Source organism: Streptomyces sp. NBC_00209 (assembly GCF_045206345.1).
Taxonomy (GTDB): Bacteria; Actinomycetota; Actinomycetes; order Streptomycetales; family Streptomycetaceae; genus Streptomyces.
In genome coordinates, this window is sequence record NZ_CP108121.1 from 4,096,125 (window position 1) to 4,322,780 (window position 226,656).

215 protein-coding genes, 3 tRNA genes and 3 pseudogenes (2 of these 221 running past the window's edge) are annotated in these 226,656 nt (G+C 71.1%); 116 read left to right on the forward strand and 105 right to left on the reverse strand.

The features are described from left to right. Together OG867_RS18620 and OG867_RS18625 are read left to right on the forward strand one after the other, a co-directional pair. Positions 1-1,622 carry the 3' portion of a bifunctional FO biosynthesis protein CofGH gene (locus tag OG867_RS18620; RefSeq protein WP_406286763.1) on the forward strand. It extends 958 nt beyond the left edge of the window, so the window shows 1,622 of its 2,580 coding nt (coding positions 959-2,580); its start codon lies off the left edge, out of view; the stop codon is at positions 1,620-1,622. Positions 1,623-1,627: 5 nt separating this feature from the next. After that, a complete protein-coding gene (locus OG867_RS18625) occupies positions 1,628-2,902 on the forward strand; it encodes a S8 family serine peptidase (protein WP_406286766.1) in 1,275 nt (424 codons plus the stop codon). Here OG867_RS18625 and OG867_RS18630 read toward each other — a convergent pair. Then, positions 2,899-3,819, reverse strand: coding sequence for an aminoglycoside phosphotransferase family protein (locus tag OG867_RS18630; RefSeq protein ID WP_406286768.1), 921 nt, complete (start codon positions 3,817-3,819; stop codon positions 2,899-2,901). The genes OG867_RS18625 and OG867_RS18630 overlap by 4 nt on opposite strands. A 448-nt stretch (positions 3,820-4,267) precedes the next feature. Between OG867_RS18630 and OG867_RS18635 the strand changes: the two are divergent. Continuing rightward, a pseudogene (locus OG867_RS18635) lies at positions 4,268-4,447 on the forward strand (ADP-ribosylglycohydrolase family protein); the annotation flags it as partial. Here the strand turns inward: OG867_RS18635 and OG867_RS18640 are convergent. The 4 genes from OG867_RS18640 to OG867_RS18655 form a co-directional block, all read right to left on the reverse strand. After that, the gene (locus tag OG867_RS18640; protein WP_328900728.1) at positions 4,435-6,012 is read right to left on the reverse strand and encodes a sodium:solute symporter family protein; all 1,578 of its coding nucleotides are present in this window, start codon (positions 6,010-6,012) and stop codon (positions 4,435-4,437) included. The pseudogene OG867_RS18635 and the gene OG867_RS18640 sit on opposite strands and share 13 nt — an antisense overlap. Before the next feature lie 429 nt (positions 6,013-6,441). Next, positions 6,442-6,642 carry a DUF397 domain-containing protein gene (locus OG867_RS18645; RefSeq protein WP_328900727.1) on the reverse strand — a complete coding sequence of 67 codons (201 nt, stop codon included), beginning with the start codon at positions 6,640-6,642 and terminating at the stop codon, positions 6,442-6,444. A 208-nt stretch (positions 6,643-6,850) separates the two neighbouring features. Next, positions 6,851-7,708: a helix-turn-helix domain-containing protein gene (locus tag OG867_RS18650; protein ID WP_406286771.1), complete on the reverse strand. Its 858-nt coding sequence runs from the start codon at positions 7,706-7,708 to the stop codon at positions 6,851-6,853. 241 nt (positions 7,709-7,949) lie between these two features. Next, a complete protein-coding gene (locus OG867_RS18655) occupies positions 7,950-8,672 on the reverse strand; it encodes a GPP34 family phosphoprotein (RefSeq protein WP_328900725.1) in 723 nt (240 codons plus the stop codon). A 179-nt stretch (positions 8,673-8,851) separates the two neighbouring features. Here OG867_RS18655 and OG867_RS18660 point away from each other — a divergent pair, with 179 nt between their 5' ends. Beyond that, positions 8,852-11,191 carry a serine hydrolase gene (locus OG867_RS18660; RefSeq protein ID WP_406286773.1) on the forward strand — a complete coding sequence of 780 codons (2,340 nt, stop codon included), beginning with the start codon at positions 8,852-8,854 and terminating at the stop codon, positions 11,189-11,191. 190 nt (positions 11,192-11,381) lie between these two features. Beyond that, entirely contained in the window at positions 11,382-13,208 is a 1,827-nt protein-coding gene (locus OG867_RS18665) for an MFS transporter (RefSeq protein WP_406286775.1), read from the forward strand. Between the two features lie 15 nt (positions 13,209-13,223). On the opposite strand, the gene OG867_RS18670 is transcribed toward OG867_RS18665, so the two are convergent. After that, positions 13,224-14,096: a GNAT family N-acetyltransferase gene (locus OG867_RS18670; RefSeq protein WP_406286777.1), complete on the reverse strand. Its 873-nt coding sequence runs from the start codon at positions 14,094-14,096 to the stop codon at positions 13,224-13,226. A gap of 51 nt (positions 14,097-14,147) precedes the next feature. Further along, entirely contained in the window at positions 14,148-16,241 is a 2,094-nt protein-coding gene (locus OG867_RS18675) for a restriction endonuclease (protein ID WP_328900719.1), read from the reverse strand. A gap of 177 nt (positions 16,242-16,418) precedes the next feature. On the opposite strand from OG867_RS18675, the gene OG867_RS18680 reads away from it, so the two are divergent. Together OG867_RS18680 and dnaE are read left to right on the forward strand one after the other, a co-directional pair. Next, positions 16,419-16,919: a hypothetical protein gene (locus OG867_RS18680; protein ID WP_406286780.1), complete on the forward strand. Its 501-nt coding sequence runs from the start codon at positions 16,419-16,421 to the stop codon at positions 16,917-16,919. 216 nt (positions 16,920-17,135) lie between these two features. Next, on the forward strand, positions 17,136-20,723 hold the full coding sequence (gene dnaE / locus OG867_RS18685; RefSeq protein WP_328900717.1) for a DNA polymerase III subunit alpha: 3,588 nt from the start codon (positions 17,136-17,138) through the stop codon (positions 20,721-20,723). Positions 20,724-20,914: 191 nt separating this feature from the next. Here the strand turns inward: dnaE and OG867_RS18690 are convergent, their stop codons facing one another. The 3 genes from OG867_RS18690 to OG867_RS18700 are packed head-to-tail and all read right to left on the reverse strand — an operon-like array spanning position 20,915 to position 23,855. Continuing rightward, a complete protein-coding gene (locus OG867_RS18690; RefSeq protein ID WP_406286783.1) occupies positions 20,915-21,766 on the reverse strand; it encodes an aldo/keto reductase in 852 nt (283 codons plus the stop codon). 33 nt (positions 21,767-21,799) lie between these two features. Then, positions 21,800-22,828, reverse strand: a complete 1,029-nt coding sequence (locus OG867_RS18695) for a zinc-binding dehydrogenase (RefSeq protein WP_328900715.1) — start codon at positions 22,826-22,828, stop codon at positions 21,800-21,802. A 49-nt stretch (positions 22,829-22,877) separates the two neighbouring features. Next, positions 22,878-23,855 carry an aldo/keto reductase gene (locus OG867_RS18700; protein WP_328900714.1) on the reverse strand — a complete coding sequence of 326 codons (978 nt, stop codon included), beginning with the start codon at positions 23,853-23,855 and terminating at the stop codon, positions 22,878-22,880. Between the two features lie 218 nt (positions 23,856-24,073). Here OG867_RS18700 and OG867_RS18705 point away from each other — a divergent pair, with 218 nt between their 5' ends. Both OG867_RS18705 and OG867_RS18710 read left to right on the forward strand, forming a co-directional pair. Continuing rightward, positions 24,074-24,970 (forward strand): helix-turn-helix transcriptional regulator, encoded by an 897-nt coding sequence (locus tag OG867_RS18705; RefSeq protein ID WP_328900713.1) that lies wholly within the window; start codon positions 24,074-24,076, stop codon positions 24,968-24,970. Between the two features lie 98 nt (positions 24,971-25,068). Then, positions 25,069-25,191 (forward strand): hypothetical protein, encoded by a 123-nt coding sequence (locus OG867_RS18710; RefSeq protein ID WP_328900712.1) that lies wholly within the window; start codon positions 25,069-25,071, stop codon positions 25,189-25,191. Between the two features lie 67 nt (positions 25,192-25,258). Here OG867_RS18710 and OG867_RS18715 read toward each other — a convergent pair whose 3' ends face one another. Together OG867_RS18715 and OG867_RS18720 are read right to left on the reverse strand one after the other, a co-directional pair. Further along, entirely contained in the window at positions 25,259-25,882 is a 624-nt protein-coding gene (locus tag OG867_RS18715) for a hypothetical protein (RefSeq protein ID WP_406286786.1), read from the reverse strand. Between the two features lie 403 nt (positions 25,883-26,285). Next, positions 26,286-27,689: an NAD(P)-binding domain-containing protein gene (locus tag OG867_RS18720; protein ID WP_328900710.1), complete on the reverse strand. Its 1,404-nt coding sequence runs from the start codon at positions 27,687-27,689 to the stop codon at positions 26,286-26,288. Positions 27,690-28,199: 510 nt separating this feature from the next. Here OG867_RS18720 and OG867_RS18725 point away from each other — a divergent pair. Then, positions 28,200-28,571: a metalloregulator ArsR/SmtB family transcription factor gene (locus OG867_RS18725; protein ID WP_328900709.1), complete on the forward strand. Its 372-nt coding sequence runs from the start codon at positions 28,200-28,202 to the stop codon at positions 28,569-28,571. A 26-nt stretch (positions 28,572-28,597) separates the two neighbouring features. Beyond that, a complete protein-coding gene (locus tag OG867_RS18730) occupies positions 28,598-29,101 on the forward strand; it encodes an N-acetyltransferase family protein (protein WP_328900708.1) in 504 nt (167 codons plus the stop codon). Positions 29,102-29,105: 4 nt separating this feature from the next. On the opposite strand, the gene OG867_RS18735 is transcribed toward OG867_RS18730, so the two are convergent. The 3 genes from OG867_RS18735 to OG867_RS18745 are packed head-to-tail and all read right to left on the reverse strand — an operon-like array spanning position 29,106 to position 31,584. Then, complete coding sequence (locus OG867_RS18735; protein WP_328900707.1) at positions 29,106-30,164, reverse strand: ArsO family NAD(P)H-dependent flavin-containing monooxygenase; 1,059 nt, start codon at positions 30,162-30,164, stop codon at positions 29,106-29,108. Beyond that, positions 30,161-31,279 carry an ACR3 family arsenite efflux transporter gene (gene arsB, locus OG867_RS18740; RefSeq protein ID WP_328900706.1) on the reverse strand — a complete coding sequence of 373 codons (1,119 nt, stop codon included), beginning with the start codon at positions 31,277-31,279 and terminating at the stop codon, positions 30,161-30,163. Before arsB ends, OG867_RS18735 begins: the two co-directional genes overlap by 4 nt. Then, positions 31,276-31,584 (reverse strand): metalloregulator ArsR/SmtB family transcription factor, encoded by a 309-nt coding sequence (locus OG867_RS18745; protein ID WP_328900705.1) that lies wholly within the window; start codon positions 31,582-31,584, stop codon positions 31,276-31,278. The genes arsB and OG867_RS18745 overlap by 4 nt, the downstream gene beginning before the upstream one ends. Positions 31,585-31,675: 91 nt before the next feature. On the opposite strand from OG867_RS18745, the gene OG867_RS18750 reads away from it, so the two are divergent. Further along, positions 31,676-32,110, forward strand: a complete 435-nt coding sequence (locus OG867_RS18750) for an arsenate reductase ArsC (RefSeq protein ID WP_328900704.1) — start codon at positions 31,676-31,678, stop codon at positions 32,108-32,110. A 148-nt stretch (positions 32,111-32,258) separates the two neighbouring features. On the opposite strand, the gene OG867_RS18755 is transcribed toward OG867_RS18750, so the two are convergent. After that, a tRNA-Arg gene (locus OG867_RS18755) sits at positions 32,259-32,331 on the reverse strand. A 66-nt stretch (positions 32,332-32,397) separates the two neighbouring features. On the opposite strand from OG867_RS18755, the gene OG867_RS18760 reads away from it, so the two are divergent. Continuing rightward, a complete protein-coding gene (locus OG867_RS18760) occupies positions 32,398-32,607 on the forward strand; it encodes a hypothetical protein (protein ID WP_406286790.1) in 210 nt (69 codons plus the stop codon). Here the strand turns inward: OG867_RS18760 and OG867_RS18765 are convergent. After that, on the reverse strand, positions 32,604-33,884 hold the full coding sequence (locus OG867_RS18765) for a M6 family metalloprotease domain-containing protein (protein WP_406286792.1): 1,281 nt from the start codon (positions 33,882-33,884) through the stop codon (positions 32,604-32,606). The two genes, OG867_RS18760 and OG867_RS18765, sit on opposite strands and share 4 nt — an antisense overlap. A gap of 290 nt (positions 33,885-34,174) precedes the next feature. On the opposite strand from OG867_RS18765, the gene OG867_RS18770 reads away from it, so the two are divergent. Together OG867_RS18770 and OG867_RS18775 are read left to right on the forward strand one after the other, a co-directional pair. Further along, positions 34,175-34,822: a TetR/AcrR family transcriptional regulator gene (locus tag OG867_RS18770; protein WP_365682188.1), complete on the forward strand. Its 648-nt coding sequence runs from the start codon at positions 34,175-34,177 to the stop codon at positions 34,820-34,822. A gap of 154 nt (positions 34,823-34,976) precedes the next feature. Beyond that, complete coding sequence (locus tag OG867_RS18775) at positions 34,977-36,509, forward strand: MFS transporter (RefSeq protein ID WP_328900677.1); 1,533 nt, start codon at positions 34,977-34,979, stop codon at positions 36,507-36,509. A gap of 81 nt (positions 36,510-36,590) precedes the next feature. On the opposite strand, the gene OG867_RS18780 is transcribed toward OG867_RS18775, so the two are convergent. Then, positions 36,591-37,103: a MarR family transcriptional regulator gene (locus tag OG867_RS18780; protein WP_328900676.1), complete on the reverse strand. Its 513-nt coding sequence runs from the start codon at positions 37,101-37,103 to the stop codon at positions 36,591-36,593. Between the two features lie 135 nt (positions 37,104-37,238). On the opposite strand from OG867_RS18780, the gene OG867_RS18785 reads away from it, so the two are divergent. Beyond that, entirely contained in the window at positions 37,239-38,024 is a 786-nt protein-coding gene (locus tag OG867_RS18785) for a DODA-type extradiol aromatic ring-opening family dioxygenase (RefSeq protein WP_406286795.1), read from the forward strand. A gap of 44 nt (positions 38,025-38,068) precedes the next feature. On the opposite strand, the gene OG867_RS18790 is transcribed toward OG867_RS18785, so the two are convergent. After that, positions 38,069-39,118, reverse strand: a complete 1,050-nt coding sequence (locus OG867_RS18790) for a questin oxidase family protein (protein ID WP_328900674.1) — start codon at positions 39,116-39,118, stop codon at positions 38,069-38,071. A 377-nt stretch (positions 39,119-39,495) separates the two neighbouring features. On the opposite strand from OG867_RS18790, the gene OG867_RS18795 reads away from it, so the two are divergent. Beyond that, positions 39,496-40,494, forward strand: a complete 999-nt coding sequence (locus tag OG867_RS18795) for an RNA polymerase sigma factor RpoD/SigA (RefSeq protein ID WP_406286797.1) — start codon at positions 39,496-39,498, stop codon at positions 40,492-40,494. A 94-nt stretch (positions 40,495-40,588) separates the two neighbouring features. On the opposite strand, the gene OG867_RS18800 is transcribed toward OG867_RS18795, so the two are convergent. Beyond that, positions 40,589-41,572: a helix-turn-helix transcriptional regulator gene (locus tag OG867_RS18800; protein ID WP_406286799.1), complete on the reverse strand. Its 984-nt coding sequence runs from the start codon at positions 41,570-41,572 to the stop codon at positions 40,589-40,591. Positions 41,573-41,634: 62 nt separating this feature from the next. Here OG867_RS18800 and OG867_RS18805 point away from each other — a divergent pair, with 62 nt between their 5' ends. Next, positions 41,635-43,155 carry an MFS transporter gene (locus OG867_RS18805; protein WP_328900671.1) on the forward strand — a complete coding sequence of 507 codons (1,521 nt, stop codon included), beginning with the start codon at positions 41,635-41,637 and terminating at the stop codon, positions 43,153-43,155. 86 nt (positions 43,156-43,241) lie between these two features. Here OG867_RS18805 and OG867_RS18810 read toward each other — a convergent pair whose 3' ends face one another. After that, on the reverse strand, positions 43,242-43,997 hold the full coding sequence (locus OG867_RS18810; protein WP_328900670.1) for a DUF6227 family protein: 756 nt from the start codon (positions 43,995-43,997) through the stop codon (positions 43,242-43,244). Positions 43,998-44,185: 188 nt separating this feature from the next. Further along, positions 44,186-45,250, reverse strand: a complete 1,065-nt coding sequence (locus OG867_RS18815; protein ID WP_406286802.1) for a P1 family peptidase — start codon at positions 45,248-45,250, stop codon at positions 44,186-44,188. Positions 45,251-45,368: 118 nt separating this feature from the next. On the opposite strand from OG867_RS18815, the gene OG867_RS18820 reads away from it, so the two are divergent. From OG867_RS18820 to OG867_RS18845, 6 genes are read left to right on the forward strand one after another with little or no spacing between them, the layout of a single operon-like run. After that, the gene (locus OG867_RS18820) at positions 45,369-46,520 is read left to right on the forward strand and encodes an MFS transporter (RefSeq protein WP_406286804.1); all 1,152 of its coding nucleotides are present in this window, start codon (positions 45,369-45,371) and stop codon (positions 46,518-46,520) included. Then, on the forward strand, positions 46,517-48,841 hold the full coding sequence (locus OG867_RS18825; RefSeq protein ID WP_406286806.1) for a molybdopterin oxidoreductase family protein: 2,325 nt from the start codon (positions 46,517-46,519) through the stop codon (positions 48,839-48,841). Before OG867_RS18820 ends, OG867_RS18825 begins: the two co-directional genes overlap by 4 nt. 7 nt (positions 48,842-48,848) lie before the next feature. Continuing rightward, complete coding sequence (locus tag OG867_RS18830) at positions 48,849-49,451, forward strand: 4Fe-4S dicluster domain-containing protein (protein WP_018104243.1); 603 nt, start codon at positions 48,849-48,851, stop codon at positions 49,449-49,451. Then, complete coding sequence (locus tag OG867_RS18835; RefSeq protein ID WP_406286808.1) at positions 49,448-50,257, forward strand: ubiquinol-cytochrome c reductase iron-sulfur subunit; 810 nt, start codon at positions 49,448-49,450, stop codon at positions 50,255-50,257. The genes OG867_RS18830 and OG867_RS18835 overlap by 4 nt, the downstream gene beginning before the upstream one ends. Then, positions 50,254-50,712 (forward strand): hypothetical protein, encoded by a 459-nt coding sequence (locus OG867_RS18840; protein WP_328900665.1) that lies wholly within the window; start codon positions 50,254-50,256, stop codon positions 50,710-50,712. The genes OG867_RS18835 and OG867_RS18840 overlap by 4 nt, the downstream gene beginning before the upstream one ends. A gap of 37 nt (positions 50,713-50,749) precedes the next feature. After that, positions 50,750-50,953: a hypothetical protein gene (locus OG867_RS18845; protein WP_406286810.1), complete on the forward strand. Its 204-nt coding sequence runs from the start codon at positions 50,750-50,752 to the stop codon at positions 50,951-50,953. Positions 50,954-51,008: 55 nt separating this feature from the next. On the opposite strand, the gene OG867_RS18850 is transcribed toward OG867_RS18845, so the two are convergent. The 5 genes from OG867_RS18850 to OG867_RS18870 all read right to left on the reverse strand — a co-directional run bounded on the left by OG867_RS18850 (position 51,009) and on the right by OG867_RS18870 (position 56,321). After that, entirely contained in the window at positions 51,009-51,464 is a 456-nt protein-coding gene (locus OG867_RS18850; RefSeq protein WP_406291045.1) for a hypothetical protein, read from the reverse strand. 350 nt (positions 51,465-51,814) lie between these two features. Further along, the gene (locus OG867_RS18855; protein ID WP_328900664.1) at positions 51,815-52,648 is read right to left on the reverse strand and encodes an S-methyl-5'-thioadenosine phosphorylase; all 834 of its coding nucleotides are present in this window, start codon (positions 52,646-52,648) and stop codon (positions 51,815-51,817) included. 109 nt (positions 52,649-52,757) lie between these two features. After that, a complete protein-coding gene (locus tag OG867_RS18860; RefSeq protein WP_328900663.1) occupies positions 52,758-53,108 on the reverse strand; it encodes an FmdB family zinc ribbon protein in 351 nt (116 codons plus the stop codon). A 67-nt stretch (positions 53,109-53,175) separates the two neighbouring features. Then, positions 53,176-54,459: an MFS transporter gene (locus OG867_RS18865; RefSeq protein ID WP_328900662.1), complete on the reverse strand. Its 1,284-nt coding sequence runs from the start codon at positions 54,457-54,459 to the stop codon at positions 53,176-53,178. 314 nt (positions 54,460-54,773) lie between these two features. Beyond that, complete coding sequence (locus tag OG867_RS18870; protein ID WP_406286813.1) at positions 54,774-56,321, reverse strand: potassium/proton antiporter; 1,548 nt, start codon at positions 56,319-56,321, stop codon at positions 54,774-54,776. 278 nt (positions 56,322-56,599) lie between these two features. Between OG867_RS18870 and OG867_RS18875 the strand changes: the two genes are divergently transcribed. Then, a complete protein-coding gene (locus tag OG867_RS18875) occupies positions 56,600-59,353 on the forward strand; it encodes a penicillin acylase family protein (protein ID WP_406286815.1) in 2,754 nt (917 codons plus the stop codon). Positions 59,354-59,377: 24 nt separating this feature from the next. Here the strand turns inward: OG867_RS18875 and OG867_RS18880 are convergent, their stop codons facing one another. Further along, positions 59,378-59,962 carry a 5-formyltetrahydrofolate cyclo-ligase gene (locus OG867_RS18880; protein WP_328904363.1) on the reverse strand — a complete coding sequence of 195 codons (585 nt, stop codon included), beginning with the start codon at positions 59,960-59,962 and terminating at the stop codon, positions 59,378-59,380. Positions 59,963-60,068: 106 nt separating this feature from the next. Here OG867_RS18880 and galU point away from each other — a divergent pair, with 106 nt between their 5' ends. The 7 genes from galU to OG867_RS18915 all read left to right on the forward strand — a co-directional run bounded on the left by galU (position 60,069) and on the right by OG867_RS18915 (position 65,495). Further along, positions 60,069-60,971, forward strand: a complete 903-nt coding sequence (gene galU / locus OG867_RS18885) for a UTP--glucose-1-phosphate uridylyltransferase GalU (RefSeq protein ID WP_406286817.1) — start codon at positions 60,069-60,071, stop codon at positions 60,969-60,971. Between the two features lie 4 nt (positions 60,972-60,975). Then, entirely contained in the window at positions 60,976-62,286 is a 1,311-nt protein-coding gene (gene glp, locus OG867_RS18890) for a gephyrin-like molybdotransferase Glp (RefSeq protein WP_328900659.1), read from the forward strand. 121 nt (positions 62,287-62,407) lie between these two features. Next, positions 62,408-62,908 carry a cyclic pyranopterin monophosphate synthase MoaC gene (gene moaC / locus OG867_RS18895; RefSeq protein WP_406286819.1) on the forward strand — a complete coding sequence of 167 codons (501 nt, stop codon included), beginning with the start codon at positions 62,408-62,410 and terminating at the stop codon, positions 62,906-62,908. Further along, on the forward strand, positions 62,905-63,420 hold the full coding sequence (locus OG867_RS18900) for a MogA/MoaB family molybdenum cofactor biosynthesis protein (RefSeq protein ID WP_328900657.1): 516 nt from the start codon (positions 62,905-62,907) through the stop codon (positions 63,418-63,420). Before moaC ends, OG867_RS18900 begins: the two co-directional genes overlap by 4 nt. Before the next feature lie 17 nt (positions 63,421-63,437). After that, positions 63,438-64,061, forward strand: a complete 624-nt coding sequence (locus OG867_RS18905; protein WP_406286822.1) for a GNAT family N-acetyltransferase — start codon at positions 63,438-63,440, stop codon at positions 64,059-64,061. A 135-nt stretch (positions 64,062-64,196) separates the two neighbouring features. Then, entirely contained in the window at positions 64,197-65,324 is a 1,128-nt protein-coding gene (gene glpR / locus OG867_RS18910) for a gephyrin-like molybdotransferase receptor GlpR (RefSeq protein ID WP_328900655.1), read from the forward strand. A 97-nt stretch (positions 65,325-65,421) separates the two neighbouring features. Continuing rightward, positions 65,422-65,495: transfer RNA gene (locus tag OG867_RS18915), tRNA-Ala, on the forward strand. A gap of 236 nt (positions 65,496-65,731) precedes the next feature. On the opposite strand, the gene OG867_RS18920 is transcribed toward OG867_RS18915, so the two are convergent. Both OG867_RS18920 and OG867_RS18925 read right to left on the reverse strand, forming a co-directional pair. After that, positions 65,732-67,357, reverse strand: a complete 1,626-nt coding sequence (locus tag OG867_RS18920) for a hypothetical protein (RefSeq protein ID WP_406286824.1) — start codon at positions 67,355-67,357, stop codon at positions 65,732-65,734. Between the two features lie 191 nt (positions 67,358-67,548). Continuing rightward, entirely contained in the window at positions 67,549-68,532 is a 984-nt protein-coding gene (locus OG867_RS18925) for a hypothetical protein (protein ID WP_406286826.1), read from the reverse strand. Positions 68,533-68,562: 30 nt separating this feature from the next. Between OG867_RS18925 and OG867_RS18930 the strand changes: the two genes are divergently transcribed. Beyond that, on the forward strand, positions 68,563-68,910 hold the full coding sequence (locus OG867_RS18930) for an XRE family transcriptional regulator (RefSeq protein ID WP_406286829.1): 348 nt from the start codon (positions 68,563-68,565) through the stop codon (positions 68,908-68,910). A gap of 164 nt (positions 68,911-69,074) precedes the next feature. Here the strand turns inward: OG867_RS18930 and OG867_RS18935 are convergent, their stop codons facing one another. The 14 genes and pseudogenes from OG867_RS18935 to OG867_RS19000 form a co-directional block, all read right to left on the reverse strand. Next, positions 69,075-69,707 carry a hypothetical protein gene (locus OG867_RS18935; protein ID WP_406286831.1) on the reverse strand — a complete coding sequence of 211 codons (633 nt, stop codon included), beginning with the start codon at positions 69,705-69,707 and terminating at the stop codon, positions 69,075-69,077. A 142-nt stretch (positions 69,708-69,849) separates the two neighbouring features. Beyond that, positions 69,850-71,085 carry a hypothetical protein gene (locus OG867_RS18940; RefSeq protein WP_406286833.1) on the reverse strand — a complete coding sequence of 412 codons (1,236 nt, stop codon included), beginning with the start codon at positions 71,083-71,085 and terminating at the stop codon, positions 69,850-69,852. After that, positions 71,085-71,825, reverse strand: a complete 741-nt coding sequence (locus OG867_RS18945; RefSeq protein WP_406286835.1) for a DUF1963 domain-containing protein — start codon at positions 71,823-71,825, stop codon at positions 71,085-71,087. Before OG867_RS18945 ends, OG867_RS18940 begins: the two co-directional genes overlap by 1 nt. Then, positions 71,758-71,964 (reverse strand): annotated as a pseudogene (locus OG867_RS18950) (DUF1963 domain-containing protein); the annotation flags it as partial. The gene OG867_RS18945 and the pseudogene OG867_RS18950, both read right to left, overlap by 68 nt. Positions 71,965-72,018: 54 nt before the next feature. Then, positions 72,019-72,507, reverse strand: a complete 489-nt coding sequence (locus tag OG867_RS18955) for a DUF4265 domain-containing protein (protein ID WP_406286838.1) — start codon at positions 72,505-72,507, stop codon at positions 72,019-72,021. A 31-nt stretch (positions 72,508-72,538) separates the two neighbouring features. Next, on the reverse strand, positions 72,539-73,252 hold the full coding sequence (locus tag OG867_RS18960; RefSeq protein WP_406286840.1) for a hypothetical protein: 714 nt from the start codon (positions 73,250-73,252) through the stop codon (positions 72,539-72,541). Between the two features lie 86 nt (positions 73,253-73,338). Further along, positions 73,339-73,737: a DUF5958 family protein gene (locus OG867_RS18965; protein ID WP_406286842.1), complete on the reverse strand. Its 399-nt coding sequence runs from the start codon at positions 73,735-73,737 to the stop codon at positions 73,339-73,341. Beyond that, positions 73,734-74,390 carry a Fic family protein gene (locus OG867_RS18970; protein WP_406286844.1) on the reverse strand — a complete coding sequence of 219 codons (657 nt, stop codon included), beginning with the start codon at positions 74,388-74,390 and terminating at the stop codon, positions 73,734-73,736. The genes OG867_RS18965 and OG867_RS18970 overlap by 4 nt, the downstream gene beginning before the upstream one ends. Continuing rightward, positions 74,387-75,058, reverse strand: a complete 672-nt coding sequence (locus tag OG867_RS18975; RefSeq protein WP_283298699.1) for a hypothetical protein — start codon at positions 75,056-75,058, stop codon at positions 74,387-74,389. Before OG867_RS18975 ends, OG867_RS18970 begins: the two co-directional genes overlap by 4 nt. Positions 75,059-75,179: 121 nt before the next feature. Next, the gene (locus OG867_RS18980) at positions 75,180-76,097 is read right to left on the reverse strand and encodes a hypothetical protein (protein WP_406286847.1); all 918 of its coding nucleotides are present in this window, start codon (positions 76,095-76,097) and stop codon (positions 75,180-75,182) included. Continuing rightward, positions 76,094-77,608: a S1 RNA-binding domain-containing protein gene (locus OG867_RS18985; RefSeq protein WP_406286849.1), complete on the reverse strand. Its 1,515-nt coding sequence runs from the start codon at positions 77,606-77,608 to the stop codon at positions 76,094-76,096. Before OG867_RS18985 ends, OG867_RS18980 begins: the two co-directional genes overlap by 4 nt. Before the next feature lie 76 nt (positions 77,609-77,684). Next, entirely contained in the window at positions 77,685-78,044 is a 360-nt protein-coding gene (locus OG867_RS18990) for a hypothetical protein (RefSeq protein ID WP_283298696.1), read from the reverse strand. Between the two features lie 72 nt (positions 78,045-78,116). Then, positions 78,117-78,992, reverse strand: coding sequence for a hypothetical protein (locus OG867_RS18995; RefSeq protein WP_406286851.1), 876 nt, complete (start codon positions 78,990-78,992; stop codon positions 78,117-78,119). Between the two features lie 321 nt (positions 78,993-79,313). Continuing rightward, positions 79,314-79,910, reverse strand: coding sequence for a TetR/AcrR family transcriptional regulator (locus OG867_RS19000; RefSeq protein WP_406286853.1), 597 nt, complete (start codon positions 79,908-79,910; stop codon positions 79,314-79,316). Between the two features lie 156 nt (positions 79,911-80,066). Here OG867_RS19000 and OG867_RS19005 point away from each other — a divergent pair, with 156 nt between their 5' ends. After that, entirely contained in the window at positions 80,067-80,651 is a 585-nt protein-coding gene (locus tag OG867_RS19005; protein WP_406286856.1) for a hypothetical protein, read from the forward strand. Here the strand turns inward: OG867_RS19005 and OG867_RS19010 are convergent. Next, positions 80,555-81,727: a PP2C family protein-serine/threonine phosphatase gene (locus OG867_RS19010; RefSeq protein WP_406286857.1), complete on the reverse strand. Its 1,173-nt coding sequence runs from the start codon at positions 81,725-81,727 to the stop codon at positions 80,555-80,557. The genes OG867_RS19005 and OG867_RS19010 overlap by 97 nt on opposite strands. A gap of 362 nt (positions 81,728-82,089) precedes the next feature. On the opposite strand from OG867_RS19010, the gene OG867_RS19015 reads away from it, so the two are divergent. Continuing rightward, positions 82,090-82,590, forward strand: a complete 501-nt coding sequence (locus OG867_RS19015; RefSeq protein ID WP_328900640.1) for a hypothetical protein — start codon at positions 82,090-82,092, stop codon at positions 82,588-82,590. A 93-nt stretch (positions 82,591-82,683) separates the two neighbouring features. Here OG867_RS19015 and OG867_RS19020 read toward each other — a convergent pair whose 3' ends face one another. Further along, on the reverse strand, positions 82,684-83,643 hold the full coding sequence (locus tag OG867_RS19020; protein WP_406286860.1) for a hypothetical protein: 960 nt from the start codon (positions 83,641-83,643) through the stop codon (positions 82,684-82,686). Then, complete coding sequence (locus OG867_RS19025; protein ID WP_328900638.1) at positions 83,643-84,149, reverse strand: hypothetical protein; 507 nt, start codon at positions 84,147-84,149, stop codon at positions 83,643-83,645. The genes OG867_RS19020 and OG867_RS19025 overlap by 1 nt, the downstream gene beginning before the upstream one ends. 475 nt (positions 84,150-84,624) lie before the next feature. Here OG867_RS19025 and OG867_RS19030 point away from each other — a divergent pair, with 475 nt between their 5' ends. Continuing rightward, on the forward strand, positions 84,625-85,206 hold the full coding sequence (locus tag OG867_RS19030; protein ID WP_406286862.1) for a hypothetical protein: 582 nt from the start codon (positions 84,625-84,627) through the stop codon (positions 85,204-85,206). A gap of 36 nt (positions 85,207-85,242) precedes the next feature. Beyond that, positions 85,243-89,199, forward strand: a complete 3,957-nt coding sequence (locus tag OG867_RS19035; RefSeq protein WP_406286864.1) for an SGNH/GDSL hydrolase family protein — start codon at positions 85,243-85,245, stop codon at positions 89,197-89,199. Positions 89,200-89,274: 75 nt separating this feature from the next. On the opposite strand, the gene OG867_RS19040 is transcribed toward OG867_RS19035, so the two are convergent. Together OG867_RS19040 and OG867_RS19045 are read right to left on the reverse strand one after the other, a co-directional pair. Continuing rightward, positions 89,275-89,922, reverse strand: coding sequence for a response regulator (locus OG867_RS19040; protein WP_406286866.1), 648 nt, complete (start codon positions 89,920-89,922; stop codon positions 89,275-89,277). Beyond that, on the reverse strand, positions 89,907-91,154 hold the full coding sequence (locus OG867_RS19045; protein ID WP_406286869.1) for a histidine kinase: 1,248 nt from the start codon (positions 91,152-91,154) through the stop codon (positions 89,907-89,909). The genes OG867_RS19040 and OG867_RS19045 overlap by 16 nt, the downstream gene beginning before the upstream one ends. Before the next feature lie 154 nt (positions 91,155-91,308). On the opposite strand from OG867_RS19045, the gene OG867_RS19050 reads away from it, so the two are divergent. Continuing rightward, positions 91,309-91,725: a hypothetical protein gene (locus tag OG867_RS19050; RefSeq protein WP_406286871.1), complete on the forward strand. Its 417-nt coding sequence runs from the start codon at positions 91,309-91,311 to the stop codon at positions 91,723-91,725. 15 nt (positions 91,726-91,740) lie between these two features. Here OG867_RS19050 and OG867_RS19055 read toward each other — a convergent pair whose 3' ends face one another. After that, entirely contained in the window at positions 91,741-92,235 is a 495-nt protein-coding gene (locus OG867_RS19055; protein ID WP_406286874.1) for a GNAT family N-acetyltransferase, read from the reverse strand. A 118-nt stretch (positions 92,236-92,353) separates the two neighbouring features. Here OG867_RS19055 and OG867_RS19060 point away from each other — a divergent pair, with 118 nt between their 5' ends. Beyond that, positions 92,354-93,169 carry an exodeoxyribonuclease III gene (locus tag OG867_RS19060; RefSeq protein WP_406286876.1) on the forward strand — a complete coding sequence of 272 codons (816 nt, stop codon included), beginning with the start codon at positions 92,354-92,356 and terminating at the stop codon, positions 93,167-93,169. A 28-nt stretch (positions 93,170-93,197) separates the two neighbouring features. On the opposite strand, the gene OG867_RS19065 is transcribed toward OG867_RS19060, so the two are convergent. The 3 genes from OG867_RS19065 to OG867_RS19075 all read right to left on the reverse strand — a co-directional run bounded on the left by OG867_RS19065 (position 93,198) and on the right by OG867_RS19075 (position 96,940). After that, complete coding sequence (locus OG867_RS19065; RefSeq protein ID WP_406286878.1) at positions 93,198-93,767, reverse strand: SMI1/KNR4 family protein; 570 nt, start codon at positions 93,765-93,767, stop codon at positions 93,198-93,200. A 51-nt stretch (positions 93,768-93,818) separates the two neighbouring features. Beyond that, entirely contained in the window at positions 93,819-96,236 is a 2,418-nt protein-coding gene (locus OG867_RS19070) for an MFS transporter (protein ID WP_406286880.1), read from the reverse strand. 62 nt (positions 96,237-96,298) lie between these two features. Beyond that, on the reverse strand, positions 96,299-96,940 hold the full coding sequence (locus tag OG867_RS19075) for a MerR family transcriptional regulator (RefSeq protein WP_406291047.1): 642 nt from the start codon (positions 96,938-96,940) through the stop codon (positions 96,299-96,301). Positions 96,941-97,134: 194 nt separating this feature from the next. On the opposite strand from OG867_RS19075, the gene OG867_RS19080 reads away from it, so the two are divergent. The 4 genes from OG867_RS19080 to OG867_RS19095 all read left to right on the forward strand — a co-directional run bounded on the left by OG867_RS19080 (position 97,135) and on the right by OG867_RS19095 (position 100,792). After that, positions 97,135-98,661 carry a flavin-containing monooxygenase gene (locus OG867_RS19080; protein WP_406286883.1) on the forward strand — a complete coding sequence of 509 codons (1,527 nt, stop codon included), beginning with the start codon at positions 97,135-97,137 and terminating at the stop codon, positions 98,659-98,661. Further along, positions 98,658-99,617, forward strand: coding sequence for an alpha/beta fold hydrolase (locus OG867_RS19085; protein WP_406286886.1), 960 nt, complete (start codon positions 98,658-98,660; stop codon positions 99,615-99,617). The genes OG867_RS19080 and OG867_RS19085 overlap by 4 nt, the downstream gene beginning before the upstream one ends. Continuing rightward, positions 99,614-100,507, forward strand: coding sequence for an SDR family oxidoreductase (locus OG867_RS19090; RefSeq protein WP_406286888.1), 894 nt, complete (start codon positions 99,614-99,616; stop codon positions 100,505-100,507). The genes OG867_RS19085 and OG867_RS19090 overlap by 4 nt, the downstream gene beginning before the upstream one ends. A gap of 87 nt (positions 100,508-100,594) precedes the next feature. Next, the gene (locus tag OG867_RS19095) at positions 100,595-100,792 is read left to right on the forward strand and encodes a hypothetical protein (protein WP_328900620.1); all 198 of its coding nucleotides are present in this window, start codon (positions 100,595-100,597) and stop codon (positions 100,790-100,792) included. 75 nt (positions 100,793-100,867) lie between these two features. Here the strand turns inward: OG867_RS19095 and OG867_RS19100 are convergent, their stop codons facing one another. Then, a complete protein-coding gene (locus OG867_RS19100; RefSeq protein WP_406286892.1) occupies positions 100,868-101,332 on the reverse strand; it encodes an Lrp/AsnC family transcriptional regulator in 465 nt (154 codons plus the stop codon). A 94-nt stretch (positions 101,333-101,426) separates the two neighbouring features. Between OG867_RS19100 and OG867_RS19105 the strand changes: the two genes are divergently transcribed. Continuing rightward, positions 101,427-102,278: a TIGR03619 family F420-dependent LLM class oxidoreductase gene (locus OG867_RS19105; RefSeq protein ID WP_406291050.1), complete on the forward strand. Its 852-nt coding sequence runs from the start codon at positions 101,427-101,429 to the stop codon at positions 102,276-102,278. Further along, entirely contained in the window at positions 102,275-102,715 is a 441-nt protein-coding gene (locus OG867_RS19110; protein ID WP_406286894.1) for a nucleoside deaminase, read from the forward strand. The genes OG867_RS19105 and OG867_RS19110 overlap by 4 nt, the downstream gene beginning before the upstream one ends. On the opposite strand, the gene OG867_RS19115 is transcribed toward OG867_RS19110, so the two are convergent. Together OG867_RS19115 and OG867_RS19120 are read right to left on the reverse strand one after the other, a co-directional pair. Continuing rightward, positions 102,702-102,974 carry a DUF397 domain-containing protein gene (locus tag OG867_RS19115; RefSeq protein WP_406286897.1) on the reverse strand — a complete coding sequence of 91 codons (273 nt, stop codon included), beginning with the start codon at positions 102,972-102,974 and terminating at the stop codon, positions 102,702-102,704. The genes OG867_RS19110 and OG867_RS19115 overlap by 14 nt on opposite strands. Beyond that, complete coding sequence (locus OG867_RS19120; protein ID WP_406291052.1) at positions 102,931-103,770, reverse strand: helix-turn-helix domain-containing protein; 840 nt, start codon at positions 103,768-103,770, stop codon at positions 102,931-102,933. The genes OG867_RS19115 and OG867_RS19120 overlap by 44 nt, the downstream gene beginning before the upstream one ends. A gap of 147 nt (positions 103,771-103,917) precedes the next feature. On the opposite strand from OG867_RS19120, the gene OG867_RS19125 reads away from it, so the two are divergent. The 5 genes from OG867_RS19125 (at position 103,918) to OG867_RS19145 (ending at position 106,647) form a co-directional block, all read left to right on the forward strand. Further along, positions 103,918-104,124: a hypothetical protein gene (locus tag OG867_RS19125; RefSeq protein WP_328900615.1), complete on the forward strand. Its 207-nt coding sequence runs from the start codon at positions 103,918-103,920 to the stop codon at positions 104,122-104,124. After that, positions 104,121-104,555, forward strand: coding sequence for an ATP-binding protein (locus OG867_RS19130; RefSeq protein ID WP_406286899.1), 435 nt, complete (start codon positions 104,121-104,123; stop codon positions 104,553-104,555). Before OG867_RS19125 ends, OG867_RS19130 begins: the two co-directional genes overlap by 4 nt. A gap of 239 nt (positions 104,556-104,794) precedes the next feature. After that, positions 104,795-105,682 carry a protein kinase domain-containing protein gene (locus tag OG867_RS19135; protein WP_406286901.1) on the forward strand — a complete coding sequence of 296 codons (888 nt, stop codon included), beginning with the start codon at positions 104,795-104,797 and terminating at the stop codon, positions 105,680-105,682. Continuing rightward, a complete protein-coding gene (locus OG867_RS19140; RefSeq protein ID WP_406286904.1) occupies positions 105,676-106,137 on the forward strand; it encodes a GNAT family N-acetyltransferase in 462 nt (153 codons plus the stop codon). The genes OG867_RS19135 and OG867_RS19140 overlap by 7 nt, the downstream gene beginning before the upstream one ends. A 30-nt stretch (positions 106,138-106,167) precedes the next feature. Further along, entirely contained in the window at positions 106,168-106,647 is a 480-nt protein-coding gene (locus tag OG867_RS19145) for an NUDIX hydrolase (RefSeq protein WP_406286906.1), read from the forward strand. Between the two features lie 25 nt (positions 106,648-106,672). Here OG867_RS19145 and OG867_RS19150 read toward each other — a convergent pair whose 3' ends face one another. Further along, positions 106,673-107,278, reverse strand: a complete 606-nt coding sequence (locus OG867_RS19150) for a dihydrofolate reductase family protein (protein ID WP_406286909.1) — start codon at positions 107,276-107,278, stop codon at positions 106,673-106,675. 35 nt (positions 107,279-107,313) lie between these two features. Next, positions 107,314-107,886 (reverse strand): dihydrofolate reductase family protein, encoded by a 573-nt coding sequence (locus OG867_RS19155; RefSeq protein WP_406286911.1) that lies wholly within the window; start codon positions 107,884-107,886, stop codon positions 107,314-107,316. A 113-nt stretch (positions 107,887-107,999) separates the two neighbouring features. On the opposite strand from OG867_RS19155, the gene OG867_RS19160 reads away from it, so the two are divergent. The 4 genes from OG867_RS19160 to OG867_RS19175 all read left to right on the forward strand — a co-directional run bounded on the left by OG867_RS19160 (position 108,000) and on the right by OG867_RS19175 (position 109,686). Next, complete coding sequence (locus OG867_RS19160; RefSeq protein WP_406286914.1) at positions 108,000-108,584, forward strand: DinB family protein; 585 nt, start codon at positions 108,000-108,002, stop codon at positions 108,582-108,584. Positions 108,585-108,716: 132 nt separating this feature from the next. Next, positions 108,717-109,100, forward strand: coding sequence for a type II toxin-antitoxin system RelE/ParE family toxin (locus OG867_RS19165; RefSeq protein ID WP_406286916.1), 384 nt, complete (start codon positions 108,717-108,719; stop codon positions 109,098-109,100). Then, complete coding sequence (locus OG867_RS19170) at positions 109,097-109,435, forward strand: helix-turn-helix domain-containing protein (protein WP_406286919.1); 339 nt, start codon at positions 109,097-109,099, stop codon at positions 109,433-109,435. Before OG867_RS19165 ends, OG867_RS19170 begins: the two co-directional genes overlap by 4 nt. A gap of 14 nt (positions 109,436-109,449) precedes the next feature. Further along, a complete protein-coding gene (locus OG867_RS19175; protein ID WP_406286921.1) occupies positions 109,450-109,686 on the forward strand; it encodes a helix-turn-helix domain-containing protein in 237 nt (78 codons plus the stop codon). Between the two features lie 15 nt (positions 109,687-109,701). On the opposite strand, the gene OG867_RS19180 is transcribed toward OG867_RS19175, so the two are convergent. The 3 genes from OG867_RS19180 to OG867_RS19190 form a co-directional block, all read right to left on the reverse strand. Further along, positions 109,702-110,625: an RNA polymerase sigma-70 factor gene (locus tag OG867_RS19180; protein ID WP_406286924.1), complete on the reverse strand. Its 924-nt coding sequence runs from the start codon at positions 110,623-110,625 to the stop codon at positions 109,702-109,704. Between the two features lie 28 nt (positions 110,626-110,653). Continuing rightward, positions 110,654-111,127: a carboxymuconolactone decarboxylase family protein gene (locus tag OG867_RS19185; protein ID WP_406286926.1), complete on the reverse strand. Its 474-nt coding sequence runs from the start codon at positions 111,125-111,127 to the stop codon at positions 110,654-110,656. 80 nt (positions 111,128-111,207) lie between these two features. After that, positions 111,208-112,095: a MerR family transcriptional regulator gene (locus OG867_RS19190; protein WP_406286928.1), complete on the reverse strand. Its 888-nt coding sequence runs from the start codon at positions 112,093-112,095 to the stop codon at positions 111,208-111,210. A 176-nt stretch (positions 112,096-112,271) separates the two neighbouring features. On the opposite strand from OG867_RS19190, the gene OG867_RS19195 reads away from it, so the two are divergent. Both OG867_RS19195 and OG867_RS19200 read left to right on the forward strand, forming a co-directional pair. Beyond that, positions 112,272-112,703: a hypothetical protein gene (locus tag OG867_RS19195; protein WP_406286930.1), complete on the forward strand. Its 432-nt coding sequence runs from the start codon at positions 112,272-112,274 to the stop codon at positions 112,701-112,703. A gap of 52 nt (positions 112,704-112,755) precedes the next feature. Continuing rightward, positions 112,756-114,462 carry a sel1 repeat family protein gene (locus tag OG867_RS19200; protein WP_406286933.1) on the forward strand — a complete coding sequence of 569 codons (1,707 nt, stop codon included), beginning with the start codon at positions 112,756-112,758 and terminating at the stop codon, positions 114,460-114,462. Between the two features lie 9 nt (positions 114,463-114,471). Here the strand turns inward: OG867_RS19200 and OG867_RS19205 are convergent, their stop codons facing one another. Continuing rightward, positions 114,472-117,756, reverse strand: a complete 3,285-nt coding sequence (locus tag OG867_RS19205) for a S41 family peptidase (RefSeq protein WP_406286935.1) — start codon at positions 117,754-117,756, stop codon at positions 114,472-114,474. Positions 117,757-117,934: 178 nt separating this feature from the next. Here OG867_RS19205 and OG867_RS19210 point away from each other — a divergent pair, with 178 nt between their 5' ends. Then, a complete protein-coding gene (locus OG867_RS19210; RefSeq protein ID WP_406286937.1) occupies positions 117,935-118,507 on the forward strand; it encodes a TetR/AcrR family transcriptional regulator in 573 nt (190 codons plus the stop codon). 125 nt (positions 118,508-118,632) lie between these two features. Beyond that, complete coding sequence (locus tag OG867_RS19215) at positions 118,633-120,861, forward strand: MMPL family transporter (RefSeq protein WP_406286940.1); 2,229 nt, start codon at positions 118,633-118,635, stop codon at positions 120,859-120,861. Between the two features lie 137 nt (positions 120,862-120,998). Here the strand turns inward: OG867_RS19215 and OG867_RS19220 are convergent, their stop codons facing one another. Continuing rightward, positions 120,999-121,355, reverse strand: coding sequence for an SsgA family sporulation/cell division regulator (locus OG867_RS19220; RefSeq protein WP_328900601.1), 357 nt, complete (start codon positions 121,353-121,355; stop codon positions 120,999-121,001). Positions 121,356-121,555: 200 nt separating this feature from the next. On the opposite strand from OG867_RS19220, the gene OG867_RS19225 reads away from it, so the two are divergent. From OG867_RS19225 to OG867_RS19255, 7 genes are all read left to right on the forward strand, one after another. Further along, complete coding sequence (locus tag OG867_RS19225; protein ID WP_406286942.1) at positions 121,556-122,614, forward strand: energy-coupling factor ABC transporter permease; 1,059 nt, start codon at positions 121,556-121,558, stop codon at positions 122,612-122,614. A 1-nt stretch (position 122,615) separates the two neighbouring features. Continuing rightward, positions 122,616-123,377 (forward strand): cobalt ECF transporter T component CbiQ, encoded by a 762-nt coding sequence (gene cbiQ, locus OG867_RS19230; RefSeq protein ID WP_328900599.1) that lies wholly within the window; start codon positions 122,616-122,618, stop codon positions 123,375-123,377. Beyond that, a complete protein-coding gene (locus OG867_RS19235) occupies positions 123,374-124,147 on the forward strand; it encodes an ABC transporter ATP-binding protein (RefSeq protein ID WP_328900598.1) in 774 nt (257 codons plus the stop codon). Before cbiQ ends, OG867_RS19235 begins: the two co-directional genes overlap by 4 nt. A gap of 66 nt (positions 124,148-124,213) precedes the next feature. Then, entirely contained in the window at positions 124,214-125,374 is a 1,161-nt protein-coding gene (locus OG867_RS19240; RefSeq protein WP_406291054.1) for a serine hydrolase domain-containing protein, read from the forward strand. Further along, the gene (locus tag OG867_RS19245) at positions 125,371-126,147 is read left to right on the forward strand and encodes an SDR family NAD(P)-dependent oxidoreductase (protein ID WP_406286946.1); all 777 of its coding nucleotides are present in this window, start codon (positions 125,371-125,373) and stop codon (positions 126,145-126,147) included. The genes OG867_RS19240 and OG867_RS19245 overlap by 4 nt, the downstream gene beginning before the upstream one ends. 84 nt (positions 126,148-126,231) lie before the next feature. After that, positions 126,232-126,795: an RNA polymerase sigma factor gene (locus tag OG867_RS19250; protein WP_406286949.1), complete on the forward strand. Its 564-nt coding sequence runs from the start codon at positions 126,232-126,234 to the stop codon at positions 126,793-126,795. Next, positions 126,792-127,751, forward strand: a complete 960-nt coding sequence (locus OG867_RS19255; RefSeq protein ID WP_406286951.1) for a CU044_5270 family protein — start codon at positions 126,792-126,794, stop codon at positions 127,749-127,751. Before OG867_RS19250 ends, OG867_RS19255 begins: the two co-directional genes overlap by 4 nt. 54 nt (positions 127,752-127,805) lie before the next feature. Here OG867_RS19255 and OG867_RS19260 read toward each other — a convergent pair whose 3' ends face one another. Beyond that, complete coding sequence (locus tag OG867_RS19260) at positions 127,806-128,549, reverse strand: SDR family oxidoreductase (RefSeq protein WP_328900594.1); 744 nt, start codon at positions 128,547-128,549, stop codon at positions 127,806-127,808. 103 nt (positions 128,550-128,652) lie between these two features. Between OG867_RS19260 and OG867_RS19265 the strand changes: the two genes are divergently transcribed. Together OG867_RS19265 and OG867_RS19270 are read left to right on the forward strand one after the other, a co-directional pair. Next, on the forward strand, positions 128,653-129,501 hold the full coding sequence (locus OG867_RS19265) for a LysR family transcriptional regulator (protein ID WP_406286954.1): 849 nt from the start codon (positions 128,653-128,655) through the stop codon (positions 129,499-129,501). 84 nt (positions 129,502-129,585) lie between these two features. Continuing rightward, positions 129,586-129,996: a VOC family protein gene (locus tag OG867_RS19270; RefSeq protein ID WP_406286956.1), complete on the forward strand. Its 411-nt coding sequence runs from the start codon at positions 129,586-129,588 to the stop codon at positions 129,994-129,996. Between the two features lie 118 nt (positions 129,997-130,114). Here the strand turns inward: OG867_RS19270 and OG867_RS19275 are convergent, their stop codons facing one another. The 3 genes from OG867_RS19275 to OG867_RS19285 all read right to left on the reverse strand — a co-directional run bounded on the left by OG867_RS19275 (position 130,115) and on the right by OG867_RS19285 (position 133,575). Next, a complete protein-coding gene (locus tag OG867_RS19275; protein WP_406291056.1) occupies positions 130,115-130,546 on the reverse strand; it encodes a DoxX family protein in 432 nt (143 codons plus the stop codon). A gap of 19 nt (positions 130,547-130,565) precedes the next feature. Next, positions 130,566-132,323 carry a discoidin domain-containing protein gene (locus tag OG867_RS19280; RefSeq protein ID WP_406286959.1) on the reverse strand — a complete coding sequence of 586 codons (1,758 nt, stop codon included), beginning with the start codon at positions 132,321-132,323 and terminating at the stop codon, positions 130,566-130,568. A gap of 148 nt (positions 132,324-132,471) precedes the next feature. Beyond that, entirely contained in the window at positions 132,472-133,575 is a 1,104-nt protein-coding gene (locus OG867_RS19285; RefSeq protein ID WP_406286961.1) for a DUF1996 domain-containing protein, read from the reverse strand. A gap of 519 nt (positions 133,576-134,094) precedes the next feature. Between OG867_RS19285 and OG867_RS19290 the strand changes: the two genes are divergently transcribed. The 3 genes from OG867_RS19290 (at position 134,095) to OG867_RS19300 (ending at position 136,207) form a co-directional block, all read left to right on the forward strand. Further along, on the forward strand, positions 134,095-134,550 hold the full coding sequence (locus tag OG867_RS19290; RefSeq protein ID WP_406286964.1) for a hypothetical protein: 456 nt from the start codon (positions 134,095-134,097) through the stop codon (positions 134,548-134,550). A 178-nt stretch (positions 134,551-134,728) separates the two neighbouring features. Beyond that, on the forward strand, positions 134,729-135,187 hold the full coding sequence (locus tag OG867_RS19295) for a hypothetical protein (protein WP_406286966.1): 459 nt from the start codon (positions 134,729-134,731) through the stop codon (positions 135,185-135,187). 75 nt (positions 135,188-135,262) lie between these two features. After that, positions 135,263-136,207, forward strand: a complete 945-nt coding sequence (locus OG867_RS19300; RefSeq protein ID WP_406286969.1) for a hypothetical protein — start codon at positions 135,263-135,265, stop codon at positions 136,205-136,207. Between the two features lie 14 nt (positions 136,208-136,221). On the opposite strand, the gene OG867_RS19305 is transcribed toward OG867_RS19300, so the two are convergent. Beyond that, complete coding sequence (locus OG867_RS19305; protein ID WP_406286971.1) at positions 136,222-137,100, reverse strand: LysR family transcriptional regulator; 879 nt, start codon at positions 137,098-137,100, stop codon at positions 136,222-136,224. 91 nt (positions 137,101-137,191) lie between these two features. On the opposite strand from OG867_RS19305, the gene OG867_RS19310 reads away from it, so the two are divergent. Together OG867_RS19310 and OG867_RS19315 are read left to right on the forward strand one after the other, a co-directional pair. Then, the gene (locus OG867_RS19310) at positions 137,192-138,097 is read left to right on the forward strand and encodes an EamA family transporter (protein WP_328900585.1); all 906 of its coding nucleotides are present in this window, start codon (positions 137,192-137,194) and stop codon (positions 138,095-138,097) included. After that, positions 138,094-138,726, forward strand: coding sequence for an NAD(P)-dependent oxidoreductase (locus OG867_RS19315; RefSeq protein WP_406286974.1), 633 nt, complete (start codon positions 138,094-138,096; stop codon positions 138,724-138,726). Before OG867_RS19310 ends, OG867_RS19315 begins: the two co-directional genes overlap by 4 nt. Before the next feature lie 152 nt (positions 138,727-138,878). On the opposite strand, the gene OG867_RS19320 is transcribed toward OG867_RS19315, so the two are convergent. From OG867_RS19320 to OG867_RS19330, 3 genes are all read right to left on the reverse strand, one after another. Continuing rightward, a complete protein-coding gene (locus OG867_RS19320) occupies positions 138,879-139,022 on the reverse strand; it encodes a hypothetical protein (RefSeq protein WP_406286977.1) in 144 nt (47 codons plus the stop codon). Between the two features lie 163 nt (positions 139,023-139,185). Continuing rightward, a complete protein-coding gene (locus OG867_RS19325; RefSeq protein ID WP_406286980.1) occupies positions 139,186-139,350 on the reverse strand; it encodes a hypothetical protein in 165 nt (54 codons plus the stop codon). Between the two features lie 107 nt (positions 139,351-139,457). Beyond that, complete coding sequence (locus OG867_RS19330) at positions 139,458-139,892, reverse strand: nuclear transport factor 2 family protein (protein WP_406286982.1); 435 nt, start codon at positions 139,890-139,892, stop codon at positions 139,458-139,460. Between the two features lie 82 nt (positions 139,893-139,974). Between OG867_RS19330 and OG867_RS19335 the strand changes: the two genes are divergently transcribed. Beyond that, positions 139,975-140,355, forward strand: coding sequence for a winged helix-turn-helix transcriptional regulator (locus OG867_RS19335; protein WP_406286985.1), 381 nt, complete (start codon positions 139,975-139,977; stop codon positions 140,353-140,355). 15 nt (positions 140,356-140,370) lie between these two features. Here OG867_RS19335 and OG867_RS19340 read toward each other — a convergent pair whose 3' ends face one another. Further along, positions 140,371-142,029, reverse strand: a complete 1,659-nt coding sequence (locus OG867_RS19340) for a penicillin-binding transpeptidase domain-containing protein (protein WP_406291058.1) — start codon at positions 142,027-142,029, stop codon at positions 140,371-140,373. Between the two features lie 165 nt (positions 142,030-142,194). Next, positions 142,195-143,973, reverse strand: a complete 1,779-nt coding sequence (locus tag OG867_RS19345; RefSeq protein WP_328900581.1) for a phospholipid carrier-dependent glycosyltransferase — start codon at positions 143,971-143,973, stop codon at positions 142,195-142,197. Positions 143,974-144,025: 52 nt separating this feature from the next. Here OG867_RS19345 and rsmI point away from each other — a divergent pair, with 52 nt between their 5' ends. The 5 genes from rsmI to OG867_RS19370 all read left to right on the forward strand — a co-directional run bounded on the left by rsmI (position 144,026) and on the right by OG867_RS19370 (position 148,213). Beyond that, positions 144,026-144,922 carry a 16S rRNA (cytidine(1402)-2'-O)-methyltransferase gene (rsmI, locus tag OG867_RS19350; protein ID WP_328900580.1) on the forward strand — a complete coding sequence of 299 codons (897 nt, stop codon included), beginning with the start codon at positions 144,026-144,028 and terminating at the stop codon, positions 144,920-144,922. Positions 144,923-145,082: 160 nt separating this feature from the next. Then, the gene (locus tag OG867_RS19355) at positions 145,083-145,472 is read left to right on the forward strand and encodes a hypothetical protein (RefSeq protein ID WP_328900579.1); all 390 of its coding nucleotides are present in this window, start codon (positions 145,083-145,085) and stop codon (positions 145,470-145,472) included. 42 nt (positions 145,473-145,514) lie between these two features. After that, positions 145,515-146,381: a TatD family hydrolase gene (locus OG867_RS19360; RefSeq protein ID WP_328900578.1), complete on the forward strand. Its 867-nt coding sequence runs from the start codon at positions 145,515-145,517 to the stop codon at positions 146,379-146,381. Between the two features lie 36 nt (positions 146,382-146,417). After that, positions 146,418-147,323 (forward strand): 16S rRNA (adenine(1518)-N(6)/adenine(1519)-N(6))-dimethyltransferase RsmA, encoded by a 906-nt coding sequence (rsmA, locus tag OG867_RS19365; RefSeq protein WP_328900577.1) that lies wholly within the window; start codon positions 146,418-146,420, stop codon positions 147,321-147,323. After that, on the forward strand, positions 147,320-148,213 hold the full coding sequence (locus OG867_RS19370) for a 4-(cytidine 5'-diphospho)-2-C-methyl-D-erythritol kinase (RefSeq protein WP_406286990.1): 894 nt from the start codon (positions 147,320-147,322) through the stop codon (positions 148,211-148,213). The genes rsmA and OG867_RS19370 overlap by 4 nt, the downstream gene beginning before the upstream one ends. Before the next feature lie 31 nt (positions 148,214-148,244). Here OG867_RS19370 and OG867_RS19375 read toward each other — a convergent pair whose 3' ends face one another. Then, complete coding sequence (locus OG867_RS19375; protein ID WP_406286993.1) at positions 148,245-148,877, reverse strand: lipoprotein; 633 nt, start codon at positions 148,875-148,877, stop codon at positions 148,245-148,247. 120 nt (positions 148,878-148,997) lie between these two features. Between OG867_RS19375 and OG867_RS19380 the strand changes: the two genes are divergently transcribed. The 5 genes from OG867_RS19380 to OG867_RS19400 all read left to right on the forward strand — a co-directional run bounded on the left by OG867_RS19380 (position 148,998) and on the right by OG867_RS19400 (position 157,377). Further along, positions 148,998-150,812: an ABC-F family ATP-binding cassette domain-containing protein gene (locus OG867_RS19380; RefSeq protein ID WP_406286995.1), complete on the forward strand. Its 1,815-nt coding sequence runs from the start codon at positions 148,998-149,000 to the stop codon at positions 150,810-150,812. A 90-nt stretch (positions 150,813-150,902) separates the two neighbouring features. Beyond that, positions 150,903-152,582, forward strand: coding sequence for a PQQ-binding-like beta-propeller repeat protein (locus tag OG867_RS19385; protein WP_406286997.1), 1,680 nt, complete (start codon positions 150,903-150,905; stop codon positions 152,580-152,582). A gap of 241 nt (positions 152,583-152,823) precedes the next feature. Then, the gene (locus OG867_RS19390) at positions 152,824-154,683 is read left to right on the forward strand and encodes a PQQ-binding-like beta-propeller repeat protein (protein ID WP_406287000.1); all 1,860 of its coding nucleotides are present in this window, start codon (positions 152,824-152,826) and stop codon (positions 154,681-154,683) included. A gap of 58 nt (positions 154,684-154,741) precedes the next feature. Continuing rightward, entirely contained in the window at positions 154,742-156,562 is a 1,821-nt protein-coding gene (locus OG867_RS19395; RefSeq protein WP_406287002.1) for a PQQ-binding-like beta-propeller repeat protein, read from the forward strand. A gap of 122 nt (positions 156,563-156,684) precedes the next feature. Further along, a complete protein-coding gene (locus OG867_RS19400) occupies positions 156,685-157,377 on the forward strand; it encodes a LuxR C-terminal-related transcriptional regulator (RefSeq protein WP_328900570.1) in 693 nt (230 codons plus the stop codon). A 29-nt stretch (positions 157,378-157,406) separates the two neighbouring features. Here OG867_RS19400 and OG867_RS19405 read toward each other — a convergent pair whose 3' ends face one another. From OG867_RS19405 to OG867_RS19430, 6 genes are all read right to left on the reverse strand, one after another. Further along, a complete protein-coding gene (locus OG867_RS19405) occupies positions 157,407-158,684 on the reverse strand; it encodes a benzoate/H(+) symporter BenE family transporter (protein ID WP_406287004.1) in 1,278 nt (425 codons plus the stop codon). Then, complete coding sequence (locus tag OG867_RS19410) at positions 158,681-159,883, reverse strand: trans-sulfuration enzyme family protein (protein WP_406287007.1); 1,203 nt, start codon at positions 159,881-159,883, stop codon at positions 158,681-158,683. The genes OG867_RS19405 and OG867_RS19410 overlap by 4 nt, the downstream gene beginning before the upstream one ends. Then, entirely contained in the window at positions 159,880-161,043 is a 1,164-nt protein-coding gene (locus tag OG867_RS19415; RefSeq protein WP_406287010.1) for a hypothetical protein, read from the reverse strand. The genes OG867_RS19410 and OG867_RS19415 overlap by 4 nt, the downstream gene beginning before the upstream one ends. A 2-nt stretch (positions 161,044-161,045) precedes the next feature. Next, a complete protein-coding gene (locus OG867_RS19420) occupies positions 161,046-161,507 on the reverse strand; it encodes a pyridoxal-phosphate dependent enzyme (RefSeq protein ID WP_406287012.1) in 462 nt (153 codons plus the stop codon). 230 nt (positions 161,508-161,737) lie between these two features. Continuing rightward, the gene (locus OG867_RS19425) at positions 161,738-162,028 is read right to left on the reverse strand and encodes a hypothetical protein (protein WP_328900564.1); all 291 of its coding nucleotides are present in this window, start codon (positions 162,026-162,028) and stop codon (positions 161,738-161,740) included. 14 nt (positions 162,029-162,042) lie between these two features. Beyond that, complete coding sequence (locus OG867_RS19430; RefSeq protein WP_328900563.1) at positions 162,043-163,713, reverse strand: sodium:solute symporter family protein; 1,671 nt, start codon at positions 163,711-163,713, stop codon at positions 162,043-162,045. Positions 163,714-163,950: 237 nt separating this feature from the next. On the opposite strand from OG867_RS19430, the gene galT reads away from it, so the two are divergent. Genes galT through galK form a run of 3 tightly spaced genes read left to right on the forward strand, consistent with a single transcriptional unit; the run spans position 163,951 to position 167,137 of the window. Continuing rightward, positions 163,951-164,994, forward strand: a complete 1,044-nt coding sequence (gene galT, locus OG867_RS19435) for a galactose-1-phosphate uridylyltransferase (RefSeq protein WP_406287015.1) — start codon at positions 163,951-163,953, stop codon at positions 164,992-164,994. Continuing rightward, a complete protein-coding gene (gene galE / locus OG867_RS19440; RefSeq protein ID WP_328900561.1) occupies positions 164,991-165,971 on the forward strand; it encodes a UDP-glucose 4-epimerase GalE in 981 nt (326 codons plus the stop codon). Before galT ends, galE begins: the two co-directional genes overlap by 4 nt. Beyond that, positions 165,968-167,137: a galactokinase gene (galK, locus tag OG867_RS19445; RefSeq protein ID WP_406287018.1), complete on the forward strand. Its 1,170-nt coding sequence runs from the start codon at positions 165,968-165,970 to the stop codon at positions 167,135-167,137. The genes galE and galK overlap by 4 nt, the downstream gene beginning before the upstream one ends. Positions 167,138-167,143: 6 nt before the next feature. Here galK and OG867_RS19450 read toward each other — a convergent pair whose 3' ends face one another. Then, the gene (locus tag OG867_RS19450; RefSeq protein ID WP_406287020.1) at positions 167,144-167,587 is read right to left on the reverse strand and encodes a GNAT family N-acetyltransferase; all 444 of its coding nucleotides are present in this window, start codon (positions 167,585-167,587) and stop codon (positions 167,144-167,146) included. Between the two features lie 288 nt (positions 167,588-167,875). Between OG867_RS19450 and OG867_RS19455 the strand changes: the two genes are divergently transcribed. After that, positions 167,876-168,661, forward strand: coding sequence for a LuxR C-terminal-related transcriptional regulator (locus tag OG867_RS19455; protein WP_406287022.1), 786 nt, complete (start codon positions 167,876-167,878; stop codon positions 168,659-168,661). On the opposite strand, the gene OG867_RS19460 is transcribed toward OG867_RS19455, so the two are convergent. Next, entirely contained in the window at positions 168,620-169,117 is a 498-nt protein-coding gene (locus OG867_RS19460; RefSeq protein WP_328900557.1) for a MarR family transcriptional regulator, read from the reverse strand. The genes OG867_RS19455 and OG867_RS19460 overlap by 42 nt on opposite strands. Positions 169,118-169,205: 88 nt before the next feature. Here OG867_RS19460 and OG867_RS19465 point away from each other — a divergent pair, with 88 nt between their 5' ends. Together OG867_RS19465 and OG867_RS19470 are read left to right on the forward strand one after the other, a co-directional pair. Then, the gene (locus tag OG867_RS19465; protein WP_406287025.1) at positions 169,206-170,006 is read left to right on the forward strand and encodes a trans-aconitate 2-methyltransferase; all 801 of its coding nucleotides are present in this window, start codon (positions 169,206-169,208) and stop codon (positions 170,004-170,006) included. Beyond that, positions 170,003-170,368, forward strand: a complete 366-nt coding sequence (locus OG867_RS19470) for a VOC family protein (protein ID WP_328900555.1) — start codon at positions 170,003-170,005, stop codon at positions 170,366-170,368. The genes OG867_RS19465 and OG867_RS19470 overlap by 4 nt, the downstream gene beginning before the upstream one ends. A 64-nt stretch (positions 170,369-170,432) precedes the next feature. On the opposite strand, the gene OG867_RS19475 is transcribed toward OG867_RS19470, so the two are convergent. The 4 genes from OG867_RS19475 to OG867_RS19490 all read right to left on the reverse strand — a co-directional run bounded on the left by OG867_RS19475 (position 170,433) and on the right by OG867_RS19490 (position 175,949). After that, entirely contained in the window at positions 170,433-172,196 is a 1,764-nt protein-coding gene (locus OG867_RS19475) for an FG-GAP repeat domain-containing protein (protein WP_406291060.1), read from the reverse strand. Between the two features lie 164 nt (positions 172,197-172,360). Continuing rightward, complete coding sequence (locus tag OG867_RS19480; RefSeq protein WP_406287027.1) at positions 172,361-174,103, reverse strand: FG-GAP repeat domain-containing protein; 1,743 nt, start codon at positions 174,101-174,103, stop codon at positions 172,361-172,363. A 179-nt stretch (positions 174,104-174,282) separates the two neighbouring features. Next, the gene (locus OG867_RS19485; RefSeq protein WP_328900553.1) at positions 174,283-174,969 is read right to left on the reverse strand and encodes a TetR/AcrR family transcriptional regulator; all 687 of its coding nucleotides are present in this window, start codon (positions 174,967-174,969) and stop codon (positions 174,283-174,285) included. Further along, positions 174,966-175,949, reverse strand: coding sequence for a fatty acid desaturase (locus tag OG867_RS19490; protein WP_328900552.1), 984 nt, complete (start codon positions 175,947-175,949; stop codon positions 174,966-174,968). The genes OG867_RS19485 and OG867_RS19490 overlap by 4 nt, the downstream gene beginning before the upstream one ends. Positions 175,950-176,283: 334 nt before the next feature. On the opposite strand from OG867_RS19490, the gene ppc reads away from it, so the two are divergent. Beyond that, positions 176,284-179,013 carry a phosphoenolpyruvate carboxylase gene (gene ppc, locus OG867_RS19495; RefSeq protein ID WP_328900551.1) on the forward strand — a complete coding sequence of 910 codons (2,730 nt, stop codon included), beginning with the start codon at positions 176,284-176,286 and terminating at the stop codon, positions 179,011-179,013. A 141-nt stretch (positions 179,014-179,154) separates the two neighbouring features. On the opposite strand, the gene pth is transcribed toward ppc, so the two are convergent. The 6 genes and pseudogenes from pth to OG867_RS19525 all read right to left on the reverse strand — a co-directional run bounded on the left by pth (position 179,155) and on the right by OG867_RS19525 (position 184,251). Next, positions 179,155-179,748: an aminoacyl-tRNA hydrolase gene (pth, locus tag OG867_RS19500; protein WP_328900550.1), complete on the reverse strand. Its 594-nt coding sequence runs from the start codon at positions 179,746-179,748 to the stop codon at positions 179,155-179,157. A gap of 112 nt (positions 179,749-179,860) precedes the next feature. After that, on the reverse strand, positions 179,861-180,442 hold the full coding sequence (locus tag OG867_RS19505; RefSeq protein ID WP_328900549.1) for a 50S ribosomal protein L25/general stress protein Ctc: 582 nt from the start codon (positions 180,440-180,442) through the stop codon (positions 179,861-179,863). A 202-nt stretch (positions 180,443-180,644) separates the two neighbouring features. Then, positions 180,645-181,619, reverse strand: coding sequence for a ribose-phosphate diphosphokinase (locus OG867_RS19510; RefSeq protein WP_018524797.1), 975 nt, complete (start codon positions 181,617-181,619; stop codon positions 180,645-180,647). Between the two features lie 120 nt (positions 181,620-181,739). After that, a complete protein-coding gene (glmU, locus tag OG867_RS19515; RefSeq protein ID WP_406287031.1) occupies positions 181,740-183,188 on the reverse strand; it encodes a bifunctional UDP-N-acetylglucosamine diphosphorylase/glucosamine-1-phosphate N-acetyltransferase GlmU in 1,449 nt (482 codons plus the stop codon). Between the two features lie 109 nt (positions 183,189-183,297). Beyond that, a tRNA-Gln gene (locus tag OG867_RS19520) sits at positions 183,298-183,370 on the reverse strand. A 29-nt stretch (positions 183,371-183,399) separates the two neighbouring features. Further along, positions 183,400-184,251 (reverse strand): annotated as a pseudogene (locus OG867_RS19525) (hypothetical protein). 155 nt (positions 184,252-184,406) lie between these two features. On the opposite strand from OG867_RS19525, the gene OG867_RS19530 reads away from it, so the two are divergent. After that, complete coding sequence (locus OG867_RS19530; protein WP_406287033.1) at positions 184,407-185,750, forward strand: sensor histidine kinase; 1,344 nt, start codon at positions 184,407-184,409, stop codon at positions 185,748-185,750. Positions 185,751-185,813: 63 nt separating this feature from the next. On the opposite strand, the gene OG867_RS19535 is transcribed toward OG867_RS19530, so the two are convergent. Together OG867_RS19535 and OG867_RS19540 are read right to left on the reverse strand one after the other, a co-directional pair. Then, entirely contained in the window at positions 185,814-186,338 is a 525-nt protein-coding gene (locus OG867_RS19535) for an SUKH-3 domain-containing protein (RefSeq protein ID WP_328900545.1), read from the reverse strand. Between the two features lie 8 nt (positions 186,339-186,346). Next, positions 186,347-186,880, reverse strand: coding sequence for a YwqJ-related putative deaminase (locus tag OG867_RS19540; protein WP_073968573.1), 534 nt, complete (start codon positions 186,878-186,880; stop codon positions 186,347-186,349). A gap of 304 nt (positions 186,881-187,184) precedes the next feature. Between OG867_RS19540 and OG867_RS19545 the strand changes: the two genes are divergently transcribed. The 3 genes from OG867_RS19545 (at position 187,185) to OG867_RS19555 (ending at position 191,844) form a co-directional block, all read left to right on the forward strand. After that, entirely contained in the window at positions 187,185-188,162 is a 978-nt protein-coding gene (locus tag OG867_RS19545; RefSeq protein ID WP_328900544.1) for an SMI1/KNR4 family protein, read from the forward strand. A gap of 5 nt (positions 188,163-188,167) precedes the next feature. Further along, entirely contained in the window at positions 188,168-190,633 is a 2,466-nt protein-coding gene (locus OG867_RS19550; RefSeq protein ID WP_328900543.1) for an SUKH-4 family immunity protein, read from the forward strand. Between the two features lie 197 nt (positions 190,634-190,830). Continuing rightward, positions 190,831-191,844 carry a cellulose-binding protein gene (locus tag OG867_RS19555; RefSeq protein WP_406287036.1) on the forward strand — a complete coding sequence of 338 codons (1,014 nt, stop codon included), beginning with the start codon at positions 190,831-190,833 and terminating at the stop codon, positions 191,842-191,844. Between the two features lie 7 nt (positions 191,845-191,851). On the opposite strand, the gene OG867_RS19560 is transcribed toward OG867_RS19555, so the two are convergent. Then, a complete protein-coding gene (locus OG867_RS19560) occupies positions 191,852-192,307 on the reverse strand; it encodes a MarR family transcriptional regulator (protein ID WP_328904355.1) in 456 nt (151 codons plus the stop codon). Positions 192,308-192,457: 150 nt separating this feature from the next. Here OG867_RS19560 and OG867_RS19565 point away from each other — a divergent pair, with 150 nt between their 5' ends. Together OG867_RS19565 and OG867_RS19570 are read left to right on the forward strand one after the other, a co-directional pair. Then, positions 192,458-193,921 (forward strand): MFS transporter, encoded by a 1,464-nt coding sequence (locus OG867_RS19565; protein ID WP_406287038.1) that lies wholly within the window; start codon positions 192,458-192,460, stop codon positions 193,919-193,921. A gap of 92 nt (positions 193,922-194,013) precedes the next feature. Continuing rightward, entirely contained in the window at positions 194,014-194,967 is a 954-nt protein-coding gene (locus OG867_RS19570; RefSeq protein ID WP_331720360.1) for an IS481 family transposase, read from the forward strand. A 30-nt stretch (positions 194,968-194,997) separates the two neighbouring features. Here the strand turns inward: OG867_RS19570 and OG867_RS19575 are convergent, their stop codons facing one another. After that, on the reverse strand, positions 194,998-195,906 hold the full coding sequence (locus OG867_RS19575) for a LysR family transcriptional regulator (protein ID WP_406287041.1): 909 nt from the start codon (positions 195,904-195,906) through the stop codon (positions 194,998-195,000). A 70-nt stretch (positions 195,907-195,976) separates the two neighbouring features. Here OG867_RS19575 and OG867_RS19580 point away from each other — a divergent pair, with 70 nt between their 5' ends. Together OG867_RS19580 and OG867_RS19585 are read left to right on the forward strand one after the other, a co-directional pair. After that, positions 195,977-196,909, forward strand: coding sequence for an NAD-dependent epimerase/dehydratase family protein (locus OG867_RS19580; protein WP_406287043.1), 933 nt, complete (start codon positions 195,977-195,979; stop codon positions 196,907-196,909). Positions 196,910-196,919: 10 nt separating this feature from the next. Further along, the gene (locus OG867_RS19585) at positions 196,920-197,813 is read left to right on the forward strand and encodes an aldo/keto reductase (protein ID WP_406287046.1); all 894 of its coding nucleotides are present in this window, start codon (positions 196,920-196,922) and stop codon (positions 197,811-197,813) included. Here the strand turns inward: OG867_RS19585 and OG867_RS19590 are convergent. The 3 genes from OG867_RS19590 to OG867_RS19600 are packed head-to-tail and all read right to left on the reverse strand — an operon-like array spanning position 197,803 to position 199,816. Continuing rightward, entirely contained in the window at positions 197,803-198,687 is an 885-nt protein-coding gene (locus OG867_RS19590) for a haloalkane dehalogenase (RefSeq protein WP_406287048.1), read from the reverse strand. The genes OG867_RS19585 and OG867_RS19590 overlap by 11 nt on opposite strands. A gap of 35 nt (positions 198,688-198,722) precedes the next feature. Next, complete coding sequence (locus OG867_RS19595; RefSeq protein ID WP_406287051.1) at positions 198,723-199,127, reverse strand: pyridoxamine 5'-phosphate oxidase family protein; 405 nt, start codon at positions 199,125-199,127, stop codon at positions 198,723-198,725. After that, the gene (locus OG867_RS19600) at positions 199,124-199,816 is read right to left on the reverse strand and encodes an NAD(P)H-binding protein (RefSeq protein WP_328900535.1); all 693 of its coding nucleotides are present in this window, start codon (positions 199,814-199,816) and stop codon (positions 199,124-199,126) included. Before OG867_RS19600 ends, OG867_RS19595 begins: the two co-directional genes overlap by 4 nt. A gap of 76 nt (positions 199,817-199,892) precedes the next feature. Here OG867_RS19600 and OG867_RS19605 point away from each other — a divergent pair, with 76 nt between their 5' ends. The 4 genes from OG867_RS19605 to mfd all read left to right on the forward strand — a co-directional run bounded on the left by OG867_RS19605 (position 199,893) and on the right by mfd (position 207,971). Beyond that, entirely contained in the window at positions 199,893-200,483 is a 591-nt protein-coding gene (locus OG867_RS19605) for a TetR family transcriptional regulator (RefSeq protein ID WP_406287053.1), read from the forward strand. A gap of 344 nt (positions 200,484-200,827) precedes the next feature. Beyond that, on the forward strand, positions 200,828-201,616 hold the full coding sequence (locus tag OG867_RS19610; RefSeq protein WP_406287055.1) for an ABC transporter ATP-binding protein: 789 nt from the start codon (positions 200,828-200,830) through the stop codon (positions 201,614-201,616). Continuing rightward, entirely contained in the window at positions 201,613-204,195 is a 2,583-nt protein-coding gene (locus OG867_RS19615; RefSeq protein WP_406287058.1) for an ABC transporter permease, read from the forward strand. The genes OG867_RS19610 and OG867_RS19615 overlap by 4 nt, the downstream gene beginning before the upstream one ends. A 245-nt stretch (positions 204,196-204,440) precedes the next feature. Continuing rightward, entirely contained in the window at positions 204,441-207,971 is a 3,531-nt protein-coding gene (mfd, locus tag OG867_RS19620; RefSeq protein ID WP_406287061.1) for a transcription-repair coupling factor, read from the forward strand. 82 nt (positions 207,972-208,053) lie between these two features. On the opposite strand, the gene OG867_RS19625 is transcribed toward mfd, so the two are convergent. Then, positions 208,054-209,241, reverse strand: a complete 1,188-nt coding sequence (locus OG867_RS19625) for a GDSL-type esterase/lipase family protein (protein WP_406287063.1) — start codon at positions 209,239-209,241, stop codon at positions 208,054-208,056. Positions 209,242-209,421: 180 nt separating this feature from the next. On the opposite strand from OG867_RS19625, the gene OG867_RS19630 reads away from it, so the two are divergent. Then, positions 209,422-210,027 (forward strand): ArsR/SmtB family transcription factor, encoded by a 606-nt coding sequence (locus OG867_RS19630; RefSeq protein ID WP_402337438.1) that lies wholly within the window; start codon positions 209,422-209,424, stop codon positions 210,025-210,027. Next, positions 210,024-211,355 (forward strand): MFS transporter, encoded by a 1,332-nt coding sequence (locus OG867_RS19635; protein WP_406287066.1) that lies wholly within the window; start codon positions 210,024-210,026, stop codon positions 211,353-211,355. The genes OG867_RS19630 and OG867_RS19635 overlap by 4 nt, the downstream gene beginning before the upstream one ends. Here OG867_RS19635 and OG867_RS19640 read toward each other — a convergent pair whose 3' ends face one another. Both OG867_RS19640 and OG867_RS19645 read right to left on the reverse strand, forming a co-directional pair. Then, complete coding sequence (locus tag OG867_RS19640; RefSeq protein ID WP_406287068.1) at positions 211,356-212,393, reverse strand: methyltransferase domain-containing protein; 1,038 nt, start codon at positions 212,391-212,393, stop codon at positions 211,356-211,358. Positions 212,394-212,518: 125 nt separating this feature from the next. Beyond that, positions 212,519-212,968, reverse strand: coding sequence for an ATP-binding protein (locus tag OG867_RS19645; RefSeq protein WP_406287071.1), 450 nt, complete (start codon positions 212,966-212,968; stop codon positions 212,519-212,521). 161 nt (positions 212,969-213,129) lie between these two features. Between OG867_RS19645 and OG867_RS19650 the strand changes: the two genes are divergently transcribed. Then, positions 213,130-213,672, forward strand: coding sequence for a GntR family transcriptional regulator (locus tag OG867_RS19650; protein ID WP_406287073.1), 543 nt, complete (start codon positions 213,130-213,132; stop codon positions 213,670-213,672). Further along, positions 213,669-214,448 (forward strand): GntR family transcriptional regulator, encoded by a 780-nt coding sequence (locus OG867_RS19655; RefSeq protein WP_406287076.1) that lies wholly within the window; start codon positions 213,669-213,671, stop codon positions 214,446-214,448. Before OG867_RS19650 ends, OG867_RS19655 begins: the two co-directional genes overlap by 4 nt. A 4-nt stretch (positions 214,449-214,452) precedes the next feature. Here OG867_RS19655 and OG867_RS19660 read toward each other — a convergent pair whose 3' ends face one another. Beyond that, entirely contained in the window at positions 214,453-215,025 is a 573-nt protein-coding gene (locus OG867_RS19660) for a TetR/AcrR family transcriptional regulator (protein ID WP_406287078.1), read from the reverse strand. Positions 215,026-215,132: 107 nt separating this feature from the next. On the opposite strand from OG867_RS19660, the gene OG867_RS19665 reads away from it, so the two are divergent. Both OG867_RS19665 and OG867_RS19670 read left to right on the forward strand, forming a co-directional pair. Further along, positions 215,133-215,999 carry an SCO6745 family protein gene (locus OG867_RS19665; protein WP_406287080.1) on the forward strand — a complete coding sequence of 289 codons (867 nt, stop codon included), beginning with the start codon at positions 215,133-215,135 and terminating at the stop codon, positions 215,997-215,999. A 156-nt stretch (positions 216,000-216,155) separates the two neighbouring features. After that, positions 216,156-216,941, forward strand: a complete 786-nt coding sequence (locus tag OG867_RS19670) for an HNH endonuclease family protein (protein WP_406287083.1) — start codon at positions 216,156-216,158, stop codon at positions 216,939-216,941. 123 nt (positions 216,942-217,064) lie between these two features. On the opposite strand, the gene OG867_RS19675 is transcribed toward OG867_RS19670, so the two are convergent. Next, positions 217,065-217,826 carry a hypothetical protein gene (locus OG867_RS19675; protein ID WP_406287085.1) on the reverse strand — a complete coding sequence of 254 codons (762 nt, stop codon included), beginning with the start codon at positions 217,824-217,826 and terminating at the stop codon, positions 217,065-217,067. Positions 217,827-217,994: 168 nt separating this feature from the next. Here OG867_RS19675 and OG867_RS19680 point away from each other — a divergent pair, with 168 nt between their 5' ends. The 8 genes from OG867_RS19680 to OG867_RS19715 all read left to right on the forward strand — a co-directional run bounded on the left by OG867_RS19680 (position 217,995) and on the right by OG867_RS19715 (position 226,145). Next, positions 217,995-220,106, forward strand: a complete 2,112-nt coding sequence (locus OG867_RS19680) for an N-6 DNA methylase (protein ID WP_406287087.1) — start codon at positions 217,995-217,997, stop codon at positions 220,104-220,106. Positions 220,107-220,228: 122 nt separating this feature from the next. Continuing rightward, positions 220,229-220,828, forward strand: coding sequence for a hypothetical protein (locus OG867_RS19685; RefSeq protein ID WP_406287090.1), 600 nt, complete (start codon positions 220,229-220,231; stop codon positions 220,826-220,828). Further along, a complete protein-coding gene (locus tag OG867_RS19690; RefSeq protein WP_328900520.1) occupies positions 220,825-222,357 on the forward strand; it encodes a serine/threonine-protein kinase in 1,533 nt (510 codons plus the stop codon). The genes OG867_RS19685 and OG867_RS19690 overlap by 4 nt, the downstream gene beginning before the upstream one ends. A gap of 87 nt (positions 222,358-222,444) precedes the next feature. Then, positions 222,445-223,413: a glycosyltransferase family 2 protein gene (locus OG867_RS19695; protein WP_406287092.1), complete on the forward strand. Its 969-nt coding sequence runs from the start codon at positions 222,445-222,447 to the stop codon at positions 223,411-223,413. Continuing rightward, positions 223,410-223,814, forward strand: a complete 405-nt coding sequence (locus OG867_RS19700) for a GtrA family protein (protein WP_328900518.1) — start codon at positions 223,410-223,412, stop codon at positions 223,812-223,814. Before OG867_RS19695 ends, OG867_RS19700 begins: the two co-directional genes overlap by 4 nt. Positions 223,815-223,915: 101 nt before the next feature. Next, the gene (locus tag OG867_RS19705; protein WP_406287095.1) at positions 223,916-224,362 is read left to right on the forward strand and encodes a hypothetical protein; all 447 of its coding nucleotides are present in this window, start codon (positions 223,916-223,918) and stop codon (positions 224,360-224,362) included. A 132-nt stretch (positions 224,363-224,494) separates the two neighbouring features. Next, positions 224,495-225,148: a SurA N-terminal domain-containing protein gene (locus tag OG867_RS19710; protein WP_328900516.1), complete on the forward strand. Its 654-nt coding sequence runs from the start codon at positions 224,495-224,497 to the stop codon at positions 225,146-225,148. Between the two features lie 34 nt (positions 225,149-225,182). Next, positions 225,183-226,145 (forward strand): nucleoside triphosphate pyrophosphohydrolase, encoded by a 963-nt coding sequence (locus OG867_RS19715; protein ID WP_406287098.1) that lies wholly within the window; start codon positions 225,183-225,185, stop codon positions 226,143-226,145. Positions 226,146-226,181: 36 nt separating this feature from the next. Here the strand turns inward: OG867_RS19715 and OG867_RS19720 are convergent, their stop codons facing one another. After that, positions 226,182-226,656 carry the 3' end of a cytochrome P450 gene (locus OG867_RS19720; RefSeq protein ID WP_406287100.1) on the reverse strand. Its footprint extends 776 nt past the window's final position, so only the last 475 of its 1,251 coding nucleotides appear in the window; the start codon falls outside the window, past its right edge; the stop codon is at positions 226,182-226,184.

Consider the following 226,656-nt stretch of genomic DNA (forward strand, 5'->3'; position numbering starts at 1 on the left):
TCGACGCGGAGTACGCGCTGCTCATCGGCGCGGGCATCGACGACTGGGGCGGGGTGTCGCCGCTGACCCCCGACCATGTGAACCCCGAGCGCCCGTGGCCCCACATCGACGAACTCGCCGCCCGAACGGCCGAGTCCGGCTTCACGCTCCGCGAACGCCTCACGATCTACCCGGAGTTCATCCAGCGCGGCGAACCCTGGCTGGACCCGCGCCTCCTCCCGCACGTACGCGCGCTCGCCGACCCGGAGACCGGGCTCGCCCGCGAGGGCGCGATCCCCGAAGGGCTGCCCTGGCAGGAGCCGGACGAGGGGTTCAACGCCTCCGGCCGCACCGACCTGCACCGCACCATCGACACGGAGGGCCGCACCGGCGACCGCCGCGACGACTTCGACGTCGTGTACGGGGACTGGGAGGCGCTGCGCGAGGCGGCGGCCCCCGGGATGGTGCCCTCACGGATCGACGGGGACGTGCGCGCGGCGCTGAGCCAGGCCGCCGACGACCCGACCCGGCTCACGGACGACCAGGCGCTCACCCTGCTGCACGCGGACGGCCCGGCCCTGGACGAGCTGTGCCGGATCGCGGACGCGCTGCGGCGGGACGTGGTCGGCGACGACGTCACGTACATCGTCACGCGCAACATCAACTTCACCAACGTCTGCTACACCGGCTGCCGCTTCTGCGCCTTCGCCCAGCGCCGCACCGACGCCGACGCGTACACCCTCTCGCTCGACCAGGTCGCGGACCGGGCCGCGCAGGCGTGGGACGTGGGCGCGGTCGAGGTCTGCATGCAGGGCGGCATCCACCCGGACCTGCCCGGGACGGCGTACTTCGACATCGCGCGGGCCGTGAAGGAGCGGGTGCCCGGCATCCACGTCCACGCGTTCTCGCCGATGGAGGTCGTCAACGGGGCCACCCGCACCGGGATGTCCCTCCGCGACTGGCTGACCGCCGCGAAGGAGGCCGGGCTCGGCTCGATCCCGGGCACGGCCGCCGAGATCCTGGACGACGAGGTCCGCTGGGTCCTCACCAAGGGCAAACTGCCCACGGCGACCTGGCTGGAGGTCGTCAAAACCGCCCACCAGGTGGGCCTGCGCTCCTCCTCGACCATGATGTACGGCCATGTCGACCAGCCCCGCCACTGGCTGGGCCACCTGCGCACCCTGGCCGCGCTCCAGCAGGAGACCGGCGGCTTCACGGAGTTCGTGACCCTGCCCTTCATCCACACCAACGCGCCGGTCTACCTCGCCGGGATCGCCCGCCCCGGCCCGACCGACCGCGACAACAGGGCCGTCACCGCGATGGCCCGCCTCCTCCTTCACCCCCACATCACCAACATCCAGACCAGCTGGGTCAAGCTCGGCACGGAGGGCGCCGCCGAGATGCTGCGCTCCGGCGCGAACGACCTGGGCGGCACGCTGATGGAGGAGACCATCTCCCGTATGGCCGGGTCGAGTTACGGCTCCTACCGCTCGGTCCGCGACCTGGAGGCCATCGCGGAACTGGCGGGCCGCCCGGCGAAGCCGCGTACGACGCTGTACGGAGAGGTCCCGGCGGAACGCGTGGCGGCGGCGGGTGCGTCGGACGGGCACCTGCCGGAGCTGCTGCCGGTGCTGGGGGAGTGAGGGGGATGGGCACAGTGGGACGGCGCGGACGGGCGTCGGCGGTCGTGTCGGCGCTGGGGGCTCTGCTCCTCCTGGGCGGCGCCGTCGCCCCGGCCGCGACGGCGGACACCATGCGCGAGCGGCAGTGGTACCTGGACCGGATGCAGGCCCCGGCGATGTGGAAGGTCAGCACCGGCGAGGGGATCACCGTCGCCGTGCTCGACACCGGGGTGATCCCCACCGTGCCGGAACTGACGGGAAGGGTGCTCAAGGGCAAGAACTTCATGGAGCCCGAGCGCGGCGCGGACCAGGACACGAACGGGCACGGCACCGCGATGGCGATGCTGATCGCGGGCAACGGGGCGAACGACCAGGGCGTCAAGGGCCTCGCGCCCGACGCGCGCATCCTTCCGCTGACCGTCTGGGGCACGACCAAGGAGGCGGGCTTCAGGCGCGTCGACGCACTGGTCGACGCCATTCGGTACGCCGCCGACAGCGAAGCCAGGATCATCGACATAGGGGTGTCCTTCCACACCTCCGTCGATGACGACGAGCGGGACTCGATCAAGGAAGCCGTGGACTACGCCATCGGGCGCGGAAAGCTGCTCCTGACGGACACCGGCGACACGGGTGAGGACGGAAACGACGTCACCTACCCCTCCGCGATATCCGGCGTCGTGGGCGTGGGCGCCGTCGACACGACCAGCACGGTGACGAAGTTCTCCGCATACGGGCCCCAAGTGGCTCTCGCCGCGCCGGGCGTGGACATCCCGATCCGCTGCTTGGAGGGCAAGCCGGGCTACTGCCGCAGCCGGGGCACCGGCCAGGCCACCGCCCTCGCCTCCGCGTCCGCCGCCCTCATCTGGTCCCGGCACCCCGACTGGACCGGCAACCAGGTGCTGCGGATCCTGATGAACACGGCGGGGCGGCCCACCGAGGACACCGTCCCCAGCCGCTACCTCGGCTACGGCACCATCCGCCCCCGCCTCGCCCTCCTCGAAGACCCCGGCGACCCGGGCCCGGCCGACGTGAACCCCCTCGTGGCGGCCCACGAGGCCACCACGCCGTCCGCGTCCCCGTCGGCGCCCACCCCGTCCGCGAGCCCGTCGAGACGGTCGTTTCCGGATGCCACCCCGGTGGCGGTGGAGGGGGCCGACCGGGGCCACGGAAGCACCGTCTGGATCGTCACCGGCGCGGTCGCGGCCGCGGTACTGGCCCTCGGCGCCGTCCTCCTCGTCCGCCGGAGGAAACGCCCGGCCCGGATCACCGAGTACGGCGTCGACTACACGCGAGAGCGTTAGCCGGACGCCTCGTGCTCCCCCACCACCGCCTCGATCACCCGCAGTTCGTTCGCCGCCCGGGCCGGGTCCCTCCCCGCGTCCCCCGTCAGATTCAGCAGCGCCTTCCACAGCGCCCAGCCCCGGGCCCTCGCCCAGGTTCCGGGGTCCTGGGCGACGGCGGCCCGGAACGCCTCGCGGCTGTCGCCGTCGAACAGGCCCCAGGCGATCACCAGGTCGCAGGCCGGGTCGCCCACGCCCGAGGTGCCGAAGTCGATCACGGCGGCCAGTTCGCCGCCCTGGACCAGGAGGTTGCCGGAGGCGATGTCGCCGTGGAACCACACCGGGTCCCCGTGCCACTCGGCGGCGAGGGCCGCCTCCCAGGCCGCCCGCGCCCGGTCCGTGTCCACGCGGTCCGCCAGGAGGGCCAGGCAGCGGCGGGTCTCCTCGTCGTAGTACGCGGGTGAGGCGCCCCGGTGCCAGCTGTGCGCGCCCGCCGCCGGGCCGCCCGCCGGGTCGCAGCGCCGGAGCGCGCGGAGGAACCCGGCGACCGAGACCGCGAAGCCGGACAGGTCCGCGATGCGGCCGTGCGCCGCCGTCTCGCCGGGCAGCCAGCGCCGCACCGACCAGGGGAAGGGGTAGCCCTCGCCGGGCGCGCCCAGGGCGAGGACCGGGGGGACCGGGACCGGCAGCGAGGGGGCCAGGCGGGGCAGCCAGACGTGCTCCTTCTCCACGGCGGGGACGTAGCCCGCGGCGGTGGGCAGCCGGACCGTCATGGCGTCGCCGAGGCGGTACGTGCGGTTGTCCCAGCCGTCGACTTCTACGGGGACCACGGGCAGACCGCTCCAGTGCGGGAACTGTGCGGTGATCAGCCGCTCCACGAGCGCGGCGTCGATGCCCGCGCGGCCGTCGGGATGGGTGTGGGGGAGGGGTGAGGGCATCGGGCGATCATCGTCCCCGGGCTCGCGCGCCGCAACGGAATTCGACGCGCCTCGGAGCCGTACAAAAACGTTCCGACTCCGTGGCCCTCGCACCTGTTCGATTACAGTGCTGCGCAGTTACCCAGCTCACCCTGTTCACCGTCGACGGGCTGATCCGCGCCCAGGTCCGCCGCGACACCGGCGCCTGGCACCCGCCCATGCCCGTGGTCCGCGCCTGGGAGGCCGGATTCCTCGCGAGCCGGCCAATTGGGTGTGGTCAGAGGCGGCGGGGAGGCCCCGAACCATCGCTCTGGTGGAGCGGGGGCCCTGCACACTGGCACCGCACCCGGCGTCCCAGGTCGCGCTCAACACGTTAGCCCGAACAGCCCCGGGCGCCGCAAGCAGGCGGGCTTGCCGTCACACGATCGAGCTACGTGTCTGTTGAGGGACCGCCGCACTCACTGCCAAGGCGCTGCTGGGCGCGATGCACGGGGAGACCGCGCTGCCCCCGGCCTGGCTCGCCGAGCTGGAGGGGCGGGCCACCCTCCTCGAACTCGCCGACGACTTCGCCATGGAGATGACCCAGGGGCCCGCCCTGCACAGCCCTGCGACCGCCGCCCCGGGCCGGCCGGCCCGCTACCCGCGCTGACCGTCTCCCTTCGTGCCCTCGGTGGCGATGGCGTCCTCGCCGGGACCGGCCTGGGCGGGCACCCCGGGGCCGTCGCCGTCCGTGTTGATCAGCTCGATCAGCGCGTCGCGTTCCGGGGTGTCCTCCGGGCGTACGAAGCCGATCACCACGTACAGCACCAGCGAGACCGCCAGCGGCAGCGCCACCTGGTACTGGAGCGCCACCCCCTCCTTCACCGAGCCGTCCAGGTCGTAGTTGGTGAAGAAGAACGCCAGCAGCCCCGCCGCCCAGCTGGTGAGCGCCGCCGTCGGACCCGACTTACGGAAGCCGCGTAGCAGCCCCAGCATGAACGGGATCGCGATCGGGCCCATCAGCCCCGCGACCCACTTGATGACGACGGAGATGATGTCCTTGAACGTCGGCGAGTTGATCTGCGTCGCCAGCGCCATCGACAGGCCGAGGAAGCCCAGCGTGGACAGGCGCGCGGCCAGCAGCCCGGCCCGGCTGCTCCACTCGCGGGCGGCCTTGGAGAAGACCGGGGCGATGTCCCGGGTGAAGACGGCGGAGATCGCGTTGGCGTCGGAGGAGCACATGGCCATCGTGTGCGAGAAGAACCCGACGACGACCAGGCCCAGCAGCCCGTGCGGCAGCAGCTGTTCGGTCATCAGCGCGTAGCTGTCGGAGGCGTCCGGCTTCTCGGCGTGGACCAGCAGCGGGGCGCACCACATCGGGAAGAACAGGACCGTCGGCCACACCAGCCACAGGATGGCGGAGAGCCGCGCCGAACGGGTCGCGGAGGCGGCGGAGTCCGTGGCCATGTAGCGCTGGGCCTGGTTCCACATGCCGCCGTTGTACTCGAAGGTCTTGATGAACAGGAACGCCAGCAGGAACGTCACGGTGTACGGGCCGGCCGTCGGCTCCGCGTGGCCCTCGGGCAGCTTGTCCCAGACCGTCCACAGGGTGCTGAAGCCGTCCAGCTCGCGCATGACGGTGATGAGCATGGCGAGCCCGGCGAGCAACTGGATGACGAACTGCCCCAGTTCGGTGAGCGCGTCGGCCCAGAGGCCGCCGACCGTGCAGTAGACGGCCGTGATGATCCCGGTGATGAAGATGCCCTGGGTGAGGGTGATCCCGGTGAACACGGACAACAGGGTCGCGATGGCGGCCCACTTGGCGCCGACGTCCACGATCTTCAGCAGCAGCCCCGACCAGGCCAGCGCCTGCTGGGTCGGCACGTTGTAGCGGTTCTTGAGGTATTCCAGCGGCGAGGCCACGTGCAGCCGCGAGCGCATCCGGTTGAGCCGGGGCGCGAACAGCTTCGCGCCGATGCCGACACCGATGGCGATCGGCAGCGACCAGGTCACGAAGGAGGTGACGCCGTACTGGTACGCGATGCCGGCGTAGCCCGTGAACATCACGGCGCTGTACCCCGACATGTGGTGCGAGATGCCGGACAGCCACCAGGGCATCCGGCCGCCCGCCGTGAAGAAGTCGCTGACGTTGTCGACACGCTTGTGGGACCAGAGCCCGATCGCGATCATCACGCCGAAGTAGGCGATGAGCACGACCCAGTCGAGACTGTTCATCTGTCCCCTCCCGGGGTCCGCCTTGTGAACGGGGGCGCACTTCGCCAGTACGGCCGCTCAGCGGCGCCCCGTGCGGGAGCGGGGACTTCGGGGATTGAACCGCCTGTGCGCTACCCGGGTCAAGGACTCTTCCGGTCATAGATGTGAACGGAGATCAGCAAGAGGAACGATTTTGCTCGTTCTTGACCCACGAAAGCGTTGTCGCGAACGTGACGGCGGCCACACGATGAGCGGGCGCTTCGCCAGGTTGTGAGCGCAGGAAGCACGAAGAAGACCGCACGGGATGCGGGTCCCGTGCGGTCGAGAAGGAGGGGAACTGCCAGAGAATCCGGCCCGGAAACGGCGAAAGCCCTCTCGGCCAGGACGGCGGGCCGGTCGAGAGGGCCTGGTGCGGGCCGCGGCGCGAGCGCGCGGCCGGGTCGCGCGGTCTCAGAACCCGGCGGTGCGCGAGACGTCCAGGACGAACGCCGACCAGGTCTTCGCGGAGAAGTCGAGGACCCCGCTGCTCACGCTCTTCGAGTCGCGGACCAGCAGCGCGTGACGCTCCGCCGCCTTGACCTCCACGCAGTTCCCATTCGCGGAATAGGAGGACTTGGTCCACTCAGTCAGTGCGTTCTGCCGAATCGCCATAATGACTCCGATGGTTGTGCCGGTCGTTGGGCGGTGCGCCCAGCCGCTGCGCCCAGCGACTTGTGAGGACGCTACGCCGCAACATCATCGGCCGTGAGCGGCGTTCACTCGTTCGGATGACTTACGCCTTGGCGGTCTTCCGGCACAACCTGGCGGAGGTGTACCTTCCGCGCCGCCCCGGGAATTCCCGTGGCGGGCGCGGAAATCGTCACGCTCCGCAGTTCTCCGCCGCCTGGAGAATGTACGCGCGGGACTGCTCCGCGCTGAGCGCCTTCGCGCGCAGATGTTCGTACATCACGGCATAACTCTGAACGTCGGGCGCCTTTTCCAGATACAGGTCGCTGGTGATGCCTTCGAGATAGACGACGCTCGCGTCCATGTCCTCCTGGAATTCCAGGATCGTGTAGCTCCCGTACATCCCCGGGTGCGCCCCGACGGTGTACGGCAGGACCTGGAGCGTCACGTGGGGCAGCTGGCTCAGCTCCGCCAGATGCCTCAACTGGTCCGCCATGATCTGCGGGTCGCCCACGACGCGGCGCAGCACGGCCTCGTCGATCACGGCCCAGAACCGCAGTGGTTCGACCGGATCGGTCAGCCGGTCCTGGCGCTTGATGCGGATCTGGATGCGCTTGTCGATCTCGGTGGGCGTGGCCTCCGGCCACATGCCCTCGATCGCCGCCTGCGCGTACTCCCGCGTCTGCAACAGGCCCGGGACGATCAGCGACTCGTACACCCGCAGGGAAGCGGCGTCGGTCTCCAGACCGATGTACACGCTGTACGGGATGTCCCCGAACGCGTGCCACCAGCCCTGCTGGCGCGAGTCCTTGGCCATCTGCATCAGCGATTCGACCACACGGCGGTCCTCGACCTCGTACACCCCGCAGAGATCGCGGACGTCGCGCTGGCTGATGGAACGGCGGCCGTTCTCCAGGCGGCTGATCTTCGACTGCGAGACCAGCAGCCGCTCCGCCACCTCCTCGGCGGTCATTCCCTTGACCTCGCGCAGTCGGCGCAATTCCTGACCCAACCGGCGTCGCCTGACGGTGGGATTGACGTTGGACGGCACGGAAACGGCACCTCCGGCTATGTAGCTGTGCGTATCTACTGCTGAGCAGATTGCCACCCCCGGACCCGGCCGCGCTGGGAAACGGCCACACACAGCGGCGCGGGGCAGTCGGTGGTATCGACTGCCCCGCGCCTTGGTGCGGCTCCCGGACCGGGTCTGGATGACAACGGTGCGGCTGTGTTCGGTTGTTGACACGGTGGTACAGGTGGTGATGGTGGTGCTGCGTGGTGCGGACGCGGTCCTAGTGGGCCGCGGTGTGCGCCATGCTGCCGCGCCGTGCGGGCGACGGCACTTGCGGTTGCAACGGGACGCCGGCCGCCTGAGCGCGGCGCGGCTGTGCGACCGCCCCGTTCTGGACGTCCATCACGGCATGCGCCACGAGGCCGCCCATCGGGTCGTGCCTGATCAGGTCCCGGAGCCGGGAGCGCGATGAACGCCCCTCGTTCCCGGGGTACAGGTGCTTGCCGAGTCCGACCGCGTGGGCCAGTGCGGCGAGCGCCGCGGTCCGCGGGTCCGGCGGTACGCCGGTGCGGATCGCACTGTCCAGCCTGGACCTGATGTCCCGGCTGATCGCCGTGTCCGTCGCCTGGTAGCGAGTCGTCGGCAGCACTCCGCACATCTGGCCTTCGACGGCATGCACCATGCCGCACCGCTCCAGATGAGCGAGGTAAATCTGGCGGAGCCCCAGCCGGGGTCCGCCGATCCAGTGGACCGCCCGTACCGGACTGCCGCGCCTGCGCAGCAGTTCCAGTGCGGAGTCCAGGGTCGGATCTCCTGTCGGCCGTGGCATCACCACGGCGATACGATCCCCGTCTGGGGCTATCCGTCCTGCCAGGGCCAGCTCTACTAGCTGGGCTCCGGCGAGGCCGAGGTCGAGCGACTGCGGCTGCGCTGTGGTACCCGTGGTCGGGTCCAGAGCGAGCAGCAGAAGCTCCTCCGGAATTGTTCTGCGGCTCCTGCCCATCCAAGCCTCCCCGCGTGGATGAGTGACAGGGTGACCCCTCTCACATCTTCCTGTCGAGGGTGCCTGGTGGCTTTGTACGGGAACCAGTAGGTATGTCGTTCTCGTCTAGCAGCCCGGCCAAGGGTTCACACGGGACACTGGTAGATGGTTCGGACAGCGCGGGTGGTTCCCCGCGCCGCATGGAGGAGGCATCGGTGGCGGGCGAGTCCCCCGACAAGTCGGAGCAGCAGCAGTCGTCGGGAACGACTCGCGACGAGCGCGATCCGCGCCTCGGCGTCTTCCGTGACCCGGGACCGGATGCCGGCTCGGCCGGTACGGATGCCGGCTCGGCCGGTACGGGCGAGGACCCGGCGCCCAGCGATGCCGCCGGGGAGCCCGGCGAGGCCCCGGAGGCCGCCGAGAGCGCCGCGAGCCCGGCGGAGGACCCGGACGGGGACGCGGATACGGCCACCGAGGGCGCTGAGAGCGCTCTGAGGGCCGCTGAGGAGCCGGAGACGGCGCCGGATGCCCCGGAGGAGGCTTCGGACGCTCCCGAGACCGCTGAGGACGCGGAGGGCGGCGAGCCGGAGCCCGAGGAGGGTGACGCGCGCCTGCGGGCGGCCGTGGCCGCCTGGGTCTCGACCGCCGATGACGGCGACGAGGACACCGGCGAGGCCGACGCCCCGGAGGAGCCCCGCGTAACCGATTCCCCCGACGAGGACCCGGCCCCCGAGCCGGACGAGAAGCCGGAAGCCCCCGAGAAGCCGGAAGCTGAGCCCGAGGCTGCCGCGAAGCCGGAGGCCGAGCCCGCCGCGAAGCCCGAGCCCGCCGCCGAGCCGAAGGCGCCCGTCGCCGACGCGAAGGAACCGGCCGAGGACGAGTCGGCCACCGGCAGGAACGAATCGGCCACCACCGAGCCCGACGAGGCGGAAGCGCCGGCCGGCGACGACGCCCCGGACGAGGAGACCCCCGCCGCCGAGGCGGACGCGCCCGTCGATCAGCCCACCGCCGTCTTCAAGGCCCCCCGGCTGCCCAAGGTCGACCAGCCGACCACCGCGCTGAAGATCACCAGGTCACCGTCGGGGCAGCCGCTCACCGCCGAGGCCGAGTCGCTCGCCGAGCGCACCAGCCGGTTCGTACCGCTGCGCTCCGACGACGTGCGGCAGGCGCCCGCGCCGCGCAAGCCCGAGAGCCCCGTCGCCGGGCCGCCCGCGGCCCTCAGCGGTGCCGAGCGGACCCGGCAGCAGCCGATGCCGCCGAGGCCGCCGCTCGACCTGCTCGCCGAGCTGACGAACACCCCGCCGCCGCCGGAGACCCCGGTCCGCACCGCGGTGCGCAGGGTCAAGATCTGGACACCGCTGGTCATCCTGCTGCTCATCGCGTTTGCGATCGCGCAGATGGTGCGCCCGCTTCCGGACCCCTCGCTGGCGATGACGGCGAAGTCGACGTACGGCTTCGAGGGCGGCGCCCCGAAGCTGCCGTGGCCCGACCAGGGCCAGGGCTACATGGCGGCCACCGGCCTCGGCAAGGTCGACTCGTTCGGCGACCAGAAGCCCGTGCCGATCGCGAGCGTCGCCAAGGCGATGACCGCGTACCTCGTCCTCAAGAGCCACCCGCTCAAGCGCGGCGAGAACGGCCCGGACATCAAGATCGACGCCAAGGCGGAGGCGGACGGCAAGCTCTACACCGAGGGCGAGTCCACGCTGAACACGGTCAAGGAGGGCGAAGTCCTCACCGAGCGTGACGCGCTCGCCGCGATCATGATCCCCTCGGCCAACAACATCGCCCGCCTGCTGGCCCGCTGGGAGGCGGGCTCGGAGAAGGCGTTCGTCGCGAAGATGAACGCCACCGCCGACGAGCTGGGCATGAAGAACACCACGTACACCGACCCCTCCGGGCTGACCGCCTCCACGGTCTCCACCGCCGAGGACCTGGTGAAGCTCGGCGAGAAGCTGGTCGAGTTCCCGGCGCTGATGGACATCACCAGGCTGCCGGAGTGGAAGGACCCCTCGGGTCACACGTGGCGGAACTACAACACCCTCGTGCCGTACGACGGCGCCCTGGGCATCAAGACCGGCTCCACCTCCAAGGCCGGCGGCAACCTGCTCTTCGCGGCGCACAAGATGATCGACGGCACCGACCAGCTGATCGTCGGCGCGATCCTGGGGCAGTACGACGACCACTCGATCATCGACGAGGTGAACCGGGTCAGCAAGCAGGTGATGGTGGCCACACTGGACCTGCTGAAGGGCGCCACGATTGTCAGGAAGGGCGACGTCGTCGGTGAGGTGGACGACGGCATGGGCCACACCACCCCCGTCGTAGCGACGAAGGACGTCAAGGCGGTCGGCTGGTCCGGCCTCACGGTCAAGCTGGAACTCACCGACGACGGCAAGGCGATCCCGCACGAGGCGGTCGCCGGTACGCATGTCGGCACGCTCACCGTGGGCGAGGGCCGCAGCCAGGTGAAGGTCGCGGTCGCCCTCCGGAGCGACCTCGCGAAGCCGTCGTTCGGCGACAAGCTGACCCGTATCGGCTGAGGACACACGGAGGGGAGCGCCCACGCGGCGCCCCCTCCGCCCCCACCGCTTTCCCGTACGCCGGAAAGGCCCCGCGTGTTAGCGTCCCGGGGGCAACGCGCGGGCCCCGGAGCGCGTCTTTCGGCCCATGAGACCCGAGCAGGAGAGCCGGCCGACACCACGCGTCCGGGAAGGGACGGGGAGAGACGCAGTGACCACTGCCGAGCCGACACGGGCGGACGTCGACACCACCGGCACGGACCCCGCGCAGGCGAAGCGCCGGAGCGACGGCGAGGAGGCCCCTCGGACGCCCGGCCCGTTCGACGGTCTGAAGCAGCGCTGCCTGCGCCACCCGGTCCTGCTGACGACCGCGGTCGCCGCGGTCGCCCACATCCTGTGGTTCCTCTTCTTCGCCAACAGCGGCGGCGACATCGCGGCCCAGGACGCCTGGGCCGAGTTCGTCGGCCGGCACCCGGGCACGGCGTACAACCTCGCCTGGTACGGGGGCATGCACCCCGTCTCGTACAGCGTCGTCTCGCCGTATCTGATGTCCCTGCTCGGCGTGCGGACGACGATGATGATCGTCGGCACGGTCTCGGCCGGGCTCACCTCGCTGATCCTGTACCGGGTCAAGGCGGTCCGTAACCCCCTGGCCTGCTCGATGGCGGGCGTCTTCGCGTACCTGTGCAACGCGCTGTCGGGCCGGGTGACGTTCGGGCTCGGCATGATGTTCGCCGTCGGCGCGGCGGCGGCCGTGTTCTGCTGGCCGTACCGGTGGCGCTACAAGCGGTGGGCGAAGGCGGCCGTCGCCGCCCCGCTCGCCGGACTCGCGACGGCCGGGAGCCCCGTGGCGGGCCTCTTCCTCGGCGTCGTCGCGGCCGCGCTGTTCCTGAACAAGCGGCGCCCCGGCGCGTACGCACTGGGCCTGGCGCCCGTCGTGGTGGTCGCGCTGTCCGCCGTGCTGTTCCCGTTCTCCGGCACCCAGCCGATGTCCGTCGCGACGCTGTCCGGGCCGTTCATCTTCGCGTGGCTCGTCTTCTTCCTCGTACCGCCCGACTGGAAGACGGTCCGCGTGGCGTCGGCCGTGTACGGGACCGGGACGCTGGCGACGTACGCCGTGGACTCGCAGATCGGCTCCAACATCTCGCGGATGGCGATGCTGTACGCGGGCATCGCCCTGCTGGCCGCCCTGCCGTACACCGCGCCCCGCTCGCGGCGGTGGTACGCGCTGGTCATCGCGTTCGTCTCGCTGAACGTCTGGATCGGCTTCAAGGGCGTGGACGACATCGTCAGGACCGCCCCCACCGCCTCCTGGACCCGCTCGCTGGCCCCCCTCGTCAACCAGCTCCAGAAGGTCGGCGCCGAACGCGGCCGGGTCGAGGTCGTCCCGCCGAGCAGCCACCGCGAGGCGTCCGCGCTCCCGCGCTCCGTCAACCTGGCCCGGGGCTGGAACCGCCAGGCCGACATGAAGCGGAACCCGCTCTTCTACGACGACACCCTGGACGCCATCAACTACCGCCAGTGGCTCGACCGCTGGGCGGTGCACTACGTGGTGCTGCCGCAGGGCGAACCCGACTACAGCGGCGCCCGCAAGGAGGCCGAACTCGTCGGCAAGGGCCTCTCCTACCTGAAGCTGATCTGGTCCAACAAGGACTGGCGGCTCTTCGAGGTGGACAGCCCCGTCCCGCTGGCCGACCCGCCCGCCACGGTGGAGCGCGCGGGCGAGGGCGAGCTGACGATCCACGTCAAGAAGGCGGGCCGGGTCCTGATCCGGGTCCCCTACTCGCGCTGGCTCGCCGTCCTGGACGAGGACGGCAACGGCGTGGAACGCCCCCAGGAGACCGAGGCGTCCAAGCAGCGGGCGGACGAGAGCACCCCGAAGACCTTCGTCAACGAGCACGGCTGCCTGATCAAGATGGACGAGGACGAGGACGGCGACGAGTGGACGGAACTCCTCGCCCCGCGCCCCGGCACGTACCGCCTCGGCGCCCCGTACCAGCTCCCGCCGGGCACGCCGTGCCCGGACGAGCTGCGGTGACGGACGCCGGCTGATTCAAGCCGGCCCCGCCCCCGCGAGCTCGTACACCGCGAAGTCCGTCACGGGCCGGTAGCCGACGCGCTGGTACACGCCGTTGCTGGTGGGGTTGGCGAGGTCCGCGAAGAGCAGCACCTCCGCCGCGCCCTCGGCGAGCGCGGCCCGGGAGGCGTGGGCGGTCGCGGCGGCCCCGAAACCCCGGCCCCGCAGCTCGGCCGGGGTGTAGACGGGGCCGACCCGGATCTGCCCGGCGACCTGGGGCGTGAGCGCCGCCATGGAGACGGCGACGCCGTCCGGGGTCTCCCAGAGGGTGACCCGGCGGTCGGCGATCCGCGCGTCGGCCCAGGCCCCGGCGTCCCGGTGGCCGGCGCCTCCGACGGCCCGCACGAACTCCTCGTACCACCGCGCGACCAGCTCCCGGTCCCGCGCCTCCGCGATCCGGCCGCGCCCCTCCGGCGCCGGCTCGGGCCACCGGAGCTCCCCGAGCCGGTAGAGCCGCAGCCGCTCGTGCAGCCGGGGCTCTTCCCCCGTACGCGCCCGCCATGCCCCGGCGAACGCGGCGGCGGTCGCCTCGTCCGCGTTGACCCCGGGGACGGGGTCGCCCGCGGCGCGCAGATGCTCGGTCAGCGAACCGGCCTCCTCGGGCGTGAGGGGCGTGACGATCAGCCGGTAGGGCGGGGTCCGGAAGTACGCGGCGCGCACCTCGCCGTCCCGCTCCAGCACTCCGAAGACGGGTGCCTCGTCCCCGTACACCTGCGGTCCCCGCGCGCGCAGCCCCTCGCACACGGTCAGGGTCACGGTGTGCAGAGCGGGCCGCGACCGCAGGAAGTGCCCGGCGCGGGCGAGGAAGGAACGAACGTCGGGCACGCGAAGCCAGGGTGAGGTATCCATGGCGCATCCTCCCGCGACGGAGCGGGGCAGCGCCTACGGTTTTCCGGCTGCCTACTCGACGTCGATCCCGTACTCCGTCACCAACTCCTCAAGACCGCCCCGGTACCCCTTGCCGCCGGTGACGAACTCCCAGTCCCCGTTGGCCCGTCGGCGGAACGAGCCCAGGACGAGCGCGGTCTCGCCCGGCCGGCCGTCCGAGACGTCCAGCTGGTCGAGCGGGGTCCGCTCGGCGTCGAGCAGCCGGATTCCGGCGTCCGTGAAGCCGGACAGGTCGGCGTCGGGGTTGGCGACGGGGTCGATCGAGGCGATGACCACCAGCCGGTCCGCACGCGCCGGGAGCGCGTCGAACCCGACCCGGATCGCGGCCTTGTCGGGCGCCACGGGGATCAGCGCGCGGACCGAACCGTCCGGGGTGCGCGGGTTGTTGAAGAACACGAAGTGGTCGTCGTCCAGCACGCGGTCGCCCTGGCAGACGAGCGCGCAGACGTCCAGGGCGACGGAGCCGGACCAGTACATGCCGAGCACGTTGTGGTCGTCGTTCCGGGTCTCGTCGTCGCGGCTCTCCGGTGCGGTCCGCTGGGCCGGGACCGATCGCTCCCCGCCGCCGCCCAGCCGCCCGCGCAGCCCGTGCCGGTGCAGCAGGTCGACCAGTTCGGAGCCCGGGACCAGCTCCAGCGGCTTGCCGTTGGCGAAGGTGTGCGAGCCGGGGCCGAACGTGGAGGTGGTGACCAGGACACCCTTGTTGGCGCCGGCGTCCTGGACCGTCCCGTACAGATCGCGGACCGCCGTCGGCGGCACGGTGTTGCGGTAGCGCTTGACCTGGACGACGATCTTGCCGCCGCGTATCGGGGCCGGGTCCAGCGCGTCGACGTCGACGCCGCCGTCGTTGGAACGCTGTGTGGTGACGGCCTGCATGCCCATGGCCCGGAAGAGCTCGGCGACCAGCGCCTCGAAGGCGAGCGGGTCCATCTCGTACAGGTCCGGCTCCTCGTCGCCGCCGTGCGTCACGACCCCGTTGCCGACATCCTCGGGGACCCGCCCGGGCCGCACCGCCGCGTACTGGTCGGGGCGCGTGGACAGCTGCCCGCGCAACCCGTCCACCAGGCAGTTCACCGCGTTCACCTGCTCCAGGTGCAGCCCGGCGAAGTCCGCCCGCGTCGCCATGACCGTGCCGAGGAACATGGGCATCCGCCGCCCGGTCGCCGGGTCGTGGTCGTCCACGAAGCCGTTCAGCGCGACCGACTCCAGGGCCCCGAACTCGTCGGCGGCGAAGAGGTCGCGCAGGACGAGCAGCAGGCACTGGGCGAGCACGTCCCGGTACAGGGCCCGGCGCTGCGTCACCGGCCGGGGCGACTCCTTCTCCTGGTCCGCGTTGATCATGTACCGGACGGACTTCGCCTCGGGGACGACGTCGTACCGGGGCAGCTCCCAGTTGAGCACCAGCTGCCGCGCGCCCGAGTCGTACGCCGCCGCCACCTGCCGGGGCAGCTCGTCGGGCCAGCCGGTGGAGGCGTAGAGCGCAGCGGAGAAGTACTCCACGGCCGCCTCGGCGTCCCCGGCGCGCAGTCCGGCGGTCATCTCCGCGATCCCGGCGTTGTGGAGCCGGATCTCCGCCAGCCGCGCGTCCGCCCACTGCCGGTACTGCCGCTGGTAGCCCGCGAACTGCGCCTGCCGCTGCGCCTCGGCCGCCTGCGCCGCCCGCCGGTCCTGCTCGAACCGGGCCCGCGCCTCGGCCTGCGCCTGGGCCCGCCGCCCGGCGGTCCACCCGCCGCCCTGTGCCTCGTACCGTGCGGGGTCGGGCATGGGTACGGGGTGCGCCAGCGGCCCCGGCGCGAACGGCTCGACCTCCTCCGCCCGCGTCAGCGCCGAGGCCCGGAACGCCGGCGCCCGGCACCCGGCCGCCAGCAGCCCCTGCAACGCCTCGACCCGGGCATCCAGCTCCCGGGTACGCCGCCGCGCCTCGGCCTCACGCTGCTCCCGGTAGGCGGCCTTCTGCTCGCGCTGACTCCGGGCGACCTCGCGCTGATACGCGAGGTGCGCCCGCTCCTGATCCCGCTGATACCGGGCTTGCGCCTCCTGCTGGCGCTGCTGCTGCCGCTGCGCCTCGGCCCATACGGCGACCAACCCATTGGAGCGACGACTCATCCCGCCCAGGCCCTCCCCACCAGGACGGCACACGTACGTACGCACGGCGAGCCCCGGCCCCTTAACCAGCAGTGAGGGAACAACTTTAGTCCGCAACGAACCCGAGGCCCATGAAGTTGGCAGGGTTTGGGGGGAAGTTGGGGAAGTCGAAGGTGCGAGGATGACCCCATCCCTCGCGTGGACCTCTTGGAGGCTCTGATGCCGCTCGCTCCGTTGCCGTACATCGACGAGCACGAGACGGTCATCGAAGCGGCGGCCGAGACCGTCTGGCACGCCCTGAGCGAGACCCTGGACCACTCCTTCGCGGGCCGGGGCGCGACCGCCTACGCCCACCTGGTCGGCGCCTCCGACCGTACGGCCTCGGGCCCCCGCCCCCTGACGGAGGGCTCGACACTCCCCGGCTTCCGGGTAACGGCCGCCACCCGCCCCCACGAACTGACCCTGTCGGGCCGCCACCGCTTCTCGGCGTACACCCTGACCTTCCGCCTGGACGAGCTGACCCCCACCCGCTCCCGCCTACGCGCGGAAAGCCGAGCCACGTTCCCCGGCGTGCCCGGCACCACGTACCGCCACCTGGTCATCACCACAGGCGGCCACGCCCTGGGCATGCGCCGCCTCCTCGGAGCGGTCCGCCGCCGCTCGGAGCAGCCCCGGAACGCGAACAGCCCCAGACCGTGACCGGTCCGGAGCCGTCGGGAACTACGTGACCGTCGACACGCAGGAGCAACGCCGCGCACTACCCACGGGATCGAGGCGGCGACTTTCGGTCATACGACGAGGTCATCGTTTCCGCTTGCTTCGATCCGCGTCGGAGCGAGGATGCGAGCACCTGACGGGCGCCGCTCCGGAGATAAACTGGGGTCTTCCCAGTCCCCCCTTGGAGGTGCGCACCCGGTGCCTGATTCCTTCGTTCACCTGCACAATCACACCGAATACTCGATGCTCGACGGGGCCCAGCGGCTCAAGCCGATGTTCGAGGAGGTCGCCCGGCAGGAGATGCCGGCGATCGCGATGTCCGATCACGGAAACATGTTCGGTGCGTATGAGTTCCAGCAGGTGGCCAAGGGCTTTGATGGCGTGAAGCCCATCATCGGCATCGAGGCGTACGTCGCCCCTTCCTCGCGCCGTAACCGTAAGCAGGAGTTCTGGGGCCCCGGCGGTGTCAGGGCCATGTCTGACGATGGCGAGGGTTCGAAGGACGTCTCAGGCGGTGGCCGGTTCACCCATATGACCATGTGGGCACGGAACGTCCAAGGGCTGCGGAACCTCTTCTTCCTGTCGACTGAGGCCAGCTACACGGGGCAGTTCCCCGCGGGCAAGCCTCGGATGGACATGGAGCTGATCTCCGAGCATGCCGAGGGGATCATCGGTACGACCGGTTGCCCGTCCGGGGCGATCCAGACCCGCCTGCGGCTGAACCAGTACGACGAAGCACGGGAGGTGGCGGCCTCCTACCAGGACATCCTGGGCAAGGAGAACTACTTCCTGGAGCTGATGGACCACGGCCTGGACCTGGAGCGCAACGTCCGGGCGGATCTTCTCCGGCTGGCCAAGGACCTGGACATCCCGCTGCTGGCCACCAACGACGCCCACTACGTCCTGGAGGAGCACGCCGACGCCCACGACAACCTCCTGTGCATCGGCGTAGGCAAGAACAAGGACGACCCGGGGCGGTTCCGGTTCAACGGAAGCGGCTACTACCTGAAGACGGCCGCTCAGATGCGGCAGCTCTTCTCGGAGATCCCCGAGGCGTGCGACAACACGCTGCTGATCGCGGAGCGCATCGAGTCGTACGAAGAGGTCTTCGCGCCAGAAGACGAGATGCCGCAGTACCCGGAGGTCCCGGAGGGCGAGACCCAGGAGACCTACCTGCGCCGTGAGTGCATCAAGGGTCTGGAAATGCGCTACGGCTCTCCTGTTCCCGATCACGTCATGGATCGGTTCGAGACCGAGATGAAGGTCATCGGTCCGATGGGCTTCAGCAGCTACTTCCTCGTCGTCGCGGATATCTGCCAGTACGCCCGCGACAACAAGATTCCCGTCGGTCCCGGACGTGGTTCGGCGACCGGTTCGATCGTCGCCTACGCCACGCGCATCACCGAACTGTGCCCTCTGGAACACGGCCTGCTGTTCGAGCGGTTCCTGAACCCCGAGCGCATCAACCCGCCGGATGTCGACCTCGACTTCGACGACCGCCATCGCGACCGCATGGTGCGGTACGTCGTCGATAAGTACGGCGATGAGTTCACGGCCATGGTGAACACCTTCGGAAAACTCAAGGCCAAGAACGCGATCAAGGACACGTCCCGCCTTCTTGGATACCCGTTCAGTCACGGCGAGCGCATCACGAAGGCCCTGCCGCCGGACGTGATGGGAAAATCAATTCCCATCAACGGGATCTTCGATTCTTCGCACCCCCGCTACGGGGAAGCCGGAGAAATCCGAGCCCTTTACGAGAACGAGCTGGATGTCAAGAAGGTCGTAGACGGTGCCAAGGGCGTCGAGGGCCTGATTCGCAATACGGGCGTCCATGCGGCTGCTGTTATTCTTTCCAAGACGCGGCTCACCGACCGCATCCCCCTGCACATGCGCGCCAAAGACGGCGTGAAGATCACTGGTTTCGACTACCCCAGTTGTGAGGACATGGGGCTGGTCAAGATGGACTTTCTTGGCCTGCGAAACCTCGGCGTGATCGACCATGCAATCCAGAATATCCGCGAAAACCGCGGGCTCAGCATCACCACGGACACTGTCCCGCAGAACGGTGATCAGCCGATCCCGCTGGACGACGCCACCACGTACAAGCTTTTGGCCCGAGGCGACACCTTCGGTGTTTTCCAGCTCGACGGTGGCGGCATGCGAACTCTCCTGAAGCTGATGGAACCGACTCGGTTCGAAGACATCGCGGCAGCTCTCGCTCTGTACCGGCCAGGCCCGATGGCAGCCAACGCGCACACCAACTACGCGCATCGCAAGACTGGCCGTCAGGAGATTGCACCGATCCATCCCGAGCTGAAGGATGCGCTGGAGCCCATCCTCGGCAACACGTTCCACCTGCTCGTCTACCAGGAGCAGATCATGGCCATCGCCCGGCAACTTGCCGGGTACACGCTCGGCGGTGCGGACCTGCTGCGCCGGGCCATGGGTAAGAAGAAGCCCGAGGTACTCGCCGCGGAGTGGGAAAAGTTCCACGGCGGAATGAGGGACAACGGGTACTCCGAAGAGTCGATCAAGGCTCTGTGGGACGTCATGCTTCCCTTCTCGGGCTACGCGTTCAACAAGAGTCACACCGCCGGCTATGGGCTGGTGTCGTTCTGGACCGCCTATCTCAAGGCGAATTTTCCTGCGGAGTACATGGCTGCCCTCCTCACATCTGTGGGTGACGACAAGGACAAGGCGGGCATCTACCTGGCGGACGCACGCAAGATGGGTGTCCAGGTCCTGCCCCCGGATGTGAACGAGTCCATCGGAAACTTCACCGCCATTGGCGACAGTGTTCGATTCGGTCTGCGCTCCATCCGCAATGTTGGCGAGAACGTAATCGAGTCACTGGTCGCTACCCGAAAGTCGCAGGGTAAATTCACTTCCTTCGCGGACTTCCTCGACAAGGCTGACATCGGCGCCCTCAACAAGCGGGCCGTGGAATCGCTGATCAAGGGAGGTTCTTTCGACTCGCTCGGCCATTCTCGCAAGGGGCTGTCCGCGGTCCATGAGGACGCCATCGACTCCATCATCCCGGTGAAGAAGCAAGCAGCGATCGGCCAGGATGATCTTTTCGGCGACTTGGGCGGAAGCGATGACGCCCCGGCGTTCGGTCTTGACTTCAAGATCGACGACTCGGAGTGGCCGCGCAAGCAACTGCTCGCCACCGAGCGGGAAATGCTCGGCATGTACGTGTCGGCCCACCCCTTGGATGGCACTGAGCACATCTTGTCCCGCCACCGGGACACCACCATCAGCGAACTCCTCGGATCGGGCCGAACCGAGGGCATGGTGAAGCTCGCCGGGCTCATCACGAGCGTAGACCGCCGCATGACGAAGCAAGGAAACGCCTGGGCGATCGTCAACCTGGCGGACCGTGACGGAGAGATGGAGGTCCTCTACTTCCCGGCTTCGTACACGCTGGTGCAGCACGCCTTGATTCCAGACAGTGTGGTGTCCGTTGCGGGGCGGCTCAACGACCGTGATGGCGCGATCAGCGTCGCCGGCCAGGAGTTGGAGGTGCTGGATGTGTCATCCGCAGAGAGCGGTGGGAAGCCTCCGGTTCGGCTTCAGTTGCGTTCCCACCGGGTCAACGAACCCACCGTTCACGAACTGAAGCGCATCCTTTCCGCTCACAAGGGCGACAGCCCGGTCCGGCTCCAGGTGCTCGGCCCCGGCAAGACGGTCGTATACGCCCTCGGCTTCGAGGTGGATCCCACACAGGTGGCGTCCGACATCAAGGGCACGCTCGGTGCGGACGTCTGGGTCGGTGTCGTGTGACCGGTCGGGAGGAGATTCACGTCCAGGAGGAACAATTCCGGCGCGGCGAGCTGTGACGGCAACCTGCGGACCGCCACGCGACCTTCCGTTCAGGTGTCGGCATGGCGTAGGCGGTGACCGGGTGGACGGTCTTGCCGCGGAAGCATTCCCTGGAGGGCGCCCGCGGCCAGCGAGAGCGGTGGGTGAGGCGTTCAGCTGTCCAGACGGCGCCCCGCGAGCCACTTGACCATCTCGGGGTCGTGGTGGTCGAAGAACAGCGAGCTGCCGGTGTCGAGCGTGGCGATGGCTGCCATCTGCTCGTCGGTGAGGTCGAAGTCGAAGACGTCGAAGTTCTCGGCCATGCGCTCGGCGCGCACGGACTTGGGGATGGCGACGACGCCGCGCCGGGTGAGCCAGCGGAGCACGACCTGGGCGACGGACTTGTCGTATTCCTTGCCGATCCCGGCGAGGAGCGGGTTGGTGAACAGGTCGTTCCTGCCTTCGGCGAAGCCGCCCCAGGACTGGATCTGCACGTGGTGCTCGCGCATGAGGTCCTGGTAGTCGGCGCGCTGGAAGAACGGGTGGGTCTCGATCTGGTTGACCTGCGGGGTGATCTCGTTGTTGATGATCAGGTCGATCAGCCGGTCGGGGTAGAAGTTGGCGACGCCGATCGCCTTCGTGAGGCCCTCGCGGTTGAGGGCTTCCATGGCGCGCCACTGGCCGTAGACGTCGCCGAAGGGCTGGTGCATCAGGTACATGTCGAGGTGGTCCAGGCCGAGCCTGCTCAGGGACGTCTCGAAGGCGCGGCGGGTGTTGTCCTGGGCGGGGGCGTCCTGGACCCACAGCTTGGTGGTGACGAACAGGTCCTCGCGCGGGATGCCGCTGGAGGCGATGGCGCGGCCGACGGCTTCTTCGTTGCCGTAGGCGGCGGCGGTGTCCAGCAGGCGGTAGCCGGCGGCCAGGGCCTCGGAGACCGCGCGCTCGGTGTCCTCGGCGGGGATCTGGTAGACGCCGAAGCCCAGGAGCGGCATCTCGACGCCGTTGTTGAGGGTGACGGTCTGCATGAGAGAGATGTCCTTCACGGTGGGGGCGGGTGGTCAGGGGCGGAGGAGCGCCTTGAGGACCTGGCGGTCGGCCATGGCCCGGTAGGCGTCCGGTGCCCGGTCGAGGGGGAAGGTCCGGTCGAAGACGCGGCCGGGGGTGATGGTGCCGTCCAGGACGTCGGGCAGCAGCGCGGGTATGTAGGCGCGGGCGGGGCTGGCGCCGCCGGTCAGGGTGATGTTGTGCATGAACTCGGCCGGGCCGATGGGTTCCTGTTCGTACTGGGGGACGCCCAGGCGGCTGATGGTGCCGCCGTCCAGGACCGCCCCGAGCGCGGTGTCGAGGGCCTGGCGGGTGCCGACGGCCTCGATGACCTTGTCCACGCCGCCGGTCAGCTCGCGGATGCGGGCGATGGCCTCCTCGCCGCGCTCGGCGACCACGTCGGTGGCACCGAACTCACGGCCCAGGCCGGTGCGGGTCTCGTGGCGGCCGGCGAGCACGATCCGCTCGGCGCCCAGCCGCTTCGCGGCGATCACGGCGCACAGGCCGACCGCGCCGTCCCCGACGACCAGCACCGCATCACCGCGGCCGACACCGGCGGTGACCGCGCCGTGGTGGCCGGTGGTCATCACGTCGGAGAGCGCGAGCAGCGAGGGCAGCAGCGCGGAGTCGGCGGCCACCGGCAGCCGCACCAGGGTGCCCTCGGCGTAGGGGACGCGTACGGCTTCGCCCTGGCCTCCGTCGACGCCGTCGAAGCCGTACCGGCCGCCGTTGCGGCAGGAGATGTGCAGGCCCTTGGCGCAGTAGTCGCAGGTGTTGTCGCTGTAGGTGAACGGGGCGACGACCAGGTCACCGGTCTTCAGGCCGGTCACGTCCGGACCGGTGTCCTCGACGAGGCCGAGGAACTCGTGGCCCATGGGGCGGCCGGTGCCGGTGGCGGGCATGGAGGCGTAGGGCCACAGGTCGCTGCCGCACACACAGGACGCGAGGACGCGCACGACGGCGTCGGTGGGCCGGACGATCTCGGGGTCGGGCCGGTCCTCGACGCGGATGTCGCCGGCTCCGTACATCAGTGCTGCACGCATCAGGGGTTACTGCTCCAAACGGGGGTCGTACGGGGTGGTGCGGAGGTGTTCAGCGTTCGAGCATCCGGGCCTGGGCCTCGGTGTGGGTGTCGCCGGCGGCGGGCGGCAGGCTGGAGAGCCGCTCCAGCTGCTCGGCGGTCAGCGTGACCGCGTCGGCAGCCGCGTTCTCCTCGACCCGGGCCACGCGCTTGGTGCCGGGGATGGGGGCGATGTCGTCGCCCTGGGCGAGCAGCCAGGCCAGCGCCACCTGACCGGGCGTGGCACCGACCTCGTCGGCCAGGGCCTTGACCTCGTCGGCCAGCGCCAGGTTGCGCCGGAAGTTCTCGCCCGTGAAGCGCGGGTTGTCGCGGCGGAAGTCGTTCTCGTCGAACTGGTCGGTGGAGCGCACCGTGCCCGTGAGCATCCCGCGGCCCAGCGGGGAGAACGGGACCAGGCCGATGTTCAGCTCCCGCAGGACGGGCAGCACGCGCTCCTCGATTCCCCGGGTGAACAGGGAGTACTCGGACTGGACCGCGGTGACGGGCTGGACGGCGTGGGCGCGGCGGATGGTGTCCGGGCCGGCCTCGGAGAGGCCGAAGGCGCGGACCTTGCCCTCGGCGATCAGCTCGCCCACGGCGCCGGCGGTCTCCTCGATCGGCGTGTTCGGATCGACGCGGTGCTGGTAGTACAGGTCGATGTGGTCGGTGCCCAGCCGCTTCAGGGAGCCCTCGACCGCGATGCGGATGTTGGCCGGGCCGGAGTCCAGGTTCCACGCGCCCTCCCCGGCGTGCGAGACCAGTCCGAACTTGGTGGCCAGCACCACCTGATCCCTCCGGCCCTTCAGCGCTCGCCCGAGCAGCTCCTCGTTGGTGTAGGGGCCGTAGATCTCGGCGGTGTCGATCAGCGTGACGCCCAGCTCAAGGGCCCGGTGCACGGTCCGGATCGACTCAGCGTCATCGGTGCCCGAGCCGGTGTAGCCGTGGGACATGCCCATCGCGCCCAGCCCGATCCGGGAAACCTCCAGGTCACGCAGCTTGGTGTACCGCATCTCGTCCTCTTCCGATCATGGGTCTCGCCGGGTTTCTCACTCTGGCCCGGCCCGGCAGGCTGTGCCCGTCGAAGCCCGGGCGGGAGCGAACAGGCCGGCGTCTTCCTCATTCACCTTCGCCCGGATTGCTCGGGTGTGGCAGGGCGGGCTCTTCGGGGGTAATGACAGGGCCCCCCTCCCGCCTGCGGGGTGGGTGCCGGGCGGGTGAGACTGGAGTCATGGCATTCCGGAGCGCGAACAGCGAGGGCGCCGAGCTGGGCCGCTTCCTGCGCGCCCGCCGCACCCAGACCAGCCCCGAACACGTCGGCCTCACCGTCGGCGCCGGCGTCCGCCGCACCCCCGGCCTGCGCCGCGAGGAGCTGGCCACCCTCGCCGGCATCAGCATCGACTACTACGTACGCCTGGAACGCGGCAAGGAGACCCGCCCCAGCCCCGCCGTCCTCGACTCCCTCGCCCGCGCCCTGCACATGGACGACCAGGAACACCAGCACCTGCGCGAGCTCGCCGCCCGCGCAGCCCGCTACGTCTCCGAGCCGCCCCCGGCCCCCAGCCGCACCGTGCGCCCCCACCTGAAACTGCTGCTGGAGTCACTGCGCCCGAACCCGGCCTATGTGATCAGCCGCAGCATGGACGTGCTGGCCTGGAACCCCGGCGGCCTCGCCCTGTACGCGGGACTGGAGGACTGGCCGGCCAAGCACCGCAACCTGGCCCGCTACCTCTTCCTCCACCCGGCCTCACGGAACCTGTTCCCGGACTGGGACCGCCAGATCACCGCCTGCGTCGCCCGCCTGCGCGCCGCCGCCGGCACTGCCCCCGACGCCCCGGACCTGACCAACCTCGTCGGCGAACTCCTCCTCAAGAGCCCCGACTTCGCCCGGCTGTGGGAACGCTACGAGGTCACTGGCCGCAAGCCCGCACAGAAGACCTTCCACCACCCCCGCGTCGGCACCCTCACGCTCACCTCCCAGTCCATGCAGCTGGAAGGCACCCCCGGCCGGCGCATCGGCGTCTACACCGCCGAACCCGGCACCCCCGACCACGACGCCATGCTCCTGCTCGACATGACCGCACCCGCAGCCGCGCCCCACCGGGAAATCCCGCGCATATCCCCGTGACCGCTGTTCGCGCAGACGGGCCGTCGGGGGCTCCAGGCGTCACTTCATCGAGCTGATGAAAGCGCCGGGAGGTGTTCAGCTCCGGACCGACCTCGTCCTTGAAGACGCACAAGCGTCGCGCCAAGCAGCTGGTCAAGGCGAAGGCCAAGCTTGAGAATGCGGAGCGCAGGGCACGCGAGGCGGCCGAGGCGGTGGCCACCCTGGAGGAGGGTGCGGCGTGATGTGTGTGCTGGATCCGTGCCGAGGGGCAGCAGCCGACGGAGGCGAACCACGGCCCTGAGAGCGCGGTCAGAACGGGAGATCTACGGCGTCACCTGTCGCGAGGTTCGATGCGGCTGACGAGGACGTGTCGCTCGTTGCGTCGCACACCTCGAACGCCTCCCGCCGGACTTCCAGGCCCGCAGTGTTCTCGCCCCATGCGGTGAGCGCTTCGGTGGCTCGTTCCCGGTACTGCCACAGGGCGCTGACGGCCAGCGTCTCTAGTAGGGCTGGGGCCATGGCTTTGCGGTGGTGGCGCAGCTGGGGGTCGTCCAGCAGCGGGATGGAGGCGGCGAGTGCTGCCTCACGGACGTGCAGGTCGTGGTCGTCGAAGCAGGCGGAAGCGGCCGAGAAGAGCAGAGGACGGATCTCGCGGGTCCGGACGAACGGAGGGTAGTCCTCGGGCGGGAAGCCGAAGCGGCGCATCGTCGCCTCGGCCTGGTCGTCGGCGGCGTTGGCCACCGAGTCCAGCCAGCCGAGGAGGTCGGCGCGCATCGGTCCGGGGAAGTCTCGGGGCCCTTTCTCGACAGGCAGGGCGGTGCGCGGGTCGAGGAGAACCGCGGCCACGTAGAGCGCGGCCGGGGCCGTTGCGACGTAGAGGGTGTTCTGGTGGTGCACCACGTGGTGCAGGTGGTCCAGGGCCCGGGATCTCACACGCTGGTCGACGTCCAACAGCGCAGCCGCATGTGTGCCATATGTGTGCTGCGAGTACGAAGGCCCTCCCGCCCGACGGGCGGAAGGGCCTATGACCTGGTGTTTCTCTGTGCCCCCGGCAGGATTCGAACCTGCGACACCCGCTTGAGGAGTTTTCCCGGGGCGGGGCTGCGACCTGCGTAAATGCCGTCTGTGGAGCGTCTGACCTGCGGAAACGCTTCTCCGTAGTTCTCACGTGTTCGCGGCGATTCTCGCCCTCATGTGGGCTGAATCCGTTCCGCGTCGGCATGCGACTGGCGGGGCTTCGACGGCGTGAGCGACTGGGCCGGTGGTCGTGACGGCGCGTGGGCCGCGCCGGTCCAGGATCCGGTCGCGGCCCCGCAGACAGGGGTGTCGAGGTCGGTCACGAGCCGCAGCAACCGCCTGCCGGAGCCTCCTCGACAGTGGCACCGACGGCCACTGCGGCAGGGGCGCCGAGCTGGATGAGCTGGGGCGCCGGGGCGCAGCATCCGCCACCCTGGTCGGCCTCGGGGGCGTCGAAGAGGCCGGCGCCGCCGCACACCCCGGTTTCGGGCAGGGTCAGTTCGACGCGGTCGGCCGCGTCGAGGTCGCCGGCGATCGCGGCGGCCACGGAGCGGACCTGCTCGTAGCCGGTCATGGCGAGGAACGTCGGGGCGCGGCCGTAGGACTTCATCCCGACCAGGTACACGCCCTCTTCCGGGTGGGAGAGTTCGCGGTGGCCGTGCGGGTAGACGGTGCCGCACGAGTGCTGGTTGGGGTCGATCAGAGGAGCCAGCTCGACCGGAGCCTGGAGGCGTTCGTCCAGGCGCAGGCGTAGCTCGTCCAGGAAGGACAGGTCGGGGCGGAAGCCGGTCAGCACGATGACCTCGTCGACGGGGTCCAGACGGCGTCCGTCCTCGCCGACCAGGACCAGCCGTCCGTCGTCCGCGCGCTCGATCGCCTCGGTCCGGAAGCCAGTGACCGCGTCCGCGTGGCCCTCGTCGACCGCGGCCTTCGCCGCCAGGCCCAGGGCGCCGCGCGCCGGGAGCTGATCGGCCTCGCCGCCGCCGAACGTGGAGCCGGAGATGCCCCGGCGCAGGATCCACACCCCCTTCGTGCCCGCGCGCTTCTCGGACTTGGCGAGGTCGGCGAGGTAGGCGAGAGCGGTGAAGGCGGAGGCGCCGGAGCCGATCACGGCAGTGCGCCTGCCCGCGTAACGGGCCCGGATCGCAGGGTCTTTCAGGTCCGGGACGCGGTAGGTGATCCGGTCTGCGGCGGCCTTTTCGCCGAGCGCGGGCAGTCCGCTGCTGCCTGCCGGAGACGGAGTGGCCCAGGTGCCGGAGGCGTCGATGACCGCGCGCGCGGAGAGGCGCTCCTCACGGCCGTCGGCGTGGGTGATGTGCACGACGAAAGGCTGCTGCTCGCGGTCGGCGTCCACGATCCGGTCCCGGCCGGTGCGCGAGACGCCCGTGACGGTCGCGCCGGTGCGCACGCGGTCGCCGAGGACGTCGGCGAGCGGCTGCAGGTACAGCTCGGCCCAGTCGCCGCCGGAGGGGTAGGTGGCCGGGTCCGGCCTCGTCCATCCGGTGGGGGCCAGGAGCTTCTCGGCGGCGGGGTCCACGACCTCGCCCCAGGTGGAGAACAGGCGTACGTGCGACCACTCGCGCACCGCGGCGCCGGCAGCGGGTCCGGCCTCCAGGACCAAGGGCTCGATGCCCTGGTCGACCAGGTGGGCGGCGGCAGCCAGACCGGCGGGGCCGGCCCCGATCACGACGACGGGCAGCTCGGTGGTGGCGGGCGCGTTCACGGCGACTCCTTGCGTGTTTCGACATCTGTCGATGGCTTGCGCGGTCCAGCATGACACCTGTATCGATGAGCGTCAACATAGACATTTATCGAAATCGTGGACGAGTCTCGTCGCCGCCAGATGCTGCTGTGGCACGGATTGCGGCCGGTGGTGCTGGAGGCGTCCGACCGGCCGGCGGTTGCTGTACGCCGCCGACTATCGCTGTGCCGCCCTCTTCGTCGGCCGCCGTGTGGTGGTGGTCGGGGCGGGGAATCCTGCAGTGCAGATGGCCATCGAGCTTGCCTGGGCCGCCCAGGTCGCGCTCGGCACCGGCCCTCCGGGTGAAGTTCGCGGCCCGGTGCATCCTCGGCCGTGACCTGCGCCTCTGGGTGGCCTGCGTCGGTCTGGGGCTGTGCCCCTCGCCGGCTCCTTGCGCACCCGCCGGCCCAGTCGGTCCTCGACGATGGCCGCTACCTTGCGCGCCGGGTGGTGTCCCTCCCGCACTGCTTCGACATGTGTCAACATAGACGCATGTCGAATGCGAAGGTGCTGCCGCTGCTCGAACCCGACGGTCAGGGCGTGGTGCCGTGCTGCCCGCCACTGGCCGAGCGTCCGATGACCGCCGAGGAGGCCGAGACCGCCGCGCGTATGTTCAAGGCGCTCGGTGACCCGGTCCGCCTCCGCCTCTTCTCGGCCGTGGCCTCTCACGAGGGCGGTGAAGCGTGCGTCTGCGACATCTCCGATGTCGGTGTCTCCCAGCCCACGGTCTCCCACCACCTGAAGAAGCTCAAGGAAGCCGGACTGCTCACCTCCGAGCGGCGCGGCACCTGGGTCTACTACCGGGTCGAGCCGTCCGTGCTGGCGGCCATGGGCCAGCTGCTGACCCTGCCGACCGCAGCCTGACCGGGACGAGGGGGAGCGTCGTGGGGATGGGATCTGCGAATGCGGCGATCGTGCCGCTGGCACCGGAGCACGCGGAGCAGGTGCTGGCCATCTACCAGGCGGGGGTCGACGAGGGGAACGCCACCTTCGAGACCGTCGCGCCGGTCTGGGAGGCGTTCGACGCGACGAAGTTGCCCGAGCACCGCTTCGCCGCCGTAGACGCCGATGGGGCGGTGCTGGGCTGGGTGGCCGCGAGCCGGGTCTCCGACCGGTGCGCGTACGCGGGCGTGGTGGAGCACTCCGTCTACGTCCACCCGGCCGCCCGTGGCCGTGGGGTCGCCCCCGCCCTGCTGAAGGCGCTGATCGAGTCCACGGAACAGGCCGGGATCTGGACGATCCAGTCGGGGATCTTCCCCGAGAACACCGCCAGCCTCGCCGTGCACCAACGGGTCGGATTCCGCGTCATCGGCACGCGGGAGCGGATCGGGCGCCACCACGGCGTCTGGCGCGACGTCGTCCTCGTGGAGCGCCGCAGCCCCGCCATCACCTGACCGGTCAAGGCAGCTGAGCGATCGCGTGGGCGGCGTCGCGCGCGGTGCGGCCTACGCCGATGAGGGTGGCGGAGGCCGGGCCGGTCCAGTCGCCGTAGCCGAGCAGGTGCAGCTGCGGCTCGCCGAGGGCGCGCGTGCCGTCGGTGGGGATGTGGCCGCGCGGACCTCGAAGGTTCAGCGGGGCGAGGTGGGCCAGGGCCGGGCGGAAGCCGGTGCACCAGATCACCGCTTCCGCGTCGCTCCGGCTGCCGTCGGCCCATCGGGCACCGGTTGGCGTGAGCTGGGCGAACATCGGCTTCGCGGCGAGGAGTCCGGCGTCGCGGGCGGCGCGGACGGGCGGCACGGCCACGATGTCGCCGAGTGAGGCCACCCCACCGGTGTCGCTGCGGCCGGTGCCCAGGGCGCGGCGGCGGGCGGTGGCGACTTCGAACAGGGCCCGGCCGTCGATGTCGTCCGGCAGGAACCGTGGCGGGCGCTGGGTCACCCACGTCACCTCGACATCGCCGTCCAGGGCGAGATCGGCGGCGATCTGGGCCCCGGAGTTCCCGCCGCCCACCACGACGACACGCTGCCCGGCGAAGTGGCTCGGGCTGCGGTAGTTCACCGTGTGCAGCTGCCGCCCGGTGAAGACCGATCGGCCAGGGACGGCTGGCAGAAATGGCCGCGACCAGGTGCCGGTGGCACTGATGACTGCCTTCGCCCGCCAGATCCCGGCGTCCGCCTCGACCCGGAGCCGGTCCGCGTCGCGGCGTACGGCGTCCACGCGGGTGCCGTGCTGGACGGGCAGGTCGTAGCGGTGCTCGTAGTCGGCGAGGTAGTCCACCACGTGCGCGGCGCCCGGGTAGGTCTCGCCCGCCTGGGCGGGCATGAGGCGGCCGGGCAGGGAGGAGTGCTCGGCCGGGGAGAACAGGTGCAGGGAGTCCCACATGTGCTGCCACGACCCGCCCGGCGCCGCACCGGCGTCCAGCATCACGAAGTCGAGACCTTGGCGGCGCAGGTGGTAGCCGGCGGCGAGCCCTGCCTGGCCACCGCCGACCACCACCACATCGGTGCGCTCCGTCATGGGGATGTCGTCACCGCGTCCGGGGCGAACTTCCTTCGCCAGGCGAGCGCGACGTAGACCAGGCCGATCAGCACCGGGACTTCGATGAGCGGGCCGACGACGCCGGACAGGGCCTGGCCGGAGGTGACACCGAAGGTGGCGATGGCGACCGCGATGGCCAGCTCGAAGTTGTTGCCCGCCGCGGTGAAGGCGAGGGTCGCGGTGCGGTCGTAGGCCAGGCCCAGGCCCTTGCCGAGCAGGAACGTGCCGAAGAACATGACGGCGAAGTAGACCAGCAGGGGCAGTGCGATCCGGGCGACGTCCAGCGGCTGCGACGTGATGGTCTTCCCCTGGAGGGCGAAGAGGATGACGATCGTGAACAGCAGCCCGTACAGCGCCCACGGACCGATCTTCGGCAGGAACCGCTGCTCGTAGTCGGCGCGCCCCAGCTTCCTCTCGCCCAGGCGGCGGGTGAGGAAGCCCGCAGCGAGCGGGATGCCGAGGAAGATGACCACATTCAGCGCGATCTTCCACATCGAGATGTCGAGGTGCTCGCCGTCGCCGAGCCCGAGCCAGCCGGGCAGCAGGTCGAGATAGAACCAGCCGAGCAGGCCGAACGCGAGGACCTGGAAAACGGAGTTGAGGGCGACCAGAACGGCAGCGGCTTCGCGGTCGCCGCAGGCGAGGTCGTTCCAGATGATCACCATGGCGATGCAGCGGGCCAGGCCGACGATGATCAGGCCGGTGCGGTACTCGGGCAGGTCCGGCAAGAAGATCCAGGCCAGCGCGAACATCACCGCGGGTCCGAGGATCCAGTTGATGACCAGCGAGGAGACCATCAGCTTGCGGTCGCCGGTGACGGCGTCGAGCCGGTCATAGCGGACCTTTGCCAGCACGGGATACATCATGATCAGCAGGCCGAGCGCGATCGGCAGGGAAATCCCGCCGACCTCCACCTTCGCGAGCGTGTCATTCAGCCCTGGGATGAGTCGGCCGAGTCCGAGGCCGACGGCCATGGCGGCGAGGATCCACACCGCGAGGTAGCGGTCGAGGGTGGAGAGCCTCTTGACGATCGAGTCGTCCCCGGTCGCCTCGGCGCTCTGGGCGCGGGCGGTGGTGGGCTCGGTGGAGGTCACGGGCACGCCCTCTTGTTCTCGGCGGCGGTGCGGGCGGATTCGGCGAGCTCGGCGAACTGCCCGGACAGCCCGGCCAGGACCTCGGGCTTGAGCTTGTAGTAGGTGAAGCGGCCACACGGCTCGGTCTCCACCAGCCCGGCCTCGCGCAGCACCTTCATGTGGTTGGACAGGTTGGTCTGCTTGGCCCCGGTCTCCTCCACCAGGTGCGTGGTGCACAGCGTCTCGCGCGCCAGCAGGGTCACGATCCGCAGCCGGAGCGGATCGCCCAGCGCCCGGATCACATCAGGATCGACTGAAGTCAGCATGCACTGATACTCTCACATCGCCGTTCGCTGACACCAGCGGATGCTGACGTCATGCGTGGCGTGCAGCTGCCGCGAGACGAGAGAGCCTCCCATGCCTGAGAGCACCGGCACGAAGCCGTCCGTCCTGTTCGTCTGCGTCCACAACGCCGGCCGCTCCCAGATGGCCGCCGCCTGGCTGACCCACCTGGCCGGGGACCGCGTCGAGGTCCGCTCCGCCGGCTCCGAACCGGGCGACCAGGTCAACCCTGCCGCCGTCACAGCAATGGCCGAGGCCGGCATCGACATCTCCACCGAGGTCCCGAAGATCCTCACCGTGGACGCGGTGAAGGCGTCCGACGTGTGCATCACCATGGGCTGCGGCGACACTTGCCCAGTCTTCCCCGGCAAGCGCTACCTGGACTGGAAGCTCGACGACCCGGCCGGCCAAGGCGTCGAAGAGGTCCGCCCGATCCGCGACGAGATCAGGACCCTGGTGGAAAGCCTGATCGCCGAGATCGCCCCGGCCGAGCCGGAGGCGACGGTGTGAGCCGACTGCGCGATGTCATCCTCGTTAGCTCCGCCAGGCCGCTGTCGGCACCGGGGATCGTGAGGTCTCGGCCCACCCTTCGTGCACCACGAGTACGAAGGCCCTCCCGCCCGATGGGCGAAAGGGCCTCTGACCTGGTGTTTCTCTGTGCCCCCGGCAGGATTCGAACCTGCGACACCCGCTTTAGGAGAGCGGTGCTCTATCCCCTGAGCTACGAAGGCATGGCTGTGGCCGCCAGTGTAGCGGGTGGTGTGCTCGGTGTACGGGGGCCGGGGGGCTTGGGGATCTTGGAAGGTCGGGAGGGCATCGAGGCGCCGCCCAGTGCCTACTGGGTCGTGACGCTCACCCGGGCCCGGCTCGAACCGTCCGACGGCGAACCGCCGGTCTCCACGGTCACCGCGGTCGAGGTGCCCGTGCCTCAGCTGCCCCGGGCGAGCGTGGAACGGTTCGCCGAGATCGTGAGGGAGCGGCGTCCGGAGACCCGGGACACCCCCTAGGACCGTGTCACCTGCACCCGGTAGTCCCCCTTCTCGTCCTTCTCCAGCACCGAGATCCGTATCCCGTTGGCCCGGTCCGTGAAGGTGTCGCCCGGTTGGTACGGGGCGTCCGAGAGTTCGGCGTGGACGTTGGGGAGTCGGGTGCAGCCGGGGCTGTTCTTGGTGCTGTCGGACACCGAGACCGGGCCCTGGCCCGTGTCCACGTCGGAGCTGACCTTGTAGATGAGGACGCCGGGGCGGCAGACCGCCTGGTCGTTGCCCGCCTGGGTGCGGACCTCCACCGCGTAGCCGGACTCCGCGGTCAGGGGGACGAACGCCAGCTTCAGGCCGCCGCGCGTGGCCAGGGGTTCCAGGACGTGGTCCGTGGTGCCGGGGCGGGCAGCGCAGCTCACCTGGTCGTTGTCCAGCCAGCCCAGCTTCCACTTGTGCCAGCCGAGCAGGTCGTTGTTGGCGCCCCAGTCCTCGGACATGATGTCCCAGTGCCCGACCGAGCCGCCGCCCTCCATCGTGTAGAGGTCGGGCAGGCCGAAGACGTGGCCGTTCTCGTGGGGCAGGACCCGGTAGCCGGTCTGGGTGTACGAGCCGGAGCCGTCGTCCTGGCGGCTGTAGACGAACGAGGTGTTGGACAGCGGCACCCCGTCCGCGACCGGGGCGTCGTCGTTGCCCGAGAAGGTCACCGAGAGCACGGTGTCCAGGGCGGAGGGCCCGGCGTTCGGGGTGACCAGGATGTTGACCAGGTCGTACTCGTCGAAGTCCACCCTCGGGTCCGCGGCCGCCACGATGTCCTGCACCAGGTGGCGGTAGCCCGGCTCGTACGGGGAGCCCCGCTCGATTCCGTACTCCTCGAAGGGCAGCGGCATCCGCAGCCACGAGCGGATCGGCGCCTCCGGTATGTAGCTGAGGCGGCCGTACGAGCTCGTCCGGAACCAGTCCGTGGTCTGCGGGAAGAATTCCGCCAGCCGGTCCATGGCCGGCTCGGTGCCCTCCGCGTCCGGGAAGTCGATCATCAGGTTCAGCGCGTGGACGCGGCCGGTGGAGCGCGCGTAGCCGGGCTGCGTCGGCATGCCCTCCGACATCTGTACGCCCATGGCCGACGGGATCCGGCAGGGGCCGAGCCCTGTGGCCGCCGGGGCCGTCGCGGCGGGGCCGGCCGACGCGGGGCTCTGCAGGGGCAGGGTGCTGCTCGCGGTCGCCAGGGCGGCGATGACCAGGGCTGTCGCAGCACCGAGGGCGACCGGGCGGCGGTGCTTGCGTATCCGGTGGCGGGGCTGCTGCATCGAGGCGCCTTCCGGTCCGCGGCAGCCGGCCGACCCCGGCTGCGCTCTGCCGTCAGCCTCTTCCGGGTGATCGTCGGCCGCTCGCTGGGTGCGCCGTTCGGTTGGTTTTCCGGCGACGGCGGTGTGCGTGACGCGGGTCACAAAGTCCGGGGAAATAACCGGGGAGGGTTTCCCCGTTTGCACTCGTGTCCCCCGCGAAACGGGGAAGCGGTCCCCGGTTCTTTCCCCGGCCGGATCCGCGCAGGGAAGAGCCGGAAGACGAAGAGACCCGGAAGACAAGGAGCACCGCCGTGGCCACCACCGCACCCGCGCAGCCCCGTACGCCCAGGCCGAGGGCCGACGCGCTGCGCAACCGGGAGCGGATCGTGACGGCCGCGCGCGAGATGTTCGTGGAGTTCGGGCCCGACGTGCCCCTGGACGAGGTCGCCCGCCGCGCCGGCGTCGGCAACGCGACGCTCTACCGGAACTTCCCCGACCGGGCCGCCCTCATCCACGAGGTCGTGCTCGCGGTCACCTCCCGTACCACCGACCGCGCCGAGGAGGCCGCCGCCGAAGAAGCGGACCCCTTCGCCGCGCTCACCCGCTTCGTCCACGCGGCCGCCGACGAACGCATCGGGGCCCTGTGCCCCATGCTCTCCGGCGGCTTCGACAAGGACCACCCCGAACTGCTCGCCGAGCGCCGGCGCCTCGAAGAGGCCGTCGAAGGGCTCGTCGCGCGCGCCATGTCCGCGGGTCGCCTGCGCACCGACATCGCCGTCGGTGACGTCCTGGTCGCCCTCTCCCAGCTCACCCGGCCGCTGCCGGGCATCGCCTGCCCGAACATCGACCGGTTCACCCACCGCCACATCCAGTTGTTCCTGGACGGACTTGAGGCCCCGGCCCGGTCCGTACTCCCCGGAACGGCGGCGACCTTGGAGGACCTGCGGCGCCGCACGTGACGTGATGCGCGCCCGCCTGACCTCTGTGAACTGAGCCCGACCTCCTCCCGTCCGTATACGTGCCCTCAGCCGTGCCCGCGAGCAGCGGAACGCACGGTTCGCGATCTCTCGCGCCCTCGCGCGCTCCTAGGTGGCCACTCCCATGTCACATTCCATGTCAAAAACACCTGATCTCCGACTCCCCGACCCCAGTCGCTGGAAGGCCCTGGCCTTCATCGCGCTCGCGCAGCTGATGGTGGTGCTCGACGCCACGATCGTGAACATCGCGCTGCCGCACGCGCAGACCGCACTCGGCATCACCGACGCCAACAAGCAGTGGGTCATCACCGCCTACGCCCTCGCCTTCGGCGGGCTGCTGCTCTTCGGCGGACGCATCGCCGACCTCTGGGGCCGCAAGCGCACCTTCGTGGTCGGCCTGATCGGCTTCGCGCTGGCCTCCGCGCTCGGTGGCGCGGCGCAGAACCAGGGCATGCTGTTCGGCTCCCGCGCCCTCCAGGGCGTCTTCGGCGCGCTGCTCGCACCGGCCGCGCTCTCGCTGCTCGCGGTGATGTTCACCGACGCCAAGGAGCGTGCCAAGGCGTTCGGCATCTACGGGGCGATCGCCGGTGGCGGTGGCGCCGTCGGCCTGATCCTCGGCGGATTGCTGACCCAGACGCTGAACTGGCGCTGGACCTTCTTCGTCAACATCCCCTTCGCGATCGTCGCCGCCGCCGGTGCGTACTTCGTCATCCGCGAGCCCGCCGGCAGCCGCAACCGTTCGCCGCTCGACATCCCGGGCGTGGTCCTGTCCGCGCTGGGTCTGGTCTCGCTGGTGTACGGGTTCACCCGCGCCGAGTCCGCGGGCTGGTCGGACGCGCTGACCGTCGGTTCGTTCGTCGCCGCCGGTGTCCTGCTGCTGTCCTTCGTCGTCACCGAGGCCAAGGTCAAGTCGCCGCTGCTCCCGCTGCGCGTCGTGATGGACCGCAACCGCGGTGGTGTCTACCTCTCGCTGGGCCTGGCCGTCATCGCGATGTTCGGCCTGTTCCTCTTCCTCACGTACTACCTCCAGGTCGTCCAGGGCTACTCGCCGATCAAGACCGGCTTCGCCTTCATGCCGATGATCGCGGGCATGATCACCGGCTCCACGCAGATCGGCGCCCGGCTGATGACCCGGGTGCCGGCCCGCAAGCTGATGGGCCCCGGCTTCCTGACCGCCGCGGTCGGCATGCTGCTGCTCACCCAGCTGGACATCGACTCCTCGTACGCGGCCGTCATCCTGCCCGGCCAGCTGCTGCTGGGTCTGGGCATGGGTACGGCGTTCATGCCGGCCATGTCGCTGGCCACACACGGGGTCGAGCCGCGTGACGCGGGTGTCGCCTCGGCGATGGTCAACACCTCGCAGCAGGTCGGCGGTGCGATCGGTACGGCCCTGCTGAACACGATCGCCGCCTCGGCCGCCACGGCGTACGCCACCTCGCACGCCGCCCTCGGCGCCAAGAACCCGGAGCTGCTGAAGCTCCAGTCGATGGTGCACGGCTTCACCGGTGCCATCTGGTGGGCCGTCGGCATCCTGGTGGTGGCCGCCGCCATCGCGCTGACCTTCGTCAACGCGGGCCGACCGACCTCGGCGGGGACCACCGGAGGTTCCGCTTCCGGTGACGCGGAGGGTGTCGAGGACGAGATCAGGGTCCCGGTCGTCGCCCACTGACCCCGGCCGCCCGCGCGGATACGTCTCTGCCCCGGTTCCCTCGTACGGAGGAACCGGGGCAGAGGTGCGTCAACGCGGGGTTCAGCGCAGCCAGGGGAGGTCGGCGTCCGCGCCCTCCGGCTGCAGTCCGGCCGCCAGGACCTGCATGATCTCGCCGAGCGAGCGCACCTGCTCGGGCGTGAGGCGGTCGAACATCGCCTGGCGGACGGCCTTCACATGGCCGGGGGCCGAGCGGCGCAGCATCGCGTGGCCCTCGTCGGTGAGGACGGCGTTCTGGCCGCGCTTGTCGGAGGGGCAGTCCTCGCGGCGCACCCAGCCGTTCTTCTCCAGCCGGGCGACCGCGTGGGAGAGGCGGGAGCGGGTGATCTTGGCGTTCCTGGCCAGTTCGGTCATCCGCATGCGGTGCCGGGGCGCCTGGGAGAGCTGGACGAGCAGGCCGTAGTAGATGTGCGGCATGCCGGCATCGGCCTGCAACTGGCGGTCGAGGTGATCCTCCAGAAGCGTGGTGGCGTGCAGATAGGCGCGCCAGACGCATTGCTCTTCGTCGGTGAGCCAGAGCGGCGCACCGGTTGATGCCGTGGTCATGTACTCCACTGTACGACCTTTTCTTGAAAGTTGAACTAGATAAGGCTAAGGTCTCTGAAGGTAGGAGCTTGAAGATTAAAGAATCCTTCCTTCCGAAGCCCTCTACAGAAGAACTACCTTGAGTAGCCGCAGTTGGGGAGTGCCATGACCATCACCTCGGAGCGCATGCCCGCCCTCTACCTCTCCCACGGCGCCCCGCCGCTCGCCGACGACCCCGTCTGGCCCGGCGAGCTGGCCGCCTGGTCGGCGGAGCTCCCGCGCCCCACTGCCGTCCTCATGGTGTCCGCGCACTGGGAGGAGGCCCCGCTCGCGCTCGGCGCCACCGAGACGCTTCCGCTGGTGTACGACTTCTGGGGCTTCCCCGAGCACTACTACCAGGTCAGGTACGCCGCCCCCGGCGCCCCGCGGCTCGCCGAGAGCGTCCGCAAACTGCTGCGCGGCGCCGGGACGCCCGTCCAGGACACCCCGGACCGCGGCCTCGACCACGGCGCGTACGTCCCACTGGTCGAGATGTTCCCGGAAGCCGACATCCCGGTACTCCAGATCTCCCTGCCGACGCTCGACCCGCAGAAGCTCATGGACATCGGGCGCAAGCTGGCGCCGCTGCGCGACGAGGGCGTCCTGATCATCGGCAGCGGCTTCTTCACGCACAACCTCGCCGCCCTGCGCCATACCGGCGGCGGCGGCGTCCCCGGCTGGTCGGCGGAGTTCGACGACTGGGGAAACCGCGCACTCCAGGCGCAGGACATCGACGCGCTCCTGGACTTCGCGCACAAGTCCCCGGCGGGCCGCCTGGCGCACCCGCGCACCGAGCACTTCGCCCCGCTCTTCGTCACCCTCGGCGCCGCCGAGCAGGAGCTCGGCCAGGGGCGCAGCGTGATCGACGGCTTCTGGATGGGGCTCGCGAAGCGCTCGGTGCAGTACGGCTGAGCTTTTTACGGGTGCGGCGTCGCTGAGCTTTTACGGGTGCGACGTCACAGCACCGGCGGGTTCAGCTCCACCGAGCGCAGCGCCGCCGCGAGGGCCGGCGCGTCGCCCACGTCCAGTGCGGTGTCCGTGAACTTGATGGTGTGGTCGTCGCCGTGCGCCGCCGCGCGCTCGAACACCTCACCGGCCGTGAGCGACGCCCCGTACCCGGCCGGGAGGACGGCGGCCTCGGCGGGCGAGTACGCGGCGGTCACCGCCGCGCTCGCCGCCCACGCGGCCCCCACGCTCGGCGCCCACAGCTCGCGCGGCAGCGCCGGCAGTGTCCGCAGGACGGCGTTGGGCGCGGTCGCCGCGTGCACCAGCATCACCGGCGAACCGTGCCCGTACTCCGCGTAGCGGTGGACGGCGGCCCCCACCAGCTCCTCAAGCCCGGCGCGCGCCTCGTCCGCACCGGTCACGGCCGCGCCCCGCCACTGCGGGAACGCCGTGATCTGGGCCAGCCGGGCCCGGATGCCGCCGCTCTGGTCGGGCACCCGGTCCACGGCGGCCAGCGCGTCGCCGGCGGTCAGGACCGGGGCGAGCGGGGTCAGCGGGGGCAGCGGCTGGTGGCGGGCCGCCCAGTAGCCGAGCGCGTGGGCCAGCTCCGTGACGCGGGGACCGGTCTCCTCCGTGGTCAGCAGGGTGCGCACGCTGTGGCCGAGCCGGATCACCGGATGCGTGGAGCCGCCCGCGATGCCCGGGAGCAGCCGGGGCCACCACTCGGCGAGCACGTCGCGCCAGGGGCGGTCGGCGGTCTCCCGCTCGAAGTACACCGCCCAGTCGGCGATGCGGCGGGGGTCGCCCAGGGCCTCCTGCCAGTTCGCCGGAGTGACCTCGGCGAAACGGTCCGGCATGTCCTCCAGCTTCGCCCGGTAGTGGTCGAGCCAGCGGTGCACGCCGGCCGCCTGGCCGTTGCGGACCAGGGCCTCCACGGCCATGGGCGCGTGATTGGACAGCCAGCCGTCCCGCTCGGGGCCGGAGGAGTGCAGCCGCTCCAGGGCCTCGTCGAGGGTGCCGGTGGTGTCGGGGGTGGCGGTGTGGTGCGTCGTCTCGTTCATGACAGCGACGCTATGCACCCGGTGCGCGCCCGGTAACGGACCGCGGTCCCAAGGTCCCGGGCATGGGACCTAGGACTCCGGACCGGGGCCCGCGGACCGGGGACCGGGGCGGAGGTCCGGGCAACCGGCGACCCGTAGCCGGCGTCTTCCGGGGTACGGGAGGTGGGGAGGGACCCCGAAACGACCCCGGTACCCGGCCTGACCTGCACGGACGTGCCCGGCAGCGGCATGCGACCGCTCCGGTGGCGGGACAGGGTACTGCATGATCTCGAAATTTAATGCCAGGCATGGGAATTCTGTCCGGATTCCAGTCGTTGTTTCCATCGGATGCAGGGCACCCGAGAGGGTGTCGCGACCTACTCAGCAAGGGAGCACGCATGGCAACCCGTGCCGTCGCCCGCCGTTCGTCCGCCACCGGCGGGACCAACCGGGCGAGCAGTGTTCGCGCCGTGGGCGGAGAGATCGCCGATCGCGACCTGGTCGGCATGTACCTGGACGAGATAGCGCGTACGCCGCTGCTCGACGCCGCCAAGGAAGTCGACCTCTCGCAGTCCGTCGAAGCCGGTGTCTACGCACACCAGATCCTCGACGGCCAGGTGGAGAGCGACGCCGGCGGTGCCTCGCGCGAGGAGCTGGAGGCGCTGGTCGCCGAGGGCGAGCGCGCCAAGGACGTGTTCATCCGTTCCAACCTCCGTCTCGTCGTCGCCGTCGCCCGCCGTTACCCGCGGGCCGGGCTCCCCCTGCTAGACCTGATCCAGGAGGGCAACGCGGGTCTGGTGCGCGCGGTCGAGAAGTTCGACTACGCCAAGGGCTTCAAGTTCTCCACGTACGCCACCTGGTGGATCCGCCAGGCCATCACCCGCTCCATAGCGGACCAGTCGCGCACGATCCGGCTCCCCGTCCACCTGGTGGAGGAGCTGGGCCGCATCCGCCGGGTGCAGCGCGAGTTCAACCGGGAGAACGGCCGCGACCCGGAGCACGCCGAGATCGCCGCCGAGCTGGGCTCCACGACGGGGCGCGTCGGTGACGTCCTGGACTGGGCCCGTGACCCGGTCAGCCTGAACATGTCCGTGGACGACGAGGGCGACACGCAGTTCGGTGACCTCCTTGAGGACACCTCCGCCATCTCGCCCGAGCAGTCCGTGCTCACGCTGCTGCGCAGCGAGGAGCTGGAGGAGCTGATCGGCAAGCTCGACAACCGCACCGCGTCGATCATCCGCATGCGGTACGGAATCGAGGACGGCCGCGAGCGCACGCTCACCGAGGTCGGCAAGCAGCACGGCCTCACCCGCGAGCGCATCCGCCAGATCGAGAAGCACGCGCTCCTCGAATTGAAGCGAATGGCTCACGACACGGGCTTTGACGCTGCGGCCTGAGCCCGAGTCCAGTAACCTCCGAATGAGGCCGCTTCACCGGGCCCCCTGAGCTGAGTCCCGGCGCCCACCCCCCCTGGCGCCGGGGCTCATTCTTTTACGCGCGGCCTCGTACGTCACCGCCGGACCCCGCGCGGCTGAGCCGGCCGCCCAGCTCCGACACGTACGCCACCAGCTGCGGCGGCCGGTGCACGGTGAACTCGCAGTCCACCATCGCCAGCCGCACCGCCAGCCACTCCAGCTGGTCCCGCAGCACCGCCCGCAGCCGGCAGCCGCCCTCGCCCTCCGGTTCCAGCGGCCCGACGCGGCCGTGCAACCGCGACGCCACGAACTCCGGCGGCGCCGCGAAGCTCACCTCCACCTCGGTCTCGGGCTGCCGGCGCGCCATCGAACTGGACAGGAACTCCGCCGCGTCCCCCTCCGGCAGCTCCCTCGGCGTGAACCGGGCCCCGGTCGCGAACGGGTCGCTGACCCGGTCCACCCGGAAGGTGCGCCACGCCTCGCGCCCCAGGTCGTACGCCACCAGATACCAGCGCCACCCGGTGCTCACCAGCCGGTACGGCTCGACCTGGCGCCGGGTCTCCGCGCCGTCGCCCGCCCGGTACGCGAAGCGCAGCCGCTCCCGGCCGGTGACCGCCGACGCCATCACGGTCAGGGTCTGCGGGTCGATGGTCGACCCGTCGCCCCTGGCGAGGGGGACCGTCGCGTTCTGGAGGGTGGAGACCCGGTGGCGCAGCCGGGACGGCAGCACCTGCTCCAGCTTGGCCAGCGCCCGTACGGACGCCTCGTCCACGCCCTCGATGGCATGGCCGGCGCCGGCCCGCAGGCCCACCGCGATGGCGACCGCCTCCTCGTCGTCCAGGAGCAGCGGCGGCATGGCGGCGCCCGCCACGAGCCGGTAGCCGCCGACCGAACCGCGCGAAGCCTCGACCGGATAGCCGAGGTCGCGCAGGCGGTCGATGTCGCGGCGGATCGTGCGCGGACTGACGGCGAGCCGGTCGGCGAGCTCGCTGCCCGGCCACTCGCGCGGTGTCTGAAGCAGTGACAGCAGATTCAGCAGTCGTGCCGGGGTATCGGTCATGTCACCCAGCATGCGTGCTCATTGGGTCATGATCTGTCCTATTCGCTGTTTAGATTCTTTCCATGACTTCCTCAGCACCACTGCCGTCTCCCGCGGCTGCTTCGGACCGCCGCCGGTGGTTCGCCCTGGCCATCGTGATGACCGCGGCCTTCATGGACCTGGTCGACGTCACGATCGTCAACATCGCCATCCCCAGCATCGAGCGGGACACCGGAGCCTCGTTCAGCTCCATCCAGTGGATCGTCGCCGGATACGCCCTGGCCTTCGCCGCCGGGCTCATCACCGGCGGGCGGCTCGGTGACATCTACGGCCGCAAGCGGCTCTTCCTCGTCGGCATAGGAGGCTTCACCCTCGCCTCCGCGCTCTGCGGATTCGCCGCCAACCCGGACATGCTGGTCGCCTCCCGCTTCCTCCAGGGCGCCACGGCGGCCCTGATGGTGCCGCAGGTGCTGTCGATCGTGCACGCCACCTTCCCCGCCCACGAGCGCGGCAAGGTCTTCGGCCTGTTCGGCGCGATCGTCGGCCTCGGCGCGGTCTCCGGGCCGCTGCTGGGCGCGCTGCTGACCGAGTGGAACATCGCCGGTCTCGAATGGCGGCCGATCTTCCTGATCAACCTGCCCGTCGGCATCCTCGGCCTGGTCCTGGGCAGCAAGTTCATCACCGAGTCCAAGTCGCCCAGGGCGCTCCGCCTCGACCTGGTCGGCGTCGTGCTCGTCACGCTCGGCATGCTGATGCTGATCTACCCGCTGACCCGGGGCCGCGAGCTGGGCTGGCCGCTGTGGGGCTATCTGTCGATGGCCGGGAGCGTCCTCGTCTTCCTCTTCCTCGTGCTGTTCGAGCGCGCCAAGGCAGGCCGGGACGGGTCGCCGCTGATCGAGCTGTCGCTGTTCCGGGTGCGGAGCTTCGCCGCCGGGATCGCCGTGCAGCTGACCTTCGGCATCGGGCTGGGCATCTTCTTCCTGGTCTGGACGCTGTACATGCAGATGGGCCTCGGCTGGAGCGCCCTGCGGGCCGGCACGACCGGAGTGCCGTTCTCCATCTCCGTCTCGGTGGCCGCCGGTCTCTCCGTGCAGAAGCTGGTACCCCGCTTCGGCCGCAAGGTCCTCCAGACGGGTGCCCTGCTCATGGCGGCCGGGCTGCTGCTCTACATCTGGGAGTCGCACCACTACGGCATGGGCATCACGTCCTGGCAGATGGCGCTGCCCTTGGTCGTCATGGGCGTCGGCATGGGCCTGATCGTGGCGCCGCTGGCCGACGCGGTGCTGTCCGAGGTGCCCAAGGAGCACTCCGGGTCCGCCTCCGGCCTGTTCAACACCGTGCAGCAGATGGGCAACGCGCTGGGCCTCGGGCTGGTCTCGGTCGTCTTCTACGGGGCGATCGGCGACCGGCTCACCCCGCAGCAGGTGGGCCCGGCGTTCGCGGACGCCTTCGAGCAGTCGCTGTGGTGGGTGGTCGGTGTGCTGCTGCTGATCTTCGTGGTGATGTTCGCCCTGCCGGCCAGGCCGAAGCAGCACGTCGAGGGCGCGGCGGACGACGAGCCGGCCGCGACGGAGCCCGCCAAGGAGCCGGTGCTCACGCACTGAGCCGACGGCGTACGAAGCGGAGTCACCGGTGCCCGCGTCCCTCCGGGGGCGCGGGCACCGCGGCTTTCCACGCGGCGGGCGGCCCGTCAGCAGATGCGCGTACGGGCTTCCATCGCGCAGCGCGCCGTCGCCTCGTCGCCGTACACCTCGCACATGTGGCGGCCGTCCGGGGTCGCCGTGTGCTCGACCTCCCACAGGCTCGTCTCGCTGCCGTCGAGGAGCAGGAACGCGTGCTCGTACAGCGTGAAGCCGGCGTCCCGGCCCTCCACGCGGCACTGGCGGCCGAAGACCTGCGTGATGTGGTGCGCGAAGGCGGCCCGCAGCAGATGGGCGGTCTCCTCGCCGGGCACGTCGCCGTTCTCCGCGCGGCGCAGCACGCGACGGGCGTGGTCCGCGGAGTTGTCCGGCGCGTACATCCGGGGGAGCGGGGCCGGGGGCGCGGCCAGCAGCGCCGACATGAGCTCCAGGTCGGCCCGGGTCCCCTCGTCGTCGCAGAAGTCGGGGACGTCCCACAGGCCGCCGGTCAGCCGGGCGGCGGCGATGTGCGCGTCGGCCTCGTCGTCGTACAGCTCGTGCTGCCGGGTGTCGGGATGGCCGTCCCCGCGCGGACCGCTGTGCACCAGCTCCCACAGGGTCAGCGCGGAGCCGTCGCTCAGCAGATACGTATGGCGGTAGGTCTCGCGGTGCAGGGTGGCGCTGTGATGCGAGGAGTGCAGGGAGCTGCTGTGGGCCAGCGCGGAACCCAGCCGCTCCACCGTGCTGTCGGGGAGGTCGAACGAATTGAGAGCCCGACGCAGGATTCGCTCGAGGTGCTGCTCGGTCGTCTCGTACGGATCGCTCAAGGTGCTGTCTCCAGGCCGTCGCCGCGTGTGACTTGGTGCGTGCATAACGTAGCCCCTGGGGCTGACATCGGGACCGGGGTTCAGAAAAACGCACGGGGCGCACGGAAGGTTCCGCGCACGCGGCCCGGACTTCCTCGCGCGGGCGGGCTCTTCCCGCGCGGGTGGTATTCCCTACGCGGAGCCCTCCCCTACGCGTGCGGTGGCCCGGCTTCCGTGCCCGGCCCGTAGAGGTCGCTGTACGAGGGGAAGGTGCCCCCGCCGTCGCGGCCCGGGACGCCCTTCGCCGCCCGGACCGCCTTCACGATGGCCCGGGCCACCGCCTCCGCACCCGCCGCGAGCAGCGGGTTGAGCGCGACCGGGTCCGCCGCGTCCAGGTCCCGCCGGCCGGTGGCGAGCGCGAACACGGTGTCCCCGTCGGTCATCAGGTGCACGGGCCGGATGGCACGCGCCAGCCCGTCGTGCGCCGTCCCTGCCAGCTTCTGCGCCTGGGCGCGGGTCAGGGCGGCGTCGGTGGCGACGACGGCGAGCGTGGTGTTGAGCGGGGGGCGCGCATCCGTGCCGCGCGCCTGCGCCAGGCGCCGTCGCGCCGCCTCGTGGACCTCGGCCGGCGGGGCGACGGCCGGCTCCTCACCGCCGTACTCCCCGAACAGCACCCCCGTACGGGGATCGAGCACCGAGCCCGCGGCGTTGACCACGACGAGCGCGCCGACGGTGAGCCCGGACGGCAGCAGGACGCTCGCGGTCCCCACCCCGCCCTTGAGCTGCCCGGCCACCGCCCCCGTGCCCGCGCCGACGCACCCCTCGGCGACCGCCGCGCCCTCCGCCGCCCGGGCGGCGTCCTCCACGGCCGCCCGGCCCGTCGCCGCGTCCGGCCTGGCCCGCCAGTCGCCGCCCCGCCCGAGGTCGAACACGCAGGCCGCCGGGACCACGGGGACCACCTGGGCCGGATCGGCGCCCACCCGCACCCCGCGCCCCCGCTCCTCCAGCCAGGCCATCACCCCGGACGCGGCGTCGAGCCCGTACGCGCTGCCGCCGGTGAGCACGACCGCGTCGATGCGCTGGACCAGGTTGCGCGGATCCAGCGCGTCCGTCTCCCGCGTCCCCGGCCCGCCGCCTCGCACATCGACGGCGGCGACGACCCCGCTCTCGGGAGCGAGTACGACGGTGGTGCCGGTGAGAGCGCCCTCGCCGTGGACCTGCGCATGGCCGACCCGCAGCCCGTGTACGTCGGTGAGGGCATCCTGACGGGTCATGGCGGGCTCCTTCGGGCGGGGGTGGGCGGACAACGTATCGCCGCAAGCCCCGCGACTCGCTCACCCCTTGGCCCCGCAAAACAGGACCAATCATCCCATGCCGCCCTACCGTGGCACCGTGACCGAGCCACCTGAAGCCGCAGGCGCAGCCGCGCAGCCCGCCCCCGGGGGTCGTACCGGAACCGTCGAGGGGGTCGGCGGTGCGCCGGTGCCGGGCGGGTCCGGGCGGGCCGGAGGGCTCGTTCCCCGGTCCGTCACCGCGCGGGCGACCGCGGCGGGTGTCATCGTCTCCCTTCTGCTCGTCGTGGCCATCGTGCTCGGCAGCCGGTTCCTGGAGCACTTCGACTCCGCGCTGCTGCCGTACGCCGTGGCCACGGTGTTCCTTGCCTTCGGCGTCGCGTACCGGTACACCGTGTGGGTCTCCGCCCCCGGCGCCAAGCGGCTCTTCAAAAAGGGCTGGGGGAGCCTCTTCTCCCTCGACAACTTCCGCCGCGCGCCCACCGCGCTGCCGAAGATGATCGCCACCTACCTCGGCTTCCAGAAGTTCCTCGGCGCCCGCTCGCACGCCCGCTGGGCCGCCCACCAGCTGATCTTCTGGGGCTGCATCCTCGCCGCGCTGATCACCTTCCCGCTGACCTGGGGCTGGTTCACCTTCACCTCGGGCACCAGCTCCGGACCCGGCTACGAGATGCGTATCTGGGGCTTCAAGATCCTCGGGTTCGACTCCCTGGACTTCCTCGGCTGGCTGATGTTCCACGGCCTGGACATCGCCGCCGTCCTCGTCATCCCCGGCGCCTCCTACTTCCTGTGGCGGCGGATGAAGGACCGGGCGGCCATCACCGGCCAGCGATTCGCCTACGACCTGGTGCCGCTGATCGCGCTGATCGTCATCTCGGTGACCGGGCTGCTGCTCACCTTCTCCTCGATCTTCCTGCACGGCGGCGGCTACGAGTTCCTGGCGATCCTCCACATGGTCGCGGTGGTCTTCACCCTCATCTACATCCCGTTCGGGAAGTTCTTCCACATCGTCCAGCGCCCCGCCGCCGTCGGCATGCAGCTGTTCAAGTACACCGGCCGGCAGGACGAAGAGGTCTTCGCCTGCCGCCGCTGCGAGGAACCCATCGACACCACCCCGTACGTCGACAACCTCCGCGGCACCATGCGCGACCTCAGCCTCGGTTTTGACGAGTGGGCCGAATACTGCCCGCGCTGCAAGCGGGTGCTGCGAGGCAGCGCCTATCTCTCCCAGGTGAAGAAGGGCTTCAAGTGACCGCGGACTCGCGAACGCCCGAACCGCATGCGGTCGTTCCCATCGATCCCTCCCTCGCGCCGCCGGGCACCCGCGCCTTCCGCGACGCGGGCGGCATCCCCGCCGACCGGTGGCACGCCGACCAGAACGGCGAGACCCTCGTCCCCACCCACTGCTGCTTCTGCGGCGTCCAGTGCGGCATGTATCTGCGCGTCGACCGCGGTGGCAAGGTCTTCGGCGTCGAACCCCGCAACCACGACATCAACCGCATGCGCCTGTGCCCCAAGGGCATCAACGCGTACCAGCAGATCAACCACCCGGACCGGCTCACCGCCCCCCTGATGCGCCGCTCCCGCGACGAGGACTTCCGTGAGGTCTCCTGGGACGAGGCGCTCGACTTCACCGTCGCCGAGATCCGCCGCATCCAGCAGACGTACGGGCACGACGCCTTCGGGCTGCTCGGCGGAGCGAGCCTGTTCTCCGAGAAGACCTACCTGGTCGGCAAGTTCGCCCGGGTCGCCCTCAAGACCCGGCACGTCGACTACAACGGCCGGCTCTGCATGGTCAGCGCGGCCGGCGCCAACAAGCTCGCCTTCAACATCGACCGGGCCGGCAACCCCTTCTCCGACATCCTCCTCACCGACTGCCTGCTCATCGCCGGCTCCAACGTCGGCGAGTGCTTCCCCGTCATGACCCAGTACGTGTGGGGAGCCCGGGACCGCGGCGCCAGCCTCATCGTGATCGACCCCCGCGAGACGGCCATCGCCCGGACCGCCGACATCCACGTCGCCCTCAAGCCCGGCACCGACTCGGCGTTCTTCAACTCCGTACTGAACGTCGTCATCGAGGAGGGCCTCACCGACGAGGCGTACCTTGCCGCCCACGCCACCGGCTGGGAGGAGGTCAAGGCCAAGGTCGCCGAGTACCCGCCGTCCCGCGCCGCCGAGATCTGCGGCATCCCCGCCGAACAGATCGTCCAGGTCGCCCGCACCTTCGCCCGCGCCCCCAAGGCCATGGCCTGGCACGCCCGGGGCATCGAACACCACTCGCAGGGCGTCGAGAACTGCCTCACCGTGATCAACCTCTGCACCGCCACCGGACACATCGGCAGGCCCGGCGCCGGCTACGGCACCATCACCGGCCAGGGCAACGGACAGGGCGGCCGCGAACACGGCCAGAAGTCCGACCTCCTTCCCGGCGGACGCTCCATCAACAACGCGGAGCACCGCCGGCAGATCTGCGAGGTCTGGGGCATCGAGGAGTCCGAACTCCCGCCCGCCGGAACCTCGATGATGGAAATGGTCTGGCAGATGCAACGCCGCGAGATCCGCGGCCTGATCGGCATCTGCAACAACCCCTTCGTCTCCCTGCCCAACTACAAGGTGGTCAAGGAGGGGTACGACGCCACAGAGTTCCACGCCCAATTCGACTTCTTCCTTTCCGAGACCGCCGCCAACGCGCACGTCGTCTTCCCCGTCACCACCTGGGCCGAGGACGACGGCGTCATGGCCAACGCCGAAGCCCGGGTGGTCAAGCACAACAAGGCCCAGGACCCGCCCCTGGGAGTCCGGACGGACACCTGGGTCATGTGTGAACTCGCCCGCCGACTCGGCGCCGGCGACAAGTTCGCCTTCGACAACTCGCGCCAGGTCTTCGACGAGCTGCGGATCGCCTCCGCCGGCACCGTCAACGACTACTACGGCATCACCTACGAACGGCTGGAGGAGACCGGCGGCATCGCCTGGCCCTGCCCGTCCACCGACCACCCCGGAACGCCCCGGCTCTTCGAGGACGGCAGGACCTACCACCCCGACGGCAAGATCCACCTCCAAGTGGTCGAATGGCACCCGCCGATGGACCCGTACGACGACGAGCACCCCATGACGCTCACCACCGGCCGCACCGTCGCCCACTTCCTCTCCGGCAACCAGACCCGCAGGCTCGGCGGCCTGGTCGAGCAGACCCCCCGCCCCTGGGCCGAGGTCCACCCCTCCCACGGCTTCCGCAACGGTGAGCCGGTCCGCGTCGTCACCCGGCGCGGCAGCGAGGTCTTCCCCGCCCTGGTCACCGAGGCGATCCGCCCCGACACCGTCTTCATTCCCTACCACTGGCCGGTCCCCACGGCCGCCAACGCGCTCACCATCGACGCCCTCGACCCCCGCTCCAAGATCCCCGAGTACAAGGTGTGCGCCTGCCGCATCGAGCACGCCGAGCGGATTGACGAGGTCCCCGCGCCCCCGGTCGCCCCCGGCCACGTCGCCTACCCGGAGGCCCAGGTCTCCCGCACCGACCCGCTGCCGCCCACGTCCCCGCAGGGCCGCGGCACCTCGGAGAGGAGCTGATGCCCGCATGATGGGCCGAACAATCTTCATCGACCCGGGCCGCTGCATCGGCTGCCAGGCGTGTGTCTCCGCCTGTCGCGAATGCGACTCGCACCGCGGCAAGTCCATGATCCACCTCGACTACACCGACGAGGGCCAGTCCGTCGCCTCCCTCCCCACCGTCTGCATGCACTGCGAGGACCCCGTCGCCCCGTGCGCCGAGGTGTGCCCCGCCGACGCGATCCTGGTGACCGCCGACGGCGTCGTGCAGCAGGCCGACACCACCCGCTGCATCGGCTGCGCCAACTGCGTCAACGCCTGCCCCTTCGGCGTACCGAAGATCGACCTCCAGGCGAAGCTGCAGATGAAGTGCAACCTCTGCTACGACCGCACCGCCTACGGCCTCGCTCCCATGTGCGCCACCGTCTGTCCGACCGGAGCGCTCTTCTACGGCACCGCCGAGGAGCTCCAGGCCGAACGCCCCGGTGTCCAGGTCGCCGACTCCTTCGTCTTCGGCGAGAGCGAGGTCCGGACCGGCGTCGCGATGGTCGTGCCCGCCGACCGGGTCCAGTGGCCGGTCCCCGGCGGCCTGCCCGTCGTGGAGATCAACGGGAAGGACGTCCGACGGTGACCGAGACCGACTACCCGCCCCCCGGCGACCCGAGGCAGCCCCCGCCCCGTGACCCCGGCAGCACGCCGCCCGGCGCCCCCGGACAGCCGGCCTCCGGCGACCCGCGCGAGGCCCTGCACGACCGGATCGCCGCCGACGCCCTCACCACCCGGCGCGACTACCTGCGCATCGTCGCCACCGTGTCCGGCGGGCTCGCCATCGGCGGTCTCGGCGTCGCCGGCGGCATCCTGCCCCGCCACGGCGACCCCGACGACGGCAAGGCCCCCGCCCCGAAGAAGATCGCCGCCGAGCTCCTCCCCGGCGAGTCCATCGCCTTCGACTACCCCGACGAGGAGGACCGCGCGGTCGCCGTCCGGCTCAACGACGGCACGCTCGTCGGTTACTCCGCCATCTGCACCCACCTCGCCTGCGGGGTGCTCTGGCGCAAGGACCGGGGCACCGAGGGCGAGCTGTACTGCCCCTGCCACGAAGGCGTCTTCGACGCCCGCAGCGGCGAGGTCACCGCCGGACCGCCGCCCCGGGGGCTCCCCAAGGTCGTGCTCACCGAGGAGACCGACGGCAGCGTCTGGGCCGTCGGCACCACCCGCTCCGGCGAGAGCATCGAGCACGGGCTGTGCCGCCAGTTCGGCGAGGACCGCCCCGACCTGGCCTCCCGCCTCGGGTGCCCCGGTGTCCGCGACGGCGCCGAGGCACCCGCCGCCCCCGGCGGAACCGCCCGCACGGTCGCCCCCGGACCCGTCGCCCCCGGCCCGTCCCGTACGCGTACCGGAGCCGGCGCGTCCGACGCCCCCGGGAGCCCGTCATGACCGACGACGACCGCCGGCCCCCGGGCGCCCCGGGCCCGCAGCCCGCCCCGGGCCCTCACCCCGCCCCGGACCCGCAGACCCCCGGCCCCCCGCAGCACCCCGGCCCGCACTATCCCGAGTACCACCCCGGCAGCGCACGGGCCGAGCTCAACCGGCCCGTCCACGAGCGCTACCCGCAGATCCGGCCCACCAGCGGCTACGGCGACCCCCGCGTCCGCCACACCGGGCCCGGTCCCGGTGCCGGCACCGACCAGGAGCCCGAGCGGTCCTCCAAGCTCACCGCCCGCCTGGTGCTGTCCATGTCCGTCGTCATCGGGCAGCTGTGGGGTCTGACGGTCATCGTGGACGAGTGGATGGAGGGCAACTCCGGCACCGCGTGGTGGGGCGCCGGCTTCCTCTGCCTGTCGTTCCTCGTCGTCCTCGGGCTCTGGCTGCTCGACCCCAAGGACCGCTGACCGGCAGGCAGGGGCGGGGCGGCCGTACCCTGGAGGCATGAGTACCGCCCCCGCCCCCGGACCGCGTGACGCGGAGCCCACCACGCCGGACCGGCCCAGGCCCGCGCTGATCTTCGACGATCCGCTGGACCAGCGGTCCGCGGACGATACGGACCAGGGGTGGGGCGAGCGGGCCCCGTCCGGCGGCAGCGCCGCGGACCTGGCACGCTTCCTCGACGAGAAGCCCCCGCACCACATCTGACGCCGGGCCCCGTCCGGGGCGGTGACCCACCTCCGTACGGCCCGGGCCGCACGCCTCAGCACAGGACCACCGCGAAACCGCCGGAGATCCCCGTCCCCGCCAGGTCGGCCGCCGTCGCCCTGGGCACCGCCAGCACGATCAGCGCCCCCTCGCCCGACGGGCCCCCGCCGTCCGCCGACGGCACCCGCTCCACGCGCGCGCCCCGCGCCACCACCCGGGCCTCCGCCGCCCCGGGACCCCCTGACGCGACCACGTCCACCCGGTCGCCCGGGCGCAGCAGCCGTACGGTCTCCGCGTCCGCGATCCGTACCGGCGCCGACACCAGGCGTACCGGAGGCGAAGCCCGCTCCCGGGACACCGCCCGCGCCGTATCACCGGCCGTCCCGCCCGCACCTCCCCCGGCCAGCCCGGAGACGGCCAGCGCGGCCGCCGTCAGTGCCAGGCCCGCCGCCATCGACCGGCGCTGCCGCCACATCGCACGGCGCAGCCGCTGACCGGTACTCACCCGCACCCGCAGCGGTGGGAACGCGGGCACCCCGGACGGCGGGGGAGCGGGCAACGGTCCCGGTGGCCCGACCGCGTAGGCAGCGGGGGAAGGGGGCTGGGGGAAGGTGGGGGAACCGGATGAGCGCATCGCGAACACCGCCTGCGTCGGGGGCCGATGGGGCAGGCCCGGCTACCGGAACCCCGAGGTCCCGGTAGCCGGACAACCCCCACGATCCACCCGCTCCCGGATTTCCGCCGGAGCCTGTGGACCGCCCACCCCATGTGGAAAACCCCGTCACCCGCAGGAGGGAAGACCGGCAGCTGGGAACAGGAGAACGCCCGCGGGCGCCGGCCCCGCCGCAGCCAAAAGCCCTCCTACGGCAGCACGATCCCCGTCTCGATCCCGTCCAGCGCGTGCCCGCACGGGCAGCCCCGGCCCTCCGTCGTCGGCAGGGCCGCCACCGCGTCGAAGAGGACCGAGCGCAGTCGGTCCACATTGGCGGCGAAGACCTTCAGCACCTCCTCGTGGGAGACGCCCTCGCCGGCCTCCGCGCCCGCGTCCAGGTCCGTGACCAGGGTCATCGTGGTGTAGCAGAGGCCCAGTTCGCGGGCGAGCACGGCCTCCGGGTGCCCGGTCATGCCGACGACGGACCAGCCCATCGCCGCGTGCCAGCGCGATTCGGCGCGGGTCGAGAAGCGCGGGCCCTCGACCACCACCAGCGTGCCGCCGTCCACCGCCTCCCAGTCCCGGCCCCGCGCGGCGGCCAGCGCCACCTTGCGGCCCTCGGGGCAGTACGGGTCGGCGAAGCCCAGGTGCACCACGTTCGGCAGGACCCCGTCGGCCCGGGTCTCACCGTCGTAATAGGTCTGCACACGGGTCTTCGTCCGGTCCACCAGCTGGTCCGGCACGATCAGGGTGCCCGGCCCGTACTCCGGGCGCAGGCCGCCCACCGCGCACGGGCCCAGCACCTGGCGCACGCCGACCGAGCGCAGCGCCCACAGGTTGGCGCGGTAGTTGATGCGGTGCGGGGGCACGTGGTGGCCCCGGCCGTGCCGGGGGAGGAAGGCGACCTTGCGGCCGCCGGTCTCGCCGATGAAGACGGAGTCGCTGGGGTCTCCGTAAGGGGTTTCCACGCGGACCTCGGTGACGTCCTCCAGGAAGGAGTACAGCCCCGAGCCGCCGATCACGCCGATCTCTGCGTTCGCCATGCGGTCACCCTAGGCCGTGGCCGCACAGCCCCGTCCGCCGGGCGCGGACGCGCGAAGACCCCGCCGAGCAGCTCGGCGGGGTCTTCGCGAAAGCTGTGGAGCCGGTCGCTCAGGCGGCCGACGAACCGCTCGTCGAGGAAGAGGAAGACGACGAGGAGCCGGACGACGCGGACGCGGGGGCGGCCGACGACTTCGTCTCCGACGACGTCGAGGAGCTGGTCGAGGACGACCCGGAACCGGAGGTCTTCGCGGCGGAGGAAGCCGGTGCGCTGCTCGAAGAGGAGCCGCGGCTGTCGTTCCGGTAGAAGCCGGAACCCTTGAAGACGATGCCGACCGCCGAGAACACCTTCTTCAGGCGTCCGTCGCAGTTCGGGCACACCGTGAGGGCGTCATCGGTGAACTTCTGCACCGCTTCGAGGCCCTCGCCACACTCGGTGCACTGGTACTGGTAGGTCGGCACTTTGTTCCTCCTGGCACTCTGACTCGATGAGTGCTAACGACGCTCCATACTGACGTATTCCGCTGGATCAGTCCACCGTGACCGGCCCGCGGTGACCGATACCACGCGCCACGGTCCGCCCCACACCGGCCGGCAGGAGCCTCGAACGCAGCGTCAGCAGGGTCGCCAGGGCCAGCACCGTACCCACCAGCGGGACCAGGAAACCGGCGCTCGCGCCGTGACCGTCCGCGAGCCGGCCGGTCACCGTCACCGCGGCCGCCTGGCCCAGCGCCACCGCGCCCGTCAGCCAGGTGAACGCCTCGGTCCGCGCGGAGCCCGGCACCAGCGCCTCGACCAGCGTGTAGCCGCTGATCAGGGCCGGCGCGATGCAGAGCCCGACCAGCAGGCCGAGCCCGGCGAGCAGCGGCGCGGAGTGCACGGCCCACAGGCCCGACGCGGTCAGCGCCAGCGCCGTGTAGCCGACGAGCAGGCGGCGGCGGGGGCCGGACTTCCAGGCGATGGCTCCGCAGGCGATCCCGGCCAGCATGTTGCCGGCGGCGAAGATCCCGTACAGCACACCGTTGGCGCCCGGGTTGCCGATCTCCTCGGCGAACGCGGTCAGCGAGACCTGCATGCCGCCGAAGACCGAGCCGATGCCCAGGAAGGCGACCGCCAGCACGCGCACGCCCGGGATGGACAGGGCGGAGGCGTGCCGCTCGGCGCCGGGCAGGGCGCGGTCGCGGACCGGCGGCTGCGTGGAGTGCCGGGCGGCGAAGAGCAGGCCGCCGGTCAGGGTGAGCACGGCCTCCGCGATCAGGCCGGCCGCCGGGTGCACGCCCGTGCAGAGCGCGGTGGCGATGACCGGGCCGATGACGAACGTGAACTCGTCCGTCACCGACTCGAACGCGGCGGCCGTCGCCAGCAGCGGGGACGCCTCGCGGCCCGGTGCCGCGCCGAGCATCGCCGCCCAGCGGGCCCGCACCATGGGGCCGATCTGCGGGACGGACGCGCCGGTCGGTACGGCCGCGGCGAACAGGGCCCACAGGGGCGCGTCCGCCAGGGCGAGCGTCACCAGGAGCGAGACGGAGGCGGCGTGGACCAGGACGCCGGGCAGCAGCACGGCCCGCTGGCCGAGCCGGTCGGCGAGCTTGCCGGTCTGCGGCGCGAACAGGGCCATGGAGACCCCGGTGAAGGCCGCGACGGCGCCGGCACTCCCGTACGAGCCGGTGGTGTGCTGGACCAGCAGCACGATGCCGATGGTCAGCATCGCGAAGGGTTGCCGTGCGGCGAAGCCGGGAAGGACGAAGGTCCACGCCCCGGGGGTGCGCAGCAGCTGCCCGTATCCGGGGCGTTCGGAGACCGTGGACGCCACGGTCCTTGCCTTTCTGCCGCCTGGTGGCCGGGCCCCTGGGACGGCCGGCACAGGAGTGCGGGCCCGGGCGGGGCTGCCGAGAGCTGTCCTCTTCGCGCGGAACTGCGGTAGATGCCGGGCGCTCGCGGCGGTGTGCGGGGCACAGCCGGTACGGAGGACGCCACGACCGCCATACGGTCGCGCCAGCTCTGCGTCAGGCAGAGTTGGTCGATCAATCGGTGGTTCTGGGTTTCCTTCATGCTACAGGCAGGGAGGGCGGGGGCCCTGTGATTGTGTGCGCCCCGCCCCTTTCCACCTGCGAACGCGGCGTGTACTCAGTGATGTGTCTTCGCGTTGCGCTTCTTGCCCTCGTCGGTTCTGCCGCCGAGCTTCTTCACCGCTTTGAGCGCCCCCGCCACCTGCGGCACCGGGGACTCCATTCCGGCCGGCTGTCCGCCGGGTGTCCCGAGCCAGCCGGCCAGCTTGCCGCCCTCGGCGACCGCGCGCAGCCGTGCCTCGGCCGCGTCGCGCACCGGGTCGGTGGCCACGACGAGCAGTTCGTCGCCGCGCCTGAGCACCGTCGACGGGGCGGGTACGAAGCTCTTGTCGTCGCGCACGACGAGGGTGACCGCGGCGCCCGCGGGCATGCGGAGCTCCCCGACCTCGACGCCGTGCATCTTGGACTCCGAGGGGATGGCCACCGACAGCAGGTGCCCGCGCAGCCGTTCCAGGGGCGCCGATTCGATGCCCAGGTCGGACGCGTCGGACGGGTCGTCCTTGATGTTGAGGGCCTTGGCGAGCCAGGGGAGGGTCGGGCCCTGGATGAGGGTGTAGACGATCACCAGGACGAAGACGATGTTGAAGACCCGGGTGGAGCCGTCGATCCCGGACACCATGGGAATGGTCGCCAGAATGATGGGTACGGCGCCGCGCAGCCCGGCCCACGACATGAGGGCCTTCTCCTGCCAGGGCAATCGGAACGGCAGCAGCGAGATGAAGACTTCCAGCGGCCGGGCCACCACGGTCAGTACCAGACCCACGACGACGGCGGGCCAGAAGTCGTCCAGCAGGTCGTGCGGGGTGACCAGCAGGCCGAGCAGGACGAACATGCCGATCTGGGCGAGCCAGCCGAGCCCGTCCGCGAAGCCCCGGGTCGCCGGCCAGTGCGGCAGTTTGGCGTTGCCGAGGATCATCGAGGCCAGGTAGACGGCCAGGAAGCCGCTGCCGTGGAGCATGGCGCCGGCCGCGTACGCGGAGACCGCGATGGCCATGACGGCGATCGGGTAGAGGCCGGAGGCGGGGAGGGCCACATGGCGCAGCCCGTACGAGCCGAGCCAGCCCACGGCGATGCCGACGGCGGCGCCGATGGCCAGCTCCAGGGCTATCTCACCGATCAGCACGTACCAGCTCTCGACCTCGCCGATGGTCGAGAAGGCGACCACCAGGATCACCACGGGGGCGTCGTTGAAGCCGGATTCGGCCTCCAGGACACCGGTGACGCGGGCGGGCAGCGGGACCTTGCGCAGTACGGAGAAGACCGCGGCGGCGTCCGTCGAGGAGACGACCGCGCCGATGATGAGCGCCTGCCGCCACTCCAGGCCCACCAGGTAGTGGGCCCCGGCCGCGGTCACGCCCACGCTGATGCCGACGCCGACGAGCGACAGCATCACGGCTGCCGGAAGCGCCGGTCTGATCTCTTTCCACTTCGTGCCGAGTCCGCCCTCGGCGAGGATCACGACGAGCGCCGCGTAGCCGATGACCTGCGTCAGTTCCGCGTTGTCGAACTTGACGTCGAAGAAGCCGTCCTGGCCCAGGGCGATACCGATGCCGAGGTACAGGAGCAGGCTGGGGAGCCCGCTGCGGGACGAGATGCGGACCGCCACGACGGCGACGAGCAGGACGAGCGAGCAGACGAGCAGGAGTTCGTTGAGCGTGTGGACAGTCAGTGGCCGGTCCTTCCCCGCGTACGCCTGCCGGATCGTCTTCCGGCGGCCGGTACTTCGTTACCTTACCTAATCTTTAACGCTTTCTTGATGCGTTCGAGCATTCGTACGATCGCTACGCAATTCGAGCCATCCTGATACCGCGTCCGAGTGGGTGACGCGCTGCGCCTATGGTTGCTCCTGCACTCCCAGGACCGCCCTGCCCTCGAAGGACAGCGATGCCCGCCACAACAACCGCCTCTTCCGGATCCACCGGTACCGCCGGTGGCGGGCCGCGCAAGAAGAAGAAGGGGCGCCGCGCCCGACTGCTCTTGATCGTCCTGGTGCTGGCGCTCGTCGCGGGCATCGGTTACGGAACGTACTGGTCCGTGTCCACCGTGCGCGCCTCCTACCCGCAGACCAACGGGACCATCCACATGGACGGCCTCTCCGGCAACGTGGACGTCAAGCGCGACGGCTACGGCATCCCGCAGATCTACGCGGACTCGGACGCCGATCTGTTCCGCGCCCAGGGCTTCGTACAGGCGCAGGACCGCTTCTGGGAGATGGACGTACGCCGCCACCTGACGGCCGGCCGGCTCTCCGAGATGTTCGGCTCCGGACAGGTCGAGACGGACTCCTTCCTGCGGACGCTGGGCTGGCGCAAGGTCGCGCAGGAGGAGTACGACACCGTCCTGTCCGACGAGACCAAGAAGAACCTCCAGGCGTACGCGGACGGCGTGAACGCCTACCTCAAGGGGCGCGACGGCAAGGACATCTCCGTCGAGTACGCCGCCCTCGGTCTCACCAACGACTACAAGCCGTCGGAGTGGACCCCGGTCGACTCGGTCGCCTGGCTGAAGGCCATGGCCTGGGACCTGCGCGGCAACATGCAGGACGAGATCGACCGCTCGCTGATGACGAGCCGGCTCGACTCCGGCGAGATCAAGCAGCTCTACCCCGACTACCCGTACGACAAGCACGAGCCGATCGTCACCGAGGGCGCCATCTCCTCGGCCACCGGCACGTTCGATCCGAGGGCGACCGACACCGGCGCCGGCGGCGCGAACACCGTGGCGGACGCGACCCAGGGCCTGAACACGCAGCTCGGCGCGCTCTCCGACACCCTGGACGAGATCCCCGCGCTGCTCGGCCCGAACGGCACCGGCATCGGCTCGAACTCCTGGGTGGTCTCCGGGCAGTACACGACGACCAACAAGCCGCTGCTCGCCAACGACCCGCACCTTGCGCCGATGCTGCCGTCCCTCTGGTACCAGATGGGCCTTCACTGCCGGCAGGTCTCCGAAACCTGCAAGTACGACACCGCCGGCTACACCTTCTCCGGTATGCCCGGTGTGATCATCGGCCACAACCAGGACGTCGCCTGGGGCTTCACCAACCTCGGCGCCGACGTCACCGACCTCTTCCTGGAGAAGGTCAGCGACGACGGCTACCTGTACGACGGCAGGACCAAGCCCTTCACCACCCGCGAGGAGACCATCAAGGTCGCGGGCGGCAAGGACCGGCACATCACGGTCCGCGAGACCAACAACGGCCCACTGGTCTCCGACCGCAGCAGCGAGCTGGAGAAGGTCGGCCAGAAGGCCCCCGTCACCAACTCGGCACCGGACCGCGCCGACGGCTACGCCGTCGCCCTGAAGTGGACCGCGCTGGAGCCCGGCCACTCCATGGACGCCGTGTTCGAACTGAACCGCGCCAAGGACTTCAGCAGCTTCCGCAAGGCGTCCGAGCACTTCGAGGTTCCCTCGCAGAACCTCATCTACGCCGACACCAAGGGCAACATCGGCTACCAGGCCCCCGGCAGGATCCCCCAGCGCAAGAAGGGCGACGGCACGACGCCCAGCCCCGGCTGGTCCTCGGCGTACGGCTGGAAGAAGGACCCGATCCCGTTCGCCGAACTGCCGTACGAGTACAACCCGAAGCGCGGCTACATCGTCACCGCCAACCAGGCCGTGATCGACGAGGACACGTACCCGTACCTGCTCACCAAGGACTGGGGCTACGGCAGCCGCAGCCAGCGGATCAACGACCTCATCCAGTCGAAGATCAAGGGCGGCGGCAAGATCTCGACCGAAGACATGCAGAAGATGCAGATGGACAACACCAGCGAGATCGCCGCGCTGCTGGTGCCCGAGCTGCTGAAGATCAACATCGCCGACAAGGACGTCCGCCAGGCGCAGAAGCTGCTGGAGGGCTGGGACTACACCCAGGAGGCCGACTCGGCCGCCGCCGCGTACTTCAACGGCGTCTGGCGCAACATCCTCAAGCTCGCCTTCGGCGACAAGCTGCCCAAGGAGATGCGCGTCGAGGGCGAGTGCCTGAACGTGCCGCCGGCGAAGAACTCGGGCCCGGCCGACGAGCAGGACCGGCTGGTACGCGAGTGCGGTCAGCGCTCCCCGGACTCCGCGCAGCCGGACGGCGGTGACCGCTGGTACCAGGTCGTCGCCAACCTCATGGACAAGCCGGACAGCACGTGGTGGAAGTCGCCCAGGAGCCGCAAGGACGACGCGACCGAGACCCGCGACCAGTTGTTCGCCCGCGCCATGGAGGACGCGCGCTGGGAGCTGACGGCCAAGCTGGGCAAGGACATCACCACCTGGAACTGGGGCCGGCTCCACCAGCTGACCCTGAAGAACCAGACCCTGGGTACCGAGGGCCCCGGACTCCTCCAGCGGGTCCTGAACCGGGGCCCCTGGAACCTCGGCGGCGGCGAGGCCGCGGTGGACGCCACCGGCTGGAACGCGGCCGGCGGCTACGAGGTGGTCTGGGTGCCGTCGATGCGGATGGTCGTCAACGTGGCCGACTGGGACAAGTCCCGCTGGATCAACCTCACCGGCGCCTCCGGGCACGCGTTCAGCGCGCACTACACCGACCAGACCGACAAGTGGGTCAACGGTGAACTGCTGCCCTGGGCCTACGGCACGAACGCCGTGGCCGGGACGACGACGGACACGCTGACCCTGAAACCGTAAGTGTCCCTCAGGGCCCCCGGTGCCTCAGCTCACGCTGAAGCGCCGGGGGCCTTCTGGTGTGACCACCGCGTTCACGGGGAAGTCGTGCGGCTCCGCCGGGACCCGCGCGGTCACCTCGTTCGCGTACAGCAGGACGATGAGAGCGGGCCTGGCACCGGCGGCCGTCAGGCGCGCCAGCACCCGGTCGTAGCTGCCGCCGCCGCGCCCCAGGCGCATGCCGCGCGCGTCCACCGCGAGACCCGGCAGCAGCACCGCGTCCGCCTCCAGCACGGCGTCGGGGCCCAGCCGCTCGCCGGTGGGCTCCAGCAGCCCGCGCCCCGCCTTCGCGAGCCCTTCCGCGCCCTCGTACGCTGCCCAGTCCAGGTCGTTGTCGGCGAGGAGGACCGGCAGCAGCACGCGTACGCCCCGCGCGCGCAGCGCGTCCAGCAGTGCGCGGGTGCCCGGTTCGCGCCCCACCGAGACGTACGCGGCGACGGTACGGGCCCCGGCCAGCTCCGGCAGTCCGAGCGCGTGGCGGGCGAGAACCGAGGCGGCCCGTTCCGCGTCCTGATCCGTCAGGAGGCGGCGTGCGGCCAGCAGTTCACGCCGCAGTACGGCCTTTGCGGACATATCGGTGCTCAAGGGACGTCCACCGGCCTCTCGGACAGGTCTATATGAGGACAAAGTTAACCGGAGCCTCATCTTCCGCCCATGTGGCCCCGTTAGGGTTCAGCGCATGACCCAGTCGAACCCCAGGATCAGCAAGGCCGTCATCCCGGCGGCGGGCCTCGGGACCCGCTTCCTTCCGGCCACCAAGGCCACTCCCAAGGAGATGCTGCCTGTTGTCGACAAGCCTGCCATCCAGTACGTCGTCGAGGAAGCGGTGGCCGCCGGACTGCACGACGTACTGATGGTCACCGGCCGCAACAAGCGTCCCCTGGAGGACCACTTCGACCGTAACTACGAGCTGGAGGGCGCCCTGACCCGCAAGGGCGACGCCGAGCGGCTGCGCAAGGTCCGCGAGTCCACCGACCTCGCCACCATGCACTACGTCCGCCAGGGCGACCCCAAGGGCCTGGGCCACGCCGTCCTGTGCGCCGCCCCGCACGTCGGCGACGAGCCGTTCGCGGTGCTCCTGGGCGACGACCTCATCGACCCCCGTGACCCGCTGCTGACCCGGATGACCGAGATCCAGGAGCGCGAGGGCGGCAGCGTCGTCGCGCTCATGGAGGTCCCGCCCGCGATGATCCACCAGTACGGCTGCGCGGCCGTGGAGGCCACCGCCGAGGCGGACGTCGTACGCGTCACCGGTCTGGTCGAGAAGCCGGAACCCGTCGACGCGCCCAGCAACCTCGCGATCATCGGCCGCTACGTCCTGGACCCCGCGGTGTTCGGGATACTGCGCCGGACCGAGCCGGGCCGGGGCAACGAGATCCAGCTGACCGACGCCCTGCAACTGCTCGCCGAGGACGAGAAGGCCGGCGGCCCCGTGCACGGCGTCGTCTTCAAGGGCCGCCGCTACGACACCGGCGACCGCAGCGACTATCTGCGTGCCATTGTCAGACTCGCGTGCGAACGTGATGATCTGGGGCCGGAGTTCCGCAGTTGGCTCCGCCGGTACGTCACCGAGGAGATGTAGCACGTTGAGCAGCACGATCTGGTCGGTGGACGAGCACCTGGAAGACATCCTCGCCGCGGTGAAGCCGCTCGAACCCATCGAGCTGCAACTGCCCGAGGCCCAGGGCTGCGTCCTGGTCGAGGACGTCGTGGTGGAGGTCGCCCTGCCGCCCTTCGACAACAGCTCGATGGACGGTTACGCGGTCCGCGTCGCCGATGTCGAGGGCGCCACCGAGGAGTTCCCCGCCGTCCTCACCGTCATCGGTGACGTCGCGGCCGGCGACGACGGCCTCGGCCCCGGCCGGCGCGTCGGCGCGGGTGAGGCCGCCCGCATCATGACCGGCGCCCCGCTCCCGGAGGGCGCCGAGGCCGTCGTCCCCGTCGAGTGGACCGACGGCGGTACGGGCGAGGGCCCCGCCACCACGATGCGCGCCCACAGCGACGCCCCGGAGGGCGCCGGCGGAGAGGTCCGCGTCCACCGCCCCGCCGAGGCCCGCGCCCACGTCCGGGCGCGGGGCAGCGACGTGCGCCCCGGAGACCTCGCGCTCAAGGCGGGCACGGTGATCGGGCCGCCCCAGATCGGCCTGCTCGCCGCGATCGGCCGCGCCACCGTCAAGGTGCGGCCGCGCCCCCGCGTCGTCGTCCTGTCCACCGGCAGCGAACTCGTGCAGCCCGGCGGCGAGCTGACCGGCGGCCGGATCTACGACTCCAACAGCTTCGCCCTCACCGCCGCCGCCCGGGACGCCGGGGCCATCGCCTACCGCGTCGGTGCCGTCGCCGACGACGCCGAGACCCTGCGCGCCACCATCGAGGACCAGCTCATCCGCGCCGACCTCGTCGTCACCACGGGCGGCGTCAGCGTCGGCGCGTACGACGTGGTGAAGGAGGCCCTGTCCTTCGTCGGTGACGAGGACGAGCCGGGCGGCGGCGTGGACTTCCGGAAGCTCGCCATGCAGCCGGGCAAACCGCAGGGCTTCGGCTCCATCGGCCCCGACCACACCCCGCTGCTCGCCCTCCCCGGGAACCCGGTCTCCAGCTACGTCTCCTTCGAGCTGTTCGTCCGCCCCGCGATCCGCACCCTGATGGGCCTGCCCGCGGTCGACCGCCCGACGGCGAGGGCCGTGCTCGTCGCGGACAAGGCCCTGTCCTCACCCGCCGGGAAGCGCCAGTTCCTGCGCGGTACGTACGACGCCGAGGCCGGCACCGTCACGCCCGTCGGCGGCTCCGGCTCGCATCTGATCGCCGCGCTCGCCCAGGCGGACGCCCTGATCGTGCTCCGCGAGGACGTCACCTCCGCCGAACCCGGCTCCGACACCGAGGTGGTCCTGCTCCGCTGACCGCGCCCCGGTGGCGGTACGGTATCTGGCGCCGTGCCGTCCGGGGGACACCCCCCGGCCCCCGGACCCGCGCCCCGGTGCGGCCCGGGGAATCCGGCGCCCTACCGCTAGGCGGAGTGAGTTGAGTACGCAGAACAGGCTGACGCACATCGACGAGGCGGGGGCCGCCCGCATGGTCGACGTCTCCGAGAAGGACGTCACCGCGCGCGTCGCCCGGGCCAGCGGCCGGGTCCTCGTGTCGCCGCGTGTGGTCGAACTCCTCCGGGGCGAGGGGGTCCCCAAGGGCGACGCCCTCGCCACCGCGCGGATCGCCGGGATCATGGGCGCCAAGCGCACCCCGGACCTGATCCCCCTCTGCCACCCGCTGGCCGTCTCCGGGGTCGGCGTCGAGCTGAGCGTGGCCGACGACGCCGTGGAGATCACCGCCACGGTGAAGACCACCGACCGCACGGGCGTCGAGATGGAGGCCCTGACCGCGGTGTCGGTGGCCGCCCTCACCGTCGTGGACATGGTCAAGGCGGTCGACAAGGCCGCGGTCATCACGGACATCCGGGTCGAGGCGAAGTCGGGCGGCAAGTCCGGCGACTACGTACGCGCCCAGGCCCCCGGGACCGACGCGTGAGCGCCGCCGGCGCCCCGGCCCCGTACCGCGCCCTCGTCGTGACCGCGTCGAACCGTGCGTCCGCCGGGGTCTACGCGGACAAGGGCGGGCCGCTGATCGCCGAGGCGCTGACGGGGCTCGGCTTCACCGTCGACGGCCCGCAGGTCGTGCCCGACGGCGACCCGGTCGAGCAGGCACTGCGGACCGCGGTGGCCTCCGCGTACGACGTGGTCGTCACCACCGGCGGTACGGGCATCTCACCCACCGACCGCACCCCCGAGGCCACCCGCCGCGTCCTGGACCACGAGGTGCCCGGCATCCCCGAGGCGATCCGGGCCGAGGGCCGCGACAAGGTCCCCACCGCGGCGCTCTCGCGTGGCCTGGCGGGCGTGGCCGGCCGCACCCTGATCGTCAACCTCCCCGGCTCGACCGGCGGGGTGCGCGACGGCCTCGCCGTCCTCGAACGGCTCCTGGTGCACGCCGTGGACCAGCTGCGCGGCGGAGACCACCCCCGACCCGGGAGCCCGAGCTGAACGTCGCGACCTGGCCGGTGATCCTGGCGGACGGCGATGTCGCCCTCCGGCCCATCAAGCTGCGCGACCAGCGCGACTGGCGCGAGGTCAACCGGCGCAACCGGGACTGGCTGCGCCCCTGGGAGGCGACGGTCCCGCCGCCCGCCCCCGGCGGACCGGTCGCCCAGCGGCCCACGTACCGCCAGATGATCCGCCATCTGCGCTCCGAGGCGAACGCGGGCCGGATGCTGCCGTTCGCCATCGAGTACCGGGGCCGGCTGGTCGGACAGCTGACCGTCGCCGGGATCACCTGGGGCTCGATGTGCTCGGGGCACGTCGGCTACTGGGTGGACCGCGAGGTGGCCGGGCGCGGGGTGATGCCGACCGCCGTCGCGCTCGCCGTCGACCACTGCTTCCAGGCGGTGGGGCTCCACCGCATCGAGGTGTGCATTCGGCCGGAGAACGGGCCGAGCCGGCGGGTCGTGGAGAAACTCGGATTCCGCGAGGAAGGGCTGCGCCCGCGTTATCTGCACATCGACGGGGCGTGGCGCGACCACCTGATCTACGCGCTCACGGCGGAGGAAGCGCCGGACGGGCTGCTGCGGAGATGGCACCGCTCGCGGCCGGTTCCCCGTACGGATCAGCCGGAGCCTCCCACGTAATAAAAAGTTTGTTCGAATTACTCTCGATCGGCTGATCCGCACTCTCATAAAAAAGTCCGCGATATCGGCCGGATCGTGCGACACACCGCGCCAATTGGCGGATCCCTCCGCGCAAACCCCTCTACGGTGTGAGATGTGAGCAGCAGCGGCCTCATCTACGCAGTCATCGTCGGGGCCTGGGCCGCCTACTTGGTGCCGATGTGGCTCCGCAGGCAGGACGAGCTGAACGAAGAGCGTCCGACGGAGCGCTTCAGCACCGCCATCCGGCTGCTGTCCGGCCGGGCGGCGATGGAGCGCCGGTATGCCAAGGGGCTGCAGGAGCGCACCGAGGAAGAGGCGGCACCCGACGCCGACCCGGACGCGGGCACGGACCGAATGGACTCCGTGGACGTCCGGGGCTTCGCCGCGCCCCCGGCGCACACCGAGGCCCGGATGCACGAGCCGGCCATTGCGCCGGAGCGCGCCCCCCGCAAGCGGCGCGGCGCCGAGCCCGCCGCCCCCGTCCCCGCCCGGCGCGCGCGCCCCGGCGGCATCGACGCGGAACGTGCCCGGCGCGCACAGCGCCTCCAGGTCCTCGCGCGTCGCCGGCGCACCACCGTGATCCTCTTCCTCGCCTTCACGCTCGGCGCGATCGTCGCGGCCGTCGGCGGGCTCCGCTTCCTGTGGGCGCCCGCGGTCCCGGCCGTGCTCCTCAGCGCGTACATCGGGCACCTGAGGGCGCACGAGCGGCGGCGGTTCGCCTTCACCATGGACCAGCGGCGCGCCGAGGTGGCGGCCCAGCGGCTCCGCGAGAACCGCCCCCGCCGCCACCAGCCCGCCACCACGGCGTCGGCCGAGGCCGACGAGGACTCCGAGCCGCGCCACCCGGCCGCCCCCGAGCCGACGCCCACGGTCTCCCCGCAGGAGGCCGGGCGCCGCGCCCTGGTCGAGCAGACGGACCACGCGGAGTGGGTGGACCAGCAGCGCGAGCGCGGCCGGGTCCAGGGCGACAGCTGGGAGCCGGTCCCGGTGCCCCTGCCCACCTACGTCACCGCTCCGGTCGCCCCGCGCGCCACGGGCGGGGTCGAGGTCGGCAACCCGGAAACCTGGAGCGCGGCCCGCTCCAGCACCGCCGAGCCCGCGCAGCCGGACCCCGCGGTCCCTCCGGTGGACCCGGCGCCGCGCCAGCGCTCCCCGCAGTCCCGCCGCTCCCGCGACCGGGGCCGTACCCCGCTCTTCGACCAGTACGAGGACGGCGACCGCCCCCGCGCGGCCAACGAGTGACGCCGCGTCGGACGGCCGTGAGCCACGCCACGGCTGACCAGCGCGGAACGGATTTCCGAGCACCCCTCGGAGGGTGCTAGAGTTTCACACGTCGCAAGGGCCTGTGGCGCAGTCTGGTAGCGCACCTCGTTCGCATCGAGGGGGTCTGGGGTTCAAATCCCCACAGGTCCACTGCACGACTGTTCTTGAGTAGCTCTCAAGGACGTTGACGAGATCCCGTCCGATCGAAAGATCGGGCGGGATCTTCGTCGTTTCGGGGGTCGTTCGATGCCTGTTCGGGGTGGTGAATGGCGGCGTATCGGGTCTGGTGGGTTGCTCGGCAGGTGCCTGGCCCCCGCCGAGGCATGCGAACCAGCCCCGGTCGCCCGGGGCTGGTGATCGTGATGTGCGGCTGTGACGCTGCTCGATCAGAGGTTGGCTGGCGGATGCCGCCCCATGCCGAGTGGTTCGGGGGTGTACGCCCGGTCGTGATCTGGGGCAGCCGGAATGGACTCGAAGTCAGCGTCGGCGAGCCGACTGCCGCTGCGCTCGTAGAGCCAGGTTTCCAGGATGTCCAGGTTTCCGATGGTCACCATGATCGCGATGAGGATCGTCTGGGCCACCTGGCCGGGTGCTCGGCGGTGCGTGGGGTTGCCGATGTCCATGTAGGCGCCCTTGAGGCGACCGTTGAGGCCCTCGTTGTGGGAGCGGACCGGCTTGTAGATCCGCTCCCAGGCGGGGCTGAGGTAGTGGCTGTCCTGCCGGAATTTGGCGATCTTCAGGTCTCCGGCCGCGTCTGCGGGGACGCTGATCGCGGATGCTCCGCAGACGGCCGGCAGCGCTTCCTTGCCGGGAGGGTCCGTCCACTCGCTGTCGGGGAGCTGCACGGTGGGGCGAGCCGAGGCGTGGCTGGCGCGGGAGCGGCGATCCGCCAGCTGGATCACGGTCTGAGGCGGGCCAGAGGCGGTCGGTCGTGCAGGGCGGAGGCGTTCTCGGCGTGGACAGTTCACCGAAGGCGATGGTCCGGCCGCCGGGCACTGCAGGCGCACGGTTCCTCGGGCGTCGGCGTTCTGCTTGAGCTTGAGGAAGTAGGGCAGCCGCTCGGCAACCACCGGCTTCAGTTCATCGAGGCGTCGGCGGAAGGTCTTGTCGTCCATGCCGTGAGTGGCCTGAGCCAGGGCGTTGGGGATGTGCGGGCAAGCGAAGGAGCCGTCGATCAGTACGGCTCCCTGCCAGCTGCCCTGGATGCCACGGTCGGCCGCCTTGTAGTCCAGGGCCAGGCGGTAGCCGAGTCGGCGTACCGGAATCTGAAAGTTCTCCGGCGAGCAGCCGGTGTAGGCGCGATCTGCGGCACAGGTACCTGTCGGCAATCGAAGCTCTGCGAGGTGCTTCAGCACGGTGACCGCGTTCTCGCCCGTACGGACGGTCGGAGTGTCCAGGCTGAGGCCGAGGCAGAGCTGCGGGTAGGAGGGCGCCCGGCGGCCCTTCGCGGCCCCCTCGCCGGAGCGGGAATGGGCGGCGACGAGCAGGTTCGCGCTGTAGCCAAAGATGCCCTTGTCGGAGCCGCCGCTGAAGTGCCAGCCAGCGGTGATCTCGACGGATGCCGTGCCCGAGCGGTCGCTGTCAGGGTTGGCCAGAACCGGGATCGAGGTGGCGTCCACTCCCAGGTCACCGGCCCAGTGCCGCAGGTATCCGCGTTGCTGTGCCAGCCGGACCGGGGCCAGTACGAGATCGTTCGCCATCCGTTGGAGCCGGTTCGCGGCGGCGCGGCCGGCAGCCTCATCCCAGACAGCGGAGTGGATGTCGGCCTCCGCTTGGGTGAGGCGCCGACGCCGGTCGCAGCGTGCCGGATCGAGCACGGTGGTGATCCGGTCCAGCCCTCGGTAGAGACGACGACTGGCAGCTATGCACGCGCGTGCCGTGGACGGCGGCATCTCGGGGATGCCGAGCCAGGCGCGGGCTGCGGGCTGGAGACGGAAATGCAGGATCCGCCAAGCGTCGGAGACCGTGGCTCGGCCCGTGTAGTACACGGCGAGCATCAGGCCGGCCAGCACGGTCCTCGGCCGCACGCCTGGTGGCCCAGGACGGCCTCGCAGCATGTCCTCCAGCTGCTGGGGCAGGCCGGAGCGGTCGAGGACGGTCAGCAGCTGGCCGACCTTGGAGTCGGGGATCTCAGTGAGCCGCCCAGGCCGCAGCCGTGGCCGCGCGTGACGGGCGGCCAGCTGGTCGGCTTCAGGCCGCGCCCTCACGAGCGGCGGCCACGCAGCAAGCGGATCACCTCCGCCCTGGGTAGTGGGGGTACCCAGTGGTGGTAGCCCGCCAGGCCGGCAGGGGAGGCCATGCCTGCGGCGGAAGCGACCGCCTCCGGACTGATGCCCTCGGAAAGCCGGCCGACGATCCACGTCGACCGCAATCGCCGAGCGGAGAGCGGCGGCAGGCCCGCGTGGGGCCGATGACGGGCAGGCCAGGAAGAGACGAGGTTCTTGGCTGCCGCGACCTTCCGTCCCGGCCGGAAGAGGAATCCGGTTCCGGAGGTCTCTGCCAGCTCGGCCAGCGTGCCCTCCCAATCGGAGTGGCACGCCACGAGCCGGCCGAGCAGCTCCTCCTCCAGCACCGCAACCCCACCGGAGGTCACGCGAACGTGACTGCCTCGCATGGGCGGGACCTCGCCCGGCATCAGGCCACACCCGGCTCCGAGTGTCATGAGGGCGAGGCCGTCGAGTCGAGCCTGGTGCGGCAGATGATTCGCCCAATCCCGCAGGCGAGCCAACTCTCCGGCACCATAAGGCGGCTGAGGCGTGCGAGGCGAGGAAAGCCGAGCAGAAGGGGCCTCTCCGCGCTGGACCCACACCAGAGCTTCCCGTGCCCGCCGCAGCCAGGTCCGGTAGGTCAGCACTGTCGAGTCCTTCGCCGCAACGCAGCCCGACAGGATGAAGGCGTCGATCGTCTCGGTCCGCAGCCAGGTTCCCGGGTCACGCGGCAACCCGCGTCGGTCCGCCCAAACCGCGATCCGGCCGATCACGTGCAGCAGGTGCTCCGCCGCGTAGCAGGTGGCCGGAGCTGTCGCCGTCACGGTGGCTCTCACCAGCTCGGCGACCGGCGCCCACCGCCGATACGGCAGCCGGGGCCGGTAGTCGCGGATCTTGCTGGAGACCTCCGGACTCAGTGTCACAGACCAACAGAACCGGCTGGACAAGCAGCCAGTGAAGACGTCGAAGGCGATCTTCACGGAAAGGAGTGCATCGACATGGTCGGAGGTTTGGCCCGCAAGACCGCGCCGCGAGACCTTGCCCGCGATCCGGAATCCTGGCCCGACTCCGCCGTCGACGACGTCGCCGCCAGAGTCGTCCAGGCCATCGCCCGCGCGCTCGCGCTCGCCCTGGAGCGCGAGAAGAGAAGTCTGCGGCAGGTCTCTACCGGATCCGGGGTCAACCGGCAGGCCATTGCCGACCTGCTCGCCGGCCGGTGCTGGCCGGACGTCGTCACCGTTGCCCGCCTGGAAGATTTCCTCGCCGTCTCGCTGTACCCGCGGGACGGAATGCGCAGTACGCATCAAAATCGGCCTTCCCGTCCCCAGGGAAACCCGTCCCAGGGAACGACGAAATAGGCCACGCGCCCCCCGAGGCAAGGCGGATTGCTCTAGCCTCGGGGATGCGTGAGCCACTACGAGGGTCCACGTCAATGGCTCCGAAGAGGGTCCAAGCTCAACGGAGCCCGTCCCCTTCTCCCCGCAATGGGAGGAGGGGACGTCTCATGTTTGGGGCGGCGGCGTCAGGCGTCCCCTCCCTGCGATTCCGTGACCCGGCGGGCGGCGAAGGTGCCGATCGGGTGCTCCACGGCACGGCCGTTCTTCACCAGCCGCTTGCACGTCGCGCGGGTCGTCTCGATGGGCGCCCGCCCCTCCCCGCCTCTCGCGGGACGGCCAAGGGCCTCTGTGATGTCCTTGACCTTCATCGGCCGTCCGGCGCCCACGAGGATCTGCTCGACCGCCTGCATCAACTGCCCGGACGGCGACCGTGAAGGCCCGCTCTGCCCGGCACGCGTCTCCTCTGGCGGCTTGCTCGGTTCCGACTCGTCGCCGGCGGACGCATCGCCGTCCTCGTCCTCCGCGTCAGCTTCCTGCTGGGCACTTTGATCGTCCTCGGACGACGCCGAGCGACCCGCGAGGAGCTCGGCGAGAGCTTCGCTCAGCTGATCGCGAGTGCTCGCGTACTTTGCCGCCTCGACTCGGAGGTCCGCGAGCTCTGCTTCGAGCTCCGAGATCCGCGCCAGCGTCCGATCAGTCTTGCCGGAGTAGATCCCAACAGCCGTCCGCAACCCGGGAGCCGCATCCGGCTCGCCCGCCCCTGTGAAGTCCATCCGCCCCTCCTCGGCCCTCCCGTACGACAGGACAACGGCAGTCATCGTAGGGAATGCCAGTCGTGCCCGGCAGCCAAATGACCAACGAAGTCTGGCAGTTGAGGCACGACGAAGCATGAGCCTGATGTCTGGCGCCCCTGACCTGCGTGTCTGCGACGCCAGTCGTAATGCTTAACATCGTCAACAGTTACGGCAGATCAGGCTCTGCCACGATTCCTGACGCCACGTCTTCGAGGACGAGGCCCGGAAGGATGGCCAGACCCAGACTCTGAAGATCCACGTTCGGGCTGGCTGCCTTCTCTGCAACGCGGGGCGACCAGGAGGCCAGCCCGTCCAGTGCAGGTACCAAGCCTTCTCGGTCGTCACTGAGCAGGGCTGCCACGAGCGACACGACATCGGCGCGGGAGCTGCCTGCTGGAGTCGGGAGAACGGCCAGCCCTGAGAGTGCGCGCTGGTCACGAGAGCCACAGAGCGCCGTGAGGGCGGCGAGAGCGAATCGGACGGCATCGCTCTCGTCCTCCCAGCGGGACAGCAGTCTCGGCAGCTCGCTGCCGATGGCCCGCCGTGTCAGGTACTCAGCTGCAGACTCCTCCCAGGCACCCCCGAGTGCGGTGATGCGATCGGCCAGGAAGACCTCTGCAGCCGGCCCCGAAGCAGCAAGCCGCAACAGGTCGCCGAGCAGAACCAGCCGGCTGCCGGGCGCGACGCTGTCGTCGCAGACCAGCTCCATGAGGAACGGGACAGCCTCGGCGGTGGTGTCGGTGCAGGTGCCTTGGTGGGCCACGGCATCCGCGAGATCGCCGAGGAACTCGCCCGTTGACCCGTAGGGCGCGCCGAACGCGAACTCCTCATCAAGCAGCCACCCCACGGCATCCGGAGCGTCCTCCGCGCTGCCGTACATGCGCTCTGCGACCGCCACCACGGCCTGGACCACCACTACGGGCTCACCGACCTCACTGCACTTCCACGGCGACCCGGCCGGAGGCCGCGCGGGATCCTCGGGCAGAGGGCTCGGAAGGGCGACGTCGGCGCCAGCCTGCTCATGGACCAGGCCGTCCCGTGGGAAGACTCCTTCGAGAGTCGCAGCATGGCCCTCGCTGCACCCCTGCTGAAAACCGCCGTGGGCACGGGCCAGGCCGGCCACCCGAATCCGTTCACTCCGGAAGAACGGCTCGAGAGCCATGCGCTCGTACCCGCTGTAGACGGCCAGCGAGAAGACCTGCCACCACCCCTCCAGCTCCGGGTCCATCGACGGCTTTCCGTACCAGAAGCTCGACGGAACGAACCGGAAGTGATCGTGGACGCGCACTGCCGTCAGACGGTGGCCCATCCCGGATAGCTCGGCCGCGGCGGCGCGGGCAGCGTCCTCACTCGGCAGGCTCAGCGTGTACTGGACTCCCCAAGCGGGAGGCGCCGCGCTCATCAGCTGCACTGCCAGGTGAACATCGCCCGCTCGAAGCGCCGCTCGGCCAGATCTTCCGGGCGGATCAGCCAGTACAGGGCTCCGGCATCGCCCCACATCATGTCCGCGGCATCCTCGCTGTCGAACTGGGCCAGCAGCACCCAGTTGCCCGCCTCCTCGGATAGACGCGGGTCTTTCCGGGACACCTCGCCGTCCAGGACCGCCTCCGCGATCTCGATCTCCACAGGGTTCTGCACCGAGTGAGCGTGGCCGCCGATCTGATGCCCCACCTCTTCGTCAAACTCCCACAGCGCCTCGAGGAACTCCTGCGAGCAGACGGGGTGGTCGTACCGGTTCCCCAGCGGGGCGCCGGGGGCGAAGGCAGCACGTACGGACGGATGCCAGGGCTCGGTCGCCGTCATCTCCACCCGAGCGGTAAGCGGCACCATTGGATACGGCTTGAGCCCTGCAGGCGCCCCACGCTCCGTCACCTCCTCGGCAGCTGCCACATAGAGCACGCGGGCGCCCGCCCAGCTCTCTCGGTCCTCGGCCAGAACGAGAGCGTCGCCGTCGTCCAGCTGCCCATCGAAGTAGAAGAACAGCAGCGTCCCTGCTGAGGGGCAGATCGATGTCCAGCGCAGTCGCCGGCAGGCGCCCGCAGTCGATCGAGGCGACGAGGGAGAGCGGGCCGTGCCCGTCCCACACCGGCCACTCCACATCGACCGGCAAGGACGGGAGGCCGCCGAGCCGAACGACGCCATCGTCAGAGCCAGCCGCTACCTCCAGGCGCGCACCAGGGCGAAGCAGACCGATCCACTTCTCGGCAACCTCAGGCGACAGATGCTGCAAGGCGAGAGAGCGAAGGGCATCCCGGGAACCATGTGTCATGCGCCCGATCATGCACGGCGCCACTGACAGAGACCTCGGCGGACCGCCAGCAGCACGCGCAGCCGCTCAGTCCGTGGCCGTTGACCTCCAAGCAGCGGTGACGCAACCTTCCTCCCAGTGCCACCAGCCCTTCGCTGTACCGTGTTCCAGGAGCTTGCGGATTCGCGGCAGGTCCGCCTCCGGCGGGACGTCCAGCGCCACCATCCGGTACCGTTCGATGCCCTCGCCTGTCGTGCCGAGCTTGTGGAAGATCTCCAGAACGCTCTGCCGGGCAGCAGCCGAGCCGCCGTCCTTCAACACGATCAGCCGGATCGTGCAGTTCTCTGAGGATCGGACCGTCTCGCCAGCCCAGTGGACGCCCTCATCGTCGATCTCAACCCGGACGATGTCGTCGCTGGCGACTCCACGTACGAACCAGGGCGTGTTGTCCAAACGCACCGTGCCGTCACTGAGGTCCACCGCCCACAGGCTCTCGACGCTCGCCGGCGGCCAGCCGTCCTCGTCCACATCCATCCGGAAGTGGACCTTCACATGGTCGCCACTGATGCTCGTCACAACACCATCATCCACAGGGGACGATCATCGTTCAGACGAGGCCCATGAAGTCGAGGAGGAACCACTTCTCGTACTCATACCGCTCGCGAAGCGCGAATGTTCCGTCTGCCACGAGATCCTTGCCGTCCCACCACCATCGTGGCTTCGAATCGAGAGCCTCTGGATAGTTGAAGAGCTCATGGGGAAGGGGTTGCTCATCGAAGTTGCTCGGAGGCATCCAACCCTGTTCGCCGACGATGACGCCCGCGACGGCATCGGCTGTGAGTACGAAGTCGGGAGTTTCGTCGTCGTTGAACGTAAGCCGCCATTCGCGCTCGTGCAGCCAATCCGCGGAGCCGGGTTCGTAGCGCACTCGCCGGCCGCGGAATCGGGCTGGCTTTCCATCAGTCGCGAGCAACTCCTCGTCCGAGAGATAGAGCACTGGCCGGGCACCAGCGGCTATGAGAGCCTCGCGGTCGAGTAGAAGCGCCCACGGCTCGTACGGCCCGCGCGGGCCAATGCCGTCGCGAAGTAGGACCCGACGAGCGGCATCGGAGGGCTCGCCCAGGCAGACCACGGCCTGGCTCTGGCGGTACGGCACACTCCCGCGAATCTTCCCCTCACGGAGGATGCCGACCAGTCGATCCTCGGCAGTCCCATTCGCATGAGCCGGGGGATGGTCATCGATGCTTCGTGGGCGTCCCGTGAAGTGAACGAGAGTGCCGGGAAGATCAGGGTGAATGCCTACGCCGGGTGAGGGCCTCATACGTCTCCTTCGCGGTTCGACAGCAGCAGAGTATGGCCATGGGCGGGTCGAGGTGAGGCGTGAGAAAGGAAGCAGGCTGTGAGCAGTCAGTCAGCAGCAGACAGGTGGTGCCACCAGTGACTGCAGCCGTCGGAGCAGAAGCGCTCACGGCGTCGCGCGTCGGCAATAGCGAGCACCGCGATCAGCAGCCTAAACGCCTTGCCGCGTTCGTCGAGAGGCGTGAGGTTGGCGATCTTTCCCAGTTGCTCGTCGATCCGGCCTCGTGAAATCAGCACTGCGGGCGTATGCGTCGGGCGGAGCCCGGCACGGCGGATGCTCTCCGGTGCGTCCTCGGCAACGGCACGCGCCTGGATGCAGTGATGGCGCAGGAACAGCAGCACCTCGGACTGCTCTTCCTGGCCGAGGCCGTCGAACCATTCGATGCCCTCTGACATCGGGCGCAGCCCTTGCGCGAGCTTGTTGAGCAGGACATCGCGTTCGTTCACGACTGCCTCCCGTGGGACAGACGCCGCTCCGCAGCGGTGATCAGGATTCCGAATAGCACCGCCAGATCGGCCGCGCCTTCTGCGTCGTCGGCCCAGCGGGCGGTCTGCAGTGGGTGAACCTGGTCGAGGAGGACGCCTTCGCGGGCCAGGACGAAGGCCAACGCCAGCATGGCCGCGCGGGCGTTGCCGTCCTCGAACGGATGGAAGAAGAGGATGTCGAGGTAGGTCCGGGCAGCACGTGACGGGAGGGACAGATCAGGTTGAGAGCGATCGGACAGACAGCGCCCGAACAGCGCCTGCGTATCGGGTGCAAGACCGTAGCGCTCCCGTCCGCCCTTCGCGAAGGCCGGCATCGTGCGGAAGCCGACCAGGTCGTGGCCCAGCACAGCCCGCTGCCACTTCGCCATGAGGGCGAAGGTCAGCGGCCTACCCTGCTCAGCGTCGGCGAAGGCCAAGTCGAGAGCGGTCAGGACCCGTGCGGTTCCCTCGCTGTCACGTCCGCCTCGCGTTGCCATGAAGAAATTCCGGAAGCCGTCGCGGGCCGGCGCCTCCGAGACGAGGCGTGCGCCGCGCCAAGGCGGCCAGGAGATCTCCGGCCGGATGAGCAGCCAGTCGGCAAGGCTGTCCTTCGGTTGGCCGGGACCGGAAGTCATCTGATGCCGCCCACGCCTCTGGCGAACCGCGAGCTCACTGCGTCGACCACCGGAACGTCAGGTGCGATCCAACTGCCGAACTGGCCGCCGACCGCGTTCTCGACGATCTCCTCGGCCTGGCCCTCGTCGATGCCGTTGTAGGCGAGAAACCATCGGAGGACTTGCATGCAATGCCCGTACCAGCCGCTATCGGCCTGGGTGCGGTCAGCTACCACGGTGACCAGGCGCGTGCACGCCCGCTCCCAGTACCAGAGGTCCGCCGAAGACGCCGCGGTGTTCTCCGGCGGGGCCAGGGCCGCGAACCGCTCCGCCAGGTCCTCCAGCCAACCACGCCATTCCCGAAGGGCGTCAACAACCAGCGGGGCAGTCGCATCTGGAGTCGTCACGGAGTCGGATGAACAGCACCAGACCCCGACGACACCTCCGTCGACGTCACCCTCGCCGACCGACCAGTTCCATCCGCAGGCCCATCGGCCGTACCGGCCCGCCAGGAACTCGGTGACCGGCTCCAATGAACGCCAGCGATCCTCCCGAGCTACTTCAGCGCTGGGCAGCAAGGGCACGACAAGGCCCGCCAACTCCTCCGCCGCATCGGCGTCCATTTCGAACGAATGTCGAGCCGGATCCACATCTGCCCACGTCAGGGCATGCGCCCACAGTTCACTCACCGTCCCACTCTGCCGTGCGCAGCCACCCTGACTCCACTCCATATCGGCCCTGCGTTCCCGAGGCTGTCGCCATGGTCTAGCTGCGCTGACGATCGATCCCATTGGCCGTCGTTGTCGGCGGTCATGTAGTCGTTGGAGCGTTGTCGTTCGCTTCGGGGACGTAGCCGCAAAGGTGCGGTGCGCATTCGGCGTTGTGGTCCCGGCCCCAAAGGGAGGTGTCTCGCTCGATCGAGCGGACGCGGTGGACGAGTCGCAACTGGGCTTTGCGGGGCAGAGTCGAGGGCAACGCTGTGAAGGTCTCCGGGAGTACGGCGACCATGCCGCTGACCTGCTCTCCGTTGTACATCTGCAGCAGCGTGGTGCACTGCCACCAGTCGATCTTGCCGCCGCGACCGTCTGGGGTGCCGGGCCAGTAGTAGTGGGCCGGGTCCGGGAGCAGATAGTGGACTCCGTCGGGGGCCAGGTGGGCCCGGAGCCATGCCGCCCCTCCACCCAGGCCGAGCCGGAGCCGTCGGGCCTCGTCGTGCAGGGCGCAGATCGCTTCGGTGTCGAGGACCTTGAGAACGTTCGCCACCGGAGGCAGTGGCTGGCGCCCGGCTGGGGCTTTGACAGGCCAGCGCCTGAGCAGAAGGCTGGCCCATTGCTGCGGCGTCCTCGGGGACGGGTCCTTGCGGGACGCAGGCAGTGGCGGGGGTGGCGTCCAGGTTCGTCCTGCCTGTTCGATGTGACGCAGCATCCATGCCCGCGCCTCCGGGCCAGCGGTGTTCCAGACCCAGCTCATCGGTCGTTCGGCCATCGCCTGATCGAAGCTCCCAGGGGACTTGCCCCGACGGGTCGGCTTCCTGGGGGTTGGCCGTGCGACGCCCGGAAGATTGTGGCTCAAGTTGGCCAGGAATCTGATGCGGTCCAGAGCCTCGTCAGGAGAGTTGTCCTGCGCCACGTGCTGTGCGCTTCCGGCCAGATGGCGGATCTCGGTGAACGCCCTGGCCGCCAGAAGCGCGGCTATGTCCCGGTCGAGCTCGGCCTCCTGGCTCCTCATGCCGATCCGTCCTTACCGCCGCCCTGAGGGCGGGTTGTGCGGGCCTGGGCGTGCGACAAGGCAATGCGGCGGCGCGCGGTGTCGACCTCAATGATTTTCACGGTGAGGGCGTCACCGACCTCGATGTCTTTCTCGGACGATTTATTCAGCTCGCTCGTGTGCACCAGCCCCTGGAAGCCGTCCTCTCGGTCTTCGATGCGGACGAAGACGCCGAACGGGACGATCTTGGTGACCGGTCCGGTGACCACCTGTCCGATCCGCTGCGCTACCTGCGGCCACGGGTCCTCCTGTACCGCTCGCAGCGACAGCGGTACCCGTTCCCGGACCATGTCGACGTCGAGGACTTCGGCTGTGATCTCCTGGCCGACGCTGACGACATCGGACGGGTGGTCGAAGGGACGCCAGGACAGCTCCGGAATGTTGATCATCGCGGTGAAGCCGCCGATGTCCACGAAGGTGACGCCGAAGTCGGCGATGGTCGTCACCGTGCCGGTGACGACCTGGCCGCGCCGCAGGGTCTTCAGGAACGCCCAGTCCCGGTCGCTGGGCGTCGGCTCGGTCTGCCAGCGAGCGCGCAGGACACCGTCACTGTCCGGCAGTGCAGCTGTGAACAGGGGGAGACCTTCACCGGCATCCATGGATACAACACCGGCAGCATGCGCGCTGGCGAGCTGGGAGGCCACCGCCTCGAACTGGGTCTCGTCCACGACCGTGCTCGTGATCTGTCCGTCCTTGTCTTCCCAGACGACCTCCACCATGCCTTCGTCGGGCAGAGCAGCCACGGCCGTGTCGACGTCGGTGAGCAGGTCCGGCCAGACCGCCAACTGGGAGCGTGGGGTCAACTCGGAGCGCACGGTCTCGATGGTGTCGCGGGTCAGGCGGTGCCATCGGGAGGCGTTGGTGGCGAAGACCTCCTCCAGGAACACGGCACGGTGGGCGCTGACAGTCCAGCGCAGGCGGGCCCAGAAGTCGGCGTCGGCCGGGCGCCGTACGTGCTGTGGGTCATCGGGGACGAAGTCGTACGGCGATGCGTGCACGCGTTCTGGGAAAAGTCCGAGCGAGCGGGTGCGGGCCAGCGCCGCTTCGCAAGGGCGGCTGCTGCCGACGTAGAGGTACTGGTCCCAGCCGACGTGCACGGTGAATGCCCCCTCCGCCTCCAGACGGCACCAGGCGCCGTTGTCGCGGAGCATGGCCCTGACGAGTTCCAGGCCGACGGCCATCGATACCAGGGCACCGTCGTGGAACCCGGTGAGGCCGGCTGGGAAGACGTCGGTCAGGCCGTAACCGTCGACCGGTGGCTCCAAGCCGAAGTGGCAGAATCCGCCGATCTGCGGCTCGCGGACGGCCAACTGGTCGACACCGGATTCTTCGGCAAAGGCGGCGATGGCCTGCAGGTATGCGGTTTCGACCCGTCCGTGGTCACTGGTCGCAGGCTCGACGCCGACGTAGTGGCCGTGCTGATCGCGGTCGGCAGGGTCGTACTTGGTGACCTGATAGACGTATGGCTGCACGTCACTGCCCCCCGGAGGTTGAAGGCGCTGCTGCTGGGGCCTGGTGGCGTTCAAGGACGTGGTACACCGTGCCGGGTCAGCCGTCGATGCGGTGAAGGATTTGCGTGAACTCGTCGGACTCGATCAGGCCGGTGAGTACCTGGGCCATGTTGCTAATGCCGGGATCGCGGACGATCAGACCGTCCGAGCACCAGAAGTAGCGGCCTCCCAAGGCTTCCCCGCTTTCGGCCCATCTCGCCATGATGGCCTCGACTTGTCCGAGGGTGATGATGGTCGCGCTCCAGCGGGATCCGTCCTTCAGGTCCACGAAGACGTCGATGTTGTCCACAGATTCCAGATCCTCGCCGGAGTTCGGCAGGAAAGCGGCTTCGAAGTGCTCAGTGCGAACCCGGTACCAGGGCCCGTCCCAGCGGCCCGGTTGTGTGCTGTGGCTCATCGGGCGAGTGTGCCGGGCTGAACCGTCCGGCTCAACTGAGTTCTCCGGGCACCCTTCACGTCGGGGTGTGGTTCACAGGTCAGGTTCGTACGGTGGGATGGTCCAGCGCAGTACCGTTTCGCCTGCGCGGGCTTCGAGGGTGGCGGGGTAGACCTGTCCGTGGCCCCGCTCTCCGCGGTGGCGTATGGAGTGGTCCCCGGGATCCCAGCCGAGACCGAGAATTGGACATCCGCCGAGGTCGATGGCACCCGCCAGCAGTGGGTGGCTCCAGCCGGCTCGGTTGAATCGGTGGAAGTCGGTGTGGGCGTCGACGGAGACCATCAGCCCGTTGCCGGGGCCTTCTCGGGTCCAGGCGCGGAGCCGTTCGGCGATTGCTTCGGCCTCGGCCAGGGGAAGGTCGAGCCACCCGCGCGGCCCGTGTCCGCTGGGGTGCTGCGGGATGCGGTCACCGCCGAACTGGGCATGGACGGTGTCCTCGTACTTGCCCCAGTAGGTGACGTCCGCGAGACCGTCGGTGGACTGTCCGTCCAGGCCGGTGAAGTCGTCCAGTGCCTGAGCGTCGCCGAGGACCATGCCACATCGGTCGACCGGGAGGTCGCCGAGGTGCAGGGGTTCGCCGTCATCGGGGCCGACCCAGGGCCGACCGAGGCCGACCTCCAGGACGGCGATCGTCGGTTCCCCATCGAAGGGCGAGGCCGATGTCTGGGCCCGAACCCACAGGGGCCGGTCTGCAGCGGCTGCTACAGCGATCGCCTCGCACATCCAAGCAGACGGCTCACTGTCCTCGGGTCCGTGCAAGTGCCCGCCGCCGGTGGCTACTACGATCCGGGCCCGCTCGGACAGCGGCCGGCCTACCTGCGGCCAGTAGTCGATCCAGCCCGCCATTCCCAGCACGAGCATCCCGGAGGGCGCGGTGACGGTGCCAAGGTCGACATCAGTCTCAGTCATCTGCAGATTGAACAGGCACGAAACCGAAAGGATCAAGATGCCGTCGCGTCCGCGGTCCGCGCGGAGTGGCCCTGCGGGGCGCGCTGCTGAGGCAGGAGCGAGCCGAGGTGCAGGTGGCGGTCCGGTCCCTGAGGCGGGACGCGAGCGGCCCCGGCAGCGGGGAACGATCTTCGGGTAACTGGGAAGCGATCTTCAACCGCTTCTGTCCCGCCTGGTCAGAGACACTCGTGAACACCCCACTGCACAAAGGAATCCCGTCCAGCCTCTGGCTGGGCGGGATTTCGTCGTTCCGGGCCCGCTGTGACGCGGGCGGCGGAGCCATCAGGTGAACGATGCCGTCGCCTGGGCCTTGAGGAGTCCTTCCACTCCGTTGAGGAAGGTCTCGCACACCAGCTCCGGGTCGAAGAGGCAGCCGGCCGCCATCGCGCCGTCGCGCAGCATGACGAAGTGACGGGCCGCGCGGTCGGCGGGTTCCTCCCGGATGGTGCGCAGGAGCCCGGTGAGCGTGTCGAGGAACCACTGGCGGTGTGCGAGGACGGCCTGATGCACCGGGTCCGCGGGGTCGGGGTATTCGGCGACGGCGTTGAGGAAGGCGCAGCCCCGGAAGCCGGGGGACCGGATGGCCTGGGCGATGGACGCACCGACGGCGCGAAGCGTGTCGGGCGCGGGGAGCCCGGCGGCGATGGCCGCCTCGGCCTGGCCTCGCAGGGCGCGGTCCGCCTCGGTCAGGTAGGCGACGACCAGGGTCTCCTTGCTGGGGAAATGGCGGTAGAAGGTCGCCCGGGTCACCTGCGCTTCCTTGACGATGCGGTCCACTCCTACGGAGTGGATGCCTTCCGAGTAGAAGATCCGGGTGGCTGTGCTGAGGAGCCGGTCCCGGGCTTCGGACGGGCGGCTTTCGGATGCGTGGTGCGCCATGACGCCAGCCTACTCGGCACTAGGTAGAACGTTCGGTCTTGACAGGGATGCGCAGCCTTGTCAATCTGATGAACAGAACGTTCGTTCTCGCGTTTTTTCGTGGGGCGGTGAGGCCGTCGTGCCCGCGTTCCCCGTCCTTCCGTCGAAAGGTTCGTCATGAGCACCGTCGCCGCCCCGTCCGACATCAGGAACACGGCTTCCGCGCTGCGGCGGCTGTACTTCGTCCGCGCCGCTTTCGCCATCCTCTGGGCCCTCGTGATGTTCGCGTCGGCCGACGAGATCAGCCCGGTCGTGGCCGCGCTGCTCGTGCTCTATCCGCTGTTCGACGTGGGTGCCGCCGTCGTGGACGCCCGCGCGTCCCGCGCCACCCGTTCGCCGGCGCTGCTCTACGTCAACATGGCGGTCAGCCTCGCGGCGGCGGCGGGGGTGGGGGTCGCCGCCGCCTCCGGGATTCCGGCGGTGCTGCGGGTGTGGGGGGCGTGGGCGGTCGTCGCGGGTCTGGTGCAGCTGGTCGTGGCCGTTCCGCGGCGCCGGATGGGCGGCCAGTGGCCGATGATCCTCAGCGGTGGCATCTCGGTCCTTGCCGGGGCGTCGTTCGTCGGGTCGGCGGGCGCCGATGACCCCGCGCTCACCGGCGCGATCGGCTACGCCGTTCCGGGCGGCATCTTCTTCCTCGTCTCGGCCCTGCGGCTGGGGCGCTCCGGCGGCCAGGCGAGGGCCAGGAGCGCCGCGTCGTCGTAGGTGTCGGCGCAGCTGTAGTCATGGGCGTCCTTCTGGAGCCAGGTGAGCAGGTGTTGCGGGTCGACGGGCGGGGAATGGGCGCGCTGGTAGGCCGTCAGGCGGTCGGCGAGGGGGTAGAAGGCCCCGGTCTCGTTCCGGGTCTCCGCGATGCCGTCGGTGTACAGCAGGAGCGTGTCGCCGGGCCGGAGAAGCGTCCCGGCCGACCGCGGTTCGTCCGGGCCTTCCGCGTCGGCGGGGGCGCTCGTGAGGGTGCGCAGCCCCAGGGGGAGGCCGGTGCCGGCCGGGAGCTCCCGGACCGTTCCGTCGCGCAGAACCAGTGAGGGCGGGTGGCCGCAGGAGTACGCCTTCGTGCGGCCGTCGGGCGCGATCTGGATCAGGAGAGCGGTGACGAACGCCTCGTCGTCGCGCAGGAAGCGGTTCAGGCCGGTGTCGAGGCGCCCGGCCAGGCGGCCCAGCGTCTCTTCCTCGTACGCCGCCTCGTAAAACGCGCCGAGGACCACCGAGGCGGTGGACACGGCGTCGAGCCCCTTCCCGCGTACGTCCCCGATAAGCGCGCGGACACCGAACTCGGTGTCCGCCACGGCGTAGAGGTCGCCCCCGATGCGGGCGTACTGCGCGGCGGCCAGATAGCTCGCGGCCGTACGGAAGTGACCCAGGGTCTCGGGTGGCGGGCGCAGCACCGCCCGCTGCGCGGTCTCGGCGACGGACACCACCTTCCGCAGCCGCACGGACTCCCGCTCCCCGCGGCGGACCACGAAGCAGCTCAGCGCGGCGATGACGCAGATCACCACGGTGGTGCCGATCACGGAGCCGATCCGCTGGGGCTCGGCGGGCAGGAGCAGCCAGCGGATCCCCGCCGCCACCACCGCCGAGCCGATGATCACCGGCGGCCCGAACCCGAACGAGATGACGGCCGGCACCGCGACCAGCACCGAGGCGATGTGCGAGGACGGCGGGGTGCTCAGCTGCAGGACCACCACCAGGACGCACAGCAGCAGGGCGGTGCCCAGCACCGCCGTCTTGGGGCCTCGCCCCGCCGTGGCCGGTGCGCTGTCCTGACCGTCACCGTCCGCCACGGACGCTCCTCTCACCACGCCCGGCACGCATCCCGCGACGCCTCCCTTCTCGGACACAGCCATTGTTGGACAGCCCCAGGCATCCCGCTCGCGGAGCGGCGGGGTTCGCTCGCATTGCGAAAGGGAATGCCTCTGGTTCGGTCCGGTCCAGCGGGTGCTGTGTCGAATTTTCTCCGCGCGATGTTCCCCGAATTTTTCACCTACCAGTTTCCAGGTTCATCTTTACGCAAGCATGCAGAGGCGTTACGTTATCCAGCGAAGATCCCGAGAAATTCAGAACCCGTCACCCGGAACGGGTTCTGTGCCATGCTTCCATCGATTTCTACGCAAAGGGTCAGCTGGAAATGTTCAATACTCGGAACATGCGGGTCCGCTTCGCTGTGCTGCTTGCCACCGTCCCGGCACTCATACTGCCGGCGGCTACCGCAGCGACTGCCGCGACCGGACCGGGAACCGTGGCGAACGCCGGAACCACCACCACGTGCCCGACGACGTGCCTTCAGGGAATCCGTGCCGCGACGCACACGGGATATGACCGCCTCGTGTTCGATCTCACCGCCGAGACGCAGTACACGACATGGACGAATACGACGGGTGAGTATTACCCGATGAGCGGCCAGACCCAGCACCTCGACGTCGTCGGTGATTCCTATCTTTTCGTCAGGATGCAGCCGGCCAACCTGGGGCAGGATTTCCAGAATCCTGACCTGCGGGACATGGGCCTGCCCACGCTCAAGGGAGTCCAGTTGGCGAGCTACCACGCGGGCACCTCCGAATTCGGGATCTCGCTCGGTCCCTCCACCCGCTACAACGTCTTCACCCTGACTCAGCCGGACCGTCTGGTCGTGGACGTCTACCGGTAGAACGAGCCGTCGCACGTCGATGGCCCGGCCGCGCACACGGCCGGGCCATCGACGTACGGGATTCGCAGGCGGCCCGGAGGGCGCCGCTCGCATTCAGCGAAGGGACGCGGTCACGCCGGAAGCGACGTCCAGAGTCTTCTTCACCTGATTCTGCGCGCCACCGAGAGACGCTTGGTTCTCCTTGACCAGCTGTCGCTGGATGGCCGACTCCTGGGCGAACCAGATCTTGATCAGATCGGTGTCCTGCTTGCATTCGACATCGGCGACGGCGATCGCGATTTCCTTGTCCGTCGGCGTCTCGCTCTGCACCCCCACCAGCTCGTCCGTGTCCCAGACGGTCGGCGCGTTGAAGCCCCGTTCCTTCATGCACCCGGACCACGCGGACATGGCCGCCTTGACGGCGGGTTCCTGCTGCGACTGAAGGAAGCTCTCGCTGCTCAGCTCTTCGACGAAGTGCTGATCCAGCGTTCCGACCTTGCGGTCGACCTCGCCGGTGCAGCCCCCTTCGGGGAGTGCGCCGCCCTTGAAGGACGCGACCCTCTCGGACCCGTCCGCTCCTCGCAGAACGGTTTCGGCCCCGGCAGCCTCCTGCTCGGGCGGAGGAGTGCTCTCGGTGCCCTGACTCGGAGTGTGGTAGCCGTACTCCTTGGCCTCGGCGAGGATGCTCAAGCCGTAGCGCCGCGGCATGTTCGAGGCGTTGTCCGATACCGGCGGCGAAACGCCGAGGTCCTCGGTGCGCCAGTCCGTGAAGCCGTATCGGCGCATGCACGCGGTTTCCGCGATGTCCCGCGCCTCCTGGACGGCGATCTCGTCCGCGTAGGAGGGCATGAACTCTTCGAGCGGCAGCGCGAGGCCCTTGGCGAGCCCGTGCGAGGGAACCTTCTCCGGCCAATTCTCATGAAGGACGCGAGGGCCCGGGGATTCAACGCCGGCAGCCGAGACGTTCTCCGTGTCGATCGTCTTGCTGCCGTTGACCGCCTGCCCGCAGCCGGCGACCAGCGCCGTCAGACAGAGGGCCGCGGCACTGGCCTGGAGGGAGCGTCGCATGTTCATCACAGCCTCTTACTGCTGGCGTTGTTGTTCTTCAACGCGGCCACAAGGTTGTCGTTGGCCCCGGACTCGATGGTCTGGGACGTGCCCATCTGGTTGCTGTTGTAGTAGACGCGGTGCGATCGGGTGTCACCGTTCGATGCCCCGGCGGCGTTGTTCTTCACGCTCCAGCCTGAACCCGGATCGGTGCCCTGGCAGTAACTTCCGTTCGGCAGGCCGTGGAGTCCGTATCCGCTGTTGAACTCGTAACGTACCTGCTGCATCCCCGAGGACGTGAGGTGGTCGTAGCCCAGGTGGGAATCCTCCGTCTTGTTCGTGATGAAGCAAGCGCTGGCGAAGATGCCGATGTTCTGTCTGGAGTTGAAGAAGATCGCAAAGCACCGAGTGGACGAACTGCATTCATCGTCGGTGTAGGTCGTGTAGGCGTTCGCGGGTGGAGCGGCTACGAGTAGAGTTCCCACCGCTGCGGCGGTGCTTACGAGGCACCCGGCGATGCGTGTTCTCTTCACGACGACCCCTTTCTCTCCGAGTGCACGGAATTTCTTTAATGGTGTGTCAGGTATTCGGTGCTCCGTCGGGCTGTGCAGGTCAGCCTAGGGCCTCTGCCATCAAGTCCGGTGGGGAAAGGAGCGGTTGACGTATTTGCGTCAGCCTCCCCCGGCCGTCTTTACTTCTGGCCGACCGGGTGGTTGTGTCCCTGGTGAACTTGCGGACGCATCGTTGCTGAATGCCGGTCGGGCACGGTTCGTACTGCGGCGTCGATCCGGGTGATCTGCGGAGGGCGGGGGCGTGAATACCCAGAGGAAAGCGCCCCGGACGCGCCGACGCCGGAGCCTGTGCGCCCGAGCGGGCGGAGTCCTGCTGGTTCTTGCGCTGGTCGGGCCGACGGCGGGGTGCTCCGGCGGCGGGCCCTCGGAGAAGGAGCTGAGGGAGGAAGCCCGGTCGTCGGTGGCGTCCGCACGCCGTTCGGCCGAGGAGCGCAGAGTGCGGCAGCTGGTGGCGCGCCTGACCGCTGTCGACGGACTGGTGCACCTTCGCACCCGGTTCCTCGATCGCTGCACCACTCCCACGGAGGGCGATCTGCTGGAGCCCGCCGACCCGCACGCCCTTGAATGCGGCATTCAGGCCACCGTCCACTTCGGCGTCCGCGGGAGCATCACCGATGTGCTGCCCCGTATCCGGGCGGCGCACATCGCCTCCTGGGGTCCTCAGACCGAGACGGGGGGAGACGTGCCAGGCGCAGCCGGCACGGTGGCCTACGCACTCCGCTACCACCGTGACCGCGGGAAGTATCCCGACGGCACGCTGATGGCCGGGCCCGGGCTCGAGTCCCCGGGGCTTCGGATCGACTGGGACCGGCCCGGTATGCCACTCCCTTACGAGGCGGAGAAGCCCCCGCCGTGTCCTTCGGGCGGGACCGGCCGGATCTACCAGCGATGCGAAATCGCCCCCGCTGTCCCCATGAGCCTGACAGTGGCGCGGGCGCGCTACGGAACCGTTCTGGTCTTCGACGTTCTGGGCCCGGTTTCCGGCGACGGCTACTTCACCGTGGCCCGTTCACGGTGATCTGTTGATTTTCCATATAAAAAGGGGGGAATGATCATGCGGGTGCCCATACGGGCCCACACCGCCGTGGCCTTCTGTGCCGTGACGGCCATCATGGCCGCCGCCGTGCAGATCGTGCCGGCCTCGGCGGACACACAACCGAAGCCACCTGACAAGCAGTCCGCTTCGAAGGTTCCGCCGGTCAAGGTCGAGGAACCGGGCAGGAAGCTCGGCCGGGGCTGGAACACGACGAAGGACAGGGCCTTCACCTCGGCGGCCGACACCAAGGGCTTACAGATCCTCGCCGCCGACTCGAGCAAGGCGTACGAGTGGAGGACGGCGGCCATCCTGGCCGAGCCCGGTGTGCCGGCGGACAGCTGGATCGGCAACGAGTGCGTAATGGACGCCGAACATGTCGCCGCGGTATACGCGCCGCGCACCTTCACCAACAAGCCCGACCTCATGCAGGGCGGTGCGTTCGCCGCCATCGTCAACACCACCACCGGCAAGGTCGTCAAGCTGGCCTTCACCGCGTCGCTCGCCTACTTCGACCCCTCGTGCAACACGGTCACGCACACGGCCGCGTTCACGGCGTTCCGGGACATGAACGACCCGGGCAAAACCCGGACGCGCGTGGTTACCGTCAACACATCGGGGAAGACCACGGCGTCGTACGCGACCTCGGGCGAGGTAACCAGCGCCGTTCCCGTGCAGGGCGGCGTCGTCGCCGGGCGCGGGAAGCAACTGATACGGATCGGCAAGGGCGGCAGGGCGACCACTCTGGCCACCGGCGACACCACCCCCTTCGACATCCGGCCGACGGCCCGGGGGAACGTCGCCTACGTCGAGCGGTCCGGAAAGGACACCGCACGCGCGAAGCTGTTCCGGGGCAGCGGCAAGCCCTCCGTGCTGGCGGTCGGGAAGCTGGGCGACATCGACCTGCGCCAGGGTGCCGAGGGGCGGGTCTTCCTCACGGGGAAGCCCAGCAGCCAGCCGAACCCGGCCGCTGATGTCACTCGGCTCGACGTCCCGGCCGACACGGACGTGTCCACCCTGGGGCGGCTCGCCGTCAATCCTGTGATCACCCCCGGCGTCCGCCACGGGCTGGCCCGGATCAAGGACGCCGGCAAGGGTTTCGACGCGGCCGAGGCCACTGCGGCCGCCACCCCGGAGCGGAGGGCGGGCGCCCCGGACACGGTCGGCCCGGCCCGGCCGGTCACCGTCACCTCCACCGCCGCCGCTACCGGGAAGGCGATCGAGCAGACCGTCCCGGACTCGGGCTCCGGCATGGGCAACGCCTCCCTGTCGCCCGCGCTGACCTCCGGGTCCGCGCCCGCCGCCAAGGCGGCCGCCGGGGTCTCGCACGACCCGGTGGACACCGATCGCTGGTGTTCCGTACCCCGGAACGACGTCAAGTCCCTGGCTCTGCAGCCCACGCCCAACCAGGTCGAGTGGGCCGTCGACATGGCCGTGCGATACGAACTCCGTTCGGGGCGCGTCAAGCAGGGCGACTGGCGCAACCAGCTGGGCCTCGGGACCGTGGACCCGCAAGGGCTCTTCCCCCGCCCCGACCTCATCGGCGGCGGACGCATCCCGGCGAACGTGCTGCTGGGGGTGATGGCGCAGGAATCCAACCTCTGGCAGGCGGAGCCCGGTTCCATCCCCGGACAGATGGGGAACCCGCTCGCCTCCTACGCCGGCTTCTACGGACACAAGGGGTCGGACTCGGCCGACTACTGGAAGATCCACTGGGAGGACTCCGACTGCGGCTACGGCGTCGGACAGGTCACCGACGGTATGCGGATCGCGGGTCACGCGAAGACGGGCGAGAAGCTCCTCGACCCCTCCGTGCAGCGCGCGGTCGCCCTCGACTACACCGTGAACGTCGCCGCATCCCTCTACATCCTCGCCGACAAGTGGAATGAGCTCCACCAGGTCGGACAGACGGTCACCATCAACAACGACGACCCCTCCCGCGTGGAGAACTGGTTCGCCGCGCTGTGGAACTACAACCTCGGCTTCAACCCCCGCTCGGACGAGGGGAAGAACGGCAACTGGGGGCTGGGCTGGTACAACAACCCGGCCAACCCGATCTACCCGCCGGACCGTGATCCGTTCATGGACATGACCGCCGATCCGCTCAACTGGCCCTGGGACGCCGCGCATCCTCAGTACTGGCCGTACGAGGAGAAGGTGATGGGCTGGTCCGCCTGGTCCATCGATACCGGCTACTCCTACGCCACCTCCGGCCGGCAGGACTGGCCGGGTGAGTCGGGATACGCGACCGTCGGTTTCCGACCGGCCTGGTGGACGAACGATGCCGAGCGCCGCGACATCAAGCCTCCGCTGGACACGTTCTGCAACGCGCACAACGGATGCGACACGGCCAACCCGCCGGACTGCCCCGACGCCGATTGCTACACGCAGTACTGGTGGCATGAAGCGAACGCGACCTGGAAGGCCGACTGTCTCACCTGCGGCCACGAGAACATCAAATACGATTCCCTGGTATCGGAACCGGGGCGCGGCACTCGCTTGCAGACCGGCGAACCCCGTTGCGACCACGAGAAGCTGCCAACAACAGCCCTTGTGGTGGAGTCGTTTCCCGGCAATACCAACAGCTACGGGCCGTGTGGAGAGACAGCCAAGAACTGGGGCCACTTCTCCTTCGACTTCCAGCCGGACGCCGACAACCACTACGAGGCGAAATCCGACCTCTACCAGATCGGTGGTGGCCACGACGGGCACTTCTGGTACGCCCACACGCGTGACGCGGCACACCTGGGCGGCGAGAACGGGCCGATGACGATCAAGGGCACATGGACTCTGGACGACAGCCTGACGTGGGCCCGTGTCATGGTCCATCTGCCGGATACGGGTGCCCATACGAGGCAGGCTTCCTACAAGGTCGGCGGCTCCGACAGCACGAGCCCCGAGAGAGTCGTGGTGCAGCGCGCCAACCGATGGGTGAGCCTCGGAGCGTTCCATTTCACGGGAACTCCGACGGTCACGCTGACGAATGCGACCGAGGACGGGACCGCGGACGAGGACATCGCCTGGGACGCGGTGGCCTTCCAGCCGCTCACGGGCAAGCCGCGCACCGTGGAAGTCGCCATGGGCGACTCGTACTCCTCGGGTGAAGGAGCATCGGAGAACGGCGGTGACGACTACTTCCCGGAGACGGACTACGCCGGAAACGGCGATTCGACGGACAAATGCCACCGCTCGAAGTTCGCCTGGTCCCGGCGAGCAGTTCTTCCCGGCGAGACCTCGACGACGGCGGAGTTGGAGGAATCCTGGTGGTCGGGTGTGGACTACCACTTCATCGCCTGCTCCGGCGCCCGCCACTACAACATCCTCAATCGTTCCCAAAGTGGTGAACTGCCGCAGATCGAACAGGGATACCTGGACCAGAACACCACCCTGGTACCGCTATCGGTCGGCGGCAACGACATGGGGTTCTCCGACATCTTCATTACGTGCCTCACATCCCTGGACGGCGCGTGCACGGGGGAGACCATTGACGCGCGCGATCCGGACACCGGGGACAAGACAGGTGTCGCGACGCCTCCTCTGGAGGACTGGGCGCCGGTCTGGGCACATGAGACGGTGCGCCCCCGGCTCGTGAAGACACTGGCCGCGATTCACGCCGCGGCACCGAACGCGAAGATCGTGCTCATGGGCTATCCAAGGCTTCTGGAACACATCGGTTCGTGCCTCTTGGGCCTGAGTATGGAAGAAGCGAACTGGATCAACGGGGTGGCCGACATGCTCGCCGACGAAATGCGGGGGGCGGCCGCCGACGCCGGGACGTACGCGGTCTTCTCCGACCCGCGGGACGAATTCGACGGAGAGGCGATCTGCGGTGATCCAGAGACGATCAACGGCATCGTCGTGACCAGTCGCTCGAAGGCGGACAACGACCCGCCGAAGCAGTCGATGAAGTCGATGCACCCGAAGGTCTCCGGAACCGTCCACTACGCGAAGGCATTCGAGAAAACCCTCGGCGGTTAGCACGCGTTGCCGGAAACCCCTCCGGGGGCGCCCCACTTGGTACGGAACGGCTGGTTCAACCCCTGACGGGATCCGTCAGGGGTTGTTCAGGTACGCCAGCACCGCCAGTACGCGGCGGTTGGTCGCGTCGTCGTCCGTGATGCCCAGCTTGCCGAACAGGGACGTCGTGTACTTGCTGATCGCGCTGTCGCTGAGGAACAGGCGGGCCGCGATGGCCTGGTTGGAGAGGCCCTCGGCCATCAGGGCCAGGACCTCGTGCTCGCGCTCGGTGAGTTTGTCGAGGCGGCGGTGCGACGAGCCGCTGGACAGGAGCTTCGCGATGACCGTCGGGTCCATGGCCGTGCCGCCGGCCGCGACCCGTTCCAGCGCGTCGATGAACTGGTCCGCGTCGAACACGCTCTCCTTCAGGAAGTAGCCGACGCCTCCCGCCCCGTCGGCCAGCAACTCGCGGGCGTACAGCTGCTCCACGTACTGGGACAGGATCAGGACGGGCAGCCCCGGCATCTCGGCGCGGGCGGCGAGGGCCGCGCGCAGGCCCTCGTCGGTCTGCGTCGGCGGCATGCGGACGTCTACCACCGCCACGTCCGGGCGAAACTCGCGCAGGGCGGCCAGCGTCTCCGGCCCGGTCGTGGCCGTACCCACCACCTCGTGTCCGTACGCCTCGATGAGACGGACCATGCCGTCGCGCAGGAGATACAGGTCCTCGGCTACAACGATTCGCATGGCACCATGATCCTCGCGCGGGTCGGCCCGCCGGCCGGACTCGTGACCTCCAGGCTGCCGTCGAACACCGCGAGGCGCCGCCGCAGCCCCGCGAGTCCGCCGCCCTCACGGACGACCGCACCGCCGCGCCCGTCGTCCTCCGCCTCCACGACCAGGCCGGTCCCGTCCTGCGCGAGGGAGATCCGCATCCGCGTCGCACGGGCGTGCTTGACCGCGTTGGTCAGCAGCTCGGCGATGCCGAAGTAGACGGCCGACTCGACGGGCGCGTCCAGCCGCCTCGGCGCGTCCGCGACGACCTCTGTTTCGAGAGGGCTGTCGAGGGCGAGAGCGCGTACGGCGTCGACCAGGCCCCGGTCGTTGAGCACGGGCGGGTTGATCCCGTGCACCAGGTCGCGCAGTTCGGCCAGCGAGGCGGTGGCGCCCGCCCTTGCCTCGCGCATCAGCGCCCTGGCCCGGTCCGGGTCGGTTTCCATCAGCTTCTCCACCGTGGCCAGGGACATCCCGAGCGCGACGAGCCGGGCCTGCGCCCCGTCGTGCAGATCCCGTTCGATCCGGCGGATCTCCGCTGCCTGAGCCACCGTCGCATCGGCCCGCTGCCCCGTGAGTTCGTCCACCCGGTCCGCGAGCGCCATCCTGGCGGACGGCCGCAGGAAACGGACCGCGACCGGGGTGACTGCCCGCCAGGCGTACGGGGAAGAGGCGACGGTCACGAGGAGGCCGAGGAGCCGGACCGGTCGGCCCGTTCCCAGCCCGACGGCACCCCACACCACCCCCGCGAGTGGCACGCACGCCACGATCCCCGCCGTGAACGGGGCGATCGCCGTGAACCGCAGGTCGCGCCAGTTCGCCGGGTCCTTCCAGCGCAGCCGCCACCGCTGGTCCATGACGGCGTCCCGCTGGGTGCGGTGGTAGTCGAAGCCGTTCCACCAGAAGCCGGTGGCCATGCGTGTCACCGGCGGGGCGGTCCGGTAGCCGGAGGGGATCCCGGTCCCGGACCAGCGGGCGACCAGCGCGCGGACCGCCCGGCACACGGGGCGCGTCAGGGCGAGCGTTCCCACGCACCCCAGCACCAACGGCCCGACCCACGACCAGGGGTTCGCCGCGCCCCACGCGATGCCCCACGCCACCGCGCCCGCCCACACGGCCGGGATCAGCAGTGTGACGGCGGCGACGGCGCCCGCCCGTACGAACCCGATACCCGCCCCGGCCGCCCACGACCCCAGCACTCTCATCGCCCGCTGCCTCTCCGCGTCCGTCCCGATGTCCCCACTCTGCACCGGGCGGAGGGCTCGGAGGCGCCGCTCGGGCGAGGAGTGGGTCTGGACCCACCCCCTTGTGCGCCCAGACGCATACCGTGCCGGATCAGCGCTTCGTAGCGTCGTCACCATGACCACGAACACGAACCTTCAGCCCGAGGCCCTGAGGGCCCTCGCATCGGCGCGCCGGAGCATCACGCTCTACGGCGCACTCACCGCCACCGCCCTCGGGGCGGTCGTCGTGGTGGCCGCCACGGGTCACACGGTGAACACCTTCATGTGGGTCCGCGCGGTCCTGCTGCCGGTGATCGCGTACGTCCTGCTCCGCATCACGGCCTCGGCCACCGGGGGCTCCCGCCGCGCCTTCGACCGCGTGAGCACCCTTGCGGTGATCATGCCCATCGCCATCATCGGCGTCGACCTGATCCCGGGCGTCTGCCCGCCCTGGTACGCGGTGACGCAGACGCTGTGCATGCTGCCGGTGATCCGCGTCGCGTTCCTCACCCGGGGGACGGCCCTGAAGGCGGCCTTTCCCAAGGCGGGTTGAGGGAAGGGTGCCCCCTCAGGCCGTGCCGTTCCCCCGCAGCGGCTTCGCGAAGCAGCGGCTGTTGGGGTAGGTGCGGTAGTGGCCGAACTTTTCGCACGGGGTGTAGCCGCTGGAGAGGTACAGGGCGATGGCCTCCGGCTGGCGGTCGCCGGTTTCCAGGACCATGCGGGTGCGGCCCGCAGCGCGGGCGTCCGCTTCCAGGGCGGCCAGGATGCGGCGGGCGAGGCCCAGGCCGCGGCCCTCTGGTATGACGTACATCCGCTTCAGCTCGGCGTCGCTGTCCGAGTAGCCCTCCTCGTTGCGCTCCTGTGAGCGCCAGCCGCCCGTGGCGACCGGCTGGTCCGACGCGTCGTACGCGATCAGGTACAGGCCGTGAGGCGGGTCGAACATCGTGGCGTCCAGGGGTGTGACATCGCCCTCGTCGCCGTAGCGCTCCGCGTATTCGAGCTGCACGCGATCGTTGAGTTTGACGGCATCGGGGTGGTCGAAGGCCCGGACGTGGATATTCATGCGAGGCATCGTACATGTATGCGGCATGCGTTGGTCGGTATCGTGCCGGAATGCTCACTGTGACCTCCGACAGTGTGCGTAGCAGTCTCCGAGTGCCTGTGATTTTGAGGAGCATGTTTTGCTCACCGTGACCTCCGTGAATGTAAACGGACTCCGCGCCGCCGCCAAGAAGGGCTTCGTCGAGTGGCTGGCGCAGACCGACGCCGACGTGATCTGCCTCCAGGAAGTGCGCGCCGAGCCCGAGCAGCTGCCCGCGGACGTACGTGACCCCGAGGGCTGGCACACCGTCCACGCGCCGGCCGCCGCCAAGGGGCGGGCCGGGGTCTCCCTCTACTCGCGGCGCGCCCCCGAGCGCGTACAGATCGGTTTCGGCGGGTACGGGCACGCCGGGTGCGAGGAGTTCGACACGAGCGGGCGGTACGTCGAGATCGACCTGCCCGGCGTCACGGTCGCGAGCCTGTACCTGCCCTCCGGTGAGGTCGGCACCGAGCGGCAGGACGAGAAGGAGCGCTTCATGGCCGCCTTCCTGCCCTACCTCGTCGGGCTGAAGGCCCGCGCCGCCGCCGAGGGTCGCGAGGTCGTCGTCTGCGGTGACTGGAACATCGCCCACCAGGAGGCCGACCTCAAGAACTGGCGCGCCAACCGCAAGAACTCCGGCTTCCTCCCCGAGGAGCGCGCGTGGCTGACCCGGGTGTTCGAGGAGGCCGCGTACGTCGACGTCGTACGCGCCCTGCACCCGGATGTCGAGGGCCCGTACTCGTGGTGGTCGTACCGGGGGCGCGCGTTCGACAACGACACCGGCTGGCGCATCGACTACCAGGTCGCGACCCCCGGCCTCGCCGCCCGTGCCGTGAAGGCGTGGGTGGAGCGGGCCGCCACCCACGGCGAGCGGTGGAGCGACCACGCGCCGGTGACGGTGGTGTACGAGCAGTAGGAGCGGGGTACGGCGAGGGCGCCGCGCCCTACTCGGTGTGGGCCAGTACGTCGTCCCAGACGTTGCCGCCGTCCGCCCAGGTCCAGAGCCACTGCCTCAACGACGGTGCCGCGTACCGCAGTCCGTCGTGGGGGTCCTCGCCCCGGTCCGGCTCCCAGCCGTCGGCGTCCCAGAGCAGGACCGGGTGGTCGACGGCGGTGAGCGAGACGTACCACTCCATGGTGCAGCCGCCATCCGTGAGGAAGAGCCACGATGCCGGTGGTCCCGACTCCGTCCGTCCGGCGTGGGCGGTCGTCGCGCAGGGCCAGTCCGGGACCGGCCAGTGCGGAACGCGCCGGGGCGTCAGCGACGCGAGGCCGCCTTCGGGGCCGAACCCTCCGTCGCCCACCTCGGTGTAGACGCGGCGGAGCAGTCCGGGCAGGGGGTGGCCGAGGCTGCGTTCGGCGCGGTCTACCTCCGTCCCCGTGAGAGGCGGGAAGGGCCGGTCCGGAAGGCAGCGGGCAGCGGGGTGCGCCTTCTCAGTGCCCCACGCGAGGGCACGCAGCCGCTCCACAAGCGCGTCGTCGTCTGCGGCGGTGCGGTGCGCGGCATCGGTCACGAGCGGGGACTGTAGTACGCCCCCGCCCCGGTCGCCCCGGCGGACCGCCCCCTACACCCGCCCACCCCCCGGCGTCCGCAGCATCCGCCCCGCCGTCACCGCCGCCAGGAGCATGCACAGCGCGGCCCACCACGGGGGGCCGTCGAGCAGGGTGTACAGCGCGGTGCCCAGGGCTGCGGTCAGGAACAGGGTGGTCATCAGGGCGCCCGCCGTCGCGCCGGAGTGGCGGGGGGTGAGGTCGGTCAGCGTGGCTGTGAAGAGCGCGGTGAGGGTGAGGCCGATGCCGATGCCTGCCACGATCAGACAGGCCGACATGGCGGCGTAACCGCTGCCGGTCTCGATGGCGACGATGCCCAGCGCCACCCCGACCGCCGTCGCCGGCAGGCCCGTCACCGCCGTGCGCGCCGGTGTCATGCCGTCGCGCAGCAGGCGCGGCGCGATCCAGCCGCCGCCGACCGCCACCGCCACCAGCATCGGCAGCATCGGCCCCTTCCACGGCGCCGAGTCGTCGAACGCCTCGCCCATGATGCCGGTCAGCGGCGGCAGCAGGCTGAGGATGCTGAAGCCGACCAGGCCCATCGTCAGGAAGCCGCCCCGCCGCCCGCGGTCCCGGAGGACGTACGGCGGAAGCAACGGGGCCGCCGCCGCCCGCTGCCGCGCCGCGAACGCGATCAGCAGTGCGATGCCCACGCCCAGCCCGACGACTGCGTCGCCGTCCACCCGGCCCGCCGACGGGACCCCCACCAGGCCGTACATGGCCGCCCCCGCCCCCAGGAAGCCCAGCAGCGCGCCCGGCAGGTCGGCCGCCACGCCGTCCGTCCGGGCCGGGGAGTCCGGCGGCAGCGTCCGCGCACCCGTCAGGGCCAGCAGCGCGAGCGCCGGTGCCACGGCCGTGAGCGGTCCCCTGGCCATGAACCACAGGGCATCGCTCCCCAGCAGCCCGAGCATCGGACCGCACGCGCTCACCGCCGCGTAGGCACCGAAGCCCCGGCCCCCTCCGCCCCGCGACGCCGCCACCGTCGCCAGCGCCCCCGCCGTCGCCAGCGCGCCGAACCCGCCCTGCAGAGCGCGGCCCGCGAGGAGCAGTGGCGGGGCACCGGCCAGCAGGGCGAGCCCGCAGAGCACCCCGGACGCCGCGAAGCCCGTCACACCGGTGATCAGCGACCGCCTGCGGCCCACCCGGTCCGCGATATGGCCACCGGGCACCAGCATGGCGGCGAACGCGACCGCGAAGGCGTACGAGACGGGCGCGGAGGTGGGATAGGGCGCCGCCCCTCCGTCGGGACCGGCCGGGTTCCCGAGCTCCGCCCCGGCCAGCACCGCCAGTTGCGCCACCACGATCATGGCGAGGCCCCGCATACGGGACGCGCCGGGCGGGTACGCGGGAGTCGTCGGCGGGTACGCGGGAGAGGCGACCGGCTCCGTCACGGCAGAAGCGGAAGAGGCCCCGGCACCGGGCGCCTCCGGCCCCGGTCCGGCGGACGCCGCCTCCCGCGTCTCCGGCCCCGGTCCGGCGGACGCCGCCTCCCGCGCCTCCGGCCCCGGTCCGGCGGGCGCCGGCTCCCGCGCCTCCGGCACGTAGTCCAGCAGCCGCGCCGAGCGACGCCCCAGTTCCGCCAGCACCTCGCCCGGCAGCCACACCGCGTCCTCGTCCCCGGACGTGCGGGCGGCGATCTCCTCCGGGGTGGGCCGGGCCGCCGGTTCCTTCGCCAGGCAGGCGCGTACGAGGGGGAGCAACGCCTCCGGGACGTCCGTCAGATCGGGTTCTTCCTCCGCGATCCGGAACAGGTGCGCGTTCAGACCGGTGTCCGCGGCGCCGAAGAGAAGGCGGCCCGTCGCCGCGTACACCAGGACCGCGCCCAGGCAGAACACATCACTGGCCGGAGTGAGTTCGAGGCCCCTTACCTGTTCCGGGGACATGAAACCCGGTGAACCGATCAGCATGCCCGGACGGGTGAGCAGGCTGCCGTCCGGCAGGTTGTCCATCGCGCGGGCGATGCCGAAGTCGATGACCCGCGGCCCGTCCACCGTCACCAGCACGTTGGACGGCTTCAGGTCGCGGTGGATGAGCTCCGCCCCGTGCACGGCCTCCAGCGCGAGGGCGAGGCGGTTCGCCAGGACGCGCACCGAGTGCTCGGGCAGCGGGCCGTAGTCCGCCCCGACCACCGTCGTCAGATCGGGACCCGGTACGTACTGCGTGGCCACCCACGGTACTTCGGCCCCGGTGTCCGCGCCGAGGACGTCCGCCGTCCATCTCCCGCCCACCCGCCGGGCCGCCGCCACCTCGCGCGCGAAGCGCTTGCGGAACTCCGCCTGCGCCGCGTACTCGCGCTGCACGACCTTCACCGCGACCGTGCGGCCGACGTCCGAGCGGCCGAGGTAGACGAGTCCCATCCCGCCCGCGCCCAGGCGCGCGATCAGGCGGTAGGGGCCGATGCGCGTGGGGTCCTCGGCGGTCAGCGGCTTCATCCCGGCAACCTAGCCGGGGGCGGCCGGTACGGGGGGCGGAAAGCCGGAGATCCGCACCGGATCTACCCGGGCTCCTCCGTCGGCTTCCGCCGCAACCGACGGTCCAGCGCCATCGACAGCTCCGCGTCCACCACCGCCCGTGCCAGCGGGCGCAGTTGGGGTGGTTCCGGATCCATCTCCGCGCCGTACTCCTGGAGCACCGACACGAACAGGTCCGCCAGGGCCTCCGCGTGGTGGCGGACGTGGCGGCCCGTTGAGAGGACCGCGGAGAGCGGCACGCCTTCCCGTACCAGCTCGGCCGAAACGTCCAGCAGGCGGCGGCTGATGTGGACGATCTCCGTGCCGTCCGTCCCCAGGTAGCCCAGCTCCATCGCCAGCGCCAGGTTCTCCGGCGTGGACTCGCCCTCGAAGTAGTCCGCCAGCTGCTCGGGCGTCAGGTGGACCGGGGTCTCCTCGGACGGCTCGCCCAGGCCCAGCACCTCCGCGACATCGCGGCCGCTCTCGAACGTACGGGCGAGATCGGCGATGCCGGTCAGGGTGTGGCCGCGTTCCAGGAGGCCCGTGATCGTGCGCAGGCGGGCCAGGTGGTGGTCGTCGTACCAGGCGATGCGGCCCTCGCGCCGGGGCGGCGAGATCAGGCCGCGCTCACGGTAGAAGCGCACGGTCCGCACGGGGATGCCGGCCTCCTTGGCCAGCTCCTCCATGCGGTACTCGCGGTGCTCGGGTCCTTCTGCCACCCCCGCAGCCTATCCGCCTCCCCAGGGCGCGGGCCCCAGGTTGTACCGGGGGTAACTTTCCCTCGTCCGCCCCCTACCCATCGGTACTCCGCTGCTCTACCCTCCCAACCATGCCAGTGATTGCTGGCAGAGTCGTGTGACGTACCGCGGGAGGCGGCAGCATGGCCCAGCACGAGCATGTACGCGTGGCGGTGATCGGATCCGGATTCGGGGGCCTCGGTGCCGCGGTCCGGCTGCGACGCGAAGGCATCACCGATTTCGTGATCCTGGAGCGCGCCGGTTCCGTCGGCGGCACCTGGCGCGACAACAGCTACCCCGGCTGCGCCTGCGACGTACCGTCCCACCTGTACTCCTTCTCGTTCGCCCCCAACCCCGAGTGGCCGCGCACCTTCTCCGGGCAGGAGCACATCCGCGCCTACCTGGAGCACGTCGCCGACACCTTCGGGCTCCGCGCCCATCTGCGCCTCAACCACGAGGTGAAGCAGATGCGCTGGGACAACGACGAGCTGCACTGGATCATCGACAGCGCCAACGGGACCACCATCGTGGCGGACGTCGTCGTCTCCGCGACCGGGCCGCTCTCCGACCCGAAGATGCCCGACATCCCGGGGCTCGCCGACTTCCCCGGCAAGGTCTTCCACTCCGCCCGCTGGGACCACGACGCCGACCTCACCGGCAAGCGCGTCGCGATGATCGGCACCGGCGCCTCCGCCATCCAGATCGTGCCCGCGATCCAGCCGAAGGTCGGGAAGCTGACGCTCTTCCAGCGCACCCCGCCCTGGGTCATGCCCCGCATGGACCGGAAGATCAGCGGCCTGGAGCGCAAGCTCCACCGCGCCCTGCCCGCCACCGGCACCGCCCGCCGCGGACTCCTCTGGGGCATCCGGGAGTTGCAGGTCAGCGCCTTCACCAAGCACCCCGACCAGCTCGGCCTGGTCGAGCGCATAGCCAAGTCCAACATGGCCCGTGCCATCAAGGACCCCGCCCTGCGCGCCAAGCTGACCCCCTCGTACCGCATCGGCTGCAAGCGCATCCTGCTGTCGAGCACGTACTACCCGGCCCTCGCCCAGCCCAATGTCGACGTCGTCGCCTCCGGCCTCGCCGAGGTCCGCGGCAGCACGCTCGTCGCGTCGGACGGTACGGAGACCGAGGTCGACGCGATCATCTTCGGCACCGGATTCCACGTCACCGACATGCCGATCGCCGAACGCGTCGTCGGCGCCGACGGGATCACGCTCACCGAGTCCTGGAAGGACGGCATGCAGGCCCTGCGCGGCGCCAGCGCGGCCGGCTTCCCGAACTGGATGACGATCATCGGCCCCAACACCGGGCTCGGGAACTCCTCGATGATCCTCATGATCGAGTCCCAGCTGAACTACATGGCGGACTACCTGCGCCAGCTGAACCTCCTCGGCGGCAAGGCGGCCCTCGACGCCCGCCCCTCCGCCGTCAACACCTGGAACCGCCGCGTCCAGGACCGCATGAAGCGCACCGTCTGGAACACCGGCGGCTGCACCAGTTGGTACCTGGACGCCAACGGCCGCAACACCACCGTCTGGCCCGGCACCACCGCCGAGTTCCGCAAGGCCACCCGGACCGTCGACGTGTCCGAATACCAGGTCCTGCGCCCGACCGTCCCCGCCCCGCGCACGTCCGGTGACACCGTCTCCGAGGAGGCCGTCCGATGAGCCGTCCCCTGCCCGTCGCCGGCCGCCGCCCCGTGGCCGCCCGCGAACTCCTCGCCGTTTCCGCCGACGGCTCCCGGGTACACGTCGAGATCCACGGACAGGAGGGCGCGCCCGCCGTCGTCCTTTCCCACGGCTGGACCTGCAACACCAGCTTCTGGGACGCCCAGATACGGGACCTGGCCGTCGACCACCGCGTCATCGTCTACGACCAGCGCGGCCACGGCACCTCGCCCGCCGCGGCCCGCGACGGCTACAGCACGGACGCCCTCGCCGACGACCTCGAAGCCGTGCTCGCCGCGACCCTCGCCCCCGGCGAGAAGGCGGTTCTCGCCGGGCACTCCATGGGCGGCATGACCATCATGGCCGCCTCCCGCCGCCCCCAGCTGCGCGAGCACGCCGTCGCCGTCCTGCTGTGCAGCACCGGAAGCTCCCGGCTCCTCGCCGAGTCGCTCGTCGTGCCGATGCGCCCCGGAGCCGTACGCACCCGCCTCACCCGCGCGGTCCTCGGCGCGCGCGCCCCGCTCGGACCGGTCACGCCGGTCTCCCGGCGGCTACTGAAGTACGGGACGATGGGCGCCGGTTCGGCCCCCGACCGGGTCGACACCTGCGCCCGCATCGTGCACGCCTGCCCGCGCATACCCCGGGTCGCGTGGGGGAACGTCCTCGCCGAACTCGATCTGGACGAGGGCGTACGGGAGCTGCGGGTGCCCACCGCGATCATCGCGGGTACGGAGGACCGGCTCACCCCGCCCGTCCACGCCCGCGCCCTCGCGGCCGCGCTGCCCGACTGCCTCGGCCTCACCGAACTGACGGGCATGGGGCACATGACGCCCGTCGAGGCGCCGGAGCTCGTCACGGCGAAGATAAGGGAACTGGTGACCGCCTACCTTCCGGGCGGCCCGGACCGGGACGGCCGGGGTACTACAGACATCGAGGGCAAGGAGGAGGTCGCATGAGCGGCACGGGAAGTCTCGAAGGACAGGTCGTCGTCGTCACCGGCGCGGCACGGGGCGTCGGTGAACTCCTCGCCCGCAAGCTCTCCGCCCGGGGCGCGATCCTCGCCCTCGTCGGCCTCGAACCCGACGAGCTGAAGAAGGTTTCGGCCCGCCTCCACGGTGAAAGCGACCACTGGCACGCCGACGTCACCGATCACGACGCGATGGCCCGCGTCGCGCAGGACGTCAAGGCGCGCTTCGGGAAGGTCGACATCGTCGTCGCCAACGCGGGCGTCGCCACCGGAGGCCCCCTGGTCGACTCCGACCCGGTCGCCTGGCGCCGCGTCATCGAGGTCAACCTCATCGGCGGCGCGGTGACGGCTCGCGCCTTCCTGCCCGTGCTGATGGAGAGCCGCGGCTACTTCCTCCAGATCGCGTCCCTCGCCGCGATGACCCCGGCCCCGATGATGAGCGCCTACTGCGCCTCCAAGTCGGGCGTCGAGGCGTTCGCGCACAGCCTGCGCGCCGAAGTCGGCTACAAGGGTGTGAAGGTCGGCGTCGGCTACCTCTCCTGGACCGACACCGACATGGTGCGCGGCGCCGACGAGGACGACGTCATGCGCGACCTCCGCAAGCGGCTGCCCTGGCCCACCAACCGCACGTACCCCCTCGGCCCCGCCGTGGACCGCATCGTCGCCGGGATCGAGCGCCGCTCCGCCCACGTCTACGCCCAGTGGTGGTTGCGCGGCATGCAGTCCGTACGCGGCTACCTGCCGACCCTCATCGGCGTCGTCGGCCAGCGCGAGATGCGCCGCATCGGCCCGCGCATGGAGGGCATGAGCAAGGGCCTCGTCGGTGCGGGAGGCGCCGCTGACCAGCAGGAACGCGCCGCGCACACGCAGCGTGAGTGATCGACATGCGGAGCGTGGTCGGCCGTGTGAATCTGGTCGAGGCCCCACCGGGGCCAAACCCCCACGCATCACATAGGAGTGAACAGCATGGCGATCGCCGACCAGTTCAAGGACAAGGCCAAGAACCTCTCCGGCCAGGCGCAGGACGAGACCAAGGACCGCCAGCGCCAGGGCCAGGGCCAGGGCCGCGACCGCGCGAAGGACGCCGGCCAGCAGGGCCGCGACCGCGCGAAGGGCGCCGCCCAGCGCGCCCAGGACGAGGCGAGCGAGCGCTTCGACCGGTAACGGCCGCGCGGTGACGCCGAGGGGCGTGTCCGGATTCGTCCGGGCGCGCCCCTTCGCGTGTGCCGCGCCCGGACGTCATGGACGGGGGCGCTCCCGGGGCTCGCTCGGACCCCGGAACGGCAGCGTCCGGCTGAACACGAGATTCGTCGTCGTACTCCCGAACTCGGCCAGCTCGTCCACGATCTCCTCCAGATGCGCCATCGAGGTGGCCGCCACCTTCAGGACGTAGCAGTCGTCCCCGGTGGTACGCAGGCACTCCAGGATCTCCGTACGCTCCCCGAGCATCCGCCGCAGCGGTTCGTGCCGACTGCCGGGGTACTTGAGCCGGACCACCGCGAGCGCCACGTATCCGGCCCGTTCGAGGTCCACCTCCGCGCGGTAGCCCGTCACGATCCCGGCCGCTTCCAGCCGCCGCACCCGTTCCGTCGTCGCCGACGCGCTCAGGTTCACCCGCCGCGCCAGCTCCGTGAAGGCGATCCGGCCGTCCCGCTGGAGCTCGTCCAGGATCGCCCAGTCCGTCGAGTCGAGATTCCCGGTCATCCGGTCAGATTACCGGGATATTCGCGGCCGAACTGCCGCTGAACAGACGGGAATCCCTTCAAGGAGGCGGGTCGCCGTGGCTAGGCTCGACGGCGTGAAGATCGGCGTGAACGTCCCCAATTTCGGCCCCGGCACCGACCCCGGCGTCCTGCGCGACTGGGCGCAGACCGTGGAGGGCCTGGGCTTCGACCTGCTGATGCTCTCCGACCACGTGGCCATCACGCCCGACGTCGCCGAGCGCTATCCGGCCCCCTTCTACGAGCCCTTCACCACCCTGTCCTGGCTCGCGGCCCTCACCACCCGCGTCCGCCTCGGCACGACGGTGCTCATCGCCCCCTACCGCCACCCCCTGCTGACCGCCCGCATGGCGGCCAACCTGGACGCGCTCAGCGGTGGACGGTTCGTCCTGGGTGTGGGAGTGGGCTGGGCCCGGCAGGAGTTCGCGGCCCTCGGCATCCCGTTCGAGCGGCGCGGACGCCTCACGGACGACGTCCTGCGGGACCTCCGGGGAGCGTGGGCGGACACCGCCGCCTACGGGAACCGGCGCATCCCGGTCTGGGTCGGCGGCAACAGCGACGCGGGCCTGCGGCGGGCCGTACGGTTCGGGGACGCCTGGCACCCCCTGCGCTGCACGATGCCGTGGCTCCGCGAGGCGGCGGACCGGCTTCGGGCCTCCGCGTCCGAACAGGAAGCCGCAGTCCCCGCGTTCGCGCCCCGGATCGCGCTCCGGCTCACCGCGTCACCGGTCGACGGGCCCGAACGCCTCGCGGGCGAGGGCACGATCGACCAGATCATGGACGACCTGGACGCGCTGCGGCTCCTGGGCGCCGACACCGTCGTCCTCGACCCGTACCACGGCGACCCGAGCGAGACGTCCCGCCCCCAGCCCGCCCGCCAGGCCCTGGCCACGGTGGCCGCCCACCTCTCGACAACGGAGCAGTCATGACCACGACCGCCGACCACCCCCTTCTCCGGCGCGCCATCGCTCTCGCGGCCGAGGCCCGCGAGAGCGGCAACCCGCCGTACGGGTCGCTGCTCGCGGCCCCGGACGGCACGGTGCTCGCGGAGGACCGCAACACGACCCTCACCGACCGGGACATCACCGCCCACCCCGAACTGAAGCTGGCCCGCTGGGCCGCGCGGGAGCTGGACGCGGCGACGGCCGCCGCCACGACGATGTACACCAGCTGCGAGCCCTGCACGATGTGCGCGGCGGTCATCCAGCAGGCGGGGCTTGGCCGAGTGGTCTTCGCCCTCTCCGGCGATCAGTTGCTGACCATCCGCCCGGGCAGCGGCCGCCCTCCCGTACCGCAGGAGGGACCGGCGCTGCTGGAAGAGGTACGGGCAGTGGTGGAGCCGTACTACCGCGTCACACGGCCTTGACGGATGCGATGAACGGCGCCCAGGCGGCGGCGTTGACGACGAGCGCGGGCCCGTCGGGCCGCTTGGAGTCACGGACGGGGACGAGCCCGGGGTGGCCGTCGGCCACCTCTAGGCAGTCGCCGCCGCTGCTGTTGCTGTAGCTGCTCTTACGCCACAGGGCGTACCCCTCGGCCACCTCCAGGCAGTTCCCGCCGCTGGTGTTGCTGTAGCTGCTCTTACGCCAGATCGCGGCGGTCAAGTCGTGCTGGATGGGCGCCATTTCGGTATTCCTCTGCCGCAGCCTCGATCATGGCCAGGGACGCCTCCAGCGGCGAGGCGACGGCCCTCAGGAGATCGTACGATCTCCGGTACTGCTTCACGAGGCCCGGATCGTCGACGGTCTGGCCGTGGTGCTGGCCCTCCATGTAGACGAGCGGCGGAGCGTCCGCGAAGTCGAGCACCATGATGCTGCTTTGCATGAGCGGATGCGCACCGGTTTTCCACGGGATGATCTGTACAAAGATCCGGCCGCGCTTGATGAGTGCGGCAATGTGGTCGAGCTGTTCGGCCATCTGCTCCGGCGGCAGGACGGCGTTCCACAGCAGGGCCTCGGGCAGGATCACCCAGTACTCGGGGGTGAGCTGGTTGTCCTCGAAGATCTGTGCCCGTGCCAGCCGAGCCTTGACCTTCTCGTCGGTCTCCTCCGGGAGTTCCTGCAAGCGTTCGCCGCGAAACAGCGCGCGAATGTACGCCTCCGTCTGGAGCAGCCCAGGAATGAGGGTGGGCGACCACTCCTCGATCGTCAGCGCCTGCTTCTCCGCCTCCAGCACGCGCGCGAAGTACTCAGCGTGGCCCCTGCGTCGGGCCTCCTGCACGTCTTCACAACGCCGAACGAAGAAGTCCGTGCCCAGCTTGCGGTCCACATGCACCGCGAGGTCCATCGGCATGCCTCGGCCGCCGTGCTCGATCGCGCTGAGCAGGCCGATCCCGTAGTAGCTGCCCTCCGACAGCTTCTCCAGGGTCAGGCCCGCCGCCTCCCGGTGGTACCGCAGCTCCTTCCCGTAGAACTGGGACACTCCCGCCGAACCATCGATCTCCTTGGCCACCGCCGACCGCCTTTCACGCCTCGCTCTGTGGAGCGGAATTGCCTTCCAAGGTAGAGGTTCATAGGGCAGCGTGTGAGGTGTTCGTCACAGCAGGCAACCGAAAGGTGGACGGCCCTCATGGACCACGCCCCGTACGACATCGGCCAGGAGATCGACGCATTGCGCACGGCGCTCAAGGCCAACGGCATCACGCTGCCGTCACTCGGAGTTGACCCGCTGACGCTCGCGTGGACGAGCCGGCAGCCGCTCGTCGCGCTCGGTAACTGCAACACGGAGACGGCGCGTCAGCTGGCCGAGGTGCTTCAGAGGGCGGCCGGGGGATGAACGGGCTGCCCCTGACATGGGAGTTCCTGGCGGTCCCGCAGGCCGTGCCGGAGGTGCGGCAGATACTGCGGGAGCGGTTCGACGGCGAGGACGCGGGCGATCTCGTCCTGTGTGCCAGCGAGTTGCTGGCCAACGTCATCACTCACGTGGGGGAGCGCACGCCGGTGGCGCTACGCGTGAGCGCGACGCCCGCGGGGCGCGTACGGGTCGCAGTGAGCGACCCCGCAGCAGCGGTCTGGCCGGTCCTCCGCGAAACCGACCCGGAGGGTACGTCGGGCCGAGGACTCCAGCTCCTGGACGCGCTCGCGCTCCGCTGGGGCGTGGAGCAGGCCCCGTACCGCAAGACGGTGTGGTGCGAACTGCGAGCGCCGAAGCGGCGGGTGGGCGTCCGGCCTGACAGGGCGGGGGCGGCGCTGTCACCTCAAGGCTGAACGCGCTGTCGACACGCTTGTGGACCGGCTGAGCACGTCGGGCGAGCCGTACTCCCGCCATCTCGGCGGCGGACCGGTGAGGAGAGCCGATGAAACACTCCGAGCTACGCCGAAGCCGGGTATGCCTTCGCCCTTGGCCAAGCCGTTTACGACCGGCTCCAGGGCGGTCGGGACCGCGCCGTCGGCGAAGGAGGCGACGTGTTCGCGCACATCCCCACCCAGTGGAAGGACATCCGCACATGGGCCAGGAACCACTTCCCCCCGCCGAAGCCGTCGCCCTCCTCACCGGGCACACAGGCACCCCCACCGCGATCCAGCTCCTGAGCGACCGGCGCGGCTCCCGGGTCTGGAAGGTCCAGGGCCCCGGAGGAGCGGTCGTCGTGAAGGCCAACGACCCCGACGGCGACAACGCCCACGAGAAGGCCGCGGAGATGGCCCAGGAGGACGACCACCTTCTTCGCCTCACGGCCGCAGGGGCCCTCAGCCCCGACTACCGGGTGGGTGCCGGGACGTGGGCGGGCGGCCGGTGGCTGGCCGTCAACTGGATCGACGGCGCACCCCTGTGGCGGGCGCTCGCCCCGGCCCGCAGCCCGGAAGGAGACCGCGCCACGGTCCGGCCCCGGCTCACGGGCATCGCCCGCAGTTGGTCGGAGAGCCTCGCCCGGATGCATGCCGCCGGATGGGCTCACGCCGACGTCCAGCCCACCAACGCCCTTGTCACGAACGACGGCCGGGCGGCGGTCATCGACTACGCCCTCGCCTGCGGACCCGACGACGGACACCGCCGCGTTCCGTACCGGGGAGCCCTCACCCACACCACCGCACCGGAGATCGCCACCGCGATCCTCGCCACCCCCGACGACACCCACATCCAGGCGCACCCGGCCGCCGACATCTGGAGCCTGGGCGCCTCCCTGTTCTGGTGCTGGACCGGCCACCGACCCGTCCCGTACGACGACACCACCGACCGACTGGAGAAGTTGGCCGCGATCACCAAGGGCACCACCACCGCGCTGCGCGATGTCCGCCCGTGGCCGTTCCCCGCGTTCGAGGACACCCTCACCGCCTGCCTGGCCCCCGACCCCTCCGACCGGCCCACCGCGAAGGAGCTGACCACCGGATGGTGACCCTGCGCGCCCTGCGCCCCGACGACGCCACCGCCCTCACCCGCGTCTACAGCGGCGCCTCCATCCGGCACACCACCGGCCGGCCCCTCACACTCGGCCAGGCCCACGAGAAGATCCGCGCCGCCCTCGCCCGAGCCGCCGAAGCCCCGCGTGCACAGTGGAGCTGGGGCATCCTCCGCGCAGACACCTGGGGCCACGGCTACGCCACCCAGGCCGTGCACCAGGTCGTCTCCGTCGCCTTCACCACCGCCGGCCTCAACCGGCTGGAGGCCATGCACCACCCCGACAACCCGGCCTCCGGCCGCGTCCTGGCCAAAGCCGGGTTCACCCGCATCGGCACATCCGACCGGCAGACCGACAACGGAACCGTCCCTTACGAGCTGTACGCCTTGGAGCCACCCGACCGCTGCCCTCGGGCCTGTCTGAGATGGCGATCAACGCATCCCAGGTCTTGATCGACATTTCGAGCACCGCCTAGCGTCAGGATGGTGGAATCAACGCACCGGCCCGCCGCCCGGGTCATCTGTCTGGACGCCGCCCATCGCCTGCTTCTTCTGCGCTGGCGTGATCCGTTCGACGGGACGTGGCTCTGGGAGCCACCCGGTGGCGGTATCGAGCCAGGCGAGACGCCGCTGGTGGCGGCGCGACGAGAACTGGCTGAGGAAACCGGACTCGACCCGGCTGCGGTGCTTGACCGGTCTGTGCCAGTCGACCGTGATGTTCGGTGGAACGGCAAGCGATACGTCGGGACGGAGCACTTCTTCGTTGCGCAGTTCGCCGACGAGAAACCATCGCTCGTGCGGACCGGCCTGCTCCCCGACGAACAGGTCAACCTGGACACGTACGGCTGGATCGAATGGCCGGATCTGCACGCGCTGCCAGACCCGGTTGAGCCGCCACAGCTGCTGGCCGTACTCGGCACCCTGGTGCCAGACGGTCCGTGGCGTGATCGGGATCGTCCATGACGGGGTCACGCATGCCCCAGGGCGGCTAGAAGCTGTCGTACGTGGGCCTGCCCTTCGGCCGGTACACGGCCAGGACCGTGCCGCCCTTCGTTCCCGTGACCGTGACCGGCTCCAGGGCCGTCGGGATCGCGCCGTCCGCGAAGAGGCGTTTGCCGGTGCCGAGGATGACCGGGTGGATGGTGAGGCGGTACTCGTCCACCAGGTCCTCGCGCATCAGGGTCTGGGCGAGGTCGCCGCTGCCGACGACGTTGATGTTGCGGCCCTCCGTCTGCTTCAGGCGGCGTACGGCGTCGGCGGTGTCGCCGGTCAGGAGGGAGGAGTTCTGCCAGTCCACGGAGGTCAGGATGCGGGACGCCACGTACTTGTGCATGGAGTTCATGCGTTCCGTGAACGGGTTGTCCGGGTCGGCGGTCGGCCAGTACGAGGCGAAGATGTCGTACGTCTTGCGGCCGAGGAGCATCGCGTCGGTGTCCTCGTACCAGGCGGCGATCGCCTCCCCGACGCCGTCGTCGAACGTGGGCTTCTGCCAGCCGCCGTGCGTGAAGCCGCTCTCGGGGTCCTCCTCGGGGCCGCCGGGGGCCTGCATGACGCCGTCGAGGGTCAGGAACGTGGAGACGATGATCTTGCGCATGGTGGGTTCCTCTCGTTCTGGGGGTGCGGGCGGCCTCAGCGGACGACGTCGAAGACGTTTTTCTGGATGCCGTTGGGGAACGCCTCGTGCTCCACGAGCTTCAGGTGTCGGGTGTCCTTGTCGGCCGCGCTGAACAGGCGCTTTCCGGCGCCGAGGAGCAGCGGGAAGACGAGGAGGTGGTAGCGGTCGATCAGACCGGCGTCGGAGAGCGCGTGGTTCAGGGTGGCGCTTCCGTGGACGATGACCGGGCCGCCGTCGGTCGCCTTGAGCGCGGCGACGTCGTCCAGGGAGCGGAGGATGTGGGTCTCGCCCCAGGTGTCCACGAGGCCGTCCTCGGTGAGCGTCGTGGACACGACGTACTTGGGCATCGCCTTGTAGCCGGCGAACTCCTCCATGCCCGGCCACACGGGGCTGAACGCCTCGTAGCTGAGCCGCCCCATCATGAGCGCCCCGGCCTCCTCCTGTTCCCGGCCCTTGATCGCGTACGCCTCGGGCAGGAAGTCGATGCCCTTGAAGGTCCAGCCGGAGTTCCGGTAACCGGGCTCGCCGCCCGGGGCCTCGACCACACCGTCGAGGGAGACGAAGGCGGTGCTGATGAGTGTGCGCATGATGTCCTCGGGGTACGGGCGGCGGGCTTTACACGGGTTCAGACTGCGCGCGGCAGGGAAAGTCATCGGTCCGGCGTTCCGGCAGGGTCCCTCTGATGGCAGAGTCGGTGCGCATGATCGATGACGCCGTGAAACAACGCCTCCACGACAACCTGCGGAACGCCCGTGAGGCCGTCCTGTGGAAGCTCGACGGGCTCGGCGAGTACGACATCCGGCGGCCGCTGACCTGGACCGGGACCAATCTGCTGGGGCTCGTCAAGCACCTGTCGTTCTGGGAGGCCCGGTACTTCGGCGAGGTCTTCGGGCGGCCGTTCCCCGAGCCACTTCCCCGCTGGCAGGACAACGAACCGGGCGGCCCGGAGATGTGGGCCGCCGAGGGGGAGTCGCGGGAGGAGATCACCGGCCGCTACCGCCGGGCGTGGGTGCACACGGACGAGACCGTCGCCGCGCTCGCGCTCGACGCGCCCGGGCGGGTGGAGTGGTGGGGGCGGCCCGAGGTGCGGCTGTTCGACATCATGATCCACATGCACGGCGAGACCGCCCGCCACGCGGGCCACGCCGACATCCTCCGCGAACAGCTCGACCACGCGACGGGCCAAGTGGCCGCGCTCACCGAACCGCAGCAGGACGCGGCGTTCTGGGACACCCACCGCGCGAAGGTCGAACGCGCGGCGCGGGCCGCCGCCGAAGGCGCGTAACGGGGAGGGGCTCGGCGCGCTCCCTGGAGGTGCGTCCAGAGGCACGTGACGCCGGGCGCGGGCCCTGCCTGGCGGCACCGCACGGACCAGCCGGGGATGTGCCTGCACGTCGGTCCTTATAGCATGGGAGTTATGAGCGGTGGGCGGTACTCGATCGAGATCGAGCCCGAGGTGAGGCTGTGGCTGGAGAACATTTCCCCCCAGCACTACACGCAGGCAGAGCGCGTTGCTGACCTGCTTGCCGAGCAGCCCACCACGCTGGACGAGCCGCACTCGCGCCACCTGGGCGGTAAGGTCCGCGAGCTGCGTTTCCGCCTCGGCGATGTCCACCAGCGCATCACCTACTGGCTGGCGCCCGGTCGACGCGTCGTGCTGCTCACCGTGTTCCGTAAGACCAAGATGCGCGAGCAAGCCGAAGTCGACCGAGCCCACGCCGCTCAACGACTGTGTGAGGCTGAGCACCAGGCAGCCTCCGAGCACGACCGCTACAGCCGGGATATCAGGGAGAGGCCATGAACCACAGCGAATGGAGGACGCGCCGCCATCGCCGGATGAATGGCGAACGCGTCGACTTCGACCCCGAGTACGACCGCGTCTACGAGGAAGCCGGCCTGGCCATGACGCTCGGCAAGGCCGTCTACGAACGGCGCAAGCAACTCGGCCTGAGCGAGGCGGACCTGGCCGAGCGCATGCATTCCACCGCAGACGAGATCGAAGGTCTCGAGACCGCCACCGAACTGCCGCCCATCGCCATCATCATGCGCCTTGCCAGAGCCCTGGACCTGACCGTCGACGTGCACCTCGCACCCGGAGACGAGCCGACCGTCACCATCGTGACCCCGGCGGCCTGACCCAGGGAGGAAACATGCCCCACTCCCCGACGGAGCTCGCTCGCGAGCTGGGCCGCCTCGTCCATGAGCGGCGCACCGAACTGGGTCTTTCCCAGGCCGAGCTGGCGGATCGGTGCGGAATGAAACAGCCGCAGGTCTCACGATTCGAGGCCGGCGGCACGGTTCCCACGCTGCCGCTGCTGCGTCGACTGGCCGACGCACTCGGCGCCGACCTGACCATTAGCCTTACTCCTCACGACGAGGCCGCCTGACGACAGGCTCTGGGCTCAGCCCTCCCGCCTGCGCAGCGCCCTCACCTCGCGGTCCGCCGCCCACGCGTCCGCGACCGGGCCCAGGTGGCCGAGCTTGTCCGGGTTGATGACCGAGCGGACCGTCCGGATCCGCCCGTCCCGCACGTCCAGGGACAGGATGTGGAGCACGCCGCCGTCGCGCACGCGGAACAGCGCCCCGGGGCGGCCGTTGACCTCGCGCGGTTCGCAGGTGATGCCCGCCTCGGCCATGAGGGGGTAGACCGTGGCCAGCAGCCGGGCCGCGTTGTCCGCGCCGACGACCGTCCTGGCCAGCTGCGGGGCCTTGCCGCCGCCGTCCCCGACGAGCTGGACATCGGCGGAGAGCAGGCTCCGCAGCCCGTCCACATCGCCCCGGGACAGCGCGTCGAAGAACCGGCCCGCCAGCTCCCGCTGCTCCGCGCGGTCCGCCTCGAACCGGGGCCGCCCCTCGTGCATGTGGCGCCGGGCCCGTACGAGCAGCTGACGGCAGGCCGCCTCGGAGCGGCCCACCGCCGCCGCGATGTCGCCGAAGCCGAAGGCGAAGACCTCCCGCAGCACGAACACCGACCGCTCCAGCGGGCTCAGCCGTTCCAGGAGGAGCAGCGACGCCATCGACACCGAGTCCGCCAGCTCGGCGGCCCGCGCCGGGTCCGCGTACGGGTCGTCCAGCAGCGGTTCGGGCAGCCATGGGCCGACGTACTCCTCCCGCCGCACCCGGGCCGACCGCAGCACGTCGATCGCGATCCGGGTCACCGTGGTGGACAGGAACGCCTTCACCGACTCCGGCCGGGTGGCCGAGGCGTCGTACCGGAGCCAGGTCTCCTGGACGGCGTCCTCCGCCTCGGCGACGCTGCCCAGGATGCGGTACGCGATCGAGAACAGCAGCGCCCGCAGCTCCTCGAACTCCTCGGCCTTGCCCACGCCGGTTCCCCTCCCGCTCTGCTTCTGCTCAGTGGAACTGTCCGGGCCGGTAGTCGCCCGCCGGCTGCTGCGTGATGATGTTCAGCCGGTTCACCGCGTTCATGAACGACACCAGCATGACGAGCGCGGTCAGCTGCTCCTCGTCGTAGAGTTCGGCGGCCCTCGCCCAGGTCTCGTCGTCCACCCCGGTCCCCGCGTCGGCGGTACGGGTGCCCCGCTCGGCGAGGGCCAGGGCCGCGCGCTCCGCGTCGGTGAACACGGTGGCCTCCCGCCAGGCCGCCACGAGATGCAGCCGCACCGCGCTCTCCCCGGCCGCGACGGCCTCCTTCGTGTGCATGTCGAGGCAGGCCGCGCAGCCGTTGATCTGGCTGACGCGGAGCGCGACGAGCTCCTGCGTCGCGGCGGGCAGCGGCAGCCCCTTCATCTCCCGGCCGAACGCCATGAAGTGCTTCAGCGCCCTGCCGGCAGCCGGGTTGGCGAAGTAGTTGAGGCGTGCGTTCACGATGTGCTCCTCGGGTCCGAGCGGGTGCGTTCATACCCGGGACGAGACAGCGGGCGTGGTTGTGACATGGGTGTGCGGTGTCATGGCGTCCGTACGCGTACGGCCTCGGCGGCCCAGTCGAGCGCGGGACCCGGGCTCTCCGGGGCCGGCCAGCCGTTGATCACGGCGAGCAGCTGTACGTAACGGTCGCGGCGCGGGTCGTTGAGGCTCCGGAGCCGGGGGAGGAGCCCGTCCGGGCGGGCGTGCTCGGCGGTGAGGGCCGCGACGACCGGGTCCGCGTCGGGCGAGGCGGGGTCGAGCCCGGCGGCCAGTGCGGGGGCGACGAGGTCGCGGACGGCGGCGGCGAAGTTGCGCCGGGGGACGCCGCCTTGGGGGTGTTCGGCCGCGAGGTCCGCGACCGTCCGCCGGAGGGCGGTGCGGAATCCGGGGTCCTGGGCGAGCGCGGCCCACTCCGCCCAGGCACGGGTCTGCTCGGCGTCGGGGGCGCCGGGCAGATCGGGGGTCAGCGTGCGGGCGACGCCGGGGAGGTCGAGGCCGTCGAAGACCGCGTGCAGGAAGTCGGCGACGAGGCGGCGGCGTTCGTCGTCGGTGAGCCGGGCGAGCTGATGCATGAGATCGGTCTCCTCAGGGGTGAGCCGGCGCTCGGCCACGGCGGCCAGCAGCGCCTGCCGCAGGCGCAGGACGCGGATCTGCGCCTCCAGCGCCTCCACGTGCGCCGCGGCGACGTCGGGCAACGGCAGTTCCCGGTCGGCCACCTTGCGGATCGTGTCCAGGCCGAGCCCGAGCTCCCGCAGGGTCCGTACGAGGCCGAGACGCGCGACGGCGTCGGCGCCGTAGCGGCGGTAGCCGGCCGGGGTGCGGGCGACCGGCGTCACGATCCCGCGATCGGAGTAGTACCGAATCGTCTTCACACCGAGCCCGGTCCGCCGGGCCAGCTCCCCGATCGAGAGGAGCGCGTTGCCGTCCATGGGGCCAGCTTGGGGTCTCCCGTGGGGGGAGACGCAAGGGCGGCCTCCGCATCACGGGCCGTCCCCGGCGCCGTCGCGGCCAGGCACGTGTGCGCAGCGGACGGGAACGTCGCCGGCCCTTCGTACATCTACCTGGTCAGCGACCCGCACCGCTCGGCCGACCCAAGGAGTACCGCATGAACCGGCACCTTTCCGTTCTCGCCGCCGCCGCGGCCGTTCTCCTTGCCGCCGGATGCAGCGAGGCTGTCGAGCACGCACCGCAGAAGCGCGCCGGGAGCCCGGCGCCTTCGCGCGCGGCCGGGCTCGAACTCCCCGCGCGGGCGGCCGTACTCGTCCCCGAGACGCACGGCTCCGGCGATCTCGACCTCAAGCAGTTCACGCCCGGTGAGGGCGGCTACACGGTCTACGCCCGCTGCACCGGTAAGGGCCGGGTCACGATCGTCGACGCCGGCCGGCCCGAGGCCGACCCCAGTCGCATCGCCTGCGACCAGGTCGTCACCGTGGGCCGGGTCTACAGCGAGGCGGAGGCGCAGGCGCTCCGTATGCGGGTCCGGGGCGGGACGGCCACGTGGACGGTGGCGGTCGTGGCCGGTGCGCATGACGCGTGAAGCCGCGGGGCCCGGTCCGGACGGACGCCAACTCGCCTGACAGCATGCGCCCATGACCACCGAGCACATACAGACCCGGGGCGAGGCGCTGGTCGCCGCCGCTCGGGACAAGGATGCCAAGACCGCCCACCGGCATACGGACTTCTTCGTGTTCGGGAGACACATCGACGAGGGCATCCCCTACTGGGAGCGGGCCGTCGAGGCCGGGGACATCTGGTCGCACTACACGCTCGCCCGGTACCGCAAGATCCGGGGCGACCGCCAGGCGGCGGACGCGCTCTACCGGGAGTGGGCCGAGTTCGACGCGGGGTGCGCGTACGGGCTCGGGATGCTGCTGCGGGAGGACGGAAACACGGGGGAAGCCGCCGAGTGGTTCCGGCGGGGGTGGGAGAACGGGCGGCACCTCGACTGCAAGATCGAGCTGGGCAAGCTCATGGCCGCCGAGGGGCGGTGCGCGGAGGCGTCCGCGTTCCTGATGAGCAAGGCCGAGCTCGGCGACATCGCCGTGTTCCGCTGGTCCCGGCTCTTCGACTCGTTCGAGGCGGTCTTCGACCGGGTTGCCGAGAAGCTGGAGGCCGCCGAGGCCGACGAGGACGGCCCGGCGGCCCTCGCGGCGGTGCGGGAACTCTTCGAGCTGGACGCGCACTTCGCGGACTACCCGGGGCTCGCCCCCCGCGCCGACGCGCTCTACCGGCGGGGCTCCGTGCTCAGCCCCGAGGCGGGGATGTACTACGCGATGTTCCTCACCGAGACCGGTGACGAGGAGTCCTGGCCCGAGGCCATCGAGCTGCTGCTCCGGGCCCGCGAGGCGGGCGTCGCGCAGGCCGCCGCGCTGCTGGGCAACAAGTGCGAGCAGCGCGGGGAGATGGCGGAGGCCGAGCGCGCCCACCTCCTCGCCGTCGAGGCGGGCGAGGAGGCGCCCAAGTGGAACCTCGGGATGCTGTGCCTGCGGCTCGGCCGGTACGACGAGGCCGAGCGCTGGTTCGGTGAGTTCGGCGAGGACGACAAGGACGCCGTGCAGCAGCTCGCCCGGATCGCCGTACTCCGCGAGGGCGGCCCCCGCGCCGCCGACGAGCCCGACTACCGGCAGCTGCCCGTACTGCGCGAGCGGGCCGAGGCGGGGGACGTACGGGCCGGGTACGAGTACGCCGACATGCTCAACGACTGGGGCGGCAAGAACGCCCGTCACCTGATCCCCTGGATGGAGCCCGCCGCCCGCGCCGGGGACCCGGACGCGGCGTACGACGTGGCGCAGCTGTGCGGGAAGCTGCGCCGCTTCACCGACCGCGACACGTGGCACCGCGTGGCCGCCGAGAAGGGCGACCACCACTCCTGCCACCACATGGGCTGGCTCTCCGACTTCCACCACGACTACCAGGAGTCCGAGCGCTGGTACGCCCGCGCGGCCGCCCTCGGCTCCCGCCTCGACTCCATGATCGCGGGCAAGCTGATGGTCCAGCGCCAGGCGTACGCGGAGGCCGAACCGTACCTCCGCCGGGCCTGGGAGGAGGGCGACGACAACGACGCCTTCCGCACGGAGACCGCCGGCTACTACGGCACCGCCCTGCGCCACCTGGGCCGCCTGGACGAGGCCATGGGCCTCCTGGCGACCGCCGCCGAGGGCTGGCGCGATGTACGCAGCCTCTACAGCACGGACGACCTGGACGCCCTGTCCCGGATGATCGACCCGGCGAAGGAACTGGAGGCGCTGGACGAGGCGTTGGACGCGGAGCTGGAGGAGGACGACGAGGAGGAGTGAGCCTCCCGGCTACCTCGGCGGGAGCGGGGGCCGCCTGAGGTCCGGGGCCGTGTCGTATGTCGGCGGGGTCGCCGGGGGATGGGCGGCGAGGAGGTCCAGCGCGGTGCGGACCGCGTCGTCCAGGACCGCGTAGCGGCCCTCCGCCCAGTCCAGCGGGGTGCGCAGTGCCTCCAGGTCCGGTTCGACGCCGTGGTTCTCGACGGACCAGCCGTACGTGTCGAACCAGGCGGCGTTCATCGGCACCGTGATCACCGTGCCGTCGCCGAGGCGGTGGCGGCCGGTCATGCCGACGACGCCGCCCCAGGTGCGCTGGCCGATGACCGGGCCCAGCTTCAGCAGGCGGAACGCGGCCGTGATCATGTCGCCGTCGGAGGAGGTCGCCTCGTCGGCCAGGGCGACGACGGGGCCCCGGGGGGCGTTGGAGGCGTAGGACACGGGCTGGGCGTTGCGGGTGAGGTCCCAGCCCAGGATCGTACGGGTGAGCTTCTCCACGACCAGCTCGCTGATGTGGCCGCCGGCGTTGCCGCGTACGTCCACGATCAGCGCGGGGCGGGACACCTCCATCCGCAGGTCGCGGTTGAACTGGGCCCAGCCGGAACCGCCCATGTCGGGGATGTGGAGGTAGCCGCACCGCCCCCCGCTCAGCTCCCGGACCACCTCGCGGCGCTTGGCGACCCAGTCCTGATAGCGCAGGGGGCGTTCGTCGACTAGGGGCACGATCGCGATGCGGCGCGGCCGCCCCCCGCCCTCCGCCGGGCGGAAGGTCAGCTCGACCGTCGTGCCGCCCGCCGCCGCCAGCAGCGGATACGGCCCGGCGACCGGGTCCACCGGCCGGCCGTCCACATGGGTCAGCACCGCCCCCTCGCGGATTCCCGTACCGGCCAGCGGGGAACGCGCCTTGGAGTCCGAGGAGTCGCCGGGCAGGATGCGCAGCAGGGTCCAGTCCCCGTCCCGGCAAGCGAAGTTGGCGCCGAGCAGGCCGATCGCGCGCTGGTAGTGCGGCGGGCCCTCGTTGCGGCGCGCGGGCGCCACGTACGCGTGCGAGGTGCCCAGCTCGCCCAGCACCTCGCGCAGCAGGTCCGCGAACTCGTCGGGGGTGGCGACGCGTTCGACGAGCGGCCGGTACTGGTCCAGGACCGCCGGCCAGTCGATGCCGCACATGTCCGGCTCCCAGAAGTACGAGCGGATGATGCGGCCCGCCTCGCCGTACGCCCCGCGCCACTCCGCCGCCGGGTCCACCTCGTGCAGGATGCGGCGCAGGTCCAGATAGACGGTCGAGTCGTTGTCGCCGGGCTCCGTGGCGGGGACCGCGCGCAGCTCGCCGTCGTCCATCACGACCAGCCGGGAGGCGTCGCCGCTGACCTCGAACGCGTCGAGGTGGCCGACGAGTTCGGTCTTCTTCGCCTTGGCGATGCTGAAGTGCTCCAGGGTCGGCCGGCCCGACATGTCCGTCGGGTTGGCGAAGGTCTCGCCGAGCGCCCCGGAGATCGGCCAGCGCAGCCACACCAGGCCGCCACCGCTGACCGGCGCCAGCGCGGAGTACTTCGAGGCGGAGACCGGGAACGGCGTGACCCGGCTCTCCAGGCCCTCGAACTCGACCGTGACCGTGGACCCCTCCGTCCTTCCCGCCTCGGCCGAGTCGACCGGGTCCAGGCCGCCCGCCGCCGGCCGGCCGTCGGGCAGCAGGGCGAAGGGGGACGGGGTCGCCGAGGAGAGCGGCACCAGGTAGGGGCGGCAGCCGAGCGGGAAGGACAGGTCGCCGGTGTGGACGTCGTACACCGGGTCGAAGCCGCGCCAGGACAGGAACGCCAGATAGCGGCCGTCGCCCGTGAACACCGGGTTCTCGTCCTCGAAGCGGCCGTTGGTGACGTCCACGATGGCGGGCTCGCCGGGACCGCCGATCCGGGCCAGCTTGATCTTGCGCAGGGAGCGGCCGATGCCCGGGTGCGACCAGGTCAGCCAGGCGCCGTCCGGGGAGAACGCCAGGTCGCGCACGGGCCCGTTGACGGACCGGATCAGCTCGACCGGCTCGCCCGTGGCCGTCTCCTCGTCGGTGTCCAGGAGCAGCAGGCGGCCGTCGTGCGAGGCGATGGCGAGGCGTTCGCCGTCCGGGTCGGAGACGAGCTCCTGGACCCGGCCGATCAGGCCCGAGGCGAGGCGGCGGACCGGGCGGTCGCCGCTGGCGCGCGGCAGCGGGGCGATCTCGACCGCGTCCTCGCCCTCCGCGTCGGTGACGTACGCGACCTCGCCCCCGCTGCCCAGCATCTCCGGCAGTCGCACCCGTACCCCCGGAGTGTCCGAGATGGTGCGGGCGGGCCCGTCGCGGTGCGTGAGCCAGTACAGGCTGCCGCGTACCGACACGGCACTCGCCCGGCCCGTCTCGTCCACGGACACCGCGTCCACATGGCTCGACGCCGGCACCTGGTAGGTACGCCGCCCCGCGCGCGGGCCGCCGAGCCGGACCTCCAGCTTCCGGGGCGCGGCGTCCGGCGTCTCCAGGTCGTCCACGAGCCACAGCTCGCCCGCGCACTGGTAGACCACCCGGCGCCCGTCGCTCGCCGCGTGCCGGGCGTAGAACGCGTCGTGGTCGGTGTGGCGGCGCAGGTCCGTGCCGTCGGGGCGGCAGGAGTAGAGGTTGCCGACGCCCTCGTGGTCGGAGAGGAAGGCGATCCGGCCGCCGACGAACATCGGGGTGTCGAGGTGCCCGCCGATGTCCGGGAGCAGCCGCTCGCCGTGCAGCCACAGCCGGCCCGTGGCCCCGCCCCGGTAGCGCTTCCAGGCCGCCGGTTCGTGTGGCGGGGTGCCGGTGAGCAGCAGGGTGCGGCGCTCGCCGTCGATGTCGGCGACCGCGATGTCGGAGACCGGGCCCCAGGGCAGCTTGCCGCCGGGGCTGCCGTCGGTGGGGACGCTGTAGGCCCAGGAGAAGTAGGAGAACGGCTGGCCGTGCGAGGAGACGGCGAGGATCTGCGCCGCGTCGCCGGGGTCGGGCGTCCAGCCGCAGACCCGGGTGTCGGTGGAGCCCCAGTGGGTGAGCCGGCGGGACGGTCCGCCGGCGACCGGGGCGAGGTGGATCTCCGGGTCGAGGCTACGCCAGGACGTGTACGCGATCCGGGTCCCGTCGGGCGAGAACCGGGGGTGGCCGACTCTGGTGCGGTCGACGGTGACCCGCCAGGCCCGGCCGGGGCGCTCGCCCTCGGCGGCGAGCGGGGCGACCCACAGGTCGTCCTCCGCCGCGAAGCAGAGCAGATCCTCGTGGAGGTGCGGGAACCGGAGATACGAGACGTCGTCACTCACCCCCCAATGCTTTCCGCGGGATGGGGGTGCGGCAACTCAGGGAGGCCCGCTTTTTGTGGTGCGAGCCACAAACGAAACCGTTTCGTTTCGCTCGGCGGGCGAGGTACCGTTCTGCTGTACGAAACGGTTTCGTTCGATGCGGATTCGTTCGATGACTGATCGGACAGGAGGTCGAACCATGGCACGCACACGGCTCACGCCCGAGCGTGAGAGCGAGCTGTACGCCGCCGTGCTCGACCTGCTCCGCGAAGTCGGCTACGACGCCCTCACGATGGACGCCGTCGCCGCCCGTACGCATTCCAGCAAGGCCACCCTCTACCGCCAGTGGGGGAGCAAGCCGGCGCTCGTCGTCACGGCCCTGCGCCACAACAAACCCGGCACCCTCGGCGATGTCGACACCGGCTCGCTGCGCGGTGACTTCCACGCCGTACTCAGCCGCAGTGACGACTGTCAGATGGAGAAGGACGCCGCGCTGATGCGGGGTCTGAGCCATGCCGTCCACAACAACCCCGACCTTCTCCAGGCCCTGCGGGAACTGCTGGTCGAACCGGAGATGACCGGTCTCGACACGCTGCTGCGCCGGGCCGTGGACCGGGGAGAGGTGAGCCCGGACAACCCGGCGCTCAAATACGTACCGCACATGCTGATCGGCGCCTTCGCCACTCGGCAACTGGTCGAGGACCGCCCGGTCGACCAGGCATTCCTTCTCGATTACGTCGACTCCGTGATCCTCCCCGCTCTCGGAGCCTGACCTTCTCGGTCCCCGCGCTTTCCGCACGGCCCCCTCCCCAAGCCCCACCTGACACGCCGCTCTCGTCGTCGGGCTGGTTCCTCACGCCCTTTTCCACTCCACGACCTGACCGGGAGTACGCCTCCGTGGCCACATTCCTCTACAAGCTCGGACGGCTCGCCTTCCGGCGCCGCCGCTATGTCGCCCTGATCTGGGTGGCACTGCTGGCGCTCGCCGGGTTCGGCGCGTCCTCCGCAGCCACCGCGACCTCCAGCTCCTTCTCCATCCCCGGTACGGAGGCCCAGAAGGCTTTCGACCTGCTGGAACAGCGCTTCCCGGCCGCCAGTGCGGACGGCGCCACCGCGCGCATCGTCTTCAAGGCCCCCGAGCACGAGAAGATGACGGACGCGGCCAACAAGGCCGAGGTCAACAAGATCACCCGGGAGCTGAAGGAAGGCTCCGACCAGATCGCCTCCGTCACCGACCCGTACACCGGCAAGGCCGTCTCCAAGAACGGCTCCACCGCGTACATCTCGGTGTCGTACAAGGTCAACTCGATGGAGCTGACCGACGCGACCCGGGACGCGCTGGAGGACGCCGGCACCCACGCCCAGAAGAGCGGGATGACCGTCGAGATCGGCGGTGACGCGCTCCAGGTGATGCCGGAGACCGGTGCCACCGAGGTCATCGGCATCGCGCTGGCCGCCGTGGTCCTCGTCATCACCTTCGGCTCGCTCATCGCGGCCGGGCTCCCGCTGCTCACCGCTCTGATCGGCGTCGGCATCGGGGTCTCCACGATCACCGCCCTGGCCAACGTGCTCGACCTGGGCTCCACCACCTCCACGCTCGCGATGATGATCGGCCTCGCCGTCGGCATCGACTACGCGCTGTTCATCGTCTCCCGCTACCGCGCCGAGCTGGCCGAGGGCCGGGAACGCGAGGAGGCGGCGGGCCGGGCGGTCGGCACGGCCGGGTCCGCGGTCGTCTTCGCCGGGCTCACCGTGGTCATCGCCCTCGTCGGCCTGGCCGTCGTCAACATCCCGATGCTCTCCAAGATGGGCTTCGCCGCGGCCGGCACGGTCGCCATCGCCGTCCTCATCGCCCTCACCCTCGTCCCGGCCCTGCTGGGCTTCGTGGGCAAGCGCGTCGTGGGGCGCAAGGCGCGCAAGGCCGCCGAAGCGGAGAACAAGCCCGAGGCGAAGCCGAACATGGGCACCCGCTGGGCCCGGTTCGTGCTGCGCAAGCCGGTCTGGGTGCTGCTCGTCGGCGTCCTGGGCCTCGGCGCCATCGCCGTACCGGCCGCCTCGCTGGAGATGGGCCTGCCGGACGACGGCTCCCAGCCCACCAGCACCACCCAGCGCCGCGCCTACGACCTGCTCTCCGACGGCTTCGGCCCCGGCTTCAACGGGCCGCTGCTCGTCGTCGTGGACACCGAGGACAGCGCGGACGGCAAGGCCGCGGCCAAGCGGGTCGGCGACGAGATCGCCGGGATCAAGGGCGTCGTCGCCGTCACCCCGGCCACGTTCAACAAGGCCGGCGACGCGGCGATGATCACCGTCGTCCCGAAGGACCGCCCGAGCTCCGTCGAGACGGAGAACGTGGTCCACGCGATCCGCGACGCGGGCAAGGACATCACGTCCGACACCGGCGCCGAGGTGCTGGTCACCGGCTCCACCGCGATGAACATCGACTTCTCGCAGAAGATGAACGACGCGCTGCTGCCCTACCTGGCGCTCGTGGTCGGCCTCGCCTTCCTGCTGCTGATGGTGGTCTTCCGCTCGGTGCTGGTGCCGCTGAAGGCGGCGCTCGGCTTCCTGCTCTCGGTCGTCGCGGCCCTGGGCGCGGTCGTCGCGGTCTTCCAGTGGGGCTGGCTCGGCTCGCTCTTCGGGGTCGAGCAGACCGGTCCGATCATGTCGATGATGCCGATCTTCATGGTGGGCGTGGTCTTCGGCCTCGCGATGGACTACGAGGTCTTCCTCGTCACGCGGATGCGTGAGGCGTACGTCCACGGCGAGAAGCCCGGCCAGGCCATCGTCACCGGCTTCAGGCACGGGGCGCGGGTCGTCACGGCCGCCGCCGTGATCATGATCGCGGTCTTCTCCGGCTTCATCGGCTCCAGCGAGCAGATGATCAAGATGATCGGCTTCTCGCTCGCCATCGCCGTCTTCTTCGACGCGTTCGTCGTCCGCATGGCGATCGTGCCCGCCGTCCTGGCGCTGCTCGGCAAGCGCGCCTGGTGGCTGCCGCGCTGGCTGGACCGCGCGCTGCCCAACGTGGACGTCGAGGGCGAGGGCCTGCGCAAGGACCTGGACGAGCCGTCGTCCGGCGACGTGGGGCCGGAGTCCGGCGGGGAGCGTGAGCTGATCCGCGTGTGAGCCGCGCGGACCGAGACTCCGGGGCTGCGTCCGAGTGGTGCGCGGCCCCGGGAGCCCGGGTTACCTGTGGGGACGGGGGGCCGGGGCGGCGAGAGCCCCCGTGCACGGTGTGCACGGGGGCTCTCTGCGTCGTCCGCTCAGGTGCGCGCGGCGGCGGGGGGAGCGTCGGCCTCCTGATGCGTACGCCGCAGGAAGCGGACCATCGGGGCGCAGTCGAACTGGACGACGTCGACGCCGGCCGAGTCGTGCCGCTCCACGACCACCTGGACCCTGCCGCACGGCCATATCCGCCAGCCGTCCTGCTCGACCGGGTAGCGCAGCCCGCGTTCCAGGAGTTCGCGGTCGACGGCCCACTCCGTGCCGCCCGGGTAGGCGATGCGGACCGTCGCGGGGGAGTCCGCGCCGTCGAACCGCAGCTCGACCGGGACGACGGGCAGGTCGCGGGCGTCGGTGACGAGCCGGGCACGGGCATGGTCATGGATCACGGGGGACATGGGCCGTCTCTCCATCCTGCTTCTGCAACTTTGTTATCTAATGTCCCATATTTTACGTAAAGGGCACTAGGGGAGCCGTATGCAGTTGTGGTGGACGCGCTCTTGCGAATGCTTCGCAACAAGGTCCTATCATTGAGAGGTTCACGACCCCGCGCACCCGGCGCAGCAACGCGAGAACGCAGGAAGCGGAGCCTCCCCCCATGCATGTACCCGACGGATTCATCAACGCACCCGTCTCCGCCGTCGCGGGCGTCGTCGCCGCCGGTGCCGTGGCCGTCAGCCTGAAGGGGGCCCGGCGCGAGCTCGATGAACGTACCGCCCCGCTGGCCGGGCTCGTCGCCGCCTTCATCTTCGCCGTGCAGATGCTGAACTTCCCCGTCGCCGCCGGCACCAGCGGCCATCTGCTCGGCGGGGCGCTCGCGGCGATCCTCGTCGGGCCGTATACGGGCGTGCTCTGCATATCCGTCGTCCTGCTGATGCAGGGCATCCTCTTCGCCGACGGCGGCCTCACCGCGCTCGGCGTCAACGTCCTCGACATGGGCGTCGTCACCACCGTCGTCGCGTACGCCCTCTTCCGCGGCCTGGTCGGCGTGCTGCCGCGCACCCGCCGCTCGATGACCGCCGCCTCCTTCGTCGCCGCGCTGGCCTCCGTACCGGCCGCCGCCTGCGCCTTCACGCTGATGTACTGGATCGGCGGGACCACCGACATCCCGATCGGCAAGGTCTTCACCGCCATGGTCGGCGTGCACGTCCTCATCGGCATCGGCGAGGCCGTGATCACCGCGCTCACCGTCGGCGCCGTCCTCGCCGTCCGCCCCGACCTGGTCCACGGTGCGAAGGGCCTCGCCGCCCCGCTCAAGCTCCGCGTCGACGGCGAACTGGTCGACGCCCCGGCGCCGGTGCGCGAGCCCGCCCCCGCCGCGCACCGTCCGACCCGCGGCCTCTGGGTCACCGGCCTGGTCACCGCCCTCGTGCTCGCCGGGTTCGTCTCCTTCTACGCCTCCGCCAACCCGGACGGCCTGGAGAAGGTCGCCACCGACCAGGGCATCGACAAGGAGGCCAAGGAGCACGCCACCGCGGACTCCCCGCTCGCCGACTACGGCGTCAAGGACGTCTCCAACACCCGGCTCTCCGGCGGCCTCGCCGGGATCATCGGCGTCGGCGCCACCCTCGTCGCGGGCAGCGGAGCCTTCTACGTGGTCTCCCGCCGACGCCGTACGCAGGGCGAGGCCGACACCCGTACCGAGGAGAAGGTCTGACATGGGCGCCGGCCACGCGCACAAGCTCTACCGGCACGGACACTCACCGGTCCACGACCTGCCGCCGCACTGCAAGCTCGCCGCCGTGTTCTGCTTCGTCGTGGTCGTCGTCTCCACCCCGCGCGAGGCCGTCTGGGCCTTCGGGCTCTACGCGCTCCTCATCGCGGGCGTCACCGCGCTCGCCCGCATCCCGGCCGGCTTCCTGCTCAAGCGGCTGCTGATCGAGGTGCCGTTCGTCGCGTTCGCGCTGCTCATGCCGTTCGTCGTGCCCGGCGAGCAGACCCACGTCCTCGGCCTCTCCGTCAGCGTCCCCGGCCTCTGGGGCGCCTGGAACGTGCTGGCCAAGGGCACGCTCGGCGTCGCCGCCTCCGTGCTGCTCGCCTCCACCACCGAGCTGCGCGAACTGCTGCTCGGCCTCCAGCGCCTCAAGCTGCCGCCGCTGCTCGTCCAGATCGCCTCCTTCATGATCCGGTACGGCGACGTCATCACCGACGAGATGCGCCGCATGTCCATCGCCCGCCGCTCCCGCGGCTTCGAGGCGCGCGGCATACGGCACTGGGGCGTCCTCGCCAAGTCGGCCGGGGCCCTGTTCATCCGCTCCTACGAACGCGGCGAACGCGTCCACCTCGCCATGGTCAGCCGGGGCTACGCGGGCACCATGCCCGTCATCGACCAGGTGACCGCATCCCGCACCCAGTGGGCGTACGCCTCCGCCCTCCCGGTGCTCGCCCTCGCCGTGTGTCTGGTGGGATGGACCGCATGAGCCCCGACCCCGCCCCCGTACCGCCCTCCCTGGAGGTCAGCGGCCTCGCCTACGCGTATCCCGACGGCCACCAGGCGCTCTTCGGCGTCGACCTGACCGTCGGACGCGGCGAACGCGTCGCCCTGCTCGGCCCGAACGGCGCCGGCAAGACGACCCTGGTCCTCCACCTCAACGGCATCCTGGAGGCGGGCGCCGGGTCGGTGCGCGTCGCCGGGATGCCGGTCGACAAGCGGAACATGGCCGAGATCCGCCGCCGCGTCGGCATCGTCTTCCAGGACCCCGACGACCAGCTCTTCATGCCCACCGTCCGCGAGGACGTCGCCTTCGGACCCGCCGCCGGGGGACTGCGCGGCGCGGAGCTGGAGGAACGGGTCATGGAGGCGCTGAAGCAGGTCGGCATGGAGGAGTACGCGGGCAGGCCGCCGCACCACCTCTCCTTCGGGCAGCGCCGCCGCGTCGCCGTCGCCACGGTCCTCGCCATGCGCCCGGAGATCCTCGTCCTGGACGAGCCCTCCTCCAACCTGGACCCGGCGTCCCGGCGCGAACTCGCCGACATCCTGCGCTCCCTGGACGTCACCGTCCTGATGGTCACGCACGACCTGCCGTACGCGCTGGAGCTCTGCGCCCGCGCGGTGATCCTCAGCGACGGGGTCATCGCCGCCGACGACCGCACCCAGGACCTCCTGTGCGACGAGCCCCTGATGCGCGCCCACCGGCTGGAACTCCCCTTCGGCTTCGACCCGCGTTCCGTGACGGTGAATTCCGGGTGACCCGCCCCACCCCCCACCTGCGGTGCCGTGCACCATGGGGGGATGAGCGGGAGTGCGGCAGCAGGCGTGGACGTACGGGGTACGGCGGCGCCCGGATTCGAAGCGGTCCGGGACGCGTTCGTCCGTAACTTCGAGCAGCGCGGGGACCGGGGCGCGGCGGTCGCCGTCTACCGGCACGGGCGCAAGGTGGTCGACCTGTGGGCCGGCACCAGAGACGTGGACGGCACCGAACCCTGGGCCGTCGACACCGTCCAGGTCGTCCGCTCGGCCGGCAAGGGCATCGCCGCCGCCGTCCCGCTGCTGCTCCACCAGCGCGGCCAGATCGACCTGCACGCCCCGGTCTCCACGTACTGGCCGGAGTTCAAGGCGAACGGCAAGGAGCGCGTCCTCGTCCGCGACCTCCTCGCCCACCGGGCCGGCGTCCCGGCCCTGGACCGGCCGCTGACCCCGGAGGAGGCCGCGGACGGGGTGAGCGGGGCGCACGCCGTCGCCGCCCAGGCCCCGGCCTGGGAGCCCGGCACCGCGCACGGCTACCACGCGCAGACCTACAGCTGGCTCATCGGCGAACTCGTACGCCGCGTCACCGGGCGCACCGTCGGCCGCTGGGTCGCCGAGGAGATCGCCCGCCCGCTCGGCCTCGACTTCTGGTTCGGCATCCCCGAGGACGAGGCCCACCGGGTCGGCCGGATCGGGCCCGTCGAGCCGCCGGCCGCCGAGAACACCGGGGCGCTGCGGATGCGCCCGAAGCGGTCGGTGGTGGACGCCTACCGCGACCCGGAGTCGCTGACCCGGCGGGCGTTCGGCGCGATCGACCCGCTGCCCGACGAGAACGACCCCGGCTACCGGGCCGCCGAACTCCCCGCGTCCAACGGCACCGCGACCGCGCGCGGCCTGGCCCGCTGCTATGCCGCGATGATCGGCCCGGTCGACGGCCAGCGGCTGTTCGCCCCGGCGACCCTGACGCTCGCGCGCACCGAGGAGTCGGCGGGCCCGGACCAGGTACTCGTCGTCAACACCCGGTTCGGCCTGGGCTACATGCTCCACGGCCCGTCGAGCCCGCTCCTCGCGCCCGGCTCCTTCGGACACCCCGGCCGGGGCGGCTCGCTGGGCTTCGCGGACCCGGAGTCGGGGATCGCCTTCGGGTACGTGACGAACGGGCTCCAGAAGGGAGTTACAGCGGACCCCCGGGCCCAGGCGTTGGTGCGGGCGGTACGGTCGGCGCTATGACTCGCTTCGATGGATACGCCGTCCTCATCACCGGTGCGGGCCGGGGCATCGGCGCCGCCACCGCCCGCCTGCTGGCCGCCGAGGGCGCCCGCGTCCTCGTCACCGATCTGGACGGCGGCCGGGCGGAGGCCGTCGCGGCGGAGATCCGGGCGGACGGGCTCGTGGCCGAGGCGCTGGTCTGCGACGTGGCGGACCGGGCGGCGGTCGAGGCGGCGGTGGCGTACGCCGTGGAGACCTTCGGCGGGCTCGACGTCCTCGTCAACAACGCGTACGCGTGCAGCCTGGACAGCACGCTCTTCGAGGACGAGCCGGACGAGACCTGGCACCGCGACCTCGACGTCTCGCTGGGCGGCGCCTACCGCTGCGCGCGCGCCGCGATGCCGCACCTCGCCGTGTCCGGGCGGGGCGCGATCGTCTCCATCGGCTCCGTCAACGGCATACAGGACTTCGGCAACCACGCCTACAGCGCGGCGAAGGCGGGCCTGGCCAGCCTCACCCGCACCCTCGCCGGCCACGCGGGCCCGCGCGGCGTCCGCGCCAACCTCGTCGTCCCCGGCACGATCCGCACCGACGCCTGGGCGGGCCGCGAGGCCGAACTGGACCGGATCACCCCGCTGTACCCGCTGGGCAGGGTCGGCGAACCGGAGGACATCGCGAAGGCGGTGGCGTTCCTCGCGTCGTCGGACGCGGAGTGGATCACGGGCACGTCGCTGTGCGTGGACGGAGGGCTCACGGCGGTCAACACGGGGTTCCGGGCGGCGGTTTCGGAGTAGCCGGGGCCGCCCGCGAACGCCTGAGGTTCTCCTGTGCAAGTACCGGGTGAGACCGCCGCCCGGCGGTCCGGGACAGGAGACTTCATGGACCCGGACGAGGACCTGCTCGCCCGTTCCGCACGGGAACCCACCGCCTTCGAGCCGCTGGTCGCCCGCCACTCGGCCGCCCTCCACGGCTACCTCGTACGCCGTGCCCCGGCCGCCGCCGACGACCTGCTCTCCGAGGCGTGGCTCCAGGCGTACGCCCACCGCGCGACGTTCGACGCCACGCGCGGCTCCGCCCGGGGCTGGCTGTTCGGCGTCGCCCGCAACGTGCTCTCCCGCCACCGGCAGACCGTGGCGCGCGCCGCGGCCCGCGACGAGCAGCAGCTCGACGCCACGACGGCCGACCCCTGGCAGGCCGTCGACCAGCGGCTGGACGCCGCGTCCGTCGCCCCGGAGCTGCGCCGCAGGCTCGCCGAACTCCCTTCCGCGGAGCGCGAGCTGCTGCTGCTCGTGGCCTGGGAGCAGCTGACCCCCGCCGAGGCGGCCGCCGCCGTCGGCATACCCGCCGGAACAGCCCGTTCCCGCCTGCACCGGGCCCGCGCCCGACTGCGCGACGGACTGACCGGCTCCGCCCGTACGACCCTGACGGGAGACTTCGCATGACGCACGAGAACCACCCCACGGACCTGATGGACTTCCCCGGCGCCGCCGCCCTGGAACGCGCCGGCCGCACCGAACCCCTCGACCCGGCGGTCCAGGCCCGCGCCCACTCGCTGATCCTGGACGCGATCACGGCGGACGCCGCACCCGCCCGGGTGCTCAGGCCCCGGTTCGGACGCCGCCGGGTGTTCGCCCTCGCGGCGGCGGTCGCGGCCATCGCGGTGGGCGCGGCGATCGTTCCGGTCACCGACCTCGGCGGCGACGGCCCGGCGGCCAGCGCGTCGGCGTCGGAGGTATTCACCGCCATGGCCGACATCACCCTCTCCGACGTGGCCAACGGGCAGACGATCACCGGCGCGGTCAACGCGCAGAAGCTGACCGAGGCGTACTGGAAGACGACCATCCGGACCTGGGTCGAGGGCGACAAGGCCCACACCGACGACACCTACCTGGCGCGCGACAAAGTCGTCATCAAGACGCAAAACGGCCGCACGGTCATCAAGGAGAACCCGAACGGGGCCAGTTGGCCCGTCGGCGCCGGACAGGTGGCCTGGGACGACCTGTACACCCTGCCCACCCGCCCCGACGCCCTGCGCCGTGCCCTCGCGGCCGGCGCGAAGGGCTCCGCCGCCGAGCAGACCGTACGGCAGGCAGGCGACCTGCTGACCGACGCCCCCGTTTCGCCGAAGCTGAGGGCGGCGCTCTACCGGGTGCTCGCGGCCACGCCCGGTGCTGTGGTGAAGGAGGGCGTCAAGGACGGCACAGGCCGCACGGGCACGCAGATCTCCTGGAAGTGGAAGGAGAAGTGGCCCGTCCACAGTGACCACAACCCGAACTGGATCGTCCAACCGTCCACCGGCCGCCTCCTCGAACGCAATATGGAGCCCGGAAGCAAGCCCGGCCACATCTCGCAGCGCGACACGTACCTGTTCGCGGGCCCGGCGAAGACCACGGGCTGAGGGACGCGTCAGAACACCCCGGCGCGCCCCACGACGACCCGCACCGGAAACGCGTTACCAGGGGATCTCCCCCTCGTCGCTGAAGAAGCGGCCGGTCGGGCCGTCGTCCTCCACGGTGGCCAGCTGGATCGCGGCGGTCGCGCCCTGCTGCGGGGTGCGCGTCCCGCGGAAGCCGTTGAGGTCGGTCGCGGTGAAGCCGGGGCAGACGGCGTTGATCAGGATGGACGTGTCGGCCAGCTCCTTCGCGTACTGCACGGTCACGGCGTTGAGGAACGTCTTGGACGGCGCGTAGGCGACGGAGATCGGGCCGGTCTCGGCGCCCGGGGTGGTCTGGAGCGTGAGGGAGCCGACGCTGCTGGACACGTTCACGATGCGCGGCGACGGTGAGCGGCGCAGCAGCGGGAGCAGGGCGTTGGTGACGCGGATGACGCCGATCACGTTGGTCTCCACGGCCGCCCGCACCCGGTCCACGTCGACCGTGGTGGGCTCCTGGGGGTGGCCGCCGGTGATCGCCGCGTTGTTGACGAGCGCGTCGAGCCGCCCGGCGCGCTCCTCCACCAGCCGCGCCGCCGCGGCCACGCTCGCGTCGTCGGTCACGTCCAGCGGTACGCCGAACGCGTCCGCCCCCGCCGCGCGCAGCTCGGCCACGGCGGCCTCGCGCCGCTCCTCGTCCCGCGCGCCGACGCCGACGGTCCAGCCGAGCGCGCCGAGCCCGGCGGCGATCTCGTACCCGATGCCCTTGTTGGCCCCGGTCACCAGCGCGACCTTGGGGTGGTTCAAAGTCTTCGTCTCAGTCATGTCTCCGATGTTTCTCCTCACCGGACGGGGCGTCCAAGACCGACCGGGTGGGCGGCGATACCGTCCGGGTATCGCTCCAGGTGAGGCCCGTTAAGCTGGTGGTGTGGAGACACGTGAACTGCGGTACTTCGTCGCGGTCGCCGAGGAGCTGCACTTCGGCCGGGCCGCGCAACGGCTCGGGATCGCCCAGCCCCCGCTGTCGCGGGCGATCGGCGGCCTTGAGCGGCGGCTGGGCGCGCTCCTCCTGGAGCGTGGCAGCCGGGGCGTCACTCTGACCGGGGCCGGGGCTGTGCTGCTGCGGGAGGCGCGGGCGGCGCTGGACGCGGTCGAGGCCGCCGAGCGCCGTACCCGCCGGGCCGCCCTCACCGCGGCCGGTCACCCCGCGGTGATCCTCGCCGCGAAGGCGGGCGCCTCCGGCGAACTGCTGGCCAAGCTCCTCGACGCCTACGCCGCCGAGCCCGGTGCCGTCGCCGTGGACGTCCTGCTGTGCGGGCCGGGCGAGCAGGCGGGCGTGCTGCGCGACGGCCGGGCCGACGTGGCCCTGCTGCACCGGCCGTTCGACGACCTGGCCGGCTTCGACACCGAGGACCTGCACACGGAGGGCCAGGTCGCGGTCCTCCCGGCGGCCCACCCCCTCGCCACCCGCCCCCGCCTGAGCCTCGCCGAGGTCACCGCCCTCCCCGACCTCCCCCTCCCGCGCTGGCCCCGCCCCGACGGCACCTTCCCGGACGGCCCCGGCCCCAAGGTCCGCGACCACACCCAGCTCACCCAGCTCATCGCCCTGGGCCGTGCCTGCGCGATCGTCCCGGACTCCATCCGCCCCAGCCTCCACGAGGGCCTGGTCGCCGTTCCCGTCCTCGACAGCCCTCGCGTCACGACGGTCATCGCCTGGCCCCCACACAGCCGCTCAACAGCGGTCGCGGGCTTGGTCCGCGCGGCCACGGCGCTGTGACGGGGCCCGTACCTGGAACGCCGAGCGCCCCTTGGGGGCCTCCTGCTCTCGAAGTCGGGTGTGACCTTGTGCCAAGATCGCGGGATGCTGCGACTCACCGATTTCATCATCGACTGCCCGGACACGATGAAGCTGGCGGCCTTCTACTCCGAGGTCACGGGCCGTCCGGTGAAGGAAGGCAGCTCCGAGGACTGGGCCGGCATCCAGTTCGGCGAGATCGAGCTGGCGTTCATCCGGGTGGCCGACTACCGCGCTCCGCAGTGGCCCGACAGCGAGCACCCCAAGCAGTTCCACCTCGACTTCGAAGTGGACGAGTTCGAGTCGGAGCAGCGCCGCGTCCTCGACCTCGGCGCGAAGCTCAGGCAGGACTTCATCGGCCCCAACGGCTACGGCTGGCAGGTCTACACCGACCCGATCGGCCACCCCTTCTGCCTGTGCCGCAACAAGGGCGTCACCTGGACCGACCAGGGCCCGGTCTGGCCCGAGCGCGGCTAGCCTGTCGCGCCCCAGCAGTAGCGGTTGGCGCGGCTTCTCCCTCCCCGGGCCGCCCCCCAACGCCGCCCGGCCCCCCGGGGACAGTCCCAGGGGGGCCGGTCGCGGCGTTGCCGTTCCCTCAAACGGGGACGCCGAGGTGGGGTTCCCGCTGCTGGGCCGTCGGGCGCGGGGCGAACACGCGGGTCACCGCGAAGGAGCCCGGGCCCGTGACGGTCAGGAGCAGGAGCGTCCAGCAGAAGAGGGCAGCGGGTTCGCCGCCGTTCTCCATGGGGAGCAGGGCCGCCGGCTGGTGGACGTCGAAGTACGCGAAGGCCATGGAGCCGGAGCCCAGGAAGGCGGCCGTGCGTGTGCCGAGGCCGAGGGTCACCAGGAGGCCGGTGACGAGCTGGATGACGGCCGCGTACCAGCCGGGCCAGGTGCCCGCCGGGAGGGTGTCGCGGCCCAGCACGCCGAAGAGCGAGGCGATGCCGTGGCAGGTGAACAGCGACCCGATGACGATGCGGAACAGGCCGAGCACGTAGGGCCGGGCGCGGTCCAGGTGGGTGATCATCATGAGTGCCGTCCTCCGGTCAGCTGTAGATGCCGAACTCGTAGAGCGAGTAGCCGTAGCCCGAGCCGCGTGCCGTGCCGTTGACGCGGACGTAGCGGCCGGTGCCGGAGACGTCGAGGTCGTCGATGTCGCCGTTGCCGTCGGTCACGGTCTTGACCGTCGTCCAGTTCTGGCCGTCCTCCGACGTCTGGATCTCGTAGCCCTTGGCGTACGCCGGGTCCCACGCCAGCTGCACGTGCTTGATGGCCGTGGAGGCGCCCAGGTCGACCTGGAGCCACTGCGGGTCGCTCCAGTCACTGGCCCAGCGGGTGTCGAACGTGCCGTCCACCGCGTTGTCCGCGCCGCACGGGCAGCCGCCGGTCGGGTCCGTCTGGAAGGAGGATGCCGTGGCCGGCTTGCCCTGGGAGACGTTGGTGCCGTCCACCTTCGGCGGGATCACCTTGAGGGACTTGGTCTCGATGCCCACGTTGCCGTGGCCGTCCGTGGCCTTCACGTAGACCTTGTAGACGCCCGTCTTGCTCGGCGCCTTCGCGGTCAGCGTGCCGTCGCCGTTGTCCGTGGTCTCGGCGGGGACCAGTGCCTTGTTCTCATCGATGTAGTTGCTGCTGAAGAGGACCTGGTACGTGATCGCGTCGCCGTCCGGGTCCGTGGTGTGCGTGCTGACGCGCACGTCGGAGCCGGTGGGGACACCCTCGGTGGCGTTGTCCACAGTCATGTCGGAGATCACCGGCGGGGTGTTGTCACCGGAGGTGTCCGCGCCGTACGCCTTCTTCACCGCGTAGTACGAGAGCCGCTTCTCGCCGCCCGGCAGCAGGTTGAACCACACGCCGCCGAAGTCGTCCTCGGTGCCGTAGTGGAACATCGTGGCGCCCAGGGCCACCCCGGTGTGACCGGTGATGCAGTCCCACGCCTTGGTGTAACCCTCGGCCTTCGCCGCGTCGGTGGGCTCCTCCGGGACGCCGTTGGCGTCGTCGTCCACCTCCCACTCACCGGCCGGGCCGGTCTCCGTAACGATGTACGGCTTGTCGTAACCGCCCTGCTCCCAGTCCGACTTGACGTTGCAGACCGCGTCGTAGGAGTTGACCGCGTAGAGGTCCAGGTCCGGGGCGTTCTTCTTGTAGTACGGCCAGGCGCCGGTCCAGGCGTCCGTGGAGGTGACCGGGTGGTTCGGGTCGACCTCGTGGATCTTCTTCGCGATGTCGTTGACGAAGGAGGTGTACGCGTTGCGCTGGGCCTCCAGCTCATCGCCGCCGTAGCAGTTCTGAAGCCCGAGCGTGGACTCGTTGCCCACGTTCCACATCAGCACGCCGGGGTTGTCCTTGTAGGTGTCGACCCACTTCGGGAACTCGGCGAGCATGTCGTTCTTGTACTGGGTGTCCGTGAGGTAGTTGACGCAGCCGCCGGCGCCGGGTCCGCCGCCGGGCTGGAGCCAGAAGCCGGCGATCACCTTGACGCCGTTGGCCGCCGCCGTGTCGAACAGCGGCTTGCTGGTGGCGTCCGTGCCCCAGGTGCGGATCGTGTTGACGCCCATCGACGCCACGTCGGGCATGTACTTCCCGGCGTCCGCGACCGAGGGGCCCCAGGTGAGGCCCTTGACCGTATACGGCGAACCGTCCACGGTCAGCTGCCAGTCGCCCTGTGAACCGGTGACCTTCACGACGTTCCCGGCCGCCTGGGCCGCCGGTGCCTGGAGGGCGAGGAGCCCGCCGCCGAGGAGGGCGGCCGCCGCTACGGGCGCGATCAGGCGGCGGGTCGTACGGGTGGGGGGATGGTGCATGTGTCTCTCTCCTTGCGGGTGGGGGGAGTTGGGGGGATGGGGAGGGGTCCGCGCGCGTGCGGTCCGGGGCCTCCGCGATCTTGGAGAGCGCTCTCCGGTGTGGGCCGAAAAAAGGCCCCGGACCTGTGGGGGGTGCGCGCGGTGCCGGCTACGGCAGTTCGTAGTTCCCGTCGAGCACCGCACCCTTGTCGGGGTGGTTCTCGTCGTAGCCGTGCGGGTCGCACTGGAGGCCGCCCTTGACGCAGTGGGTGACCATGGCGTCGAGCGTGGCGGTGTCCCAGCCGTTCATGAAGTCGTAGTGGAACGAGAAGCCCGCCCCACTCGCCAGCTTCACCTGCGACATGTCACCGTTGACCGGCCACGCCATCTTGAACTCGATCATCGGCAGCGCGACCGGGTGGTCCGCCGGGCAGGAGTTGTAGTTGGCTCCGCCCGCGACCGGATACGCCATGTGGCTCTTGTGGTCCGGCGTGTCCAGGTGGATGCCGTCCCAGCAACTCGGCGCCTGAAGGCGCAGGTTGAGCTGCACGTCCCGGCGGTCGGGGCAGCTGGCCGGGAAGTTGTAGTTCTTGAAGGACTCGCCGCACTCCCAGCCCTCGACGGTGCCCTTCAGGTTCTTGAACTCCTCCTCGCTCTGCATCGGGCTGCCGACCACGTACCGCAGGCCCTTGGGGAAGGGGCGCACGCTGCGGTAGTCGGTGACGCCCGACTTGTAGTAGATGGTCTGGACGCCGTCCGGGAGGACCTTGGTGTCCCCCTTGAACAGACTCGGCATCCAGTAGCCCGACTTGTCACCGGGCGCCAGGCACGTGGTGTCGCCCGACTCCAGCGAGGCGGCGGTGGTGTACGCGTCCGTCGTGGTGTTGCCCATGAACGTGTGGTCGTGGGACTTGCCGGGCTGGCCCGGATAGACGATCGGGTCGTCCGGCGCGGTGTGCGTGGGGGCGCACTTGGCCTGGAACTCGTGGAAGTACGCCGTCGGCGGGACGTCCGTCGAGGGGGTGACCCCGGTGACCGGCGGGTCGGCCATGATGTAGCCGTCCCCGTCCGGGTCGTCGCCGGACGCCTGGGTGGACGCCGGCATGCCGGGCATCCCCGGCATCGAGTAGGCCGCGTGCTCGGTGTGCGCGGCCGCGGCGCTCGTCTCGGGTGCCGCGTTCGCCGTCGCGGCGATCCCGGCGATCCCGGCCGTGGTCAGGCTCAGCGAGGTGAACAAGAGCAGTCCGGTGAGCGTTCTGGACCTCCGTGGCATGGAGACCTCCTGCTGCGTCGTGGGGGAGCGTGGGGTGAGGGAGGGCGCCCGGCCGGGGAGGGACGGAAGCACTGCGGTCGTTCTTGGAGAGCGCTCTCCCGCTGTGGAGTGTTCCGCTCCTGACAAGAGCGTGTCAATACTTCGTTAACGACCCGCTGGGTGCGGTGCCCGTCGGGCGGCGGGTGGGCGGACGGTGGTGGGGCGCCCTGGGGCGGCCGGCCGGCGGGCGGAGGGGCTGCGGGCTGCGGGGTGGCGTATTTGCGTCAGAATCTGACCCGAGGGGGTCGAGATCAGGCCATTCAGGTGTCTGTCGCCGGGCTCTCCCGCACGAATTATCCAGGTCAGGCGTACGTCGTAACTGGCGCCGTGTTCGGCGGCGGGCTAGTTTCGGCCAGAATTTCCCGCGTGCGAATTTCTTGGCCAATGCAAAGGGGGCGGCTATTGTGTCACCGAATTGCTGTGGCGTGAGGGGGGCTACCCGTTTCGCGTCGATGGAAATAATTCCCGATGGGAGATGTGGTGGCGAAGTTCAAGCGTATGGTGCGGGTGGCCAGTGCGTTTTCTGTGGCCATTGGTGTGGGTCTGGCTCTGGCCTCGCCGGCTGCGGCCTCGGCGGATCCGACGACAAGTTGCGGAAATATGACAAGTAACGGGCACTGTATGGTCCTCTACTACAACAGTGAAATGAAGGGGTCGAGCGTCTCGTATTCCGGAGGTCAGCGCAGTGACTTCGCCGGAGACAAGTTCCTCACGTCGGGGGCAGGCAAGGGTTCCGCGGTCAAGAACAATGCGGCATCTGCCAAGTTTCTGACGACGGTGGGGTACTGGGGCACGATCTACTACAACAGTTATGGCGTGGGACCGTGCGATGCTTTCGCACCGAACCACTCTACGAGCAGGCTGAAGAACACGTACAACGAGAATGCTTCGTACTACCCCGGAAGCGTGAAGCCGTCCGGCTGCTACGCCTTCTGACCAGCCGCAGCGCTGTACAGACGGTGGCGCCTTCGACGGGCGAGAGTGGTTGGGGCATGGTGTTCCGCGCCAATTCTCAGCCCCCTGCTGGGCGGGCGGGCCGAATAGACTCCCGAAATGCTACGGCGTGAGGGGGCGGCCGTTTCGTGTCGACGAAGAATGCTTTTCGATGGGAGATATGGTGACGAAGATCAGGCGTATTGTCCGGGTGGCCGGTGCGTTTTCTGTGGCCATGGGTGTGGGTCTGGCCCTGGCCTCGCCGGCTGCGGCCTCGGCGTATCCGGTGGCAAAGTGTGGAGATATCCAGGGCTACGGAGCCTGCATGGTTCTCTACTACAACAGCGGAATGAAGGGGTCGAGCGTCTCGTATGCCGGAGGTCAGGTCAACGACTTCGCCGGGGACAAGTTCCTGACGTCGGGGGCGGGCAAGGGGACGGCTGTGAAGAACAACGCGGCTTCTGCCAAGTTCCTGTCGACGCAAGGGGACTGGGGCATTATCTACTACAACAGTAACGGTGAGGGGCCGTGTGACTCCTTCGCGGCGAATCACTCGACCAGTAAGCTGAAGAACACGTACAACGAGAACGCTTCGTACTATCCGAGCAGCTGGAAGCCGTCCGGCTGCTACGCCTTCTGAGCAGTCGCGGCGTCGCGTAAGCAGCCGGGGCCCCCGGTGCCGTACCGGGGGCCCTTCTGGTGTGGGGGATCGGGGATGGTAGTGCTCGGTAAGTCTGTTGCGGTAAAACGGTTGGTGTTTCTGACGGCACTGCCGGGCGTCCTTCTGACGGTTTCGTGCAGTGCGGGTCACCAGCAGGTGAGCGCGCGGGGCGAGGTGGCCGCATCGGAGTCCCATGCGCCTGTGCCGACCGCGGACGGGGGTGTTTCGTTTCACTTGCCCCTCTCTCGCTACAGCTTCTCGGCCGAGGAGAGCGCACTGATCTCGCAGGCGGAGCGCATAGTGACCGAACAGTGCATGGCCCGGTTTCATCTGGGATACGAGAGCGCCGGGACCGATTCCTCCGGGCGCGGCCCCGACCGGCGTTACGGGATCACGAGTGCCACGGAGGCGAAAGAGTCCGGATACCACATGCCCCGCCCGCCGGTCCGGGACAGTCCGCGCCTGTCCGAACGCGAAATCCTGGTTCTGATGGGGAGTCTGCACCCTGAACAGGGTTCCCCGCGCAAGGAAAGCGTGGAGGTGAGTGGAAAACGGGTGCCGGTTCCGTCCGGCGGGTGCACCGGCGAGGCCAGTCGATCGGTGCTGGGTACTTCGCAGCAGTCCGACGCCGCGGCGGCCGCGCAAGAGATCTCCCTTTTGAGTTTCAAGGAATCCCGGACTGACGCCAAGGTGGTGTCCGCCTTCAAGCGCTGGTCGGTGTGCATGCGGAAGGAAGGCTTCGATTACGCGTCTCCGCTGGATCCGGCCGAAGATTTCACGGAGGGGGAATCTGCCTCCGTCACGGAGAAGCGCGCGGCGCTGACCGATGTGGAGTGCAAGGAAAAGGTCGGTCTCGTGGCGGTGTGGGAGGGAGTGGAATCCGCGATTCAGGAGGGCAAGATGAAGAAACACGCGACGGAACTCGCCGATCTTGAACGCGCTCATGCTGCGCAGATGAAAACGGTCCACGCCATCATCGCGAAGAATTCAGGCCACTGAGGCGTGTCCGGCCCTCATTCCGTCACGGGGATGCCGAGCGCCCCCAGGAACGCCGTCGCGGCTGGTGTGCGGCCGGACCGGCTCCAGGCGATGTGCTGGACGCGGACCGGGGCGTCGGAGACCTCGATCGCGACGATGCCGGGGAGTTGGGCGGCGTACGCGGGTGGCAGCATCGCCACCGCCAGGCCGGGGGTGACGAGGCTCGCGATGTAGTCCGCGGTGGTGACCTCGAAGGCGACGTCGCGGGTGAGTCCGGCGGCGGCGAACGCCTGGTCGGTCTGGGCGCGTCCGGCCGTGCCCGCCGGGAAGTCCGCGAACACCTCCGAGGCGAGTCTCCGCAGGTCCACGGAGGGCGCCCCGGCCAGCGGATGGTCCGGGGCGACCACGGCGACGAGCCGGTCGCGGGCCAGTTCGTGGCGGCCGACGCCCCGGGGCACGGCGGTCGCGGGCAGCCCGAGGAAGGCCACGTCGAGGGTGCCTTCGCGGACCTGCTCGACCAGATCGTCGCTGGCGCCCACGCGCAGGCTGACGCGGACCTGGGGGTGGCGCCGGCGGAAGTCGCCCAGGGCGGCCGGGATGTCGACGGCGGTGACCGTCGGGATCAGGCCCACCGCGAGCCGGCCGCGCACCTCGCCGACGGCCGCCGCGACCTCGGCGGCGGCGCGCTCGGCGGCCTCCAGGCACTGGCGGGCGGCCGGGAGGAACGCCTCGCCGGCCGGGGCCAGCCGCACCCGGCGGGTGGTCCGCTCGAAGAGCCGCCCGCCCAACTCCCTTTCCAGGCGTGCGATCTGGTGGCTCAGGGCCGACTGCACGACGAGACACCGCTCGGCGGCCCGGGTGAAGCTGTTGGTCTCGGCCACGGCGATCACGTAACGCATCTGCTGGAGCTCCATGGGTGCATCGTCCATCCATCGCGGATCGAGATCAATGCGGTGACGGACATGTGTTGGACTCATCAATGGGCCCGGGCCGACACTTCGAGGCATGACAAGCCGACCCACGGCACTGCCCCGTACCGCCCTGACCGCGCTCGCCCCGGCGGTGTGGGGCACGACCTACCTCGTCACCACGGAGTTCCTGCCCGCCGGACACCCGCTGTTCGCCGGGCTCCTGCGCGCCCTGCCCGCCGGGCTCATCGCCCTCGCCGTCACCCGTACGCTGCCGCGCGGCGCCTGGTGGGGGAAGGCGGCGGTGCTCGGGGCGCTCAACATCGGGCTCTTCCTGCCGCTGCTGTTCATCGCGGCGGAGCGGCTGCCGGGCGGCGTCGCCGCCACACTGGGCGCCGCGCAGCCGCTCGTCGTCGCCGTCCTCGCGGTGGCCGTCCTCCGCCAACCCCTGGGCGCACGGCCTCTGGTGTGGGGCGTTACGGGGGTGCTCGGCGTCGGCCTGGTGGTCGTCGGGCCCGGGGCGGAGCTGGACGCGGCCGGGGTGGCCGCGGGCCTCGCCGGGGCCGCGACGATGGGGCTCGGCGTGACGCTCACCAAGCGGTGGGGGCGGCCCGAGGGCGTCGGGCCGCTCGCCTTCACCGGCTGGCAGCTCACCGCCGGGGGCCTCTTCCTGGCGCCGGTGGCCTTCCTCACCGAGGGCGCCCCGCCCGCGATCGACGGCCGCGCCGCGCTCGGCTACCTCTGGCTGGGCCTGGTCGGCGGGCTGCTGACGTACGCCCTGTGGTTCCGGGGCATCGGCGCACTGCCGGTGACCTCGGTCGCCGTCCTCGGCCTGCTCTCGCCGCTCGTCGCGGCCGGCCTGGGCGCGCTCGTCCTCGGCCAGACGCTCGGCCCGCTCCAGCTGACGGGCTTCGCGCTCGCCCTCGCCTCGATCGTCGGGGGCCAGCTTCCCGGGCGCGCCGCCCGTACCTCAACTCCCGTACTGGAAAGGACCCCTCGATGAGGATCGCCGTCATCGGAGCCGCAGGCATGGCCGGCTCCCGCGTCGTCACCGAAGCAGCGCACCGGGGCCACGCGCTCCTCGCGGTGTACCGCTCCACCCGGCCGGACGCCCTGCCGCCCGGGGTCACCCCGGTGACCGGCGACGCGGACGACGCCGACGCCATGTGCGCCCTGTTCGACGGGGCCGACGCGGTGGTGGCCGCGACCCGCCCGCCCGTGGGGCGCGAGCACACGATCGCGGCGACGACGGCCGCTCTGCTCGACGCGGCGGAGAAGACCGGGACGCGCATCCTGGTGATCGGCGGCGCGGGCCCGCTGGAGGTTCCCGGGCACCCCGGCCGACGGGTGGTGGACGACCCCGTGTACGTACCGCCGCAATGGCGCACGGTCGCCGCCGCCAGCTCCGCCCAACTCGCCGCCTGCCGGGCGCACGGGGCCGACTGGACCTACCTCAGCCCACCCGCCGTCCTCGAACCGGGCCCCCGCACGGGCACGTACCGCCGGGGCACGACGACCCTGCTCACCGCGGACGACGGCACGTCCCGCATCGCGGCCGAGGACCTGGCGGTGGCGGTCCTGGACGAGCTGGAACGGCCGCACGGGGGACGGCACTTCACGGTGGGCTACTGAGAGGTGCCGGGTGTGGGTCAGGCCCGCCTTCCCGCCCTCATGGGCCGTCCGGGGCCGGGGCGGCCGAGGCCGGGAAGGCGGGCCGCAGGCCCTCGCCGGTGCGGGCGGGTCGCATGCGGCCCGGGAGGGGGGGCGGGGTTCACCCCGCGGCTTCACTTGCTCCAGGTCTGGTAGCCATTGCGGAAGCTCGCGATGCTGCATGTGTGGAGGCGCAGGCCGTGGCCGGAGCTGTAGTCGATCTTCCAGGACCATATCTGGTGGTGGTTATTGGCGCTCTTGCCGCTGCACGTGTGCACCCGGAGCCCATAGGTAGCGCTGTCGTCCAGGCACGTTGAGTACAGATACTGGACGAAGTTCTTGCGTCCGGTGTGAAGACGCTGCCGCCTGATTCGTCGACCTCGGTTCCTCCCGGCGTGTTGTACGGAACCGCGTCGGGGGCGGGCAGCGCGGGGTCGACCGTCACGACGGGATACGGCCCCCCTCGTCCGGGACGGCAGCCGATGCCGCGGGCGTGACGGCGAATGCCCCGATCAGTCCGACGACGGTGGCGGCCAGGGCAAAGGTCTTCGGCGTGGGCGGGATCTCCTGAGTCGTGGTGTGTCCTGTCGTACGTCTTCGCTTCATGTCACATCCCCCGTTGGTACGAAGCGGTGATCATCCTGGCGTACTCGGGCGCCCGGGGACAGGGCTCATCCCACCTGGCCCTGCCGAGGGCCCCGGGCCCGCCGGCGTCAGGACGTGAGCACGGAGGGGTTTCCCTCGCTCCAGACGTTGGTGATCCTGCGGTGTGTGAAACGCCAGCCGTCCGGGGTCCGGCGCAGGCGGTCGTCGTATCTGCCCCCGCAGAGGAACGTGGCGCCGTCGGACAGTCCGTGGCGTACGTGCTGGGCCTGGTAGTAGCACGTGTGCTCGGCCTCTTCGGCGTGCAGCGCGGTGACGTGGTTGCCGTTCAGGTGCTGGGTGGCGTCGATCCGTTCCAGGCCGGCGCTGATCCTGGCCACGATCGCGGCGGGCCCGCGGTGCCGTTCTCCCGAACCGCTGTACTCCCAGCAGGCGTCGTCCGTGAACAGCGCGCCCAGTGCCGCCCAGTCCCTGGTGTCCAGAGCTGTCGCGTACGCGGTGGCGACCGCCACGATCGCAGCGCGGTCGGTGAGTTCCTGGAGCATCGAGCCGCCTTCCGTTCGGTGTGCGATCTGATACGGAGTACATGATGGGCAGGCAGCCGAACCGGCGGAAGAAGGCACTTTCATGTCCCGCAGTCACATCGATGTGTCCGTCCTGGCAGACGAGGCGTGCCCGGTCTCGGAGGTCCTCGATCACGTCTCCGGGAAGTGGAGCATCGGCATCCTGGTAGCCGCTGCGCGGGGTCCGGTCCGGTTCACGGAGCTGGAACGTGCGATCAGCGGGATCAGCAGGCGCATGCTCACGCTCGCGTTGCGCAAGCTGGAGCGGGACGGCCTGCTCGTACGCACCGTTCATCCGGTCGTTCCGCCCAAGGTCGAGTACCGGCTGACGGACATGGCCCAGGAGCTCCACGCGTCGTTGCTGCAACTCACCGACTGGGCCAGGCGGCATGGCGGCGCGGTCGCCGCCGCCCAGGCCGCCTACGACCGCGAACACGCCGGCTGACGAGGCAGGAGGCCGTCACGGCCCCGCCCGCAGCACCTCCGCGACGACCGGGCCCGCCGCGTCGCCGCCGTGGCCGCCGGACTGGACCAGGGCGGCGGCCGCCAGGTCGTTGCTGAAGCCGGTGAACCAGCTGTCGGAGGTGGCGTGGCCGTCGATCTCCGCCGAGCCGGTCTTGGCGCCCTTGGTGCCGCGCACGTTCGCCATGGCCTGGGTGGCGGTGCCCTCGGGGGCGGTCGCGGTGTAGCGCAGCATCGCCTTGAGCTGGGTGGAGACGCCGGGCGGCAGCGGGGTCGCGGTGGCGAAGGTCCGGTTGTCCAGGGACTGCGGCACGATGAACGGCTGCCGGAAGCGGCCGTTGACGGCGGTGGCGGTGACCGACGCCATGTTGAGCGGGTTCATCTGGACCTTGCCCTGGCCGATGAACGAGGCGGCGGTCTCGGCGTCCTGGGACTCGGGAACGCTCCCGTCCGTGGTCTCGATCCCGGTCTTCCAGTTGTTGCCGCCGAGCCCGAAGTACTGACCGGCCTCGGTGTGGAGGGCGGAGTCCCGCTTCGTCTCCCCCAAGGGGTCGATGGGCTTGATGAACGCCGTGTTGCACGACCTGGCGAAGGCCCGCTTCAGCGTGGGGTTGTCCGTCATCTCGAAGTTGTTCAGGTTGTGGAAGGGCACTCCCTTCCAGGTCACCCGGGGCGGACACTCGACGGCCCCCTCGGCGCTGCCCAGGCCGTTCTGGATGATCATCGCGGCGGTGATGATCTTCATCGTCGAGCCGGGGGCGACCTTCCCCCGCCGTGCCGCGTCGAAGCCGTCGGCCCGGTTGTTCGCGATGGCCCGGATCGCCCCCGTCGACGGCTCGACGGCCGCGACCGACGCCTCCGCGAACTTCTTCACGCCCCGCTCGGCCGCCGCCTGGATCTTCGCGTCGATCGTCGTCTGCAGCTTGCCCGACTTGCCCTTGACCAGGGTCAGCAGCGTCTTGTCCGCGCCGTCGGCGTTCGCGCTGTTGATCCAGGTCTCGATGCCCGTCGTGCCGCCGGCCTTCTCGCCGTACTTCTTGCGCAGCTCGTCCAGGATGCCGGCGAGCGACGGGTACTTCTCCTTGGTGAGCACCTGCCCGTTGCGGTCGACCGCCTCGATCGACGCGGTGGAGGACTCGCCGGTCTCCAGCGACTCGCCCTTGGCGAGGTCCGGGTGGATGACGGAGGGCTCCCAGTCGACCAGGGCGCGCCCGGTGGTCAGCCCGCGTACGACGGTCAGCTTCGAGGCGTAAGACCAGGACTTCGTCGCGCCCTTGTACGAGACCGTCGCCTTCACGGTGTACGGGACGGTCGAGCCCGTCGCCTTGCCCGGGGTGATCACGGCCTTGGCGACGTGGGCCGTGTCGCTGTAGCCGGTCAGCGCGGGCTCCGCCTCGGCCTTGTTGTTGGTGAGCGCCGCCGCGACCGTCGCGTCGCCCTCCGCCCACGCGGCCAGGAACTTCTTCGAGGTGTCGGCGATCTCCTCCCCGGTGACCGGGCCCGACCTCACCTCGGAGGAGTCGGCGGCCGTGCTCGTACCGCCGCCGACACCGCTGTCCCCGAGACCGTCCAGGATGTTGTACGCCCCGTACCCCACCCCGCCCAGCACGAGCGCGAACACCCCGCCGACTATGCCTACCTTCGCTCCACTGCGCATTCCCGCTGTCCCCATCCCCCGGAGCCTGCTTCTTGAACACGTTCAAGAAGGCTGTACGGGGCACCTTACGGGACCGTGGCGACGGGAGTACCTGTTGTTATCGGAATGCGACGCGGACATGGCATGAATGGAGGCGGACTCGGCATGAATGGTGGGATGGGCCGCTCAGATCCAGGTGTCCAGCCACATCCGGTCCCGCCACGCGTCCTCCGGGATCGGTGTTCCGGTGAACAGGGGCCAGAAGTAGATGAAGTTCCAGATGATCAGCAGCACCAGCACCCCGGCCGCCACCGCCCCCAGCGTCCGCCGCCGCTCCCCGGCAGGGTCGGTCTTCGCGAGCCCGAGTTCGTACCGCGTCCCCGTCTCCGCCGCGGGCCCCAGCATCGCGCCGATCATCATCGACACCGCCAGGCACAGGAACGGCACGAACACGACCGCGTAGAACAGGAAGATCGTGCGCTCCTGGTACAGGAACCACGGCACCCATCCCGCGGCCACCCCGCAGGCGATCGCGCCCGCCCGCCAGTCGCGGCGGAAGATCCAGCGCCACAGCACGTACACCAGGGCGAAGCAGGCCGCCCACCACAGCAGCGGTGTCCCGAGCGCCAGCACCTCGCGGGAGCACTTCCCGGTCACCGACTCGGCGCAGCCGTTCTGCTCCTCGTAGAAGTACGAGACGGGCCGGCCCAGCACGATCCAGCTCCACGGGTTGGACTGGTACGTGTGCCCGGACGTGAGGTGCACATGGAAGTCGTACACCTGGTGCTCGTAGTGCCACAGGCTGCGCACCCAGTCCGGCAGCCAGGTCCAGTTGCCGCCCTTGCCGTCCGTCGTGGCCCAGTCCCGGAAGTACCCGTGCCGGTCCGGCGAGTTCCGGACGATCCAGCCCGTCCAGGACGCGAGGTACGTGGCCAGCGCGACCGGGACCACCGAGACGAACGCCGGTAGCACGTCCCGCAGCAGCACCGCGAGGTACGGGCGCACGGCCCCGGCGGTGCGGCGCGCGCCCGCGTCCCACAACACCGTCATCAGGCCGAACGCGACCATGATGTACAGGCCGTTCCACTTCGTGGCGGCGGCGAGCCCCAGCGAGACACCGGCGGCGATCCGCCAGGGCCGCCACCCGAGGCGCAGGTGCTCCGCGACCCACGCGTCCGGGCGCAGCACACCGTCCTCGTCCACCGGCAGCGCCGCCGCGAGCCGGGCCCTCGCCCAGTCGCGGTCGATGAGCAGGCAGCCGAACGCGGCCAGCACGAAGAACATCAGCACCAGGTCGAGCAGCGCGGTGCGGCTCATCACGAAGTGCAGGCCGTCCACCGTGAGCAGCGCGCCCGCCAGGCAGCCGAGGAACGTCGAGCGGAACAGCCGGCGGCCGATCCGGCACAGCATCAGCACCGACAGCGTGCCGAGCACGGCGACCATGAACCGCCAGCCGAACGGCGTGAACCCGAACATCTGCTCGCCGAGGCCGATGATCCACTTGCCCACGGGCGGGTGCACCACATAGCCGGGGTCGGTCGGCACCGGCACCTGCGAGGGGTCGTTCAGGATCAGCTTGTCGACGTCCTTGGGCCACGCGCCCTCGTACCCCTGGTTGATCAGCGCCCAGGAGTCCTTCGCGTAATACGTCTCGTCGAATATCACCGCGTGCGGGCTGCCCAGCTTCCAGAAGCGCAGCACCCCCGCGACCGCCGCGACCAGCAGCGGACCGCCCCACGCCGACCAGCGCACCAGCCGTTCCGCGAGCAGCGGCGGCACGCCGAGCACCGCCCACAGCTGGTTCCCGGGCCGGGTGTACGGCGGGATCAGCCGCTCCCGCAGCCCGGTCCCGGGGCGCGGGGCATGGCCGAAGCGGCGCAGCCGCCGCTGCCAGGAGGTCGGCTCCGGGCCGTGCTGTTCCCCGGCGTCTTGGCCCTGCCGGGCTTCGGGCGCAGTACTCGTCACCGCGCCATCGTAGGGAACGCGTCTGTGGGAGCGGTGCTCCCCGTGCGGGAGGATGGGGCTTGTGACTGGAACGACTGGAACGCTCGTGCTCGCAGGGACCCCCATCGGCGACCTGGCGGACGCCCCGCCCCGCCTCGCCGCCGAGCTGGAGGCGGCCGACGTCATCGCCGCCGAGGACACCCGCAGGCTGCGCCGGCTGACCCAGGGACTCGGCGTCCACACCACGGGACGCGTCGTCTCGTACTTCGAGGGCAACGAGACCGCCCGTACGCCCGAACTCGTGGAGGCACTGGCCGGCGGGGCCCGGGTGCTGCTGGTCACGGACGCCGGGATGCCGTCCGTCTCCGACCCGGGCTACCGGCTGGTCGCCGCCGCCGTGGAGCAGGACATCAGGGTCACCGCCGTGCCCGGCCCGTCCGCCGTGCTCACCGCGCTCGCCCTGTCCGCGCTGCCGGTGGACCGGTTCTGCTTCGAGGGCTTCCTGCCGCGCAAGGGCGGCGAACGCCTCTCCAAGCTCCGCGAGGTCGCCCGCGAGCCCCGCACGATGGTCTTCTTCGAGGCCCCGCACCGCCTGGACGACACCCTCGCCGCGATGGCCGAGGTCTTCGGCGCCGAGCGGCGGGGCGCGGTGTGCCGGGAGCTGACCAAGACGTACGAGGAGGTCAAGCGCGGTCCGCTGGGCGAGCTGGCCGCCTGGTCGGCCGCCGAGCAGGTACGCGGGGAGATCACCGTCGTCGTGGAGGGCGCGGGCTCGACGGGCGAGGAACTGGACGCCGAGGAGCTGGTGCGCAGGGTGCGGGTGCGCGAGGAGGCGGGGGAGCGGCGCAAGGAGGCGATCGCCGCCGTGGCCGCCGAGGCGGGCCTGCCCAAGCGCGAGGTGTTCGACGCCGTCGTCGCGGCAAAGAACGCTGCTCGGACCGGCCACGACGACGGCAAGGGACTATCGTGAAAAGCAAAGCGAGAGCCGCGTTCCGGCCCCTTTGACCACGAGAAGGCCAAAACCGCTCCAACACTCGACAGGGCCCGGTGCGCTCCCGCCGGGGAAGGCGTCCACTGGAAGGCAGGGCGCATTCTCCGGAGTGCTTGTCCGACGGACAAGAGGAGCAGGCATGAGCGACACCACAGCAGCCACCGCACACGAGGCATACGCCTTCGCCTGCATGAGGTGCGGACACGGGTGGGAGCAGGCGTACGAGATAGAGCACCACGCCGACGCGTCGGGCCACGCCTACGTGGTCTACAAGGCGGACGGCGAACGCGTGCCCTCGCCCCTCTCCACCCCGACCTGCGCCAACTGCGGCGGGCACGTCGTGCGGATCATGCGGGCCGGCCGGGTCTCCAACATCCAGCAGTTCCTGCACAACCAGAACCGTTCCCAGCCCGCGGCCGGGCCGCTGGTCCCCGAGGAGCAGGCCGAGGAGCCGGTGGCCGCCACCGCCGCCCCGTCCGCCGGCCACCACTGGCACCTCTCCGACCTCCTCCACCCGTTCCGCAAGTGACCGCATAGGCCGGTGGGCCGCGGTCCTCGTACGATCGTGGCCATGAGCCGCACCGAAGCCCCGCCCCTGCCGGAACCCCTCCGGGTGCCGGTCGCCGATTCGCACACCCACCTGGACATGCAGGACGGCACCGTCGAGGAAGCCCTCGCGCGGGCCGCCGCGGTGAACGTGACGACCGTGGTCCAGGTGGGCTGCGACGTGAAGGGGTCCCACTGGGCCGCCGAGACCGCCGCCGCGCACCCCGACGTGCACGCGGCGGTGGCCCTCCACCCCAACGAGGCCCCGCGCATCGTGCACGGGGACCCGGATGGCTGGTCGCGTCAGGGCGCCCGGGAGGCCGGTGGCAGCGCCGCGCTGCACGAAGCGCTCGCCGAGATCGACGCGCTGGCCGCGCTGCCGCACGTACGCGGGGTCGGCGAGACCGGCCTCGACCACTTCCGTACGGGCCCCGAGGGCATGGCCGCCCAGGAGGAGTCCTTCCGGGCCCACATCGAGATCGCCAAGCGGCACGGCAAGGCCCTCGTCATCCACGACCGCGACGCCCACGCGGACGTCCTGCGCATCCTCGCGGACGCGGGGGCGCCCGAGCGGACCGTCTTCCACTGCTACTCCGGCGACGCGGACATGGCCCGGGTCTGCGCGGAGGCCGGCTACTTCATGTCGTTCGCCGGCAACATGACCTTCAAGAACGCCCAGCCGCTGCGCGACGCGCTGGCGGTCGCCCCGCTGGAACTGGTCCTGGTCGAGACGGACGCCCCGTTCCTGACCCCGGCGCCGTACCGGGGGCGGCCCAACGCCCCGTACCTGATCCCGGTGACGCTGCGGGCGATGGCGGCGGTGAAGGGCCTGGACGAGGACACCCTGGCCGAGGCGATCGCGGACAACACGGCGCGGGCGTTCGACTACTGAGCGGGGGCGCCCCGCGGGGCGCCTTACGCTTTACAGGTGAGTACCACTGAGCCCGACGCCCTTCTGGGTCCCGCAGACATCCGCGAACTGGCCGACACCCTCGGCGTCCGCCCCACCAAGCAGCGCGGGCAGAACTTCGTCATCGACGCCAACACGGTCCGGCGGATCGTGCGCACGGCGGAGGTCCGGCCGGACGACGTGGTGGTCGAGATCGGCCCGGGCCTCGGCTCGCTGACCCTCGCACTCCTCGAGGTCGCCGACCGCGTCGTCGCCGTCGAGATCGACGACGTACTCGCGGCGGCGCTGCCCGCCACCGTCGCCGCCCGGATGCCCGCCCGCGCGGACCGCTTCGCGCTGGTGCACTCGGACGCCATGCTCGTACGCGAACTGCCCGGCCCGCCGCCCACGGCGCTGGTCGCCAACCTCCCGTACAACGTCGCCGTACCGGTGCTGCTCACCGTCCTCGACCGCTTCCCCAGCATCGAGCGCACGCTCGTCATGGTGCAGGCGGAGGTCGCGGACCGGCTGGCCGCCCGGCCCGGCAACAAGGTCTACGGCGTGCCGTCGGTGAAGGCGAACTGGTACACGGACGTCAAGCGCGCCGGGTCCATCGGCCGCAAGGTCTTCTGGCCCGCGCCGAACGTCGACTCCGGGCTCGTCTCGCTGGTGCGCCGCACCGAGCCCGTGGCGACGACCGCGAGCAAGGCAGAGGTCTTCGCGGTGGTCGACGCGGCGTTCGCGCAGCGCCGCAAGACGCTGCGCGCGGCACTCGCGGGCTGGGCAGGTTCCGCACCGGCCGCCGAAGCCGCCCTGGTCGCGGCGGGCATCTCGCCGCAGGCGCGCGGGGAGTCCCTGACGATCGAGGAGTTCGCGGCCATCGCCGAGAGCAGGCCGATCGCCGAGAACAAGCCGGCCGCCGACGAGACCGGGAGCGCCCAGTGAGTGTCACCGTACGGGTCCCCGCCAAGGTCAACGTCCAGCTCGCGGTCGGCGCCGCGCGCCCCGACGGCTTCCACGACCTGGCCAACGTCTTCCTCGCCGTCGGCCTGTACGACGAGGTCACCGCCACCCCCGCCGACAGCCTGCGCATCACCTGCTCCGGGCCGGACGCGGCGCAGGTCCCGCTGGACGCGTCGAACCTGGCGGCCCGGGCGGCGTCCGCGCTGGCCGCGCGCCACGGCATCGCGCCCGATGTGCACCTCCACATCGACAAGGACATCCCGGTCGCCGGCGGCATGGCGGGCGGCAGCGCGGACGGCGCCGGCGCCCTGCTGGCCTGCGACGCGCTGTGGGGGACCGGCACCCCGCGCGAGGACCTGCTCGCCCTCTGCGCCGAGCTGGGCAGCGATGTGCCGTTCAGCCTGGTCGGCGGCGCCGCGCTCGGGACCGGCCGGGGCGAGCGGCTGACCCCGGTCGACGTCGGCGGCACCTTCCACTGGGTGTTCGCGGTGGCCGACGGCGGGCTCTCCACCCCGGCGGTGTACCGCGCGTTCGACCGCCTCACGGCGGGCACCCGCGTCCCGGAACCGGCGGCGTCGGACGCCCTCCTCGACGCGCTGCGGTCCGGCGACCCGAAGGCCCTGGCCGGCTCCCTGGGCAACGACCTCCAGGCCCCCGCGCTGGCCCTGCGCCCGTCCCTCTCCGCGACCCTGGCGGCGGGCACGGAGGCGGGCGCGCTGGCGGCCCTGGTCTCCGGCTCGGGCCCGACGACCGCGTTCCTCACGGAGGACGAGGCGACGGCCCACCGGGTGGCCGCCGCCCTCACCGCCTCCGGCACCTGCCGCACGGCGCGCACGGCGGCCTCCCCGGTCCCGGGGGCGACGGTCCTGTAGGCGCGGGCGGTCAGCCCACCCGTACAGGCGCTCAGCCCACCCGTACCGACTGCTTCGCCAGCTCGAACGCCGGCAGCATCTCGCCGTGCTCGTCCGAGTCCAGGCCGCCCAGGTGGACCACGACCGGTCCCTCCGGGGTGGCGAGGGCGAAGGCGTGGGCGGGGCGGTCCTCGTCCATGAGCTCGCTGTGGACCGTGTACGTCGCCTCGGTCAGCGGCTGCCCGTCACCCTTGACCTCCTTGTACGTGGCCCCGGAGGCGTTCTCGTCCGCCCCGACGAAGCCCTTCAGCGCCTCGCGCGGGGTGACGGTCGTGGCCTTCGCCCGCCACACCCGCAGGAAGCCGATCTGCCCGGCCGGCTTCGCGTCGATCTCGCAGGCCAGGGTGACCGGGCCCTGCTCGGCGAGATCGGCGAAATCCGAGTCCGGGTCGATCTCGACGGCCTTCGGCTTCCAGTCCTTCGCCAGGTCGAAGCTCACCGGAAGCTCGCAGCCGGAACCGGCGCCGCCGACCGTGCCGCCCTTGGCCGCGGTCCTCGCGGCCGGCGTCCCGGCGGACTTCGCGGGCTTCGCGTCCTCACTGGAATCCGCGTCCGACGAGCAGCCGGTCAGCGCGGCGGCGGCCAGCAGTGCGGGCACCAGCCCGCGAACCGTACGACGTGTCATGTCCCCACCCCTTGATCGTTGCGCGCAAGGTACACCGGGGCGGGGCGGACGCCCGTACGGAGGTCCGTGCGGCGGCGACTACGCTGGAAGGCCGGAGTCTTCCTCGTAGCTGGAGCGTTCGTGGCCGTCAACCTCATCAATGTCGAGCAGGTCAGCAAGGTGTACGGCACCCGTGCCCTGCTCGACGGTGTCTCCCTCGGCGTCTCGGAGGGCGATCGGATCGGTGTCGTCGGCCGGAACGGCGACGGCAAGACGACCCTGATCCGGATGCTCGCCCGGCTGGAGGAGGCCGACACCGGCCGCGTCACGCACAGCGGCGGGCTCCGCCTCGGCGTGCTCACGCAGCACGACTCGCTGGACCCCGAGGCCACCATCCGCCACGAGGTCATCGGCGACCTCGCCGACCACGAGTGGGCGGGCAGCGCCAAGATCCGCGACGTGCTGACCGGCCTCTTCGGCGGGCTCGGCCTGCCGGGCTTCGAGCACGGCCTGGACACGGTCATCGCCCCGCTCTCCGGCGGCGAGCGGCGCCGGATCGCGCTCGCCAAGCTGCTCATCGCCGACCAGGACCTGATCGTCCTGGACGAGCCGACCAACCACCTCGACGTCGAGGGCATCTCCTGGCTCGCCGGCCATCTGCGCGCCCGCCGCTCCGCCCTGGTCTGCGTCACCCACGACCGCTGGTTCCTGGACCAGGTCTGCACCCGCATGTGGGACGTGCAGCGCGGCACGGTCCACGAGTACGAGGGCGGCTACAGCGACTACGTGTTCGCCCGCGCCGAACGGGAGCGGATCGCCGCGACCGAGGAGGTCAAGCGGCAGAACCTGATGCGCAAGGAGCTGGCCTGGCTGCGGCGCGGCGCCCCCGCCCGTACCGCCAAGCCCCGCTACCGCATCGAGGCCGCCAACGAGCTCATCGCGGACGTGCCGCCGCCGCGCGACAGCAGCGAGCTGATGAAGTTCGCCAACGCCCGGCTCGGCAAGACCGTCTTCGACCTGGAGGACGTCACCGTCCAGGCCGGCCCCAAGACCCTGCTCCAGCACCTCACCTGGCAGCTCGGCCCCGGCGACCGCATCGGCCTGGTCGGGGTCAACGGCGCCGGCAAGACCTCGCTGCTGCGGGCGCTCGCCGAGGCCGCCCGCAGCGAGGGCGAGGTCCAGCCGGCCGCCGGGAAGGTCGTCGTCGGCAAGACCGTCCGGCTCGCCTACCTCTCCCAGGAGGTCCACGAGCTGAACCCGGAGCTGCGGGTGCTTGAGGCCGTCCAGCAGGTGCGGGACCGGGTGGACCTCGGCAAGGGCCGCGAGATGACCGCCGGACAGCTCTGCGAGCAGTTCGGCTTCGCCAAGGAGAAGCAGTGGACGCCCGTCGGCGACCTCTCCGGTGGTGAGCGGCGCCGGCTCCAGATCCTGCGCCTGCTGATGGACGAGCCCAACGTGCTCTTCCTGGACGAGCCGACCAACGACCTCGACATCGAGACCCTGACCCAGCTGGAGGACCTGCTCGACGGCTGGCCCGGCTCCATGATCGTGATCTCCCACGACCGCTTCTTCGTCGAGCGCACCACGGACCGGGTCATGGCCCTCCTCGGCGACCAGGCGCTGCGGATGCTGCCGCGCGGCATCGACGAGTACCTGGAGCGCAGGCAGCGCCAGGCCGAGACGGCCGTGCCCGCGGCCGCCCCGGCCGGCGGGCAGGCCGCCGCCCCGGCGCCCGCGGTCTCCGCGCAGGCGGCCCGGGCGGCCAAGAAGGAGCTCCAGAAGGTCGAACGGCAGCTGGAGAAGATGTCGTCCCGCGAGACGACCCTGCACGCGCAGATCGCCGAGAACTCCACGGACTTCGGGAAGGTGGCGAAGCTGGACGCCGAACTGCGCGAACTGGTCGCGGAGCGCGATGTGCTGGAGATGCGCTGGCTGGAACTGGCCGAGGACGCCTGAGCGTTGTAACGGGTGGGGCGGGTGGTACAAAGAACCCTCGCCCGGTGCGGGCCACGACCGTGCCGCTTTCACCACAGGGGGACGGGTCCGATGAGTCAGCCGCCCGGACAGCAGTCGCCGCAGGGCGAGTTCGGAGCACCGTACGATCCGGGGACCGGTCCGTACACCCAGCCGCCCGCCCAGCCCGGCTACGGCTGTCCGCCGCAGGGTTACGGACAGCCCCAGCCGGGCCCGTACCACCAGCAGCCCGGCCCGTACACGCAGCCGGGGCTGCACCAGATGCCGACCCAGCAGCAGTACCCGGCACCCCCGCCCGGCTCAGGCGGGCCGTTGCGGGGCCGGACCGGGAAGATCGTCGGGGCCGTGCTCGCCGTGGTGCTCCTCGCGGGCGGCGGGATCTGGTTCGCCACCAGCGGCGGCGGGGACGACGACAAGCCCCTGGCCGGTCCCACCCACTCCGCGAAGCCCACCGTGGCGCCGTCGCCGACCAGGAGCGGCGCCACCGGGGAGCCGGTGGTCAGCCCGGAGGAGCAGGCGCGGACCATCAACGCCGGAGTCAAGTCCGGTGAGGCGAAGGTCCACTGGCTCCAGAAGGGCGGCGTCGACCTGCCCCCCAACGGCGAGGACGTGTACGGTCCCTGGTTCGCCGGGGACACCGTCGTGAAGGCGATGTACTACACGGTCTCGGGCTATTCGGTCTCCGACGGCACCCTCCGGTGGAGCTTCCGGCTCCCCGCCCGGATGTGCGGCGCGCCTTCGCAGCCGACCGCCGACGGCAAGATCGTCCTCGGGATCAGGCACGACACCGCGGACGACGCCCCCTGCGACTCGCTTCAGATGATCGACCTGAGGACGGGCAGGGCCGGATGGCACAAGACCTTCGTGCGCGAGGGCAACTGGGACGAGCTGTCCGACCTCGCGATGTCGATCAACGGCGGCACCGTGACCGTGGGCCGCGTCAGCAGGTCCGAGGGGTTCCGGGTCAGTGACGGCAAGCAGGTCTTCCGCGGGCAGCCCGGCACGTGCCAGCCGTACGGCTTCGCCAGCGGGCCCGTGGCCGTCGCGGCCACCAGCTGCATGAACTCCGCGTACGACTACAAGGACCAGCAGGTGCAGCGGATCGACCCGGCTACGGGGAAGGTCCTGTGGACCTACAAACTCAAGAAGGGCTGGAGGGTCTCGCAGTTCTACTCGGTCAGTCCGCTCGTCGTCTCACTGAAGCAGCCGGACAAGTGGGGCATCCTGGTCCTCAACGATGACGGCACCTACCGCACGCAGCTCTCCGGCGGTCCGGGTGACTACGCGCCCCAGTGCGACGAGGAGATGCGGGCGACCAGCAAGAACCTGGACGGCTGCATGGGCGTCGCCGCCGACGCGAACTCCTTCTACATGGGCACCAGGGCCGGAGTCGGTACCGAACGCGGCAACAAGATCGTTTCCTTCGACCTGAAGACCGGCAAGTTCCGCTGGTCGGCCAACTCGCCGGAGGGGCAGTCCGCCTTCCCCCTGGGCGTCGAGAACGGCAAGCTGCTGATGTACGTCAAACCGACCCTGAAGAAGGGCGGCGGCATCGCCTCCCTCCCTTCCGCGGGCGGCACCCCGCAGATGCTGCTGCGGCATCCGGCGTCGGGCGCCGAGATGGAGCTCGGCTTCATCGGGCCGTGCGTGGTGTACAGGGAGGGGCGCACCCTCCTGATGCAGACGAGGCTCAGCGGGATCGCCGGCGACGAAGAGGTGGACATGCGCTCCATGGTGGTCTTCGGCGGCTGACGGTCCGAAGCATCACGGCGGCATCACGGCCCGGTCCTCCCTTGGGCACAGGGGTGGACCGAACCGGAAGGCGCCCTCGGGTGGGTGGTACAAAGAAGTCCCGCTCGACTGACGTGACACTGCGGGATCCATGCCCGATTCGCTCCATTCCGTCGTGGTCCAGGGGGTCTTGCCCCCGGCAGCGGCGGGATCGCGGGGGAGTCCGGAACGGGCACCGGACCGCACGAAGGGGGACGCGCTGATGACCCAGCCGCCCGGACAGCAACCGCCGCAGGGAGGCTTCGGCGCTCCGCAGGAGCCGCCGCACGGGGTACCGCAGCCGCCCCAGGGCCCGCCGCAGACCCCGCCGCCGCCCGCCGCGCCGCCCCAGGCCCCCGCCGCGCCGCCCACGCAGCCGGGCTACGGCTACCCGCAGCAGCCCGGCCCGTACGACCAGCCGCAGCAGCCGGGCCCGTACGGTCAGCCGCAGCAGCCCGGCCCCTACGGACAGCCGCAGCCGGGCCCGTACACCCAGCAGCCCGGCCCGTACGGTCAGCAGCAGCCGGGTCCGTACGGTCAGCAGACGCAGCCCGGTTACGGCTTCCCGCCGCAGCAGCACCCCGGCGCGCCCGTGCCGCCCGGACCGAACGGCCCCGGCGGCGGCAACCCGTTCAAGGGCAAACCGGCCATGATCATCGGGGCCGCGGTCGCCGCGCTCCTGGTCATCGGCGGCGGCGTGTACTTCGCGACGAGCGGGGGCGACGGCGACGACGACAAGCCGGTCGCCAAGAAGAGCGAGCAGGTCAAGAAGCCGACCGGCTCGCCCACCGTCGACCAGGGCGACGGCAACGGCACCGGCCGGGAGGAGGACGACGACCTCAACAGCGGCCGCAAGGACGGCGAGGCCAAGGTCCTCTGGCTGCAGAAGAACGACGTCGACCTCCCGCGCAACGGCGCCACCGTCTACGGCCCCTGGATCGTCGGCGACACCATCGTCAAGGGCATGTACCGCACGGTCTCCGGCTATTCGGTCGCCGACGGCAAGCAGGCGTGGACGCTCAAGCTGCCCGCCGACATCTGCTCCGCGCCCGAGCAGACCACCACCGACGGCAAGATCGTCATCGCGATCAAGAACGGCACCACCGACAAGGCCGACTGCTCCGCCCTCCAGCAGATCGACCTCAACACGGGCAAGGCCGGATGGAAGAAGGAGGTCAAGAAGAGCGGCCTCTTCGACATGATGTCCGACCTCTCCATGGCCATCAGCGGCGACACCGTCACGGCCGGCCGCACCGGCACGTCCAACGCCTACCGGGTCAGCGACGGCAAGGAGGTCTTCGGCAAGCGGGGCGGCAACTGTGAGCCGTTCGCCTTCGCCGGCGGCCCCAAGCTCATCGCCGCGGTCAACTGCCGCACCGACGACATCGAGAACCCGCAGCAGGAGATCGAGGAGCTCGACCCCGGCACCGGCAAGGCGAAGTGGACCTACAAGCCGGCCCGCGGCTGGGAGATCGACAAGGTCTACTCGGTGTCCCCGCTCATCGTCTCCCTCACCAAGGGCGACAGCGACGACAAGAAGTGGAGCGTCATCGCGCTCCGCGAGAACGGCTCGCTGCGTTCCCAGCTGAACAGTGACAAGGGTGACAAGTTCGCCCCGGAGTGCGGCGGCGGCTTCTCCATCTTCGGCCAGCAACTCCAGGACTGCACCGGTGTCGCGGCCGACGCCAACACCTTCTACATGTCCACGACGGACGACACCAGCGGCTCCGCCCGCACCAACAAGGTCGTCGCGTTCAACCTGAACACCGGCAAGACGAAGTGGAAGTCGGACTCCCCCGCCGAGCAGACCATGAAGCCGCTCGGCATGGAGGGCGGCAACGTCCTGCTCTACCTCGACGGCGGCTACGGCAAGGGCGGCGGCATCGCGACCCTCTCCCCGGCAGGCGGCAGCCCGAAGACGGTGCTCAAGCACCCGGACTCCACCTCGGAGATCGAGCGCTCCTTCTACAACCCGAGGATCCGCTACGTGGACGGGCGTTCGTTCCTCACGAGCGGGCGGGTCAGCGCGAGCAACGACAAGGAAGAGCTGGAGACGAAGACCATGATGGCCTTCGGCAACTGACGGCTCACCCCCGCCCGGACGAACCCGACCGACCCCCTTCCCCGAGGTACGCAACGCCATGACCCAGCCGCCCCAGCAGCCACCCCACGACCCGCCCCAGGGCGGCTTCGGCGCGCCGCAGGACCCGCCCTCCGGCGGTTTCGGCGCCCCGCAGGACCCGCCCTCCGGCGGTTTCGGCGCGCCGACCCCGCCGCCGCCCCCCGGCCCGCCCCAGCAGCAGCCGGGCTACGGCTTCCCGCAGGACCAGCCGCCCACGCAGCCGGGCTACGGCTTCCCGCAGGCCCAGCCGCCCCAGCAGCCGCCCACCCAGCCCGGCTACGGCTTCCCGCAGCAGGGCCAGCAGCAGCCGTACGGCTACCCGACCGCCCCCATGCAACCGGCCTACCCGACGCCGCCGCAGAACGGCGGCGGGGGCGGGAAGAAGTTCTCCACCCAGGCACAGATCATCGTCGCGGCCGTGGTCGCGGTCGCCCTGATCGTCGGCGGCGGCATCTGGTACGCCTCCGGTGACGGGGACGGCAAGAAGGACGAGGCGGGCACCTCCGCCGGCACCTCCGGCGAAAACAAGGGCGGCGACGGCGGGAACGGGGGCTCCACCGGCGGCAAGGAGAAGGCCCCGGCCAACGTCGACGCGGCCGTCGGCTTCCAGCTCCCGCAGCCCAAGGTCACCGACGTCACCACCGTCGACGGCTCCTGGGTCACCGACAAGGCGTACGTGAAGTCGGGCATCAACGAGGTCGTCGGCTACGACCTGGACAAGGGCACCAAGCTCTGGTCGATCCCGCTGGACGGGCAGGTGTGCGGCGCATCGCGGCACATGACCAAGGACTACAAGACCGCCATCCTCTTCGAGGAGGGCAAGCGCACGAAGGCCGACAAGTACCAGAACTGCACCAAGGTCGGCGCCCTCGACCTCGCCACCGGCAAGCTGCTGTGGAGCAAGTCGATCACCGCCTCCAACAGTGGTGACCGCCCCGTCCGCTTCGCCGAGGTCACCCTCAGCGGCACCACGGTCGCCGCCGGCGGCACCGACGGCGGCGCCGCCTTCAAGCTGGCCGACGGCGCCGAGCTCTGGAAGCCGAAGGTCAGCACCGACGGCTGCTACGACCTCGGATACGGCGGTGGCGACGCCCTGGCCGTCGTCCGCAAGTGCGGTACGTACGACGACCCGCAGCTCATCATCCAGGCGCTGAACCCGACGACCGGCGCCCCGCTCTCCTCGTACAAGATGCCGGCCGGCGTCGACTACGCGAGCATCGTCTCCACCAAGCCGCTCGTCGTCGCCGCCGACGTCGGCGACACCGCCGGCGACGGCAGCAGCATCTCGGACTTCTTCTCGATCGACGAGACCACCGGGAAGCTGAAGATCCGCATCTCCGCCGACGCCGAGAAGTACGCCGCCAGGTGCGGTGCCACCGATGTCGAGCAGTGCCAGCACCTCGCCGTCGGCAACAACCGCATCTACCTGCCGACCGAGGAGCACGAGGGCACCGGCGAGAGCTTCAGCCGGACCAACGAGATCGTCTCCTTCGACCTCACCACCGGCAAGCAGACCGGCGACCGGGCCGACGCGGGCGAGAAGTTCACGATGTTCCCGCTGCGCATGGACGGCACCAACATCATCGCGTACCGGGAACCCCCGTACGACAAGGGCGGTGAGGTCGTCTCCATCGACGGCAGCACCTTCGAGCAGACGGTCCTGATGCGCAACCCGTCCGACGAGGCCGTCCGGGACGCGGAGACCAGCTTCACCGCGGACTACGCGGAGTTCCGCTACGAAAAGGGGCGCTTCTTCATCTCCGAGACGATGATCAGCGCACCGCGCAAGAGCTCGCTGGACGACAAGGAGTACCTGGTGGTGTCCTTCCACACCAGCTGAGCCCGCATCACATGTGGGGGTGGAACCGGCCGGTTCCACCCCCACACGCGTACCCGGCCGTGTAACTTGCAGGCCCTGGAGGGCCGGGGGGCCTTGGCCGGTGTGACGGGGGGAACGGGGCGATGAGTGTCCGGCTGATGGTGGTGGACGACCACCGACTGCTCGCCGAGGCGCTGGCCTCGGCACTGAAACTGCGCGGCCACCGGGTGCTGGCCGCCGCCGCGCCCACCACCGGGGCGGCGGACCTCGTCGTCGGACGGGCCCCGGAGGTCTGCCTGTTCGGCACCGCGTCGCCCGCCGTGCCCGGCACCTTCGACCCCGTCGTCCGGATCCGGCGCGAGCGCCCGCAGACCGCGGTGGTCGTGCTCGGCCCGGTCCCCAGCCCGCGCGGGATCGCCGCCGCCTTCGCGGCCGGGGCCGCCGGGTACGTCCGGCACGACGAGCGGATCGAGGGTGTGGAGCGCGCCATGGTCAAGGCCAGGGCCGGGGAGGCGGCCATCGCGCCCCAGCTCCTCCAGGGCGCCTTCGCCGAACTGCTCGACCCGGTGGCCCAGCCGGACGACGAGGGCCGCAGGCTGCTGCGGCTGCTCACCCCGCGCGAGGCCGAGGTGCTGGTCCGGGTCGCGGAGGGCGAGGACACCCGGCTGATCGCGGCCGGGATGCGGATCGCGCCGAGCACCGCGCGTACGCACGTCCAGCGCGTCCTGATGAAGCTCGGCGTCGGCTCCCGTCTGGAGGCCGCCGCGCTGGCCGCCCGGACCGGGCTGCTGGACCGGGCCGCGGTGACACGCCAGGGGCCGGACACCGTCGGCTGACGGTGTCCGGCCCCTGCCGCGTAACGGCTCTAGTCCTTTGGGGCGGGGCGGCGCAGGCGGGTCAGGACCAGGTGCGTGACCATGCCGAACAGCAGGCCCCAGAAGGCCGATCCGATCCCGTGCAGGGTGATCCCCGAAGCGGTGGCGAGGAAGGTGATCAGCGCGGCCTCGCGGTCCTTCTCCTCCGCCATGGCGCCGGTCAGCCCGCCCGCCAGCGCGCCGAACAGGGCGACGCCCGCCGTGGCCGCGACGAGTTCCTTGGGCAGCCCCGCGAACAGCACCACCAGCGTGGAGCCGAACAGGCCGATCAGCAGGTAGAACGCCCCGCAGGACACACCGGCGACGTACCGGCGCCGGGTGTCCTGGTGGGCCTCCGGGCCGGTGCAGATCGCGGCCGTGATGGCGGCCAGGTTGACCGCGTGCGAGCCGAACGGCGCCAGGACGGTCGAGACCAGGCCGGTGGAGCCGATGAGCAGCCGGTCGTCCGGGCGGTATCCGGCGGCCGTGAGCACCCCGATCCCGGGGGCGTTCTGCGAGCCGAGCGTCGCCAGGGTCAGCGGTACGGCGATGCCGATCAGGGAGGCCACGGAGAAGTGCGGCGTGGTCAGGACCGGAGTGGCCAGGCCGACGCCGTCCAGGTGCACATGCAGGCGCGAGGTGGCCGCCGCGGCCACCACACCGGCCGCCAGAGCGGCCAGCACGGCGTACCGGGGGAACATCCGCTTGCCGAGCAGGTAGGCCACGAGCACCGCCCCGCCGATGTACGGCGCGGAGGTGAGCGAGGTGAACACCCCGGTCCCGAAGGAGAACAGGATGCCGGCGAGCATCGCGGAGACCACCGCCGACGGCACATGGCGCATCAGCCGCCCGAAGACCCCGGTCAGCCCGATCAGGGTGATCACCACACCGGTGACCAGGAACGCGCCGACGGCCTCCCCGTACGAGTACGCGCCGAGGCTGGTGACCAACAGGGCGGCGCCGGGCGTCGACCAGGCGGTGATGACCGGCATCCGGGTCCGCAGACTGAGCCCGACGCAGGTCAGGCCGGAGCCGATGGAGATGGCCCAGACCCAGGAGCTGGTCTGACCGGTGGTCAGATGACCGGCCGACGCGGCCGCCAGCACGATGACCAGGGGCCCGGAGTAGGAGACCACGACGGCGATGAAGCCGGCGAGCACGGCCGAGAGGGACGCGTCCCGCCAGAGGCTGGGCCGGTGTCCGGCGGAGTCCTCCGCCGGAGGCGCCCCGCCGGGGTCCGTGGGGGCGCCGGCCGCCGGGGGGTGGGGGGTGTGGGTCTCAGAGCTCAACGGTCTTCCTTCGCGGCCCGCTCCAGGGCCTGTTCGAGGTCGGCGACGAGGTCCGCGGGATTCTCCAGGCCGACCGAGACGCGCAGCATGTCCTTGGGGGACGTGCTGCCCGGGCCCTCGAAGGTATAGCGGTGTTCGATCAGGCTCTCCACTCCGCCGAGGGACGTGGCCCGAATGAACAACTCGCAGTTCTGGGCGGTGCGCAGGGAGCGCTGCCACTCCCCGTCCACGTGCAGGGAGAGCATGCCGCTGAACCCGTCACTCATCTGACGTGCGGCGACGGCGTGGCCCGGGTCGTCGGCCAGCCCCGGGTAGGCGACCTTGCGGATCAGCGGATGGCCGGCGAAGTGCTCGGCGAGCGCCATGGCGGTGGCCGAGATCTGCCGCATCCGCGGGAACAGCGTGCGTATGCCGCGCATCAGCAGGTAGGTCTCCAGCGGCCCGAGCAGGGGCCCGGTCAGCCTGCGGTGCAGTTCCAGCCGTTCCCACAGGGCGGCCGCCCGCTCGCCCGGGTCCGGGGCCAGCACCAGCAGACCGGCCACCACGTCGGTGTGGCCGTTGAGGTACTTGGTCCCGGAGTGCATGACGAGGTCGGCACCGTGCTCGAACGGGCGGGAGTGGACGGGCGTGGGCACCGTGTTGTCCACGCCGAACAGGGCTCCGGCCTCGCGCGCCACCGCGCCCACCGCGGCGAGGTCCGTCACCGTCCAGGTGGGGTTCGCGGGGGACTCCGCCCACACCAGGCGGGTCGGCGCCGCGGCCACCGCGGCGGCGACGGCGTCCAGGTCGTCCATGGGCACCTGGACCACTTCGAGGCCCTGCTCCGTACCGAACTCCAGGAGCCACTTGGTGAGCCCGAAGTACATCGTCCGGGGCACCACGACCCGGGAGCCGGCGGGCAGCACCTGGAAGACGGCGGTCGCGGCGGCCATCCCGGACGAGAAGAGCAGCCCGCGCGAGCCGCCCTCCAGGCCGGCCACCACGTCCTCGACCTGTTCGTACCCGGGAGCCCCCTGGTCGCGCAGGTAGGCCAGGCCCGCCGGCGTGCGGTACTCGCTGTCCCTGGCGTAGGTGGCGCCCATGCTGATGGCGGGCGGCACGGAACCGGTAGTGGGGGAGCGCCAGCCGTCGCCCTGCGCGGCCCGGGTCTCCACGTGGTACGTGTGCGTCCAGGGCGTGTACTTCTCGCGGTTGTTCATCGGTTCCTCTCGTCGGACGGGGCCGCCCCGGATACGGCGGGGGTGCGGTGGAGGGTCGGGACGCCCCGCAGGTGCGGCAGGGCCGTGGTGAGGGCCAGCTCCGCGTCCAGCAGCGCACGCGAGGGGGTGCCGGGGGAGGGGACGTAGTGGTTGTAGTAACTGGAGCCCTCCGTGTGGGGGCCCAGGAAGAACAGCCGGGACTGGACCGCGCCCGCCCGGGAGATGCCCTGGCCGCGCCGGTTGACGTCCAGACCGGGCAGCGGGGTCCCGCCGGCGGTACGGGTCCGGACGCGGCCGGACCGGACCAGGCTGCTCAGCAGCGAGCCGGTGACCCGCTCCGCCACGGGCTCGCTCACATGGGCGTGCACCACGTGGTCGACGTCCACGACGGTGTGCTGGTCGAGAAGGGTCGACTCCAGCTGCCACGGGCCGCTCCCGCCGAGGGGCGGGACGACCTTGGGGCCGGGGCCCGGCCCCAGACGCAGCACGCCCGCGGCGAGCAGCGAGAGGAGCTCCGCGGAGCGGTCGAGCTGCGGGCCGATCACCAGACGGTTGACCAGCGGGGCGAAGGTGCCGAAGAAGTACGCCGACGACTCGTCGTCCAGGCCCGGAGCGTCCACGACGGCGCGGAGCGCGTCGCGGTGGTCGCGCAGGACCTCCAGGGCCTCCTTCAGGGGGCTGGCGCCGAGACCCGCGCGTGCCTCACCGAGGTCGTTCTCCACCTCGGCGGTGAAGTACGCGGTGTACGCGCGCTGGTCCGGCCAGGTGGGGGCGGGTGCGCCACCGAGGTCGTCGGAGGTGGCCGGTGCGCCGTTCAGCAGCTCGGCGACCGGGGCCGGGCCGAATCGCTCCCGTAAACCGGTGAGGACTCCTTCGTACCCCGACACGCTTGCCTCATCGGCGAGTCGGGCGGCGGCCCGGGCCGTGTCCGGCGTCCGGCCGCCCAGGTCGCGGGCGAGCAGGGTGCGGTACCAGGCGAGTTCCATCTCGGCGACGACGAGGGGCCGGACGTCCCGGGTGAAGGACAGCCGGCCGTCCGGTCGCCGTGCGCGCAGCGCGGACAGGCGTTCCCCGGTCAGCGCGAGCGGGGCGGGGCGGACCCGTCCGGGGTGGAGGTACGGCCTGCTCCGGGCGGGCAGCCCGGAGCGGTTGGCCAGCACGATCAGCGGTTGGCGTACTGGTTCAGCCAGTGCGTGTGCGGCTCGCGGCGCAGACGCCGCCTGATGTAGTTGATCCGCGACTGCAGGAAGCCGCCGTTGGCGTCGGGGGCGTCGATGACGACGACCTCCGCGCCGAGCGCCCGCATCAGCTGGACCGACTGGCGGTTGGCATTCGGGTCCGTGACGCAGGTGAGCGCGTACCCCTTGGCCGCGCACACCATGGCCAGGGCGACGCCGAGGTTTCCGGACGTCGACTCGATCAGCCGGGTCGGCAGAAAGGAGCGCCGCGATTTCTCGGCCTGCTCCTCCGCGTCACGGACCAGGGCGACCGCGGTCTTGAGTTTGACCGAGCCCGCTGGATTGAGACCTTCCAGCTTGAGGTAGAGGATGCTGTCGGGAACTAATTGGTCGAGCCGGACGAAGACGTCGTCCAGCACCAGGTCGTAGACTTCTTCTGCTATCACTATGTACTCCCCCTGGCCGAGGGACCCCCGTCTCTGCTCGGCCGTCAGGGATCCTGACACGAAAAGATGGCTCGATCAATCCGTATTCCAGCATGTGGAAAAGGTTGATTGATGAATGATATTCGGCCCTGAAAGGGAATTCATAATTCCGGGGCGGCCGGGACCCCGGGAACGCGGCAGGGGCCGGACCCCGTCGGCTGACGGTGTCCGGCCCCTGCCGCGTACGGGTCCTAGCTCTCCGGGGTGTCCTCCGGCGCGTGCTCCGGCGCCTGGGCCGGGCGCAGCTTCATCCAGACCAGGAAGAACAGGCCGAGCGCCAGCATGGCGAGGCCGGTCCAGAGGTTGATGTGGACGCCCTGGGCCTTCTTCAGGTCCGCGTCGGACGGGCTGATCCCGGCGATCGTCACGATGACCCCGTAGACCACGAAGAGGCCGCCGATGATCCGCCGGATGTCGAAGAGGCGGGCCGCCGTGGCGGACTTCTGCTCCAGGTCGGAGACTTCCTTGTGCAGGTCGGACATGGTGGGTACTCCGATCAGAACGAGTAGGGGACGTAGCACAGGGCGGCGAGCACGATGGCTCCCCAGCCCAGGAGTGCGGGCCTGCGGTACCAGGCGCTGTCGCCCTCCTCGGGCACCTCGGGGGCGCCCGGGGACTCGGTTCCGTAGACGAGGCCGGCGAGTTCGGCCTCGGGCTTGGGAGCGGTGAAGAGCGTGACGGCGATCATGACGACCGCGCCGGCGACGAAGCCGACGATCGCGGAGACGAAGTTGGCGCCCTGGTCGCTCGGGATGTCGATGACGCCCTGCTTGTAGATGACGAAGTAGTTGACCATCGCGGCCGTGGTGCCCGCGAGCAGGCCCCAGACACCGGACTTCATCGAGGCGCGCTTCCAGAACATGCCGATGATGAAGACCACGAAGAGCGGCACGTTGAAGAACGAGAAGAGCGTCTGGAGGTAGCTCATGATGTTCGAGAAGCTGGCGGCGATGAACGCGGTGCCGATGGAGGCCAGCACGCCGAGCGCCGTGATCATCCGGCCGAAGCGCAGGTAGTACGCGTCCGACTGGTCCTTCCTCACGTACCGCGCCCAGATGTCCGTGGTGAACACGGTGTTGAACGAGGAGACGTTGGCGGCCATGCCCGCCATGAACGCGGCCAGCAGGCCGGTCACCGCGATGCCGAGCACGCCGTTGGGCAGCAGTTCGCGCATCAGCAGCGGGATCGCGTCGTTGTACGTGGTGCCGGAGCCCTCGGTGCCGATGTTCGGCACGATCACGGCGGCGACCAGGCCCGGGATCATCACGGCGAAGACGATGAACATCTTCGGGAAGGCGGCGATCAGCGGGGTGCGCTGGGCGGCCGAGAGGTTCTTCGCGGACAGCGCGCGCTGTACCTCGGCGAAGTTCGTCGTCCAGTAGCCGAAGGAGAGCACGAAGCCGAGGCCGAGGACGATCGTCAGCCAGTTGGCGCCGAGCGGGTTGGCGTCACCGATGCCCGTGCCGCCCCAGGCCGACATGAAGTTGGAGCCGTGCTTCGACGTCAGTGAATCGCTCAGCCCGTCCCAGCCGCCGACGCGCTTGAGGCCCAGCAGGGTCAGCGGGATCAGCGCGGCGAGGATGACGAAGAACTGCAGCACCTCGTTGTAGATCGCGGAGGAGAGCCCGCCGATCGTGATGTAGACGAGGACGAAGAGGCCCGCGACGACGATCGCGACCCACTGCGGCCAGCCGAGGAGCGCCTCCACGACGATCGACAGGGCGTACAGGTTGACGCCCGCGATCAGGATCGCCGAGAAGGCGAACAGTATGGAGCTCAGCAGGTGCGCGGACTTGTCGAAGCGCTGGAGCAGGAACTCCGGCACCGAGCGCACCTTCGAGCGGTAGTAGAACGGCATCATCACGAGGCCGAGGAAGACCATCGCCGGGATGGCGCCGATCCAGTACCAGTGCACCACCGCGACGCCGTACTGCGCGCCCGTCGCCGCCATGCCGAGGATCTCGGTGGCGCCGAGGTTCGCCGCCACGAAGGCCAGACCGGTCACCCATGCGGGCAGTGACCGTCCGGAGAGGAAGAAGTCGAGGCTGGTCTTGACACTCGCCCGGGCGGCGAAGCCGATGCCGAGCACGACGACGAAGTAGATCGCCAGGATCGTGTAGTCGAGCCCGTTCGTGGGGAGCCGGAGCCCTGCTGCCAGATATTGCATGTGGGGGTCTCGCTTCGTTGCGCGAACTGAACCCGAAGGAAACTACGCTCTTGTGTTCAGAAAGTGAACAGTTCCCATGAGGTTCTTTGTTTGTTTGTGATCGTATTGCCGGAATCACAGGCTTCAAGCGCCCGTGATCCCCCGCGCATCGCCCGTCTGCCCGCTGGCGTCGACTCATTGACGCATCTGTTGACTTGTGGTTCATTGTGTTGGCTTATGTTGGGTGGGAGGAGTCTGGTGAAGAAGACGGTTACGACGCTCGCCGACGGCCGGGAGCTGATCTACTACGACAGCCGTGACGACCTCGTGCGCGAGGCCGTCGATACGCGCCCCCTCGACGCCGTCTCCACCTCGTCCGAGATCCGGCGCGATCCCCTGCTCGGCGACAGCGTGGCCATCGCCTCGCACCGCCAGGGCCGGATCTACCACCCGCCCGTCGACGAGTGCCCGCTGTGCCCGTCGCGCGAGGGCCGGCAGAGCGAGATCCCGGAGCCCGACTACGACGTCGCCGTCTTCGAGAACCGCTTCCCCTCGCTCGCCGGCGACTCCGGCCGCTGCGAGGTCGTCTGCTTCACCTCCGACCACGACGCCTCCTTCGCGGACCTCACCGAGGAGCAGGCCGGTCTCGTCCTGGACGCCTGGACCGACCGCACCGCGGCCCTGGCCCGGCTCCCGCAGGTCAAGCAGGTGTTCTGCTTCGAGAACCGGGGCGCCGAGATCGGCGTCACGCTCGGCCACCCGCACGGCCAGATCTACGGCTACCCCTTCGTCACCCCGCGCACCGAGCTGATGTTCCGCTCGATGGCCGCCCACCACGCGAAGACCGGCCGCAACCTCTTCGACGACGTGGTCGCCCGCGAGGAGGAGGACGGCTCACGGATCGTGCTCGCCGCCGAGCACTGGATCGCCTTCGTCCCGTACGCGGCCCACTGGCCGTACGAGGTGCACCTCCACCCGCGCCGCCGCGTCGCCGACCTGCGGGAGCTGGACAAGGAGGCGCGCACGGAGTTCCCACAGGTCTATCTGGAACTGTTGAGGCGATTCGACCGGATCTTCGGACCCGGAGAGCCGCCGACCCCGTACATCTCCGCCTGGCACCAGGCGCCGTTCGGGGTCCCCGGGCGTGAGGACTTCGGGCTCCACCTCGAACTTTTCACCATCCGACGGACCTCCGGCAAGCTGAAGTTCCTCGCGGGTTCCGAATCCGGCATGAGCGTGTTCATCAACGACGTGCCGCCGGAGACCGCGGCCCAGCGACTGCGAGAGGTAGCGAGCCAGTGAGCAAGACCCCGAAGAAGTACCTGGTCACCGGGGGCGCCGGTTACGTGGGCAGTGTCGTCGCCCGGCACCTGATCGAGGCCGGCCACACCGTCACCGTCCTGGACGACCTCTCCACAGGCTTCCGCGAGGGCGTCCCGGCCGGGGCCGACTTCATCGAGGGCCGGATCCAGGACGCCGCGAAGTGGCTCGACTCCTCCTACGACGGGGTGCTCCACTTCGCCGCGTGCTCCCAGGTCGGCGAGTCCGTCACCGACCCCGAGAAGTACTGGCTCAACAACGTCGGCGGCTCCACCGCCCTGCTCGCCGCGATGCGCGACGCCGGGGTCCGCACCCTGGTCTTCTCCTCCACCGCGGCCACCTACGGCGAGCCGGTCTCCAGTCCCATCACGGAGGCCGATCCCACCGCCCCGACCAGCCCGTACGGGGCGACCAAGCTCGCCGTCGACCACATGATCACCGGGGAGGCCGCGGCCCACGGCCTGGCCGCCGTCTCGCTGCGCTACTTCAACGTGGCCGGGGCGTACGGCGACTGCGGTGAGCGCCACAGCCCCGAGTCCCACCTCATCCCGCTGGTGCTCCAGGTCGCCCTGGGACAGCGCGAGTCGATCTCCGTCTACGGCGACGACTACCCCACCCCGGACGGCACCTGCGTCCGCGACTACATCCACGTCGCGGACCTGGCCGAGGCGCACCTCCTCGCCCTCGACGCCGCGACCCCGGGCGAGCACCTGATCTGCAACCTCGGCAACGGCAACGGCTTCTCGGTCCGCGAGGTCATCGAGACGGTCCGCGAGGTCACCGGCCACCCCGTCCCCGAGACCGCGGCCCCGCGCCGCGCCGGCGACCCGGCCGTCCTCGTCGCCTCCGCCGCCACGGCCAGGGAGCGGCTCGGCTGGCAGCCGTCCCGCGCCGACCTGGCCGGAATCGTCTCCGACGCCTGGACGTTCGCCCGCCGAGAGGAGCCCACCGCACCATGACCGAGGACCACGCAGAGCTCACCGCTTCCTTCACCGCGCTGTACGGAAGCGAGCCCGAGGGGATCTGGGCCGCACCCGGCCGGGTCAACCTGATCGGCGAGTACACCGACTTCAACGACGGCTTCGTCATGCCGCTCGCCCTCCCGCACACCGCCCGCGCCGCCGTCTCCCGCCGCACCGACGGCGAGCTGCGGCTGCACTCCACCGACGTGCCCGGCGGTGTCGTCCGGCTCCGCGTGGACGGGCTGACCCCGCACGAGGGCCACGGCTGGGCCGCCTACCCGGCCGGCGTCGTCTGGGCGCTGCGCGAGGCGGGCCACGAGGTCACCGGCGCCGACATCCAGCTGACCTCCACCGTCCCCACGGGCGCCGGGCTCTCCTCGTCCGCCGCCCTCGAAGTGGTCACCGCCCTCGCCCTCAACGACCTCTTCGGCCTCGGGCTCGACGCGGCGGAGCTCGCGGTCCTCGCCCAGCGCGCGGAGAACGCCTTCGTCGGCGTCCCCTGCGGGGTCATGGACCAGATGGCGTCCGCCTGCTGCACCGAGGGCCACGCCCTGCACCTGGACACCCGGGACCTCGGCCGCCGCCAGGTGCCCTTCGACCTGGCCGCGCACGGGCTGCGGCTCCTGGTGGTCGACACCCGCGTCAAGCACGCGCTCGGCGACGGGGCGTACGCGGAGCGCCGGACCGGCTGCGAGGAGGGCGCCCGCCTGCTCGGCATACCCACCCTGCGCGACCTGCCGTACGAGGAGCTGGGCGCCGCCCTGGACCGGCTCGCGGAGTTGGGCGCGGACGAGTCCGTCGTCCGGTACGTGCGCCATGTGGTCGGCGACAACCAGCGCGTCGAGCAGGTCATCGCGCTGCTGGACGCGGGTGACGTGCGCGCGGCGGGCCCGGTCCTCACGGCGGGGCACGTCTCGCTCCGCGACGACCTGCGGGTCTCCTGCGTGGAGCTCGACCTCGTGGTCGAGGCGGCCAACGCGGCCGGGGCGCTCGGGGCGCGGATGACCGGGGGCGGCTTCGGCGGCTCGGCGATCGTGCTGGTCGAGGAGGCGCGGGCGGACGCGGTCACCACGTCCGTCCTGGAGGCGTTCACCGCGGCCGGCCACGGCACCCCGGGCGTCTTCCCGGCAGTGCCGTCGGCGGGCGCGCGCCGACTGGTCTGACCGGGATCAGCCGAGTTCCTTGGTGAGGGTGTACTCCGTGACGCCCGGCGGGAAGTCCTCGACCCGGCCGCGTACCTCGTACCCCTGCTTCCGGTAGAAGCCGGGGGCCTGGAAGTCCCAGGTCTCCACCCGGGAGCGGGTGCAGGACCGGTCCGCCCGCGCCACCCGTTCCGCCTCGGCGAGCAGCCGCGCGCCGAGGCCGGAACCCCGGTGCGCGGTGTCGACCCACAGCAGCTCCAGATGGAGCCAGCTCGCCCAGGTCCGGGCCGCGAGACCGCCCGCGAGGCGCCCCTCGGCGTCCAGCGCCCAGACGTGCAGCGGTTCCTCCTGCGCGTCCGGGGCGCCGCGCAGGGCCCTCATGTGCGGTGAGCGCGCGGTGTTGTCGTCCCGCAGCGCCCGGTGCAGCCGCGCACGTCGTTCCTTGTCCACTTCTGTCTCAAGACGGAACATGCGCCCCAGCCTAGGGGGCGTCTTTCCGATCAGGGCCGGGTCCGAGGTGTCTGGCACGGCACCTCGCCGCGTTGCCGAACCGCCCGAATCGCTCCGCGATGCGGACGCCCCGGCGCCTTGCGATGCACCGCACCAGACACCTCGGCCTGTCCGACCCTGATCGAAAAGACACCCCCAGGACGCACCCCTGGACAAGTTCCGCCAATTACCTTCTCCCCGGAGCCCCCGCCCGTACGCTGATGCTCAGCGCGGCGGGGGGCCTGCCTCGGGCGCCCCGTCACACACAGCATGGGGGTGCCTGTGGCCCGTATCCGGGTTCTCGTGGTGGACGACCACCGGATCTTCGCCGAATCACTGGCCGCCGCGCTCGCGGTCGAGCCGGACGTCGAGGTGGCCGCGGCCGGCAGCGGCCCGGCGGCGCTGCGCTGTCTGGAGCGCGCGGCGGCCGAGGGCCGGGGGTACGACGTGCTGCTGGCCGACGCGGAGCTGGGCGCCCTCGCCGTGCCCGCCCCGCGCCAAGGTCCCGGGCAGACCGGTCCGGTCGACGGGATCGCCCTGGTCGGCGCGGTCCGCGTGGCGCGTCCCTCGGTGCGTACGGTGGTGCTCGCCGAGAAGGACGACCCGGCCCGGGCCGCGCTCGCCCTCAAGGCCGGGGCCTGCGGCTGGGTCGCCAAGGACAGCTCGCTGCAACGGCTCCTTGCGGTGATCCGGGGGGTGCTGCGCGACGAGACGCATCTGCCCGCCGCCCTGCTGACGGGGGTGCTGCGCGAGCTGCTGGCCGACCGCAAGCACCGCACCGAGAGCGAGAAGCTGGTCGAGTCGCTGACCCCGCGCGAGCGCGAGGTGCTGCGGTGCATGGTGGCGGGCCTGGGCCGCAAGGCGGTCGCGGAGCGGCTGTTCCTCTCCCCGCACACCGTGCGCACCCACATGCAGAACGTGCTGGGGAAGCTGGGCGTCCACTCGACGCTGGCCGCCGTGGCGCTGGCCAGACGCGCGGGCGTCGGCCCCGCCGACCTGGCCCAGGACCCGGGACTACCCGGGGATGTTGTCGAACGGGGCGGTCAACTGGCGTAGCAGCCCGGCCAGTTCGCCGCGCTGCTGACGGGAGAGCTCGCCGAGGATGGCGCGCTCCTGGGCAAGGAGGCCCGCCAGGGACTGGTCGGCCTTGTCGCGTCCCTCGGCGGTGAGCCGGACCAGGACGCCGCGCCGGTCGCTGGGGTCGGGCAGCCGCTCGACCAGGTTCTTCTTGGTGAGGCGGTCGATGCGGTTGGTCATCGTGCCCGAGGTGACCAGGGTCTGGGTGAGCAGTTGGCCGGGGGAGAGCTGGTACGGGGCGCCGGCCCGGCGCAGCGACGTGAGGACGTCGAACTCCCACGGTTCGAGCTGGTGCTCGGCGAAGGCGATGCGGCGGGCCCGGTCGAGGTGCCGGGCCAGGCGGGAGACGCGGCTGAGGACCTCGAGCGGTTCCACGTCGAGGTCGGGGCGCTCGCGGCGCCATGCAGCGACCAGACGGTCGACCTCGTCCTCCATGTGGATCAGTGTAGATGGTCTGTCGACATGAAGTCTCTTGAATTCGAGTGTCTTGACATCAAGATACTTGCGGACGATCCTGGAACCCATGACCGCACCCCTCTGGGATCCGCAGCAGTACCTGCGCCACGCGGACCATCGCACCCGCCCCTTCCACGACCTCCTGGCCCGCGTCCCGGACCCGCCCGGCATGCCCGCGCCCCGCATCGCCGACCTCGGCTGCGGCGCCGGCAACGTCACCGCCCTGCTCGCCGGGCGCTGGCCGCACGCCCGGATCACCGGCTACGACAACTCTCCGCAGATGCTGGAACGGGCCCGCGCCCACGCCACGGACCTCCTGGACTTCGCCGAGGCCGACGCGGCCACCTGGACGCCCTCGGAGCCGTGCGGCCTGATCGTCTCCAACGCCCTGCTCCAGTGGGTCCCCGGCCACGCCGGCCGCCTGCCCCTCTGGCTGGACGCCCTGCTCCCCGGCGGCACCCTCGCCCTCCAGGTCCCCGGCAACTTCGACCAGCCCTCGCACGTCCTGATGCGCGAACTCGCGGAGTCCCCGCGCTGGCGCTCCCGCCTCGGCGGCCTGCTGCGCCACGCGGACGCCGTGCTGAGCCCCGCCGGCTATCTGGACGCGCTGACCGGCCCCGGCACCACAGCCGACGTCTGGGAGACCACCTACCTCCACCTGCTCCCGGGCGAGGACGCCGTCCTCGACTGGGTCAAGGGCACCGGACTGCGCCCGGTCCTCACCGCCCTCGCCGGTGACGAGGAGGCGCGGGACGCCTTCCTCGCCGATTACCGCGACCTGCTGCGCACGGCCTACCCGAAAGGCCCGCACGGTACGGTCTTCCCGTTCCGCCGCATCTTCGCCGTCGCCCACCGGGAGAACCGATGATCGCCTCGCTCGACCACGTCCAGCTCGCCGCCCCCGCCGGCAGCGAGGACGCGCTGCGCTCGTACTACGAGGACGTCCTCGGCATGACCGAGATACCGAAGCCGCCCGTGCTCGCGGCCCGGGGCGGCTGCTGGTTCGCCATCGGTCCGGTCCAGCTGCACGTGGGCATCGAGGCGGACTTCCGCCCGGCCCGCAAGGCCCACCCGGGCCTGCGCGTCACGGGCATCGAGGCGTACGCGGCCCGGCTGGCCGAGCGCGGCGCCGAGGTGGTCTGGGACGACAACCTGCCGGGCCACCGCCGCTTCTACAGCCACGACCCGGTGGGCAACCGGCTGGAGTTCCTGGAGCCGGTGACCGGCTGAGCCCGGGCACGGAAGCGCCCCGCCCCCGCGACCGCGGGAACGGGGCGCCGTGGGTCACGCGGGCCTAGTACAGGCCGTTGTAGATGTCCCAGCCGTAGCCGATCTTGACGCGCTTGGCGATCGTGCCGGTGCCGGTGGACGAGTAGCGGTACACGTCGCCCTTGCCGTCGACGCCGACGAGGTCGGCCTTGCCGTCGCCGTCCAGGTCGCCGGGGGCGGCGAACTGCTTGTACGTGTTGTAGCCGGTGCCGATCTTGGAGCGGGCCGAGAGCGGCTTGGCGGCGTCGCCCGTGCCCTTGTACAGGTAGAGCGTGCCGTCCGTCGCGCGGGCCACGACGTCCGCGATGCCGTCGCCGCTGAGGTCACCGGCGCCGACGATCTTGTTGTACGTGTTGTAGCCGTAGCCGACCTTGACCTTGGCCGCGAACTTCGTACCGAGCCCGTTGCCCTGGTAGAGGTACAGGTCGCCCTTGGTGTCGCGGGCCAGCAGGTCGCCCTTGCCGTCACCGCTCAGGTCGCCGGGACCGGTCAGGCTGTTGTAGACCTGCCAGCCGGACCCGATCTCCTCGGCTCCGACCCAGAGAGTGCCGTTGTAGACCTGGAGCAGGTCGCCCCAGCCGTCGTTGTCCAGCGAGGAGGCCAGCGACAGGCTCACCTGGTTCCAGCCGGTGTCCGAGCTGTCCAGCTGACGCGGGAAGAACTGCTCGTTGTTCCGGCTCTGGTACCAGTACAGGCTGCCGCCCTTGGTACGCGCCTCCAGCTCCTGCTTGCCCCAGACCGGGTTGCCGCCCGCGCCGGCGAACAGCGCCGCGGCGTTCCAGCCCTCGCCGGCCTCCTGGCGGGGGAAGGAGAGCCCGTCGCCCATGGCGCGGTAGAAGTAGAGGTCGCCGCCCGGCTTGCGGGCCATGACGTCGCCGTAACCGTCGCCGTCGACGTCGTCGAAGCCGATGATCTGGTTGTAGATGTCCCAGCCGTAGCCGGACATGGGGAGGCGACTGAACGGGGCCGTCGCGTCACCGGTGCCGAGGTAGGTGTAGATGTCGCCGCTGGGCGTACGGGTCAGGACGTCCCCGATGCCGTCGCCGTCCACGTCGTTCATGCCGACGATCTGGTCGTAGATGTTCCAGCCGGAGTACACCTTGACGCCGGCCTTGAAGGGCGCGCTGTCCACGCTGCCGGTGGAGATGTAGACGTAGAGGTCGCCGGAGGGCGTCCGCGCGATCAGGTCGCCCCGGCCGTCGCCGTCCAGGTCACCGGGGGCGACGACCTTGTTGAACTTCTGCCAGCCGTTGCCCGACCAGGTGGCGGGCCCGGCGCCGTCCGCGCCCAGGCTCCGGTGGAGCGAGAGCGTGCCCGTCGCCGACAGCGTCAGGACCTCGGCCTTGCCGTCGCCGTCGAGGTCGCCCGGCGTGATGATGTCCTTGGACATCTCGAACGCGTCGGCACTGTCGATCTTGTACGGGTGCGAGCCGCCCTCTGCGTCCGTGCTGGCGTACAGATCGCCGTCCAGGCCCCGGTACAGCTGGTCGCTGCGGCCATCGCCGTCCAGGTCCGCGCGCGGCTTGGCCGGGACGACCGCGGAGGGGGTCTGAGCGCCCGCCGCGCCCGCCGCGCCCGACTTCTTCTTCGCCGTGCGCTTCGGCAGGTTGAGCGTCGGCTGCCCGCCGGACGCGGGGGTGTACTGCGCGGTGGCGCCGCTCGGGGCGGGCGCCGGGTCATCGGCCGAGGCCGGAGCCGCCAGCAGCATGCCGGCGGAGAGAACGAGTGCGGTGCAGGCCGCTGTCCGGCTCGCGCGCTTCGAGCGCACGACGGAACGACCGGGTTCCACAGAAGTCAAAGCCCCCCCAGGGGTTAAGTGGTGGAACCGGGAGAAACGCTTTCACGGGCACGGTACGTGCAGGGTGAAGCATTCCCGGGATGTGCACAGACTCTACAACGCCCCGCCCCCATGAACCATGGGAACGGGGCGCTGGGGCCAGGTGCTCGCGGGGCCTAGTAGAGGCCGTTGTAGATGTCCCAGCCGTAGCCGATCTTGACCCGCTTGTTGATCTTTCCGGTGCCGGTGGACGAGTAGCGGTACACGTTGCCCTTGCCGTCGACGCCGACCAGGTCGGCCTTGCCGTCGCCGTCCAGGTCGCCCGGGGCCGCGAACTGCTTGTACGTGTTGTAGCCGTAGCCGAGCTTGACGCGCGCCTTGAGCGGCTTGGTGGCGCTGCCCGTGCCCTTGTACAGGTACAGGTTGCCCTTGGTGTCGCGGGCCACGACGTCCGCGATGCCGTCACCGCTGAGGTCGCCGGCGCCGACGATCTTGTTGTACGTGTTGAAGCCGTAGCCGACCTTGATCCTGGACGCGAGCTTGGTGCCGAGCCCGTTGCCCTTGAACAGGTACAGGTCGCCGGACTTGGTGCGGCCGAGCAGGTCGCCCTTGCCGTCACCGCTCAGGTCGCCGGGGCCGACCAGGGCGGTGTAGCCGCTCCAGCCGCCGCCGAGGCCCGTGCCCTCGTCGTAGAGCGTGCCGTTGTACGTCTCCATCAGGTCGGCGCGGCCGTCGTTGTCGAGTGACGACGGGAAGTTGATGCTCGCCCCGGCCCAGCCGCCGCTGTCGCTCGCCTTCACGCGGGCGCTGAGCTTGCCGTTGTTCTTCGCGTAGTACCAGTAGAGCGTGCCGCCCTTGGTGCGGGCCATCAGATCGTTCTTGCCGAAGTCGGGGTTGCCGCCCTGACCCGCGAAGAGGGACGCGACGTTCCAGCCGGTGCCACCCTCCGACCGCTTGAGGAAGGTGCCGTAGCCGGTGGACTCGTAGAAGTACAGCGTGCCGCCGGGCGTACGGGCCATCAGGTCCCCGAGGCCGTCGCCGGTGTAGTCGTCCGTGGCGATGATCTGGTTGTACGTGTCGTATCCGTAGCCGGCCTTGACGCGGGCCTTGTACGGCGCCGTGGCCTTCCCGGTGCCCGCGTAGTAGTACAGGTCACCGGCCGGCGTACGGGTGTAGAGGTCGCCGATCCCGTCGCCGTTGACGTCGCTCGCGCCGACGATCTGGTCGTACGAGCCCCAGCCGTAGCCCACCTTGACGCCGGCCTTGAAGGGCGCGCCGCTGACGTTGCCGGTGGCCGCGTACAGGTAGATGTCGCCGGACGGCGTACGGGCGAGCAGGTCACCGCGGCCGTCGCCGGTCAGGTCACCGGCGGCGACGACCTTGTTGTACTTCTGCCAGCCGGTCCCGGCCCAGTCCGCGTAGCCGGCGGTGCTGGTGCCCAGGAGCTGGTGGATCGAGAGCTTGCCACCCGCGGACAGGGTGAGCAGCTCGGGCCTGCCGTCGCCGTTCAGGTCGCCCGGCGTGATGACGTCCTTGAGCTGCTCCTCGTAGTCACCGGCGTTCACGATGAACTCGTACGAGTCCGCCCCGTTCGCCGGAATGAGGTAATAGTGCCCGTCGATACCGCGGTACAACGTGTCGCTGTGGCCGTCGCCGTCCACGTCGAAACGCGGCGCGGCGGGAACGACCGCCGCCTTCGCGCCCTCGGCGCCCGCCGCCCGCGACTTCTTCTTCGCGGTGGGCGCGGGCAGGGTCAGCGTGGGCTGCGCGTCGACGGCGGGCACACGCGGCTGGACGGTGCGGTGCGGCGCGGGCGCCGCGTCATCGGCCGAAGCCGGAGCGGCCAGCAGCATGCCGGCCGAGAGAACGAGTGCGGTGCAGGCGGCAAGCCGCCGCGCACGCTTCGAGCGTGCGGGCATGGCGCGGCCGGGTTCCACAGAAGTCAAAGCCCCCCCAGGGGTACGTGGTGGAACCGGGAGAACGGCCTTCACAAGTGCGTCACACGCAGGGTGAGGCATTCCCGGGATGTTCACAGACTCTACAACTGTGACTGCCGGGACTGAAGTGGTTTACCGATGAAACAACACTGCTTCGGCCGTCAGCTCCTGCGGTGCCCTATCAGCCGCGGCTTCGACTCCAGGTTCTCCAGACCGTGCCAGGCCAGGTTCACCAGATGGGCCGCGACCTCCGCCTTCTTCGGCTTGCGCGCGTTCACCCACCACTGGCCGGTCAGCGCCACCATGCCCACCAGCGCCTGCGCGTACAGCGGGGCCAGCTTCGGATCGAAGCCCCGGGCCTTGAACTCCAGGCCCAGGATGTCCTCGACCTGGGTGGCGATATCGCTGATCAGGGAGGCGAAGGTGCCCGTCGACTGGGCGACCGGCGAGTCCCGGACCAGGATGCGGAAGCCGTCGGTGTACGTCTCGATGTAGTCCAGCAGCGCGAACGCCGCCTGCTCCAGGAGCTCCCTCGGGTGCCCCGCGGTCAGGGCGCTGGTCACCATGTCCAGGAGCTGGCGCATCTCCCGGTCCACCACGACCGCGTACAGCCCCTCCTTGCCGCCGAAGTGTTCGTAGACGACCGGCTTCGACACCCCCGCCCGGGCCGCGATCTCCTCGACCGACGTGCCCTCGAAGCCCTTGTCGGCGAACAAGGTGCGACCGATGTCCAGCAGCTGCTCGCGGCGTTCCTTCCCCGTCATCCGCACCCGGCGAGCGCGCCGGGACGAGGGTGCACGGGTGTTCTCGCTGCCTGCGCTGGAGTCGGTCGCCACATCGTCCATCATGCCGCGTCGGCCGCCGCGCGGTTGCGCCGGGACTCGATACGGGCCTCGTCCGGCCAGCGCACGTCGTACGCCCAGCCGGCCTGCTCGAACCAGCGGATGAGACGCGCGCTCGAATCGATCTGACCGCGCATCACGCCGTGCCGCGCGCTCGTCGGATCCGCGTGGTGCAGGTTGTGCCAGGACTCGCCGCAGGACAGGATCGCCAGCCACCACACGTTGCCGGACTTGTCGCGGGACTTGAAGGGGCGCTTGCCGACCGCGTGGCAGATCGAGTTGATCGACCACGTCACGTGGTGCAGCAGCGCCACCCGTACCAGCGAGCCCCAGAAGAACGCGGTCGCCGCGCCCCACCAGGACATCGTCACCAGCCCGCCGACCAGCGGGGGAATCGCCAGCGAGATGATCGTGAAGGTCATGAAGTGGCGCGAGATCCGGCGGATCGCCGGGTCCTTGATCAGATCCGGCGCGTACTTCTGCTGCGGGGTCTGCTCCTCGTCGAACATCCACACGATGTGGGCCCACCACAGGCCCTTCAGCAGCGCCGGCAGCGTCTCGCCGAACCGCCACGGCGAGTGCGGGTCGCCGTCCGCGTCCGAGAACCGGTGGTGCTTGCGGTGATCGGCCACCCAGCGCACCAGCGGACCCTCGACAGCCAGCGAACCGGCCACCGCGAGCGCGATCCGCAGCGGACGCTTCGCCTTGAACGAGCCGTGCGTGAAGTACCGGTGGAAGCCGATCGTGATGCCGTGGCAGCCGATGAAGTACATCGCCACCAGCAGACCCAGATCGAGCCAGCTCACACCGCGGCCCCAGGCCAGCGGCACTGCCGCCACCAGAGCCACGAACGGCAGGACGATGAACAGCAGGAGCGCGATCTGCTCGATCGACCGCTTGTTGTCCCCGCCGAGCGTGGCGGAGGGAGGAGCCTGATCACCGGCCGCCGGGGCGGCGGCCTCGATCACATCGGGGCTGGTCTTCATGGGGAGTCCCCTGGGGGTGAGAACGGGACGGACAGTCGGGTTACGCACCCGTAACCTACGGCCTCGTAAGTATGGCAGCGCGAAGGCCCGCCCACGAGAGGGCGAAACACCGCGCACAGACGCGCGAATACCGGGTAGACACACACCGCGTACCCCGGCCGGAACCCCACCCCACATGGACGGCCGTCCGGGGCGCGAACAGCACCGAAAGCACGGACACCTATCCTGGAGAGGTCGGACAGCGCGGTCCGCACCCTGCTTTCCGGGGTGGCGTCGGCATCCGCCGACCGCGGTCCCGGGTCCCGTGCACCACCACTGCAAGGAGCCGCACACTGTGAGCAGTGCCGACCAGACCCCCGCCGCCAGCCCCGAGCTGCGCGCCGACATCCGCCGTCTCGGCGACCTGCTGGGCGAGACCCTGGTACGCCAGGAGGGCCAGGAACTCCTCGACCTCGTCGAGCGCGTCCGCGCCCTGACCCGCACCGACGGCGAGGCCGCGGCCGAGCTCCTCGGCGACACCGGCCTGGAGACCGCCGCCAAGCTCGTCCGCGCCTTCTCCACCTACTTCCACCTGGCCAACGTGACCGAGCAGGTCCACCGCGCCCACGAGATGCGCGACCGCCGGTCCGCCGAGGGCGGCCTGCTCGCCCGCACCGCCGACCGCCTCAAGGACGCCGACCCCGAGCACCTGCGCGCCACCGTCAAGAACCTCAACGTGCGCCCCGTCTTCACCGCGCACCCCACCGAGGCCGCCCGGCGCTCCGTCCTCAACAAGCTCCGCCGCATCGGCGCCCTCCTGGAGACCCCGGTCATCGAGGCCGACCGCCGCCGCCAGGACCTCCGCCTCGCCGAGAACATCGACCTCATCTGGCAGACCGACGAACTCCGCGTCGTACGCCCCGAGCCCACCGACGAGGCCCGGAACGCGATCTACTACCTGGACGAGCTGCACGCCAACGCCGTCGGCGACGTCCTGGAGGACCTGGCCGCCGAACTGGAGCGCGTCGGCGTCGAACTCCCCGCCGGCACCCGCCCCCTCACCTTCGGCACCTGGATCGGCGGCGACCGCGACGGCAACCCCAACGTGACCCCCGCGGTCACCTGGGACGTCCTCATCCTCCAGCACGAGCACGGCATCACCGACGCCCTCGAACTGGTCGACCAGCTGCGCGGACTGCTCTCCAACTCCATCCGCTACACCGGCGCCACCGACGAACTCCTCGCCTCCCTCCAGGCCGACCTGGACCTCCTCCCCGAGATCAGCCCCCGCTACAAGCGGCTGAACGCCGAGGAGCCCTACCGGCTCAAGGCCACCTGCATCCGCCAGAAGCTCGTCAACACCCGCGAGCGCCTCGCCTCCGGCCGCCCCCACCGCCCCGGCTGCGACTACCTCGGCACCGCCGAACTCATCAGCGACCTCGCCCTCATCCAGGACTCGCTGCGCCGCCACAAGGCCGGCATCGTCGCCGACGGCCGCATGGACCGCACCATCCGCACGCTCTCCGCGTTCGGCCTCCAGCTCGCCACCATGGACGTCCGCGAACACGCCGACGCCCACCACCACGCCCTCGGCCAGCTCTTCGACCGGCTCGGCGAGGAATCCTGGCGCTACGCCGACATGCCCCGCGACTACCGGCAGAAGCTCCTCGCCAAGGAACTGCGCTCCCGCCGCCCCCTCGCCCCCACCCCGGCCCCGCTCGACGCCGCCGGCGAGAAGACCCTCGGCGTCTTCCACACCATCAAGGAAGCCTTCCAGCGCTTCGGCCCCGAGGTCATCGAGTCCTACATCATCTCGATGTGCCAGGGCGCCGACGACGTCTTCGCCGCCGCCGTCCTCGCCCGCGAGGCCGGCCTCCTCGACCTCCACGCCGGCTGGGCCGAGATCGGCATCGTCCCGCTCCTGGAGACCACCGACGAGCTGCGCGCCGCCGACGTCATCCTGGACGAGATGCTCGCCGACCCCTCCTACCGGCGCCTCGTCTCCCTGCGCGGCGACGTCCAGGAGGTCATGCTCGGCTACTCCGACTCCTCCAAGTTCGGCGGCATCACCACCTCCCAGTGGGAGATCCACCGCGCCCAGCGCCGGCTGCGCGACGTCGCCCACCGCTACGGCGTACGGCTGCGCCTCTTCCACGGCCGCGGCGGCACCGTCGGCCGCGGCGGCGGCCCCTCGCACGACGCGATCCTCGCCCAGCCCTGGGGCACCCTGGAGGGCGAGATCAAGGTCACCGAGCAGGGCGAGGTCATCTCCGACAAGTACCTCATCCCGGCGCTCGCCCGGGAGAACCTGGAACTGACCGTCGCGGCCACCCTCCAGGCGTCCGCCCTGCACACCGCGCCCCGCCAGTCCGACGAGGCCCTGGCCCGCTGGGACGCGGCCATGGACACCGTCTCCGACGCCGCCCACGCCGCCTACCGCAAGCTGGTCGAGGACCCCGACCTGCCGTCGTACTTCCTCGCCTCCACCCCGGTCGACCAGCTCGGCAACCTGCACCTGGGCTCGCGGCCCTCCCGCCGCCCCGGCTCCGGTGTCTCGCTCGACGGACTGCGCGCCATCCCGTGGGTCTTCGGCTGGACCCAGTCCCGCCAGATCATCCCGGGCTGGTTCGGCGTCGGCTCCGGCCTCAAGGCCCTGCGCGAGGCCGGCCTCGACACGGTCCTGGACGAGATGCACGGGCAGTGGCACTTCTTCCGCAACTTCATCTCCAACGTCGAGATGACCCTCGCCAAGACCGACCTGCGCATCGCCCGGCACTACGTCGACACCCTCGTCCCCGACGAGCTCAAGCACGTCTTCGACGCCATCGAGGCCGAGCACGACCTCACCGTGCAGGAGGTCCTGCGCGTCACCGGCGGCGAGAAGCTGCTCGACACCAACCCGGTGCTCCAGCAGACCTTCTCCATCCGCGACGCCTACCTGGACCCGATCTCCTACCTCCAGGTCTCCCTGCTCGCCCGCCAGCGCCAGGCCGCCGAAGCCGGCGAGGAGGAGGACCCGCTCCTCGCCCGCGCCCTGCTGCTCACCGTCAACGGTGTCGCCGCGGGCCTCCGCAACACCGGCTGACCCGGCACCGCACGACGACGGGGCGCGGGGGAATCCTCCCCGCGCCCCGTCGCACGTTCACCAGGTTCCTTCGAGGATGCCCCGCCCTGGCCCAGATCCCTCGCCAGAGCCGTACGACCGGTCGAGCCGGGCCCGTACCACTCAGGTGTTGTACGCGGACTGCGCCCGCTCCAGCCCCTCCGCCAGCAGGCACTCCACCGCGTCCGCCGCCCGGTCCACCTCGAACGCCAACTCCTTGCGCTCCGTGGACGAGAAGTCCTTCAGCACGAAGTCCGCGACCTGCATCCGCCCCGGCGGCCGGCCGATCCCGAACCGCACCCGGTGATAGTCCGGGCCCATCGCCTTCGTCATCGACTTCAGCCCGTTGTGCCCGTTGTCCCCGCCGCCCAGCTTCAGCCGCAGCGTCCCGTAATCGATGTCCAGCTCGTCATGGACCGCCACCACATGGTCCAGCGGCACCTTGTAGAAGTCCCGCAGCGCCGTCACCGGACCCCCGGACAGATTCATGTACGACATCGGCTTCGCGACCACCACCCGGCGGCTCAGCGGTCCCGGCGGACCGATCCGGCCCTCCAGCACCTGCGCCTGCGCCTTCGGGGCGCGCTTGAACTTCCCGCCGATCCGCTCGGCGAGCAGGTCGGCGACCATGAAACCGACGTTGTGCCGGTTCGCCGCGTACTCGGGGCCGGGATTGCCCAGCCCCACGATCAGCCAGGGGTCGGTGGCGTCGGACATCGCGCGAAGTCTCCTCGTTCGTACGCGTACAGCGGCGTGGACGGCAAAACGGGGCGGTGGCGCTCCCGCAAGGGAGACCACCGCCCCGTCAGTCAAGCAGGCGGGACGGGACTCAGCCCTCCTCGCCCGCACCCTCGGCGTCGGCCGGCTCCTCGGCCTGCGGGGCGACGACCTGGAGCACGATGGCGTCCTCGTCACCGGCGAGCACGGAGCCCTTGGGCAGCGGGATGTCCTTCGCGAGGACCGACGCGCCGGCGTCCAGACCCTGCACGGAGACCGTGACGGACTCGGGGATGTGGGTGGCCTCGGCCTCGACCAGGAGGGTGTTCTGCACGTACTCGAGCAGGTTGCCACCGGGGGCCAGGTCGCCCTCGACGTGCACCGCGACCTCGACGTTGACCTTCTCGCCGCGCTTCACGGTCAGCAGGTCGACGTGCTCGATGTCGCCCCTGAGCGGGTTGCGCTGGACGGCCTTCGGGATGACCAGGGCGTCCTTGCCGTCGAGCTCCAGGCCGATCAGCACGTTGGCGGTGCGGAGCGCGAGCTGCAGCTCGTGGGCCGGAAGCGTGATGTGGACGGACTCGGCGCCGTGGCCGTAGACGACCGCGGGGACCTGCTGGGCACGGCGCGCGCGACGGGCGGCACCCTTGCCGAACTCGGTACGGACCTGGGCGGCGAGCTTGATCTCGGCCATGGTGGCACTCCTCGTGAGGTGACGGAAGAACGGATGGTCACCCGGCCAACAAACTGGCCTGCTACGAAGAGCGCGCCGATAACGGATCGCCGTACATGAGTACGGCCTCCCTCGCCGAGCAACTCGCTGAGTCTACCCGGCGGGGAGGCCGCACCCCAAAGTGGATCAACGGCGGTACACGTACCGCCCGGTCCCGCTGCTCCTACTGCTCCTCGAAGAGGCTCGTGACCGAGCCGTCCTCGAAGACCTCGCGCACCGCGCGGGCGATCGTCGGAGCGATCGAGAGCACCTTGATCTTGTCGAGCTCCAGCTCACCCGGCGTCGGCAGGGTGTCCGTGAACACGAACTCGCTGACCTTCGAGTTCTTCAGGCGGTCCGCCGCGGGGCCCGAGAGCACACCGTGCGTCGCCGTCACTATGACGTCCTCGGCGCCGTGCGCGAACAGGGCGTCGGCGGCGGCGCAGATCGTGCCGCCCGTGTCGATCATGTCGTCGACCAGGACGCAGACCCGGCCCTTCACATTGCCGACGACCTCGTGGACGGTCACCTGGTTGGCGACGTCCTTGTCACGGCGCTTGTGCACGATCGCCAGCGGGGCGTCGAGGCGGTCGCACCAGCGGTCGGCGACGCGCACGCGGCCGGCGTCGGGCGAGACGATCGTCAGCTTGGAACGGTCCACCTTGGCGCCCACGTAGTCCGCCAGGATCGGCAGCGCGAACAGGTGGTCCACCGGGCCGTCGAAGAAGCCCTGGATCTGGTCCGTGTGCAGGTCGACGGTGAGGATGCGGTCCGCGCCCGCCGTCTTCATCAGGTCCGCGATCAGACGGGCCGAGATCGGCTCGCGGCCGCGGTGCTTCTTGTCCTGGCGGGCGTAGCCGTAGAACGGCACGATCACCGTGATCGAACGGGCCGACGCGCGCTTCAGCGCGTCCAGCATGATCAGCTGCTCCATGATCCACTTGTTGATCGGAGCCGTGTGGCTCTGGATCAGGAAGCAGTCCGCGCCACGCGCCGACTCCTGGAAGCGGACGTAGATCTCACCGTTGGCGAAATCGAAAGCCTTCGTCGGCACGAGGCCGACACCCAGCTGGTGCGCGACCTCCTCGGCCAGCTCGGGGTGGGCGCGGCCGGAGAAGAGCATCAGCTTCTTCTCGCCGGTCGTCTTGATCCCGGTCACAGCACAGTCTCCTCAGACGTGTTCCTGGCGCCGCACGCAGATGTCCCGATGTGCAACGAGCCAGCCGAAATGGGGTGAGCATCTATCACGGTACGCGGTGCTGGACGCACCTGTTTCCGGTCAGCTTTCGCCGGCCGGCCTCTCCTCCGCCGCCTGAGCCGCCTGCGCGGCGGCGCTCCCGGGACGCTTGCGCGCCACCCAGCCCTCGATATTCCTTTGCTGGCCCCGGGCCACGGCCAGCGAACCGGACGGCACGTCCTTCGTGATGACCGAACCGGCGGCGGTGTAAACCCCGTCCCCGACCGTGACGGGCGCCACAAACATATTGTCCGACCCGGTACGGCAGTGCGACCCGATCGTCGTGTGGTGCTTGGCCACCCCGTCGTAGTTCACGAACACGCTCGCGGCGCCGATGTTGGTGTGGTCGCCGATGGTCGCGTCGCCCACGTACGACAGGTGCGGGACCTTGGTCCCCTCGCCGATCGTCGCGTTCTTCATCTCGACGTACGTCCCCGCCTTGGCCTTCGGGCCCAGCCTGGTGCCCGGCCGCAGGTAGGCGTACGGGCCCACCAGCGCGCCCGGGCCCACCTCGGCGCCGTCCGCCACCGTGTTGTCCACCCGCGCGCCCGCGTGCACGACGGTGTCCGTCAGCCGCGAGTTCGGGCCGACCTCGGCGTCCTCCGCGAGGTGCGTGGCGCCCAGCAGCTGGGTCCCCGGGTGCACGATCGCGTCCCGCTCGAAGGTGACCGTGACGTCGATCAGCGTCGAGCCGGGGTCGACCACGGTCACACCGGCCGTCATGGCGCGCTCCAGCAGCCGCTGGTTCAGCAGCCGGCGGGCCTCCGCCAGCTGGACGCGGTTGTTGATGCCCAGGATCTCCCGGTGGTCGCCCGCCACACAGGCGCCGACCCGGTGCCCGGCCCCGCGCAGGATCGACAGCACGTCGGTGAGGTACTCCTCGCCCTGGCTGTTGTCCGTCCGCACCTGTCCGAGCGCCTCGGCGAGGAGCTTCCCGTCGAACGCGAACACCCCGGAGTTGATCTCCAGGATCGCCCGCTGCTCGTCGCTCGCGTCCTTGTGCTCCACGATCTCGGTGACCGCGCCGCTCGCCGCGTCGCGCACGATCCGCCCGTAGCCGGTGGAGTCGGGGACCTCGGCGCTGAGCACGGTGACGGCGTTGCCGTCGGTGGTGTGCGTGGCGGCGAGCGCGGCCAGCGTCTCGCCGGACAGCAGCGGGGTGTCCCCGCACACGACGACGACGGTGCCCTCGACGGCCCCGCCCAGCTCGTCCAGCGCGACCCGCACCGCGTTCCCGGTGCCCTTCTGCTCGGCCTGGTAGGCGGTGCGCACCTGCGCGTCGGCGCCGGTGAGGTGAGCGGTGACCTGCTCGTGCGCGTGGCCCACGACCACGACGAGGTGCTGGGGGTCCAGCTCGCGGGAGGCGGCGACGACATGACCGACGAGCGAGCGCCCGGAGATCTCGTGCAGAACCTTGGGGGTCTTCGACTTCATGCGGGTGCCCTCACCCGCTGCGAGGACGACGACGGCTGCCGGGCGTACGGAGCTCACGGATAGGCCCTTCGGCTTCGGGTGGCGGACATCCGCAGGATACCGGGGGGTGTCGGGCCGGACATGGGGGCGGGCCCCGACCGGATCGGTCGGGGCCCGCGCGCATGGGCTCCCCTACCAGGACTCGAACCTGGAACAAGTCATCCAAAGTGACCCGTGTTAACCCATTACACCATAGGGGATGGCAAACGCCGTAAAACCGGACAATTCGTCAACCGGTCAGAGGCGTGGCTTCCACTATGCCGTACCACCAGCCCTCGATGCGACGGTATAGGTCCGCACTCTTGTTCACGCGTACCGCCAGACAGCCGTGGTAATGCTCGCCCGTGTTCTTGCGGTTGGTGGTGGGGTTGTGTTTCTTGAGCGTGGTCTTGCCGAATGAGCCGGACCGGCCGACTTCCTCCCTCCAGAATCGCTCGGCTTCCGGCACATCGGCCGACTCGTGAATGTGCACGTGGAACCGAAGTTGCTCGGGCGAGACATTCAAGAGGCGGAGTCACGCCAGGAAGACGCGGATCATGTGCGGATCGCTGTTGGTGAACGTCACCCGTTCCTGGAGCCGGTGAGGTTTGGCCTTGGTGCCTTCGGCCCAGTAGAGCCCGACCCCGAGCATGAACAACTCCCGCTCGGCCATCGTGCCGATCTCGGCCGCCGCGTCGCGCTTGGTCTGCTGACGCTCTGCCTCGCGCCGCTCAAGGGTGGCTTCCCACCCTCGCCTGGCGATGGCGGAGGCATCCGCACGTGAGCGTCTCGGCGGCTTCGGCAGATCCCGCACCCACAACGAGATCGACCCCTTCGAGCACCCCAGCTCCAGTTGGATCTGGTCGTACGTCTTCCCCTCAAGACGCAGCTCCCGCGCCCTCGCCCGCAGGTCGTCCTTCGCGTTGGGGCGCTTCGTCCACTCAGGCGGCGGCTCGCCCTCCAGCAGGCGGTTGAGGATGTCGTTGTTGTCGACGTGCAGCCGGTCCCGGATCTGGCGGCGGCTCAACCCCTCCCGCCGTAACGCCACCGCCCGTTCGCGCAGGCCCTCGAAATCCGCGTACTTGCTCGTGATTTCCGTCATGCGCAAAGCGTTGTCCGGAATCCGGACGTCCGGGTCGAATGGGCGGTCGATTCGTTATTTCGGGCGGTTGTTCCTCATTCGGTCTCCGATCGAACGTACGACGTGCTGTGCAGGTCACCCGAAAATGGGATGCGGCCGCCCGTACGCTGGATGCCATGACCGCAACGGGGGAAGACCGGGAAGCGGCGGGTCCGACCACCCGTGGCTACTGGTGGTGGGAGCGGCGGCGGAGTGTCGCGCTGGATGGGGGGCTCGCGCTCGTTTCGGCGCTGGAGTGCGGGCTCGAAGGGGTGGACTTCGCGGGGGACACCGGGCTTCCGGTGCCGTTCGGGGTGGTGTTCGGGCTGATCGCGGGGGCCGTGCTGCTGGTGCGGCGGCGGTGGCCGATCGCCGTGGTGCTGGTCTCGATCGCGACGACGCCCGCCGAGATGGGCTTCCTGATGGGCCTCGTCGGCCTGTACACGCTGGCCGCGTCCGAGGTGCCCCGGCGGATCACCGCGGTGCTGATGAGCATGTCCCTGGTGGGGACGTTCATCGTGACGTACGTACGGCTGCGCCAGGGCGTCGACGAGAATGCCGACTTCGGGCCCGGCGACTGGTACGTGCCCATGCTGTCCCTCTTCATGGCCGTCGGGCTGACGGCCCCGCCCGTGCTGTTCGGGCTGTACATAGGGGCCAGGCGCCGGCTGATGGAGAGCCTGCGGGAACGCGCGGACTCCCTGGAACGGGAGCTGTCGCTGCTCGCGGACCGGGCCGAGGAGCGGGCCGAGTGGGCCCGTACGGAGGAGCGGACCCGGATCGCCCGCGAGATGCACGACGTGGTCGCCCACCGGGTGAGCCTGATGGTCGTGCACGCGGCGGCGCTCCAGGCCGTGGCGCCCAAGGACCCCGCGAAGGCCGTGCGCAACGCGGCCCTCGTCGGCGACATGGGGCGCCAGGCGCTCACCGAGCTCCGCGAGATGCTGGGCGTCCTGCGCACCGGTGATCCGGCGCCGGCCCGCATGGAGCAGGTGCCGCTGGCCTCCGTGGGCCGGGCGGCCCAGGCCGCGGCGGAGGACGGACCGCGGCTGAACGAGATGGAGGCGCTGGTCGGCCAGTCGCGCGCCGCCGGCATGACCGTCGAGCTCTCCGTCGAGGGCTCCGCCCGCGCGTACGCGCCCGAGGTCGAGCAGACGGCGTACCGCGTGGTGCAGGAGGCCCTGACCAACGTCCACAAGCACGCGGCGGGCGCGAAGACGTGGGTGCGGCTGGCGCACCGGGGCGCCGAGGTCGCCATGCAGGTGGAGAACGGCCCGACGGACGCGGCCACGGCGGACGCGGGCCTGCCCAGCGGCGGCAACGGCTTGGTCGGCATGCGCGAACGCGTCCTCGCCCTGGGCGGCGTCTTCGTCTCGGGCCCGACGGACGCGGGCGGCTTCAGGGTCTCGGCGGTGCTGCCGGACGGCGGCATCATCCCGAGCCCGTCCGGCGGTGGCATTCCAAGCCCGTCCGGCGTTTGAGGACGGAACCGTGGCGGTGGTGACCGCCCACCCGGCGTGAACCGGCGCGCCGGAGACCCCGGCTCAGCCCGAGACCAACCGCTCCGGCTGCAACCCCGTCACCAGCGTCGCCAGCGCCGTGTCGATGTCCTGGCCGAGGTACCAGTCCCCGGTGTGGTCGATGGAGTACACCCGCCCGGCGAGGTCGATCGCCAGGACGGCCTGCCCGTCCCCCTCCTCGCCGAGCGGCGCGACCTCGGTCGCCAGCGCGCGGCCGAGGTCGCCGAGGGTGCGGGCCAGATGCAGCCCGCTCAGCGGGTCGATGCGGACGGCCGGCGGCGCGATCTGGCGGCCCGGCGCGGTGGCGGTGATGCGGAGGCCGCCGAACTCGGCCCACGCCTCCACCGCCGCCGGGAAGACGGCGTGCTGGTGCCCGGCGGGCGAGGCGTGCGAGCGCAGGGCGTCGGCCCACTCCTCGGCCTGGCGGATGTCCCAGCGCCCGGGCGCCCAGCCGGCGGCCCGCAGGGAGGCGTCGACGGCGACGGGGAAGCGGGTGGCGGACTGGCGGTCGGGGCCGGTCTGCCGGGGCAGGTCGGGTTGGTCGTGCATGGGCGCGGTCAGCTCTTCTCTGCGGTGGTGGCCGCGCCGCTCGCGGTGAGGTCGACCGGGCGTACGCCGAAGTGGGCGAGCATGACGGCGCAGGAGCGGCAGGGCGCCGCGTAGCTGCCGTGCAGCGGGTCGCCGTCCTCGCGGATGCGGCGGGCGGTGAGCCGGGCGTGCTTGAGGGCGCGGCGGGCCTCGCCGTTGGTGAGGGGCTTGCGCTGGGCGCGCTTGGAGCGCCCGGCCTCGGCGGCGGTGAGGTGCCGGGAGAGGAGTATGGCCTCGGGGCAGCGGCCGGTGAACCGTTCGCGCTGCGCGCTGGGGAGGGTGTCCAGGAAGTCCTGGACGAGGTGGTGCAGGACGGGCGGCTGGTCCCCCTTGCCGGCGGTGCAGGTGAGCGTTTCGCCCCGTACGGACAGGGCGGCGGCGACGGCGGGCAGGATGCCGTCGCGGCGCTGGCCGAGCCGGGGCGCGGGGCCCTTCTCGGTGCTGCTCCAGCTGAGTCGTGGGTCCCCGGTCGTGACGGTCTGTGCAGAGTGTGCGGTGTGCATGGTGCTGTGTCCCTCCCGTGCCCGCAGCGGCCGCTGCCTGGTGTGCACGCCCCCGTGTATGCGGGTGACAGCCTGCCAAATGTGTCGGGTCCTGTGAAAGCTGGGTCGCCGAAACGTGTCTGCGTGTCGCGGTTCGGTGGCGCTCCCGTCGCTCTTCCGTCACTCCGGTGTGACGTTTGGTGACGGTTCTGGCCTAGGGATGGCGGGGCCGGTCCCCGTACGGGTGACACCGCTTAGGCTGTGCCTGGACCGCCTCCTGGGCAGGTCGGTCCTCATCAGCCAGACGCAGCAGGGGGCAACCGCCATGACGACAGGTCGGCTCGGGCAGCAAGCCGCGCCACCGAACGCGGCCTACGCCGGGCAGCTCGTGCACTTCCCGGACCCGGTCCGGGCGTCCCGACACCCGAGAGGGGTGCGGATGGACGAGAACGGCTGTCCGGACTTCGGGCCGTACGCGCGCGCCGCGGCGGAGATCGCGGAGCCTCCGCAGGGTTTCGGTGTGGACGAGCTGCGGCTCACGGACTACGTGTCCGCGAACGCGGCGCTGGCCGAGGCCGGGCACGAGCTGTGGGACACGATCCCGCCGGTCGCGACGCCGCACGGCTGGACCTGGCACCACGTGCCGGGCGGCCGCCGGATGGAGCTGGTCCCGGTCGAGGTGAAGGCGCTGTTGCGCCACCACGGCGGGCTCGCGTCCACGGAGGTCGACCAGGACAAGCGGGGCACGCGCCCGCTCCAGGAGACGCGCCCCGCGCACTTCCGGCTGCCCAAGGGCGCCGTGGCGGTGACCGAGCAGCAGATCCTGGGTGCCGAGGAGGACCTCGGGTACCGGCTGCCGGGTGCGTACCGCTCGTTCCTGAAGGCGGCCGGCGGTTCGGCCCCGGTGGGCACGGCGCTCGACGCGGAGCTGGGTCTCCTGATCGACCAGCCGTTCTTCACGGTGCGCGAGGAGGCCGCCGTGAACGACCTGGTGTACGTCAACAAGTGCCTGCGCGACCACCTGACGAAGGACTACCTCGGCGTCGCCTTCGTGCAGGGCGGTCTGCTCGCGGTGAAGGTGCGCGGCGAGGCCCTGGGCTCGGTGTGGTTCTGCCCGTACGACGATGCCCGGGACCGTGACGGCTGGACGGTGCAGGAGCGGGTGGACCGGCTGCTGCTGCCGTGCGGTGAGGACTTCGACGCGTTCCTCCAGCGGCTGGCGGGCAATCCGCCGGAGCTGGAGACGGTGGCGAACCTGATGGTGGACGGCGGCTTCGCGCAGGCCGTCCCGGTGGAGGGGTGAGCGCGATGGTGACCTTCGCTCAGGCGCAGGAGCGTGCTGAAGAGTGGGTGAACGGCGACGTTCCGGCGTACCAGCATCGCGAGGTGCGCGTACGTGAATTCGAACTCGGATTCGTGGTGTGGGCCGAGGACCGCCCGGACGGACCGGTGTCCGACGGCGGCCGGCAGCGGCTGGTGATCGCGCGGGACAGCGGCGAGGCGACGCTGTGGCCCGGGCTGCCGGTCGGTGAGGTGATCCGGCGGTACGAGGAGGAGTACGGCTCGCAGGAGGCTCCGCCGGCCGCCCCGGCGCCGCCCGAGCGGGTGGACCTGAATCAGACGTCGTTCCTGCTGAGCCCGCCGGAATGGCTCCAGGACGCGGCGGACAAGCTGGGCATCCCGGACCGGCGTGCGGAGCGGGACGACACCCCGCCGCCCGCGCCCCAGGCCCCGTCGTCCTTCCCGCCGCCCGCCCCGATCCCGTCGCCCTCGACGCCCTCGCAGGGCGGTCCGGTGGCGTACGAGCCGACCGCCTCGGACGGCGTGCCGGCGTCCTCGCTCCAGCCGCCCGTCGGGGCCACGCCGTGGGCGGGGACCGATGTGAACGCGGACTCGGACGACGCGGGGGTGGCGCTCCCGGCGACGGTGTTCGCGCCGCCGCTGTCGGGCGCCGACGACGAGGAGGAGCTGCCCCCGGTCGTCCCGGCGGACGCGCCGACGGCGCTGATGTCGGGCGGCAGCGCGCTGCCGAAGACCGCGATCGCGCCGAGCCTGGGCGGCGAGCGCCCGCCGGTGGGTCCGCCGGTGCCGGGTCCGCCCGTGCCGGGGACCGCCGTGCCCGGTCCGCCGGTCCCGGGGCAGCACACGCCCCCGCCCGCCCAGCACCTGCCGCCCCCGGCCCAGCACACCCCGCCTCCCGGTCCGCCCGGCGGGCACGGGGCCGGGGACATCGCCGACGCCGCGACGAGCAAGGCGGCCATCGCGCCGCGCGGCCCGCGCGGGGGCACGCCTCCGCCGCCGCCCGGTGCCCCCGGTACCCCGGGCGCCCGGCCGGGTGCCCCGGTGCCGCCGCCCTCGGGCCCGGGTGCGCCCGGCGCGCCCGCGGGCGGCTATGTGCCGACGCAGCTCGTCTCCCAGCTGGGCCCGCCCGGCGCCCCGCAGCCGCCCGGTCCGCCGGCGCCGCCCGCGGGGGGCGGGGTGCACCAGGCGGCCACGATGTTCGCCGACGCGTCGTCCGGCGCGGGCATCCCGCAGCCGCCCGGCCCGCCGGGTGTGCCGGGCGCGCCCCAGCCGCCCGGCCCGCCCGGAGTCCCCGGTGCGCCCGTCGGGCAGCAGCCGCCTCCGCCGCAGGGGGCGACGCCTCCGCCTGGCCCGGGCGGGGTGCATCACGCGGCGACGATGCTCGCGGGGCCGGCGCAGACCGGTCCGGGCGCGCCGCAACCGCCGGGTCCGCCCGGTCCGCCCGGGCCGCCGATGGGCGCGCCGCCCGCGTACGGCTATCCGCAGGCGCCGGCCGGTCAGCCGACCGTGGGTCCGGGCTACCAGGCGGTGCTGCGCTTCCGGGCGCCGGACGGCAGCGAGCAGCAGCTGATCCGCCGCTCGGCGCCGGGTACGCCGCACCCGGAGTGGCAGATGCTGCACGAGCTGCGGGCGATGAACGTACCGCCGCAGCAGGTGATCGAGCTGCACACGGAGCTGGAGTCCTGTGAGCTGCCCGGTGGCTACTGCGCCCGGATGATCCGGGAGACCTGGCCGCAGGTGCGGATCACCTCCGTCGCCCCGTACGGCACGGATCACGCGAGCCGGCAGCAGGGCATGCAGCATCTGCTGACGCATCAGGGCGAGCTGCACCAGGTGGCGGACGGTCCCGCGCGGCCCGCGCCGGTGCGGGCGCCGCTGCCGCAGATGCAGCCCGCGCCGCAGGTGCCGCCGGAGGCGCTGGCCGAGGAGATGATGCAGACCTTCGGTCCGCAGGGTGTCCTCCGCTTCGACCAGCGCGCGGTGTCCCGTCAGGGCGTGCCGGAGGTCGTGGCGATGACCCTGGTGTGGGCGGGTCTGCCCGCCGACTTCGGGCCGTTCTTCTGGGCGCAGCCGGGTCAGCCGGTGGTTCCGACGCTGGCGGAGCTGGCGGCCCAGCGGCAGGTGCAGCCCGCGTCGGACGCGGGGTCGTATCTGGTGATGGGCTCGGACTTCGGCCGGGCGATCTGCGTCCAGTACGGCACCGCGCACATCGTGGCGGTGCCGGTGGAGGCGGGTCCGGGCGGTGCGCCGGTGCCGCCGCAGTTCGTGAACACGGGGCTGCCCGAGTTCGTGCGCTGCATGGCGCTGCTGGGCCGGATGTGGCGGCTGCGGTACGGGCTGAACCCGGAGCAGGCGGGCCGCTGGACGGTGGACTTCCAGGCGCAGCTGGTGGCGCTGGACCCGGCGGCGCTGGCGTCGCCGGAGAGCTGGTGGTCGGTGCTGCTGGAACAGATGTGGGACGGGCTGATCTGACCGTTCCCTACGCGAGGCGTGGTGCCCGGCCCCCCCGAAAGGGGCCGGGCACCACGCCTTTCCCGTATGTGATGCCGGTCGCTTCCGTCCGGAAAGCGCCGCATCGATTCAGACTTCCCGGCCAATTGCCGCATCCTTGACCTCATGCTCGATGGCCGGAGCATCGCAGCCGGGATGATCGGAAAGAGGCGTCAGGGATGAGTTCTGCACCGGGGTCCGCGTACGGGTTCGTCGGTGTGCGCGGCCGTGGGTACCGCCCGGAGCAGGTGGACCGCACGGTGGCGGACCTGTCCGCGGAGCGCGACGAGGCCGTGGCCCGGGTGGCCCGGCTGACGGAGCGCGCGGAGGAGCTGGCGGCGGAGTCGGCCCGGCTGGACGAGGCCGTGGCGCGGCTGGCCCCGCCGGACTACGGGCCGCTGGGGGAGCGGGCGCGGCGGATCCTGGCGCTGGCGGAGGAGGAGGCCGGGGCGCTCCTGGGCGCGGCGCGCGAGGAGGCGCAGGCGCTCCGGGACGAGGCGGACACGGCGGCCCGGGCCCTGCGGGGCGAGGCGCGCTCGGACGCGGAGGCGGTCCGGGCGGCGGCGGAGAGCGCGGCCGGGGAGCTGGTGGGGGTGGCGGAGGCGGCGGCCGGTGAGGCGCTGGAGGCGGCGCGTACGGAGGCGGCCGGGCTGCGCGAGGAGGCGGAGTCCGCGAGGGCGGCGACCCGCAGCCGTACCGTGAGCGTGCTGGCGCACCAGGAGCAGGAGCATGCCGAGCGCCGGAAGGCGGCGGAGCGGGAGCTCGCGGAAGCCGAGGCGGCGCAGGCGGCGGAGCATGCCGGGCTGACGGAGCGCGCGGAGGCGGAGCTCGCCGCCGCGCGCCGGGCCCGGGCGGAGGCGGAGGAGGCCGCGCGGCACGGCCAGGAGGACGCGGAGGCGCGGGCGGCCGAGCTGATCGCGCGGGCGCGGGTGCGCGAGGAGCGGGTGGTGCGGGAGACCGAGCGCGTCCTGCGGGAGCACGAGGAGGGCCGCGAGGAGGTCCAGGCCCACATGGCCCACGTACGCAGCTCGCTCGCGGCGCTGACGGGACGGGTGTCCCCGGCGGCGGAATCCGCGCCGGAATCCGCGGCGGAGCCTGCGCCGGAACCCGCGGTGGAGCCCGCGGTGGAGCCCGCGCCGGAATCCTCGCAGGAGGACGCGCGGGTACCCGCGCAGGAGCACGCCCGCGGCTGAGGGGCCCTCAGGGACGGGGCCAGGGGCGGCGCGAGAGCTCTTCGATGCTGCTGTTGAAGCGTTTGAGGTAGCCGGCGAAGGCCGCGATGTCCTCGTCGGGCCAGTCGTGCATGACCTGGTCCAGTGAGCGCACGACGCGGTCGCGCTCCGCGTCCAGGAGTCGGGCGCCCTCGTCGGTGATGCGGAATTTGCGGGCCATGCCGCCGTCGGGGTCCGGGATGCGTTCGGCGAGCCCGGCGCGTGCCACGGCGGCGGTCTGGCGGTTGAGGGTGGACGCGTCGAGGCCGAAGGCGTCGCTGAGTTCGCCGTTGGACATGGGGCCCTGGACGCGGAGCCGGCTCAGCAGGATGTACGCGCTCCGGTCGAGGAGGGCGTACTTGTGGCGTCCGCCGCGGTGGTCGGCGAGGCTGTGGCGGCCGAGCAGCATCTGCTCGTACTCCACCTCTTCCGTGGGCCTGGGCATGGCGACGGCCTCCTGCTTCTGCTGCTGGTGAGCGGCGGCCCATTCTCGCATGCAGTGTGTACGTGGCACATAATGTGTATGACACATTGAGCATGTACGATGCATGTCGCTGTCCCGGCAGGCGGGACCAGGCCCCAAGGAGTCCCCCTCATGGATGCCCCCCAGCCGTCGGCGAGGTCAGGCGCCGTCGTCGCCACCCTGGCCTTCGCCGGCACCGTGGCAGCGGTCATGCAGACGCTGGTCACGCCCCTCATCGCGGAGCTGCCCAAGATCCTGGACACCTCGTCCTCCAACGCGGCCTGGGTCATCACCGTGACCCTGCTGGTCTCCGCGGTGTGCGTGCCGGTCTCCGGCCGGCTCGGCGACCTGCTGGGCAAGCGGCGGATGCTGCTCGCCTGCTCGGTGCCGCTGATCGCCGGCTCGGTGGTCTGCGCGCTCTCGTCCTCCGTCGTCCCGATGATCGTCGGGCGCGGGCTCCAGGGCATGGGCATGGGCATGGTCCCGCTCGGGATCGCGCTGCTGCGCGACGTGGTGCCGCCGGAGAAGATGAGCTCGTCGATCGCCCTGGTCAGCGCCTCGCTCGGGATCGGCGGCGCGCTCGGCCTGCCGATCGCCTCGGCGGTCGCGCAGTACGCCAGCTGGCGCGTGCTGTTCTGGGGCTCGGCCGTGCTGGCCGTCGCGATCTGCGCGCTGATCTGGGCTCTGATCCCGGACGTCCCGGCGGGCGCCAAGGGGCAGCGATTCGACGTGCCCGGTGCGATCGGCCTCGCGGCCGGACTGGTCTGCCTGCTCCTCGCCGTCTCGAAGGGCGCCGACTGGGGCTGGGCCTCCACGACGACCATCGGCCTGTTCGCCGCCGCCGTCGTGATCCTCCTCGCCTGGGGCCTCTGGGAGCTGCGCACCACGGACCCGCTGGTGGACCTGCGGACCACCGCCCGCCCCCGGGTGCTCATCACCAACATCGCGTCGCTCTTCGTCGGCTTCGGCATGTACGCGGGCATGCTGATCGCGCCTCAGCTGCTCCAGTTCCCCGAGGCCACCGGCTACGGGCTCGGCCAGACGATGCTCCAGGCCGGTCTGTGGATGGCCCCCGGCGGCATCATGATGATGGTCGTCTCCCCGTTCGGCGGAAAGCTCACCGACGCCCGCGGCCCGAAGTTCACCCTGATCTCCGGCGTCCTCGTCATCGCCGCCGCCTACGGCCTGGGCGTCCTGCTGATGGGCTCCGCCTGGGGCCTGATGCTGTTCCTCATGGTCAGCAGCAGCGGCGTCGGCCTCGCGTACGGGGCGATGCCCGCCCTCATCATGAGCGCGGTGCCGGCCTCCGAGACCGCCGCCGCCAACGGCTTCAACACCCTGATGCGCGCCCTCGGCACCTCGGTCGGCGCCGCCGTGATCGGCGCGGTCCTCGCCCAGATGACCACCGAGGCGGGCGGCTACTCCTTCACCTCCGAGTCCGGTTTCCGCACGGGCCTGGTCCTCGGCTGCGCGGTCGCCCTGATCGCGGTCGCGATCTCCGCCTGCATCCCGGCGGTACGGGGCTCCGCCACGTCCTCGGACAAGGCGGACACCCCGGCCGCCCCGGAGAGGTGTTCTGTCCATGGAGGTTGGTGACGGATCCCACGGCTTGGGGATCTTGAACGAGTGAGGGCCTTCCGGGTTCGGTGTGGATTGCGACATCTACACGGAACGATCAGAAGGCCCTCATGCCCCACCGTAATGCACCCCTGACCGAGACCGGGCGTCTGCGTCTGGCCCGCTGCGTCGTCGAGGACGGCTGGCCTCTGCGCCGGGCCGCCGAGCGCTTCCAGGTCTCGCCCACCACGGCTCAGCGGTGGGCGGGGCGCTACCGCGAGCGGGGCGAGGCCGGGATGACCGACCGCTCCTCCCGGCCCCACTACAGCCCGCGCCGGACACCGACCCGTACCGAGCGGCGGATCATCAAGGTCCGTGTCCTGCGGCGCTGGGGACCAGCCCGCATCGCCTATCTGCTCGGGCTGAACCCGGCGACCGTGCACCGCGTCCTGACTCGCTACAAACTCGCCCGCCTGGCCCATCTGGACCGAGCGACCGGCCGGGTGATCCGCCGCTACGAGCATGCCGCCCCCGGTGACCTCGTGCACGTCGACATCAAAAAGCTCGGCAACATTCCCGACGGCGGCGGCCACAAGGCCCTCGGCCGGCAAGCAGGCCGCAAGAACCGGGCGGGCGCCGGCATGAGTTTCCTGCACAACGCAGTCGATGATCATTCCCGTCTCGCCTACAGCGAGATCCTCACCGATGAGAAGAAGGAAACCGCCGTCGGATTCTGGCAGCGCGCCCACGCCTACTTCGCCGCCGCCGGGATCACCGTCCAGCGCGTCCTGACCGACAACGGTTCCTGCTACACGTCGTACCTCTGGCGCAACTCACTTGTTTCACAGGGCATTTCACACAAGCGCACCCGCCCCTACCGGCCCCAGACAAACGGGAAGGTCGAGCGGTTCAACCGGACCCTGCTGGACGAGTGGGCCTACGCCAAGGCATATCGGACCGAGACCGAACGGCGTGACGCCTACTCGCGATGGCTCCACACCTACAATCACCACCGCGGACACACCGCGCTCAAGGGCCAACCACCCGCCAGCCGCGTCCCTAACCTCACGGGTCAGTACACCTAGGGCTCAGCGGTACGCACCGGGAGCGGTCCGTCAGCCGGCGGGCCGCTCCCGCCATGCCGCGGCCTGTTTCCGCAGCGCCCGGATGAGGGCGGTGACCTGGAGGCGGGCGCGGGGATGGCCGAGGGTCGCGGCGCCGATGTGCCTGGCCGGGGCCGGATGGCCGACCGGGACGGTGCGCAGGCCGGGAATGTCCGGGGTCAGCGCGACGGACGGGATCAGCGAGACGCCCAGGCCCGCGGCGACGAGCGAGCGGGCGAAGAAGTAGTCGGTCGTCGTGGCGCGGATGTCCGGGGCGAACCCGGCCCGCCCGGCGTAGCGGCGCAGGTACGCCTCCGTCTTCAGGCAGCCGAGCACCCAGGGCTCACCGGCCAGTTCGGCGACGTCGAGGCTGTCGCGGGACGCGAGGCGGTGGTGGCGCGGGAGTACGACGTGCAGTGGGTCGTCCATGAGCGGGGTCCACTCCGGCCCCGGCCCGCCGGGCAGCGGGCCGTCGAAGTGGTAGGCGAGCGCGAGGTCCACGGCACCCTGACGGACCAGCGGGAGGCTGTCCTCGGGCTCGTACTCCCGGATGTGGACGACCGTGTCGGGGTGGGCCGCCGTCAGTTCGGTGAGGGCGCCGGGGAGCAGCAGCCGGCCCCCGCTGGTGAAGGTGGCGACGGTGAGCTGGGTCCGGCCCGTGGGGAGCTCGCCGACCTGCCGTCGTGCGTGGGCGAGTTCGGCGGCGACCGATTCGGCGGCGCCGACCATGATCCGGCCCGCCGGGGTCAGGGTGACCCCGCGTGTGCTGCGCGAGACGACCTGGGTGCCGAGGCCGCGCTCCAAGGCGGCCACCTGCTGGGAGACGGCCGAGGGGGTGAGTCGCAGGGCGGCGGCCGCCCGGTTGAAACTGCCGTGCTCGGCCACGGCCCGCAGCACGCGGAGCCGCTGCACATCGATCAACAGTTTTCCTTCATGCGGGTTCAGCAGGACGGTACTTCTGCTGCTGACGGTACGTCTCCAGGATGGAGGCATGCAAAGGATCTGCGTCATCGGCGGAAGCCGGTACTTCGGGAAGCTCCTGGTCCAACGACTGCTGGAGGCAGGGCACGTGGTCACGGTCGTGAACCGCGGTTCCGCCCCGCCGCCCCCGGGCGCCGAGCGCCTCGTCGTGGACCGCGACGACGAGGCCGCCCTCACCACCGTGCTCGGGGACCGCACCTTCGACGTGGTCGTCGACCAGGTCTGCTACACCCCGGTCCAGGCCGCGAGCGCCGTCCGCGTCTTCGGGGGCCGCACCGCGCGGTACGTCATGACCTCCACCATCGAGGTCTACGATCCGGCGACGGCCGCGCTGCCGCCCGTCGCCCCCGGCGTCCCCGTGGCCGAGGAACAGGTGGACCCGGCCGGCTGGCGGGTACGGCCGGACCTGCCCTGGCACGACGCGGCGTACCTGGAGGCCCACTACGCCGAGGGCAAGCGGCAGGCCGAGGCGGTGTTCACCCGGGAGGGCCGCTTCGCCTTCGCCTCCGTGCGCAGCGCCCACGTACTCGGCGGCGGCGCGCGGGAGTTCACCGGCCGTCTGGCGTACTACGTGGAGCGGGTCGGCCGGGGCGAGGAGATCGCCGTACACCGCGAGGAGCGGCCCAGCGTCTTCATCCACTACGCGGAGCTGGCCGGCCTGCTCCAGTGGGCCGCCACGGCCACCGGCTTCACCGGTCCGCTGAACGCCTGCTCCGACGGCGTGCTCGACGTGACCGGCCTGACCGCCGTCATCGCGGCGGAGAGCGGCGGGCACCCCGTGCACCGGACCGCCGCCCCGGGCGAGCCGACGGGCCCGTTCTCCTTCGACCGGTTCTACGCGATGAGCAACCGCCGCGCGAAGGAGCTGGGTTTCGTCTTCTCCCGTACCGCCGACTGGCTGCCCGCCGCCGTCGCCGAAGCGTCCGCCGCGTCCGCCGTCTGAGGAGCACGCCATGCGTTGTCGCACCATCGGAGAGCTGAAGGTCAGTGCCATCGGGCTCGGAGCCATGCCGCTCTCCATCGAAGGACGCCCCGACGAGCGGCGGGCCGTGGCCACCGTCCATGCCGCGCTCGACGCGGGCATCACCCTCATCGACACCGCCGACAGCTACCACTGGCACGCCGGCGAGAGGGGCCACAACGAGCGCCTGGTCGCCCGCGCGCTGCGGAGCTACGGCGGTGACACCTCCGGTGTGCTGGTCGCCACCAAGGGCGGGCGCGGGCGGCCCGGCGACGGCGGCTGGACCGTCGACGGCACTCCCGAGCACCTCAGGCGGGCCGCGGAGGAGTCCGCCGGCCGCCTGGGCGTCGAGGCCATCGGCCTCTACCAGCTGCACAAGCCGGACCCCGGGGTGCCGTGGGCGGACTCCGTCGGCGCGCTGCGCGATCTGGTGGACGCCGGCACGATCCGCGCCGCCGGGATCTCCAACGTGACCACCGGGCAGATCCGCGCGGCGCGGGTCATCCTCGGCGACGCCCTGGTCTCCGTACAGAACCAGTACTCGCCCGCCGTGCGGAGCAGCGAGGCCGAGCTCCGGCTGAGCGAACGGCTGGGCCTCGCCTTCCTGCCGTGGAGCCCGCTGGGCGGCATCTCCCGCAGCGCGCTCGACGGCCCGTCGGGGCCGGCCTCCGAAGGCACCGCCTTCCACCGCGTCGCCGCCGCGCGCGGAGTGAGCCCCCAGCAGATCGCCCTGGCCTGGCTGCTGGCCCGGTCACCGGCGATGGTCCCCGTGCCGGGAGCCAGCCGCCCGGCGTCCGTCCAGGACTCGGCGCGGGCTGCCGAACTCGACCTGCACGAGGGGGAGTCCGCGCTGCTGGACGAGGCAGCGGACCGGCTCAGCCGGTGACCGGCGGCCGCCCGAGCCCGTGGCGGTCCGCCCAGTCGGCGAGGGCCGACGCCAGCTCCTCCGGCCGGTCCTCCGGGGAGTGGTGTCCGGCCGGTCCGTGCCGGGAGACCTCCAGTCCCGCGATGTTCGCCTCGCACCAGGCCACGGTCGCCGCGTCGGTCATGGCGCCCGGGCCCGGCTCGAACGCGGCCAGCAGCTTGGGCACTTCGGGGCTCGCGGCCAGCCAGGCGTCGTAGCGTTCGATCCGGGCCACGACGTCGGCGGGCTCACCGTCCAGCGGCATCATGCGCGTCCACGCCAGGACCGGGCGGCGGCTCTCCGGGGTCGGGAAGGGGCGGCGGTAGACGTCGAGGTCGGCGGGGTCGAGCGGGGTGGCGAGCGTGGCCGGCAGCCCCTCGATGAACGCGCCCTGTTCGAGGATCATGCGCTCGCCCACGCCCGGCGTACGCAGCAGGGTGAACAGCTCGCGTCCGGCGGCCGGGAACTCGTCGCCGTACAGCGGCTTGACGATCGTCTCCGTGAAGGCGAGCGCGCGGACGGCCCCCGGGAGCCGGGCGGCCCGGTCGAAGGCGAGCGCGCCGCCCCAGTCGTGGCCGATCAGCACGGCCTCGGTCAGGCCGAGCGCGTCGAACCAGGCGTCGAGATGGCGGGCGTGGTCCTCGAAGGAGTAGGCGAGTCCGGGTTTGCCGGACTCGCCCATGCCGATCAGGTCGGGGGCCAGCAGTCGGCGGCCGGGTGCGGCCACCCCCGGCAGGACGTTGCGCCAGAGGTGGGAGGAGGTGGGGTTGCCGTGCAGGAAGACGAACGGCAGGCCGTCGGGGTCGCCGGACTCGCGGTAGTGGACGGTGGTGCCGAGGACGGGAACGGTGGGCATGAGGGGGTGTCACATCGCTTTCTGTGCAGGGGAATTCATGCGTTGAGGCTCAGGACCCGGTCGACGGTGATCTCGATGACCGTCAGGTCCGGCGGATCGGGCGGCGCCGCCCCGTAGCGGGCGGTGTAGCGGCGTACCGCCTCCGCCAGGCGTACGGGATCGTCGGTCACCGAGGCCCGGCCTTCGAGCGTGATCCAGCGGAAGCCGTCCGCCTGGCAGAGCGCGACCCGGGCCGCCGGGCCGCCCGCCGACACGTTGCGCGCCTTGCGGGCGGCGGCCCGGGTGGTCACCCGGGCGAGGCCGGTGACCGCGTCGAAGGTGAAGCGGACCGGGGCCACGTGCGGGGTGCCGTCGGGGCGCAGGGTGGTGAGGGCGGCCGTGAGGCCGAGGGCGAGGAAGTCGTGGGCGGGAGCGGTGAGCCGGGGGCGGTCGCGGGTCACTTCTTCCTCACGCCCTCGTTCCAGATCAGCTTGGCGATGTTCGGCTTCACGGCGGTCGTGACGACGCCCATGGCCGTACGCACATGGCGTCGTTCGTCCAGCTCGCGCAGCATGCTCGCGGCGAGGTCGGAGCGGGCCGTGAAGACGCCGTCGGCGCTGGACGGGGCGGTGAGGTAGTCGGTGACGGCGGGGTGCTCGAAGAGGCCCGACGGGCGGACCAGGGTCCAGTCGAGGGCCGTGCGGCCGATGACGTCCTCCATGCGGCGCATGTCCGCGTGCAGGGTGCGGCCCAGGCGCCGGTTCACCAGCGGGTCGAGCACGTGGTTGAAGAAGTGCGCCCCGGTGGGCCGCCACGAAGGGTCGGCGATGCTGGAGCTGACGACCAGCAGCCGCCCCACGCCGTGCCGGCTCATGGCCCGGGTGATGGCGGCGGCGCTCTGCGAGTACAGGGTGACGGGCTCCTTGCTGAAGCGGGCGCCGAGCGCGGACAGGACCGCGTCCGCCCCCTCGACCGCCGCGTCCACGGCCGCCGGGTCCGTGGCGTCGGCGACGGCCGGGGTGACCCCGGGGCGGGCCGGCAGCGAACCGGGGCGGCGGACGACGGCGGTGACCTCGTGACCGGCGGCGACGGCCTGCTCGGTGAGATGGCGTCCGGTCGGGCCGGTGGCGCCGAAGAGCGTGATGCGCATGGTGTGGGCTGCTTCCTGCGGGGTGCGGTGGGAACGCCCTTGACTGTGCTGACCGCGCGCCGCACGCTCAACGCTGATGAATAACGCCCAGGCCGCCCCCGCACGGACCCGTGGCCGCCCCCGGGGCAATCCGCCGATCCGTGAATCGCTGGTGGTGGCGGCGCGTGAGCTGTTCCTGGAGCGCGGCTACCGGGCCACCACGCTGCGCGCCGTGGCCGTGGCCGCCGGGGTGGACGCGGCCCTGATCTCGTATCACTTCGGCTCCAAGAGGGGCCTGTTCGCCGAGGTGATGCAGGTCGGATGTGCCGAGGCGCTGGCGGTGGACGAGGTGCTGCGCGGTGACCCGGCCACCCTGCCCGGACGGCTCATCGACGCGGTGACGGGCTTGTGGGAGGACGCCGACTTCCGCCGGCTCGCGGGCAGGGGCGAGGCCGCCGCCGAAGCCGTCCGCGACTACCTGGAAACGGAGCTGCTGGGGCGGCTCGTTGAATTTCTCGGGGGGCCGGACGCGACCGCCCGCGCCACCGCCGTGGTGACCGTGCTCGGCGGGATCATCTACACCCGCTATCTGAACCCCCTCCCCACCCCGGCCGCCCTCACCCCGGCCGAGACCCGCGCCGCCCTCACCCCGGCCGTCCGCGCGGCACTCGCTCCCCGGCGCCGGTAGGGCCTCGGCTCCACCTCAGGGTGTGGACCCCTGGGTGCAGTCCCTGAGACCGGGGTCCACCCGAGGGCCCAGCCCCCTAGGGGGAGCTCCTTACTGCGAGCCAGGGGCCGTTCCTCCCGGTGGAGGACGTGCGGGGGCGGGGTCTCTCCGTAGCGTGGTTGTCGTACCGCAGACGTACCGACCACGCACCGCAGACGCACCGCCGAGGGGCGGACCGCAGGGAACGGGGTGGGGAAAACCCCACCGGAAGACTGCGCTGGGCACCAGCGCGCCGGACCCCCTCCCCACAGCAGACTTCACAGCAGACGGCGACAAGCCGTCGCTGACCGACAGGAGAAGAAACCGTGACAACGGCTGTAACCATTCCCAGGCACGGGGGCACTGGAGGGCGTACGGCCGTGGCTGCGCGGGCGCGGCAGGTCGTCAAGGCGTACGGGACCGGAGAGACCCGGGTCGTCGCGCTCGACCACGTCGACGTGGACATCGCCCGAGGCCGGTTCACCGCGATCATGGGCCCGTCCGGCTCCGGCAAGTCGACGCTGATGCACTGCCTGGCCGGCCTCGACACCGTGACGTCCGGCCAGATCCACGTCGCCGACACCGAGATCACCGGGCTCAAGGACAAGAAGCTCACCCAGCTCCGGCGCGACCGCATCGGGTTCATCTTCCAGGCGTTCAACCTGCTGCCGACGCTGAACGCGCTGGAGAACATCACGCTGCCGATGGACATCGCCGGGCGCAAGCCCGACACCGCCTGGCTCAACCAGGTCGTGGAGACCGTCGGCCTGGCCGGCCGCCTCAAGCACCGGCCGACCCAGCTCTCCGGCGGCCAGCAGCAGCGCGTCGCGGTGGCGCGGGCCCTCGCCGCCAAGCCGGAGATCATCTTCGGCGACGAGCCGACCGGGAACCTGGACTCCCGGGCCGGCGCCGAGGTCCTGAGCTTCCTGCGCAGGTCCGTGGACGAGCTGTGCCAGACCATCGTCATGGTCACCCACGACCCGGTCGCCGCCTCCTACGCGGACCGGGTGCTCTACCTCGCCGACGGGCGCATCGTGGACGAGATGCACAACCCCACCGCCGACCAGGTGCTGGACCGCATGAAGGACTTCGACGCGCGCGGGCGGACGTCATGACCGTCTGGAAGACCTCGATGCGCAACTTCTTCGCGCACAAGGGACGCATGGCGCTCTCCGCCGTCGCCGTCCTGCTGTCGGTGGCGTTCGTCTGCGGCACGCTCGTCTTCACCGACACCATGAACACCACGTTCGACAAGCTCTTCGCCGCCACCTCGGCCGATGTCACCGTCAGCCCGAAGAAGGCCAAGGTGGACGACGTCCCGGAGACCGGGAAGCCGCAGTCGCTGCCCGCCTCCGTCCTCGCGAAGGCCGGGAAGGCCGACGGGGTCAAGAAGGCCGAGGGCGGCGTCTCCAGCTCCTCCGTCACCGTGGTCGACAGCCACGACGAGAACATGGGCTCCGAGACGGGCGCCCCCACCATCGCCGCCAACTGGACGCAGAACGACCTGCGGTCCATGGAGATCACCTCCGGCCACGCCCCGCGCGGCCCGACCGAGGTCATGGTCGACGCCGACACCGCCGACAAGCACCACCTGAAGATCGGCGACGAGCTGCGCACCATCGCGGCCACCGGCGACCTCAAGGGGAGGATCACCGGCATCGTCGCCTTCAAGGTGACCAACCCGGGCGCGGCCATCGTCTACCTCGACACCGCCACGGCCCAGCGCGCGCTGCTCGGCGCCCCCGACGTCTTCTCGCACTTCTCGATCACCGCCGAACAGGGCGTCAGCGACGTACAGCTGAAGCGGAACGTGGCCCAGGCGCTCGACGGTTCCGGCGCGTTCAAGATTCAGACGCAGGACGAGGCCGCCGCCGAGAACAAGGACTCCATGGGGTCGTTCCTCGACGTCATGAAGTACGCGATGCTCGGCTTCGCCGGGATCGCCCTCCTCGTCGGCATCTTCCTCATCGTCAACACCTTCTCGATGCTGGTCGCCCAGCGCACCCGTGAGATCGGCCTGATGCGGGCCATCGGTTCCAGCCGCGAGCAGGTCAACCGCTCGGTGCTGCTGGAGGCGGTGCTCCTGGGCATCGTCGGCTCGGTCCTCGGCGTCGGCGCGGGCGTCGGACTCGCCGTCGGGCTGATGAAGGTCATGGGCGCCGTCGGCATGGAGCTGTCCACCGAGGACCTGACCATCGGCTGGACGACCCCGGTCATCGGGCTCGCGCTCGGCATCGTCGTCACCGTCCTCGCCGCCTACATCCCGGCCCGCCGGGCCGGCAAGGTCTCCCCGATGGCCGCCCTGCGCGACGCCGGCACCCCGGCGGACGCCACGTCCGGCTGGGTCCGGGCGGGCCTCGGCATCGTCGTCACCGGCGCCGGCGCCGCCGCGCTGTGGGCGGCGACGCGGGTGGACGAGGCGAGCGACGGCTCGGGCCTCCTCGGCCTGGGCGTCCTGCTCACGCTCGTCGGCTTCATCGTGATCGGCCCGCTGCTCGCCGGAGTCGTCGTACGGGCGCTGAGCGCCGTGCTGCTGAGGTTCTTCGGGCCCGTCGGCCGGCTCGCCGAGCGCAACGCGCTGCGCAACCCGCGCCGCACCGGCGCCACCGGCGCGGCCCTGATGATCGGCCTCGCCCTGGTGGCCTGCCTGTCCGTGGTCGGCTCGTCCATGGTCGCCTCGGCCACCGACGAGCTGGACAAGTCGGTGGGCGCGGACTTCATCGTGGAGTCCTCGGCCCCCGGCCAGCTGATCGTCCCGCAGGCCGCCGAGGCGCTGGCCTCCGCGAAGGGCATCGAGCACCTCACGCACTACAAGGTCCTCGGCGCGAAGCTGACCGGCCCGGACGGCAAGGCGTCGGACGAGCACGTCACGGCGGCCGACCCGACGTACGCGCAGGACGTGCGCCGCGAGGTCGTGTCCGGCGACCTGGCCAAGGCGTACGGCGAGGACGCCATGTCGGTCGGCGAGGAGTACGCCACCGCGCACCGCGTCAAGGTCGGTGACACGATCACCGTCGCGTTCACGGCGGGCGACACGGCGAAACTGAAGGTCGCCGCGATCACCTCGGACGAGACCAGCCTCGACCAGGGCGCGATGTACCTGAACACCTCGACCGCGCAGCGGTACGTCCCCGCCGACAGGATGCCCCAGAACATGATCATGTTCGCCAAGGCGAAGGACGGCCAGGCGGACGCGGCGTACGCGGCGCTGAAGAGCTCGGTCGCGAAGTACCCGCAGTACAAGGTGCGGAATCAGGCCGACTTCAAGGAGAACCTGAAGGACCAGATCGGCCAGCTCCTGAACGTCGTGTACGGCCTGCTCGCCCTGGCGATCATCGTCGCGGTGCTCGGTGTGGTGAACACCCTGGCCCTGTCGGTGGTCGAGCGGACCCGCGAGATCGGCCTGATGCGCGCCATCGGCCTCTCCCGCCGCCAGATGCGCCGGATGATCCGGCTGGAGTCCGTGGTCATCGCCCTCTTCGGCGCCCTGCTCGGCCTCGGCCTGGGCATGGGCTGGGGCACCTCGGCCCAGAAGCTGCTGGCCCTGGAGGGCCTGGGCGTCCTGGACATCCCGTGGCCGACCATCATCACGGTGTTCGTCGCCTCCGCCTTCGTCGGACTGTTCGCCGCCCTGGTCCCGGCCTTCCGGGCGGGCCGGATGAACGTCCTGAACGCGATCGCCACGGACGGGTGAGACGGACGGCCCCCGCTTGACGAAACCGGCCCCGGCACGCTCCTCGGAGCGGGCCGGGGCCGGTGCGTATGCGGTACGCGTGTGGCCCCCGGGACCCCTGTCGCGCAGCGGCCGTCCTTCCCGAGTCGTACGCTGGAACCCCCGGCGCGTTTCACGTGTCGGGCCCTTCGCGTTGCCCCCGGGGCAGCGCGCCCTGGCGGCAGCCGGCCGTCAGGCCCCTCTCCTCACCCGGACGGAAGCCCTTCATGAGCCTGAACGGTCTGCTGGATGTCGTCGTACGTGATCCGGCGCTCGACGAAGCGGTGAAGGCCGCCGGTGACGGCCACCGGATGCACATCGACCTGGTGGGCCCGCCCGCCGCCCGGCCCTTCGCCGTCGCCGCGCTGGCCCGGGACGCCGGGCGGACCGTCCTCGCGGTCACCGCGACCGGCCGGGAGGCGGAGGACCTGGCGGCCGCGCTGCGCACCATGCTGCCGCCGGACACCATCGCGGAGTTCCCGTCCTGGGAGACCCTGCCGCACGAGCGCCTGTCGCCCCGCTCCGACACCGTGGGCCGCCGGCTCGCCGTGCTGCGGCGCCTCGCGCACCCGCGCGCCGACGACCCGGAGACCGGGCCGGTCTCGGTCGTCGTCGCGCCGATCCGGTCCGTGCTCCAGCCGCAGGTCAAGGGGCTCGCGGACCTGGAGCCCGTCGCACTGCGCACCGGGCAGAGCGCCGACCTCGGCGAGACCGTGGAGGCGCTGGCGGCAGCCGCGTACGCCCGGGTCGAACTGGTGGAGAAGCGCGGCGAGTTCGCGGTGCGCGGCGGCATCCTCGACGTGTTCCCGCCCACCGAGGAGCACCCGCTCCGGGTGGAGTTCTGGGGCGACGACGTCGAGGAGATCCGCTATTTCAAGATCGCGGACCAGCGGTCCCTGGAGGTCGCCGAGCACGGCCTGTGGGCGGCGCCCTGCCGGGAGCTCCTGCTGACGGACGAGGTGCGGGAGCGGGCCGCCGCGCTCGCCGAGGCCCACCCGGAGCTGGGTGAACTCCTCCACAAGATCGCCGAGGGCATCGCGGTGGAGGGCATGGAGTCCCTGGCGCCGGTCCTCGTGGACGACATGGAGCTCCTGCTCGACGTGCTGCCCAAGGGCGCGATGGCCCTCGTCTGCGACCCCGAGCGGGTCCGGACCCGGGCCGCGGACCTGGTCGCGACCAGCCAGGAGTTCCTTCAGGCGTCCTGGGCGGCGTCGGCGGGCGGCGGCGAGGCCCCGATCGACGTCGGCGCGGCGTCGCTGCGGGGCATCGCGGACGTGCGCGAGCGGGCCCGTGAGCTGGACATGATGTGGTGGTCGATCTCCCCGTTCGCCGCCGACGCGGAGCTGGACGACGACACGCTGGCGCTGGGCATGCAGGCGCCCGAGATGTACCGGGGGGACACCGCGCGGGCGTTCGCCGACACGAAGGGCCGGCTGGCCGACGGCTGGCGCACGGTGTACGTCACGGAGGGCCAGGGGCTCGCCTCGCGTACGGTCGAGATGCTGGGCGGCGAGGGGATCGCGGCCCGGCTCGACCCGGACCTGGACGAGATCACCCCGTCCGTGGTGCACGTCTCGTGCGGGGCCATCGACCACGGCTTCGTCCACCCCGGCCTGAAGCTGGCCGTGCTCACGGAGACCGACCTCACCGGGCAGCGCACCGCCACGAAGGACCTGGGCCGGATGCCGGTGCGGCGGCGCAAGACGATCGACCCGCTGACGCTGGAGACCGGCGACTACATCGTGCACGAGCAGCACGGCGTGGGCCGCTACATCGAGATGGTGCAGCGCACGGTGCAGGGGGCGACGCGCGAGTACCTGCTCGTCGAGTACGCCCCCGCCAAGCGCGGGCAGCCCGGCGACCGGCTGTACATCCCGACCGACCAGCTGGAGCAGGTCACCAAGTACGTCGGCGGCGAGGCGCCCACCCTGCACCGGCTCGGCGGCGCGGACTGGACGAAGACGAAGGCGCGCGCCAAGAAGGCCGTCAAGGAGATCGCCGCCGACCTGATCAAGTTGTACTCGGCCCGGATGGCGGCCCCCGGCCACATCTTCGGCCCGGACACCCCCTGGCAGCGCGAGCTGGAGGACGCGTTCCCGTACGCGGAGACGCCCGACCAGCTGACGACGATCGCCGAGGTCAAGGAGGACATGGAGAAGTCGGTCCCGATGGACCGGTTGATCTGCGGCGACGTGGGGTACGGCAAGACGGAGATCGCGGTCCGCGCCGCGTTCAAGGCGGTGCAGGACGGGAAACAGGTCGCCGTCCTCGTACCCACCACGCTGCTCGTGCAGCAGCACTACGGCACGTTCACCGAGCGCTATTCCCAGTTCCCCGTCAACGTACGCGCGCTGAGCCGCTTCCAGTCCGAGGCCGATTCCAAGGCGACGCTCGCGGGGCTGAAGGACGGTGCCGTCGACCTGGTCATCGGCACCCACCGGCTGTTCTCCTCGGAGACGAAGTTCAAGGACCTTGGCCTCGTCATCGTGGACGAGGAGCAGCGGTTCGGCGTCGAGCACAAGGAGCAGCTGAAGAAGCTCCGCGCCAACGTGGACGTGCTCACCATGTCCGCGACGCCCATCCCCCGTACGCTCGAAATGGCGGTCACCGGCATCCGCGAGATGTCGACCATCACCACCCCGCCCGAGGAGCGCCACCCGGTCCTGACCTTCGTCGGGCCGTACGAGGAGAAGCAGATCGGCGCCGCGATCCGGCGTGAACTGCTGCGCGAGGGCCAGGCGTTCTACATCCACAACCGGGTCGAGTCGATCGACCGGGCGGCTGCGCGGCTGCGCGAGATCGTGCCCGAGGCGCGGATCGCCACGGCGCACGGCCAGATGTCCGAACAGGCCCTGGAACAGGTCGTGGTGGACTTCTGGGAGAAGAAGTTCGACGTCCTGGTCTCCACGACGATCGTGGAGTCCGGCATCGACATCTCCAACGCGAACACGCTGATCGTGGAGCGCGGCGACAACTTCGGCCTCTCCCAGCTGCACCAGCTGCGCGGCCGCGTCGGCCGCGGCCGCGACCGGGGTTACGCCTACTTCCTCTACCCCCCGGAGAAGCCCCTGACGGAGACCGCCCACGAGCGCCTGGCCACGATCGCCCAGCACACCGAGATGGGCGCGGGCATGTACGTGGCCATGAAGGACCTGGAGATCCGCGGCGCGGGCAACCTCCTCGGCGGCGAGCAGTCCGGCCACATCGCGGGCGTCGGCTTCGACCTGTACGTACGCATGGTGGGCGAGGCGGTCGCCGACTACCGGGCGTCCCTGGAGGGCGGCGTCGAGGAGGAACCGCCGCTGGAGGTCAAGATCGAGCTCCCGGTCGACGCGCACGTCCCGCACGACTACGCCCCCGGCGAGCGGCTGCGCCTCCAGGCGTACCGCTCGATCGCCTCGGCGTCCTCGGAGGACGACATCAAGGCGGTCCGCGAGGAACTGACCGACCGCTACGGCAAGCTCCCCGAGCCCGTCGAGAACCTCCTCCTGGTGGCCGGCCTGCGCATGCTGGCCCGCGCCTGCGGAGTCGGCGACATCGTCCTCCAGGGCCCGAACATCCGCTTCGCCCCGGTGGAACTGCGCGAGTCCCAGGAGCTCCGCCTGAAGCGGCTGTACCCGAAGACGGTCATCAAACCGGCCGTCCACCAGATCCTGGTACCGCGCCCGACCACGGGCAAGATCGGCGGAAAGCCGGTGGTAGGACGCGAACTGCTGGCGTGGACGGGGGAGTTCCTTACGACGATTCTGGGGTCGTGAGGGCCTGAGCGCGGGAGAGCGCACAGGGACGGGAACGGGTGCGGTACGCCGACGGCGTACCGCACCCGTTCCCGTGAAGGCGTCAGCCGATGGCGCGCAGCCGCATCGCGGCGGGGCCCTGGCCGGCGGTGTTGGTGCAGCGGCGGTCGCCCGACGGCTGTTCCAGCTGAAGGGTCAGGCAGGTGCCGAGGGCCTGCTGGCCATAGCGGTTGGGGTGCAGGGACTCCTGCTTCTGGCCCTGTCCGATGCCGGAGGTCACGAAGCGGACCCACTCGCTGGTGTCACCGGCGGGGGGATGGGCGGCGTCGGCCTGCCGGGTGCCGGTCGAGCACACCTCGCGGCCCTCGAACGACCGGGACAGGTCCAGGAATTCCGCGCCGCCCTCGTCGGCCGCGTCTGCCAGGACCGAACTGATCTCCGGGACCAGCTCGTCGTGCGCCCAGGTGAGGTCCTTGTCGAAGAAGGGGCAGCCGCCGGACCTGAGCCGGTCGTACGTCTCGCCGGGGTAGCGGACGCGGCCGGCGTCCGGGAGGGGGGACGGGTAGGACTGGAGGATCAGCCGGTACGAGCCGGCCGGGTGGCCCGCCCGGCCGAGCGCGGTCCTCACGTCGGCGAGCGTGTTCACGGCCGCCTGCCGCACATCGGGCAGGCGCCGGGCGACCTGCTGGGCCGCGTCCGGGGCGCACGGGTCGCCGCCGAAGGGCTTGAGGAATTCGGTCGCGCAGCCGGTGATGATGTCGGAGAAGCCGAGGTCGTTGCCGCCGATCGACACGACGACCGCGCGCACCGCCCGGCCGGCCGTCGCGTCCTCCATCTCCCTGGCCTGCGAGCGCTCGCCCTTGAACGGCGTGCCGCCGCTCTCCGAGAGCAGCACCGCTTTCGAGGTCGCCCCCGAGCAGGCGAGATTGAGGCGGCTGACGTCGAGCGTGACGGACTGGACCTCGGCCACGTCGGAGCGGTTGCAGCCGCTGTCGTAGGACGACCCGTACACCCGGTACGGGTCACTCTTGCCGGTCGCCGGGTCCCAGGCCCGGTCGGTGCCGGAGTAGCCGTTCGCGCTCACGTTGCTGTTGCCGGCCCAGCGTCCTGCCTCGCCGGAGATGAAGCTGTCGCCCACGGACACCAGCAATGGTGCCTCGGCGGCGGCCGACTCCTCGCGGGAGGCGGAGGCGGAGGCGGAGGCGGGCAGTGCGCCCGAGACCGTGAGCGCACACACCGTGGCGGCTGCGGTGGCGAGCGTCCTGGAACGTGGTGAGGGAGAAGTGATCATGCGTTGGTTGTCGGCAGCAGGGCGGCGGGAGGTGAGGTGCCTTCGGCCCTTTGTCGCCGAATGGGCCAGTTGGACAAGGCAGTTACGGGCCGAGAGCGACAGAAGGGATCAGGATGAGCCGCGCCTCTGAAAAAACGTGAGAGTTGACTCTCATAAAATATGAGAGCACACTCTCACGTCATGGACTCCGGCAACCGCATGGGCGACCTCGAAATCACCGACCCGCAGACGATGCGCGCCCTGGCGCACCCCGTGCGCCTCGCGATCCTCGAACGGCTGGGCCGGGACGGGCCGGCGACCGCCACCGAGCTGGCGCCGGACGTCGGGGCGACCCCGTCGGTGACCAGCTGGCACCTGCGCCACCTCGCGACGTTCGGCCTGGTACGCGACAGCGCCCCCGGCCCCGACCGCCGCAGCCGCCGCTGGGAGGCGGTCGCGCGCGGCTTCCGCTTCGACGCGCCGCAGGACCCGGCGGACGGCGAGGGCCACTCGGCCGCGCGGGAGCTCTCGCGCCAGATGTTTCTGCGCACCGCGGACCTCCCCGCCCGCTGGGCCGCCGAGGTCGAGCCCGGCCTCGAACCGGAGTGGCGCGCCGCCGCAGGACTGGCCCACACCCGCATCACGGTGAGCGCCGGCGAACTCGCCGCGATCGAGGACGCGATCGAGCAGGTGCTCGCCCCGTACGTCACCCGCGACACGGCGGACCGCCCCGAGGGAAGCCGGGGCGTGGCGGTGCTGCGGTACGCGCTGCCGGAGGGCGAGAGCGGAGAGGGGCCGGCCTCGTGACCACCGAATCCGGCGCGGCCGACGAGATATCCCCGCCCGCGAAGACGTCGTCGTTATGGCGGGACCGGCGGTTCACCCGCTTCTGGGCCGGGGAGACGGTTTCCCAGTTCGGCGACCGCATCACCGAACTGGCCCTGCCGCTCATCGCGGTGAGCACCCTGGGTGCCTCCGCCAACCAGGTTGCCTGGCTGACCGCCCTCGTCTGGGCGCCCAACCTCCTCGGGGTGTTCGTGGGCGCGTGGGTGGACCGGCGCGCCCGCAAGCGCCGCCTGATGGTCCTCGCCGACATCCTGCGCGCGGCGGTCCTGCTGAGCCTCCCGGCCGCCTACGCCCTGGGCTCGGTGACCCTGACCCAGCTGTACGTGGTCGCGGTCCTGGCGGGCGCGGGGGAGCTGCTGTTCAACACCGCGTACCCGCCGTTCTTCGTGCGGCTCGTGCCGAGGGCGTCGTACGTGGACGCCAACAGCAGGATCAGCACCAGCCGTTCGGCCTCCTACGTGGCCGGACCCGCGATCGGCGGCGCACTGGTCCAGGCGCTGACCGCGCCCGTCGCGATCGTGGTGGACGCGCTGTCGTTCCTGGCGTCGGCGGCGCTGATCGGCCGCATCCCGGTCGACGAGCCGCTCACCACCGGCCCGGCCGCGCCGCCGCTGCTGCGCAGCGCGCGCGAGGGCCTGGCGTTCGTGGTGCGCCACCCGGTGCTGCGGGCCTCGCTGGGCTGCGCGACGACCGTCAACTTCTTCACCTTCGTCGGCGGCAGCGGCCTGCTCGTCCTGTTCGCGACGCGCGACCTCGGCCTGTCGGCCGGCGCGATCGGCCTCGCCCTGGGCCTCGGCGCGACCGGTGCCCTGCTCGGCGCGGTGTGCGCCCCGGTGATCTCCCGCCGCCTGGGCGTGGGCCGGGGCATCCTCGTGGGCGCGGTCCTCTTCCCCGCCCCGATCGCCCTCGCCGCCGCCGCGAACGGCCCGCTCTGGCTCCGCGCCACCACGCTGGCCGGGGCGGAGTTCCTCTCCGGCTTCGGCGTCATGCTGTTCGACGTCAACCTCAACTCCCTCCAGACGGCGGTGATCCCGGACGGGATGCGCAGCCGCGTGGCGGGTGCGTTCGGCACGGTCAATTACGGCGTACGCCCGGTGGGCGCGGTCGCCGGAGGCGCCCTGGCGACGTTCCTTGGCCTGCGCCCCACGCTCCTGACGGCGGCGGTGGGCGGCTGCCTCTCCCTGCTGTGGCTCCTGCCGTCACCGATTCCGCGCATCCGGGATCTGGAGGGGGATGCGGAGGCGTACGGGGGTTCGGAGGGGGACGGGGCCGCAGCGGAGGCCCGGTGACTACGCGGTGGCCTCCGCGACGACGACGTACAGGGTCACCGCGGCGAAGAACGGCTCGGTGGCGAGGTGGTCGAGCCACCCCTGTGCCGCCGAGGCGGGCAGGTAGCCCGCGGACACGGCGCGCTCGGTGTTGCGCTGGAGGCCGAGGATCTGGTCCGCGGCCTGCACCTCGCGGAAGACGGAGACGACCGGGACGACGGCCGGCACGGCGAATCCCGCCTCCAGGGCGAGCCGGGCCAGTTGGCGGCCGATGACCCCGTTGCGTACGACCCTGTCCGTCACGTGGCGGGTGTAGGCCCGGGAGACCTCCAGGTCGGGGTGGTCGATGGCCAGCGAATCCCAGTCCGGTTCGCCCATGACGAGCCTGCCGCCCGGGCGCAGGACGCGCCGCACCTCCGCGAGTGCCCGGGCCGGGTCCGTCACATGCTGGAGCATGCGGTCGGTACGGGCGCGGTCGATGGCGCCGTCCTCGAACGGGAGCGCGTGGATGTCGCCCTGCGCGACCGCCACGGTGGGCGAGCCTTCCATACGTGTACGCGCCCGCTCGACCATCTTCCGGCTGGAGTCGAGGCCGATCACCCGGCCTGAGGGGCCGACCGCCTCGGCGAGGGTGTGGAGATCGGTGCCCGGTCCGCAGCCCAGATCGAGCGCGGTCTCGCCCGGCCGGATGTCCAACGCGTCGAGCATGACGCTCTTGTAGGAACGCGCCGCGTTCGTCGAGGCCAGTCGGTCCAGGTAGCCGACCTCGTCGGGAACAGCGCTCTCGAACACGCGCCCGGACAGGCGGGCCATGGAGTCCGCCTCCCGTTCGAGCAGCTCCCGCCCCGCGGCCGTGAGCCGGAACGGACGCTGCCGACCCTTCTCCTCCAGGGGCTCCACCAACTGCTTGGCCTCAAGCCGGGCCAAGGCCCCGTACAGGCTCCCGGGCCCGAGGCGCTGACCGGAGACCTGCTCGATGGCCGCGTTGACGGCGTACCCGTGCAGCGGCCCGTCGGCCAGTGCGCACAGCACAAGCATCTGGGCGTCGTTGGTGCGCATGGACTCTCCAGCCGTGGTCGTCCTTCGGGGCGTTCCCCGGATGCTACACGGCGCGTAGTACGCGGTGCGTAGCATCTCGCATGCGGCTCCCCTCGGCGGCCTGCCTGGCTCCACGGTCCGCAGCCTCAAGGGAGGGGTGGGGGTGGCCCCTCGCACTGGTATTGGTGGGCCCCGAGTGGCATCTCGGTGGTGGGTGACGTCTTGAAGATCAGCCACACGGTCTTGCCGACGACGTGGTCATCGATGCCGAAGTCGTCGGCGATTTCCCGCACGAGGTGCAGGCCGCGTCCGGAGCAGGCGTCGTCGGCGGCCTGCTGAACGCGGGGTTGACCGGGCCCGCTGTCGCGGACCTCCAGTCGTACCTGGTCCTCGGCTCGGTGGAGGGCGACGCTGAACTCCCGGCCGGGCGGCACACCGTGCAGCAACGCATTGGTGGCGAGTTCCGAGACGCACAGCCTTATGTCCTCGATCAAGGTGTGGAGCCTCCACTCGGTGAGGACGCCGGAAACGAAGTCGCGTGAGGCACCCACAGAGGTGCGCCTGCGGGTGAAGCGTTGTTGCTGCACCTGGGACACGGTGGTTCACCGCCTTGCTCGCGGGCTGTAACGTAGCGATGACCTTACTGCTATTCGCGAAAGGTGGTAAGGTTGCCTTCGAGTGGGATGCGACTGGGCCTCTCGTCCGGACATGAGGCACGCTGGGTGTCGTGTCGGTGGGAGCTGCGGAGGAGACGGGCATGGGCGGTAACGAATGGGTCAGCACGTCGACGCCCTACCTCGCCGCGTCCTCCGGCGCTCCGGGTGACACCTGGGCGGCCGAGGCTGCGAGCGAGGGGCGTCGGGGGAGCCAGCGCATCGTCCAGGCGGGCGAGGTGGAGGCCCCGGAAGCGGTCGCGGAGCTGCTCGGGGTGGTGGCCGGGGAGAACGTCGTCGCCCGGCGCAGGATCATGTACCTCGACGGCGAGCCCTGCGAGTTGACGGACACGTACTACCCGCTGGGCATCGCGGGCGGCACCGGCCTCGCCGGTACGGCCAAGATCCCCGGTGGGGCGGTCAGTCTCCTGGCGGAGCTGGGCCACGTCGGCGTACGCGTACGTGAAGAGGTGACCGCGCGGCGGGCGACCGGGCCCGAGGCCGAACAGCTCGGGATGGCGGAAGGCGAACCCGTCCTGCAACTGACGCGGCTCACCCTGGACGAGGCGGACCGGCCCATCCAGGTCGACGTCATGGCCATGCCCCCGCGACGCCAGAAGCTGCGCTACGAGACCAGGATCGGATGACCGTGCCCAGACCCGAAGCCGACGCCGCCGACCGACGTTCCCTGCATGAGCGGATCGCGGCCGATCTCAGGGACCAGATCATGGGCGGAGACCTCGCGCCCGGCGCGAACCTGCCCTCGACGGCCCACCTCAAGGAGCGGTTCGACGCCTCGAACGCGACGATCCAGAAGGCGGTGCAGCTGCTCAAGGGCGAGGAACTGGTGATCGGCAGGGCGGGCGCGTCGGTGACCGTCCGCGAGCACCGCCAGCGGACGGTCCGTCCGGCTGCGTCCATGGCCCCGGCGGGTGCGGGGGAGCCGTACCGCTGGTTGACCGAAGCGGCGAAGGGCGGCTCCCGGGCCCACAGCACGCTGCTCGAAGTGGACGAGGTTCAGCCACCGGCGGATGTCGCGGAGGCGCTGAGGCTTCCGGAGGGCGATCCGGCTCTGCTGCGGCGCCAGTTGCTCGCAATCGACGACGAACCCGCCGAACTCGTGGCCTCGTACTACCCGTTGGGTATCGCCAGTGGTACGGCGCTGACGGGTCGCCGCAAGATTCCGGGTGGAACCCCGACGCTGCTCGCGGAGCTTGGGCACCCTCCGCGGCTCAGTGTCGACCGGGTGTCGGCGCGGGTGCCCACCCAGGAGCAGTACCAGGCGCTGCGCCTGCCCGGAGGGCTGCCGGTGCTGCGTACGCTGCGCGTCGTCTACAGCGATGACGAGCGGCCCATCGAGGCCACGGTCATGGTGAAGGCCGGGCATCTGTACGAGGTCCAGTACGAGTTCACGGCCGAATAGGCCCTCACTGGCCGGGCGCGTCCCCGGGGCTGAACAGCAGCCGCCCCACCTCCCGGAACACCTCCTCCGGGTCGCGGTCGCCCACCGCGTCGGACAGGTTGCCGCTGAGGAGCAGGGTGGCGAAGCCGTGGGCGAGGGACCAGGCGGCGATGCCCGTGAGGCGGGGGGCGTCGGTGGGGGCCAGGGTGGCGACGCCCGCGCGGAGTTCCGCCGTGGCGCGGTCCTTCGCGGCGAGGAGGTCCGGGTCGTCCGTGCGGTACAGGTCCGGCTGGAACATGACCTGGAAGTGGGCCGGGTGCGTCGTCGCGAACCGTACGTACGCCACGCCTCGTTCCCGCAGGTCCGGGGCGGCGGCCAGTGCGTCCGCGAACAGGTCGTAGCCCTCGGCGGCGACGGCGGTGAGCAGGCCGGTGCGGTCCTTGAAGTGGTGCGCGGGGGCGGCGTGGGAGACGCCGGCCCGGCGGGCCAGGTCGCGCAGGCTGAGCGCGCCGGGGCCCTCGGTGCGGATGACGTCGAGGGCGGCGGTGAGGACGGCCCGCCGCAGGTCGCCGTGGTGATAGGCGCGGTCGCTGGTCATGGACAGCAGGTTACGCGGGATCTAGTCGTTGACAAGTTCGCGGATGACGCGCACTCTTGGGATCTAGGCAGTGGCTAGATGGCCGGTGCGTGGCGGAGGGTGTGGACATGTCTGAGGACCTGATGCGTGTACGGCAGCTGTGGCACCTGCTGGAGCCCGTGCACGCCGTCCTGTACTACGCGCCGGAGGCGTTCGAGGAGGTCGCCGCGCTCGGATACGCGGTCGATGAGCGGTGGCCGAGCTACTTCGCCTGGCGCGCGGCGCCGCTGGGCGCGGCGGGGGCGGACCGGGTCGCGGAGACGTTCCACAGCTTCAGCCCGCGCATGGTCGGCGCGTACGTGCCCGCCGTCTGGTCCGTCGCCTCGCCGGACGCGGTGCTCGCGGCGCGCGGCCGGGCCGTCGACCGTACGTACCAGGCGCTCCTGGGCGACGGGACCGCCGCGCCGGACACGGCCGAGGCCGCCGCACTGCTGCGGCGCGTCGCGGAGGCGGCCGACACGGCGGACCGGCCGCTCGCCGCCGCGAACGCCGCACTGCCGTGGCCGGACGCCCCGCACCTCGCCGTGTGGCACGCGGCGACCGTCCTGCGCGAGCACCGGGGCGACGGCCACCTCGCGGCGCTGGCCGACGCGGAACTGGACCCGGTCGAGGCGCTGGTGTCCTTCGCGGCGATCGGGGCGGCCCGGCCCGAGGTGTTCGCCAGTCGTGGGTGGGGCGACGAGGAGTGGCAGGCGGCGCTCGAACGGCTGGAGAAGCGGGGCCTGGTGGCCGGCGACGGGACGGCGACCGAGGCGGGCCGGGCGCTGCGGGCCGAGGTCGAACGGCGTACGGACGAGGCGGCGGCGGGCCCGTGGCGGGCACTCACGGACGTGGAGCGCGAACGGCTCGTCGCGCTGCTGGGCCCGCTGTGGGTGGCGGCGATCGGGTCCGGGCTGCTGCCGTCGGAGAACACGCTGGGCATCGGCAAGGTCTGACGTCCTCCTCGCCCTGAAGGGCGGGGCGTCCTGGGAGAATCGAGGTGATCCGGGACTCATCGGGGGTGAACCCGAGCCATGAACGTCCGTCGGCGGGGAAGACGTTCGTAGAATCCCCTCGTTGGTTCGGCTTTCTCCCCGTCAGGACGGCTGCGAGTGATATCTCCCCGCGTGTGTCGAGTACTGGTCCCCGCCCTGGCCGCGACGGCCGCGTTGGCGCTGAGCGGCTGCGACCCCGACCAACTGCCCAAGGACATCGACACGACCACCGGCGGCGGCGCGGACGGCGGCGGCCAGTCCGTCACAGGCTTCGGCGCCAGCCCGCTGACGAACGACGACGGGACGAAGCCCGGCCTCGCGCCCCTCACCTCGGACAAGGACCGCGCGGCGGCCCGCAAGGTCATCGAGAAGGTCGCCACCAAGGGGCGCGGCCCGAAGACCGGGTACGAACGGGGCAAGTTCGGGTACGCCTGGAAGGACTCCGTGGACGACGTCCCGCTGTCCCACAACGGCTGCGACACCCGCAACGACCTGCTCGCCCGCGACGGCAAGGACGTCGAGCTGCGATCCGGCTCGAAGTGCGTGGTCGTCTCGATGACGCTCAAGGACCCGTACACCGGCAAGACCATCGAGTGGCGCAAGCAGCAGGCGACCAAGGTGCAGATCGACCACGTCATGCCGCTGTCGTACGACTGGCAGATGGGCGCCGCCCGTTGGAACGAGTCCAAGCGCCAACAGATCGCCAACGACCCGCTCAACCTCATCCCCGTGGACGGCCCCGCCAACAACGCCAAGCGCGACGCGGGCCCCGCGACCTGGCTTCCCCCGTACAAGCCGGTGCGCTGCGCGTACGCGCTCCGGTTCGCCCAGGTCTCGCTGAAGTACGACCTGCCGGTGACGAGCGCGGACAAGGACATGATGCTGGAGCAGTGCGGCGGCTGAGAACGCTGTTCCCGGCGTCGGGTCCCCGTACCCCGTGCTCCGGACACCGGCGGGTTCCTGTGCGTGGGGGCGGGTGAGGGGTCGCCGGTCGCGGTGTGCCGGCGGGCGGCCCGGCCGGGGCGGTCAGCCGATGTCGGCCATGTCCTTCGCGGCGGGCTTGTGCACGACGACGGGCTTCCCGAACTCGGAGAGTGTCATCGTCATCGGGTCCTCGTTGCCGGCGGCGTCGATCTTGAGGATGTACGGCTGCCCCTCGGTGGCCACCGTGAGCGTGTAGGTTGCCGCGCCGTCCTTCTCGATGAGGCGCAGGGCCGGGTGGCCGTCGACAGTCGTGGAGCCGTCCTTCCGGGCCTCGGTGTCGTTGCTTGCGGAGTCCTCCAGCAGCGAGTTCAGATCGCAGAGCTCGAGCATGTCCTTGTTGTCGGGCTCCGACGCCTTCGACTTCAGCCACTTGCCCGCGAGCATGTCCACCGCTGCGTCGATGTCCTCGGCGGGCTCGCCCTTGGACTGTTCGCGCAGCATCGCCTCGTCGTACTTCGTGTAGACGGTGTCACCCGTCTTGCGGATCTCCATCGCTCCCGCCGGGCCGATGGCCATCGTGCCGGTGCAGTTGCCGGAGGTGTCGCTGCTGAGGTGGGCGGAGATTTTTTCCCCGTCCGACGTCGTGTCGATGCCGATCTTCATGGACTTGGCCTTCTTGGTGGCCGCCATGGCCTTGTTGACGACCTCGGGGCCCGAGAGCTTCGCGAAGGGTTCGGCCTCCCTCGCCGGGGAGTTCTTCGGGGCCGCCTCCTTCGAGGGCGTCGTGTCGGTGCCGCAGGCGGCCAGGCCCAGCACGGCGAAGGCGCAGGCGGTGTTCACGGCGGTACGGGTGAGAAGGCGCATGGGGGAGGGCTCCGGAGGCAGATGGGTGACGACGTGGTCATCAGAACAAATTCTGTGAACCGAGTCAACCACGATTTATCTGTGAATAGTTATTTGATGTGTGAACCGTGGAGGTGTGGGTGGGTCGGTATGCTCGCCGACACAGGGGGCCGACCAGGGAGACAGCAAGTGCCGGAGAACGCGACAGAGGTGACCGCCGCCGGGATCGCCCGTCTGGCCGGCGTGGGGCGCGCTGCCGTCAGCAACTGGCGCCGTCGGCACGCCGACTTCCCCCAGCCCGTGGGCGGCACCGAGACCAGCCCGTCCTTCGCCCTGTCCGAGGTCGAGCGATGGCTCCGCGACCAGGGCAAGCTGGTCGAGGTCCCCCTCCGCGAACGCGTCTGGCAGCAGCTCGCCGGCCACCCCGCGGGCCCCGTCACCGCCCTCGTCCACACCGGCTGCGCCCTGCTCCTGGTGAACCGCAGCCCCGTCGCCTGGCGGGAGATCACCGGCGTGTCCGACGAGCGGATGGCCGGGGTGCTCTCCCTCGCCCTGGACGACGCTCTCGCCGACCGCTTCGGGCCCGCCGGGAACGGGCGCGCCGTCCGCACCCCGGACCGCGCCGAGCTCCTGCCCTCCGTGCCGCTGCTGCGCGGCGCCGCCGAACTGGCCGCCGGAACCGGCGTCCGCGAGACGTACGAGTTCCTGCTCGGCCGTCAGCTCGACGCCAACCCGCGCCAGTACACGCTGACCCCGCCCGGACTCGCCGAACTGATGGCGGAACTGGCCGGCACCGGCGGACCGGGCGTGCGCACGGTGCTCGACCCGGCGGCGGGCACCGGCGCCCTGCTGACCGCAGCCCTCGGCCCGGCCGATGCCACAAGCCGCCCCGCCGCCCTCCACGCCCAGGAGAGCGACCCCGGCCTCGCCGCCGTCACCGCACTCCGCCTCGCCCTGCGCACCGCGGACGCCCCGCGCACCACCCCCCGCGACCGCACGCTCGACGTGCGCACCGGCGACACCCTGCGCACCGACGCCTTCCCGCGCCTGGCCGCCGACGCGGTGCTCTGCCATCCGCCGTTCAACGAGCGCAACTGGGGCCACGACGAACTCGCCTACGACCCCCGCTGGGAGTACGGCTTCCCCGCCCGCACCGAGTCCGAACTCGCCTGGGTGCAACACGCGCTGGCCCGGCTGCGCGACGGCGGCACCGCCGTCCTCCTGATGCCGCCCGCCGCCGCCTCGCGCCGCTCCGGCCGCCGCATCCGCGCCGACCTCCTGCGCCGGGGCGCCCTGCGCGCCGTCATCGCGCTCCCGGCCGGCGCCGCACCCCCGTACGGCATCCCGCTCCACCTGTGGGTGCTCCGCAGGCCCGGCGCCGAGCCGCGGCCCACGCCCGAACTGCTGCTGATCGACACCGCGGAGCCCTCCGAGCAGACCACCGGCGGCGGCCGTGACCGCCTCGACCTGACCGCCCTGCGCCACGCGGTACTCGACGCCTGGCACGCGTACGAGGGACAGCGCCCGCAGCCCGCGGCACCGCACTCAGCCGCCTCCCGCACCGTCCCCGTCATCGAACTCCTCGACGACGACGTCGACCTCGCCCCCGCCCGCCACCTCCCGTCCCCCGCCGCCACCGGCGGACCCGCCGAGCTCGCCGGCGTACGGGAGCGGCTGACCACGACGCTGGGCCTCGCCACGAGCCTCACCCCGCCGCCCCCCGCCCCCACCGCACCCGCGCACCGCCCGCTCACCACCATCGGCGAACTCGCCCGTGCCGGCGCCCTCCAGCTGCGCCACGGCGGTACGGGCACCGGGACCGGACCCGTCCTCACCGAGCACGACGTGCTCGGCTCCACCCCGCCCTCCGGCGCCCCGGCCGCCGGCGGCACCCCCGAGGAGCCCGTCCTGGTCGAGGCGGGCGACGTCGTCGTGCCCGTGCTCGGCGGAGTCACCGTCGTCCGGGTCGTGGACGAGGCCACCGCGGGCGCCGCGCTCGGCCGCAACCTCCAGCTGCTGCGCCCCGACCCGGCCGTGCTCGACCCCTGGTTCCTCGCCGGGTTCCTGCGCGGCACCACCAACAACCGGCAGGCCAGCAGCCACGCCTCCACCGCGACCCGGCTCGACGCCCGCCGCCTCCAACTACCGCGCCTGCCCCTGGCGGAGCAGCGGCGCTACGGCGAACGGTTCCGCGCGCTCGCCGCGTTCGAGGACGCGCTGCGGCTCGCCGGACGACTCGGCGGACAGCTCGTCCAGGGCCTCTACGACGGCCTGACGGACGGTACGGTCACGCCGGAGTGACCGGAACCACAACGGTTCCGCACAACCCCGGGCCCTCTGTCGTTGTCGCCCCTTACGCTCGGATCCGCACGCACGCCCGTGTGCGCGCGGACGTTTCACGACCAGGCAATCCAGGAGCAGCCATGTACGCCCCGGGTCTTCCGCCCACGGCGCCGCGCCGAGTCCCCGGCAGGGCCTGGATCGTCTCCATGCGCGTGCTGTTCACGATGCTCGCGGTCTGCTCCCTGGGCTTTCTGCTGTGGGCACCGCTGCTCAGGCTCGCGTTCGTCCGCCGCCGTGCCCTCGACTGGTGGACGGCCGGTACCGGCTTCGTGTTCATCTGCGTGGTGGTCGCCGTGCTCGGCAGGAACGAGCCGAACGTGGAGGCGGACGACATCGACAACATGTTCATAGCGCTGATGCTCCTGGTCCTCGCGGCCGTCTGTGTGTACTACCTCGTCGCCGACGTACGTTTCTACGCCCGCCTGACCGGGAAGGGCGCCGGACTCCCGCACCAGGGGCCCGGCTACGCGTACATCACCACCGTGCCCGTGCCCACACCGCCGTACGGACAGCCGCAGCCCTACCCGCCACACCCCGGCCAGCAGCAGCCCTACCCGCTTCCCCTCACGCGCTGCCCCCAACCGGAGGACGCCCGGCCCGCCCCGCCCCAGCGCATCGACCAGGTCCGCGCCGAGCTGGACGAGCTGAGCGACTACCTCCGCAAGGAGGAAGGCCGGTGAACGGTCGCCTCATCGGCGGACGGTACGAGCTGGCGACGATCCTCGGCCAGGGCGGCATGGGCCAGGTCTGGACGGCCTACGACCAGCGCCTCGACCGCCGCGTCGCCGTCAAGCTGCTGCGCCCCGACCGGGTCACCGGCCCCATCGGCAGCGAGGCCGCCGGCGAGCTGCGCCGCCGCTTCGTCCGCGAGTGCCGGGTCACCGCCCAGGTGGACCACCCGGGCCTGGTCACCGTGCACGACGCCGGCAGCGACGGCGACGACCTGTTCCTCGTCATGCAGTACGTGGAGGGCGCCGACCTCGGCGACCACCTCGCCGAACACGACCCCTACCCCTGGCCCTGGGCCGTCGCGGTGGCCGCGCAGCTGTGCGCCGTCCTCAGCGCCGTGCACGCCGTGCCGATCGTCCACCGCGACCTCAAGCCCCGTAACGTGATGGTCCGTCCGGACGGCACCGTACTCGTCCTCGACCTCGGTGTCGCGTCCGTCCTCGACACCGACACCACCCGCCTCACCAACACCGGCTCGCCCATCGGCTCCCCGGCCTACATGGCCCCCGAGCAGGCCATGGGCGGCGCGGTCGGCCCGTACACCGACCTCTACGCCCTCGGCGTCCTGCTGCACGAACTGCTCAGCGGCGACGTGCCGTTCGCCGGGTCCACCGCGCTCGGCGTGCTGCACCGGCACCTGTACGAACCGCCGCTGCCGGTCCGCCAGATCCGGCCCGACATCCCCGAACCGCTGGAAACCCTCGTGCTGCGGCTGCTCGCCAAGGATCCGCAGCACCGCCCGGACAGCGCCCAGGAGGTGTACGAACACCTCGCCCCGCTGCTGCCCGCACGCGGCTCCCGGCCGCCCGCCGGGCCGCTCGACCCCACCCGGCCCTTCCTGCGCCCGCACGCCCCCTGGCCCGACCGCGCCACGGCCCCGCCGCCGGCCATGCCCGCCACCCCGCCCGCCCGGACGGACGTGGCCGCCGCCGTGGACGAGGTCAAGCGGCTCCTCGGCGAGGGCCGCATCACCCAGGCCGTGGACATGCTCGGCGGGCTCCTCCCGGTCGCCGCCGAACAGCACGGGTCCGGCTCCCCGGTGGTCCGCATCCTGCGCAAGCAGTACGCGGCGACCCTCATGGACGACGGCCAGTACCGCCGCGCCCTGCCCGAACTGCGCCGCCTCGCCGACGACCGGGCCGCCGAGGCGGGTACCGCCGACCCGCAGACCCTCGGCTACCGCTGCGACGGCGCCCAGTGCCTGGAACAGCTCGGTGAACCCGCCGCCGCGCTCGCGGAGTACCGCGCCGTGCTGCCGTACTACGAGAACCAGTACGCCACGGGCAACGACCCGGCACGCTCGTACGAGATCCGCCACCGCATCGGGCAGCTGCTGCTCGCCCTCGGCGACCACGCGAACGCGCGCGCCCACCTCCAGTCCCTGCTGTACGACACCGAGCGCACCTACGGCCCGCACCACCCGCTGCCCATCGAGCTGCGCCGGCAGCTGGAACGCCAGATGGAGGTCCGGGGCGGCTGAGGCCCGGGACGGGCCGTTCACCCGATGGTCGCCCACCGGCCACACCGGGCTCCGGAAGGCGACACATTGACCGGTTGATGTACATGAGTGCTGATCTCGCTGGTGGTGCCTTGTTTCAACGAGGAAGAGATCCTCGAACGCTTCCATGAACGCGTCACGGACGAAATGTCCCGCCTCGGGCACGCGTTCGAGGTCGTCTACATCGATGACGGAAGCGCCGACCGGACCCTGCCCCTCATCCAGGAACTGGCCGCCGCCGACCCGCGCGTCCGGTACGTCTCCTTCAGCCGCAACTTCGGCAAGGAGGCCGCCATGCTGGCCGGTCTCCAGCACGCCGAGGGGGACGCCGTCGTCCTGATGGACGCCGACCTCCAGCACCCGCCGGAGCTGGTCGGCCGCATGCTCCAGGAGCACGCCCGGGGCTACGACCAGGTCATCGCCCGCCGCACCCGCGCCGGCGACCGCGTCACCCGCACCCTCTCCGCACGCGCCTACTACTGGCTGATCAACCGCCTCGTGGACGTCGAACTGGTCGACGGCGTCGGAGACTTCCGGCTCCTCTCCCGCCGCGCGGCCGACGCCGTGCTCTCGCTCACCGAGTACAACCGCTTCTCCAAGGGCCTCTTCTCCTGGGTCGGCTTCCCCACCACGACGTTCAGTTACGAGAACGCCGTACGGGAACAGGGACGCTCCGCCTGGACCTTCGGCAAGCTCCTCAACTACGGGCTGGACGGGCTGCTCTCCTTCAACAACAAGCCCCTGCGCGCCGCCCTCTACCTCGGCCTGCTCCTCACCTCCGTCGCCCTCGCCTACGCCGCCTGGATCGTCGGCGTCGCTCTCGTGCAAGGCGTCGACACCCCCGGTTACGTCACCCTGCTCGTCGTCGTCACCGCGCTCGCCGGCGTCCAGATGGTCCTCGCCGGAGTCGTCGGCGAATACGTCGGGCGCATCTACTACGAGGTCAAGCGCCGCCCCCACTTCCTGGTCAAGGCCACCAACACCCGGACCCGCGAAGCCGCCGCCGAACGGGAGCCCCGGGAGTTCGTACGCCGATGACGCTCCCCGCACAACTCATCCGTTTCGTCCTCGTCGGAGCGGTGAACACCGGCACGTACTACGGCTGCTATCTGCTGCTCCTGCACGTCCTGCCCTACCTGGCCGCGCACGCCCTCGCCTTCGCGCTCAGCATGACCGGGTCCTTCTTCCTCACCTCGTACGTCACCTACCGCACCCGGCCCACCTGGCGGAAGTTCCTGCTCTTCCCGCTCACCAACGCGGCGAACTTCCTCATCACCACCGGCGGGGTCTATCTGCTGGTCGACCTCGCCGGATTCAGCAACCGGTACGCCCCGCTGGTCGCGGCGGCGGCCGCCATCCCCCTCACGTTCGTGATCTCGCGCACGATCATGCTCCGCCCGGACCCCCCACCCCGGAAGCGGCCGGAACCGGTGGCCTGAGACGGCGGTCGGAAGGCCGGGGCGGGTAGGACACAATGTCCCCGGCACGAGGGAGGGTCGTCCTCCCACGGCCTGGATCGCACGAGTCACCAAGGGGTGTTGTGAACGGAAGAAGAAGCCGCGCGCTGCTGAAGGCCGTGACGCCGATGCTGGAGCCCGGGGAGCAGGTCGTGGCGATGTCCCTGGTGAACCTGTGCGAGATATCGGTCAAGCGGAACCTGGCGATGGGCCTCGCCGCGGCGGTACTGAGCGGCGGGACGATGATCGCGGCGGCGGCCCCCCAGCCGATATACCTGGCGGTCAGCCGCGAGAGGCTCTTCCTCTTCGTCGCCAACCAGACCTTCGCCAAGCCGGACCGGCACATGGCCACGTTCCCGCTCCAGGGACTCACGCGCACCGAGATCAAGAACCGGGTCCTGAAGAAGTCCTTCGACCTGGTCGACGCGTCCACGGGGAGCGCGCTGCGCCTCTTCTTCCCCGTCCTGGTCAGGAACAACAGCCTGGACATCGTGGCCGGACTCGTCCCCGTCGCGGGAGCCGCCGTCTGAGCCGAGGGCGGCCCGCATCCCCAACTCCTCCCGAATCGTTGGTCGAATCAGTGGCCCGGACCGGTTCCACTCCCTAACATCGATCATCGCAAGGCTTTGTGCACCGCCGCACAATCTCCTCGGGAGGCTCCTTTGCACCGCCGTCGCACCGCGCTCACCGTCTCCGCCGCGCTGCTCGCCGCAGCGCCGCTCCTCTCCGCCTGTGGCAGCCAGGCCCACCCCGGCGCCGCGGCCGTCGTCGGGGGCGACCGGATCACGGTGTCCACCGTGCAGGCGCAGGTGGCCGACGTACGCGAGGCGCAGGGCTCGTCCCCGCAGGCCGCGCAGCTCACCGACCAGTCCGGCCAGCTGGCCCGCGCCAAGCTGCACGGGCTGATCCTGGACCGCGTCCTCGACCGGGCCGCGGCGGACGCGGGCGTCACGGTGAGCCGCGCGGAGATCCAGCAGATGCGGACGTCGGCCGTCGCCCAGTACAGCGGCGAGAAGGGGCTGCGGCAGGCCGTGCTCCAGGAGCGCTGGCTCGCCCCGGGCCAGATCGACGCCTTCCTGCGCGAGCAGATCCAGATCACGAAGCTCGGCCAGGCCCTCGGCGCCGACCCGTCCACGCCCGAGGGCACCAAGGCCATCGGCGACGCGCTGACCAAGGCGTCCAAGGCGCTCGACGTCGACGTCAACCCCCGCTACGGCACCTGGGACAACCAGCAGATCCAGCTGGGCGACTACAAGGCCCCCTGGATCTCCCAGGTCACCAAGCCCGCCCAGGCGGCCGCCGAGACCGGGGCCTGACAGCCGCCGCGCGCGGCCGGGTAGATTCGGTGGCGTGAACGCTGAAGACCCCGGCCGCATCGTCCTGCTCACCGTCAGCCACCGGGTCGCGCCCGGGCTGCTGTCCTGGCCCGCCTGGCAGGCGCTGCACGGCGCCGACGAGGTGCGCTGCGGCGAGCCGGAGCAGCCGCAGCTGCCGTATCTGCGCGAGGCGGGCGTCACCGTCACCCCGGGCGTCCCGGACGCCCAGGAGCTCGTGGACGCCTGCGCGGGCGGCCGGACCGTGGTCGTCCTCACCGGCGGCGCGGGCAACCAGCCGCTCACCGACGGCCTGGCCCGGCTGGCCGGCTCCGGACGGGTGCGGATGCCCGACCTGGAGCTGCTGCCCGGCGCGTACGACCTGCCGGGCGCCCGGCTCCTCGACCTCGTCCAGGTCATGGACCGCATCCGCGTCGAGTGCCCCTGGACCTCGCAGAAGACCCACCAGGGCCTCGCCAAGTACGCCATCGAGGAGGCGTACGAACTGGTCGAGGCGATCGAGGACGGCGACCGCGAGGAGCTGCGCGAGGAACTCGGGGACGTACTGCTCCAGGTCGTCTTCCACGCGCGCATCGCGGAGGAGGATGAGGAGGAGCCGTTCTCCGTGGACGACGTGGCCGGCACGCTCATCGAGAAGCTGATCCACCGCCACCCGCACGTCTTCGGCGACGAGACCGCCGAGACCCCGGAGGACGTCCACGCGCACTGGCTGCGCACCAAGGCGATCGAGAAGCAGCGTGAATCGGTCACCGACGGCGTACCGATCGGCCAGCCCGGCCTGGCGCTCGCCGCGAAGCTCGCGAGCCGGGTCCGTACCGCCGGACTCGACGTCCCGCTCCCCGAGGGCGACGACATCGGCTACCGCCTCCTCGCCCTCGCCGCACAGGCCCAGGATGAGGGCATCGACCCGGAGGCCGCGCTACGCGCCGCGGGACGCGCGTACCGGGACGCGATCCGGACGGCGGAGGGCACCGGATAACGTCGGGGAGTGAACGTCGGTCCCGCCGTCTTCTCGTCATCCCTGCGTGCTGCTCACCGCCGTGAACTCCACCGGGAGCGTGCGGAGGCCGCGCATGATGAGGCCGCCCCGCCATCGAAGGTCATCGGGTTCTACGGCCAGCTGAACGTCGGGCAGGCGGCGGAACAAGGTTTCCAACGCGGTGCGGCCCTCAAGCCGTGCGAGAGGCGCCCCCAAGCAGTAGTGGATGCCGTGCCCGTAGCCGAGATGCTGGTTGTCCCGACGGGACAGATCGAGCGAGTCCGGCTCGGGGAAACGGGCCGGATCGCGGTCGGCCGCCGCGAGAACCACGAGCACGGGATCGCCCTCACGGATCTGCGCTCCTCCGATGTCGAGCGGCTCCGTGGCGTAGCGCCAGGTGGCCAGCTCCACCGGGCCGTCGAAGCGCAGCAGCTCCTCTATGCTGGTGTCCAGCAGGCGGTCGTCTCCTCGCTCGACCGCGCTCTGGAACACGGCACGCTGCGAGGGGTTC

Excerpts from the sequence above, each read along its gene's own strand:
- OG867_RS19015 (WP_328900640.1), top strand. The coding sequence starts at position 82,090 with ATGCGGGTCCGCTTCGCTGTGCTGCTTGCCACCGTCCCGGCACTCATA.
- OG867_RS18700 (WP_328900714.1), bottom strand. The coding sequence starts at position 23,855 with ATGCGGTACACCAAGCTGCGTGACCTGGAGGTTTCCCGGATCGGGCTG.
- OG867_RS19565 (WP_406287038.1), top strand. The coding sequence starts at position 192,458 with ATGGATGCCCCCCAGCCGTCGGCGAGGTCAGGCGCCGTCGTCGCCACC.
- OG867_RS19155 (WP_406286911.1), bottom strand. The coding sequence starts at position 107,886 with ATGCGCACACTCATCAGCACCGCCTTCGTCTCCCTCGACGGTGTGGTC.
- OG867_RS19400 (WP_328900570.1), top strand. The coding sequence starts at position 156,685 with ATGAGTGTCCGGCTGATGGTGGTGGACGACCACCGACTGCTCGCCGAG.
- OG867_RS18675 (WP_328900719.1), bottom strand. The coding sequence starts at position 16,241 with ATGAGTCGTCGCTCCAATGGGTTGGTCGCCGTATGGGCCGAGGCGCAG.
- OG867_RS18630 (WP_406286768.1), bottom strand. The coding sequence starts at position 3,819 with ATGCCCTCACCCCTCCCCCACACCCATCCCGACGGCCGCGCGGGCATC.
- OG867_RS19545 (WP_328900544.1), top strand. The coding sequence starts at position 187,185 with ATGACGACAGGTCGGCTCGGGCAGCAAGCCGCGCCACCGAACGCGGCC.
- OG867_RS18840 (WP_328900665.1), top strand. The coding sequence starts at position 50,254 with ATGACCGACGACGACCGCCGGCCCCCGGGCGCCCCGGGCCCGCAGCCC.
- OG867_RS19590 (WP_406287048.1), bottom strand. The coding sequence starts at position 198,687 with ATGCCCACCGTTCCCGTCCTCGGCACCACCGTCCACTACCGCGAGTCC.
- OG867_RS19035 (WP_406286864.1), top strand. The coding sequence starts at position 85,243 with ATGCGGGTGCCCATACGGGCCCACACCGCCGTGGCCTTCTGTGCCGTG.
- OG867_RS18660 (WP_406286773.1), top strand. The coding sequence starts at position 8,852 with ATGGAGGAGGCATCGGTGGCGGGCGAGTCCCCCGACAAGTCGGAGCAG.
- OG867_RS19270 (WP_406286956.1), top strand. The coding sequence starts at position 129,586 with ATGCTGCGACTCACCGATTTCATCATCGACTGCCCGGACACGATGAAG.
- OG867_RS19300 (WP_406286969.1), top strand. The coding sequence starts at position 135,263 with ATGGTAGTGCTCGGTAAGTCTGTTGCGGTAAAACGGTTGGTGTTTCTG.
- OG867_RS19020 (WP_406286860.1), bottom strand. The coding sequence starts at position 83,643 with ATGAACATGCGACGCTCCCTCCAGGCCAGTGCCGCGGCCCTCTGTCTG.
- OG867_RS19090 (WP_406286888.1), top strand. The coding sequence starts at position 99,614 with ATGAGCGGCACGGGAAGTCTCGAAGGACAGGTCGTCGTCGTCACCGGC.
- OG867_RS18785 (WP_406286795.1), top strand. The coding sequence starts at position 37,239 with ATGACCATCACCTCGGAGCGCATGCCCGCCCTCTACCTCTCCCACGGC.
- OG867_RS18970 (WP_406286844.1), bottom strand. The coding sequence starts at position 74,390 with ATGACTTCCGGTCCCGGCCAACCGAAGGACAGCCTTGCCGACTGGCTG.
- OG867_RS19450 (WP_406287020.1), bottom strand. The coding sequence starts at position 167,587 with ATGTTCCGTCTTGAGACAGAAGTGGACAAGGAACGACGTGCGCGGCTG.
- OG867_RS19455 (WP_406287022.1), top strand. The coding sequence starts at position 167,876 with ATGGGGGTGCCTGTGGCCCGTATCCGGGTTCTCGTGGTGGACGACCAC.
- OG867_RS18705 (WP_328900713.1), top strand. The coding sequence starts at position 24,074 with ATGGCATTCCGGAGCGCGAACAGCGAGGGCGCCGAGCTGGGCCGCTTC.
- OG867_RS19585 (WP_406287046.1), top strand. The coding sequence starts at position 196,920 with ATGCGTTGTCGCACCATCGGAGAGCTGAAGGTCAGTGCCATCGGGCTC.
- OG867_RS18735 (WP_328900707.1), bottom strand. The coding sequence starts at position 30,164 with ATGACGGAGCGCACCGATGTGGTGGTGGTCGGCGGTGGCCAGGCAGGG.
- OG867_RS19490 (WP_328900552.1), bottom strand. The coding sequence starts at position 175,949 with ATGAAGACCAGCCCCGATGTGATCGAGGCCGCCGCCCCGGCGGCCGGT.
- OG867_RS19625 (WP_406287063.1), bottom strand. The coding sequence starts at position 209,241 with ATGATCACTTCTCCCTCACCACGTTCCAGGACGCTCGCCACCGCAGCC.
- OG867_RS19340 (WP_406291058.1), bottom strand. The coding sequence starts at position 142,029 with ATGCGCAGTGGAGCGAAGGTAGGCATAGTCGGCGGGGTGTTCGCGCTC.
- OG867_RS19655 (WP_406287076.1), top strand. The coding sequence starts at position 213,669 with ATGACCGTGCCCAGACCCGAAGCCGACGCCGCCGACCGACGTTCCCTG.
- OG867_RS19535 (WP_328900545.1), bottom strand. The coding sequence starts at position 186,338 with ATGCACGACCAACCCGACCTGCCCCGGCAGACCGGCCCCGACCGCCAG.
- galK (WP_406287018.1), top strand. The coding sequence starts at position 165,968 with ATGACCGAGGACCACGCAGAGCTCACCGCTTCCTTCACCGCGCTGTAC.
- OG867_RS19310 (WP_328900585.1), top strand. The coding sequence starts at position 137,192 with ATGACAAGCCGACCCACGGCACTGCCCCGTACCGCCCTGACCGCGCTC.
- OG867_RS19480 (WP_406287027.1), bottom strand. The coding sequence starts at position 174,103 with ATGCCCGCACGCTCGAAGCGTGCGCGGCGGCTTGCCGCCTGCACCGCA.
- OG867_RS19255 (WP_406286951.1), top strand. The coding sequence starts at position 126,792 with ATGACGCACGAGAACCACCCCACGGACCTGATGGACTTCCCCGGCGCC.
- OG867_RS18805 (WP_328900671.1), top strand. The coding sequence starts at position 41,635 with ATGACTTCCTCAGCACCACTGCCGTCTCCCGCGGCTGCTTCGGACCGC.
- OG867_RS19385 (WP_406286997.1), top strand. The coding sequence starts at position 150,903 with ATGAGTCAGCCGCCCGGACAGCAGTCGCCGCAGGGCGAGTTCGGAGCA.
- OG867_RS19630 (WP_402337438.1), top strand. The coding sequence starts at position 209,422 with ATGGACTCCGGCAACCGCATGGGCGACCTCGAAATCACCGACCCGCAG.
- OG867_RS19165 (WP_406286916.1), top strand. The coding sequence starts at position 108,717 with ATGAGCGGTGGGCGGTACTCGATCGAGATCGAGCCCGAGGTGAGGCTG.
- OG867_RS19325 (WP_406286980.1), bottom strand. The coding sequence starts at position 139,350 with ATGAAGCGAAGACGTACGACAGGACACACCACGACTCAGGAGATCCCG.
- OG867_RS19375 (WP_406286993.1), bottom strand. The coding sequence starts at position 148,877 with ATGACACGTCGTACGGTTCGCGGGCTGGTGCCCGCACTGCTGGCCGCC.
- OG867_RS18935 (WP_406286831.1), bottom strand. The coding sequence starts at position 69,707 with ATGACTGCCGTTGTCCTGTCGTACGGGAGGGCCGAGGAGGGGCGGATG.
- OG867_RS19250 (WP_406286949.1), top strand. The coding sequence starts at position 126,232 with ATGGACCCGGACGAGGACCTGCTCGCCCGTTCCGCACGGGAACCCACC.
- OG867_RS19135 (WP_406286901.1), top strand. The coding sequence starts at position 104,795 with ATGGGCCAGGAACCACTTCCCCCCGCCGAAGCCGTCGCCCTCCTCACC.
- OG867_RS19660 (WP_406287078.1), bottom strand. The coding sequence starts at position 215,025 with ATGACCAGCGACCGCGCCTATCACCACGGCGACCTGCGGCGGGCCGTC.
- OG867_RS18745 (WP_328900705.1), bottom strand. The coding sequence starts at position 31,584 with ATGCTGACTTCAGTCGATCCTGATGTGATCCGGGCGCTGGGCGATCCG.
- OG867_RS19115 (WP_406286897.1), bottom strand. The coding sequence starts at position 102,974 with ATGGCGCCCATCCAGCACGACTTGACCGCCGCGATCTGGCGTAAGAGC.
- OG867_RS19005 (WP_406286856.1), top strand. The coding sequence starts at position 80,067 with ATGAGCACCGTCGCCGCCCCGTCCGACATCAGGAACACGGCTTCCGCG.
- rsmI (WP_328900580.1), top strand. The coding sequence starts at position 144,026 with ATGGGGCTTGTGACTGGAACGACTGGAACGCTCGTGCTCGCAGGGACC.
- OG867_RS19050 (WP_406286871.1), top strand. The coding sequence starts at position 91,309 with ATGACCACGAACACGAACCTTCAGCCCGAGGCCCTGAGGGCCCTCGCA.
- OG867_RS19225 (WP_406286942.1), top strand. The coding sequence starts at position 121,556 with ATGCATGTACCCGACGGATTCATCAACGCACCCGTCTCCGCCGTCGCG.
- OG867_RS19665 (WP_406287080.1), top strand. The coding sequence starts at position 215,133 with ATGTCTGAGGACCTGATGCGTGTACGGCAGCTGTGGCACCTGCTGGAG.
- OG867_RS19140 (WP_406286904.1), top strand. The coding sequence starts at position 105,676 with ATGGTGACCCTGCGCGCCCTGCGCCCCGACGACGCCACCGCCCTCACC.
- OG867_RS19410 (WP_406287007.1), bottom strand. The coding sequence starts at position 159,883 with ATGAACAACCGCGAGAAGTACACGCCCTGGACGCACACGTACCACGTG.
- OG867_RS18990 (WP_283298696.1), bottom strand. The coding sequence starts at position 78,044 with ATGAGCCACAGCACACAACCGGGCCGCTGGGACGGGCCCTGGTACCGG.
- OG867_RS19540 (WP_073968573.1), bottom strand. The coding sequence starts at position 186,880 with ATGCACACCGCACACTCTGCACAGACCGTCACGACCGGGGACCCACGA.
- OG867_RS19650 (WP_406287073.1), top strand. The coding sequence starts at position 213,130 with ATGGGCGGTAACGAATGGGTCAGCACGTCGACGCCCTACCTCGCCGCG.
- OG867_RS19130 (WP_406286899.1), top strand. The coding sequence starts at position 104,121 with ATGAACGGGCTGCCCCTGACATGGGAGTTCCTGGCGGTCCCGCAGGCC.
- OG867_RS19200 (WP_406286933.1), top strand. The coding sequence starts at position 112,756 with ATGACCACCGAGCACATACAGACCCGGGGCGAGGCGCTGGTCGCCGCC.
- OG867_RS18795 (WP_406286797.1), top strand. The coding sequence starts at position 39,496 with ATGGCAACCCGTGCCGTCGCCCGCCGTTCGTCCGCCACCGGCGGGACC.
- OG867_RS18940 (WP_406286833.1), bottom strand. The coding sequence starts at position 71,085 with ATGAGCGCGGCGCCTCCCGCTTGGGGAGTCCAGTACACGCTGAGCCTG.
- OG867_RS19175 (WP_406286921.1), top strand. The coding sequence starts at position 109,450 with ATGCCCCACTCCCCGACGGAGCTCGCTCGCGAGCTGGGCCGCCTCGTC.
- OG867_RS19070 (WP_406286880.1), bottom strand. The coding sequence starts at position 96,236 with ATGAAGCCGCTGACCGCCGAGGACCCCACGCGCATCGGCCCCTACCGC.
- OG867_RS18750 (WP_328900704.1), top strand. The coding sequence starts at position 31,676 with ATGCCTGAGAGCACCGGCACGAAGCCGTCCGTCCTGTTCGTCTGCGTC.
- OG867_RS19550 (WP_328900543.1), top strand. The coding sequence starts at position 188,168 with ATGGTGACCTTCGCTCAGGCGCAGGAGCGTGCTGAAGAGTGGGTGAAC.
- OG867_RS19570 (WP_331720360.1), top strand. The coding sequence starts at position 194,014 with ATGCCCCACCGTAATGCACCCCTGACCGAGACCGGGCGTCTGCGTCTG.
- OG867_RS19465 (WP_406287025.1), top strand. The coding sequence starts at position 169,206 with ATGACCGCACCCCTCTGGGATCCGCAGCAGTACCTGCGCCACGCGGAC.
- OG867_RS18655 (WP_328900725.1), bottom strand. The coding sequence starts at position 8,672 with ATGGGCAGGAGCCGCAGAACAATTCCGGAGGAGCTTCTGCTGCTCGCT.
- OG867_RS19210 (WP_406286937.1), top strand. The coding sequence starts at position 117,935 with ATGGCACGCACACGGCTCACGCCCGAGCGTGAGAGCGAGCTGTACGCC.
- OG867_RS19640 (WP_406287068.1), bottom strand. The coding sequence starts at position 212,393 with ATGCGCACCAACGACGCCCAGATGCTTGTGCTGTGCGCACTGGCCGAC.
- OG867_RS18980 (WP_406286847.1), bottom strand. The coding sequence starts at position 76,097 with ATGAGGAGCCAGGAGGCCGAGCTCGACCGGGACATAGCCGCGCTTCTG.
- OG867_RS19190 (WP_406286928.1), bottom strand. The coding sequence starts at position 112,095 with ATGGACGGCAACGCGCTCCTCTCGATCGGGGAGCTGGCCCGGCGGACC.
- OG867_RS19095 (WP_328900620.1), top strand. The coding sequence starts at position 100,595 with ATGGCGATCGCCGACCAGTTCAAGGACAAGGCCAAGAACCTCTCCGGC.
- OG867_RS19195 (WP_406286930.1), top strand. The coding sequence starts at position 112,272 with ATGAACCGGCACCTTTCCGTTCTCGCCGCCGCCGCGGCCGTTCTCCTT.
- OG867_RS19700 (WP_328900518.1), top strand. The coding sequence starts at position 223,410 with ATGACGCTCCCCGCACAACTCATCCGTTTCGTCCTCGTCGGAGCGGTG.
- OG867_RS18875 (WP_406286815.1), top strand. The coding sequence starts at position 56,600 with ATGCCCGCCACAACAACCGCCTCTTCCGGATCCACCGGTACCGCCGGT.
- OG867_RS19555 (WP_406287036.1), top strand. The coding sequence starts at position 190,831 with ATGAGTTCTGCACCGGGGTCCGCGTACGGGTTCGTCGGTGTGCGCGGC.
- OG867_RS19485 (WP_328900553.1), bottom strand. The coding sequence starts at position 174,969 with ATGATGGACGATGTGGCGACCGACTCCAGCGCAGGCAGCGAGAACACC.
- OG867_RS18775 (WP_328900677.1), top strand. The coding sequence starts at position 34,977 with ATGTCAAAAACACCTGATCTCCGACTCCCCGACCCCAGTCGCTGGAAG.
- OG867_RS19605 (WP_406287053.1), top strand. The coding sequence starts at position 199,893 with ATGAATAACGCCCAGGCCGCCCCCGCACGGACCCGTGGCCGCCCCCGG.
- OG867_RS18855 (WP_328900664.1), bottom strand. The coding sequence starts at position 52,648 with ATGGCGAACGCAGAGATCGGCGTGATCGGCGGCTCGGGGCTGTACTCC.
- OG867_RS19425 (WP_328900564.1), bottom strand. The coding sequence starts at position 162,028 with ATGTCCGACCTGCACAAGGAAGTCTCCGACCTGGAGCAGAAGTCCGCC.
- OG867_RS19315 (WP_406286974.1), top strand. The coding sequence starts at position 138,094 with ATGAGGATCGCCGTCATCGGAGCCGCAGGCATGGCCGGCTCCCGCGTC.
- OG867_RS19145 (WP_406286906.1), top strand. The coding sequence starts at position 106,168 with ATGGTGGAATCAACGCACCGGCCCGCCGCCCGGGTCATCTGTCTGGAC.
- OG867_RS19360 (WP_328900578.1), top strand. The coding sequence starts at position 145,515 with ATGAGCCGCACCGAAGCCCCGCCCCTGCCGGAACCCCTCCGGGTGCCG.
- OG867_RS19275 (WP_406291056.1), bottom strand. The coding sequence starts at position 130,546 with ATGATCACCCACCTGGACCGCGCCCGGCCCTACGTGCTCGGCCTGTTC.
- OG867_RS19395 (WP_406287002.1), top strand. The coding sequence starts at position 154,742 with ATGACCCAGCCGCCCCAGCAGCCACCCCACGACCCGCCCCAGGGCGGC.
- OG867_RS18690 (WP_406286783.1), bottom strand. The coding sequence starts at position 21,766 with ATGCAGACCGTCACCCTCAACAACGGCGTCGAGATGCCGCTCCTGGGC.
- OG867_RS19085 (WP_406286886.1), top strand. The coding sequence starts at position 98,658 with ATGAGCCGTCCCCTGCCCGTCGCCGGCCGCCGCCCCGTGGCCGCCCGC.
- OG867_RS19470 (WP_328900555.1), top strand. The coding sequence starts at position 170,003 with ATGATCGCCTCGCTCGACCACGTCCAGCTCGCCGCCCCCGCCGGCAGC.
- OG867_RS19305 (WP_406286971.1), bottom strand. The coding sequence starts at position 137,100 with ATGGAGCTCCAGCAGATGCGTTACGTGATCGCCGTGGCCGAGACCAAC.
- OG867_RS18960 (WP_406286840.1), bottom strand. The coding sequence starts at position 73,252 with ATGAGGCCCTCACCCGGCGTAGGCATTCACCCTGATCTTCCCGGCACT.
- OG867_RS19560 (WP_328904355.1), bottom strand. The coding sequence starts at position 192,307 with ATGCCCAGGCCCACGGAAGAGGTGGAGTACGAGCAGATGCTGCTCGGC.
- OG867_RS19055 (WP_406286874.1), bottom strand. The coding sequence starts at position 92,235 with ATGAATATCCACGTCCGGGCCTTCGACCACCCCGATGCCGTCAAACTC.
- OG867_RS19100 (WP_406286892.1), bottom strand. The coding sequence starts at position 101,332 with ATGACCGGGAATCTCGACTCGACGGACTGGGCGATCCTGGACGAGCTC.
- galU (WP_406286817.1), top strand. The coding sequence starts at position 60,069 with ATGACCCAGTCGAACCCCAGGATCAGCAAGGCCGTCATCCCGGCGGCG.
- OG867_RS19295 (WP_406286966.1), top strand. The coding sequence starts at position 134,729 with ATGGTGACGAAGATCAGGCGTATTGTCCGGGTGGCCGGTGCGTTTTCT.
- OG867_RS18830 (WP_018104243.1), top strand. The coding sequence starts at position 48,849 with ATGATGGGCCGAACAATCTTCATCGACCCGGGCCGCTGCATCGGCTGC.
- OG867_RS19600 (WP_328900535.1), bottom strand. The coding sequence starts at position 199,816 with ATGCGCATCACGCTCTTCGGCGCCACCGGCCCGACCGGACGCCATCTC.
- OG867_RS19080 (WP_406286883.1), top strand. The coding sequence starts at position 97,135 with ATGGCCCAGCACGAGCATGTACGCGTGGCGGTGATCGGATCCGGATTC.
- OG867_RS18670 (WP_406286777.1), bottom strand. The coding sequence starts at position 14,096 with ATGGATACCTCACCCTGGCTTCGCGTGCCCGACGTTCGTTCCTTCCTC.
- OG867_RS19330 (WP_406286982.1), bottom strand. The coding sequence starts at position 139,892 with ATGCTCCAGGAACTCACCGACCGCGCTGCGATCGTGGCGGTCGCCACC.
- cbiQ (WP_328900599.1), top strand. The coding sequence starts at position 122,616 with ATGGGCGCCGGCCACGCGCACAAGCTCTACCGGCACGGACACTCACCG.
- mfd (WP_406287061.1), top strand. The coding sequence starts at position 204,441 with ATGAGCCTGAACGGTCTGCTGGATGTCGTCGTACGTGATCCGGCGCTC.
- OG867_RS18625 (WP_406286766.1), top strand. The coding sequence starts at position 1,628 with ATGGGCACAGTGGGACGGCGCGGACGGGCGTCGGCGGTCGTGTCGGCG.
- OG867_RS19040 (WP_406286866.1), bottom strand. The coding sequence starts at position 89,922 with ATGCGAATCGTTGTAGCCGAGGACCTGTATCTCCTGCGCGACGGCATG.
- OG867_RS19075 (WP_406291047.1), bottom strand. The coding sequence starts at position 96,940 with ATGGAGGAGCTGGCCAAGGAGGCCGGCATCCCCGTGCGGACCGTGCGC.
- OG867_RS19045 (WP_406286869.1), bottom strand. The coding sequence starts at position 91,154 with ATGAGAGTGCTGGGGTCGTGGGCGGCCGGGGCGGGTATCGGGTTCGTA.
- OG867_RS18730 (WP_328900708.1), top strand. The coding sequence starts at position 28,598 with ATGGGATCTGCGAATGCGGCGATCGTGCCGCTGGCACCGGAGCACGCG.
- OG867_RS19150 (WP_406286909.1), bottom strand. The coding sequence starts at position 107,278 with ATGCGCAAGATCATCGTCTCCACGTTCCTGACCCTCGACGGCGTCATG.
- OG867_RS18695 (WP_328900715.1), bottom strand. The coding sequence starts at position 22,828 with ATGCGTGCAGCACTGATGTACGGAGCCGGCGACATCCGCGTCGAGGAC.
- OG867_RS18845 (WP_406286810.1), top strand. The coding sequence starts at position 50,750 with ATGAGTACCGCCCCCGCCCCCGGACCGCGTGACGCGGAGCCCACCACG.
- OG867_RS19505 (WP_328900549.1), bottom strand. The coding sequence starts at position 180,442 with ATGGCCGAGATCAAGCTCGCCGCCCAGGTCCGTACCGAGTTCGGCAAG.
- OG867_RS18945 (WP_406286835.1), bottom strand. The coding sequence starts at position 71,825 with ATGGCGTCGTTCGGCTCGGCGGCCTCCCGTCCTTGCCGGTCGATGTGG.
- OG867_RS19125 (WP_328900615.1), top strand. The coding sequence starts at position 103,918 with ATGGACCACGCCCCGTACGACATCGGCCAGGAGATCGACGCATTGCGC.
- OG867_RS19685 (WP_406287090.1), top strand. The coding sequence starts at position 220,229 with ATGTACGCCCCGGGTCTTCCGCCCACGGCGCCGCGCCGAGTCCCCGGC.
- OG867_RS19285 (WP_406286961.1), bottom strand. The coding sequence starts at position 133,575 with ATGCCACGGAGGTCCAGAACGCTCACCGGACTGCTCTTGTTCACCTCG.
- OG867_RS19280 (WP_406286959.1), bottom strand. The coding sequence starts at position 132,323 with ATGCACCATCCCCCCACCCGTACGACCCGCCGCCTGATCGCGCCCGTA.
- OG867_RS19615 (WP_406287058.1), top strand. The coding sequence starts at position 201,613 with ATGACCGTCTGGAAGACCTCGATGCGCAACTTCTTCGCGCACAAGGGA.
- OG867_RS19220 (WP_328900601.1), bottom strand. The coding sequence starts at position 121,355 with ATGTCCCCCGTGATCCATGACCATGCCCGTGCCCGGCTCGTCACCGAC.
- OG867_RS19580 (WP_406287043.1), top strand. The coding sequence starts at position 195,977 with ATGCAAAGGATCTGCGTCATCGGCGGAAGCCGGTACTTCGGGAAGCTC.
- OG867_RS19110 (WP_406286894.1), top strand. The coding sequence starts at position 102,275 with ATGACCACGACCGCCGACCACCCCCTTCTCCGGCGCGCCATCGCTCTC.
- OG867_RS18815 (WP_406286802.1), bottom strand. The coding sequence starts at position 45,250 with ATGACCCGTCAGGATGCCCTCACCGACGTACACGGGCTGCGGGTCGGC.
- OG867_RS19235 (WP_328900598.1), top strand. The coding sequence starts at position 123,374 with ATGAGCCCCGACCCCGCCCCCGTACCGCCCTCCCTGGAGGTCAGCGGC.
- pth (WP_328900550.1), bottom strand. The coding sequence starts at position 179,748 with ATGTCCGACGCCACCGACCCCTGGCTGATCGTGGGGCTGGGCAATCCC.
- OG867_RS18645 (WP_328900727.1), bottom strand. The coding sequence starts at position 6,642 with ATGGCGATTCGGCAGAACGCACTGACTGAGTGGACCAAGTCCTCCTAT.
- OG867_RS18880 (WP_328904363.1), bottom strand. The coding sequence starts at position 59,962 with ATGTCCGCAAAGGCCGTACTGCGGCGTGAACTGCTGGCCGCACGCCGC.
- OG867_RS19260 (WP_328900594.1), bottom strand. The coding sequence starts at position 128,549 with ATGACTGAGACGAAGACTTTGAACCACCCCAAGGTCGCGCTGGTGACC.
- OG867_RS19530 (WP_406287033.1), top strand. The coding sequence starts at position 184,407 with ATGACCGCAACGGGGGAAGACCGGGAAGCGGCGGGTCCGACCACCCGT.
- OG867_RS18790 (WP_328900674.1), bottom strand. The coding sequence starts at position 39,118 with ATGAACGAGACGACGCACCACACCGCCACCCCCGACACCACCGGCACC.
- OG867_RS19160 (WP_406286914.1), top strand. The coding sequence starts at position 108,000 with ATGATCGATGACGCCGTGAAACAACGCCTCCACGACAACCTGCGGAAC.
- OG867_RS19170 (WP_406286919.1), top strand. The coding sequence starts at position 109,097 with ATGAACCACAGCGAATGGAGGACGCGCCGCCATCGCCGGATGAATGGC.
- OG867_RS19355 (WP_328900579.1), top strand. The coding sequence starts at position 145,083 with ATGAGCGACACCACAGCAGCCACCGCACACGAGGCATACGCCTTCGCC.
- OG867_RS18725 (WP_328900709.1), top strand. The coding sequence starts at position 28,200 with ATGTCGAATGCGAAGGTGCTGCCGCTGCTCGAACCCGACGGTCAGGGC.
- OG867_RS19430 (WP_328900563.1), bottom strand. The coding sequence starts at position 163,713 with ATGCAATATCTGGCAGCAGGGCTCCGGCTCCCCACGAACGGGCTCGAC.
- OG867_RS19245 (WP_406286946.1), top strand. The coding sequence starts at position 125,371 with ATGACTCGCTTCGATGGATACGCCGTCCTCATCACCGGTGCGGGCCGG.
- OG867_RS19675 (WP_406287085.1), bottom strand. The coding sequence starts at position 217,826 with ATGCGCCTTCTCACCCGTACCGCCGTGAACACCGCCTGCGCCTTCGCC.
- OG867_RS19000 (WP_406286853.1), bottom strand. The coding sequence starts at position 79,910 with ATGGCGCACCACGCATCCGAAAGCCGCCCGTCCGAAGCCCGGGACCGG.
- OG867_RS18765 (WP_406286792.1), bottom strand. The coding sequence starts at position 33,884 with ATGCAGCAGCCCCGCCACCGGATACGCAAGCACCGCCGCCCGGTCGCC.
- OG867_RS18995 (WP_406286851.1), bottom strand. The coding sequence starts at position 78,992 with ATGACTGAGACTGATGTCGACCTTGGCACCGTCACCGCGCCCTCCGGG.
- OG867_RS19390 (WP_406287000.1), top strand. The coding sequence starts at position 152,824 with ATGACCCAGCCGCCCGGACAGCAACCGCCGCAGGGAGGCTTCGGCGCT.
- OG867_RS18800 (WP_406286799.1), bottom strand. The coding sequence starts at position 41,572 with ATGACCGATACCCCGGCACGACTGCTGAATCTGCTGTCACTGCTTCAG.
- OG867_RS19460 (WP_328900557.1), bottom strand. The coding sequence starts at position 169,117 with ATGGAGGACGAGGTCGACCGTCTGGTCGCTGCATGGCGCCGCGAGCGC.
- OG867_RS18640 (WP_328900728.1), bottom strand. The coding sequence starts at position 6,012 with ATGAACAGTCTCGACTGGGTCGTGCTCATCGCCTACTTCGGCGTGATG.
- OG867_RS19335 (WP_406286985.1), top strand. The coding sequence starts at position 139,975 with ATGTCCCGCAGTCACATCGATGTGTCCGTCCTGGCAGACGAGGCGTGC.